General features: G+C 67.0%; 220 protein-coding genes, 3 tRNA genes and 1 pseudogene (2 of these 224 running past the window's edge). 111 read left to right on the top strand and 113 right to left on the bottom strand.

Annotated elements, in window-relative coordinates; translation table 11 throughout:
• On the bottom strand, positions 1-117 hold the start of the coding sequence (locus C5B90_RS11650; RefSeq protein WP_115881623.1) for a hypothetical protein. It extends 204 nt beyond the left edge of the window; only the first 117 of its 321 coding nucleotides appear in the window; its start codon is at positions 115-117; its stop codon lies beyond the left edge, outside the window.
• A 139-nt stretch (positions 118-256) separates the two neighbouring features.
• On the opposite strand from C5B90_RS11650, the gene C5B90_RS11645 reads away from it, so the two are divergent.
• Complete coding sequence (locus tag C5B90_RS11645) at positions 257-1,303, top strand: thiamine pyrophosphate-dependent dehydrogenase E1 component subunit alpha (RefSeq protein WP_115881621.1); 1,047 nt, start codon at positions 257-259, stop codon at positions 1,301-1,303.
• Between the two features lie 12 nt (positions 1,304-1,315).
• Here C5B90_RS11645 and C5B90_RS11640 read toward each other — a convergent pair whose 3' ends face one another.
• The gene (locus tag C5B90_RS11640) at positions 1,316-1,549 is read right to left on the bottom strand and encodes an Lrp/AsnC ligand binding domain-containing protein (RefSeq protein WP_004975609.1); all 234 of its coding nucleotides are present in this window, start codon (positions 1,547-1,549) and stop codon (positions 1,316-1,318) included.
• 108 nt (positions 1,550-1,657) lie between these two features.
• Here C5B90_RS11640 and C5B90_RS11635 point away from each other — a divergent pair, with 108 nt between their 5' ends.
• Positions 1,658-2,341, top strand: a complete 684-nt coding sequence (locus C5B90_RS11635) for a TrkA family potassium uptake protein (protein ID WP_115881619.1) — start codon at positions 1,658-1,660, stop codon at positions 2,339-2,341.
• Between the two features lie 2 nt (positions 2,342-2,343).
• Complete coding sequence (locus C5B90_RS11630) at positions 2,344-2,580, top strand: Lrp/AsnC ligand binding domain-containing protein (RefSeq protein WP_115881617.1); 237 nt, start codon at positions 2,344-2,346, stop codon at positions 2,578-2,580.
• A gap of 92 nt (positions 2,581-2,672) precedes the next feature.
• Here C5B90_RS11630 and C5B90_RS11625 read toward each other — a convergent pair whose 3' ends face one another.
• The 4 genes and pseudogenes from C5B90_RS11625 to C5B90_RS11615 all read right to left on the bottom strand — a co-directional run bounded on the left by C5B90_RS11625 (position 2,673) and on the right by C5B90_RS11615 (position 7,007).
• Positions 2,673-3,170: a DUF5813 family protein gene (locus tag C5B90_RS11625; RefSeq protein WP_115881615.1), complete on the bottom strand. Its 498-nt coding sequence runs from the start codon at positions 3,168-3,170 to the stop codon at positions 2,673-2,675.
• Positions 3,171-3,499: 329 nt separating this feature from the next.
• Positions 3,500-5,873 (bottom strand): annotated as a pseudogene (locus C5B90_RS11620) (methyl-accepting chemotaxis protein).
• A 116-nt stretch (positions 5,874-5,989) separates the two neighbouring features.
• Positions 5,990-6,166 (bottom strand): hypothetical protein, encoded by a 177-nt coding sequence (locus C5B90_RS20830; RefSeq protein ID WP_199517480.1) that lies wholly within the window; start codon positions 6,164-6,166, stop codon positions 5,990-5,992.
• A 61-nt stretch (positions 6,167-6,227) separates the two neighbouring features.
• Positions 6,228-7,007, bottom strand: coding sequence for a tetratricopeptide repeat protein (locus C5B90_RS11615; RefSeq protein WP_115881611.1), 780 nt, complete (start codon positions 7,005-7,007; stop codon positions 6,228-6,230).
• Positions 7,008-7,220: 213 nt separating this feature from the next.
• Here C5B90_RS11615 and C5B90_RS11610 point away from each other — a divergent pair, with 213 nt between their 5' ends.
• Entirely contained in the window at positions 7,221-7,661 is a 441-nt protein-coding gene (locus C5B90_RS11610) for an ester cyclase (RefSeq protein WP_115881609.1), read from the top strand.
• Positions 7,662-7,871: 210 nt separating this feature from the next.
• On the opposite strand, the gene C5B90_RS11605 is transcribed toward C5B90_RS11610, so the two are convergent.
• Positions 7,872-7,956 (bottom strand) — tRNA-Leu (locus C5B90_RS11605).
• A 41-nt stretch (positions 7,957-7,997) separates the two neighbouring features.
• Positions 7,998-8,342, bottom strand: a complete 345-nt coding sequence (locus C5B90_RS11600) for a ferredoxin (protein WP_058566604.1) — start codon at positions 8,340-8,342, stop codon at positions 7,998-8,000.
• A 292-nt stretch (positions 8,343-8,634) separates the two neighbouring features.
• Here C5B90_RS11600 and C5B90_RS11595 point away from each other — a divergent pair, with 292 nt between their 5' ends.
• Complete coding sequence (locus C5B90_RS11595) at positions 8,635-11,172, top strand: extracellular solute-binding protein (protein ID WP_115881607.1); 2,538 nt, start codon at positions 8,635-8,637, stop codon at positions 11,170-11,172.
• A 156-nt stretch (positions 11,173-11,328) separates the two neighbouring features.
• Positions 11,329-12,831 carry a hypothetical protein gene (locus tag C5B90_RS11590; RefSeq protein ID WP_233511970.1) on the top strand — a complete coding sequence of 501 codons (1,503 nt, stop codon included), beginning with the start codon at positions 11,329-11,331 and terminating at the stop codon, positions 12,829-12,831.
• On the opposite strand, the gene C5B90_RS11585 is transcribed toward C5B90_RS11590, so the two are convergent.
• Positions 12,725-13,243 carry a peptidylprolyl isomerase gene (locus C5B90_RS11585; protein ID WP_115881605.1) on the bottom strand — a complete coding sequence of 173 codons (519 nt, stop codon included), beginning with the start codon at positions 13,241-13,243 and terminating at the stop codon, positions 12,725-12,727. The two genes, C5B90_RS11590 and C5B90_RS11585, sit on opposite strands and share 107 nt — an antisense overlap.
• A 207-nt stretch (positions 13,244-13,450) precedes the next feature.
• Between C5B90_RS11585 and C5B90_RS11580 the strand changes: the two genes are divergently transcribed.
• The 4 genes from C5B90_RS11580 (at position 13,451) to C5B90_RS11565 (ending at position 16,254) form a co-directional block, all read left to right on the top strand.
• A complete protein-coding gene (locus C5B90_RS11580) occupies positions 13,451-14,428 on the top strand; it encodes a bile acid:sodium symporter family protein (protein WP_115881603.1) in 978 nt (325 codons plus the stop codon).
• Positions 14,429-14,518: 90 nt separating this feature from the next.
• A complete protein-coding gene (locus tag C5B90_RS11575) occupies positions 14,519-14,758 on the top strand; it encodes a DUF2892 domain-containing protein (RefSeq protein ID WP_115881601.1) in 240 nt (79 codons plus the stop codon).
• A 75-nt stretch (positions 14,759-14,833) separates the two neighbouring features.
• Positions 14,834-15,859 carry a succinylglutamate desuccinylase/aspartoacylase family protein gene (locus C5B90_RS11570; protein ID WP_115881599.1) on the top strand — a complete coding sequence of 342 codons (1,026 nt, stop codon included), beginning with the start codon at positions 14,834-14,836 and terminating at the stop codon, positions 15,857-15,859.
• A gap of 38 nt (positions 15,860-15,897) precedes the next feature.
• Entirely contained in the window at positions 15,898-16,254 is a 357-nt protein-coding gene (locus C5B90_RS11565) for a hypothetical protein (protein ID WP_115881597.1), read from the top strand.
• Positions 16,255-16,276: 22 nt separating this feature from the next.
• Here the strand turns inward: C5B90_RS11565 and C5B90_RS11560 are convergent, their stop codons facing one another.
• Positions 16,277-17,359: an anthranilate phosphoribosyltransferase gene (locus C5B90_RS11560; RefSeq protein ID WP_115881595.1), complete on the bottom strand. Its 1,083-nt coding sequence runs from the start codon at positions 17,357-17,359 to the stop codon at positions 16,277-16,279.
• Positions 17,360-17,467: 108 nt separating this feature from the next.
• Between C5B90_RS11560 and C5B90_RS11555 the strand changes: the two genes are divergently transcribed.
• Positions 17,468-18,511 carry an Lrp/AsnC family transcriptional regulator gene (locus C5B90_RS11555; protein ID WP_115881594.1) on the top strand — a complete coding sequence of 348 codons (1,044 nt, stop codon included), beginning with the start codon at positions 17,468-17,470 and terminating at the stop codon, positions 18,509-18,511.
• Between the two features lie 55 nt (positions 18,512-18,566).
• On the opposite strand, the gene C5B90_RS11550 is transcribed toward C5B90_RS11555, so the two are convergent.
• Entirely contained in the window at positions 18,567-19,436 is an 870-nt protein-coding gene (locus C5B90_RS11550; RefSeq protein ID WP_115881593.1) for a PHP domain-containing protein, read from the bottom strand.
• A gap of 196 nt (positions 19,437-19,632) precedes the next feature.
• On the opposite strand from C5B90_RS11550, the gene C5B90_RS11545 reads away from it, so the two are divergent.
• A complete protein-coding gene (locus C5B90_RS11545; protein ID WP_115881592.1) occupies positions 19,633-21,387 on the top strand; it encodes a Rieske 2Fe-2S domain-containing protein in 1,755 nt (584 codons plus the stop codon).
• Between the two features lie 54 nt (positions 21,388-21,441).
• On the opposite strand, the gene C5B90_RS11540 is transcribed toward C5B90_RS11545, so the two are convergent.
• A complete protein-coding gene (locus C5B90_RS11540) occupies positions 21,442-22,476 on the bottom strand; it encodes an NAD(P)/FAD-dependent oxidoreductase (protein ID WP_058826043.1) in 1,035 nt (344 codons plus the stop codon).
• Positions 22,477-22,631: 155 nt separating this feature from the next.
• On the opposite strand from C5B90_RS11540, the gene C5B90_RS11535 reads away from it, so the two are divergent.
• The 5 genes from C5B90_RS11535 to msrB all read left to right on the top strand — a co-directional run bounded on the left by C5B90_RS11535 (position 22,632) and on the right by msrB (position 25,821).
• The gene (locus C5B90_RS11535) at positions 22,632-23,363 is read left to right on the top strand and encodes an HAD family hydrolase (protein ID WP_115881591.1); all 732 of its coding nucleotides are present in this window, start codon (positions 22,632-22,634) and stop codon (positions 23,361-23,363) included.
• Positions 23,360-24,136: an aldo/keto reductase gene (locus tag C5B90_RS11530; RefSeq protein ID WP_115881590.1), complete on the top strand. Its 777-nt coding sequence runs from the start codon at positions 23,360-23,362 to the stop codon at positions 24,134-24,136. Before C5B90_RS11535 ends, C5B90_RS11530 begins: the two co-directional genes overlap by 4 nt.
• A gap of 86 nt (positions 24,137-24,222) precedes the next feature.
• Positions 24,223-24,927, top strand: a complete 705-nt coding sequence (locus tag C5B90_RS11525; RefSeq protein WP_115881589.1) for an ATPase domain-containing protein — start codon at positions 24,223-24,225, stop codon at positions 24,925-24,927.
• 13 nt (positions 24,928-24,940) lie between these two features.
• Positions 24,941-25,357, top strand: coding sequence for a hypothetical protein (locus C5B90_RS11520; protein WP_004975580.1), 417 nt, complete (start codon positions 24,941-24,943; stop codon positions 25,355-25,357).
• Between the two features lie 62 nt (positions 25,358-25,419).
• Entirely contained in the window at positions 25,420-25,821 is a 402-nt protein-coding gene (msrB, locus tag C5B90_RS11515; protein ID WP_058566620.1) for a peptide-methionine (R)-S-oxide reductase MsrB, read from the top strand.
• Between the two features lie 58 nt (positions 25,822-25,879).
• Here msrB and C5B90_RS11510 read toward each other — a convergent pair whose 3' ends face one another.
• From C5B90_RS11510 to C5B90_RS11500, 3 genes are all read right to left on the bottom strand, one after another.
• The gene (locus C5B90_RS11510; RefSeq protein WP_115881588.1) at positions 25,880-26,308 is read right to left on the bottom strand and encodes a hypothetical protein; all 429 of its coding nucleotides are present in this window, start codon (positions 26,306-26,308) and stop codon (positions 25,880-25,882) included.
• The gene (locus tag C5B90_RS11505) at positions 26,305-26,604 is read right to left on the bottom strand and encodes a winged helix-turn-helix domain-containing protein (protein WP_115882495.1); all 300 of its coding nucleotides are present in this window, start codon (positions 26,602-26,604) and stop codon (positions 26,305-26,307) included. Before C5B90_RS11505 ends, C5B90_RS11510 begins: the two co-directional genes overlap by 4 nt.
• Positions 26,605-26,784: 180 nt before the next feature.
• The gene (locus C5B90_RS11500; protein ID WP_115881587.1) at positions 26,785-27,216 is read right to left on the bottom strand and encodes a hypothetical protein; all 432 of its coding nucleotides are present in this window, start codon (positions 27,214-27,216) and stop codon (positions 26,785-26,787) included.
• Positions 27,217-27,465: 249 nt separating this feature from the next.
• On the opposite strand from C5B90_RS11500, the gene C5B90_RS11495 reads away from it, so the two are divergent.
• Positions 27,466-27,738, top strand: a complete 273-nt coding sequence (locus C5B90_RS11495; protein WP_115881586.1) for a hypothetical protein — start codon at positions 27,466-27,468, stop codon at positions 27,736-27,738.
• Between the two features lie 163 nt (positions 27,739-27,901).
• Here the strand turns inward: C5B90_RS11495 and C5B90_RS11490 are convergent, their stop codons facing one another.
• Both C5B90_RS11490 and C5B90_RS11485 read right to left on the bottom strand, forming a co-directional pair.
• A complete protein-coding gene (locus C5B90_RS11490; protein ID WP_115881585.1) occupies positions 27,902-28,330 on the bottom strand; it encodes a universal stress protein in 429 nt (142 codons plus the stop codon).
• Positions 28,331-28,464: 134 nt separating this feature from the next.
• The gene (locus C5B90_RS11485; protein WP_115881584.1) at positions 28,465-29,289 is read right to left on the bottom strand and encodes a helix-hairpin-helix domain-containing protein; all 825 of its coding nucleotides are present in this window, start codon (positions 29,287-29,289) and stop codon (positions 28,465-28,467) included.
• An 83-nt stretch (positions 29,290-29,372) separates the two neighbouring features.
• Here C5B90_RS11485 and C5B90_RS11480 point away from each other — a divergent pair, with 83 nt between their 5' ends.
• Positions 29,373-30,392 carry an NAD-dependent epimerase/dehydratase family protein gene (locus C5B90_RS11480; protein WP_115881583.1) on the top strand — a complete coding sequence of 340 codons (1,020 nt, stop codon included), beginning with the start codon at positions 29,373-29,375 and terminating at the stop codon, positions 30,390-30,392.
• A gap of 71 nt (positions 30,393-30,463) precedes the next feature.
• On the opposite strand, the gene C5B90_RS11475 is transcribed toward C5B90_RS11480, so the two are convergent.
• Positions 30,464-31,075, bottom strand: a complete 612-nt coding sequence (locus C5B90_RS11475) for a cyclopropane-fatty-acyl-phospholipid synthase family protein (RefSeq protein WP_115881582.1) — start codon at positions 31,073-31,075, stop codon at positions 30,464-30,466.
• Between the two features lie 167 nt (positions 31,076-31,242).
• Between C5B90_RS11475 and C5B90_RS11470 the strand changes: the two genes are divergently transcribed.
• Entirely contained in the window at positions 31,243-31,488 is a 246-nt protein-coding gene (locus C5B90_RS11470) for a hypothetical protein (protein ID WP_115881581.1), read from the top strand.
• Positions 31,489-31,629: 141 nt separating this feature from the next.
• Here the strand turns inward: C5B90_RS11470 and C5B90_RS11465 are convergent, their stop codons facing one another.
• Positions 31,630-32,238 (bottom strand): translation initiation factor IF-2 subunit beta, encoded by a 609-nt coding sequence (locus tag C5B90_RS11465; RefSeq protein ID WP_004062666.1) that lies wholly within the window; start codon positions 32,236-32,238, stop codon positions 31,630-31,632.
• Between the two features lie 139 nt (positions 32,239-32,377).
• Between C5B90_RS11465 and C5B90_RS11460 the strand changes: the two genes are divergently transcribed.
• Positions 32,378-32,596, top strand: a complete 219-nt coding sequence (locus C5B90_RS11460) for a hypothetical protein (RefSeq protein ID WP_058826034.1) — start codon at positions 32,378-32,380, stop codon at positions 32,594-32,596.
• A gap of 25 nt (positions 32,597-32,621) precedes the next feature.
• Here the strand turns inward: C5B90_RS11460 and C5B90_RS11455 are convergent, their stop codons facing one another.
• The 3 genes from C5B90_RS11455 to C5B90_RS11445 form a co-directional block, all read right to left on the bottom strand.
• Positions 32,622-33,341, bottom strand: a complete 720-nt coding sequence (locus tag C5B90_RS11455; RefSeq protein ID WP_115881580.1) for a fumarylacetoacetate hydrolase family protein — start codon at positions 33,339-33,341, stop codon at positions 32,622-32,624.
• Between the two features lie 89 nt (positions 33,342-33,430).
• Positions 33,431-33,655, bottom strand: coding sequence for a hypothetical protein (locus C5B90_RS11450; protein WP_115881579.1), 225 nt, complete (start codon positions 33,653-33,655; stop codon positions 33,431-33,433).
• A gap of 181 nt (positions 33,656-33,836) precedes the next feature.
• Entirely contained in the window at positions 33,837-34,679 is an 843-nt protein-coding gene (locus C5B90_RS11445; RefSeq protein WP_115881577.1) for an ion transporter, read from the bottom strand.
• 320 nt (positions 34,680-34,999) lie between these two features.
• Here C5B90_RS11445 and C5B90_RS11440 point away from each other — a divergent pair, with 320 nt between their 5' ends.
• A complete protein-coding gene (locus tag C5B90_RS11440) occupies positions 35,000-37,327 on the top strand; it encodes a methyl-accepting chemotaxis protein (RefSeq protein ID WP_233511968.1) in 2,328 nt (775 codons plus the stop codon).
• Here the strand turns inward: C5B90_RS11440 and C5B90_RS11435 are convergent.
• The 3 genes from C5B90_RS11435 to hpt all read right to left on the bottom strand — a co-directional run bounded on the left by C5B90_RS11435 (position 37,314) and on the right by hpt (position 40,361).
• Positions 37,314-38,129 carry a hypothetical protein gene (locus tag C5B90_RS11435; protein WP_115881575.1) on the bottom strand — a complete coding sequence of 272 codons (816 nt, stop codon included), beginning with the start codon at positions 38,127-38,129 and terminating at the stop codon, positions 37,314-37,316. The genes C5B90_RS11440 and C5B90_RS11435 overlap by 14 nt on opposite strands.
• 130 nt (positions 38,130-38,259) lie before the next feature.
• On the bottom strand, positions 38,260-39,648 hold the full coding sequence (locus tag C5B90_RS11430) for a uracil-xanthine permease family protein (protein ID WP_115881573.1): 1,389 nt from the start codon (positions 39,646-39,648) through the stop codon (positions 38,260-38,262).
• 167 nt (positions 39,649-39,815) lie between these two features.
• Positions 39,816-40,361, bottom strand: a complete 546-nt coding sequence (gene hpt / locus C5B90_RS11425; RefSeq protein WP_004975562.1) for a hypoxanthine/guanine phosphoribosyltransferase — start codon at positions 40,359-40,361, stop codon at positions 39,816-39,818.
• A 132-nt stretch (positions 40,362-40,493) separates the two neighbouring features.
• Between hpt and C5B90_RS11420 the strand changes: the two genes are divergently transcribed.
• Positions 40,494-41,192, top strand: coding sequence for a glycosyltransferase family 2 protein (locus C5B90_RS11420; protein ID WP_115881571.1), 699 nt, complete (start codon positions 40,494-40,496; stop codon positions 41,190-41,192).
• Between the two features lie 195 nt (positions 41,193-41,387).
• Here C5B90_RS11420 and C5B90_RS11415 read toward each other — a convergent pair whose 3' ends face one another.
• From C5B90_RS11415 to C5B90_RS11365, 11 genes are all read right to left on the bottom strand, one after another.
• The gene (locus C5B90_RS11415) at positions 41,388-42,482 is read right to left on the bottom strand and encodes a hypothetical protein (protein ID WP_115881570.1); all 1,095 of its coding nucleotides are present in this window, start codon (positions 42,480-42,482) and stop codon (positions 41,388-41,390) included.
• A gap of 125 nt (positions 42,483-42,607) precedes the next feature.
• Entirely contained in the window at positions 42,608-43,891 is a 1,284-nt protein-coding gene (locus tag C5B90_RS11410) for a M20 family metallopeptidase (protein ID WP_115881568.1), read from the bottom strand.
• The gene (locus tag C5B90_RS11405) at positions 43,884-45,284 is read right to left on the bottom strand and encodes an APC family permease (protein WP_115881566.1); all 1,401 of its coding nucleotides are present in this window, start codon (positions 45,282-45,284) and stop codon (positions 43,884-43,886) included. Before C5B90_RS11405 ends, C5B90_RS11410 begins: the two co-directional genes overlap by 8 nt.
• A gap of 102 nt (positions 45,285-45,386) precedes the next feature.
• Positions 45,387-46,076, bottom strand: coding sequence for a helix-turn-helix domain-containing protein (locus C5B90_RS11400; protein ID WP_115881564.1), 690 nt, complete (start codon positions 46,074-46,076; stop codon positions 45,387-45,389).
• Between the two features lie 108 nt (positions 46,077-46,184).
• On the bottom strand, positions 46,185-47,264 hold the full coding sequence (locus tag C5B90_RS11395; protein ID WP_115881562.1) for a deoxyhypusine synthase: 1,080 nt from the start codon (positions 47,262-47,264) through the stop codon (positions 46,185-46,187).
• A gap of 81 nt (positions 47,265-47,345) precedes the next feature.
• A complete protein-coding gene (locus tag C5B90_RS11390; protein ID WP_115881560.1) occupies positions 47,346-48,107 on the bottom strand; it encodes a Nif3-like dinuclear metal center hexameric protein in 762 nt (253 codons plus the stop codon).
• Positions 48,108-48,161: 54 nt separating this feature from the next.
• Positions 48,162-48,983 carry an agmatinase gene (gene speB / locus C5B90_RS11385; RefSeq protein WP_115881558.1) on the bottom strand — a complete coding sequence of 274 codons (822 nt, stop codon included), beginning with the start codon at positions 48,981-48,983 and terminating at the stop codon, positions 48,162-48,164.
• 16 nt (positions 48,984-48,999) lie between these two features.
• Entirely contained in the window at positions 49,000-49,374 is a 375-nt protein-coding gene (locus tag C5B90_RS11380; protein WP_004062652.1) for a translation initiation factor IF-5A, read from the bottom strand.
• A gap of 94 nt (positions 49,375-49,468) precedes the next feature.
• A complete protein-coding gene (locus C5B90_RS11375) occupies positions 49,469-49,897 on the bottom strand; it encodes a DUF5518 domain-containing protein (RefSeq protein WP_115881556.1) in 429 nt (142 codons plus the stop codon).
• A 57-nt stretch (positions 49,898-49,954) separates the two neighbouring features.
• Positions 49,955-51,631: an AarF/ABC1/UbiB kinase family protein gene (locus C5B90_RS11370; protein ID WP_115881554.1), complete on the bottom strand. Its 1,677-nt coding sequence runs from the start codon at positions 51,629-51,631 to the stop codon at positions 49,955-49,957.
• An 8-nt stretch (positions 51,632-51,639) separates the two neighbouring features.
• Complete coding sequence (locus C5B90_RS11365) at positions 51,640-52,008, bottom strand: Hsp20/alpha crystallin family protein (protein ID WP_004975518.1); 369 nt, start codon at positions 52,006-52,008, stop codon at positions 51,640-51,642.
• A gap of 144 nt (positions 52,009-52,152) precedes the next feature.
• Between C5B90_RS11365 and glp the strand changes: the two genes are divergently transcribed.
• From glp to C5B90_RS11350, 3 genes are all read left to right on the top strand, one after another.
• Positions 52,153-53,373: a gephyrin-like molybdotransferase Glp gene (gene glp / locus C5B90_RS11360; protein ID WP_115881552.1), complete on the top strand. Its 1,221-nt coding sequence runs from the start codon at positions 52,153-52,155 to the stop codon at positions 53,371-53,373.
• Entirely contained in the window at positions 53,370-55,262 is a 1,893-nt protein-coding gene (locus tag C5B90_RS11355; protein ID WP_115881550.1) for a molybdopterin biosynthesis protein, read from the top strand. The genes glp and C5B90_RS11355 overlap by 4 nt, the downstream gene beginning before the upstream one ends.
• A gap of 111 nt (positions 55,263-55,373) precedes the next feature.
• Complete coding sequence (locus tag C5B90_RS11350; protein WP_115881549.1) at positions 55,374-56,120, top strand: response regulator; 747 nt, start codon at positions 55,374-55,376, stop codon at positions 56,118-56,120.
• An 81-nt stretch (positions 56,121-56,201) separates the two neighbouring features.
• Here the strand turns inward: C5B90_RS11350 and C5B90_RS11345 are convergent, their stop codons facing one another.
• The 8 genes from C5B90_RS11345 to C5B90_RS11310 form a co-directional block, all read right to left on the bottom strand.
• Positions 56,202-56,870 (bottom strand): HAD family hydrolase, encoded by a 669-nt coding sequence (locus C5B90_RS11345; protein ID WP_058825684.1) that lies wholly within the window; start codon positions 56,868-56,870, stop codon positions 56,202-56,204.
• 46 nt (positions 56,871-56,916) lie between these two features.
• Positions 56,917-57,312, bottom strand: coding sequence for an LWR-salt protein (gene lwrS / locus C5B90_RS11340; protein WP_115881548.1), 396 nt, complete (start codon positions 57,310-57,312; stop codon positions 56,917-56,919).
• Positions 57,309-57,584: a 4a-hydroxytetrahydrobiopterin dehydratase gene (locus tag C5B90_RS11335; protein ID WP_115881547.1), complete on the bottom strand. Its 276-nt coding sequence runs from the start codon at positions 57,582-57,584 to the stop codon at positions 57,309-57,311. Before C5B90_RS11335 ends, lwrS begins: the two co-directional genes overlap by 4 nt.
• 45 nt (positions 57,585-57,629) lie before the next feature.
• On the bottom strand, positions 57,630-58,178 hold the full coding sequence (locus C5B90_RS11330) for a hypothetical protein (protein WP_233511966.1): 549 nt from the start codon (positions 58,176-58,178) through the stop codon (positions 57,630-57,632).
• A gap of 61 nt (positions 58,179-58,239) precedes the next feature.
• A complete protein-coding gene (gene hemA / locus C5B90_RS11325; protein WP_115881546.1) occupies positions 58,240-59,634 on the bottom strand; it encodes a glutamyl-tRNA reductase in 1,395 nt (464 codons plus the stop codon).
• Complete coding sequence (locus C5B90_RS11320) at positions 59,631-60,278, bottom strand: bifunctional precorrin-2 dehydrogenase/sirohydrochlorin ferrochelatase (protein WP_115881545.1); 648 nt, start codon at positions 60,276-60,278, stop codon at positions 59,631-59,633. Before C5B90_RS11320 ends, hemA begins: the two co-directional genes overlap by 4 nt.
• A 1-nt stretch (position 60,279) precedes the next feature.
• The gene (locus tag C5B90_RS11315) at positions 60,280-61,341 is read right to left on the bottom strand and encodes an Lrp/AsnC family transcriptional regulator (protein WP_115881544.1); all 1,062 of its coding nucleotides are present in this window, start codon (positions 61,339-61,341) and stop codon (positions 60,280-60,282) included.
• Between the two features lie 165 nt (positions 61,342-61,506).
• Positions 61,507-61,905, bottom strand: a complete 399-nt coding sequence (locus tag C5B90_RS11310; RefSeq protein ID WP_007275675.1) for a DUF5778 family protein — start codon at positions 61,903-61,905, stop codon at positions 61,507-61,509.
• Positions 61,906-62,053: 148 nt separating this feature from the next.
• On the opposite strand from C5B90_RS11310, the gene uppS reads away from it, so the two are divergent.
• Entirely contained in the window at positions 62,054-62,983 is a 930-nt protein-coding gene (gene uppS, locus C5B90_RS11305) for a polyprenyl diphosphate synthase (RefSeq protein WP_115881543.1), read from the top strand.
• A gap of 26 nt (positions 62,984-63,009) precedes the next feature.
• On the opposite strand, the gene C5B90_RS11300 is transcribed toward uppS, so the two are convergent.
• The 3 genes from C5B90_RS11300 to C5B90_RS11290 form a co-directional block, all read right to left on the bottom strand.
• Positions 63,010-64,371: a serpin family protein gene (locus tag C5B90_RS11300; RefSeq protein ID WP_115881542.1), complete on the bottom strand. Its 1,362-nt coding sequence runs from the start codon at positions 64,369-64,371 to the stop codon at positions 63,010-63,012.
• A 76-nt stretch (positions 64,372-64,447) separates the two neighbouring features.
• Complete coding sequence (locus C5B90_RS11295; RefSeq protein WP_115881541.1) at positions 64,448-64,810, bottom strand: Rz1 protein precursor-related protein; 363 nt, start codon at positions 64,808-64,810, stop codon at positions 64,448-64,450.
• A 77-nt stretch (positions 64,811-64,887) separates the two neighbouring features.
• On the bottom strand, positions 64,888-65,496 hold the full coding sequence (locus C5B90_RS11290; protein WP_115881540.1) for an undecaprenyl diphosphate synthase family protein: 609 nt from the start codon (positions 65,494-65,496) through the stop codon (positions 64,888-64,890).
• Between the two features lie 149 nt (positions 65,497-65,645).
• On the opposite strand from C5B90_RS11290, the gene C5B90_RS11285 reads away from it, so the two are divergent.
• Complete coding sequence (locus C5B90_RS11285; protein WP_115881538.1) at positions 65,646-66,959, top strand: DUF92 domain-containing protein; 1,314 nt, start codon at positions 65,646-65,648, stop codon at positions 66,957-66,959.
• Between the two features lie 16 nt (positions 66,960-66,975).
• Positions 66,976-67,392 carry a GNAT family N-acetyltransferase gene (locus C5B90_RS11280; protein ID WP_115881536.1) on the top strand — a complete coding sequence of 139 codons (417 nt, stop codon included), beginning with the start codon at positions 66,976-66,978 and terminating at the stop codon, positions 67,390-67,392.
• Positions 67,393-67,424: 32 nt separating this feature from the next.
• On the opposite strand, the gene dnaG is transcribed toward C5B90_RS11280, so the two are convergent.
• A complete protein-coding gene (gene dnaG / locus C5B90_RS11275) occupies positions 67,425-68,834 on the bottom strand; it encodes a DNA primase DnaG (RefSeq protein WP_115881534.1) in 1,410 nt (469 codons plus the stop codon).
• 213 nt (positions 68,835-69,047) lie between these two features.
• Positions 69,048-69,797 carry a sugar phosphate isomerase/epimerase gene (locus C5B90_RS11270; protein WP_115881532.1) on the bottom strand — a complete coding sequence of 250 codons (750 nt, stop codon included), beginning with the start codon at positions 69,795-69,797 and terminating at the stop codon, positions 69,048-69,050.
• A gap of 212 nt (positions 69,798-70,009) precedes the next feature.
• Between C5B90_RS11270 and C5B90_RS11265 the strand changes: the two genes are divergently transcribed.
• From C5B90_RS11265 to C5B90_RS11230, 8 genes are all read left to right on the top strand, one after another.
• Positions 70,010-70,225 carry a DUF3311 domain-containing protein gene (locus C5B90_RS11265; protein ID WP_004975459.1) on the top strand — a complete coding sequence of 72 codons (216 nt, stop codon included), beginning with the start codon at positions 70,010-70,012 and terminating at the stop codon, positions 70,223-70,225.
• The gene (locus C5B90_RS11260; RefSeq protein ID WP_115881530.1) at positions 70,225-71,724 is read left to right on the top strand and encodes a sodium:solute symporter; all 1,500 of its coding nucleotides are present in this window, start codon (positions 70,225-70,227) and stop codon (positions 71,722-71,724) included. Before C5B90_RS11265 ends, C5B90_RS11260 begins: the two co-directional genes overlap by 1 nt.
• 67 nt (positions 71,725-71,791) lie before the next feature.
• The gene (locus C5B90_RS11255; RefSeq protein ID WP_115881529.1) at positions 71,792-72,076 is read left to right on the top strand and encodes an amphi-Trp domain-containing protein; all 285 of its coding nucleotides are present in this window, start codon (positions 71,792-71,794) and stop codon (positions 72,074-72,076) included.
• A 107-nt stretch (positions 72,077-72,183) separates the two neighbouring features.
• The gene (locus tag C5B90_RS11250) at positions 72,184-72,693 is read left to right on the top strand and encodes a GNAT family N-acetyltransferase (RefSeq protein WP_115881527.1); all 510 of its coding nucleotides are present in this window, start codon (positions 72,184-72,186) and stop codon (positions 72,691-72,693) included.
• Positions 72,694-72,809: 116 nt separating this feature from the next.
• Positions 72,810-73,607 carry a YqcI/YcgG family protein gene (locus C5B90_RS11245; RefSeq protein ID WP_115881526.1) on the top strand — a complete coding sequence of 266 codons (798 nt, stop codon included), beginning with the start codon at positions 72,810-72,812 and terminating at the stop codon, positions 73,605-73,607.
• Positions 73,608-73,635: 28 nt separating this feature from the next.
• Complete coding sequence (locus tag C5B90_RS11240) at positions 73,636-74,202, top strand: cysteine hydrolase family protein (protein ID WP_115881524.1); 567 nt, start codon at positions 73,636-73,638, stop codon at positions 74,200-74,202.
• 74 nt (positions 74,203-74,276) lie between these two features.
• Positions 74,277-74,660, top strand: a complete 384-nt coding sequence (locus C5B90_RS11235) for a hypothetical protein (protein ID WP_115881523.1) — start codon at positions 74,277-74,279, stop codon at positions 74,658-74,660.
• A 116-nt stretch (positions 74,661-74,776) separates the two neighbouring features.
• Positions 74,777-75,898 (top strand): putative sulfate/molybdate transporter, encoded by a 1,122-nt coding sequence (locus C5B90_RS11230; RefSeq protein WP_115881521.1) that lies wholly within the window; start codon positions 74,777-74,779, stop codon positions 75,896-75,898.
• 63 nt (positions 75,899-75,961) lie between these two features.
• Here C5B90_RS11230 and C5B90_RS20305 read toward each other — a convergent pair whose 3' ends face one another.
• Entirely contained in the window at positions 75,962-77,032 is a 1,071-nt protein-coding gene (locus C5B90_RS20305; protein WP_148708210.1) for a hypothetical protein, read from the bottom strand.
• A 133-nt stretch (positions 77,033-77,165) separates the two neighbouring features.
• Between C5B90_RS20305 and C5B90_RS11225 the strand changes: the two genes are divergently transcribed.
• Positions 77,166-78,110, top strand: coding sequence for a DUF6293 family protein (locus C5B90_RS11225; protein ID WP_115881519.1), 945 nt, complete (start codon positions 77,166-77,168; stop codon positions 78,108-78,110).
• A gap of 221 nt (positions 78,111-78,331) precedes the next feature.
• The gene (locus C5B90_RS11220) at positions 78,332-78,580 is read left to right on the top strand and encodes a DUF4242 domain-containing protein (protein ID WP_148708209.1); all 249 of its coding nucleotides are present in this window, start codon (positions 78,332-78,334) and stop codon (positions 78,578-78,580) included.
• 52 nt (positions 78,581-78,632) lie between these two features.
• On the opposite strand, the gene C5B90_RS11215 is transcribed toward C5B90_RS11220, so the two are convergent.
• Together C5B90_RS11215 and C5B90_RS11210 are read right to left on the bottom strand one after the other, a co-directional pair.
• Positions 78,633-79,688, bottom strand: a complete 1,056-nt coding sequence (locus tag C5B90_RS11215) for a hypothetical protein (RefSeq protein ID WP_115881516.1) — start codon at positions 79,686-79,688, stop codon at positions 78,633-78,635.
• Positions 79,689-79,757: 69 nt separating this feature from the next.
• A complete protein-coding gene (locus tag C5B90_RS11210) occupies positions 79,758-80,498 on the bottom strand; it encodes a DUF1405 domain-containing protein (protein WP_115881514.1) in 741 nt (246 codons plus the stop codon).
• A 147-nt stretch (positions 80,499-80,645) separates the two neighbouring features.
• Between C5B90_RS11210 and pdxS the strand changes: the two genes are divergently transcribed.
• Positions 80,646-81,554, top strand: a complete 909-nt coding sequence (gene pdxS, locus C5B90_RS11205; RefSeq protein ID WP_115881513.1) for a pyridoxal 5'-phosphate synthase lyase subunit PdxS — start codon at positions 80,646-80,648, stop codon at positions 81,552-81,554.
• Positions 81,555-81,627: 73 nt separating this feature from the next.
• Here the strand turns inward: pdxS and C5B90_RS11200 are convergent, their stop codons facing one another.
• The 3 genes from C5B90_RS11200 to C5B90_RS11190 form a co-directional block, all read right to left on the bottom strand.
• The gene (locus C5B90_RS11200) at positions 81,628-82,131 is read right to left on the bottom strand and encodes a universal stress protein (RefSeq protein WP_115881511.1); all 504 of its coding nucleotides are present in this window, start codon (positions 82,129-82,131) and stop codon (positions 81,628-81,630) included.
• A gap of 133 nt (positions 82,132-82,264) precedes the next feature.
• Entirely contained in the window at positions 82,265-83,146 is an 882-nt protein-coding gene (locus C5B90_RS11195) for a homoserine kinase (RefSeq protein ID WP_115881509.1), read from the bottom strand.
• Between the two features lie 66 nt (positions 83,147-83,212).
• On the bottom strand, positions 83,213-84,991 hold the full coding sequence (locus tag C5B90_RS11190) for a histidine kinase N-terminal 7TM domain-containing protein (RefSeq protein ID WP_115881508.1): 1,779 nt from the start codon (positions 84,989-84,991) through the stop codon (positions 83,213-83,215).
• Positions 84,992-85,089: 98 nt separating this feature from the next.
• On the opposite strand from C5B90_RS11190, the gene C5B90_RS11185 reads away from it, so the two are divergent.
• From C5B90_RS11185 to C5B90_RS11175, 3 genes are all read left to right on the top strand, one after another.
• Complete coding sequence (locus tag C5B90_RS11185; protein WP_115881507.1) at positions 85,090-86,403, top strand: NAD(P)/FAD-dependent oxidoreductase; 1,314 nt, start codon at positions 85,090-85,092, stop codon at positions 86,401-86,403.
• Positions 86,404-86,563: 160 nt separating this feature from the next.
• Entirely contained in the window at positions 86,564-87,223 is a 660-nt protein-coding gene (locus tag C5B90_RS11180) for a TetR/AcrR family transcriptional regulator (RefSeq protein WP_115881505.1), read from the top strand.
• Positions 87,220-88,704 (top strand): MATE family efflux transporter, encoded by a 1,485-nt coding sequence (locus C5B90_RS11175; RefSeq protein WP_115881504.1) that lies wholly within the window; start codon positions 87,220-87,222, stop codon positions 88,702-88,704. Before C5B90_RS11180 ends, C5B90_RS11175 begins: the two co-directional genes overlap by 4 nt.
• A gap of 27 nt (positions 88,705-88,731) precedes the next feature.
• Here C5B90_RS11175 and C5B90_RS11170 read toward each other — a convergent pair whose 3' ends face one another.
• Positions 88,732-89,373, bottom strand: a complete 642-nt coding sequence (locus C5B90_RS11170) for a DUF6149 family protein (protein WP_199517508.1) — start codon at positions 89,371-89,373, stop codon at positions 88,732-88,734.
• A 110-nt stretch (positions 89,374-89,483) separates the two neighbouring features.
• On the opposite strand from C5B90_RS11170, the gene C5B90_RS11165 reads away from it, so the two are divergent.
• From C5B90_RS11165 to mptA, 6 genes are all read left to right on the top strand, one after another.
• A complete protein-coding gene (locus C5B90_RS11165; RefSeq protein ID WP_115881502.1) occupies positions 89,484-90,392 on the top strand; it encodes a winged helix-turn-helix domain-containing protein in 909 nt (302 codons plus the stop codon).
• Positions 90,393-90,480: 88 nt separating this feature from the next.
• Positions 90,481-90,867, top strand: a complete 387-nt coding sequence (locus C5B90_RS11160; protein WP_115881501.1) for a hypothetical protein — start codon at positions 90,481-90,483, stop codon at positions 90,865-90,867.
• A 107-nt stretch (positions 90,868-90,974) separates the two neighbouring features.
• Complete coding sequence (locus C5B90_RS11155) at positions 90,975-92,216, top strand: NAD(P)/FAD-dependent oxidoreductase (RefSeq protein ID WP_115881499.1); 1,242 nt, start codon at positions 90,975-90,977, stop codon at positions 92,214-92,216.
• A gap of 195 nt (positions 92,217-92,411) precedes the next feature.
• A complete protein-coding gene (locus tag C5B90_RS11150) occupies positions 92,412-92,651 on the top strand; it encodes a hypothetical protein (protein WP_115881498.1) in 240 nt (79 codons plus the stop codon).
• A gap of 153 nt (positions 92,652-92,804) precedes the next feature.
• Positions 92,805-93,200, top strand: coding sequence for a hypothetical protein (locus tag C5B90_RS11145; protein WP_199517507.1), 396 nt, complete (start codon positions 92,805-92,807; stop codon positions 93,198-93,200).
• 81 nt (positions 93,201-93,281) lie between these two features.
• Positions 93,282-94,208 (top strand): GTP cyclohydrolase MptA, encoded by a 927-nt coding sequence (gene mptA, locus C5B90_RS11140; RefSeq protein ID WP_058566770.1) that lies wholly within the window; start codon positions 93,282-93,284, stop codon positions 94,206-94,208.
• Positions 94,209-94,253: 45 nt separating this feature from the next.
• Here the strand turns inward: mptA and C5B90_RS11135 are convergent, their stop codons facing one another.
• The gene (locus C5B90_RS11135; RefSeq protein WP_115881495.1) at positions 94,254-95,057 is read right to left on the bottom strand and encodes a TrmB family transcriptional regulator; all 804 of its coding nucleotides are present in this window, start codon (positions 95,055-95,057) and stop codon (positions 94,254-94,256) included.
• Positions 95,058-95,131: 74 nt separating this feature from the next.
• On the bottom strand, positions 95,132-96,790 hold the full coding sequence (locus C5B90_RS11130) for a DUF255 domain-containing protein (RefSeq protein WP_115881494.1): 1,659 nt from the start codon (positions 96,788-96,790) through the stop codon (positions 95,132-95,134).
• Between the two features lie 171 nt (positions 96,791-96,961).
• Here C5B90_RS11130 and C5B90_RS11125 point away from each other — a divergent pair, with 171 nt between their 5' ends.
• The 5 genes from C5B90_RS11125 (at position 96,962) to C5B90_RS11110 (ending at position 100,509) form a co-directional block, all read left to right on the top strand.
• Entirely contained in the window at positions 96,962-97,561 is a 600-nt protein-coding gene (locus C5B90_RS11125; RefSeq protein WP_199517479.1) for an FxsA family protein, read from the top strand.
• 183 nt (positions 97,562-97,744) lie between these two features.
• A tRNA-Ile gene (locus tag C5B90_RS11120) sits at positions 97,745-97,818 on the top strand.
• 326 nt (positions 97,819-98,144) lie between these two features.
• Positions 98,145-98,333: a hypothetical protein gene (locus C5B90_RS11115; protein ID WP_004975400.1), complete on the top strand. Its 189-nt coding sequence runs from the start codon at positions 98,145-98,147 to the stop codon at positions 98,331-98,333.
• Between the two features lie 182 nt (positions 98,334-98,515).
• Positions 98,516-98,644, top strand: a complete 129-nt coding sequence (locus tag C5B90_RS21215; protein ID WP_004042243.1) for a hypothetical protein — start codon at positions 98,516-98,518, stop codon at positions 98,642-98,644.
• Between the two features lie 182 nt (positions 98,645-98,826).
• Complete coding sequence (locus C5B90_RS11110) at positions 98,827-100,509, top strand: DUF3604 domain-containing protein (RefSeq protein WP_115881490.1); 1,683 nt, start codon at positions 98,827-98,829, stop codon at positions 100,507-100,509.
• A 42-nt stretch (positions 100,510-100,551) separates the two neighbouring features.
• Here C5B90_RS11110 and C5B90_RS11105 read toward each other — a convergent pair whose 3' ends face one another.
• Both C5B90_RS11105 and eis read right to left on the bottom strand, forming a co-directional pair.
• Positions 100,552-101,574: a sodium:calcium antiporter gene (locus C5B90_RS11105; RefSeq protein WP_115881488.1), complete on the bottom strand. Its 1,023-nt coding sequence runs from the start codon at positions 101,572-101,574 to the stop codon at positions 100,552-100,554.
• A gap of 76 nt (positions 101,575-101,650) precedes the next feature.
• Entirely contained in the window at positions 101,651-102,874 is a 1,224-nt protein-coding gene (gene eis / locus C5B90_RS11100; protein ID WP_115881486.1) for an enhanced intracellular survival protein Eis, read from the bottom strand.
• A gap of 138 nt (positions 102,875-103,012) precedes the next feature.
• On the opposite strand from eis, the gene C5B90_RS11095 reads away from it, so the two are divergent.
• The 3 genes from C5B90_RS11095 to C5B90_RS11085 all read left to right on the top strand — a co-directional run bounded on the left by C5B90_RS11095 (position 103,013) and on the right by C5B90_RS11085 (position 104,339).
• Positions 103,013-103,234, top strand: coding sequence for a hypothetical protein (locus C5B90_RS11095; RefSeq protein ID WP_058566783.1), 222 nt, complete (start codon positions 103,013-103,015; stop codon positions 103,232-103,234).
• Between the two features lie 165 nt (positions 103,235-103,399).
• Positions 103,400-103,651: a hypothetical protein gene (locus C5B90_RS11090; RefSeq protein ID WP_008095666.1), complete on the top strand. Its 252-nt coding sequence runs from the start codon at positions 103,400-103,402 to the stop codon at positions 103,649-103,651.
• Positions 103,652-103,808: 157 nt separating this feature from the next.
• A complete protein-coding gene (locus tag C5B90_RS11085) occupies positions 103,809-104,339 on the top strand; it encodes a DUF5815 family protein (RefSeq protein ID WP_004969680.1) in 531 nt (176 codons plus the stop codon).
• A gap of 24 nt (positions 104,340-104,363) precedes the next feature.
• Here the strand turns inward: C5B90_RS11085 and C5B90_RS11080 are convergent, their stop codons facing one another.
• A complete protein-coding gene (locus tag C5B90_RS11080) occupies positions 104,364-105,386 on the bottom strand; it encodes a S66 peptidase family protein (protein WP_115881484.1) in 1,023 nt (340 codons plus the stop codon).
• Positions 105,387-105,530: 144 nt separating this feature from the next.
• Between C5B90_RS11080 and carB the strand changes: the two genes are divergently transcribed.
• Both carB and C5B90_RS11070 read left to right on the top strand, forming a co-directional pair.
• The gene (carB, locus tag C5B90_RS11075) at positions 105,531-108,779 is read left to right on the top strand and encodes a carbamoyl-phosphate synthase large subunit (RefSeq protein WP_115881482.1); all 3,249 of its coding nucleotides are present in this window, start codon (positions 105,531-105,533) and stop codon (positions 108,777-108,779) included.
• Positions 108,780-108,927: 148 nt separating this feature from the next.
• On the top strand, positions 108,928-109,680 hold the full coding sequence (locus tag C5B90_RS11070) for an SDR family oxidoreductase (protein WP_115881480.1): 753 nt from the start codon (positions 108,928-108,930) through the stop codon (positions 109,678-109,680).
• Between the two features lie 18 nt (positions 109,681-109,698).
• Here C5B90_RS11070 and C5B90_RS11065 read toward each other — a convergent pair whose 3' ends face one another.
• Positions 109,699-110,520, bottom strand: a complete 822-nt coding sequence (locus tag C5B90_RS11065; RefSeq protein ID WP_115881478.1) for an NAD(+)/NADH kinase — start codon at positions 110,518-110,520, stop codon at positions 109,699-109,701.
• Positions 110,521-110,694: 174 nt separating this feature from the next.
• Between C5B90_RS11065 and C5B90_RS11060 the strand changes: the two genes are divergently transcribed.
• Positions 110,695-111,813, top strand: a complete 1,119-nt coding sequence (locus tag C5B90_RS11060) for a KaiC domain-containing protein (protein ID WP_115881476.1) — start codon at positions 110,695-110,697, stop codon at positions 111,811-111,813.
• A gap of 93 nt (positions 111,814-111,906) precedes the next feature.
• Here the strand turns inward: C5B90_RS11060 and C5B90_RS11055 are convergent, their stop codons facing one another.
• The 3 genes from C5B90_RS11055 to C5B90_RS11045 form a co-directional block, all read right to left on the bottom strand.
• Positions 111,907-112,578, bottom strand: coding sequence for a nitroreductase family protein (locus C5B90_RS11055; protein WP_115881474.1), 672 nt, complete (start codon positions 112,576-112,578; stop codon positions 111,907-111,909).
• 159 nt (positions 112,579-112,737) lie between these two features.
• Entirely contained in the window at positions 112,738-113,172 is a 435-nt protein-coding gene (locus C5B90_RS11050) for a universal stress protein (RefSeq protein WP_115881472.1), read from the bottom strand.
• A 105-nt stretch (positions 113,173-113,277) separates the two neighbouring features.
• The gene (locus C5B90_RS11045; protein WP_115881470.1) at positions 113,278-115,239 is read right to left on the bottom strand and encodes an ATP-binding protein; all 1,962 of its coding nucleotides are present in this window, start codon (positions 115,237-115,239) and stop codon (positions 113,278-113,280) included.
• A 134-nt stretch (positions 115,240-115,373) separates the two neighbouring features.
• Here C5B90_RS11045 and C5B90_RS11040 point away from each other — a divergent pair, with 134 nt between their 5' ends.
• Complete coding sequence (locus C5B90_RS11040; RefSeq protein WP_008095645.1) at positions 115,374-115,787, top strand: hypothetical protein; 414 nt, start codon at positions 115,374-115,376, stop codon at positions 115,785-115,787.
• Positions 115,788-115,829: 42 nt separating this feature from the next.
• Here C5B90_RS11040 and C5B90_RS11035 read toward each other — a convergent pair whose 3' ends face one another.
• On the bottom strand, positions 115,830-117,104 hold the full coding sequence (locus tag C5B90_RS11035) for a DNA double-strand break repair nuclease NurA (protein WP_115881468.1): 1,275 nt from the start codon (positions 117,102-117,104) through the stop codon (positions 115,830-115,832).
• Positions 117,105-117,254: 150 nt separating this feature from the next.
• Between C5B90_RS11035 and C5B90_RS11030 the strand changes: the two genes are divergently transcribed.
• Positions 117,255-117,914 carry an HAD family hydrolase gene (locus tag C5B90_RS11030; protein WP_115881466.1) on the top strand — a complete coding sequence of 220 codons (660 nt, stop codon included), beginning with the start codon at positions 117,255-117,257 and terminating at the stop codon, positions 117,912-117,914.
• Between the two features lie 20 nt (positions 117,915-117,934).
• On the opposite strand, the gene C5B90_RS11025 is transcribed toward C5B90_RS11030, so the two are convergent.
• The gene (locus tag C5B90_RS11025) at positions 117,935-118,339 is read right to left on the bottom strand and encodes a hypothetical protein (protein ID WP_115881464.1); all 405 of its coding nucleotides are present in this window, start codon (positions 118,337-118,339) and stop codon (positions 117,935-117,937) included.
• 79 nt (positions 118,340-118,418) lie between these two features.
• Entirely contained in the window at positions 118,419-118,865 is a 447-nt protein-coding gene (locus C5B90_RS11020; protein WP_058566799.1) for a DUF2240 family protein, read from the bottom strand.
• Positions 118,866-118,994: 129 nt separating this feature from the next.
• Between C5B90_RS11020 and C5B90_RS11015 the strand changes: the two genes are divergently transcribed.
• On the top strand, positions 118,995-119,372 hold the full coding sequence (locus tag C5B90_RS11015) for a 30S ribosomal protein S8e (protein WP_004969695.1): 378 nt from the start codon (positions 118,995-118,997) through the stop codon (positions 119,370-119,372).
• A gap of 163 nt (positions 119,373-119,535) precedes the next feature.
• Here C5B90_RS11015 and C5B90_RS11010 read toward each other — a convergent pair whose 3' ends face one another.
• Positions 119,536-120,537: a phosphate uptake regulator PhoU gene (locus C5B90_RS11010; protein WP_115881462.1), complete on the bottom strand. Its 1,002-nt coding sequence runs from the start codon at positions 120,535-120,537 to the stop codon at positions 119,536-119,538.
• A 346-nt stretch (positions 120,538-120,883) separates the two neighbouring features.
• Here C5B90_RS11010 and C5B90_RS11005 point away from each other — a divergent pair, with 346 nt between their 5' ends.
• The 5 genes from C5B90_RS11005 to phoU all read left to right on the top strand — a co-directional run bounded on the left by C5B90_RS11005 (position 120,884) and on the right by phoU (position 126,329).
• Positions 120,884-121,921 (top strand): PstS family phosphate ABC transporter substrate-binding protein, encoded by a 1,038-nt coding sequence (locus C5B90_RS11005; RefSeq protein WP_115881460.1) that lies wholly within the window; start codon positions 120,884-120,886, stop codon positions 121,919-121,921.
• A gap of 63 nt (positions 121,922-121,984) precedes the next feature.
• Positions 121,985-122,944: a phosphate ABC transporter permease subunit PstC gene (gene pstC / locus C5B90_RS11000; RefSeq protein WP_115881458.1), complete on the top strand. Its 960-nt coding sequence runs from the start codon at positions 121,985-121,987 to the stop codon at positions 122,942-122,944.
• A gap of 1 nt (position 122,945) precedes the next feature.
• Entirely contained in the window at positions 122,946-124,574 is a 1,629-nt protein-coding gene (gene pstA, locus C5B90_RS10995) for a phosphate ABC transporter permease PstA (RefSeq protein WP_115881456.1), read from the top strand.
• A gap of 51 nt (positions 124,575-124,625) precedes the next feature.
• Positions 124,626-125,474, top strand: coding sequence for a phosphate ABC transporter ATP-binding protein PstB (gene pstB / locus C5B90_RS10990; protein WP_058827680.1), 849 nt, complete (start codon positions 124,626-124,628; stop codon positions 125,472-125,474).
• 174 nt (positions 125,475-125,648) lie between these two features.
• Positions 125,649-126,329: a phosphate signaling complex protein PhoU gene (gene phoU, locus C5B90_RS10985; RefSeq protein WP_115881454.1), complete on the top strand. Its 681-nt coding sequence runs from the start codon at positions 125,649-125,651 to the stop codon at positions 126,327-126,329.
• Positions 126,330-126,402: 73 nt separating this feature from the next.
• Here phoU and C5B90_RS10980 read toward each other — a convergent pair whose 3' ends face one another.
• Positions 126,403-128,634, bottom strand: coding sequence for a CDC48 family AAA ATPase (locus tag C5B90_RS10980; RefSeq protein WP_058566807.1), 2,232 nt, complete (start codon positions 128,632-128,634; stop codon positions 126,403-126,405).
• A 193-nt stretch (positions 128,635-128,827) separates the two neighbouring features.
• Between C5B90_RS10980 and larC the strand changes: the two genes are divergently transcribed.
• Positions 128,828-130,366 (top strand): nickel pincer cofactor biosynthesis protein LarC, encoded by a 1,539-nt coding sequence (larC, locus tag C5B90_RS10975; RefSeq protein ID WP_115881452.1) that lies wholly within the window; start codon positions 128,828-128,830, stop codon positions 130,364-130,366.
• Positions 130,367-130,395: 29 nt separating this feature from the next.
• Here the strand turns inward: larC and C5B90_RS10970 are convergent, their stop codons facing one another.
• From C5B90_RS10970 to C5B90_RS10960, 3 genes are all read right to left on the bottom strand, one after another.
• Entirely contained in the window at positions 130,396-130,797 is a 402-nt protein-coding gene (locus C5B90_RS10970) for a VOC family protein (protein WP_115881450.1), read from the bottom strand.
• 89 nt (positions 130,798-130,886) lie between these two features.
• Positions 130,887-131,426: a hypothetical protein gene (locus tag C5B90_RS10965; protein WP_115881448.1), complete on the bottom strand. Its 540-nt coding sequence runs from the start codon at positions 131,424-131,426 to the stop codon at positions 130,887-130,889.
• Between the two features lie 180 nt (positions 131,427-131,606).
• A complete protein-coding gene (locus tag C5B90_RS10960; RefSeq protein ID WP_115881446.1) occupies positions 131,607-132,353 on the bottom strand; it encodes a hypothetical protein in 747 nt (248 codons plus the stop codon).
• A gap of 139 nt (positions 132,354-132,492) precedes the next feature.
• Here C5B90_RS10960 and radB point away from each other — a divergent pair, with 139 nt between their 5' ends.
• Positions 132,493-133,182 (top strand): DNA repair and recombination protein RadB, encoded by a 690-nt coding sequence (radB, locus tag C5B90_RS10955; RefSeq protein WP_115881444.1) that lies wholly within the window; start codon positions 132,493-132,495, stop codon positions 133,180-133,182.
• A gap of 88 nt (positions 133,183-133,270) precedes the next feature.
• On the opposite strand, the gene C5B90_RS10950 is transcribed toward radB, so the two are convergent.
• Complete coding sequence (locus C5B90_RS10950) at positions 133,271-134,413, bottom strand: CBS domain-containing protein (RefSeq protein ID WP_115881442.1); 1,143 nt, start codon at positions 134,411-134,413, stop codon at positions 133,271-133,273.
• 390 nt (positions 134,414-134,803) lie between these two features.
• Between C5B90_RS10950 and C5B90_RS10945 the strand changes: the two genes are divergently transcribed.
• From C5B90_RS10945 to C5B90_RS10920, 6 genes are all read left to right on the top strand, one after another.
• Positions 134,804-136,954 carry a type II/IV secretion system ATPase subunit gene (locus C5B90_RS10945; RefSeq protein ID WP_115881440.1) on the top strand — a complete coding sequence of 717 codons (2,151 nt, stop codon included), beginning with the start codon at positions 134,804-134,806 and terminating at the stop codon, positions 136,952-136,954.
• Entirely contained in the window at positions 136,944-139,076 is a 2,133-nt protein-coding gene (locus tag C5B90_RS10940; protein WP_115881438.1) for a type II secretion system F family protein, read from the top strand. The genes C5B90_RS10945 and C5B90_RS10940 overlap by 11 nt, the downstream gene beginning before the upstream one ends.
• Positions 139,077-139,080: 4 nt before the next feature.
• Positions 139,081-141,258, top strand: coding sequence for a hypothetical protein (locus C5B90_RS10935; protein ID WP_115881436.1), 2,178 nt, complete (start codon positions 139,081-139,083; stop codon positions 141,256-141,258).
• Positions 141,259-141,261: 3 nt separating this feature from the next.
• Positions 141,262-143,082 (top strand): Ig-like domain-containing protein, encoded by a 1,821-nt coding sequence (locus tag C5B90_RS10930; RefSeq protein WP_115881434.1) that lies wholly within the window; start codon positions 141,262-141,264, stop codon positions 143,080-143,082.
• Positions 143,083-143,206: 124 nt separating this feature from the next.
• Complete coding sequence (locus tag C5B90_RS10925) at positions 143,207-143,911, top strand: haloacid dehalogenase type II (RefSeq protein WP_115881432.1); 705 nt, start codon at positions 143,207-143,209, stop codon at positions 143,909-143,911.
• Positions 143,912-143,992: 81 nt separating this feature from the next.
• Positions 143,993-144,364 carry a hypothetical protein gene (locus C5B90_RS10920; RefSeq protein ID WP_115881430.1) on the top strand — a complete coding sequence of 124 codons (372 nt, stop codon included), beginning with the start codon at positions 143,993-143,995 and terminating at the stop codon, positions 144,362-144,364.
• 90 nt (positions 144,365-144,454) lie between these two features.
• On the opposite strand, the gene C5B90_RS10915 is transcribed toward C5B90_RS10920, so the two are convergent.
• Positions 144,455-145,879, bottom strand: a complete 1,425-nt coding sequence (locus C5B90_RS10915) for a hypothetical protein (protein WP_115881428.1) — start codon at positions 145,877-145,879, stop codon at positions 144,455-144,457.
• A 501-nt stretch (positions 145,880-146,380) separates the two neighbouring features.
• Here C5B90_RS10915 and C5B90_RS20825 point away from each other — a divergent pair.
• Positions 146,381-146,530 (top strand): hypothetical protein, encoded by a 150-nt coding sequence (locus tag C5B90_RS20825; protein WP_199517478.1) that lies wholly within the window; start codon positions 146,381-146,383, stop codon positions 146,528-146,530.
• Positions 146,530-146,718: a hypothetical protein gene (locus C5B90_RS10905; RefSeq protein ID WP_013035537.1), complete on the top strand. Its 189-nt coding sequence runs from the start codon at positions 146,530-146,532 to the stop codon at positions 146,716-146,718. Before C5B90_RS20825 ends, C5B90_RS10905 begins: the two co-directional genes overlap by 1 nt.
• A 233-nt stretch (positions 146,719-146,951) precedes the next feature.
• Here the strand turns inward: C5B90_RS10905 and C5B90_RS10900 are convergent.
• From C5B90_RS10900 to C5B90_RS10885, 4 genes are all read right to left on the bottom strand, one after another.
• Positions 146,952-147,026, bottom strand: a tRNA-Val gene (locus C5B90_RS10900).
• A gap of 72 nt (positions 147,027-147,098) precedes the next feature.
• Entirely contained in the window at positions 147,099-147,350 is a 252-nt protein-coding gene (locus C5B90_RS10895; RefSeq protein WP_115881424.1) for a hypothetical protein, read from the bottom strand.
• A gap of 267 nt (positions 147,351-147,617) precedes the next feature.
• Entirely contained in the window at positions 147,618-148,151 is a 534-nt protein-coding gene (locus C5B90_RS10890) for a cob(I)yrinic acid a,c-diamide adenosyltransferase (protein ID WP_115881422.1), read from the bottom strand.
• A complete protein-coding gene (locus C5B90_RS10885) occupies positions 148,148-148,387 on the bottom strand; it encodes a glutathione S-transferase N-terminal domain-containing protein (RefSeq protein ID WP_115881420.1) in 240 nt (79 codons plus the stop codon). The genes C5B90_RS10890 and C5B90_RS10885 overlap by 4 nt, the downstream gene beginning before the upstream one ends.
• Before the next feature lie 186 nt (positions 148,388-148,573).
• Between C5B90_RS10885 and C5B90_RS10880 the strand changes: the two genes are divergently transcribed.
• From C5B90_RS10880 to C5B90_RS10870, 3 genes are read left to right on the top strand one after another with little or no spacing between them, the layout of a single operon-like run.
• A complete protein-coding gene (locus C5B90_RS10880; RefSeq protein WP_115881418.1) occupies positions 148,574-149,680 on the top strand; it encodes a metal ABC transporter substrate-binding protein in 1,107 nt (368 codons plus the stop codon).
• On the top strand, positions 149,677-150,519 hold the full coding sequence (locus C5B90_RS10875; RefSeq protein WP_115881416.1) for a metal ABC transporter ATP-binding protein: 843 nt from the start codon (positions 149,677-149,679) through the stop codon (positions 150,517-150,519). Before C5B90_RS10880 ends, C5B90_RS10875 begins: the two co-directional genes overlap by 4 nt.
• Positions 150,519-151,514, top strand: coding sequence for a metal ABC transporter permease (locus tag C5B90_RS10870; RefSeq protein ID WP_115881414.1), 996 nt, complete (start codon positions 150,519-150,521; stop codon positions 151,512-151,514). Before C5B90_RS10875 ends, C5B90_RS10870 begins: the two co-directional genes overlap by 1 nt.
• 51 nt (positions 151,515-151,565) lie before the next feature.
• Here the strand turns inward: C5B90_RS10870 and C5B90_RS10865 are convergent, their stop codons facing one another.
• Both C5B90_RS10865 and C5B90_RS10860 read right to left on the bottom strand, forming a co-directional pair.
• Positions 151,566-153,161, bottom strand: coding sequence for a hypothetical protein (locus C5B90_RS10865; RefSeq protein WP_233511964.1), 1,596 nt, complete (start codon positions 153,159-153,161; stop codon positions 151,566-151,568).
• Positions 153,162-153,173: 12 nt separating this feature from the next.
• A complete protein-coding gene (locus C5B90_RS10860; protein ID WP_115881410.1) occupies positions 153,174-153,938 on the bottom strand; it encodes an ABC transporter ATP-binding protein in 765 nt (254 codons plus the stop codon).
• A gap of 206 nt (positions 153,939-154,144) precedes the next feature.
• Between C5B90_RS10860 and C5B90_RS10855 the strand changes: the two genes are divergently transcribed.
• The 3 genes from C5B90_RS10855 to C5B90_RS10845 are packed head-to-tail and all read left to right on the top strand — an operon-like array spanning position 154,145 to position 156,216.
• The gene (locus C5B90_RS10855; protein ID WP_148708208.1) at positions 154,145-154,753 is read left to right on the top strand and encodes a hypothetical protein; all 609 of its coding nucleotides are present in this window, start codon (positions 154,145-154,147) and stop codon (positions 154,751-154,753) included.
• 51 nt (positions 154,754-154,804) lie between these two features.
• Entirely contained in the window at positions 154,805-155,389 is a 585-nt protein-coding gene (locus C5B90_RS10850; RefSeq protein WP_115881406.1) for a hypothetical protein, read from the top strand.
• Between the two features lie 5 nt (positions 155,390-155,394).
• Positions 155,395-156,216 carry a hypothetical protein gene (locus tag C5B90_RS10845; protein ID WP_115881404.1) on the top strand — a complete coding sequence of 274 codons (822 nt, stop codon included), beginning with the start codon at positions 155,395-155,397 and terminating at the stop codon, positions 156,214-156,216.
• Between the two features lie 127 nt (positions 156,217-156,343).
• Here the strand turns inward: C5B90_RS10845 and C5B90_RS10840 are convergent, their stop codons facing one another.
• Positions 156,344-156,685: a hypothetical protein gene (locus tag C5B90_RS10840; RefSeq protein WP_115881402.1), complete on the bottom strand. Its 342-nt coding sequence runs from the start codon at positions 156,683-156,685 to the stop codon at positions 156,344-156,346.
• Positions 156,686-156,907: 222 nt separating this feature from the next.
• Here C5B90_RS10840 and C5B90_RS20820 point away from each other — a divergent pair, with 222 nt between their 5' ends.
• The gene (locus tag C5B90_RS20820; RefSeq protein ID WP_199517477.1) at positions 156,908-157,084 is read left to right on the top strand and encodes a hypothetical protein; all 177 of its coding nucleotides are present in this window, start codon (positions 156,908-156,910) and stop codon (positions 157,082-157,084) included.
• Positions 157,085-157,107: 23 nt separating this feature from the next.
• On the opposite strand, the gene gcvPB is transcribed toward C5B90_RS20820, so the two are convergent.
• The 7 genes from gcvPB to C5B90_RS10805 form a co-directional block, all read right to left on the bottom strand.
• The gene (gcvPB, locus tag C5B90_RS10835; protein ID WP_058827657.1) at positions 157,108-158,529 is read right to left on the bottom strand and encodes an aminomethyl-transferring glycine dehydrogenase subunit GcvPB; all 1,422 of its coding nucleotides are present in this window, start codon (positions 158,527-158,529) and stop codon (positions 157,108-157,110) included.
• Positions 158,529-159,872: an aminomethyl-transferring glycine dehydrogenase subunit GcvPA gene (gene gcvPA / locus C5B90_RS10830; protein ID WP_115881400.1), complete on the bottom strand. Its 1,344-nt coding sequence runs from the start codon at positions 159,870-159,872 to the stop codon at positions 158,529-158,531. Before gcvPA ends, gcvPB begins: the two co-directional genes overlap by 1 nt.
• Position 159,873: 1 nt before the next feature.
• A complete protein-coding gene (gcvH, locus tag C5B90_RS10825; RefSeq protein WP_058827655.1) occupies positions 159,874-160,254 on the bottom strand; it encodes a glycine cleavage system protein GcvH in 381 nt (126 codons plus the stop codon).
• A 2-nt stretch (positions 160,255-160,256) separates the two neighbouring features.
• Positions 160,257-161,348: a glycine cleavage system aminomethyltransferase GcvT gene (gene gcvT / locus C5B90_RS10820; RefSeq protein ID WP_115881398.1), complete on the bottom strand. Its 1,092-nt coding sequence runs from the start codon at positions 161,346-161,348 to the stop codon at positions 160,257-160,259.
• Positions 161,349-161,662: 314 nt separating this feature from the next.
• A complete protein-coding gene (locus C5B90_RS10815) occupies positions 161,663-164,095 on the bottom strand; it encodes a DUF2309 domain-containing protein (RefSeq protein ID WP_115881396.1) in 2,433 nt (810 codons plus the stop codon).
• A complete protein-coding gene (locus C5B90_RS10810) occupies positions 164,085-165,569 on the bottom strand; it encodes a proton-conducting transporter membrane subunit (RefSeq protein ID WP_115881394.1) in 1,485 nt (494 codons plus the stop codon). Before C5B90_RS10810 ends, C5B90_RS10815 begins: the two co-directional genes overlap by 11 nt.
• Positions 165,570-165,948: 379 nt before the next feature.
• The gene (locus C5B90_RS10805) at positions 165,949-166,434 is read right to left on the bottom strand and encodes an Lrp/AsnC family transcriptional regulator (RefSeq protein WP_008095561.1); all 486 of its coding nucleotides are present in this window, start codon (positions 166,432-166,434) and stop codon (positions 165,949-165,951) included.
• Between the two features lie 426 nt (positions 166,435-166,860).
• Between C5B90_RS10805 and tuf the strand changes: the two genes are divergently transcribed.
• Positions 166,861-168,123, top strand: a complete 1,263-nt coding sequence (gene tuf, locus C5B90_RS10800; RefSeq protein ID WP_058827650.1) for a translation elongation factor EF-1 subunit alpha — start codon at positions 166,861-166,863, stop codon at positions 168,121-168,123.
• Between the two features lie 117 nt (positions 168,124-168,240).
• Here the strand turns inward: tuf and C5B90_RS10795 are convergent, their stop codons facing one another.
• The 3 genes from C5B90_RS10795 to C5B90_RS10785 all read right to left on the bottom strand — a co-directional run bounded on the left by C5B90_RS10795 (position 168,241) and on the right by C5B90_RS10785 (position 171,860).
• Positions 168,241-168,492: a hypothetical protein gene (locus C5B90_RS10795; protein WP_115881392.1), complete on the bottom strand. Its 252-nt coding sequence runs from the start codon at positions 168,490-168,492 to the stop codon at positions 168,241-168,243.
• A 338-nt stretch (positions 168,493-168,830) separates the two neighbouring features.
• Positions 168,831-170,126, bottom strand: coding sequence for a RimK family alpha-L-glutamate ligase (locus C5B90_RS10790; RefSeq protein WP_115881390.1), 1,296 nt, complete (start codon positions 170,124-170,126; stop codon positions 168,831-168,833).
• Positions 170,127-170,294: 168 nt separating this feature from the next.
• Positions 170,295-171,860 carry a S8 family serine peptidase gene (locus tag C5B90_RS10785; RefSeq protein WP_115881388.1) on the bottom strand — a complete coding sequence of 522 codons (1,566 nt, stop codon included), beginning with the start codon at positions 171,858-171,860 and terminating at the stop codon, positions 170,295-170,297.
• Positions 171,861-172,055: 195 nt separating this feature from the next.
• Between C5B90_RS10785 and C5B90_RS10780 the strand changes: the two genes are divergently transcribed.
• The 3 genes from C5B90_RS10780 (at position 172,056) to C5B90_RS10770 (ending at position 174,210) form a co-directional block, all read left to right on the top strand.
• On the top strand, positions 172,056-172,532 hold the full coding sequence (locus C5B90_RS10780) for an NYN domain-containing protein (RefSeq protein WP_008095553.1): 477 nt from the start codon (positions 172,056-172,058) through the stop codon (positions 172,530-172,532).
• A gap of 101 nt (positions 172,533-172,633) precedes the next feature.
• Positions 172,634-173,482: a TatD family hydrolase gene (locus tag C5B90_RS10775; protein WP_115881386.1), complete on the top strand. Its 849-nt coding sequence runs from the start codon at positions 172,634-172,636 to the stop codon at positions 173,480-173,482.
• Positions 173,483-173,622: 140 nt separating this feature from the next.
• On the top strand, positions 173,623-174,210 hold the full coding sequence (locus C5B90_RS10770; protein WP_115881384.1) for a DUF2150 family protein: 588 nt from the start codon (positions 173,623-173,625) through the stop codon (positions 174,208-174,210).
• Between the two features lie 102 nt (positions 174,211-174,312).
• On the opposite strand, the gene C5B90_RS10765 is transcribed toward C5B90_RS10770, so the two are convergent.
• On the bottom strand, positions 174,313-175,944 hold the full coding sequence (locus tag C5B90_RS10765) for an Ig-like domain-containing protein (RefSeq protein ID WP_115881382.1): 1,632 nt from the start codon (positions 175,942-175,944) through the stop codon (positions 174,313-174,315).
• Between the two features lie 77 nt (positions 175,945-176,021).
• Between C5B90_RS10765 and C5B90_RS10760 the strand changes: the two genes are divergently transcribed.
• Positions 176,022-177,914 (top strand): type IV pilin, encoded by a 1,893-nt coding sequence (locus tag C5B90_RS10760; protein ID WP_115881380.1) that lies wholly within the window; start codon positions 176,022-176,024, stop codon positions 177,912-177,914.
• 79 nt (positions 177,915-177,993) lie between these two features.
• Positions 177,994-179,331: a hydroxymethylglutaryl-CoA synthase gene (gene hmgB, locus C5B90_RS10755; protein WP_115881378.1), complete on the top strand. Its 1,338-nt coding sequence runs from the start codon at positions 177,994-177,996 to the stop codon at positions 179,329-179,331.
• Positions 179,332-179,385: 54 nt separating this feature from the next.
• On the opposite strand, the gene C5B90_RS10750 is transcribed toward hmgB, so the two are convergent.
• Positions 179,386-179,688 (bottom strand): hypothetical protein, encoded by a 303-nt coding sequence (locus C5B90_RS10750; RefSeq protein ID WP_115881376.1) that lies wholly within the window; start codon positions 179,686-179,688, stop codon positions 179,386-179,388.
• Between the two features lie 132 nt (positions 179,689-179,820).
• The gene (locus C5B90_RS10745) at positions 179,821-180,528 is read right to left on the bottom strand and encodes a helix-turn-helix domain-containing protein (protein ID WP_004975230.1); all 708 of its coding nucleotides are present in this window, start codon (positions 180,526-180,528) and stop codon (positions 179,821-179,823) included.
• A 140-nt stretch (positions 180,529-180,668) separates the two neighbouring features.
• On the opposite strand from C5B90_RS10745, the gene C5B90_RS10740 reads away from it, so the two are divergent.
• Positions 180,669-181,316 (top strand): metal-dependent hydrolase, encoded by a 648-nt coding sequence (locus tag C5B90_RS10740; protein ID WP_115881374.1) that lies wholly within the window; start codon positions 180,669-180,671, stop codon positions 181,314-181,316.
• Positions 181,317-181,394: 78 nt separating this feature from the next.
• Complete coding sequence (locus C5B90_RS10735; RefSeq protein ID WP_115881372.1) at positions 181,395-181,967, top strand: GNAT family N-acetyltransferase; 573 nt, start codon at positions 181,395-181,397, stop codon at positions 181,965-181,967.
• A 68-nt stretch (positions 181,968-182,035) separates the two neighbouring features.
• On the opposite strand, the gene C5B90_RS10730 is transcribed toward C5B90_RS10735, so the two are convergent.
• Entirely contained in the window at positions 182,036-182,617 is a 582-nt protein-coding gene (locus tag C5B90_RS10730; protein WP_115881370.1) for a transporter, read from the bottom strand.
• A gap of 171 nt (positions 182,618-182,788) precedes the next feature.
• On the opposite strand from C5B90_RS10730, the gene C5B90_RS10725 reads away from it, so the two are divergent.
• On the top strand, positions 182,789-183,976 hold the full coding sequence (locus tag C5B90_RS10725; RefSeq protein ID WP_115882490.1) for an amidohydrolase family protein: 1,188 nt from the start codon (positions 182,789-182,791) through the stop codon (positions 183,974-183,976).
• An 8-nt stretch (positions 183,977-183,984) separates the two neighbouring features.
• On the opposite strand, the gene C5B90_RS10720 is transcribed toward C5B90_RS10725, so the two are convergent.
• Both C5B90_RS10720 and C5B90_RS10715 read right to left on the bottom strand, forming a co-directional pair.
• Entirely contained in the window at positions 183,985-184,632 is a 648-nt protein-coding gene (locus C5B90_RS10720; protein WP_115881368.1) for a GNAT family N-acetyltransferase, read from the bottom strand.
• Positions 184,629-185,267 carry a GNAT family N-acetyltransferase gene (locus C5B90_RS10715; protein ID WP_115881366.1) on the bottom strand — a complete coding sequence of 213 codons (639 nt, stop codon included), beginning with the start codon at positions 185,265-185,267 and terminating at the stop codon, positions 184,629-184,631. The genes C5B90_RS10720 and C5B90_RS10715 overlap by 4 nt, the downstream gene beginning before the upstream one ends.
• Positions 185,268-185,472: 205 nt before the next feature.
• On the opposite strand from C5B90_RS10715, the gene C5B90_RS10710 reads away from it, so the two are divergent.
• From C5B90_RS10710 to C5B90_RS10700, 3 genes are all read left to right on the top strand, one after another.
• Positions 185,473-185,865: a hypothetical protein gene (locus C5B90_RS10710; RefSeq protein WP_058566849.1), complete on the top strand. Its 393-nt coding sequence runs from the start codon at positions 185,473-185,475 to the stop codon at positions 185,863-185,865.
• A 113-nt stretch (positions 185,866-185,978) separates the two neighbouring features.
• Positions 185,979-187,448 (top strand): replication factor C large subunit, encoded by a 1,470-nt coding sequence (locus C5B90_RS10705; protein ID WP_115881364.1) that lies wholly within the window; start codon positions 185,979-185,981, stop codon positions 187,446-187,448.
• 100 nt (positions 187,449-187,548) lie between these two features.
• Positions 187,549-188,610 (top strand): zinc-binding dehydrogenase, encoded by a 1,062-nt coding sequence (locus C5B90_RS10700; RefSeq protein ID WP_115881363.1) that lies wholly within the window; start codon positions 187,549-187,551, stop codon positions 188,608-188,610.
• 37 nt (positions 188,611-188,647) lie between these two features.
• On the opposite strand, the gene C5B90_RS10695 is transcribed toward C5B90_RS10700, so the two are convergent.
• The 5 genes from C5B90_RS10695 to C5B90_RS10675 form a co-directional block, all read right to left on the bottom strand.
• On the bottom strand, positions 188,648-188,878 hold the full coding sequence (locus C5B90_RS10695) for a hypothetical protein (RefSeq protein WP_115881361.1): 231 nt from the start codon (positions 188,876-188,878) through the stop codon (positions 188,648-188,650).
• A gap of 70 nt (positions 188,879-188,948) precedes the next feature.
• Positions 188,949-189,677, bottom strand: coding sequence for an amino acid ABC transporter ATP-binding protein (locus C5B90_RS10690; protein WP_115881359.1), 729 nt, complete (start codon positions 189,675-189,677; stop codon positions 188,949-188,951).
• Complete coding sequence (locus tag C5B90_RS10685) at positions 189,674-190,507, bottom strand: amino acid ABC transporter permease (RefSeq protein WP_058566854.1); 834 nt, start codon at positions 190,505-190,507, stop codon at positions 189,674-189,676. The genes C5B90_RS10690 and C5B90_RS10685 overlap by 4 nt, the downstream gene beginning before the upstream one ends.
• A gap of 47 nt (positions 190,508-190,554) precedes the next feature.
• A complete protein-coding gene (locus tag C5B90_RS10680; protein WP_115881357.1) occupies positions 190,555-191,367 on the bottom strand; it encodes a basic amino acid ABC transporter substrate-binding protein in 813 nt (270 codons plus the stop codon).
• Positions 191,368-191,631: 264 nt separating this feature from the next.
• Positions 191,632-192,423 carry a COX15/CtaA family protein gene (locus tag C5B90_RS10675; protein WP_199517505.1) on the bottom strand — a complete coding sequence of 264 codons (792 nt, stop codon included), beginning with the start codon at positions 192,421-192,423 and terminating at the stop codon, positions 191,632-191,634.
• Between the two features lie 222 nt (positions 192,424-192,645).
• Here C5B90_RS10675 and C5B90_RS10670 point away from each other — a divergent pair, with 222 nt between their 5' ends.
• Both C5B90_RS10670 and C5B90_RS10665 read left to right on the top strand, forming a co-directional pair.
• Positions 192,646-193,752: a Xaa-Pro peptidase family protein gene (locus tag C5B90_RS10670; RefSeq protein ID WP_115881353.1), complete on the top strand. Its 1,107-nt coding sequence runs from the start codon at positions 192,646-192,648 to the stop codon at positions 193,750-193,752.
• A gap of 131 nt (positions 193,753-193,883) precedes the next feature.
• Entirely contained in the window at positions 193,884-196,139 is a 2,256-nt protein-coding gene (locus C5B90_RS10665) for an NADP-dependent malic enzyme (protein ID WP_115881351.1), read from the top strand.
• 165 nt (positions 196,140-196,304) lie between these two features.
• Here C5B90_RS10665 and C5B90_RS10660 read toward each other — a convergent pair whose 3' ends face one another.
• Together C5B90_RS10660 and C5B90_RS10655 are read right to left on the bottom strand one after the other, a co-directional pair.
• Positions 196,305-197,030: a hypothetical protein gene (locus C5B90_RS10660; protein WP_115881349.1), complete on the bottom strand. Its 726-nt coding sequence runs from the start codon at positions 197,028-197,030 to the stop codon at positions 196,305-196,307.
• Positions 197,031-197,172: 142 nt separating this feature from the next.
• Positions 197,173-197,811, bottom strand: coding sequence for a hypothetical protein (locus tag C5B90_RS10655; protein ID WP_058566860.1), 639 nt, complete (start codon positions 197,809-197,811; stop codon positions 197,173-197,175).
• Positions 197,812-198,010: 199 nt separating this feature from the next.
• Between C5B90_RS10655 and C5B90_RS10650 the strand changes: the two genes are divergently transcribed.
• From C5B90_RS10650 to C5B90_RS10625, 6 genes are all read left to right on the top strand, one after another.
• Positions 198,011-199,594, top strand: coding sequence for an ABC transporter substrate-binding protein (locus C5B90_RS10650; protein WP_233512024.1), 1,584 nt, complete (start codon positions 198,011-198,013; stop codon positions 199,592-199,594).
• Positions 199,595-199,597: 3 nt separating this feature from the next.
• The gene (locus C5B90_RS10645; protein ID WP_115881345.1) at positions 199,598-200,596 is read left to right on the top strand and encodes an ABC transporter permease; all 999 of its coding nucleotides are present in this window, start codon (positions 199,598-199,600) and stop codon (positions 200,594-200,596) included.
• Positions 200,597-200,602: 6 nt separating this feature from the next.
• Positions 200,603-201,667: an ABC transporter permease gene (locus C5B90_RS10640; RefSeq protein WP_115881343.1), complete on the top strand. Its 1,065-nt coding sequence runs from the start codon at positions 200,603-200,605 to the stop codon at positions 201,665-201,667.
• Between the two features lies 1 nt (position 201,668).
• Entirely contained in the window at positions 201,669-202,862 is a 1,194-nt protein-coding gene (locus tag C5B90_RS10635) for an ABC transporter ATP-binding protein (protein ID WP_042662444.1), read from the top strand.
• Positions 202,855-204,186, top strand: a complete 1,332-nt coding sequence (locus C5B90_RS10630; protein ID WP_115881341.1) for an ABC transporter ATP-binding protein — start codon at positions 202,855-202,857, stop codon at positions 204,184-204,186. The genes C5B90_RS10635 and C5B90_RS10630 overlap by 8 nt, the downstream gene beginning before the upstream one ends.
• A gap of 114 nt (positions 204,187-204,300) precedes the next feature.
• Positions 204,301-205,236, top strand: a complete 936-nt coding sequence (locus C5B90_RS10625; RefSeq protein ID WP_115881339.1) for a DMT family transporter — start codon at positions 204,301-204,303, stop codon at positions 205,234-205,236.
• A gap of 9 nt (positions 205,237-205,245) precedes the next feature.
• Here C5B90_RS10625 and C5B90_RS10620 read toward each other — a convergent pair whose 3' ends face one another.
• Positions 205,246-205,527: a transcriptional regulator gene (locus tag C5B90_RS10620; protein WP_115881337.1), complete on the bottom strand. Its 282-nt coding sequence runs from the start codon at positions 205,525-205,527 to the stop codon at positions 205,246-205,248.
• A 345-nt stretch (positions 205,528-205,872) separates the two neighbouring features.
• On the opposite strand from C5B90_RS10620, the gene C5B90_RS10615 reads away from it, so the two are divergent.
• The 4 genes from C5B90_RS10615 (at position 205,873) to C5B90_RS10600 (ending at position 208,217) form a co-directional block, all read left to right on the top strand.
• A complete protein-coding gene (locus C5B90_RS10615) occupies positions 205,873-206,139 on the top strand; it encodes a hypothetical protein (RefSeq protein ID WP_058566868.1) in 267 nt (88 codons plus the stop codon).
• Between the two features lie 234 nt (positions 206,140-206,373).
• Positions 206,374-207,357, top strand: coding sequence for an aldo/keto reductase (locus C5B90_RS10610; protein WP_115881335.1), 984 nt, complete (start codon positions 206,374-206,376; stop codon positions 207,355-207,357).
• Positions 207,358-207,415: 58 nt separating this feature from the next.
• Complete coding sequence (locus C5B90_RS10605) at positions 207,416-207,976, top strand: DUF1684 domain-containing protein (protein ID WP_115881333.1); 561 nt, start codon at positions 207,416-207,418, stop codon at positions 207,974-207,976.
• A 52-nt stretch (positions 207,977-208,028) separates the two neighbouring features.
• Positions 208,029-208,217, top strand: coding sequence for a hypothetical protein (locus C5B90_RS10600; protein WP_115881331.1), 189 nt, complete (start codon positions 208,029-208,031; stop codon positions 208,215-208,217).
• A 163-nt stretch (positions 208,218-208,380) separates the two neighbouring features.
• On the opposite strand, the gene C5B90_RS10595 is transcribed toward C5B90_RS10600, so the two are convergent.
• Together C5B90_RS10595 and C5B90_RS10590 are read right to left on the bottom strand one after the other, a co-directional pair.
• Entirely contained in the window at positions 208,381-208,854 is a 474-nt protein-coding gene (locus C5B90_RS10595; protein WP_115881329.1) for a type IV pilin, read from the bottom strand.
• Entirely contained in the window at positions 208,855-209,289 is a 435-nt protein-coding gene (locus tag C5B90_RS10590; protein WP_115881327.1) for a type IV pilin, read from the bottom strand. It lies immediately after the preceding gene.
• Between the two features lie 715 nt (positions 209,290-210,004).
• Here C5B90_RS10590 and C5B90_RS10585 point away from each other — a divergent pair.
• A complete protein-coding gene (locus tag C5B90_RS10585) occupies positions 210,005-212,716 on the top strand; it encodes a BGTF surface domain-containing protein (protein ID WP_115881325.1) in 2,712 nt (903 codons plus the stop codon).
• Positions 212,717-213,490: 774 nt separating this feature from the next.
• On the opposite strand, the gene C5B90_RS10580 is transcribed toward C5B90_RS10585, so the two are convergent.
• Positions 213,491-216,592, bottom strand: coding sequence for an adenosylcobalamin-dependent ribonucleoside-diphosphate reductase (locus C5B90_RS10580; protein ID WP_115881323.1), 3,102 nt, complete (start codon positions 216,590-216,592; stop codon positions 213,491-213,493).
• Between the two features lie 536 nt (positions 216,593-217,128).
• Between C5B90_RS10580 and C5B90_RS10575 the strand changes: the two genes are divergently transcribed.
• Entirely contained in the window at positions 217,129-217,341 is a 213-nt protein-coding gene (locus tag C5B90_RS10575; protein ID WP_058827606.1) for a hypothetical protein, read from the top strand.
• A 98-nt stretch (positions 217,342-217,439) separates the two neighbouring features.
• Here C5B90_RS10575 and trpG read toward each other — a convergent pair whose 3' ends face one another.
• The 4 genes in view from trpG to trpD are tightly spaced (at most 1 nt apart) and all read right to left on the bottom strand, a layout consistent with a single transcriptional unit that may run on beyond the window.
• Positions 217,440-218,054: an anthranilate synthase component II gene (gene trpG, locus C5B90_RS10570; protein ID WP_115881321.1), complete on the bottom strand. Its 615-nt coding sequence runs from the start codon at positions 218,052-218,054 to the stop codon at positions 217,440-217,442.
• Positions 218,051-219,625 (bottom strand): anthranilate synthase component I, encoded by a 1,575-nt coding sequence (gene trpE, locus C5B90_RS10565; protein ID WP_115881319.1) that lies wholly within the window; start codon positions 219,623-219,625, stop codon positions 218,051-218,053. Before trpE ends, trpG begins: the two co-directional genes overlap by 4 nt.
• Entirely contained in the window at positions 219,622-220,287 is a 666-nt protein-coding gene (gene trpF / locus C5B90_RS10560) for a phosphoribosylanthranilate isomerase (protein ID WP_115881317.1), read from the bottom strand. Before trpF ends, trpE begins: the two co-directional genes overlap by 4 nt.
• A 1-nt stretch (position 220,288) precedes the next feature.
• Positions 220,289-221,029, bottom strand: partial view of an anthranilate phosphoribosyltransferase gene (trpD, locus tag C5B90_RS10555; RefSeq protein WP_115881315.1) — the 3' portion only. 255 nt of this gene lie beyond the right edge of the window; only the last 741 of its 996 coding nucleotides appear in the window; its start codon lies beyond the right edge, outside the window — the gene reads right to left on this strand; its stop codon occupies positions 220,289-220,291.

The following is a 221,029-nucleotide window of genomic DNA, read 5'->3' as shown; positions in this document are numbered from 1 at the left end:
GATGTAGCCCCACTGCGTCTTCAGTCGAAGGCGGAAAAAGCGGGTCATGACCGCCGCGACGAGCGTGTGGAGGGCGATGACCGCGCCCATGAGCACGAGGTTGACCACCGAGACCATAGCCGACCTATGGAGGCGGTAGTCTTTGGCCTGTCGCTCTCGGCGACCCGCTCGTCCCGCGCCGCCGTCGGTCGAACCGCCCGCCGGAGCGACCCCGCGGACGGGTGACGTTTATCACGAAGGACCGTGACTCACCGCCATGCACCGACTCATCGCAGAGCGCGGGCTGGACGACACGGGTTTCACCGCAGACGACGCCCGCGCCGCCCTCCGCGACATGATTCGAGCGCGACGGTTCGACGAGCGTGCACTCGCCCTCCAGCGACGCGGATGGATGAGCGGCTACCCGCCGTTCCGCGGACAGGAGGCCTCTCAAATCGGGGCCGCCCACGCCATGCGCGACGACGACGTGTTGCTGCCGACCTATCGGTCGAACGCCCTCCAACTCGCCCGCGGGGTGCCGCCGAGCGACATCCTCCTCTTCCGGCGTGGCCACGCCGAGTACGACTCCGACCACGACGTGCCGGTATTCCCGCAGGCGGTCCCCATCGGGAGCCAGATTCCCCACGCCGCCGGCGTCGGCATGGCCGCGAACTACCGCGGCGACGACTACGGGGCGCTGGTCTGCTTCGGCGACGGCGCGACCTCCGAGGGCGACTTCCACGAGGGCCTGAACTTCGCGGGCGTCTTCGACGCGCCGGTCGTCTTCTTCTGCGAGAACAACGGCTGGGCGATTTCGCTCCCCCGCGAGCGCCAGACCGCCAGTGAGTCCATCGCGGCGAAGGCCGACGCCTACGGGATGGACGGCATGCAGGTCGACGGAAACGACCCGCTGGCGGTCAGGGAAGCCGTCGAGCGCGGGTTCGAGAAGGCCCGCGCCGGCGAGCCGGTGCTCATCGAGAGCCTCACCTACCGACAGGGGCCACACACGACCGCCGACGACCCCTCGCGCTACCGCGACGACGACCCGGAACTCCCCGAGTGGCGGACGCGCGACCCCCTCGACCGCTTCGAGTCGTTCTGTCGCGAGCAGGAGGTCGTCGACGACGCGGCGCTCGACGCCATGCGTGACGACGCCGACGAGGAACTGCGCGAGGCCGTCGAGCGCGCCGAGGCGACGCCCGAACCGGGGGCCGACGAGCTGTTCGACAACGTCTACGAGGAGCTGCCGCCGGAGCTCGCCCGCCAGCGCGAGGAACACGTCGCGTTCGTCGAGCGCAACGGGCCGTTCGACATCGAGCGCTGAGCGCGCGGTCCCTCAGTCGTCAAGCGAGATGTACGTCTTCGTGTCGGCGACGCCCTCTAAGCTCTGGACGCGGCTCGACGCCGTCTTCAGCACTTCGTAGACCGCGTCGGTGTCGACCTCGGCGATGATGTCGTACGCGCCCGCGACGATGTGCGCCTCCGTCACCGTCTCGAAGTCGCGGATAGGACCGAGAAGCTGTTCCGACTCGCCGGCTCCGGTCTTCACCATGATGAACGCGTGAACCATGCGTGAGATATTCTACCACAGTCGTCAAAAGCCTTGCTTCGACCGAGCGCGGCCCCTTCGGTCGAATCGGGGGAAGGTTATTTGCCTCCGCCGACATACCGTCTTATCATGCGGTTCGTTATCATTGGTGCTGGACGGGTTGGGCTGCGCACCGCTCGCGTCCTCCGCGAGGAGGGTCACGACATCGTCCTGGTGGAGTTGGACCGCGACCGGGTCAAACGGGCCCGCGAAGCAGACTTCGACGTGGTCGAAGGCGACGGCTCCCGCGAGGAAGTGCTCGTCGACGCCGGTATCGAGGCGGCCGACGCCCTCGGCGCGCTCACCGCCGACCTCAACGTGAACTTCGCGGCGTGCATGATCGGCAAGCACTTCGGCTGTCGGACGGTGCTCCGGGTCGACGAGGACTACCGCGAGGAGGTGTACCAGAAGTACGCGAAGGAAGTGGACGAAATCGTCTACCCCGAGCGTCTCGGCGCTATCGGTGCGAAGAACGCGCTGCTCGGCGGGTCTATCCGCGCCATCGCGGACATCGCCCAACACCTGCAGGTCATCCTCGTGACGGTGACCGAGGAGTCGCCCATGAACGGCTACAGCATCGAGGAGGTGGCGCTCCCGGCGAACGCCCGCGTCCTCGCGTTCGGGAAGAAAGACGGTCCGATGGGCATCCCGCTTGCCGACGACTCGCTTGAGACGGGTGACCGCGTGGCCGTCCTCGCTGACTTCGACGTGCTCAACGACGTGCGACAACTGCTCGTCGGCGACGAGGTCGTCACCGCGCCGGGAGGTGCGTGACGATGGTCTACGCCTACATCATGGTCAAGGCCGCGCCCGTCTCAGACAGTATCGACCAGCTGAAACAGGAGCTACTGGCCGTCTCGGACGGCATCGTCAGCGCCCACATCGTCGCGGGCGACGTGGACTTCATCGTGAAAGTCGAGGTGGACACCCCCGCCGACGTGAAAGACATCGCCGGCGGCATCCAGTCGGTTCCGGGTATCGAGGACACTCAGACGTACATCGCGATGGACTGAGTCGGAAGCGACCGCAGGGTCCCACCCGACCCGCGGTTGAACCGACCGACCCGACCAAACAGAAGTGCTACAGAAGTGCTCGGTTCCCGTGTTTAGAAGCCCGCGCCGGCGGCGTCTCGCGCGTTCTGGATGAGACTCGTCACCGGTTCGCCGTAGTCGTAGCCGGGAATGATTCCCTCGACGAACGTGCCTTCGACGTAGTCGATGACCGCGCCGGCGTCGTCGACGCCGCGGCGCTCGTTGATGTCGGCGAAACTCGCTCGGACGACCGCCTCGTCGCCCGCGCGCGTCACGTCGGGGTCGAGGTCGTGGTCGCCGGCGACGACGCCGTTTACGTCTTCGAGGCGGAGTTCGAACGTCTCGTACCAGCCGTCTTCGACGACGGGTGCCACGTCGTCGGCGACCGCCGAGAGCATCGGGACGCGGACCTCCACGCCGAACTCGACGTGGCCGCTCTCCTGCGCCGCGACGCTGACGGTGCCGTCGAACGGCGTCGTCACGGACTCGAAGGTGCGGTCGTCGACCGGTTCGAACGACCCGTGGTCGCCGAACGCGCGGCGGACCCGACCGGGGATGTCGTCTTCGCTCATGCCCGGACGAAGGTCCCGACGGGAGAAAAGCCCGTTGCGTCGCGAGCGCCCTCTAATCGCCCGCCTGCGGTGGTTTTGGGCGGATGGCGGCACGTTTAAGTATCTCGCCGCACTCCATTCAGGTGACGCTTCGCTTTGGAGGGCCGAAGCGTCAGCGGGGACCAATCTAGGGCGGCATTTGCCGCGCGGGCCGCTCCCGTGCGGCTGCCTATCCCTTTCTCACGAAACTCACATCGAAGAGCCGTCGGCTCGCGTTCGCGCGCGCTCGAATCGAACAACTGACCCGAGCGATATGCAAGTAGCAACACTCCGCCAGCGACGCGGCCGCGTCAGTTCTCGCCCGGACCGTCGCGGATAGATTCGCGTTTTCCCGATTCAGCCGTCCCCGCCCGAGCCGTCGGTCGCGAGGTCGGCCATCGTCGGCGACGAAATCGGTTCGGAACCCGTCTCATCCGCCGCAGTTGCATCGCCCTCGGCTCCGGATTCTCTCGCGTCGGCGACGCCGTCGCGCGCTCCTTCCTCGCGTACTTCGAACCGGTCCGCGAGCGCCCGCAGTTCGTCGGTCGTCGACGATAGCTCCTGCATCTTCCCGGCGACCGTGACCATCGCGTCGTTCTGTTCGTGGGCCGCGCCGGCCACGTCGGCCGCCTCGGTTCGCGTCTCGTCGGCGATTTCGGCCGCCTCGTCCGCGAGGCGCGCGACCGACTGCGCGGCCGACGCCTGCGAAGCGGTCGCCTCGTCGATGGCGGCGACGCCGTGGTCGACTTCCTCCAGTCGGTCGACCGCCTCGTCGATGGCCGTGACGCCGGTTTCGACCGTCTCGGACCCTCGCGAGACGCGCTCTCGGGCGGCCGTGACCGCATCGACCGTCTCGTCGGCCGTCTCCTCGACGGACTCGATGGACGACGCGATTTCGGTCGTCGCGTCGGCGGTCTCGCCGGCGAGCGCCTTCACGCTGTCCGCGACGACGGCGAAGCCGGCACCCGCGTCGCCGGCGCGGGCGGCCTCGATAGACGCGTTGAGCGCGAGCAGGTTCGTCTGGTCGGCGATGTCCTCGATGAGGTCGACAACCTCGCCGATGTCCGCCACCTCGTCGCGGAGCGCTTCGACGCCCTCAGCCGCGGCCGCGACGCGTGCGTCGATGTTCGCCATCTCGTCGTGGACGGCGGCGCTCGCGTCGCGCCCGGCCTCGCCGCGCTCCGCGGCGTCACCCGCGAGGTCAGCGAGTTCGTCGGCGGAGGCGGCGACTTCCTCGACCGTCGCCGAGAGGTCCTGCATCTCCGAGGAGACCTCCGAGAGGAGCGTCGCCTGCTCGGCCGCGCCGTCGGAGATGTCGGCCGTCGCCAGTTCGACCCGCTCGGACGCGGCGCTGACCTCCTCGGTGCCGGCGGTAACGCGCTCGCCCGCCGCGTCGACGGTCGCCGCGAACGACGCGACCTGTCCGATAGTCGCTTCGAGGTCGGCGAGCATCGCGTCGATGCCGTCGCCGACGGCCGCCATGGCCTCGTCGTCCGGTTCGACCGACGTGCGAACCGTCAGGTCGCCCGTCGCCGCGGCATCCATCGTCTCGCGGTAGTCGTCCGCGGCGCTTGCGAGGTCGCGTCGGGCGTCTTCGGCGTCTTCGATGCGCTCGCGTAGCCCATCGCGCATCTCGGCGAACGCGTTCGTCAGCGCCCCGAACTCGTCGACTCTGTGGGTTTCGAGGTCCACGTCGAGGTCACCGCCAGCGAGTGCCGCCGCCTTGGTTCGCAGTCGCCGGAGCGACAGCACCGTGTTGCGGCCGATGACGACCCCGACCAGCGCGAGGCCGGCGAGGCCCACGCCGATGAGGACGGCGACGTCGCGCTCGACGACCTGCGCGACCGCGTAGGCGTTACGCTGCGGCGCTTCCACGAGAACCGCCCAGTTCGTGCCCGAGACGGGCGCGTAGGCGACGACTTCGTCCCCGGCCTCCCCGTCGCCCTCGCGCTCGATGACGCCGGTCTCACCGCCGAGTGCGGCGTCGAGCGCCGGCGTCTCGGACCCTTCGCGGTACGTCGTGAGGACGTTCTTGCCGTACTTGTCGAAGGCGATGACGCCCTTTTCGGTCACGACGCGGGTCTGTGAGCCTTCGACCGGTTCGCTCAGCAGTTCGGCGTGCTTCGTCGCGTCGACGACGACCATCACCGCTCCATCCCGTCCCGCCACGGGACTGAGGAAGGCGAGGCGCTCGCTCCCGGCGTAGCGGTAGACCTCGGAGATGGCGACCGCGTCGGGGTCGTACATCGTCAGCGACCCGGTCGTCCACGACAGGCCGAGGTCGGAGACCGACTTGGCCTCTATCACGCCGTCGGTGCTGCGGACGATGTCGCGGTTCGAGGGCTTCACGTAGTGGATAGCCATCACCTCGTCGGGGAGCGTGTCCTTCTCGCGTTCGAGCGTCTCGTCGATGGTGTCGGGGTCGCCCGTCTGGACGGTCTCGTACTCAGAGAGCATCCGGGTGGTCCGCGCGTAGCCGTCCATCCAACTCGACAGTCCCTCGGCCTCCAACGTGGCGACCATCTCGAGGTCGCTGTGGGCGTCGGCTCTGACCTCGGTTCCGACCGCGTCCGAGACGTACAGGCCGAACCCGCCCATCACCGCGGCCACGAGGAGAATAACGAACAGAAACTTCCGGAGGTAGCTCCGCCTGAGCACCGCCGGAACCAGCGTGGCGAGCTTCATGCCACTTGGTAGCAAGAGAGCGACGTAAAGCGTTGTCCCGCTAGTTATCAAGTGTGATATTATCTGAAGAAATCGGGAGCTTTAGCTCTCACCGAAGTACGAGTTTCGAGAATCGGCTACAGTTCGCTCACGGTGACACCGAGCGCGAGGGCGGCGGCCCCGGTCGCGCCGCCACCCGTGGCCAGTGGCGTGGGGAGGGCAGACACGACGCCGATGACCGCCCCGACGAGGAGGAAGACGGCCATCCCGAGGAGCGTGGCGTCGAATCTCGTGATGAGGAGTCCGGGTGACACGGTCTAATTACATCTCATTAGTCGAACTGTCAAAATGTTTGTGGGTGCGGTCCTACTCGCCTCACTCTCTGACGGCTGGGTCAGTCGCGTCGGTGGGGTCCGATTTCGCGGCGTCGGCTCCGGAGTCGCGGACGCGGTGCGGCGTCGAGTCCACCGACGCTTCGGTTTCGGTCTCGTTTTCGACGGCGTCTTCGAGGAGCGCGAGGGACCGCTCGCGCTCGCCCCGCACCGAGCTATCGCGCAGTCCGAGTGAGATGGCGGTGTCGAAACAGCGGACGGCTTCCTCGTGGAGGCCGCGTTCGGCGAGGAAGAAGCCGCGGTTGTACCACGCTTGCGGGAGTCGCGGGTCGAGTTCGACGGCGCGCTCGGCGCGGTCGAGCGGCCCCGACGAGTCGCCGAGTTCCCACAGCGCGTACGCGAGGTTCGTCTCCGCGGCCGCGGCGTGCTCGCCGTCGTCGTCGATGCGGAGCGCCTCGCGGTACGCGCCGATTGCTTCGTCGTACTCGCCGAGTTGGGCGTGGGCGACGCCCTTGTTTACCCACGCCTCGCACGCCGTCGGCGAGTCCTCGTCGGCGTAGGCGACCGCCCGACTGAAACTGTCGACGGCCTGTTCGTACTCCTCGATGGCGACGTAGGCCAGTCCGACCTCGACGAGCGCCGCCGCGTCGACCGCCTCGGGGTCGAGTTCCGCCTCGTCCACCAGCTCGGCGAGGACGTGGTCGTCCGCGGGGTCGACGAGCCGTCCGTTCACCAGGTACGTCGGGGGTCCGAGGTCGAACCCGTCGTACGGGTCGCCGAACCCCTGTCCATCCGAGTAGCGGTGTCTACGCGTCGAAGCCATTCCTACACGTTGGCGGGGAACCGAGATAACGTGGTCGCCGGTCGCGGCATCCGGCCGGCCTCTGCTGAGCCATCCCTGCCGCTCATCCGCACGACGCCCATCCGCTGATGGATGCTATCTGGTAGCACTACACTATGCTTTCGCGGGTCGTACTCCACGATGGCGTTGGTGCGAGGCCGGACTGGTCGCCGCGGCGACGCCGGATGGGTACGCATGTCGACACGAACGGTCACAGAGGAGAACCGCACCCTGATTCGAACCGAGTTCGACCGGGCGTGGAACCGCGACGAACTCGACGCGCTCGACGAACTGTACGCCGACACCGTCCGCATCGCCACGACGCGAAGCGGGTCCGACGAGGCGCTCGTCACGCGCGAAGACATCAAGGAACTGCACGGCGAGTGGGACGGCGCGTTCCCGGACGCGACGACCGAAATCAACGAGCTAGTCGCCGAGGGCGACGCCGTGATGGTCTGGTGGACCCTCCGCGGCACGCATCTCGGGACGTTCCGCGGCATCGAGCCGACGGGCTCGCAGGTCGAAGTCGACGGGTTCAGCTACCGCCGCATCGACGAAGGAACCATCGTCGAAGTGAAAGACGCCGCGAGCATGGCGACGCTGTTCTCGCAACTCGGCGTCGAACTACCGGCGTAGCCAACGAGGGCATCGCCGCTGGCTCGAGTTTTTATGCACGTCTCCAGAGCCGTTACTCCGCTCACTATCGTTCGCAGAAGCGAGTGCGGGGGACGAGATTGTGAACCGTGCCGAGACGGTCACCCCCGCTGTCGCTCGGGTGCTGCGACTCGTCGTGTTCAAATCTCGTCCCCCGCACTTGACACTCGTCACGTAGTTCCTCGGTACAAGTGCGGGGGACGAGATTTGAACTCGCGAACCCCTACGGGAGCGGATCTTAAGTCCGCCGCTTTTGGCCTAGCTCAGCCACCCCCGCGCACTCTCCCGTTCTCCGAGGGGGTGAAAAGTGCTTTCGCTTTACCAGTCGACCGAGAGCGTCCCGTCGCCGTCGGGGTCGGGCGATAGCTCCTCGTCGGTTCGGCGGTCGATGACGTGGATGACGCCGCGGCCCTTCTTCGCCGGGCAGACCTCCGCAGCCTCGATGTTCTCGTCGAGTTCGTCCTCGCCGACGAAGTAGGACTTCGCGCGGGCGAGGCCGGTTTCGAGGTCCATCTCCCAGTTGTCGGCGACCTCGGCGCACCGGCCGGCCCCGAAGCACTTGTTCGCCTCGAAGATTATCTTGTAGGGCTTTTCGTCGACCGGCGGGGCGTTCTCGTCGGTTCCGAAGTCGCTCGGCTTCGGACGCTCGGACTCCTCGCTCATCGTCGGCCCTTGCCACGCGGTGGTCTTTGCGCTGTCGGTCGCGCGACGACCGTGCGGGCCGAGACTCACGAAACGCCTCGAACTTCTGGTACATCTGTCGAAGCTCACCTGCCGGGCTTCGAATCCGAGATACGGCGAGTGGGCGTACTGTATTATATCCGTGACATCCGGTCACATTGGGCTACTCCCGTTAAATGAGTCACCGACAGACGCAGCACCAGTCACGAATCCGTTCTTCAGATTTGATACTCAGGGGCGTGGTCTTATCACCGACCAGAAATCTTCTGGACCAATGGACGACGACAGCCACCTCCGGAGACGAGTGTCGTCGGTTCGCGCCTCCGTCCGGGCCGCGCTCGGGTCGCGCGCGGACGACGACGCTGAATCGGAAGGCGCAGGCGCGCAGACACACGACGACGCGCGAAGCGACGGCGGGGGAACTCCCTCGGCCGCTATCGAGACGAGGAACGGGGAGTCGACCGCCGCCGTCGATACCGACGCCGCGCTCGACGACCTCGACGACCTCTCCGCGGCTATCGAACGCTGTATCGAGGGCGACCTGACGGTCCGGGTCGAAGTCCCCGACGACCCGGCGCTCGCGCGCCACGCCCGCCTCCTCAACAAACTGTTCGAGGAGCGGCAGACCGCGATGCGGAACGTCGACGCCTTCGCCGACCAGGTCTCGGCATCGACCCGAATCGTGGCTGACGCCGCCGAGGAGAGCCGCGAGGAGAGCCGGTCGGTCGCGGGCTCCGTCGACGACATCGCGGCGGGCGCGCGCCGGCAGAGCGAGAGCGTCGAGGAGGTCGCAGACGAGATGCGGAACCTCTCGGCCACCATCGAGGAGGTCGCGGCCTCCGCCGACGAAATCAGGCACGCGACCGACGAGGCCGTCGACCGCGGCGACCGAGGGAAGCGCGCCGCCGAGACCGCCATCGACGAGTTGGCGGCCATCGGCGAGCGGACCGACGCGACGGTCGAGCGCGTCGCGGAACTCGACGACCGCATCGACGACATCACCGGCATCGCGACCAAAATCTCGGACATCGCGGAGCAGACGAACATCCTCGCGCTCAACGCCTCCATCGAGGCCGCCCGCGCGGGAGAGGCCGGTTCGGGCTTCGCCGTCGTCGCGGACGAGGTGAAGTCGCTCGCCGAGGAGACGCAGGCCGCGACCGCCGACATCGAATCGACAATCGAGACGATTCGCGCCCAGTCGGCCGCGACGGTCGAGGACATCACCGACACGAGCGAGCGCCTCGACGAGGGGAGCGAGACGATTCAGGACGCGCTGTCGGCGCTCGACGGCGTCGTCTCCGACCTCGAGGAGACGAACGGGAGCCTCCACGAGATTTCTGACGCCACGGACTCGCAGGCGGCGACCTCCCAAGAGGTCGTGAGCCAAGCGGACGGCGTCGGCGAGATAAGCGACGAAACCGCGGCGCTCGCGGCCGACGCCGCCGGGTCGGCGCGCCGACAGACCGTATCGCTCTCCGAGGCGGTGACGAAGATAGACGCGCTTTCGGACCAGGCGGCCCAGCTTCAGGACTCCATCGACGGCTACCGCCTCCACGCCGAGGCGACCGAGTCCGGACAGACCGTCGTCCAGTTCTGGCACGGCATGTCCGGCGACAAGGCGGCGGTGTTAGAGTCGCTCGTCGACGAGTTCAACGCCGACCACGACGGCGTCCGCGTCGACACCGCGTCGAAGGGGAGCTACCGCGGCACGTTCGACGCGACCCTCGCCGCGGCCCGGTCTGGAACGCCGCCGACCATCGCGCAACTGTACGAGGTCGGGACCCAGCGTGCCCTCGACAGCGGGGCGTTCGCCCCCGTCGAATCGGTGCTCCCCGACGGGGCGTCCGCGAGCGAACTCGTCCCCGAAATCGCGAACTACTACCGCCACGACGGCGCGCTCTGGTCGATGCCGTTCAACGCCTCGAACCCCGTGTTGTACTACAACGCCGACGCGTTCGAGCGGGCCGGACTCGACCCCGACGACCCGCCGGCGACGTTCGACGAGGTCACCTCGGCCGCGGCGACGCTGAAGACGAGCGGCGCGGTCGACTACGGCGCGACGTGGGCGAACTACAGCTGGTTCGTCGAGCAGTGGTTCGCGGCCGCCGGCGAGTGCCTCTTCGACGCCGACAACGGGCGGAGCGGTACCGCCCGAACCTCGAATCTCGACGGTCCGGTCGGGACGCGGGTGTTCGAGTGGTGGCGCGACCTCGAACAAAACGACCTGCTGTTCGACCCCGGCGTCGAGGCCCGGCGAGACGCGCGCGAGGCGTTCCTCGACGGCCGCGCCGCGATGCTCGTGGATTCCAGTTCGAGCGCCTCGTCGGTCGTTCGAGGGGCCGCCGACCGTGGGTTCGCCGCCGAAGTCGGGCGGTTCCCCGCGCCCGGGTCGTCACGCGAGGGCGTTGTCGTCGGCGGCGCGTCGCTGTGGGTCGCAGACGGCGTCGAATCCCGGGAACAGGCCGCCGCAGGTGAATTCATCGCGTGGCTGACCCGGCCCGAACAACAGCGCCGCTGGCACCGCCGGACGGGCTACTTCCCGGTTCACCGGCGGACGCGGGACCTCCTCCGCGACGACGGCTGGTTCGACGAGCACCCCGGCTTCGCGGTCGCGTTCGACCAACTGGCCGAGACTGACGACACGCCGGCCACCCGCGGCGCTCGCGTCGGCCCCTTCACGACTGTCAGGACCATCGTGTCGGAGGGACTGTCCGAACTGTTCGACGGCCGCGACCTCGACGCCGTGTTGGCGACGATGGACGAGCAGGTGTCGGCCCGGCTGTCGGAGTACGAGAACTCGGCGAACCGCTGACCGGGTGGGAGCGGGTCTGTCCGAGCCGGACCGAGTCGAAACGGACCGGCCGGCTGCGACGAGCCTCAGTAACCGCTCCTCAGCGACCGCCCCTCAGCGACCGCCCCTCAGCGACCGCCCGGTGATGCTTTCGCTATCGAGCCCTAATACCGGACGATGCGGCAGTCTCGTCGCTCGCGCTTCGGCGACTTGGTTCGCGCCGCCGGCCCCAGCGACCGCCGCCGATTCCTCGCCGACCTCTGGACCGCCCGCGGGTGGGAAACGACCGTCGAAGACGGCCTCGTCGTCGCCCGCCGAGGCGACCGAACCGAGCGACTCGCGGTCGGCTCCCGTCCTCGGTTTTCCCTGTCGCCGTCGGTTCCCGACGAGGCGACAGTCGTCGTCGCGCTCGGCGACCCCGCGCGAACTCGGCGCGCGGCCCCCGACGACGCCCGCGTCCTCTCAGTCGACGACCTCTACGAACTCGTCCGATACGGCCTCCCCGACGGCCGCGGCGACGACCTCGTCGCCGACCACTTCGGCGTCCGCCTCGCCGACTTGCCGGCCGACGGCGGAGGCGGTGGTGCAGGAAGTGCGGAGCGCGCAGGCGGCGCGCGGACCGGGCCGCTCGCGTCCGTGCTTCCTCCCGCGCTCTCGTCGCTCCCGGTCGCGCCGCTCCTCTTCGTCGCGCTCCTCCTCGCGGCGGTCGTCGTGACCGCCGGTTCGGGCGGCGTGCCGACGCTCGGTGACGCGCTGGGAGGGCAACAGCCGTCGTCCCCGACGCCGGCCGCGGCGACGACTTCCGACCCGACGCCGACGCCCGAACCGCGGGTGGTCGCTCCCGGCGTGACTACCGCAGGCGTCGAGAACGCGACGCTCCTCGCGGCGGCTCACCGGAGGGCCGCGGCGAACCGGTCGTACCGCTGGACGCTCGGCTACCGCGAGTCCATCGCCGGCGACGAGACGGGCCGCGAGGTCGAGGTCGTTCACGTCGAGGCCCCGCACGTCTACGTCTCCGAGGTGCAGCGCGCCGGGCGACTCAGGGCGTTCCCGCGCCCGACTGCCTCGGAGGACGCGTACGCCGACGGGAGCACGCGATACGCCCGCCGCCCCGCGGAACCGGACGGCGTCGCCGCTCGCGTCCTCGACCCGGACGTGCGCGACGGACCGGGTCGACAGGCCTCGCGCGCCGCCCGCTATCTCGACTGGTACCTCTCGGCGGACGAGACGAGCGTGGCACGCGTGACGACCCCGGCGAACGCGAGCGTCGAAAACGAGGTGGCGCTGTACCGAATCGAGGGCCGCGGCACCGACTTCCCGCGGTCGCGCGACTATCGGGTCGAAGCGGTCGTCGAAGAAGACGGGTTCGTCCGCTCGATGCGCGTCACCTACGAGACCCGCGACGGCCTCGGCGTCGAGGTCTGGTTCGCGTACGACGCGGTCGGCGAGACGACGGTCACGCGACCGGCGTGGCTCGACCGCGCCGACGGTTCGAACGGCGGCCGGACCGTCGTTCCGGCGAATGCGACCGGGCGCGTGCCACCGACCGAGGCCGTCCCGATATTCGCGGCGTTTACTGCTCGACGTCGACCGATTCGAGGACCACGTCGGACACCGGCTTGTCGTCGCGGTCGGTCGGGACAGAGCCGATGTCCTCGACGACGTCCATGCCGTCCGTGACCTTCCCGAAGACGGCGTGCTTGCCGTCGAGATGGGGCTGGGCGTCGAGCGTGATGAAGAACTGCGAGCCGTTCGTGTTGGGGCCGCGGTTCGCCATCGAGAGCACGCCGGGGCCGTCGTGGCTGAGGTCCGAGTGGAACTCGTCGTCGAAGGTGTAGCCGGGGCCGCCGCGGCCGGTCCCTGTCGGGTCGCCGCCCTGAATCATGAAGTCCGAGATGATGCGGTGGAAGAGGATGTCCTCGTAGAGAGGCTCGCCCTCCATCGTCTCGTCCGTCTCGGGGTGGACCCACGTCTTCTCGCCCGTCGCGAGGCCGACGAAGTTCTCGACCGTGTTCGGGACCTTGTCCTCGAAGAGTTCGACCGTGATGTCGCCCTTGTTCGTGTGGAGCGTGGCCGTTGGGTTGTCGCTCATACTCGACCCGTCGGGCGGGCGAGTGAAAACCGTGCCGCCTCCGGTTCGTCGCCGGTGACGCGGCTCTCCGGTTCACGGTCGGTGGCACGACCCCGTTCGGCCCGGGTCTTCCGGTCGGTTCCGCTGACTGTCACACCGACAGACGTTTTTCTCCCCCGCGACCGAGTGGTGTGAGATGACATCACAATTCGACGGAGGGCGGTCGGAATGAACGCCCGCTCGACCCTCGAACGGCTGTCGGAACTCGCCAACACCTACTTCGTCGGCCTCGTGCTCCTCGCGTCGGCCGCCGCGTTGGCGCAACCGGACCTGTTCACGTGGATTGCGCCCTACATCTCGCCGCTCCTCGGGCTCATCATGCTCGGGATGGGGCTGACGCTCCAACCCGTTGACTTCCGCCGACTCGCGGAGCGCCCGCGAGACGTGGCCATCGGCGCGCTCGCCCAGTGGCTCATCATGCCGACCGCCGCCTACGCGCTCACGGTGGTCCTCTCGCTCCCGCCGGAACTCGCCGTCGGCGTCATCCTCGTCGGCGCGGCCCCCGGCGGCACCGCCTCGAACGTCATGGCCTACCTCGGGAAAGGCGACGTGGCGCTCTCGGTCGCCATCACGACCGTCACCACGCTGGCCGCGCCGCTGGTCATGCCCGCGTGGGTCGTCGCGCTCGCCGGCGAACAGCTGCAGGTCGGCTTCATGGACCTGTTCGTCAACATCCTGCAAATCGTCTTCATCCCGGTCGTCCTCGGCTTCGCGCTCCGCCTCGTGCTCGACCGCAACGCGCCCGAGGTCGCCGAAGTCGGCCTCGACGTGTTCCCGCTCGTCTCGGTCCTGAGCATCGTCGCCATCGTCGCGGCCGTCGTCGGCCTCAACGTCGATACCATCCTCGGTGCGGGCGCGGCCGCCATCGGGGCCGTCGTCCTCCACAACGCCATCGGCCTCGGCACCGGCTACGGCACCGGCCGCCTCGCCGGGATGTCCGAGGACCGCGTCCGGACGACGACGTTCGAGGTCGGCCTCCAGAACAGCGGGCTCGCGGCGGCCCTCGCGCTGTCGTTCTTCTCGCCCGCCGCCGCCCTCCCGCCAGCGCTGTTCAGCGTCTGGCACAACATCACCGGCCCGCTCCTCGCCAGCTACTTCTCCCGGTCTGCGAGCGGCTCCGCCGGTGGCGCGCCGGCTGACGACTGAAACGCTCGTAACCGACGCGTCTTTTCCGTTATCCCCGTCCGCTCGGAACCTGCGCTGGATTAATGTATTGTGGAGAACAAGCACTACTGCATGGTACGAAACGTCGGCACGCTCGACCGGACTGTTCGCCTCGCGCTCGGCGCGCTCCTCGTCGTCGGCGGCGTCGGAAGCTACGCGGGGCTGTTCTCGCTCGGGTTCGGCCCGGTGCCCGCGGCGCTCGGAGCCGTGTTCGTCGCGGCCGTCGGCGTCATCCTGCTCGTGACCGGGTTCCGCCGGACGTGTCCGCTGTATCTTCCGTTCGGCATCGACACGTCCGACGACCGGAACTGACGCCCGGTATCGCCCCGACTCGTCCGCCTTTCTCGCTCCCCTAACTACAAGACACCCCACCGCGATGCGTCGGATATGCACACCGCGGAGACCGTGACGCTTACTCGCCTTCCCTCCGGCGTCCCGGTACAGACGACGGTTCACACCTACGAACCAGCCGACGGGACCGACGGCCCGACGCTCTACGTGCAGGCCGCCCAACACGGGCGCGAAATCAACGGCACCGAAGTGCTCCGCCGACTGCACGGCCGCCTCGAACGCGCGGAGCTTTCGGGCCGCGTCGTCGCCGTCCCCGTCGCCGACCCGCTGACGTTCGACCGCGTCTCCTACGTCACGCCCGAGGTGCTCGACTCCGTCAACTCCAACATGAACCGCGTCTGGCCGGGCGACGCCGACGGGTCGCTCCACCAGCGCATGGCCGCGAAGCTCTGGGAGTACATCAGCGACGCCGACGCCATCATCGACCTCCACACCGGGAGCCCGGACATGCTCACCCACACCGTCTACCTCCGGGGCGACGAGGCTTCCCGCGACCTCGCGCGGGCGTTCGGCGTCGATATCCTCCTCGCGGAGGCCGCGGGCGACGAGGCCGACGACGAGTGGACCGAACGGAGCTTCGACGGCAAACTCCGCGTGGCGGCCACGAACGCGGGCATTCCCTCCATCACCCCGGAACTCGCCCACAACAAACAGCTCGTCGAGCCGGCCATCGTCGCCGGCGTCGAGGGCGTGCTCAACGTCTGTCGCGACATGGGTATCCTCTCGGGCGCGGTCGAGTCGTGGGACGGCCGCATCTATCGCAACCACCTCGGCCGCGTGCAGGCCGCCGCCTCGGGCCTGTTCGTCGCCCGCGAGGACGTCGAACTCGGCCGCGAGGTCCGCCCCGGCGACCACCTCGGCTGGGTGTACGACCCGACCACCTACGAGGTACTGCAGGAGGTCGAAGCCGAGCGCGCGGGTCTCGTCTACTCTATCGCCCGCGAGGCGACCGTCACGGGCGGCGAGACGCTCGTCGGCATCGCGCTCCCGCTGGACGACGGCGAGGGCGACACCGAAGGGGACGACCCCTTCGACGAGGCCGACGGCGACCTCGACATATAGGGCAGAAAACAGTTATTCGAGCCGGCGGTCGGGCGTGTATGGACCGCCGCGCCGCGTTCTCGCTTCTCTTGGTTCTCCTCGTCGTCGCGGCGGGCACCGTCTTCGTCCTCGACAGGGAGGCCCAACGGCGGGCGATAGCGGCGGAAGAAACGCGCCTCCAGACCGAACTGGCGGCCAGCGAGTGCGTCACGACGTACGGCACGTCGGCGACCGTCAGCGACGAGTCGGCGTCGGTCGTCGGCCGGAGCCTCGACGGGTGGACGGTCCGCGTCTCGCATCCGTACTGGTACAGCACGAACCGGTCACACGCCGACGCGTCGTCAGAATCGGTCTACGTCGTGGGCGTGGAGTCAGTTCGGTACGTCGGCGGTGAGTCGGTAGGGCCGACGTGTTGAAGCGAGAGCGTTCGAGTCGGTTTTAGAACGCGCGCAGGTCTTCGAGCACGGCTTCCGCGTCGCCGGAGGCGATGGTCTCGCGGGCCATCTCCAGCCCCTCGTCGATGGTTTCCGCGTCCTCGCGGGCGTAGATGCGGAGCGCCGCGTTGAGGGCGACGGCGTCGGCGAAGCGGTCCTCGCGGTCGCCGGCGAGCACGGCTTCGGTGATTTCGGCGGAGTCGCCGGCCACGTCGTCCTCGTCGACGCCGAGGTCGTCGTACTCGAAGTCCATGCCGTACTCGGCGGTCTCGATGTCGAAGTCGTCGAAGGTGGCCTCGCCGTCGTCGCCGGCGGTCCACTCGGCGACCTTCGTGTAGCCGGGGCGGATGTCGTCGTAACCTTCCATGCCCTGGAACATGAGGACGCGGTCGAGGTCGTGGTGCTCGCTCGCCTCGAAGGTGTCGACCATCTTCTTGGCGAACGCGAGGTGGTAGAACGACCCGAGGTGAACCGAGGCGTTCGCGGGGTTGGCGATGGTCTCGATGGTGTTGACGAACGTCCGGACGCCCATGTTGTCGCGGCGCTCCCAGAGGGCGTGGATGGCGGGGTTAAACCGCGGCTGATAGTAGAAGCCGAAGCCGGTGTCGTCGACCATGTCGGCGGATTCCTCGGGGTCGAGTTCCGTGCGGACGCCGAGTTCGTCGAGGACGTGCTTGTAGGCGTCCTGCTTCTGGGTCGGGACGCGGTCGCCGGAGTGGACGACGACGGGTGTGCCGGCCGCGGCGGCGACGACGCCGGCGGCGACGCCGAGGATGGCGGTCTTGCCCTTGCCGTCGTAGTTCGCGCCGCAGTCGACGGGGTCGGCGTCGGGTTCGGCGTACTCGACGCGTTCGGCCATCACGTCGGCGTAGGCGGCGAGTTCCTCCGCGTTGTTGTGCTTCCAGCGGTTGGCGAGCCAGAACGCGCCAAGCGTCGTGTGGTCCGGTTCGCCGGCGAGGATGCGGCGCATCGCCTCGGACGCCTGCTCGCGGCTCATGTCCTCGGCGGACTTCGTCCCTGTGCCGACGACTTCCGTCATCAGACGCTTCAGCGGCCATTCCCCGAACTCGCTGTCGACTACTGCCATGCGCCTGTGTTCGGGCGAGCGGTCAAAAAACGTCCCGTTCGGTCCCGTCGCCCGGGAGCGACGACGCCGTCCGAAAGCGATAGGCTTCCCGACTCCTAACGCCGGGTAATGAGCGCGTTGTCGGACGATTGGCGGGACGGCATCGACGAGGTCGATGCGGCGCTTATCGACGAATACCAAAGCGGCTTCCCGGTCGAACGGCGGCCGTTCCGCGTCGTCGCCGCGGAGTTAGGCATCGACGAGGACGACGCCCTCGACCGCGTCCGTCGGCTCCGCGAAGACGGTATCTTCCGGCGGTTCGGGCCGGTCCTCAACCCGCCGGTCATCGGCAGTTCGACGCTCGCGGCCGTCTCGGCTCCCGAGGAACGCTTCGAGGAGGTCGCCGAACTCATCAACGGCTACCGGCAGGTGAACCACAACTACCGCCGCGCCCACGAGTGGAACATGTGGTTCGTCGTCACCGCCGGCTCCCGCGAGGCGCGCGACCGCATCCTCGCCGAAATCGAGGAGCGAACCGGCTGTGAGGTGCTGAACCTCCCGATGCTCACCGACTACTACATCGACCTCGAGTTCCCCATCGTCAACGACGACCGCTTCGCCCGCGAGAGCCTCGGCGCGACCGACGTGAGCGCCACCCGAATCTCCGAGGACGCGACCGGCGACCTCTCGTCGCTCGAAGCCCGCCTGCTCGTGGAGATTCAGGGCGGCTTCCCGCTGTCGAAGACGCCCTACCGGGACGTGGCCGACGCCCTCGACGCCGAGGTCGACGACGTGCTCGTCGCCGTCGAGCGTCTGCTCGCCGACGGCTGTATCAAGCGCATCGGCTGCGTCGTCAACCACATCGTCACCGGCTTTCGGAACAACTGCATGGTCGTCTGGAACGTCCCCGACGACGAACTCGACGCCCGCGGCGAGGCCGTCGGGAGCCTCCCGTACGTCACGCTCTGTTATCACCGGCCGCGCCGCCCCGAACAGGGCTGGGAGTACAACCTGTTTACCATGATTCACGGCCGGGACGCCGACGCCGTCGACGAGAAGATAGACGAACTCGCCGCCGACCACCTGCCGTTCGACCACGAGCGACTCTACTCGACGGCGAAACTGAAGCAGACCGGCGCGCAGTACGAGGAACTCGTGAGTTCGGACGACTGAGGACAGAACAAAACTCGCTTTTCGACGCTCGCGCCGGCGGCCGCGCTACTGCCCGCTACCGCGAGAGCGGCGACATCCGGTAGAGCATCCGCGCGGCCTGCGCGACGCCGGTCTTCGCCAGCGACCCGCTCTTGAGCGCGCCGAGTTTCGCGTAGTAGCCGGATTTGAACGCGCCCTTCTTGGCGAGGAGCGCGCTCCCGAGCGCCCCGCGCTTGGCGTAGTACGCGGACTTTCGGCCGGCCGCGCCGGCGTAGTGTTTCGTGCTCGTCGGAATCGGCGTCCGCCGGCCCTGCACCTCGGTCGAGCCGTTGCGGATGGCGTCCAAGATGTCGTCACCGCTGAGGGACGCGCGCGACACGTCGGGGATGTCGATTTCCGTGTAGGCGCGGCCGACGTACCCGACTTTGTGGGCGTCGCTGCCGGCGACGCCGGGGTACTGGCGGTTCGCCGCGAACCGGCGGGCGCGGCGGTTCTTGTAACCCGTGAAGAGCCACGAGTTGTACGTCTCGATGGCGTCGAAGGCGTCGCCGCCCGCGGCGTCGTGATACCGGCCGAGCCGACGGCGACCGATGCCGTGTCGGCTCCGCTGGAAGGGGTGCGGGACGATGGCGACGCCGCCGCGCTCGCGCACCCAGCGGGCCGTCTCGTCCAGCGGGCGACGACGCGGCGGAAGCTCCTCCACGCCGAGCGCGAGGAGGTGGCCGTCGGCCGTCGAGACTTCCACGCCGGGGATGCCGACGAGGCCGTACATCGGTGCGAGTTGCGCCGCTCGAAGGGACTCGTCGATGACGTCGTGGTCGGTGACGACGACGGCGTCCAACCCGATTTCGGCGGCCTGCTCCAAGATGAGCTCCACCGGGTCGTGCGCGTCGTACGAGCCTTCCGAGTGCACGTGGGGGTCGATGCGGACGGTCAGCGCGGACACGACTTCTCGTTAGGCTTCGGTAACGAAAAAGACACGCCCGAATCGTGCTAGCTCGCGGCACTGCGGTCCATCGGTCGGTGAACACCGAAACCAGATGTTTGAGGCCTCGAAAACGGTGGTTTCGGGAAAACATCATGTCGCCGACGTAAATTCGCTTCAGCGAATCTTTAGGAATTATCGTGTCGAACGTGTGCACATGGCATCCGAAGACCGCTTTCGCCCCGCCGTCGACCTCGCGGACCTCCGTGAGTCGGGCCGCGAACTGGTCGCGCTAGATGGACGCTCTATCGTCCTTTTCGACCACGAGGGCTCCGTCAGGGCCACAGATAACGCTTGTCCGCACATGGGTTTCCCCCTCGCCCGCGGCACCGTTGACGAGGGCGTGCTGACCTGTCACTGGCACCACGCCCGGTTCGAACTCTCCTGCGGCGACACCTTCGACCCGTGGGCCGACGACGTGCGGACCTACCCAGTGGAGGTGCGCGACGGGACGGTCTACGTCGACCCGAACCCCGACCCGGACGACCCGCCGGCGGTCCGCTGGTCGAACCGGCTGGAAGACGGCCTCGAACAGAACCTCCGGCTGGTCGTCGCGAAGTCCGTCATCGGCCTCCTCGACGCCGGCGTCGAGCCGACGGAGCCGCTTTCGACCGGCGTCCGGTTCGGCTGTCGCTACCGGCGCGACGGCTGGGGGTCGGGGCTCACCATCCTGACCGCGATGGCGAACGTCCTCTCCGACCTCGCCCCCGACGACCGAAAGCGCGCGCTCTATCAGGGGCTCGTCCACGTCGCGGGCGACGTCTCAGACGAACCGCCGCAGTTCGAACAGGACGCCCTCGGCGCGACCGACACCGACTTCGACCGCCTGCGGTCGTGGTTCCGCGAGAACGTCGAGGTCCGCGACCCGGACGGCGCGGAACGCGTCCTCCGGACCGCCATCGCGGCCGGGCACGACGACGCCGAACTCGCCGGCATGGTCGCCGCCGCGGCCACCGACCACCGCTACCTCGACACGGGGCACGTTCTCGACTTCGTGAACAAGGCCTGCGAGGCGCTCGACCACGTCGGCTGGGACCGCGCCGACGAGGTCCTCCCGAGCCTCGTCCGCGGACTCGCCCGCGCCGACCGCGCCGAGGAGTCCGCCGAGTGGCGTCGCCCAATCGACCTCGCGGGCACGCTCGACGACGTGTTCGCCGACCTCGACGACCACGTCGCCGCCGGCGCGGGCGAGACGTGGTCCCGCCCGGACGACCTGCTCGATACCCTCCTCGGCGACGACCCACACGTCATCGTCGACGCGCTGACCGAGGCGATTCGAAGCGGCGCGACGCCCGCCCAACTCGCCGATGTCGTCGCCTTCGCCGCCGGGACCCGCGTCGCGCGGTTCTCGACCACCAACGAGTTCGGCGACTGGAACACGGTCCACCACACGTTCACCTACGCCAACGCGGTCCATCGGCTCGCCGAGCGGACGGGCGCGAAAGAGCTCTACCGCGGCGCGTTCGACGCCGCCATCAACGTCTACCTCGACCGGTTCCTGAACACGCCGCCGGCCCCGCTTCCCGACCCGGCCCCCGACGCCGACCCCGCGGAAGCACTCGAAACGCTGTCCGCGGCGTTCGACGCCGAGGGGCGGGTGAACGACGCCGGCCGGGCGGTCGCGGGGTTCCTCGACGGCGGCGGCGATCCGGCGAGGCTCCGCCGCGAACTCGGTGGCGCGCTGCTCCGCGAGGACGCCGGCTTCCACACCTATCAGGCGCTCGAAGCCGGGTTCAGACAGGCGGCGACGCGGCCGCCCGAGGAGGCTCGGACGCTTCTCGTCGGCGTCGCGCGCTACCTCGCGGCGCACTCGCCGACGCGCCGGGAGCGAGAACAGACGTTCAGCATCGCCGCGCGACTCCAGCGCGGCGAGTCGGTGTACGGTGAGGACGTCGAAGACGCGGCCCGCTGACCCCGCGCCGGGGTCGTCGCGTCGGCTCCCGACGCTGTCGCCGTCGCCTCTTTTCTACTGCTCGGCGATTCGCTCGCCCGCGTCGACGCCGCTCCAGAGCGCGGCGTGGACCCGGCCCTCGCCGACCGTCCAGTCGCCAGCGAAGTAGAGGCCGTGAGACTCCCCGCGGCGGAGTATCTCGCGGTCGGCGACGCCGTCGGGGAGGGCGTACCGCCAGCCTTGGTCGTCTACCCAGTCGGGGTCGCGCAGGCGCTCGTCGTCGAGGAGTTCGGCGACCATCCCGGCGACCTCGTCGGCCGCGTCGTCGAGGGGGTCGTCGTAGTGCGCCTCGGACCACTCGGGGCTCGGTTGGACGACGAGCAGGCTCTCGCCGTCGGGGACGTGGCCCTCCTTGCACTCCTCGCGGGCGACCCAGCCGACCGGGTGGGTCTTGTCGGGGTTGACGAGGGCGTACCACGGCTCCTCGCGCTCGAAGGGGTAGTGGAGGACGACGGTTCGAACCGTCCGGTACTCGACGCTCCCGATGGCCTCGCGGAGCGCGACCATGCACTGGTCGCCCCAGCCCATCTCGGTGAGAATCCCGGCCGTCTGCGGGGCCGGCGGCGTCAGGAGCACCGAGTCGAACGGGCCGTGGCGCGTCCCCGCCTCGTCGACGACGGACCAGTAGCCGCTGTCGGGGTTGTGGTCGATGGCGGCCACGCGCGTCTCTCGCTCGACGGTCGCTTCGGTCTCCGCGAGCAGGCGCTTCGCCAGTTGGGTGATGCCCTCGGTCCACGTCCACTTGTGTTGGTCTCGGTTGTCGCCTTCCGAGATGACGCCGTCGCCGTCGAACGTCCAGACTGGCTCGTCGATGTTGACCAACCCGTCCGCGCCCAGTCCGCGGACGAGCTGCGCCGTTCGCCGGTCGTAGTCTTTCACGTAGTTCGCGCCGTGGTCGTACCGACAGCCGTGTCGGCGGCGCGTCGCGGCGCGCCCGCACACGCCGCGGCTCTTCTCGAGAATCGTGACGTTCGCGTTCGCCTCGCGGAGCGCGTAGGCCGCGCCAGCCCCAGCGGCCCCGGCTCCGACGATGCACACGTCGCGAGTCATCTCGCCACCCCGCGTGTGAGTCCAGCCAGCATTGGTCAAACGTGAGGCTTCGAGGCGCTAAAAGACTCGCAACGCGGCGGGATTGGGGACCGCGCCCACGCCTCCACCCCGGCCGGAGGCGAAAACGATTCACGTCGCGCCGCCGGAGTCCGGGTATGTACGACTCGGTCATCTTCGACCACGACGGCGTGTTGACCACGCTCGTCGAACTCACTCCCCTCCGCGACGCGACGTGGGACGCCTTCGCCGAACTCGGCGTCGCCGACCCCGACCCGGACCACGTCGAGCAGGTGGTCATCCACGTCACGCCCGAGGACGTGCGCGCCGCCGCCGAGCCCTACGACCTCGACCCCGAGACGCTGTTCCGCGTCCGCGACGAACTCCAGTCGGCCGCCCAACAGCGGGCCATCGCCGACGGCCAGAAGGTTCCCTACGACGACTTCGACGCGCTCCGCCGCATCGACGCCCCGATGGGCATCGTCTCCAGCAACCAGCAGGCGACCATCGACTTCGTCGTCGACCACCTCGACGCCGCGGACCTGTTCGGCACCGCCTATGGTCGCGAGCCCTCGATGACGAGTCTCCACCGCAAGAAGCCCGAACCCTACTACCTCGAACGCGCCATGGCCGACCTCGGCGTCGAATCGCCGCTGTTCGTCGGCGACAGCGACAGCGACATCGCCGCCGCCGAGGCCGCGGGCGTCGACTCCGCGTTCATCCGCCGCGGCCACCGCGCCGACCACACGCCGACGCCCGATCCGACCCACGAAATCGCCGGCCTCGACGACCTGCTCGAACTCGACGGCGTGCCGGTCGTCGGCGACGCGTCCACCGCGTCCGGCCCTGCAGCTGACGGCGGCCGCGAGAACGGAGCGCCGTCTCGATGACCCGGTCGCTTCCCCGCATCGGCCTCGGGACGATGGGCCTCGACACGCCCGACGAGGCCGCCGCCGTGACGACGGCGCTGGAGTTGGGTTACCGCCACGTCGATACCGCGCAGATTTACGGGAACGAGGCGGTCGTCGGCGACGCGCTCGCGGCGGCCGGCGTACCCCGCGAGGACGTGACGCTCGCCACCAAGGTCTGGGCGGACAGCCTCGCGCCCGCCGACGTGCGCCGGACGACCCGCGAGAGTCTCGAAAAGCTCGGAACTGACTACATCGACCTCCTGTATGTCCACCGCCCCATCGACACCTACGACCCCGAGGCGACGCTTGCGGCCTTCGACGAACTCGTCGACGACGGCCTCGCCCGCGGCGTCGGCGTGAGCAACTTCACCGTCGCCGAGTTGGACGAGGCGCTCGACCTGCTCGACGCGCCGCTCGTCGCCCACCAGACAGAGTACCACCCGCTGTTCCAGCGCCCCGAACTCCTCGACCACGCCGAGGAACACGGCTACGACGTTGTCGCCTACTCGCCGCTTTCGGGGGGCCGCGTCCGCGACGTGGACGAGGTCGTCGCAGTCGCGGAGAAACACGACGCGACGCCCGAAGCGGTGAGCCTCGCGTGGCTGGCCGCGAAGGGGCTGTGTCCCATCCCGAAGGCGTCGAGCGAGCGCCACCTCCGGGCGAACCTCGACGCCGTCTCGCTGGAACTCGACGCGGGCGACGTGGGGGCCATCGACGGTATCGAATCTGAGGCTGAACTGTTTCCTGAGTGACGAGTCAGTCGCTCGGCACCGTCTCGAAGTCTCAATTTCGATACTAGTCCCGGAACGATTATAATAAGACGGGCGAGTGTCCGACCATGCGGATTCCGAGTGGGGTAAGCGGGTTCGACGAACTCATCCAGGGGGGCTTCCTCCCGCGCCGACTGTACGTGCTGAGCGGACCGCCGGGGAGCGGGAAGACGACGTTCACGTCGCAGTTCATGGCCGAGGGGCTTCGTAACGGCGAGAAGTGCATGTACATCACCATGCACGAGACCGAGGACGAACTCGTCAACGACATGTCGAGTTTCGACTTCGGCTTCGAGACGCTCGCCAGTTCCGAGGGCTTTCGCTTCATCAATCTCGTGAGCCCGAAGGGGAAACACATCCTCAACCAGTTCTCCCAGAGCGGGGGGTCGTCGAGCGTCCAGAGCCTCACCGACAAAATCGTCGCGTTCGTCAACTCCCGGCAGGTCGACCGCCTCGTCATCGACTCGACGATGTTGCTCCGGCTGTTCTTCGCCAACGGCTCCGAGGAGATGACGCGGTTTCTGACGGCGCTCAAGCAGGGTGACGCCACGACGCTTCTCATCTCCGAGATGACCGACCCTTCGTCGTACTCCGACGAGCACTTCCTCGCCCACGGCGTGGTGTTCTTCCACAACTATCTGGAGGCGACGGGCATGACGCGCGGCATCCAGGTCATCAAGATGCGCGGGACGAACATCGACTGCAACATCCGGTCGCTCGAGTTCACCGACAACGGACTGGTCGTCGACCCCCGGTCGAAGGTCGACCTCTGAGGTAACCACAACAATGTACGAACGGGTCTTCGGAACGGACTGGCGGACGATTTCGGACGAGGAGGCCATCCGCCGGATGTACGCCCTCGGCGTCTCCAGCGCGCTCGGTCACCCGAACCGCGGCGAGTTCGAGCGCATCCGCCGGCAGGCCGGGACCGCCTACGGCCGGAGCGTCCTCCAACTCGCCTTCGAGGAGGGGAAACAGCGGGTCGCCCGCAACGAGTCGGAGTACGACTCGAAACAGGACGTCTGGGAGGCGCTCGTCGACGAGGAGACATCGCCATCTACGGCGGGGCGTGCCGACGTGACGATGCAGAAGCCGACGGACAAACAGGGCATTCCCAAAGCCGTCGGCCGAGCGTCCGTCCTCGACGGTGGCGGCGACGACTTCTCTCGGATTCGGCTGCCGGAGTTCCTCCGACGCGGATAGCCGGCCGACCTCCGACGCGAGCAGCCGACGAACCTTTGGGCGTCCGAACCCTCTCTGAACGCATGAGCGACAGCGAATTCAGCCTCTCCGAGTCCGAGTGGCGCGAGCGACTCTCGGAGGACGCCTACCGCGTCCTCCGCGAACAGGGGACCGAGCCGCGGTTCTCCGGCGAGCACGTCGACCGGAGCGACGACGGCGTCTACCGCTGTGCCGGCTGTGGGACCGAGCTGTTCGACTCGGAGACGAAGTACGACTCGAACTGCGGGTGGCCGAGCTTCTACGCCGCCGAGGACTCGAACATCGAGCTTCGGCGCGACCTGAGCCACGGGATGGACCGCACCGAGGTCGTCTGTTCGACCTGCGGCGGCCACCTCGGCCACGTCTTCGACGACGGGCCGGAGCCGACCGGCAAGCGCTTCTGTATCAACTCGGTCGCGCTCGATTTCGAGGCGGACGAAAAATAGGTCGGAAGAGATGACAGCGAACCGGACCGACGAACACCGAACGCGAACCTCGCCTTCCTCACGCCGAACTCTGATACGTGAGGAACGTCACGGCGACGGCCGCGAAGAGGTCGGGCAGGAATGTGAACGGTCCCAGCCCGCTCCCCCTGAACCCGAGGAGGATGGACGCCAGCGGGTTCGACGTGAGGGCGTACAGGAGCAACGCCGCGGTGAAGAGCAGCAGGCTCAGGGTGAACCGGTTCGGAAGCTCCCGGTAGAGCATCGCGTAGGTGGCCGCGAGGAACCCGAGCGCGACGAGGTTGTACGTCGAGACGAACAGTTTTAGCTGCACGAACAGGTCGGGGATGGGCGGGCCACCGGGGGCGCCCGGCTTGTGCGGGACGAACAGGTCGGGGCCGAACCACGTCACGAGCGCGGCGACCGCGAGCGAGACGACCACGACGACCGCGGTCCGTCGGAGCGGGTCGCGGTTGGGCGCGTCGCTCACGCGTCGTCACCTCCGACCGCGACGTCGTCTAAGTTGGCCTTCCGAGCCACCTCGTCGAGCACGTCGAGGTTGGCTTCCATCTGATCGGTCAGAAAGTACGTCTTTCCGTAGTTGTCACCCATAGTCATCAACACGTTGTTCTCGACGAGGAGTTCCAGGTGGTGCTGTGTGGTCTTGTAGTCGAGGTCGAGTTCGTTCGAGAGTTGGTTGGCGTTCATCGGCATGTCGTCGAGCGCGCGGATAATTCGCAGGCGGTTTCGCCCCCCGCGCGACCCGCCGATTAGCCACCACAGCACACGTCGCATCCGGCTAAATCGTCAAATCCGGACGTAATAAAACGGCAGGCCTCGGGTCCGCGCCGTCGGAGGCCCGCGGTGGAGTCGTGCGTGGCAGGGGTGCGTTCAGCGGGGTGCGTTTGGAAGGCGTTCGAAGGGAGTGGATTGCTGGGGGCAGTCGTCAGCGGGGGACCGCGGGCGTCAGTTACCGCGCGGCCCGAAGCCGCCGGGGCCGCCCGCATGGTGTCGCGCGCCGCCGTCGCCACCGCAGGCGAGCGTCGACGTGTCGACGCCGAACTCGGTGAGTTTCTCGTTGACGGCGGTCCGAATCTCGTCGGCCGTCGCGTCGTCGTCGCGGAGGTCGGCGACGAGCGTCTGGATCTCGTCGGTCTGCTCGTCGGTCAGATTGAAGCGGTCCTGCAGGCGGTCGCCCGGCGCGTGCCGGGTCTCGTTCGCGGTCCCGTTGAACGGGCCGTGCCACCCGCCGTCGGCTCGGACCGGGGTCCAGTCGGTCGCTTGGACGGTCTCCGATGCTTGGGTCTGGACACCGAGGCCGCCGGCGGCGGCGACCGTCCCCGCGAAGACGAGCGAGGCGACGACGAGCGCCACCCCGAGCGTTGTGAGTCTGTTCATGATTTCTTCCTCGTCTCTCCCGTCGCTCAGCGGCTAAAAGAGGATTTTCCGAACTCGAACACGACTCCACCGTGAATCCGCCCGGAGTTAGGCCCAAATTACGCCGAAAACCGCCCGACTGGCGGGGGGCGACCGACGGCGCGCGTGTCACGCCGAGAAACCCGGAATCACGGCGGTAGGACGGGTCTAACGCTCGTCTCCTGCGAGTAGTCGACACGTACCAAACTAGGGTGGTGACGTACGTGATGTATGTCTCGCAGCTACCCGGTCCGCCGCCACCCCACTCGGCGGAGCCCTCCGTTCACGCCCTACGCTCTCGTCGTCGCCGGCCTCCTGACGTTCTGTATCGCCGTCCTCGCACCCGTCGCCGACCTCTCGGCGGGCATGTCGGTCATGAACGTCGCCGCCAGCGGGACGACCCCGACGTTCGACGGCGGCACGCTCGTCCTCAGCGGCGGCCTGCTTCTCATCAGCGCCGCCTCGACGTTCTTCGGCGTCCTCCTGTTGCTCCTGCGACTCTGAATCGGCGGCGAGAACGGAACTGCGACGAGAATCGGGGACTGGTCGGACGCGACGAGAACCGGCGGCTGACCGGCCCCGGCGAGAATCGGAAAAATACGCGAGACACGGGACCTCGGACCCCGTTTCGGTGTTGTGACGTGTTCGATCGCCCGACGCGGGCGGGTTATCGTCGCTCGATGGGGGTGGCGAGCACGGGTATCTTCGACTGGACGACGACCGACCGCGAGACGCTTCCGAGGATGTTGTCCTCGAAGCGCGCGTGGGTGCCCATCGAGATGAGCGCCGCGTCTATCTCCTCGGCGAACGCGAGAATCTCCTCGGCCGGGTCGCCGCGGCGGAGTTCCGTGGCGGCGTCGACGCCGTACTCGGCCATCGTCTCGGCGGCGTCGGCGAGCGCGGCTTCGCCCTGCGACCTGAGTTCCTCGTACACCTCGTCGACGCGCTCGTCGGCGAGCGTCAGGAAGGCGCGTTCGTCGACGACGTAGAGCAGGGAGACGGCGGCGTCGCGCTCTGCGGCGAGTTCCGCGGCGTCTTCGACGACCGGCTGCATCGAGTCGCTCCCGTCTATCGGCACGAGGATTGTGTCGTACATCAACTGGGAGTTAGGCGGGGACAGTATCACCCTCTTCGCCAGTTCCCGCGTGATGGGAACTACGCGGGACGAGGGTCGCGGGACGGACCTCGCGCGGGGAGACGCGATTCCAGAAACGGGAGCGGTGCAAGCGGCTACCCGTCACGGGTCGCGTCGTCGGCGTCAGTCTCGTTTTCGGTGTCTACGTCACTCTCCGGTTCGGAATTACCGTCCGCGGCCTGTTGCTCCGCGTACCGCTCGGCCCGCCGTTTCCAGTCGGTGACCCGCCGCGCCGACACGTCCGCGGCGGCGGCGAGTTCCTCGTCCGACGCCTCGCGGAGCGCCGACACGGTGTCGATGCCCGCCGCTCGGAGCCGGGTCGCGTACGCCTCGCCGATACCGCGGATGTTCCGCGGGTCCTCGGGGTCCCGCGCTTCTTCGGCGGCCGCCTCGGCACCGACGCCACCCACCGAGACGCCCGTCGCCAACTGTTCGGTCATCGCGTCGACGCGACCGTCGAGGCCGTCTACTCGGCCTTCAACCTCGTCGATGCGCGCCGCGAGGTCGGCGTGGGTGTGTTCGGCCACCCCGTCGGCGACGCCGGTAACCCCGGGCACTTCCGGGTCGACCCCGGCTTCGACGGTGGTCTGGTCGGGGTCGTCGCTGTCGGGGTCGTCGGTCCCGCTCTCGCCGGTCTCGTGTTCGTCTCCGTCGTCGGCGGCTTCGGCCTCGTCTTCGTCACCTTCGGCCTCGTCTTCGTCATCTTTGGACACGTCGCCCGCGTCGTCTCCGACACCGTCCTCGGCGAGCGAATCGCCCGGTGCCACGTCGTCGGGGAGGACGTAGACCAGCGCGTCCGCCGGCACGTAGCCGACGACGTGTTTGCGCTTCTTGTCGGCGGTGAGGACGACCCCGCCGGAGTCGAGCGCCTTGTAGCCGCCGCACTCGAAGCTGGTTCCGTCTGTGAGATATACTTTCATAATCAATTATTGGCTTTAGGACAGAATGAGTGTTGTCGCTCCGCTGTCGGGGGTTTATCACCGCCCGCAGCGCCTCACGACGCATGGACGTGTTCGTCATCGGCGGCACCGGACTGCTCGGCACGGGAATCGTTCGGCGGCTCGTCGCCGCCGGCCACGACGTGACCAGCCTCCAGCGGGGCGAGACCGACGACGACCTCCCGTCGAGCGTCGAGCGGGTCGTCGGCGACCGAGACGACCCGTCGGTGCTTCGCGGCGCGGTTCGGGACGCGACGCCCGATGTCGTCGTCGATATGGCGTGCTTCGACGCCGAGACCGCCCGCGAGGCGGTCGAAATCTGCCGGCCCGTCGCCGACTGCTACGTCTTCTGCAGCACTATCGACGTCTACCACCGACCACCGCCGAAGAACCCCGTTACCGAATCGAGTCCGCGGAACCCGCCGGTCAGCGACTACGCGGCCGGGAAAATCGCCGCCGAAGACCTGTTCTTCGACGCGCACGACCCCGACGAGTTCGAGGTGGTCGTCCTCCGCCCGTGGAACACCTACGGCGAGGGCGGCACGCTCGTCCACACGCTCGGCATGGACTCGTCGTACATCGACCGAATCCGCGAGGGGAAGCCAATCGTCGTCCACGGCGACGGCACCTCGCTGTGGGGGCCGTGCCACCGCGACGACGTGGCGCGGGCGTTCGTCGGCGCGGTCGAGCGCCCGGGCGTCGGCGGCCGCGCCTACAACGTCACGAGCGAGGAGACGATGACGTGGAACCAGTACCACGAGCGCGTCGCTGCCGCGCTCGACGCGCCCGACCCCGACCTCGTTCACGTCCCCACCGAGGTGCTTCGCGCGGTCGCGCCCGACCGGACGCGGATGCTCCGAGACCACTTCCAGTACAGCACCGTCTTCGACAACAGCCGGGCGAAGGCCGACCTCGGATTCCGCTACACGGTCGAGTTCGAAGAAGGCGTCCGCGGGGTGGTGTCGTGGCTGGACGACCGCGACGCGGTCGATCCGTGGGACGCCGACCCGCTTTCGGACGCCCTCGCGGCCGCGTGGCGGGACGCGACCGACGCGTTCGTCGCGGGGTTCGAGTCGGGCGGGTGAACGCTCTGAGGCGGTGACCGAACCGGCTGAGTCGAAAAAACCGGCTGAGTCGAAACAGTCGGCCTCCGAACTCACTTCGGCTTCTGCAGAATCAACTCCTCACAGGCGTGTCGGTGCGATTCGCCCGCGGAGTCGTCGTCAAAGACATACTCGTCGCTGTGGCGGACTTCCCAACCGTCGTAGTAGCCTGCCAGTTCGCCGGGGTCGTAGAGGTGTTCGTTTTCACCCCAATCGGGTGCCGGCGCGACCTCCGGGTGGTCGACGAAGGCCCACACCGCGTGAACGCCGCCGGGGCGCGTCGCCTCGCGGAACCGTCGGAACTGCGACTCGCGGTTCTCCGGGCGGACGTACTGGAGTGTCCCGATGGAGTAGACCACGTCCCAGCGCGACTCGAACGCGAGGTCGTTCACGTCGGCGCACCGGGTCGTGAGTTCGACGCCCCGCTCTTCGGCGAGTCGTTCGGCCTTGTCGAGACCGTTCGGCGAGATATCGACCGCCGTCACGTCGTGGCCGCGCTCCGCGAACCGGACCGCGTCGCGCCCCTCACCCGCCCCGAGGTCGACGACTTCGGGGTGCGTCTCCGGCGAGACGGCGTCCGCAGTCCGGGTCGCGAGTTCGTTCGGTTCCGTCCCCCAATAGTAGTCCGCGCCGTCGTACAGCCGCTGTAGCTCCTCGAATCGCATGACGTGACCGATTCGAGGCGGCCTGATACGACTTGTGGCTCGGTCGGCCGCGACGGTCGCGGCGACCGTGACGGCCACGACGCCCGCGACGTCCCGCGAACAACGGTCGCTCCCGCGTCGTAGGAACGAGCGTCGCCTTTTCACCGATTCCGCACCGATATTCGGACATGCTCCGAGCCCTGTTGGCGGCGTTCGGTCTGGTGGAACTGCTCGTTCCGGACAAACTGGTCGCGGTGATGACGCGCCTCGCCTACGAGGACGGCGGCGAGATGACGGCGAAACCGTGGGTGGTGACGGCGGCGCGCGTCGAGGGAGCGGTGTTCCTCCTCGTCGCGCTGTTCGGCCTCCGCGGTCGGTGCGGCGGTGACGGTGGTGACGGTGGTGAGAGCGGCGAGGCCGACGAAGACGAATAACTGCGTCTCGCGGGCGTCACCGATGTCGGTGACTCGGCCCGCGAAAGAAGCGACCGCGGTGAGAGAATATGAGACTGTGCGCGGAAATCGGTCGCCGAGCGACTCGTGTTCCGCCGCGTCGGTTCGACGCGTGCGCCCGGCTCAGGCGAGTCGTGCGAACGCGAGCGACCCGCTCGTGTTCTTGATGTAGACGCGGACGGTCTGTCCTTCCTGCGCGCCGGGCACGAAGATGGTGTACTTCCCGCGCTGGGCGACGCCGTCGCCCTTGCGGCCGGTCCCGGTGATTTCGACCTCGTAGGTGCGGCCCTCTTCGACGGCCTCGCGCTGGCGCTTGTTGCTCACGCTGGAGCGCTTCTGGACCGGACGGAAGGCACCACAGGCCTCACAGCGAAGCATGTCGACGCCGTCCTCGGTGACGAGGCGGGTGTCCGGCAGGCCACACTCCGAGCAGATGACGTACTCCTCGACGTAGCCGTCGATGGCCTCCTCGAAGTCGTTGATGGAGAACGACCCGCTGTAGCGGGCGCGGTCGCCTTCCAGCTGACCGCTGGTCCCGAGGGTGCGCTGGATGGCGCTGTGGAGGTGCGCGGGCGTCCGCGAGAGCGCGTCCGCAATCTCGCCGAGGTTGGTGAGGCGGGTGAACGCGCCGTCGGTCTCGCCGGACGGGTCCGGCACCGTGAGGCGTTCCTGTTCGACGTTTCGTTCCGGTAGGACGTTGAGCGCTCGGTCGAGCGCAGTCTGATACTCCATAGGGGTTCGAGTGTCTGGCGACGTATAGCCGTTCCGTGACCGTCCTTGGCGAAGCACCGGTGCGCCGAAGTTCGTTTCACTACTCTCGGCGGCGGAACCGAGCGCCACGCCTTCGGCGCTGGCTCTCGAACGCCTTTCCATGGGCTACACGTGGCAGTACTACGACCTCGTACTCCTCGGCATCCTCGGGAGCCTCGTCGCCGGCGTCGTCGCCGGCCGACTCACCTCGATGGAGCCGCAGACGACGCTCGTCGGCTTCAGCGCCCTCGCGGCCGTCGTGATGGCGCACGGCCTGTTCGTCAACGGTCCCGTGGACGAGCCGGGTGACCTCGCCGACGAGGTTGAGGCGCTGAACTGAGTCGGGCGATTCGACGGCCGTCTCCTTACTCGCCGTCGACGACGCGGTTCGTGAGCGTGCCGACGCCCTCGTACCAGATTTCCACGTCATCGCCGGGTTCGACCAGTCCGGGGTTCGCCGGGCTGCCGAACGAAATCACGTCGCCCGGCTGGAAGGTGTAGCGCTCCGAGAGGAACGAGACGACCTCGGCGGGCGAAAAGAGCATGCGCTCGGTGTTGGCTTCCTGCCGGAGTTCGCCGCCGACGTGGGTCGTCATGTCGATGTTCGACGGCTCTACGTCGGTCTCTATCCACGGGCCGAGTGGCCCGGAGCCGTCGAACGCTTTTCGAGCCGTTCGGCCGGGCTGGTCGAGCGCGTCGAGGTCGTTGAGAATCGTGTAGCCGCGGACCACCTCATCCACGTCTTCCTCGGCCACGTCAGAGCACTCGCGGTCGATGACGGCGGCCAGTTCGCCGGCGTAGGTCAGCTCGTCGGTCCAGTCGGGGTACTCGATGTCCGCGCCGGGGTCGAGCACCGACACCGGCGGCTTGATGAACCAGTCCGGTTGGTCGGGGATATCGTAGTCCATCTGGTCGACCGTCGCCGCGTAGTTCCGGCCCACGCAGTAGAGCGCGGTCGGCTCGCAGGGCGCGAGCAACTCGGCGTCGACGCCGACTTCGTACTCCTCGCCGTCGACCGTCACGACGCCGTCGTCGTACCGGCCCGACACCACTCCGTCGTCGGTTCGAATCCGTGCCAATCGCATCGCTCCCTCCTGCGTCGGCCACTCACTTCAAGCGACGTGTCTCCGCAAGCGAACGCGGGGAGTACGACACGGTGAGCCGCTGTCGCGCCTCAGTCGGACGCGGACTCTCGGTTCATTCGGGGCATCGACTGGTTCTCGCGGTCGACGAGGTTGTGGATGCGCTCGGTGCGCGTCGATTCGAACTGGCGCTGGCACCGGGCGACGCCCGACGCGGGGTCGGTGCGGTCGGCGTTGGGGCGAGTCTCGCCCTCGGCGGTCGGCTCGCGGTCTGTTCGCAGGGTCGGTTCGTAGGTCGGGGTGGCGTTTGTGCTCACGATTTCGTTGGGTTTCGGGTCGGTCGGACGGCTGTGCGGCGACGAGAAGAGTTAGCGATGTACGCGTACGACCGACATTGTTGTACCCGGCAGTACAGACCAATCTATAATAAATATTCATGTTCGAACAGCGGCGGTGGTTCGACCCGCGGTTGTGGCCGCGTTGCGGCCGCGGTCGTTCTCACTCGCGCGAGTCGTACTCCTGATAGATGACGTGGCCGCAGGACTTGCAGTGGGAGGCGTCGGCGTCGTGGTAGGCCAGTCCGCAGTTCTGACAGGTGATGCTGATCTTGTCGCGGTGGCCCCACTCCTTGACGATTTTGCTCGCCTGCCACGGGATGAGGATGACGCCCGCGAGGATGGCGGCGACCGTCACCCACCGCCCCGCCTCGGTCACCGGGACGATGTCGCCGAATCCGACCGTCGAGAGCGCGACGACGATGAAGTAGAACGCGTCGCCGAACGTCCCGATTTCGGGGTTCACACGGTGTTCGAACGAGTAGAACATCCCCGCGGCGACGAAGAAGATGGTGAGCACCGTCAACAGCAGTTTTATCACGCGGAGTGTCCCGACGGAGACGGTGCCGAAGAAGAACTCCTCGTCGCGCGTGAACCGGTAGAACCGGAGGACACGGACCACCCGAATCGCCCGCAGGAAGCCGATGTTGGCGGCGACCGACGAGACGGGAAGCACGAGCACCGTCAGCGTCGGCAAGATAGCCAGCAGGTCGACGAACGAGTAGACGTTGAACAGTTCGGCGGTCCGGTCCCGCGCGCCGTAGAGGCGGAGGAGGTACTCTGCGAGGAACACGATAGAGACGGCGGCCTCGACGGACCAGAGCATCGACTCGACCGATGCCGAGAGCGAGTAGGTTTCGGCGACGAACACCCCGACGAACAGGAGATTGAGTCCGAGGAGCGCGATGTCGATGGCCTTGCCGACCGTGGTCCGGTGGTCGAGGAGGTAGAACCGGACCACGTCCCGGGGCGTCTCGCGGCGCGACCCGCGCGCATGACCGTCCATATCTCGTCTTCGGCGGAGAGATACTTATACCGTCGTGCGACAGAGATTCTGTCCGTTTTCGATTTTGAAACTATATATTCTGAAAGTGAGACTCGTCAAAGACACGCCAGATGTGTCTCGTATCGTCACTCAAACTGGACGAGTCTCCGTCCAAGCGATTACTGGTAAAATCGGATATAGGGGCGATAAGTCTTGTATTTGGCATCTAGAGATACTCCGTTTCCTGCGCCGATTTTGGGTGTGGTTTCCATGAGGATGTTCGTTCAATTAGTACTATATAGTAGTCGAATTTATCACGGATGAAATGAAACTCTCGCCCGATGGGAGAACGTTGGTCACGCCTTCGGGACGCGCTTCCCGACGGTCTGTCGGACAGACTCGGCGACCGATTTCCGCGACCGTCCGTCTCGGCGACGGTCCCGCGGGCGATTCGCCGCACCTACGCTCGGAAGTTCTTCGCGGCGGTCCTCGTCGCCATGGTGGTGATGGCGGGTGCCGGGGCGGTCACCTACACGCAGGTCCACGACACACTCGACGCACAGGTCGAACAACAGCTCACGGCGACCGCGGACCTCCAAGCTGACGGGCTCGAATCGTGGCTCGCCAGCAAGCGTCTCCAGACCCGCACGACGTCCTCGACGTGGCAGTTCCAACTCGGCAACTCGCAGGCGGCCAGTAGCTACCTGTTTCAGCGGAGCGGCGAACTCGGCCAGTCCGACGTGACGGCCATCCACTACGTCGACTACGCGACCGGCGAAATCAAAGAGAGCACCGCCAGTTCGCTAGAGGGCGAGTCGGCCGCCGCGGTCGGCCTCCCGTGGGGCGACCTCGAACGGAACGTCAATCCCGAACCCGAGCGGGTGTACGTCTCCTCGTCGACGTTCCGGTCGCCGGTCGACGACCAGGTGTCGTTCGTCCTTGCGAGCAAACCACCGGAGAACGCCGAGTCGGTCGTCCTCGTCACCGTCAGCCTCCCGGCTCGCCTCGCAGCGACCGAACAGACGATGGCCGGAAGCGAGACCACGCTGTACGCCGCGGACGGGTCAGCTATCGTCTCGACGGCCGAAAACGGGAGTATCGCGCCCCCCGACGACGGCCTACTTGCGAACGGAAGCGCGACCGCCCTCGGTCGGTCCGGCGGGAACGTCGTCGCGTACACCGAACTCGACGGCGTGGACTGGACGCTCTCGACTTCGGTCCCCGCCGCGAGCGCCTACGGCGTCCGCGACCGCGTCGGCGGCGGCCTCCTCGCGACGATACTCGTCGCGCTCGGGTCGTTAGGTGCCGTCGCGGTCGTCGTCGGCCGACGGACCACGCGGACGCTCGGTGAACTGACCGCGCGCGCCGAGGAGATGTCCGACGGCGACCTCGACGTGGACCTCGACACCGACCGTATCGACGAGTTCGGAACGCTGTACGACTCCTTCGACGGGATGCGCGAGTCCCTGCGGACGAGCCTGAACGAGGCAGAGACCCTCAACGACCACCTCGAAACGAAGGCGGAGGAGTACCGCACCGTCATGGAGCGCTGTGCCGACGGCGACGTCGCCTGTCGGATGGACCCCGACTCCGAGAGCGCCGCGATGGGCGACATCGCACGGGCGTACAACCAGACGATGGACGAACTCGGGGCGGTCATCGCCGACGCGCAGACGTTCAGCCGGGCGGTAGCCGAGTCGAGCGCGACGACGAGCGCGGGCGTCGCCGAAGTGAACGACGCCGGCGAGGCGGTCGCCGAGTCGATGACCGACATCCTCGACGACGCGGTCCGACAGGACGAACACCTCGACGACGTGGCCGACCGCGTCAACGACTTTTCGGCGACGATTCAGCAGGTGAGCGCCTCGGCCGCGTCGGTCGCCGACAACGCCGAGGCCGCGGTCTCTCGCGGCGAACGCGGCCGCGACGCGGCCGATGAGGCGATTTCGGAGCTACGGGCCATCGAGACGGCGACCGACCGCACGGTCGAGCAGGTCGAAGAACTGGCGGCCGCCGTCGCCGACATCGAGGACGTGGTCGAGTTCATCGACCAACTGGCCTCGCAGACGCACATCCTCGCGCTCAACGCCTCCATTGAGGCGGCGCACGCGGGCGAGGCGGGCGACGGCTTCGCCGTCGTCGCCGACGAGGTGAAGGGACTCGCCGAGGAGACGCAGGAGGCGACCGGACGAATCGGTGCCTCAATCGACCGCGTTCGCGAGCAGGCCGACGCGACCGCGGCGGACATCAGACAGACCCGGACGCGGGTCGGCGAGGGCTCCGAGACCATCGAGGAAGCCGTCGAGGCTATCGACACCATCGTCGACGACGCGGCCGACACCTCCGAGGGAATTCGGGAGATTCGCCGCGCGACCGACCGACAGGCCGAGGCGACGACCGAAGTCGCCGCCATGGTCGAAGACGTGTCAGCCATCAGCGACCGAACCAGCGCCGGCGCGCGCGAGGCCGCGGCGGCGACCGAAGAACAGACGGCGGCGCTCGCGTCGGTCGCGGAGCGGGTGGACAGACTCGCCGAGCGCGCCGGCGACCTCAGGGTCGCACTCGACCGGTTCGACGTCGCGGACGACGGGGCGACTCCGGCCGCGGAGGCACTCCCGAGCGCGACGGAAGCGCGGGTCGACGGCGGCGACCGTTTCAGAGGACGATAGCGCCTTCGGGCAGTAGCTCACGTTCGGTTCGCCGAGCCTCCTCGCCCTCCTCGACGAGCGTCGGTTCGTCGACCGGCTCCGAAAACCGGTTCGGGTCCGGCTCGACTCGCTTGAGCATCGACGAGAACACCGGTCCCTTCCGGCCGCCGGCGGAGGTGATACCGCCGTACTGTCGCTCCTCGAACGTCGACTCGTCGGGGCCGGGGAACTCCTCGCGGATTATCTCCGCGGTGTCTCTGATGTACTCGGCGGCCTCCTTCTGCGAGTAGAGACTCTCGTTGTAGTAGCGCTCGGCGTACTCGCCGTCGAGTTCCTCGGTGGAGTGTTCCGGCGACTCGTAGAGGACGGACTCCGTGGTCGTGTGGCCGCTGGCGAAGCGGATGTTGACCGTGAAGCAGTCGGGATACCGCAGGATGATGGGGAAAAACAGCATGTCGGTGACGGTGATTCGTTGTTGCATCCGCCAGAGCCCCTCGAAGTAGTAGGCGGTGAGCGCGCCGACGCGGTCGTCGCGCTCGCCGCGGTTGTACGCCATCGCAATCTTCTCGTAATCGTCGCCGGCGATGTGGCGACAGCGCCGCTTGTAGCTCTTCGCAATGCCTTCGAGTTGTGTCTCGTAGGCTTCGAGCAGGGAGATATCGGGGTCGGCGAGCATGTCTGCCTTCCGCTCTTGGGCGTCCGCGATGTTCATCATGTTCTCGTGGAACAGCCGTTCGGCGTCCTCGTCCGGCAGCGGCGTTCTGACCGCCTGCCGGTACAGTACCCGCGTATCCCCGTTGAATGTGACCCGCTGCTCGCTCATCTCGTGAAGATGTAATGCGGCGAGAAGAAATGAATTCGTTGGTAATCCGGACGGTTTCCCGACAGTCGCGAGACACGAAATATAAACCGACTACTGAAACCGAAACCAGTTACCATCAGTTCGATGCGTATCAGTCGTCGGTTGACGCGCCCCCGTCCGCGTCGGACGCAGCGTCCGCGGCGGCCGACGAGTCGACCGCGTCGAAAAGCGGACTCTGGTCACCCGGCGCGAGCGTGTTGAGCACGAGCGCTGTCAGCGCGGTCACGATGACCGGCTGGCCGAAGAACGTCGCGGCGGCCTGCGGGAGCCCCGAAAGCGCGTCGGGGCGCGTGGCGACGCCCAGGCCGAGGCCGAGCGAGGCGGCGACGACGACCATGTTCCGGCGGTCGAGGTTCGTGTGGAGGAAGACGAGGCGGACGCCGCTGGCGGCGACCATGCCGGCCATGAGCAGGACCGCGCCGCCGAAGACGGCGCTCGGAATGGTCGCGACCGCCGCGCCGACCTTCGGGCTGAGGCCGAGGACGGCGAGGACGACGCCCGCGATACCGACGACGTACCGGCTCATCACGCCGGTGAAGTTGACGATGCCCACGTTCTGCGAGAACGAGGTGACCGGGAACGCACCGAACACCGACGCGATGGAACTCATGAAGCCGTCGGTGAACAGGCCGCCGCGGAACTCCTCGTCGGTCGGGTTGCGCCCCTCGGCGGCGGTGATGCCGGACATGTCGCCGACGGTCTCCATCGCCGAGACGAGAAACAGGAACGCGAAGGTGATGATGGGGACCGGTTCGAAGGTGACGCCGAACGCGCCGGGGCGGGGAATCGCGAACCACGCCGCGTCGCCGATGGGCGCGAAGTCCACCACGCCGAGCGGGACGGCGACGGCGTAGCCGACGGCGATGCCGACAAGCGTGCTCAGGAGTCGTGTGATGCCGTCAGTAAAGAGATTGAGCGCGATTGCGACGCCGAGGACGAGAGCTGCGAGACCGACGTTGTGCGCCGCGCCGTAGTCGGCGGCTCCGACCCCGCCGGCGGCGTAGTCCATGCCGACCGGGACGAGGTAGAGCCCGATGATGACGACGACGAGCCCCGTCACCAGCGGCGGGAAGAACGGTTTGATGCGGTCGAACTGCCAGCCGATGACCCCCTCGACGAGGAAGCCGGTGACGAGAATCGCGCCGAACACCGCGCTCAAGCCGTAATCGACGCCGATGGTCGTCGCCGCGCCGACGAAGGTGAAACTCGTCCCCATCACGATGGGGAGCCGCGAGCCGACCGGCCCGACGGCGTACGCCTGTACCACGGTCGCGAGCCCCGAAAACAGGAGCACCATCTGAACCACGTAGGCCGTGTCGGCGACGCCGAGGCCGACCGCGCCCGCGACGATGAACGCCACGGCAGTCGCCGGAACAATCATCACCGAGACGTGCTGTATCCCGAGGAGAATCGACTCCAGCAACGGTGGCCGGTCGTCGATTTCGTATTCGAGGCCGAGTTCACCGCTCTCGTCTGACATCTGTACTCGCCACGAGCGACTCCCGTTCAATAATAGTTTCGCGTTCGAGCGTATTTCACTGCACTTAATGCGCGATGTTGGGCACAGACGTGCATACTTAACGGGCGAGTGGGGGGAACTGACACCGCACCGACCGCACCGACTGCACCGACCGCAACTGGCTCCACTCAGTGAATCTCGACGCCGTGCTCGTCGACGCTGATGTCGATGAGGCTCGTCGCCTCGTAGTCGGTGTCGTCGAGCGCCGTCTCGCCGACCTTCCGGATGGCGACGACGATATCCGAGATGTCCGCGCCGATGTCGTCGAGCGCGCCACAGATGGCCGCGAGCGTCCCGCCGGTCGAAAGCAGGTCGTCCACGACGAGCACGCGGTCGCCGTCTTCGATGTCGTTGATGAACATCTCCGACTCGGAGTAGCCGGTCGTCTGGTGAAGCGCGACCTCGCCGTCGAGGCCGTACTCGCGCTTGCGGATGACGACGAGCGGGATGTCCGTCTGGAGGGAGAGCGCGGTGGCGATGTGGATGCCCATCGCCTCCGGGGCGACGATTTTGTCCACGTCGAGGTCGGCGGCGCGGGTGATGCCGACGACGACCTCGCGCAGGAGTTGCGGGTCGAGCATCGGCACGCCGTTGCTGATGGGATGGACGAGATAGGAGTAGCCGTCCTTGTCGATGATGGGCGCTTCGTGTAGGGATTCCTCGAGTCGCTGCATGGGGTCCGTTTCACGAATCGGCCCAAAAGTGGTTCGCTCTCTGCGAGCGCCGCCCGACCGCCGCCCGGTCGCCACCACCGCGCTCGCGGCGATCCGCAAAATCTTCAATAGATTGTTATTTTTAATGTAGCAATGACAACACTATCAGTTGTCGTCCCCGCGTACGAAGAGCCCGCGAACCTCCAGCGATGTCTCTCGGCGCTCGACCGTCAGCCCGCAGAGGTGGTCGTCGTCGCCGCCGGTTCGGACCACACCGACGAGGTGGCTCGCGACCACCCCGCCTGCGATATCGTCGTCCGAGACGACGGGCGCGGTCCCGGTGCCGCGCGCAACCTCGGCGTCGACGCAGCCTCCGGCGAGATCGTCCTCTTTACCGATGCCGACACGGTCGTTCCCCCCGCGTGGGTCCGCACGCACCGCCGACACTACGACAACCCGGACGTCGTCGGCGTCGGCGGCCCGGCGCGCCCGCTCGAGGACTCCCTCCGGCACCGCGCCCTGTTCAAACTCCTCTCGGACTACTGGTACCGTGTCTCGTGGCCCGTCGGGTTCGTCCAACAGCCGACGTTCAACTGCAGTTACCGCCGCGACGCGTTCGAGGCTCACGGCGGTTTCGACGAGACGCTCCCGTTCATGGAGGACACCGAATTCTCCTTGCGGCTGAAGGACCACGGCGAGGTCGTCTACGACCCGGAGACCGAGGTCGCGACCTCCGCCCGGCGCGAGCGCGACGAGGGATACCTGTCGCTGTTCCTGATGTACGCGCGGGCGTACGTCAGCCACTACGTCCGCGGTCGGCGCGTTCGTGCTCGCTACTTCGACTCACAGTAACTCGGTCAAACCCTCCGGACTCGACGGTCTCCTCCACCGTCTGACCTTCGGAGAAGATGGCCTCGGCACTCATAGGGCTCCGCATCACCGAGTGCCTAGTTCGGTTCGGAACGGTGCCGTCGTCATCGGCCACCTCGTTCTCGCCCCGCGACCGAGTAATCACCATCGGTCTCGTTCGTCCCGCAACCGACTCGCTCAGGTCTTCTCCAACACGGATACGTCGATACGGGGGTACTGCACGCCGCCCGAAATCGACCCTTCGCCGGCGACGACGCCCCAGAGTCGGACGCGCTCGTCGGTGAGCAGTCGAAAGCCGATATCGCCGTCGAAAAAGCGTCCGGTCGGCCATCGTGCGATGACGTCGCCGCTGAGTCGCCCCCGGTCGTCCTCGACGGCGACAAGCGCCAGCCGGGCCTCGCCGCGCTCCATCGTCTCCTCGACGCGACCGGTGTACGTGACGGTCGTCCCAGCGTACGACTCGGGGTTCGTCCGGAGGTCGGCGTAGGGAATCGTCGTCGCGTTCGTCGGCGTCGCGACCGCAGTCGTTTGGTTCGGCAGGGTCGACTCCTCGGAGAGCGGTTGCGGCGTCGGAATCGACCACTCGACGGTCGGGAGTGACACGTCGGTGAGGTGGTCGTCGACCCACGCCGCGCGGCGGGCGACCGCGGCGCGGAGCTTCGGCGAGCGCTGGACGAAATCGGAGACCTGCTCGACGGCGAGGTACGTGACGAGGCCGCCGGCGACGTAGGTCCCGGCCTTTTTGAGCGCCTCGCGACGGGTGATTCGACCGGCGTCATCGCCTTCAGACTCGTCGTGTTCGCCTTCTGTGTCGTCGCCATCGCCGTCGCCGCCTTCGGCCCGGTCGCCCAGCCAGTTCGTCGCCGGTTCCTCTCGGGCAGTGAGGTCGCGGACGAACGATTCGACCCCGGCCTCTCGGATTTCGACGGCGATAGTCGGCGCGTCGAGGACGACGAGGCCGCGGCGGTGGGCGTCCGGGGCGACGCGGCCGTCGCCGACCGCCGCCACGTAGGGTTCGATACCGGCTCGCTCGCACCGCCGGACGAACGCGCTCGTCTTGTCCGCGGTGACGGTTCCGGTGGTCGTAATCCAGATTCGGAGTTCGCGCGTCGCGCCCTCGGGCGTCTCCCCGGTGGCCTCCACGTGCACGTCCGGGCCGCGGAAGCGGACGCGCGTCCGATAGCCCCGCGCCTCCCAGACGCGCTCGAAGACGGAGGCGAGTTCGACGTCGGTGCGGGCCGAAACGACCGACGTGAGCGGGGGCGCTGTCATTGCGTCCGAGGTACCGGCCGGGGCTGTTAGGTGTTTGCGCCCGGTTCTCGGCGCTGAGAACGCGCGGGCCACGACCCGGAGGGCCGAAGTCGGTTCGGGCGGGGTCCCGACCGTCGACCGCCGCCTCAGCCGAGGAACCGGACGGCGGCGTCGGCGACGATGTCGGCCACCTCGACCACGTCGTCGGTGAAGACGAACTCGCCGGCGGCGTGGATGTTCTCGCCGTCGGGGCCGACGATGACCGTCGGGAGGCCGGCGCGGTCGCCGAGGTAGTTGAAGTCGCCGACGCTGGAGAAGTAGCCGTAGGCGGGGTCGGTGCCGGCGACGGCGCGGGTGGAGTCTGTGAGGGCCGAAACGAGCGGGTGGTCCTCGTCGGTCACGTAGGGGCCGTACCGGATGCCTTCGTCGGGCGCTTCGCGGAACCCGACGTCGACCTCGCTCTCCAAGCCGAGTTCCTCGACGGCACGTTCGGCGTCGGCGCGGGCGTCTTCGAGCGTCTCGCCGACGACGACGTGGCGGTCCACCATGAGGCGAGCGCGCTCGGGGACAGAAAGCGTCTGGCTCCCGCCCTCGATTTTCAGCGGGCAGGTCGACCCCGAACCGAGTTTCGGGTGGTCGCCCACGTCGAGGTCGTCGAGTGCGGCCGCGAGCCTCCCGGCCTCGACGACCGCGTTGACGCCAGTGTCCGGTTTCGACCCGTGTGCGGCCTGCCCGCGCACTTCGATATCGTAGAAGTAGCGGCCGCGCGCACCGAGCAGGAGTGCCGGGTTCTCGATGTCCTCCTGTGCGAGAATCGGGCCGGGTTCGGTGACGATAGCGGCGTCGCAGTCGTCGACGACGCCGTCGCGGATGAGCCGGTCGGTGCCGAGTCCGTAGGGTCCCTCCTCGTCTACGACGGCCGTGAGGAGCACGTCGCCGGCGAGGTCGCAGTCGGCGAGGGCGTCGAAGGCGGTCATGACGGCCGCGAGGCCGCCTTTCATGTCGCACGCGCCCTGTCCGTACAGTTTCCCGTCCTCGATGCGACCCGAACACGGGTCTTCGTCCCAGTCTTCGACCAGTTTCACGGTGTCCATGTGGGCGTTCAACAGGAGCGTCGGCGCGTCCGGGTCAGAGCCCGCCAGTCGGGCGACGACGTTGTCGCCCTCGTACTCCGTGATGTCCGGTTCGCTCACGTGGTGGTACTCCGGGTCGTGCCCGCGGGCGTCCAACCAGTCGTAGACGAACTCGCTTATCTCGGCCTCCTCGAAGTAGGGGCTCGGAATCCGCACGAGTTCCTGCAAGAGGTCGATGGTCTCGTCGGGGGCGACGCCGGGGGCGGAATCGAGGTCGTGGCCGGAGTCAGGGTCGGGGTCGCGGTCGCAGTCGGAGTCGCCCGAGCGGTCACCGCGCGTCGTCGCGTCGTCAGTCATCGCTCACCCCGCGGACCGATGGGTTGTACTCGTCGGAGGGCACGCCGGGGAGCGTCCCGAGGATGGCCTCGACGTCGTGGTCCTTCTGTTGGCCGCGGTACCAGTAGACGCCGAAGACGACGAGGCCGACGGCGACCCACGGCACGTAAATCGACAGCGAGCCCTTGTACGCCTCGGTCAGGAGGCCGACCGCGCCGAGCGAGCCGACGAGTCCCGTCACCGTGAGGAGCGACGGGCGCGAAAAGCCCGCCTCCGCGCGGAGGTCGGTGCGGCTGTAGAGCACGTACAGCACCGTTATGGACACCGCGGCGTAGGCGATGAGGTAGCTGAACGTCGCGATGGCGATGGCCTGGCTGAGGCCGGTGCTCCAGAAGGTGAGCCCGGAGGCGACGACGTAGAGCGTCAGCAGCGACCAGTGGGGCGTCCCGAAACGGTCGGAGACCGCCGAGAATTTCTTGGGAAACACCTCGTCCCACGCCCACGAGTAGGGCATCTTGATGCCCGCGGCCATGACCGCGTGGACCGACGACGCGGTGGCGAGGAGACCGCCGATGCCGACGATGGCGGTGCCGATATCGCCGAGGAACACTTCCGCGGCCGTCGAGAGCGGCCGCGCCGAGTTCGCGAGAACCGTGTAGTCGCCGACGACGCCGTAGATGACGCCGGCGGTCAGCACGTACAGGAAGATGAGGATGGCCGTCCCGCCGGCCATCGCCAGGGGGAGGTTCCGCGAGGGGTTCTTCACCTCGGCGCCCATCTGCCCGGCGACGGCGATGCCGATGTAGGCGTAGAACAGCGGGACCGCGGCGGCGACGAAGCCGTCGAAGCCGCCGGTGAAGAACGGCTGGTAGTTCGCGGCGTCGATGTTCAACAACCCGGGACCGACGAGCACGAGTATCGACAGGATGAGGAATCCGAAGATGGCGTTCTGCGAGACGCTGTAACTCTTCGCGCCGACGAGGTTGACCAGAAAGAGGACCGTGAGCAGCCCGAACCCGGCCAGCGTCGGGTCAACCGAGGGATAGAACACCTGTAAGTAGCTCCCGAAGCCGATGGCGAGGACCGCGTCGGCGGCCATGTAGCCGAGCCACTTCGACCACGTCACCACGAACCCGGGGAGGCGGCTGTCGAACGTCCGCGAGACGTAGGCGTACGACCCCGCCGCGCCGGGGAAGATAGTCGCCATCCAGCCGTAGTTGAGCGCGATACTCATCGCGAGCAGCCCCGAGAGGACGACCACGAGGATGACGCTCGGTCCCGTCGTCGAACTCGCCGTGCCGAGGGTGACGAACAGCCCCGCGCCGAGAGTGCCCGCGACCACGGTGCTCACCGCGCCGAACAGTCCGATGTCCCGCGAGAGGCTCCGTCCGTCGTTCACGTCTACCGATGACATGCTATCACATGGGTCAGTTGTCGCGTAAAGTACCCCTCCCTCTCATGAGTGGGGTGGACGGCGAACCCGCCGGATTTCGACCCGAGAACCCGAAGAACGGAGTCAGTAGTCGCCGAGCAGTTTCGATTCGGCTTTCCGGAGGTGTTCGAGGAGCGTCGCCTTCGAGATGTCCAATTCGGCCGCCAGCGACGCGGCGCTCACCTCGCGGGGCCACGTGTAGTAGTCGCGGCGGCGGGCCAGTTCGTACACCTCACGCTGGCGCTCGGAGAGCGCGTCGGTCCGGAACATGCCGCCGCCGTCTTCGGGGGCGGTGATGAGTTCCACGTCGATATCGGCGTTTCGCTCCGTTCGAATCTCTTCTAGCCGCTCGTGGACGGTCTGGCGCGTCTCGTGGACGAGCACGGTCCAGCGCTCGCGGCCGCCCTGCATCCGAACCGGCTCGTCGGGGATGAACCCCCGGGAGACGAGGGCGTCGTTGATGGAGTTCTGGAGTTCGTAGCGGACGACGATGCCGCGGGCCGCGCTCCCCGGGACCCCGACGTCGCCGTCGTGTTCGTCGGTCTCCCATACCGACTCGGTCAGCGGGGACGCGCGGATGGCCGCGAGCAGTTCGTCGACCTCCTCGGTTGTGTCGGCGTAGGCAGTGAAACGCCCGTTTGCGAGGCCGTCTATCTCGTGGACGCCGTGACCGAGCAGGCCACCGCTCGTCTCTTTCGTCACCTGTAGCGTCCAGCAGTCCGGGTGCCAGATGTCGAGGCAGACGCGAACGCCCTGTGCACCCTTTCGTGCCATTCGTTGGCGTGGAAGGGTTCCCACCGGGCAAAAAAGTATCCCACCTGACGCGATGCACGCGCCGGCCGGGAGAGCGGTCCGCCGCGGCCGTCTGCGGGCCCTGCGGCGTTACTCGATTCGCTCGCGCGCCGCGGCGACGAGCAGCGGGAGCATGATAGTCGCGTCGCCGAGGACCGTCGTGTTGCGGGCGTCCTTCTCCAGTTTGCCCCACGAGCGCGCCTCGTCAAGCGTCGCGCCCGAGAGGCCGCCGGTCGCGGACGGGTCCATCGTAATCTGGACGCCGTAGTCGTACGCGCCGGGCGTGACGAGCATCGTCTGGAGCGTGAAGTTCTTCGGGACGCCGCCGCCGACGAGGAGACAGCCGGCCGTGTCCGCGTCGTACGCGAGGTCGGTCAGCGGCGTCATGTCGGCCAGCGCGTCCAGCGAGAACGACGAGGTCTGCGAGTACATCCACGCCTGTAGGCCGAGGACGGAGTCCTGCACTGCGGGGCAGTAGATGGGCACGTCGGCCTCGTAGGCCGCGGCGGCGACGCCGGCGTCTTCGTCGATTCCCTCGCGGTCGTTGACCTCGCTGTTAGCGCGGCCGAGTTCGCGGCAGAGGTCGGCGATGCTGACGGTTCCCTCTTCTTCCAGCGCCGGAAACACCTCACTTCGGAGATGCGACTCGAACAGCGCGAAATGCTCCTGCGGGAGATAGACGTTGTAGATGCGGTCGACCTCCTCGTCGCGGAGCGTCTCGTCGTGCTCGCGTTCGGTCTTCTCGCCGTGGTGCTCAGCACCGTGTTCCCGCGAGCCGTGCGAGGGGGAACTGGACGGGTCCGGATGAGCTCGTCCGTGATGGTGCTTGCCCCCGATGGCCTCGATGGCGTCGTGGGTGAGGTTCGCGCCCGTCGTCACGAGGGCGTCCACGTAGCCGTCGCGGATGAGGTCGGAGACGACCTTGCGCATCCCGGTCGGGACCATCGCGCCGGCCAGCGACATGAACACCGTGCAGTCGTCGTCAGCCAGCATCTCGGCGTAGATGTCGGCGGCCTCGTGCACGTCGGCCGCGCCGATGCCCGCGTGGCCGTACTGCTCGACTAACTCGCCGACGGTCATGCCGCCGCGGACCTCGGCGTGGCCCAGCGGGTCGTGTTGGAACTCCTCTCGGTCCGGCATCTCGTAGCCGTCGTCGTCGTGGTCGCTCATGCGAAGGAGTGCGTCGGCCGAGCGTTTGAACGCCCCGGTCCGACGGGACCGTGCGATGGGGTGTCGGGCGCTCGGTCGCGCCTACAGCCCGGTCGGGTGACTGACGTACTCGGTCTCCAGTCCCCACTCGTCGGCGAGGTTGCGCAGGCTCCGCACTCCGAACGTCTCGGTCGCGTAGTGGCCCGCGAGGAACACCGAAATTCCGGCCTCGCGCGCCTCGTGGTACACCTTCTGTTTGCCCTCGCCAGTGACGAGCGCGTCGACACCGCGGTCGATAGCCTCGTCCAGCCAATCGACGCCGGAGCCGGTGACGACCGCGACCGACGAAAGCTCGTCGGGGCCGAAATCGAGGACGGTCGTGCCCGCGCTCCCGTCCAGTTCGTCGAGCGACGCGCGGACTTGGTCGGCGGTCTTCGGCGACGCGAGTTCCCCGGCTTGCCCGATGTGAATCGGTCCGAGCGACCCGAACGGTTCGGTGTCCGCGAGGCCGAGATGGTCCGCGACGCCGGCGGCGTTGCCGAGTTCCTGATGGCCGTCCAGTGGGAGGTGCGAGACGTAGAGCGCGAGGTCGCCGCGAAGCAGCGGCTCGATGCGGTCGAAGTCGCGGCCGGTCACCCGGTCGAGGCCGCCCCAGACGAGTCCGTGGTGGACGACGAGGAGGTCCGCGTCGGCGTCGAGTGCGGCGTCGATAGTCGCCTCCGCGGCGTCGACCGCGAAGGCGACCTTCTCGACCGACTTCTCCTCGGGGCCGACCTGCAGGCCGTTTGCGCTGGCGTCCACGTCGGCGAAGTCGTCGGTCGCGAGCGTCTCGTCGAGTCGGGCGACGATGTCGGAGAGCTGCATACCGGGGAGTCGTGACTCGGGGACTTGTAAGGAACGGGGTTTGCCGCGGGTCGGTTACTCGTCTGCCCGCCCGGCGGCGTGCGAGAAGACGAACTCCCGGAGGAGCTTCGCCGCCAGCGACGCGGCCTGTCCGTCGTCGCGGTCGTTGACCTCGACCACGTCGAAGCCGTCGGTATGGGGCGCGACCGCTCGGACCACGTCTCGCATCTCCCGGGAGGTGAGCCCGAACGGCTCTTTGGTGCCCGTGCCGGGTGCGAACGCCGGGTCGGCGGCGTCGATGTCGACGCTCAGGTAGACGGACTGGTCGTCGTCGAACTCGGGCTCCCAGTCGGGGACGGCCTCGGGTTCGACCACGGTCACGTCGTCGGCTTCGGCGCGCTCCCACTCGTCGGGTGAGCCGGTTCGCGCACCGAGAATCACGGCCTCGTCGACGCCGAGTTCGTCGAGGACGCGGCGGGTGACGGTAGCGTGGCTCCACTCGTTGCCGTCGTACTCGCGGCGGAGGTCGAGGTGGGCGTCGAGACAGACGAACACGTCGGGTTCGACGCCGGTGACGCCGGCGGCGGTGACGGTGTGCTCGCCGCCGAGGACGATTGGGGCGGCGTCGTCCCAGATGGCGTCGCGGACGCTCCCGGCGAGCCATTCGACGTACTCAGGTGCGTCGTCCCACGCGCGGACGTCGCCCGCGTCGTGGACGCGTAAGTCAGTGAAAAACTGGTCGGTGCGCCGGTCGTAGTCGTCGAACGACTCGGCGAACCGACGGATTCGATTCGGTCCGAAACGGGTTCCGGGTTGGAAGGACGTCGAGATGTCGAGCGGAGCGCCGAGAAGCACGTAGTCGGCGACCTCGCGGTCTGCGATTGCTCCGGGGAACATCTCTGTGACCCCCGGTTTAGACGATCTTTCGCTGGCCTTCGTACTCGAGGTACTCGATCTCGTCTTCGGGGTTGAGGTCTTCTTCCTCGGGGATGCGCATCGTGAACGTCTGGTAGGTCTCGAGGTCCATGATCTGGGCGTCCTCACCGGTGACGGAGACGACCTGACCCTGCTTCCGCTCGATGATGGGCACCCACACCTTCGCGTCGACAGGCTGGGAGAGCGAGCGCTTCTTGCTGTCGAAGACGCCGCGGGCTTCGACGCGCGCCTTCGCGCTGCCGTGCTTGCCCGGCTTGGCAGTACTGTAGGCGTTGATTTTGCACGGCTTTTCTTCCATCATGACGTAGCTTCCTTCTTGGAGCTCGCGCACCTGCTTCTGCTCTTTCGCCATGTCTCTCCGTTATCGGATGGAGGGTATAAACGGTTTGGAACCGTCTTCGCACGCGAATCCTTACCGTGAAAATCGCGGGCGTCGGCCCGCTCGGTCACGCGTCTTCGACCGCGTCGACCTCGGCCATCTCCGGGTCGAACCACGTCCCCGCCGCGTCCCGTCTGGCGAGGCTCCCGAGCGCCCCGGATGCGACGTTCGGGAGCGCGAGCGCCAGCATGATGGCGGTCGTCAGTTCGCCTGCCGTCTCGAACATCGGGATGAGGTACTGGAACGGAAAGAGAATCGGCGTCCGTTCGAGGAAGGTGAGAAGCACCGAGACCGGCATGAGCAGACAGCCCCAGACGACGCCGGCCATGAGGCCGTGCCACCCGCCGTCGGCTGGGTCGGTGCCGACGACGTATCCGGCGAGCGCGCTCCCTGTGACCCCGCCGACGAGGGTGAACTGGCCCGTCATCGCGTAGACGAGCGATTCGGTGCATGCGGCGAGACACACCCCCACGAACACCGGTCGCCACTCCGTCATGAGCGAGAGTGTATCGGCGGGAGCCGATAAAATTACGCGTTCGATTCTCAGCTTTGATTACTCTCTGCGGCGCTCTTTGAGGTTCTGCCGGGTGAACTGCGGCGTCGCCCGGATCCCCTTCCGCGAGCGGAACGACCGCCAGAGGAGCAGGGCGACGACGCCCGTCGGCGCGCCCGCCGCGCCGACCGCGACGAGGTTCTCCGGGTTCAACGCGTAGATGATGACCGTCGAGACGAAGCCGAACGACAGGAAGATGCCGTAGATGAGCCGCTTGGCCAGTTTGTCGAGGATGCCGCGGTTGTCCTCCAGCCGAACGTTGAGCGTCAGGTTGTCGCGGTCCGCCCGGTCGAGGACGCGTTCGAGTTTGGGCGGCACGCGGAACAGCGACTGGGCGGTCTTTTGGCCCTGCTGGCCGACGCCCTCGATGATTTTCTGGACGCTCTCTTCCCGGTAGCCCTCCTCGGTCAGGTAGTCGGTCGCCACCGAGATGAAGTCGAACTCGGGGTCCAGCGTGACGCAGACGCCCTCGACGACGCCGGCGACCCGGAGCACGAGCGCGAGGTTCCGCGGGAGCCGAAGCGGGAACTCGTAGATGGTCGATTCGACCTGTTCGAGGATCTGGTTGACGCGGTACTGCTCGATGTCGTCACCGCGGGCGTCGGCGATGGCCAGTTCCATCACGTCGCCCATCACCTGCCGGTCGACGTTCGGGCTGAGCGTCCCCATCTCGATGAGCGTGTCGAGGATGCCGTCGACGTCTTGGTTGGCGACGGCGATGTAGAACTCCACGATTTTGTCCTGGATGAACGGGTCGACCTCGCCGTGCATCCCGAAGTCGTAGAAGATGATGCGGCCGTCGTCGGTCACGGAGAGGTTCCCCGGGTGAGGGTCGGCGTGGAAGACGCCGTCCTCGACGATCATCTGGAGATAGATTCGCTGGAGGTTCGTCGCCAGTTCGGTCCGGTCGACGCCGAGGTCGTCCAACGCGTCGATGTTGTTTATCTTCGTCCCGGGGAGGTACTCCATCGTGAGCACCCGGTCGTCGGAGCGTTCAGGAATCGGTTCGGGGATGACGAGCGTGTCGTCGTCCGCGAAGTTCTCCTGAATCTCGACGAGCGTCTCGGCCTCCTCGTCGTAGTCCATCTCCTCGCGGATGGTCTTGGCGAACTCGTCGGCGAGGTTCTCCAGCGAGAACGCCCGTCCCTCGCCGATAAACCGCATGAGCAGCGGCATGGACCACCGAATCACCCGGAGGTCGGCCTCGACGAGGTCCTCGATACCGGGCCGGCGGACCTTGACGGCCACTTTCTCGCCTTCGTACTCGGCGACGTACACCTGTCCGAGGCTCGCGCCGCTTATCGGCTCGGTGTCGAACGAGTCGAACGCCTCGCCGACGGGACCGAGTTCCGCTTCGAGGACAGCCTTCGACTCGTCCCACGGCGCGGGCGGCACGTCGTCCTGAAGGCTTCCGAGCACCTCGATGTACTCCGGGGGGAGGATGTCGGGGCGCGTCGACAGCAGTTGTCCGAGCTTGATGAACGTCGGCCCGAGCGTCAGTAGCGACTCCAAGAGGACGTCGGCGCGCTTGACGCGCATCTCGGTCGTGACGCGTCGCCCCCCGCCGAACAGGAGGTATTTCCGCTTGTCACGGGTGTACGCGACGATAAGCGGGAAGAACTGGTACAGGACGACGAGGAACCGCCAATAGGCGCGGAGGTTGACCAGCGTGACCACCCGCCTCGTCAGGCGTCTTCGTCGCCGGTGGTAATGGGGATGGTCCGCTCGGAGGCGGCCTCGCGCTTGGGGAGGCGAATCTCCAGCGTCCCGCGTTCCATCGACGCCTCGGCCTCGTCGGCCACGGCGTCAGGCGGAAGGGGAACCTCGGCATCGAGGAACAGGGGGCGCTCCTCGCGGACGTAGTCGAACTCGGCGGGAAGCCGTTTGTCGCGTCGCGCTTCGACGACCAATCTGCCCTTCTCGACACGGAGCTCCGCCGTCTCGGCGGTCACGCCCGGGAGGTCGAGGACCAAGAGGTAGGACGTCTCGGACTCCAACAGGTCGGCGAACACCGCGTCCGGGAGGTCGGACAGCGCGTCGCGCAGTGCTGACATGAACGCTCATAGGGAGTCGGGGTCGAAAAACCCGGCGGTCTCGCGCGAGCGCGCGAGCGCGAAGACGCAAACAATGCGGCACGGGAATCGCCCGCCGACGCGTCCGAGGCCGACGCTTTTTGCCCCCCGAACCGAAGGGTCGGTATGAACCACGACGACCGACGCACGGCCGGGTTCAAGCAACGAACACGGCTGTCGGACGCCCGGGAGGCGCTCCTCGCGGCGGCGACGCCACACGACCGAACCGTGCGCCGACCGCTCGCCGATGCCGACGGCCGGGCGCTCGCGGAAGACGCGGTCGCCCCCGCCGACGTGCCCGGATACGACCGCGCAGCCATGGACGGCTACGCCGTCCGCGCGTCGGACACCTTCGGCGCGAGCGGCCGCTCACCGAACGTCCTCCGAATCGTCGACGGCCCGGTCGAGCCGGGGACGGCCGCCCGCGTCCACACCGGCAGCGACGTGCCCGACGGGGCCGACGCTGTCGTGATGGTCGAACACACCGAACGACTCGGCGACGAACTCGAAGTGTTCGACGCCCTCGCGGAGGGCGAGAACGTCGGCGAGCGCGGCGAGGACGTGCGCGAGGGAACGCCGCTGTTTGAAGCCGGCCACGAGCTTCGTCCGTCGGACATCGGCCTGCTTCGCTCCGTCGGCGTCGAGGAGGTGACGGTGTTCGAACGCCCCCGCGTCTCGGTCATCCCGACCGGCGAGGAACTCGTCGAATCCGACCCCGGCCCCGGCGAGGTCATCGAGACCAACGGCTTGACCGTCTCCCGACTGGTCGAGCGCTGGGGCGGCGAGGCGAGCTACCGCGACATCGTCGTCGACGACGCCGACCTGCTCCGCGAAGCCGTCGAATCTGACCTCGACCACGACGTGGTCGTCACCACCGGCGGGTCGTCGGTCGGCGAGCGCGACCTCATCCCCGAGGTCATCGACGACATCGGCGAGGTACTGGTCCACGGCGTCGCGCTCAAACCCGGCCACCCCGTCGCGGTCGGCGTGGTCGAAGACACGCCGGTCGTGATGCTCCCCGGCTACCCGGTCGCCTGCGTCGTCAACGCCTTCCAGTTCCTCCGCCCGGTGTTGAAGCACGTCGGCTCGCTCCCCGAGCGTCCCCTGCCGACGCAGGAAGCGACGCTCACCAGGAAAATCCCGAGTTCGCCGGGTACGCGGACGTTCGCCCGCGTCAAACTCGACACATCGGGCGACGAGGCGACCGCCGAGCCGACCCGGACGAGCGGGTCGGGTATCCTCTCCAGCGTCGCGCTCGCAGACGGCTGGGTCGTCGTCCCCGAGGAGATAGAGGGCTACGACGAGGGCGACACGGTCGCCGTCGAGGGCTGGGAGTGGTCCGCATGAGAAAGCAGTTCCGCGACCTCGCCTCGCCGGCGGACGCCCGCGAGGCCATCGCGTCGCTCGACCTGACGCCCGACGCCGAGACGGTGGCGCTCGAAGACGCCCGCGGCCGCGTCCTCGCCGAGCGAATCGACGCCCAACTCGACGTGCCCGGCTTCGACCGCGCGAGTATGGACGGCTACGCCGTCCACGCCCGCGACACCTTCGGCGCGGACGAGGCCGAGCCGGCCGAACTCGACCTCATCGGAGAGGTCCACGCCGGCAACGAACCGGACGTGACGGTCGACCCCGGGACCGCCGTCGAAATCTCCACCGGCGCGGTGATGCCGCCGGGCGCGGACGCCGTCGTCATCGTGGAGCGAACCGAGGAGCGAGAGGGCTCGCTCGTCGTCTACTCGTCGGTCGCCCCCGGCGACAGCGTGATGCCCGCCGGAACCGACATCGCCGCCGGCGCTCGCGCACTCGGCCCCGGAACGCGCCTGACGCCCCGCGAAATCGGCCTGCTGTCGGCGCTCGGCCTCGACGAGGTGCCGGTCCGCGGGAAGCCGACCGTGGGCATCGTCTCGACCGGCGACGAGCTCGTCCGGCCGGGCGACGAACTGCGCCCCGAGGCGGGCGAAATCTACGACGTGAACTCCTACACCATCGCCGCGGGGGTCGAAGAGGCCGGCGGCGTCCCGAAGCTCTACCCCCACGCGGGCGACGACTACGAGGAGATGGAGCGCCTGCTCCGCCGGGCGGCCGACGAGTGCGACCTCGTGCTCTCGTCGGGCTCCACGTCCGCGAGCGCGGTCGACGTCATCTACCGCGTGGTCGAAGAGCGCGGCGAGCTCCTGCTGCACGGCGTCTCCGTCAAGCCCGGGAAACCCATGCTCGTCGGCACGCTCGGCGAGGGGAGCGCCTACGTCGGCCTGCCCGGCTACCCGGTCTCCGCGCTCACCATCTTCCGGACGTTCGTCGCGCCGGCAATCCGCGACGCCGCCGGCCTCTCAGAGCCTCGAACCGCGACGGTCGAGGGAACGATGGCCGCCCGTGAGCGATACGCCGAGGGACGAACGCGGCTCATGCCGGTCGGACTGGTCGCCGACGGCGACGGGAAGACGCTCGTCTACCCCGTGGATAAGGGGTCCGGCGCGACGACGAGTCTCGTCGAGGCCGACGGCGTCGTCGAGGTCCCGGCCGACGTCGAGTACCTCGCCGAGGGTGAGTCGGTGACGGTCAAACTGTTCTCGCCCGACGTTCGCGCGCCGGAACTGCTCGGCGTCGGCGAGGACGACCCCGCGCTCTCTCGCCTGCTCGACCGCGTGTCGTCGCCGCGGTACCTGCCATTCGGCTCCCGGGAGGGCCTGCGACGGCTCCGAGACGGCATCTCGGACGTGGCCGTCGTCGCGGGCGACCGGGGCGACGCCACCGAGGGCATCGACGCGGTCGAACTCGGCTCGTGGACCCGTGAGTGGGGGCTCGTCGTCCCCGACGGCAACCCCGACGGGGTGTCCGGGCTCGCGGACCTCGTAGACGACGACCTCAGCTTCATCAACCGCGACTCCAACTCCGGGTTGCGGACCGACCTCGGCAACGCCGTCGCCGCCCTCGCCGACGAGCGCGGGACGACCCGACACGAACTCGTCGAGGCAATCGAGGGGTTCGACCGCGGGACGAAGGCGTTCGAGAGCCCCGCGAGGGCGGTCGCCGCCGGCCGCGCCGATGCCGGTCTCGGCCTCCGCGCGACCGCCGACTCGCTCGGGCTTGGTTTCGTCTCGCTCGGAAAACAGCGGGTCGCCGTCCTCGCGAATCCCGCCCGGACGGAGAAAGCCGGCGTCGCCTCGCTTCGCGACGCGCTCGCGACGAGCGACGACGCGATTGACGGCCTCGTAGGGTTCGAGAGGGACTGAAAGACGACGTAACCCTTTAGAAACCGGCCGTGATCCGTTTAGATATTCATCTCCCGCTGAAGTATAAAATAAGTAGAACGTTTTTATCGGCGTAGCGTGTACAACTGGTATATGAACCGCCCTCTGAAGGTCCTACACGTCGACGACGACCCCGAGATGCTCGCCCTCTCGGAAGCCGCGTTCCGCCAACTCGACGCCGTCTCTCTTCTGACTGCCGAGTCGGCGACCGAGGCGCTCGGCGTTATCTCGGTTGAGTCGGTCGACTGCGTCGTGAGCGACTCGCTCGTGCTCCCCAACGGGGTGCCGCTCGTCAAAGCCGTTCGGCAAGAACACGCCGAGATCCCAATCCTCCTGTTCACGGCGAAATCGTGGCCCGAGGTCGCCGACGTCGCCTCGACCGCCGGCGTCACCGAGTACGTCCAGAAAGCGGGCCCCGGCGACCTCGCGACGGTCCTCCAGCGGGTCCGGAGCCTCGTCGACGACGACAGCGTCGACTCCGCGCTCGCGGTCGGCGCCTCCGCGGTCACGCAGGCGCTCGAAGAACACGCCGACGCGGCCGCCGAAGCCACGTTCAGCCTCGACGACAACTGGGAGCTCGTCGGGCAGTGGCTCGGCGACGAGGAACTCGGTATCGTCGTGGTCGAGGCCGTCGAGTCCTACGGCGGGCTCTCGGCCATCGAAACCCCACTGTACGAGTACATCGACACCGACGCGCTCGAAGAACTGCTTCGACCCGTCGTCGAGGCCGAAGAGCGTCCCGGCATCGAAGTCCGGTTCCCCTACGAGGACATTCAGGTCGCCGTCACGAGCACCGGCGATATCTTCGCCCGCCCGACGCCCGAACACACGCTATCCTGAGCGCCCTCTCCCGAGCGTCGATTTCTTTGTCTGTGGACTGCCGCTCCCGTCGCAGCACCGCTTCGAGCGGAATCGCCCCGTTCAGCGGGACCGAACGAGGTCGTCGAAGCTCTCGACGCGGTACTCGCCGAGCACGCAGCGCCCGCGGTGTTCGGGTCCGTGGCGCTCGACGTGGATACCGTCCAAGCCGGCGTTCCACGCGGCCCCGATGTCACTTTCGCCGTCGCCGGCGAGGACGCCCGCGGTGCCGCCGTCGGTCAGGACTCGGTCGTCGAGTCCCAGTTCGCCGATAGCGCGTCGCACCGGCGCGGCGTCGGGTTTCCACCCAGTTTCCTCGGTACAGCAGACGACGGCGTCGAACCAGTCGCGCACGTCGAGGTGGTCCAACACGGGGTCGGTCAGGAACTGTTGGCAGTGCGTGACGATGCCGACCGGTCGGCCGGCGGCGTGAATCTCTTCGATGAGGCGCTCGGCGTCGTCGTGGAGGTACGTCACTTCTGCTCGCTTTGCGGGGTCTTCCTCGCGGTGGAACGCGGGCCAGAACTCGGCGGGGTCGATGCCCCACTCGCGGAGCATCGGGTCGCGCGCGCCGCCGAGACCGTGCCAGATGGTCTCGGCTTCGCGGTCCGTGAACTGGCGGCCCAGTCGGTCACCGACGCGGTCGAACACGTCGCGCGTGTACGACCACTCGGCATCGACGAGGGTCCCATCGAGGTCGAACAGCCAGAAATCGTAGTCATCGGCGACCATTCGGACAATACAGTACGTCAGGCGTGGATAAATGTCTTCCCCCGCGTCAGGAATCAGTCGATTCGACGCGAATCGCGCTCCCGAAGTACTTGTGGAGCACCTCGCGGACCGAGTCGGCGTTGAACGCGTCGAGGTCCGCGGCGACGGCCTCGCGGAACGCGTCCAGCGACGCCTCGTCGCCCCGGAGTTCGGAGAACGAACACGAGACGACGGGCACATCGAGCCACGACGCCGCAAGGTCGCGAGCGTGGCGCTCGTCGTTCACCTCGCCCCGCCAGAGCGCGTCGCGGAACAGTAGCCAGCCCTCCTCGCCGGGCGGCGGCGGCGTGACGTGGACCGTCGTCTCGAACTCCTGCGGGTCGGTTTCGACGCCCGAAGCCGAATCGAGGCGGAAGCGGACCCTGAAGACGTAGGTGAGCGTCGCGGTCCCCTCGTCGCTCACAGTTCGTCGTCGAACAGGTCGGCGAGTCGGAGGTCCTTCTCGGTGATTCCGCCCTCCTCGTGGCTCGTGAGGCGGACCTCGACCTTCTGGTACCGAATCGTTATTTCGGGGTGGTGGAACTCCTCTTCGGCGACCTCGCCCACGCTGGCGGCGAACGCCACGCCGTTGAGGTAGTCGTCGAACTCGTAGACGCGGACGATTTCGTCGCCGTCGCGTTCCCAATCCGACCCGAGTTGTGCGTCGATTTCATCGTCCGAGAGCAGGTCTGCCATGCCGAACCCGTCGGGTGGCACCCCGATAAGGATTCTGCCGGATTGTCACGTCCCAACCGCGCGGACGACGAACCGCGGCCCCGTCAGGAGCCGCCGCCCGCCACGGCCGCGAGCGACTCGCCCCGTGACCGATATCTCGTCGCCGCGGGCGACGACGCCGGTCTCTCCGTCGTTTCCGTCGTTTCCGTCGTCTCCGTCGCCGACGAACACCACGCTTCCGGCCGGCGGGACGCGGACCCGGACCTCGCCGGTGGCGTCTCGGAGAACGAACGGGCGGGTCGCGCGGCCGACGACTGTGCGCTCGCCTCGCCAGTTGCTGCCCGCGTTCTCGTCGTCGACCCAGCGTTCCACGGCCGGCCCGTCGCCCGCGACGGTGGCGACGGTTCCGACGACGGTCGCCCGGGCGACGTCGTCGAGGTCGCACACTCGACGTCTCGGGGTCGCCTCGACGAGACGGCGGCGGGCTCGCGCTCGGAGGCGGTTCACGAGGCGTCGGCCGACGGTCGGACACGCGCGGACGACGGCTCGTCGGCGGTCGGCGTCGGGACGGACGCGGCGAACGGGAGTCGTCGCTGACGGTCTGGGCGGTGACATCGTCGCGGAGTGGCTCCGCGTTCGGATAAGAAGGTTCGCCGGTCGGCCGCTTCGCCCGCCGTCAGTCGTCCGAGAGCTGTTCGAGGACGCGCCGGGGCACCTCGCCTTCGAGCGCCTCGCGGTCGAGGTCCTCCGGCGGCTCGCCCGAGAACTCGATAGACGGCCCGGACGGCTCGGACGGGTCGGCCGACTCCGACGCGCCGAGGTCGTCGAAGCCGGGGTCGAACAGCCGCATGGCGGTCTGGATGGTCGTCCAGTCGTCGTCGCCGGCGGCGTCGCGGAGGCTCTTGGTCGGCGCGGCGAGGATTTGACCGATGAGCGCGTCCGCGAGCGACTCGACCGTCTCGCGCTGCTCGTCGGTGAGGTCGCCTTGGGCTTCGAGCTTCGACAGCGCCGTCGACACCTCGCGGCGCTTGACGTGCTCTGCGGCCTCGTACATCGAACTGATGGCCTCGTCGGCGCGCTTGCGCTTGTAGGCGGCGAGCAGGCGGTCGAACTCGTCGTCGATCATCGCCTCGACCTCGCGGGCGGCGCGTTCGCGGCGCTCCGCGGTCCGGTCTGTCACCGTTTCCAAATCGTCGATGTCGCGGACGCGAACGCCGTCGAGGTCGTCGGCGGCGGGGTCGACGTCCCGCGGCTGGGCGATGTCGATGAGCATCGTCTCGCCGGCGTCGTCCAACTGGTCCGGCGTGACGACGTACTCGGGACTGCTCGTTGCCGTGATGACGAGTTCGGCGTCGCGGAGGCGACCACGGAGGTCCCCCAGTCCGGTTGCGGTCGAGACGCCCGGAACCTCGTGGGCGAGGTGGCGGGCGTTGGCGACCGTCCGGTTCGCGACGACGAGGTCACCCACGTCGACCGACGCGAGTGCCTTCGTCGCGAGCGTGCCCATCTCGCCGGCCCCGACGACGAGGGCTTCGACCTCGCCGATGGGGGCGTCGAGTTCAGCCCGGGCGAGCCTGACGGCGGCGCTCCCGAGCGAGACGGCACCCTCGTTGATGGCCGTCTCCTCGCGGGCGCGTTCGCCGACGTGGACGGCCTTCATGAGCGCGTCTTCGAGCATCGGGCCGATGGCGTTCTGCTCGCGGGCGGCCTCGATGCCGGCTTTGACCTGTCCGAGAATCTGGTCCTCGCCGAGGACGAGCGATTCGAGCCCCGACGCCACGCGCATGAGGTGGCGGAGTGTCTCTTCGTGGTCCATGTGGCGGACGCTCCCGTCTCGGACGTCGGGAGCGAAGTCGTCGAGCGCGCGGCGGCCGTCGGTCGCGTCGTCGGTGACGACGTACGCCTCGGCGCGGTTACACGTCTGGAGCGAGAACGCCTCGGAGACGCCGTCGCGGGTGAGAAGTCGCTCGACGACGGTCTGAACGTCGTCGCTCGAAGCGGCTTCTATCTCGCGAACGCTGGCCCGGTCGTGGGCGACGCTCACACCGGAGATGACGCCCGAATCTCTCATAAATCACCTCGCTGTGTGTCTCGTATCACGCGCGCTGCCTCTTGGCGGGGGTTTGCATCGCCGGTACGTAAAGCCTTCCAAACTGACGGGTTTCGCACAACCGCTCGAATCGCATCACGGCGCTCAGTTGGCGACCGGTCGGACGCCTTGAGCTCCGCGCGAAGCTCCGCGGTCAACGCGGCCATCTCGCCTGCCCCCTCCAACTCGGCTTCGATGCGCTCTCGGAGGTGCTTCGAGAGGGCGGGGCTCGCGCCGCCGGTCGTGATGGCGACCGACACGTCGCCGTCCTCGACGGTGGCCGGGACGACCACGCTCCCCGCGTCGCGCTCGCCGCTCCGGTCGGCCCGGTTGACCAGCGCGCCGGCGTCTCGGGCGGCCGCGACGACCGCGTCGTTCACTGCGTCGTCGTCCGTCGCCGCGACGACGAGCGCCGGGGCGAACCGCTCGACCCAGTCGGGAACCTCGTCGGGCGCGGGAGCCGCTCGAACGAGTTCCGCGTCGCCGAAGTCGCGGTCGGCGAACTCGGGGCTGACGACGACGGTCCGCGCCTCGCGGGCGAACCGACGGGCCTTCCGCGCGCCGACGGGCCCCCCGCCGAAGACGACGACCGTTTCGTCGGAGAGGTCGTGGACCAGCGGAATCATCTCACTCCGTGTTCGCCTCGGCTCGTTCGTCCAGTCTGATTCCCGTCTTCTTCAGGATGCGCGTCGAGAACAGGGTGTCCCAGTCGTCGTCGCCCACGTCCCAGTAGTCGCTCATGACCTCGCGCACCTGTTCGATGCGGGCCTCGCTCTCTTCTTCGGAGCGGCCGTGGGTCATCGCGAAGAAGTTGTACGGCCAGACGCCCTCGTGTCGCGGCCGGCGGTAACAGTGAGTGACGAAGTCCAGCGAGGCGATTTTGGGGCCGACCTCCGCCACGAGGTCGTCGGGGACGTTCCAGACCGTCATCCCGTTTTCCGAGTAGCCGAGCGCGTAGTGGTTCGGGATGACGCCGACGCGGCGGACTTTCCCCTCAAGATTGAACCGCTTGATAGTCTCGACGACCCACGCCGGCTCCTGTCCGATGGCCTCGGCCACGTCGGCGTAGGGCGTCTCCGTAATCGGCAGGCCGCCCTGAATCTCCATGACGAGGTCGCGCTCGTCGGGCGTCAGGGTGCGCGCGTCTGTCGGCTCCACGTCGGGGCCGAGGTGCGAGAGGTCGAGGTCGCCGTCCGAGATGGGTCCGTCGAGGAGGAACTTCGCGCCGACGTGGAACTCGCGGCGCTTGGGCATGTTGTACGTCGCTTGGCCCGTTTCGTCCTCGATGTCGCCGAGCACCTCCTCGACCCGCGACGCCTCGGCGACCGAGACGACGAACCACATGTTCAGGTGGGGATGCTCGCGCTCGTAGTTGTGCGCGACCTCGCGGTGGGCGTTCACCTGCTCGGCCACCTCGTCGAATCGCTCCGGCGGCGCGTGCATGGCGACGAGCGTCGCCGTGCCACCGATTTCCTCGGCGTTGACGAGCGCGCCGAACCGGGAGAGAACGCCCTCCTCGTCGAGCGTCCGAACCCGCTCGCAGAGGTCGGTCGCCGTCACGTCCACCCCGCGCTCGCGCAGCGCGGCCGCCGCAGGCTCGAAGGGACGTTCGACGACGGGGAAGCCGCCCTGGAAGGCGTTGACGATGGCGCGGTCGAGACGAGAGAGGTCCGCGTCCGCCTGTATCATGCGCATCACTCGGGATGCGAGGCGGATAAACGCCTCGCTTGTTCTCACCGCAGCGAACAGAATCGAACGCCCGGCGAACCGTCCGTGAACGGCCGACGCGGACAGAGCGAGTGCCCCCGCTCGCGAACTAAAAAGGAGGATTCGAACGCCGAGGAGTCGCCGCGGTCAGGGGACCGGCGTGACGCGGTCGACGTCGTCGAGCGCTTCGAGTCCCTCGACGATGGCGTCCTGGTCGGCGATGGCCTCGTAGTAGAACACGAGGTCGAACGTGCCGTCGCGGACGAGCTGTTGGCACTCCCAGACGAACTCGTCGTCCTCGACGGAGAGGCCCTGGAACTGGTTCGACGAGAAGTCGGTGTCGTCGTTGCCGGCGTAAATCCACGCGTCGCCCTTCCCGGCGTGCTCGGCGATGACTTCGTTGATTTCGACGGTCAGTTCCTGCATCTCCAGGTCCTCACGGCTGGTGAGGTCGGTGTGGACGATGGCGCCGACGAGTTCGATATCGCCGGGCTCGAGCAGCGCGAGGGTCCGCTGGTAGAGGTCCTCGTCGATGGTCTCGCTCATACCCGAGTCTTCTCGGGGAGGTACAAACGGATGGCGATTCGTCGCCCGCCGTGATGGCCCGTCATTTTGGGGCGACCACCCAGCTGCGGTACACCGTGTGACGGTGTAACCCACAAGACACATAGCCCCGGAATGCAACCGACGGTACATGTTCGGGTGGGTCCAACGCGGCTTTCGGCGCGCCTACGAGCGGGTGCTCGACCGGGAGATAGACGACGGACCGACCCACGTCGCCATCATCCAGGATGGCAACCGCCGGTACGCCCGGAAGAACGGGGACGACGCCCCCGACGGCCACAAGGCGGGCGCGCAGACGACCGAGGACGTGCTGACGTGGTGCGAGGAACTCGGCATCGAGGAACTGACGCTGTACACCTTCTCGACCGAGAACTTCGACCGGCCGGAACACGAGCGCCAGCCCCTCTTCGACCTCATCGAGGACAAACTCTACGAGTTCGCCGACGCCGACCGCGTCCACGAGCGCGAGGTCGCCGTCCGCGCCATCGGCGAGGTCGAGATGCTCCCCGACCGGGTCCGCGACGCCGTCGAGTACGCGGAGACTCGGACCGCCGACTACGACAGCTTCACGCTCAACATCGCCCTCGCGTACGGCGGCCGGGCGGAACTCCTCGGGGCCGCACGCGACGTCTGTCGAGCGGTCGACCGCGGCGACCTCTCGTCCGACGAGGTGGACGTGTCGGCGGTGGACCGCCGCCTGTCCAGAAAGCCCGTCCGCGACGTGGACCTCATCATCCGCCCCGGCGGCGACGAGCGCACCTCGAACTTCCTGCCGTGGCACGCCAACGGCAACGAGGCCGCGGTCTACTTCTGTGCACCCTACTGGCCGGAGTTCTCGAAGGTCGACTTCCTGCGCGGCATCCGCACCTACGAGTCCAGAGAGCAGTCGTGGCAGCGCACCCGGACCGAGCGCGCCGTCACGCTCGTCCGGGCCGTCGCCGAAGTCGAGTTAGAGGACGCCCGCACCGTCGCCGGTCGCCTCCGCGAGCAACTCCCCTCGTCGGGTGCCGACGAGGTGTCCGCCGAGTTGGCGAAGCGGACCGACGAGACGGCCGACTGAGTCGGCCGTCCGAACTGTTTTCGCGGCTATTCGTCGCCCTGCGCAGCCCCGGCGTCGACGACGCGACCGTAGAACAGAATCGCGTCCGTCGGCCTGTCGCGGATGCAGAACAGGAACGGCCGGTCGAACCGGAGTTCGCCCCAACTCGGCGGCAGCGAGGTCGCGACGACGACGCCCGTGGCCGCCGCGGCCTCGGTCCCCTCCTCGTCCACGGAGACGAACGACTTGTGGAACACCTCGTCGATGGCGAGGCCCGACCCGTCGCCCTCGGCCATTCCACCGAAGTCGGCATCTGAGCCGAACGCGGCGGGCATCCCAAGGTTCGACAGCGCCTCCGAGAGTTGGACTTCGGTCTCGAACTCGAACCGCGGGAGCACGACGTCCCCGATTCTCTCTTGCATTTCCTCGAAGACGCCGAACAGTCGGCTCGCGGTCAGACTCCGCTCGAACGACTCGAACTCACCTTCGTCCGGGAGCAAAAGCACCATCGACACGTCCCGGCCGACGTACGGGAGTTCGACGGCCTGCGCGTTCGGGAGGTCGGCGTAGTTCGCCTTGAGTTCCTGCCGCATGAGCGGCACCGTCGACTCGGCGCCGTCCAGCGCGGTGAACGTCCCGTCCTCAGTGTCCTCGGGGTCGAACGTGTGCGCCCACTGCGCCATGAAGTAGATGGCGTTGGTGAGCACGAGCGCCGTGTCGGGCGTGACGGAGCCAGCCGGAAGTAGGTCCTCGATTCGGCCCTCTGTCTGGTCGGCGACCCACTCGTTGATTCGTTCCCGCTCGCCGTCCGGGTCGCCGGCGAAGTCGGCCCGTCGGAGTCCGGCCCCGTAGTTCGATTCGAGGCTGTCGAGGAACGCCTCCGAGAACGCGAACCCCTCGCGGCCCCACAGCGCGTTCGCCACGGCCAATCGGAAGGCGTCGGCTTCGCCGCCATCGACTGGGTCCCGAGCCGTCTCCCGTGCTTCGAGCGCCGCCTGAAGGTCTGCGAACGCGGGGTGAACGTCCTCCCCGAGCGTGTAGTGGAGCGTCGCTTCCATCTGTTCGCGGGTCGTTCCGCGAGCGCCCGCGTAGGTCATCGCCAGCGCGACGGAGATGCTGTACGGCGAGAGGAACTGGTTGCCGCCCTGTTCGGACGCGACCTGTCGGTGCAGGTCGAGGGCGAACTCGGCGTTGCCGGCCGCGAGCGCGGCCAGTTGCTCGTTGTCCACGCTCGGTTCGCCGGTCGGCGGTTCGTCGTTCGGGGTCTCTGTCGGCGCGTCCGTGGTCGCCGTCGCGGTGGTCGTCGCCTCGGTCTCGGTCTCGGCGGCCGACTGCCCGTCGCCCGTACAGCCGGCTATCGTCGCGGCGGCGAGCGCCCCCGACAGTGCCAACATCTCGCGGCGGTTCATGTCGGACAGTTCAGCGGTCTAACAATATGTCTTCTGTACGCACAAACAGCCGTTTGAGAGACGGCGGTGGGTCACCCTACCGGCGAACCCGCCGCTGGAACGCCCGCCAGCAGAACCAACCCAGCAACGCGACGCTCTGGCCGAGCACGATGGCGACGAACTCGGCTTCGTACCGCGGCCCCAACAGTAGCACCGCCCCGCCGTAGGCGACGGTCGGAACCCACGAGCGCCAGCCCTCGTAACGCGATTCGAGGAACAGCCACGGCGGGACGACAGCGACGCCGACGAGCGCCCACGGCCAGTCTGGCTGGACGGGCTGGTTGAGCCAGAGGATGAGTAACAGCGAGAGCGCAAGGAGGACGTGTCCGTCTTTGAGCCACTCGGTGGGCGGAGATGGCGGCGGGGGCAGGTCTGTTCTATTGGGTGAGGTGGAGGGCATTGGGACCGTGTTGCTACTCAATCAACATATCTGTGCGGTCGAGGAGGGGTGTCGGCAACGTCGCCACGGGATTTGGCCTACCGGCCAAATCTCCGCTGGCGGTCCTGATAGTCCCGCAACGCCCGCAGGTAGTCCCGCTTCCTGAAGTCCCGCCAGTTCACGTCGGTGAAGTAGAGTTCCGCGTACACGGACTGCCAAATCATGAAGTCCGACAGGCGCTCCGCGCCCGTCTTGACCACGAAGTCGGGTTCGTCGGGGAACACGAGCCGCTGTTCGATGTCCGCGGCATCGATGTCGTCGGGGTCGAGCGCGCCCTCCTCGACTTCCGTGGCCAGCGACTGCACCACCGAGGCGAACTCGCGTTTCCCGCCGAGACCGATGCTGACCTGCACCGGGGCGTCGGCGCGCTCGGTGTCGCCGGGCTCGCGGACCTCTACTCGCTGGGGAACGTCGAGGTCGCGGAGTTCGCGAGCGAGCGTCGGGACGACCGCCTCGTCGAGGACGCTCACGGAGATGGTGACGCGGTCGCTACCGAACTCGAACGCCCAGCCGACGAACGCTTCGAGCGTCTCGTACGCGCCCTGTTCCAGCAGGTCGCGCTCGGTGATGACGAGCGCCACGTGCTCGGGAGCGTCGGCGTCGTCGAGGCGGAATCGGAGGGCGAGGTAGGAGTCGTACAGTCCCACGGGAGTCGTTCTCGCGGCGATTCTCCTAACGCTTCGGGTTCGGATCGCAACCGGGACTCGCCGGGGGAGCCGCCGACCCGCGGACCCGCAGTGGTGCGGTCGTCGGTGATGTCGGGAGGGTTAAGTGCGCGTCGGGGATACCGGATGGTGTGACTTCCACGGTACGGCGAGCGGGCGGATTCGCGGTCGTCGGGACGTTGGCCCTCGCGGCCCCCAGTCTCGGCGCGGCCGCGTTCGCGCCCTTCGCCGCAGTCGCGCTCCTGGCGGCCTTCGTCGTCGACGATGGCCCCCTCTTCGAGCTGTTCGCGCGGCCCGGTGACCGGCAGGACGGCCGGCTCAACGGGCTCGCCGGGTTCGCACTGGCCGCGACGGGCCTCGCCCTCTTGGCGACGGTCCCGCGCGTCACGATGCCGCTGTCGGTGTTCGCCGCCGCGGTGTTGACACTCGCATACGGCAACCTCGGTGCGCGACTGGTGGATTCGAGAACGTCCGACGAGTCGCTTCGTGCGGCGGGCTTCGTCGCGGCCGCGGTCCTCGCCGGCACCGCGGGACAGGCGGCAATCGCGTCGCTGACGGGTGACGCGGTGCTTCTCGCCCGGTTCACCCTCCTCGCGGCCGTCGGTGGCCTCGTCGGCGCGGTGCTCCGGACGGTCCTCTACGAGCGCGACGACCCGCTCGTCATGCTCTCTATCGGGCTCGTCCTCTGGGGCGTCGAGGTGCTCGCGGGACCGGTGTCGCCGACGCAGACCGGCGTGGCGCTCGCCCTCACGGTCGCGCTCGGCTACGCGGCCTACGCCCTCGGCACGGCCTCCGTCGCCGGCATGATTACCGGCGTGCTCCTGCTTCTCTTCGCGGTCGTCTTCGGCGGCTTCGGCTGGGCGCTCGTGCTCGTCTCCTTCTTCGGCGTCGGCGCGCTCGCCACCAAGTTCCGCTACGACAGCAAGGCCGAACGCGGCGTCGCCGAGGACAACGACGGCGCTCGCGGGACCGGCAACGTCCTCGGCAACTCGGGCGTCTCGCTCGTCTCCGTCGTCGGCTACGCCGTGGCGCAGACGCTCGGCTACCCGTTCGTCAGCGACCTGCTCGTGCTCGCGTTCGCCGGGTCGGCCGCCGCCGCGATGAGCGACACGCTCTCCAGCGAAATCGGCGGACTGTTCGACCAGCCACGCCTCATCACCTCACTCAAACCGGTTCCCGCCGGGACCGACGGCGCGGTCACGTGGCAAGGCGAAGTCGCCGGCGCGCTGGGCGCGGCCTTCGTGGCCGGCGTGAGCGTGCTGGTGCTTCCCCTGCCGGCGCAGACGGCCGCCCTCGCGATTCTCGCCGGCGGACTCGTCGGAATGACGGTCGACAGTCTGCTCGGCGCGACGGTCGAGGGAGCCGGTCTCGGCAATCAGGCGGTCAATTTCCTCGCCACGTTCGCCGGCGCGCTGGGCGCGGTCCTCGTCTGGATTCCGCTGTGACGGGGGTGACTCGGCCGTGACGGGCGTCCGCCCCGCCCACGACACCGACGTGCCGGCCGTCGAATCGCTCCAGCGGCTCGTCTCGCATCCCTCCCCCGACCTCTTGGACGCGTGGCCCGCCGTCGGAACCTTGCTCGTCGCCGTCGACGCCGACGACCGGCCGGTCGGCTACCTGCTCGCCGTCGGCGCGCATCTGACCGAACTCGCGGTTTCCCCCGACCACCGGCGCGAGGGGCGCGCCACCGCGCTCGTCGAAGCGTACCAAGACTCCCGGCCAGCGTCAGACGCGCCGCTCACGTTGCTGGTCCATCCGGAGAACGACGGCGCGCGTGCCTGTTACGAGGCGCTCGGATTCCGCCGGGACGCCCGCATTCCGGACGCGTTCGACGGCGACGACGGACTACGGTTCGTCCTCGAATCGAGCGAGGGCTGACCGTCTCGGCCGGCGTCGGGCCGCGTTCCGTCTCAGTCGAGGAACTGGTCCGCGGTTCTGACGCGGACGCTGACGGGCTTTTTGACGTACTCGCCGGCCGAGCGCGCCACGACGTGTTCGACGCCGCACTGGGCCGCGATATCGAGGAGTTTCTGGCTCGCCTCGCCGTCGACGACGACGATTGCCGGGGCGGGGTCGGCGTACTCGACGGCGTCGTAGACCTTCTCGACCGCGACCTCGTCGTCGATGCCGAGGTCGTCGTCAAGGAGCCGGGCCATGCCGCTCTCGTCGGCGATGACCTCGCGCACGTGGTCGGCGAGCGAGGGTCGCTGGTCGGCCGGCTCGACCGACTCGGCGACGGCTTCGACCTCGGACTCGGTGAGCACCCCGCCGTTCGCGTCAACGTCGGCGTCGGCGTCCGCGCTCGCGGTTTCGGTGGGCTTTCCGACCGTGACGGTACCGCCGGTTCCGCCCTCGGTGGGCGCTTCGCTGACCGCGTCGGCGGGCCCGTTCACGGGGCCGTCTGCGGGTGGAGTCGACGACGCGTCAGTCGTCGGCGACTCCGTGCGAGGGTCCGTCGGAACGTCTCCCGTCCCGTTGGCGGCGGCGACGGCGGCCCGGAAGTCACCGTCACCGTCGTCCGGGAGCGACGAGAGCGGGACCTTGTTCCTGAGGGCGCGGACGACCGACGCGCGGTCGAGGTCCTCGACCGACCGGCCGTCGGGCGCAAAGGCGACGTAGTCCACGTCGCCGACCTGCGAGAGTTCGCGCAGGATGAGCTCGCCGCCGCGGTCGCCGTCGAGGAACGCCGTGACGGTCCGGTCTTGGGTGAGCCCCGCGACCGCGTCGGGGACGTTCGTCCCCTCGACGGCGACGGCGTTTTTGATGCCGTAACGGAGGAGCGTGAGGACGTCGGCGCGCCCCTCGACGACGATGATGGCGTCCGAGTCGGCGACGCGGGGGCCGGCCGGGAGGCCCTTGTACTCGGTGATGTCCTCGACGCGGACGCTCTCTTTGACCGCTTCGAGGATTTCGGTCGAGCTCATCACGGTGTCGTCGAACGACTCCGAGAGGAGTTCCTTGGCGCGCTCGACGACCATCCGTCGCTTGGCCTCGCGCACGTCCTCGATGTTCGTGACCTCGATGACGGCCTGACAGGGTCCGACGCGGGTCAGCGTCTCCAGCGAGGCCGCGAGGATGGCCGTCTCGACCTTGTCGAGGCTGCTGGCGATGGTCATCTGGCCGAACGAGTGGCCGTTTTCCGAGTCTATCTGTACGTCTATCCGACCGACCTTGGAGGACTGTTGGAGGTCGCGGAGGTCGAGTTCGTCGCCGAGGAGGCCCTCGGTCTGGCCGAAGACGGCCCCGACGACGTCGCTCCGTTCGACGACCCCGTCGGCGGAGATGGAAGCGTGAATGAGATATTTTGCAGTGTCGTCCATTGGTGAAGTCACCCCGTTGGGGGTGGTGATGTGATGATTGTGATGATGTCATGGGCCGGACCCACGAACGTCATTATATAAGTTGCGCCCGAGGGAAATATCTATCGTGGCCGACGATTCGAACGGTCGCGGAGTGTTCGACTCCGACTCCGTGTCCCGCGAAACGCCGGCGAATCGTCGCTCTCCCGCCGTTTTGACCGACCGCGTAATTTGTCACGCCTCCTCGTCAGTTCGGTGCGCGCCGACGAACTCGCCGGCGTCTCGGCAGAACGCCGCCGGGTCTTCGGGGAAGTCGTGTTCGGCGACGGCCCACTCGACGAATCCTTCGCGGGCGGCCGCGAGACAGCGGTCGATGTCGAGTTCGCCCTCGCCGAGCGACACGGGTCGGCCGCCGCGCTCCGCGTCGGCGTCGAGAACGACGTCCTTCAGGTGGACGACCGGGGTCCGGTCGGCGTAGCGGTCGAGGTACGTGACGGGGTCGTAGCCGGCGGCGAGCACCCACGCGAGGTCGAGTTCGAAACCGACGCCGGACTCCTCGGCTAACCGGTCGAGCGCGGGTTCGCCCTCGACCGTGGCGAGTTCGTGGTCGTGGTTGTGGTAGAGCAGTCTGACGCCCCGGTCGTCGCACTTCGCGGTCAGGTCGTCCAGTCGGTGTGCGGTCTCGTCTACTGCGTCGGCGTCGGCGAACGCCTCGGGCGGCAGATACGGAACCACGAGCGTCTCGACGCCGAGTGCGCCGTATCGCTCGCAGACCGCGTCGAGGTCGGCTTCGAGGTCCTCGATGGGAACGTGGGCCGCGGAAGCGGCGACACCCGTATCGTCGAGGGCCGCGCGGACCGCCGCCGCGTCGTCGACGCCTGCGAACTCCACGCCGTCGAACCCGGCGTCCGCGGCGCGGCGGACGAGCGCCGACGTCGGTTCGTCGAGGTCGCGAAGCGAGTAGAGCTGAATGCCGAAGTCCATGTCTCCACGGTCGCACGCGCCGCTGGAAACTGTTCCGGCGGCCGATTCGCCCGCGAACGACCCCGCCTTCCGCGTCGGCGCTGCCGTGTGCGCGTCCGTGGGTGGTTCCCGTCGTTCGACCGCACCTGTTGAAGAAAATAGTTCTTCAATGAGGGGCAACGTAGGTCGATAGAGTAAGATTTACGCCTCATTGTCGATTATCGTTCCTACGAATGACGCGAGTGCGCATCGACTATCGCTGGGTTGCCGTCTTCGCAATCCTCGTGACGTTCGCCGTTCCGTGGTTCCTCTGGGGCGACAGCAGGGTCTTCGCCGGCCTGCCGCTGTGGCTCTGGTGGCACATCGGCTGGATGGGGCTGACCGCAGTCGTCTTCCACCTGTTCGCCCGGACGGCGTGGGACCGCGGCATCGTCGGGGAGGGTCGCTGATGGTCTCGGCGCTCGGTATCCAACTCGGCGTCGTCGGCGCGTACCTCGTGGTCGCGCTCGCGGTCGGCTTACTCGCCTACCGCCTGACCAGCCGCGACGCGGAGGACTACTACCTCGCCGGTCGCTCCATCGGCACCGTCGTCCTCCTGTTTACCACCTTCGCGACGCTCCTGTCGGCGTTTACGTTCTTCGGCGGCCCCGACCTCGCCTACCGCGCCGGCCCCGAGTGGATTCTCGTGATGGGCGTCATGGACGGCGTGCTGTTCGCCATCCTCTGGTACGTCGTCGGCTACAAACAGTGGCTCGTCGGCCGCGCCCACGGCTACGTCACCCTCGGCGAGATGCTCGGCGACCGCTTCGGCTCGACCCGCCTGCGCGCCGTCGTCGCCGGTATCAGCCTGTTTTGGCTGTTCCCGTACGTGATGCTCCAGCAGATGGGCGCGGGCGAGGCCATCGTCGGCCTGACGAACGGAATCGTCCCGTACTGGGCCGGCGCGGCTGGCATCACGGTGTTCATGATTGCCTACGTCGTCATCGCGGGACTCCGGGGCGTCGCGTGGACCGACACCCTCCAAGGGCTGTTCATGCTCGGCGTCGTCTGGCTCGCGGTCGGCTGGGTCGCCACCGCGGCCGGCGGCCCCACGGCGCTGTCGAACGCCCTCGCGACCAACAAACCCGAGTTCCTCGCCCTCGGCGGTGGCCTCTACTCGCCGCAGTTCATCATCTCGTCGGCCGTCACCATCGCCTTCGGCGTGGCGATGTTCCCACAGATAAACCAGCGCTTCTTCGTCGCCAAGTCGGGCGCCGTGCTCAAGCGCTCGTTCGCCCTGTGGCCCGTCCTCGTCGTCCTGCTGTTCGTGCCCGCGTTCATCCTCGGCACGTGGGCTGCCGGCCTCGGTATCACCGTGCCCGAGGGCGCGAACGTCCTGCCCGTCCTCCTCAACGAGTACACGCCGGTGTGGTTCGCCGCGCTCGTCATCGCCGGCGCGATGGCTGCGATGATGTCGTCGTCGGACTCGATGCTCCTCTCGGGGTCGTCGTACTTCACCCGCGACCTCTACCGACCGTTCGTCAACCCCGACGCGAGCGAGGCCCGTGAGGCGTGGCTGGCCCGCATCGGCGTCGCCCTGTTCGCCACGCTCACGTTCGTCGCCAGCCTGTTCCGCCCCGGCACGCTCGTCTCGGTCGGTGACACCGCCTTCGGCGGGTTCGCCCAGATGGCGCTGCCGGTCATCGTCGCGCTCTACTGGGCGAAGACGACCCGAACGGGCATGTTCGCCGGCATCCTCGGCTCGCAGGCGTTCTACCTCGCGCACGTGTTCGTTCCCGCAATCGAAGTCGGGTCGATGACGCTGTTCGGCGCGACCTATCTCACGTGGGACTACGCCCTCTGGGGCATGGCGCTGTCCGCGGTCCTGACCGTCGGCGTCTCCGCGATGACCGCCGCCGCGCCCGAGGAGAACCAGTCCCGGTTCACCGACGGCCTCCGAGCCGACTGACCCCGCCGCGACGGTCCGTTCTTCTCCGCAACGAACCTTATCTGCCTGCGCGAGTAACACTCCCCCTATGCCAGAGGAAGTGCTGTTCAAGTCCGAGAACCGACAGACTCGTGCCGAAGTCGCGTCGTACCTCCGCACCGTCGCAGACAAACTCGACGCGGGCGAGCCGATTACGCTGAAGTCCGGCGACCAGACTGTCACGATGGAGCCGCCAGCGTCGCCGACGTTCGAGGTGAAAGCCGAGCGCGAGGGCCCCGCTGGCGGCCCCTACGAACTGAGCATCGAGTTCGAACTGGAGTGGGACGAGGGCGCGGACGACGGAGCCGACGCCGGCGGCCTCGAAATCGAGTGAAGCGGACGGGGCGGTCGTCCCCGGCCCGAGTGGGGTCGGCACGACGAACCGCACCGACCGCTCAATACAGTTACTCTTTTGACACCGCCGCGAGTCGTCGGTGACTCATGCAGATTCGACCGCTTCGGGCCGACGAGGTGGACGCACTGGTTGACGACCTGTGGCTCCCGTTCGCCGAGGAGATGGGCGACATCGACGACTACGACGCGCTGGCCGAGGACGCGGACGTGCGAGCCGAGGCGCTCGACTACCGGACCGAGCAGGTGGAAGACGAGGACACCCGGACGTTCGTCGCCGTCGCGGCCGCGGAGGGGTCGGTCTCGGGGCCGGACCTCGACGAGGGCTCGCTCTCCGGCTACGTCACGGTCGCCGATTCCGAGTCGCCGCCGGTGTTCGCCCGAGGGTCGGTCGCCAAGGTGAAAGACCTCTACGTCGCGCCCGCGGCGCGGGGCGAGGGCGTCGGCACGGCTCTCCTCGAACGGGCCCACGAGTGGGGCCGCGACCGCGGGTGCGAACGGGTCGCGCTGAGCGTCCACGCCGACAACGACGCCGCCCGGGCGTGCTACGAGTCGATGGGCTACGAGACGCGATATCTGAAACTCGACCGCCCGCTCTGACGGCGGGGCCGAAGGCGACTTCGACTGCTGGGCTGCGGGTCGTCACCCGCCGTTTCGAGGGTCGAGTTCGGCCCCCGAACCCGAACTCTCAAAGCCGCTGACTCCAATTGACGCGCATGAACGAGTCGGGTCACCAAGTGCTCATGGAGCAGGACGTGCTCCGCCGCCGCCTCGACGACGGCGACCTCCCCGACTGGGCGAGAAAGCACTACGAGACGTTCCGCGAGACGATGCTCGACGACCGCGACGGCGCGCCGTTCCCGTGTTACTTCGGCATCGAGTCGGAGCGAAACGGCGACGCCCTCTACACCTTCGTGGATTCGATGACCGACAAGGACGCGCTGTTGGCGCTCCGCGACACGCTCCTCGAATACCTCGACGTGTACCCGGACTACTCCGAGGCGTGCTCGCTCGTCGCGTTCTTCAAGCCGCCGGCGGAGGACCTCACCGAGGCCGACTACCACGAACACCTCTGGCACGTCCTCCAGTTCCTCCACGTCAACGACCCCGAACCGTGGCCGGCGGACATCCCGACCGGCCCCGACGACCCGAAGTGGGAGTTCTCCTTCGGCGGCGAACCCATGTTCCCGACGACCCGCGCGCCGTTCTACGACGAGCGCATCAGTCGCTACTGCCCGTGGGGCCTCGAAATCACCTTCCAGCCGCGGGCGCTGTTCGACGGCATCACCGCCGACACCGAGGCCGGCCAGAAGGCCCGCGAGGTCATCCAGAACCGCATCGAGGAGTACGACGGCGTCTGCCCGCACGCCGACCTCGGCGACTGGGGCGTCGAAGGCGACCGCGAGTGGCCGCAGTACATGTTCTCGTCCGACGAGTCGCAAGCGCCCGACGAGTGCCCGATTCGCATCACTCGCGAGCACCCGAAAGTGCCGATGGCTCCGGCGGACGACTGATGTCGGCCACCGATTCGAGGGCCGACCGATGACCGCCGCCGACCTCCCGGATGACGCCGTCCTCGTCTGTATCGACATGCAGGTCGGCTTCGACAACCCCGCGTGGGGCGACCGCAACAACCCCGAGATGGAGGCGCGCGTCGCCGACCTGCTCGCGGCGTGGCGGGCGGCCGACCGCCCGGTGGTCCACGTCCGCCACGACTCCACCGAACCCGATTCGCCGCTCCGGAGCGACGGCGAGGGCTTCGCGTGGAAACCCGAGGCCGAACCCGCCGACAGCGAACCGGTGTTCACGAAGCGCGTCAACAGCGGCTTCATCGGCACCGACCTCGAAGCGTGGCTCCGCGAGCGCGACCACTCGACGCTCGTCGTCTGCGGCCTCACGACCGACCACTGCGTCTCGACGACCACCCGGATGGCCGAGAATCTCGGCTTCGAGGTGTACCTCCCCGCGGACGCGACCGCGACGTTCGACCGCGAGAGCTACGATGGCGAGCGCTTTTCGGCCGACGAGATGCACCGAACCGCGCTGGCGCACCTGAACCGGGAGTTCGCCACCGTCGTCGAGTCGGGCGACTTGTCGACGACGCGGTGAGCGGTCGGACCACCCGCCACAGCCCATCCACAAACTGTGGGTGGTTTTACATTTAACTGGTGAGAGTGGTGCATATGGACCGTCGATTCCTCGCCGTCGTCGGGGTGTTCGACCTACTCATCGCGGTCGCCCTCGCGCTTCTCGGCGCGCTCTCTCACCCGGGTTCGGTCGTCCAGTTCGCGCTGTTCGCTGCCGCCGGTGTGCTGTTGGTCGTCGCCGGCGTCCGCGAGTCGGTCGCCCTCGGAGCGACGACGCTCCGGTGGCACGTCGTCGCGGGCGCGGGCTACGTCTGCTTCGGGATGGCCATACTCGTGGACGGCCTCTCGTCCGTCTTCGACCCCCGTGGCGACCCGTACTTCGGCGGACTGTTCGCGCTCCTGCTCGCCCCCGTGATGCTGTTCATGGGCGTCGATTACCTCCGCGGCGGCGTCCACTTCGACCTCTCGACGTTCGAGTGAGCGTCGGTTCCGCCGGTCGAGCGGGGCGTAACTACTACCAGTTTCACCACCCCACCATCGTTCCGTCTCCTGATTACGCAAATACATTTCCCTGTCGGCGCGGAATCACCATCCAAATGGGCGTCTCCTTCCCGTACGGCGACGAACTCGTGGTGGACTTCGAGTGGCACGAGTTCACCGGCGCGGTAGGTGATTCGGTTACGGTCCTCCCCATCGTCGTCGCCGTCGCCCGCCTGACCGACCTCTCGCTGGCGGTCGTGCTCGTCTGGTTCGGCGTGTTTCAGGTCGTCTGGGGGCTGTACTACGCGGCCCCGCTTTCGGTCGAACCGATGAAGGCGCTGGCCGCGCTCGTCCTCGCCGAGACGGTCACGACCGGCGAGGCGCTCCTCGCCGGGTTCGGCCTCGGCGTCGTCCTCCTCGCCATCGGTCGCACCCGCTCGCTCGGCCGCGTGAGTCGCTACATCGGCGCGCCGGTCGTCCGCGGCGTCCAGTTCGGCGTCGCGCTCGTCCTCTTATCGACCGGGCTCGAACTCGGCGCGGGCGACCTCCCGCTCGCCGGCCTCGCGGTCGCCGTCGCCGCCGTCGCCCTCCTCACCAGACGCTCGAACGTGAGCGCCCTCGCGGTCCTCGCGGTCGGTGGTGCGGTCGCCTTCGCCGACGTGGGACACCTGTCCCTCACCGTCCCCTCGGTCGGCGACGCCCGACTGCTCTCGCTCGATACCCTCTCGTTTTCGGCCGCCGAGGCCGCAATCGCCCAGTTGGCGATGACCGTCGGCAACGCCGCGCTCGCCACCTCGGTCCTACTCGCGGACTACTTCGACCGCGACGTCTCCGCAGACGAACTCGCCACCAGCATGGGCGCGATGAACCTCCTCGCGGTCCCCTTCGGCGGGTTTCCCATGTGCCACGGCAGCGGCGGCGTCGCCGGCAAGTACGCCTTCGGCGCGCGGACCGCCGGCGCGAACGTGATTCTCGGCGTCGGCTACGTCCTCGTCGCCCTGTTCGCCGTGGACGTGGTCGCCGCCTACCCGGTCGCCATGCTCGGCGTCATCTTGGCGATTATCGGCCTGCAACTGGCGCGGACGAGTCTGACCAGTCTGTCCCGCGCGGACGGCTACCCGCTCGTGGTCGCCATCGGCGTCGTCGGCGTCGCGGTGAATCTGGGCGTCGCGTTCGTCGGCGGGGTGGTGGCGTGGCTGGCGTGGGAGCGGTTGAAAGACTATGAAGGGCTACCTTGAGAAAACGCGACTCTCGGGATTAGTTGGGTATTTGATAGCCATTTCGGGTGTGACTGTATGAACTCATTCAGAACTTTTCCAAGGATAAAACTCAGGATATTTTTTCCCGCGGTCTTTAAGCAACTTCTCCGCCCACTGAACCCCTTCTTTAGTTTTGCCAAGGGGTGACCCTGAAAACTCAAATGTTTTTATATAATTTAGATCAACAAGCTCATCATCACCAATCATCCACGTTGACCCCCGATCTTCTGGACGAAGAAACACTAGTGGTTTGCGTTCTGATTTCACTATTTCATACTCTTTGATGTGGCCTGATGCGTCTCTGTCAACCATAATACAGAATCGGGACGCAGTAGTCCACAATTTCACCTTTTCTTCTAATGACATTTCATCTGGTGCAGGAAGATCCTTTATTAAGAAGGCATCGTAGCCCAGCCGAATTAGATAATCTCGAATCTGCCGGAGTTCATCTTCAAATGGATCATCATAATTGCCCAGAATAATCACAGTATCATCGACACATGATAAAATTCCTTTCTCGGCCATTGATTCTGATCGATATTCTACCGTAGGTAACTCCTCATGAGGAAGTATAGCTCTCATCACTTGCTCGGCACACTCACTCCAAAACTTGTCAAAGTTTGCGACGTGTTGGGAGGGCACAAAGAGAGCAAAGGGAACATAACGTACCGCTTCTATCTGGTCTTCTGGTTCGTATTGTACTACGACATTGTGAAAAAGGAATGATAGGTGGTTATGACTATGATGGGTGTTGGTAAAACATTGTTCGGATGAGCTAATTGATAGCGTGAGATTTGAAACAGATGAGAGTGCAGGTTCATCGTTATCATCTCTCGTCAAATCAAACATGACACTCTCACAACCAGATTCGCGCTGAGGGAATACAAATTCTACATCTGATTTCACTTCTCGATACTCAATGATCTGATCATGGTCTTCTGGTGTACGTTCGTAGAAAATTATTGTACTATTATTCAACTCTGCCAGTCGAATATTGGCCGCGCGAGACCACCTGGGAAACTCGGATAAATCAAAATCAGAGTCGTTGATGACTTTTCGAATTGCGATAAGTAGTAACTGCGCAAAATCTTCTGCCTGTCTCTTGTAGCTCATCGTTCGTCATTTATGTTTCTCCCATATCATTTTGTTTCATCCTTTCTTTGATTATGTATGGTGCATATATGTCTAATTAGTCGTTCATTTCCAGTCTTGGAGTTTTTATAACTGCCACACCACCGTACCACGTATGCAGACGCACATCGTTCCCGTCGGGTTCGACTACGACCGACTCATCGCGCCGCTCATCCGCGATCAGTTGGACGTGGACCGCGTCATCCTCCTCGAGGGGGCCGTCGGGAGCGAGGCGAACGTCGAGTACTCGCGGAACCTCTCGGGCAAGCTCGGTAAGGACTTCGAGAACCTCCTCGGCGCGGAGACCGAGCGCGTCATCGTCGACGACGTGTACGACTACGACGCGGCGTTCGAACAGGCGTACGACCTCATCAACGCCGAACTCGACGCCGACGACGAACTCCGCGGCGACGACGACGAACCCGGCGAGGTGTGGGTCAACGTGAGCGCGATGCCCCGGCCGGTCTCCTTCGCGTTCGCCACCGCCGCCCACTCCATCATGGTCGAGCGACAGGCCGACCGCGAGCGCATCCACACCTACTACACGGCCCCCGAGAAGTACCTCGAAACGGAACTCGCCGAGGAACTGCGAACCGAGCGCGCGCTCCTGCAGGACCTCCTCGAATCCGGCGAAATCGATGCCGACCGCATCCGCGAGCGCCTCGACGCCACCTCCGACCTGCTGTCGGAGTTCGACGAGCGCGGCACGACCATCGGCGCGAAGCAGATTGACGGCCGCCACATCGTCGAACTCCCGGTGGCCTCCTTCTCCAACGTCAAACCGTTCGAGGAGGTCATCCTGTTCAAACTCGGCGAACACGGCGAGTTCGGGTCGGTCTCCGAACTCGCGGAGGCGCTCGCCCGCGAGATGAACGAGGAGTACACCGACTCCTTCCGGTCGAAGGTCATCTACAACGTCGACCGCCTCGGCCCCGGCGGCAAGGGCTACATCGAACAGGAAGAACGCGGGAAATCCTACCGGACGCGCCTCTCCCGCATCGGCGAGTTGTGGGTCCGCGCCCACGCCGACAGCGACGAGTTCCGGACGAGCGACGAGTAAACAGTCGAGAAAGAGGGCGACCGCGGACGACCCGTTTTAGACCGGGGCGACCGGATGCCACGGTCGGCGCGGCGGTACTTTCCTAAATATAGATTGACACTATCTCTTGAGGGCTCATCCAGAGGTAATTCGATTGAGCGAATCTCTGACAATTATATCAGAATATTCTGATGAATACTCAAGAACGATTATCCGCTCTGGAATGCTATCCTCTAGCACCCATGCCGCTATACATGGACGTACACCGGAACGTAAAGGGGAGTGCGAAAGACGTCGCTGAAGCCCACCGCGCCGACCTCGAGACGCAGGGCAAGTACGGGGTGAACTACAAACACTACTGGGTCGACGAGACGGACGGCGCGGTCTTCTGCCTCTTCGAGGCACCGAACAAGGAGGCCGGAGCGAAAGTCCACGAAGAGGCCCACGGCCTCGTCGCCGACGAGATATTCGAAGTGCAGCAAGGCGAGTAAGCGCGGCGCGCGCACCCCTCAGCGCGTCTCCTTGGAGTGTGGTTTTCGGTTCTCAGAAGTCCAGTCCAGACGGCTCAGCCGACGGGACGAGCGGACTCGTCGGCAGGCCAGCCGGCGGCTCGGGAAGGTTGTACTCGCCGGGAGCCACGTCGTTCGGGCCGTCGGGGTAGAACACGGACGCGAGCAGTTGGATGTAGTCGCGGCCCACGTCGAGTTCGAACTGGCCGCCGCCGTACAGCGACATCTTGCGTTCGTCGGCGTACTCGATGGTGTCGAACAGCGACTCGACCGTGCCGAACCGCGAGGGTTTGACGTTCAGCCACGACGGTTCGAACGGGAGGGCTTCGACGGATTCGACGCCGGTAATCGGCGCGTCCCACGAGACGCGGCCCTCGTGCCCGTCGAACAGCGGGCGCGTCTCGTCGGTGAACGCCGGGTCCTCGACGACCGCGTCGGGGAAGCCCGACAGGACGCGCTCGTAGAGTTCCGGGTCGGGTTCCTGGTCCACCTCGGTTCCCTCGTACTGGCCCTTGAGGTCGAGAATGCGGACGCGGTCGTGCGCGGCGAGCGACGCCACAAGCTCGTCGTACCAATCCGTTGTCGGGTCGAGTTTGAACTCGCAGTCGGGGTCGCGGTCGAGGAGCATCTCGACGCGGTCGACCGACGGCGGGTCACCGAGGCGGGTGCTCACGACGAACCGAAGCGGGTCGCGCTCGCGGTCGACGGCGGACTCGAGGTCGGTGCCGGCCTGTCGGAGCGCGAGGTCGAGGCCGGCGGATTCGAGCGCCCAGCGCCGGTAGTGTTCGGCCGTTTCGCGCTCGGGGTCTTTCGTCGGAAACAGGTCGACCCTGTCGAGCGCCGCGGAGAACTCGGCGAAGGAATCGTAGCTTCCGGCGAGGTCGAAGGCGTCCTCGGGGGCGTCCGCGAGGGCGTCGTGGTCCTCGGCGTCGTACGTCACGTCCTCACCGCGCCCGACCGCGCCGTCGCCGGCGAGCGAGAACACCGTGGTCTTGCGGAGAAAGCCGCTCGACGTGTCGCTCTCGAAGCGGTTGCGGGAGACGGACTCCACGGTCAGCGGCAGGTCGGCCACGCGGTCGAAGAGGCGCATGGCTCGTTGGTTGGGCGGGCCGAGGCAAAAGGCTACGTCCGAGTCGGCCGACGGGTCGTCGGTTCTCGGTCAGTCGATGCCGCCACGTTCGAGCTTCGCGACCCGCGTCGTGAGCGCGAGGTACGTCGCCGCGACCGTCAGGAGGACCGCGCCCGCCGCGGCGTACTCGTGGGCGGGCGAGACGTGCTGGACGACCCCGTCGACGATTGGCTCGGCCGGGATGAGGGTGTGGTGCGGCGTGCCCACGATGGGAACGAAGTAGTCCACGAGGTCGTTGAGGGCGTACCAGCCGACCGCGACGAGGACGGCGAGAGACGGGAACTCGGCGTACCGCTGGATGAGAAACGCCTCGACGACCATGGCGAGGTGGCTCCAGAAGAGGAAGTTGTACATCGCCCAGTGGAGGTACGAGAAGTCGCTTTTGAACACGAGGAGGACGTACGGCGTCCACAGCCCGAGTTTGAGACAGCCGAAGAACGCGAGGGCGTTGACGTACTCGTTGGACCGCCCGAGTTTCCAGAGCGCGAGCGACAGCGCGATGAACAGCGTGGCGACGGGGCTGTCGGGGACGAACGGCCACATCACGGTCGGCTCGATGCTGAACTGGTAGCCGTAGTACCAGAAGCCGAAGGCGGTCCCGACGAGGTTGATGACGACCACGAGCCACGCGATGTTGAGGCCGAAGTTCTCCAGCCACTCCGGCAGGGGTGCGAGCCACCGCGGGAGGTCGGTTCCCGCCGGGAGGTCGTCGTCGGCGAAGAGTCGGCGGGGGTCGTCGAGCAGTCGGCGCAGTCGGGTCGCCGTGTCCATGTTCACGCCGAAGCGGGGGGATGCAAAAGTGATGCCGGTCTCGGTGACTGCGGCCGGGGTCGCCCACCGAAACACGTCCTGTGTGGAATGCGAACTGTTGACGGATGGAAGCGACCGCTTAAGTAAACCCAGTCGCAAGCGACGGATATGCCAGAGGAGACCGACCTGGAGGAGCTTCGGCGCGGGACCGAACTCGTCAAGCGCGGGTTCGCCCAGATGCAGAAGGGTGGCGTCATCATGGACGTCGTCGACGCAGAGCAAGCGAAAATCGCGGAGGAAGCCGGCGCGGTCGCCGTCATGGCGCTCGAAGCCGTCCCGGCCGACATCCGCAAGCGCGGCGGGGTCTCCCGGATGGCCGACCCCGAGACGGTCAAGGAGATTATCGACGCCGTCTCCATCCCGGTGATGGGGAAGGCCCGTATCGGCCACTACACCGAGGCGCAGATTCTCGAATCCATCGGCGTCGACATGATCGACGAGAGCGAGGTGCTCACCCCGGCGGACAACGACTACCACATCGACAAGCGCGAGTTCACCTCGCCGTTCGTCTGCGGCGCGCGCAACCTCCCCGAGGCGCTCCGCCGCATCAACGAGGGCGCGGCGATGATTCGCACCAAGGGCGAGGCCGGCACCGGCGACGTGAACCAGGCGGTCACGCACCAGCGCACCATCAAACACCAGATTCGCAGCCTGACGGGACTCAACTTCGACGAGCGCGAGAAGTGGGCCCGCGAGCACGAAGCGCCCGCCGAACTCGTCCACGAGACGGCCGAGATGGGCCGCCTGCCCGTCGTCAACTTCGCGGCCGGCGGCATCGCCACGCCCGCGGACGCCGCGCTCATGATGTACCACGAGTGCGACGGTATCTTCGTGGGATCCGGCATCTTCGGCGCGGAGGACCCAGAACAGATGGGCGAGGCCATCGTCGAGGCCGTCAACAACTGGGACGACCCCGACACGCTCGCCGACATCGCCTCCGGCATCGGCAAGGGCATGAAAGGCGAGGCGAACGTCGGCATGGCCGACGAGGACAAGCTGCAGGGCCGCGGCGTCTAACCGGCGAAATCCACAGAGGACCGGCCGTTTCGATTTTCGATTCGATTTTTTCCGACTCGGCGCGCCGCCCGCTTCAGGCGAGGAGTCCCGACTTCCCCTTCTCGTTCTCCTTCGCGTCCTCGGACGATTCCTCGCCGAGGAGGACGGTAACCGGACCGTCGAAGTTGAGCATGACCGACTGCGTCAGGTCGCGGGAGATGAGCTTGCCGGCGGGCGAGCGGCGGCGACCGGAGATGAAGAGATGGTCGCAGCCCTCCCAGCGGGCCGTTTCGAGGATGGTGTCGGCCTCGGGGCCGATGTCGGCGACGATGCGGTAGTCGAGGTCCAGTCCCTCGAACGCCTCGCGGGCGACGCCCTTGGCGCGACGGGTGGCCGACTCGATGGCCTGGTCGATGCCGTAGACGACGTCAGAGGAGCCGACGCTGGCGAGCGCCGAGCGGGTCCGTTCGAACTCCTCGTCCGGGAGGACGGTGAGGACGATGAGTTCCGCGCCGCTGCCGGCGGCCAGTTCGCCGGCCTCGCGGAGGATTCGCTGCGACCGTTCTTCGGGGGAGACGACGACGAGTGCTCGTTCCATGGTTCGAATATATCGTGATAGTGAGAAAAGTCTTCTCGGAATCGTGTTACCACCGACCGCGTCAACGCGTTACAGTAGCTCAGAAGTCAGAAAAGACGAGAATAGAGTGTGTGAGTGGTTCTCTCTGTACCACTCAGAGTTCGAATACTTCCGCCCCACGACCGACCCGCGTCTTGTAGGCTCGGGCGGCCACGTCCGCCTCGTCGAACGCCTCGAGCATCGCGGCGGCGACGCGGGTACGGTCGGCCGCTTGGCAGACGCCGAGGACCGAGGGACCGGCACCCGAGACGGTGACCCCGGACGCGCCCGCGTCGAGGGCGGCCTCGCGGACCGCGTGGTAGCCGTTGATGAGTTCTGCCCGCGCGGGCGTGACGACGCGGTCGTCCATCCCCGCGCCGACGAGGTCGGCGTCGCGGCGGCACATCCCGACCGCGAGGGTCGCCGCCCGGCCGACCGTGTGGACCATGTCCTCGATGCTGGCGTCGCTCGGGACGACCCGCCGGGCGTCGCGGGTCGAGACCGCGATTTCGGGGAGGCAGGCGACGAGCGGGATGTCGGCGTCGACGGTCGTGACGCCCTCGTCGGTCGCGACGGTGAAGCCGCCGAGGAGCGCGGGCGCGACGTTGTCGGCGTGGGCCTCGCCGGAGACGACCGCCTCGCCCTCGGCGGCGACGGGGACGAGTTCCTCGCGGGAGAGGCCGCGGTCGTACAGCTCGTTCAGCGCGACGGCGGCGGCGGCCGAGCTCGCCGCCGACGAGCCGAGTCCGGACGACGGGCGGACGCCCTTGTCGATGCGGATGTGCGCGGGGGCGTCGAGCGCCTCCGCGACCGCGCCGACGACGTTCCGGTCGGGGTCGGTCGGGATGTACTGGCTGCCGACGCCGGTCACTTCGATTGTCGTCCGGTCCGCCCGTTCGACGTGAACGATGTCGGCGGGGCGGTCGAGAGCCACGCCGAAAACATCGAACCCACTTCCGAGGTTGGCGCTCGTGGCGGGTGCGCGGACCGTAACCATGCCCCGCTGTTGCCTTATCGCAGATAAAAATGTGGCGAACGTCGCAACCGACCCCTCGCCGCGCGCTCAGTCGCTCGTCGACTGTTCCGCGTTCGCGGGGTCGGGGTCGCTCTCGACGCCGGTGAACTCGAACCGCGCCCCGCCGGCGTCCGACTCGCCGAGGCTGACCGACCAACCGTGGGCGTCCGCAATCGTCTTGACGATGGGCAGGCCGAAGCCGGTCCCGTTCTCGTGGGTCGTGTAGCCCCGCTCGAACACGTCCGCTCGCTCGGACTCCGGAATGCCCGACCCGTCGTCTTCGACGTAGAAGCCGTCGTCGAGCGCGCCGATGGTGACGGTGAGCGCGTCGTCGTCTTCGCCGCCGTGCTCGACGGCGTCACCAGACGCAGTCTGATTGCCTGTAGAACCGTGTTCTACAGAGTTCCGAAACAGGTTCTCGAACAGTTGCCGGAGTCGACCTCGGTCGGCGGCGATGGTCCGGTCGACCCGAACGTCGAGCGTCGTGTCGCCGACGATAGTGCTGTCCCACGCCTCCTGTGCGACCGTCCGCAGGGCGACCGGCGTCACGTCGGTGAGCGTCTCGCCCTCGCGGGCCAGCGTGAGCAGGTCCTCGATGATGTCCTCCATCCGGTCGTGGGCGTCCTCGATTCGCTCGAAGTACTCGTCGTCGCTGGTCTCGGCCGCGAGTTCGAGGTAGCCGCGGGCGACGGTGAGCGGGTTCCGCAGGTCGTGGGAGACCACCGACGCGAACTCGTCGAGCCGCTCGTTCTGGCGTTCGAGCCGCCGCTCGCGTTCGACCTGTTCCGTCACGTCGCGGACGAGGACGAGCGTCCCCGTCATGTTCGCTTTGTCGCCCAGCGGCGTTGTCTCCACGAGGAGGGCGCGCTCGCCGTCGTCCGTCGGGACCGTCGTCTCCACCTCCGCATCGGACTCCGGAACGCCGTCGAGCGCGTCGACGAGTTCCGCGGGGAGAACGCGCACGACGGACTGTCCGTAGGCGTCCGAGAGGGGAAGCGAGAGGAACTGCTCGCCCGCGGGGTTGACGTCGATGACGCGCCCGTCGTCGTCGAGGACGAGCGCGGCGTCGTGCATCGACTCGACGGCCGACTCCCACGCGACGGGGACGAGCGTGAACAGGCGGTGTCGGAAGACGCTCCAGGCGACCGCCCCCGAGGCGACCGAAAAGGCCAGCACAGGGATGTTGAGTCCCGGGGTCGGACTCAACCCGGTGACGTACACCAGACCTCCGACCGCGGGGATCAGGCCGCCGCCGAGGAGGCCGAGCGTCTGTTTCCGGTACACGCCGTCGGACCGAAAGGACGTCTGGACGAGCGCACCACAGCCGAGCAGGATGAGCACGTAGGCGTAGACGATGAAGCCGGCGAACGCGACCCCGTGTTCGTTCACGAGGACGACGAACCCGTGGTCGGCGTTGAGCCAGAGGTCGGTCCAGATGAGGCCGTGCCACGGGTTCGTCAGCACGAGCGCGACGACGGCGACCGGCACGGACCCGAGCGCCGCCCACGCGACTCGGGACTCCAGTTTCACGCCCGCGTGGCGCACCACGTAGGCGAACCACAGGAGCGGGAGCGGCGCGATGCCGAAGTAGCCGAGTTGGTTCAACAGCACTTTCGCCGAGAAGTCCGTGACGGACAGTTCGAGCGCGTACGTTCCCATCCAGAATCCAGACGCGAACAACAGAACCGCGCCGAGGGTCGCACCGGGGACGAGTCGGCGCGCCGTCCGGCGGCGAAAGAGGTAGGCGGCGAGAACGACGAAGATGACCGCACCGACCCCGATGGGGATCGTGTATGGTGTCGCCTGCCAGTACGGAGCGCCGTGCATGCCCGGTGTTCAGTCGAGCGGGGTTAAAAAACACCACCCGTCATTTCCGGAGCCGGTTAATCAGAAAGGACTTTCAGCCGGACCTCGAACGTCCGGATATGATAGGCATCGTCGGCGGCGGCATCGCGGGCCTCGCCGCGGCGTACCGACTCCAGAACGGGGGTCACGACGTTCGAGTCTTCGAGGCGGCCGACTCTCTCGGCGGCCTCGCCGCAACCTACGACACGAAGGGCGACGACATCGAGAAGTTCTACCACCACCTCTCGAAGTCCGAAGAGACTATCGTCGAACTCGCCGCGGAACTCGGCCTCGAAGACGACTTGGAGTGGCGCATCGGCAAGAACGCCTACTACGTCGACGGCATCGTCCACCCCCTCGACACCGCGTGGCAAATCGCCGCCTACCCCCACATGAGCCTCTACGACAAGTTCCGCCTCGGCATGCTCACCCTCGGCGTCGACGTGCGCGGGGGAATCCCCGACTTCGACGCGTACGAGGAACTCGCGGAGTACGAACACACCCCCATCGAGGAGTTCGTCGTCGAGCACACCACCCGCGGCGTCTACGACAACTTCGTCGACCCGTTGCTCGACGGCAAGTTCGGCGAGCGCAAACACGACGTGTCGGCGTCGTGGTTCCTCGGCCGCGTGCGCTTCCGCGGCGAACGCGACCTGCTGCGCGGCGAGAAACTCGGCTACTTCGACGGCGGCTTCGCGCCCTTCATCGACGCGTTGGTCGAGGCAGTCGGCCGCGAGTACATCGAGACCGGCGCGCGCGTGACCGAACTCGACACCGACGGCGAGGCGGTCTCGACGCTGACCGTCGACACCGACGACGGGACCGAAACCCACGAGGTCGAGTCGGTCGTCGTGGCGACGATGCCGAACGTGCTCGAAGACCTCACGGGCTTCCCCTGCGACATCGACTTCCAAGGCGCGGTCTGCGGACTGGCGACCATGTCGGAGTCGCTGATGGACACCTACTGGCTCAACATCGCCCACGACGCGCCGTTCGGGTCTCTCATCGAGCACACGAACTTCGTCCCGAAAGAGCGCTACGGCGGCGACCACCTGCTGTACGTCGCGAGCTACGTCCAGGGGCCGCACGAAGAGCTCTGGCAGATGAGCGACGAGGAGGTCGAAGACGCGTGGTTCGACGAGATAGCGGACATGTTCCCCGAGTTCGACCGCTCGGCAATCGAGGAGTTCGAAATCGCACGTAACCCGCGGGCGGGGCCGGTGTACGAACGAGGCTACCTCGACCTCGTGGTGCCGTACGATCTCGGCGACGACGTGGCCGAGGGAGTCTACTACGCGGGGATGGCGTCGGAAGCGCAGTATCCCGAACGGTCGCTCAACGGCGGCATCGTCGCCGGCTACGAGGTCGCTGACCGCATCGACCGCAGCCTGTAGCGCGACCGTACCGCCGACTCTCTCGGGCTTTTTTCTGACTTCTCGCGGTGGGTCGTCTTCCCGCGTGCTGTCGCGTCTCGTGCCGCGCAGTCGCACACTTACCGGCAACTTGTTTCTCGTTCGCAACTTCTTTTTAAGTAGCTGACTGACTAGTCAGTTAGTGAGTGCAGACGAAACGCCGGACCAGTCGGTCCCCGCCGAGGTCCACGAAGAACTGATGGCCGCGACCTACCGGGCGCTGTGCGCCCACGGCTACGCGGACCTGACGATGCAACGAATCGCCGACGAGGCCGGAAAGAGCAAGTCCCTCCTCCACTACCACTACGGGACGAAACAGGAACTGCTCGTCGCGTTCCTCGGCTACCTGTTCGACCGCTTCGAGGAGCGGGTCGCCGCGACCGAGGGCGACGCCCCCGAGACCCGCCTCCGGATCCTCCTCGATAAGATGGTCCCCGACGGCGACGACGACGGCGACTACGACCGCTTCGGACTCGCCCTCAACGAACTGCGGACGCAGGCCCCGTACGTCGAGGCCTACCGCGAGCAGATCGCCCGCAACGAGGCGGTCATCCGCCGCCGCTTCGCCGACATCATCCGCGAGGGCATCGAGCAAGGCCACTTCCGCGAGGTCGACGCCGACCGAACCGCGTCGCTCCTCTTCGCCGCGCTCGACGGCGCGCGCCTCCAGCGCGTCGCCGTGACCGACCCCTCGGGAACCGAGACGGCGAGCCAGTCCGCCTCCGACGCGCCCACCGAAGTCCGCGCCGCGCTCGACGAGTTCGTCGTCGAGAACCTCGTGCGCGAGGAGGGTGACGAATGAGCGCGAAGGCCAAGGACGTCAACCTCGTCGACGGCGACCTCGTCAAGCCGATGTTGGTGCTGTCGCTCCCGCTCGTCCTCTCGCAGATTATGCAGGTGGCGTACAACCTCGCCGACACCTTCTGGGTCGGCCGCGTCGGCTCCGAGGCCGTCTCGGCGCTGTCGTTTTCGTGGCCGCTCGTCTTCCTCATGATTTCGTTCGGCGGCGGCTTCACCGTCGCCGGGACGGTCCTCGTCGCCCAGAACAAGGGCGCGGGCAACCACGGCGCGGTCGACCGCGCCGCCGGCCAGACCCTCGGATTCGTCATCCTGCTTTCGGCCGGGTTCGCGCTCATCGGCTATCTGCTGACGCCGATACTGCTCCCGCTCATCGGGACGACGCCCGGCACTGAAGTCCACCAGTTGGCGGTCGACTACACGCGCACCATCTTCCTCGGCGTCGCGTTCATGTTCGGCTTCTTCATCTTCCAGGCGCTACTCCGCGGGTGGGGCGACACCAAGACGCCGATGTACCTGATGGCGCTCGGCGTCGTCATCAACGTCTTTCTCGACCCGTTCCTTATCCTCGGATTCAACGGGAACCCGCTGTTCGGCTACCTCGGTCTCGAAGGCCTCGGACAGTCGCTGTTCGCCGCGACCGGCTTCACCGGTTTCGGCGTGCAGGGCGCGGCCATCGCCACGGTGTTCTCCCGCGGCGTCGGCGCGCTCGTCGGCTTCTGGCTCCTGCTCTCTGGGCGGGTCGGCATCAGCCTCTCGCCGCGCGACCTGATTCCGGAGCGCGAGATGGTCGAGCGCATCGTCCGCATCGGCGCGCCGTCGAGCATCGAGCAGTCCACCCGCGCGCTCGGCGTGACCGCCCTCACGGCGCTCGTCGCCTACGCCGCCGTCAACGCCGGCGGGGCCAGCACCGAGACTGCGGTCGCCGCGTTCGGTATCGGTAACCGCCTCAACTCGCTGGTCTTCCTGCCGGCCATCGGCCTCGCGCAGGGGACCTCGACCGTCGTCGGCCAGAACCTCGGCGCTGACCAGGCCGAGCGCGCCGAACGCGCGGTGTTCTGGGGAATCGGCATCATCGTCACCGCGCTGGTGTTCGTCTCCGCCGCCGCCTACCTGTTCGCCGAACCCATCGTCGCGGTGTTCATCCCCGGCGAGGAGGCGGTCATCGCCATCGGCGTGGACTATCTGCGCATCATCGGCCCGACGTTCCTGTTCCTCGGGGCGTTCAACGTCGTCAATGGGGGCTTCCGCGGGAGCGGGTCCACCCGGACCGCGATGGTGTTCTCGCTCATCTCGCTGTGGGTGCTGCGCATCCCGGCGTCGTTCGTGCTCGTGGAGTTCTTCTCCATGGGCCCGACCGGCATCTGGTACGGCATCGCCTTCTCGAACGTCGGGGTGGCGCTGCTCGCGTTCGCGTGGTTCACCCGCGGGACGTGGAAAAACAGCGTCGTCGACGTCGGCCCCCGCGTGCCGTCCGACGACTGAGCGGGACTCGGCCCCGCGCGGACTCTTCTACGCGGTCTTCTCGTCGGTGCTGTCGACGTCCTGCATCCCCGGCGCGGCCGACACGTCCACGTCTTCGGGCTCGTCGGCCCCGCCGACGCCGACCTCGCCCGAGTCGTCCTCGACGTACACGTCGTCGGCGAAGCCGCCCTCCGCGTGGGGGTGGTCGGGGTCGTCGAGTTTGTCGAGCGTCGCGGGCGCGTCCGGGATGTCGATGGTGCGGAACTCGCCGAGCGGCTCGGCGATGTCGATGCCGTGGCGCTCGAAGAACTCCTCGTAGCGCTCGTAGTGGGCCTCGATTTCGTCGACCGGAATCTCCATCATCTCGGTCCAGCCGTGGTTGTAGAAGTCGAAGTTGGCCTGCACGTGGGTTATCTCGCGGGCCTCGGCCTCGGGGTAGCCGGCGTCGAGCGCCGCGAGGTAGGTGTCGAAGGTGCACTCGAAGAACGCCGCCATGTGGGCTTCGCGCTCCTCTCTGCGGTCGGGGTCCGCGCGCTCGCCGAAGATGCGAACGTGGAGGTCCACCATCTTCTCGGTGGCGATGTCGCCGATGACCGGCATGGTGAGGGCCTTCTTCGTCGCGAAGTGGCGGATGTTCTGGCGAATCTTCATTTCGTCGTTCGCTTCGGGTCGGATACACCTAAAGACCACGTCTCCGGGGACGGCGGCGCGCGGTCCGGACGCGCCCACGACGCGCGTCTCGGGTTCCTGAACGAAATTTCACGACGTGATTTAATGCGACTCGCCCGCATGTGAGGGGTATGAGCGACTCCGCATCCGTCCGCGAGGACTCGGTCCTCGAATGCGACGACTGCATCTCCCCGGCCGAGGCGTTCGGTATCGTCGCCGACGAGACCCGACTCACCATCCTCGAAGCGCTCTGGGAGTCACCCGACCGACCCGTCCCCTTCTCCGAACTCCGCCGACGGGTCGGCGTCGACGACAGCGCGCGGTTCAACTACCACCTCGGAAAGCTCCGCGGTCAGTTCGTCCGCAAGACCGACGACGGCTACGACTTCCGCCACGCCGGCGAGAAGGTCGTCCGCGCCGTGCTCGCGGGGACGTTCAACGAAGACCCCGTCCTCCCGGCGTTCTCGGCACCCGGTTCCTGTGTCGCCTGCGGCGGGTCGCTCGAAGCCGACTACGGCGACGAGAAACTCACCATCTCCTGTGCGGACTGCGCGCGGACCCACGCCCACGAGGAGTTCCCGCCCGGAGGCCTCGAAGGCCGCACCACCGAGGCGCTTCTGTCCGCGTTCGACCAGCGCGTGCGACACCTCCACTGCCTCGCTGCCGACGGCGTCTGCCCCGAGTGCGGCGGGACGACGAGCACCTCGCTGTCCCGCGACGCAGACCCGTTCGACCTCGACGTGGTCGTGACCCACCGCTGTGCCCAGTGCGCTTACGAGGCCGTCTCGCCCGTGGGACTGGTCCTGCTCGACGAGTCGACGGTCCTCGGCTTCCTCTCCTCGCGGGGCGAAGACGTGTGCGGGACGCCGTTTTGGCGGTTCCCCTGGGTCGTCGGCGACGACGCGCTCACGGTCGTCTCCGAGGAGCCGTGGCGCGTCCGCGTCCGCATCGAACACGGGGACGAGGCCCTCGTCGTCGACCTCGACGACGAACTCTCGGTCGTCGACTCCGCGGTCGAAGCTGTCGAGAAGATTGCATAAGCGCGCTACGGTAAGCCCGCTTACAGAAATGTAATTCAGATTACTCTTTTGGTGTCGGCGGTCTTCTCTCCAAACGAGGAGAACGACCATGTTCAACGATACTCATCCCGGCCGCGGCGACGTTCGAGAGACGCTTCCGCGGCGATTCAGGACGCTTTCAGAGACCGCTCTCGTCGCGGTCGCGGCGGTTCTCGGCGTCTTCACGGCCACCGCTGTCGCGGCGCTCGTCGCCCCGCTCGCACCCGGTCTCGGTCTCGTGGCGCTGTTCTTGGGCTGGCCGCTCGGCTTCGCCGCCGGCGTCGTCGGGGTTCGCGGGGCTGTCGGTACCGTCGCCGCCAGCGGTGTTCCCGGTCACGTCCGCGGCCTCGCCCGCGGCGCACTCGCTCGCGGCGGCGACGACGCGGCGTCGGCACCGTCGGAGTGCCCCGCCGCCGCTGACGGCGGCCTCACCGAGCGGCTTAGTGAGACGCAGTAACACCCGCGATTCGGCTCCCGTCTCCCCATCTCGCCCCGATTTCCGCCTGCGAAACAATCATGAGGGAGATAGCAATCCACATTAACCCCGAATACAAACGTCGGGTCATGAGCCAATCGTACGTGATCGTCGGCGACGGTATCGCCGGGGCCTCAGCGGCTGAGACACTCCGCGAAGAGGAACCCGACGCCGACATCACTATCATCACGGACGAGGGCGAACCGCTGTACAACCGCATTCTCATCAAGGAATTCGCCAAGGGCAAACTGCCCGAGGCCCCCATCTCCATCCACGACGAGTCGTGGTACGACGACCGCGACGTTGACCTCGAACTCAACACGCTCGTCACGGATATCGACCCCGAGGCCCACACCGTCACCGCCCACGACGGCACCGAGTACGACTACGACAAACTCCTTCTCGCCATCGGCGGCACGCCGACCCAACTCCCCGTCGAGAACTCCGACGCGGAAGGCATCCACCACTTCTGGACGTTCCAGGACGCCCGCGACATCAAAGAGCACATCGAGGGCGCGGACAACTCCGTCGTCATCGGCGCGGGCCTGCTCGGCATCGACCTCGCGGCCATCACGGCCGCACAGGAGGTCGAGGGCAAGTACCTCATGCGCGGCAAGGCGTGGTGGCGCTACGCGCTCTCCGAGGAAGGCGCGGAAATCATCCACGAGGCGCTCCGCGAGCGCAACGTCGAACCCGTCTTCGACTCCGGCGTCGACCACTTCGAGGTCGACGAGAACGACCGCGTCACGACCGCCGTCGACCCCAACGGCGACCGCTACGACGCCGACTTCGTCGGCATCGCCATCGGCCTGAACTTCAACACGGAGATTCTCGGTGGCACCGACATCGAGTACGACAACGGCATCTACACGGACGAGTTCATGCGGACGAACCACGATGACATCTTCGCGGCCGGTGACATCACCGAGTTCCACGACCTCATCCTCGGCGACCGCGCCCAGAACGGCGCGTGGGGCTCCGCCAAAGAGCAAGGCACCATCGCGGCCAAGAACATGGTCGACTACGGCTCCGAGGAGTTCCGCTGGGTCTCGTCGTACTCCATCACCCACTTCGACTTCCCGTTCCTCTCGTTCGGCCACCCGACGCTCGGCGACGACCACGTCGAGGCCAAGTACTCCGACACCGAGTGGCGGCGCCTCGCCATCAAGGACGGCAAAATCGTCGGCGGCGTCCTCATCGGCGACCTCTCGCCGCAGACGAAGTACAAGAAGCTCATGCGCGAACAGGTCGACGTCAGCGGGCAGAAGGAGATCCTCGTGAAGCAGGACTTCCAGCTCGACGACCTCGAAGGCGCGGCGGCAGAACAGTAACTCGGGACCCGCTCCCGCTGTTTTCACCCGGCCAGCCGCGTCTGCGCGCGGCCGCCCGGCGTCGGCTCGCCGAGCGCTCGCCCGCGTTCGCGGTTCGCCTCTCGTTCTTGGCTCTCTTTTGCCCCTCGTTACGCGCTCCCAGACAGTCGTTCCGCCGGCCAAACATTTATCTCCATTCATGATGTGTGTTACCATATGTCATCAAAAGACGGACAGTCGCCGTCTTCCCCAGCAGTCGCCGCGCCGCCGACCGTCGCACCCGTTACCGACGTGCCGCCGGGCGCTCGGGTCCACCACTTCGACGAGTTGAGCGAGCGAACCCAGCACGCACTCGCGACCGCTAGCCCCGCTGGCACGCTCGACATCGACCCGACCACCTCGCGGCTCTCGCGGGGCGACATCGTGGTGTTCACCGACTACGTCCGCGTCCAGTAATCTCGCTGCGTCCGTCCCGTCGCTCGCGTTCTCCGCCCGACCCGGTCGCTCCCGAGCCGACGGTCTCTCGCTCGCGGACGGCCGGGACCGAAGTCGTTTTCCACGCGTCGCCGCCTATCGCCGGGTATGGCAACAGGTGGCGGCCAAGGAACGATGACGCTCGCGTTCGAACTCTCCGCGCTCAAGCAGCTCGGCGACCCGAACGCGGCGTTTTCGGACGCCCGAACGTGGACGAAGTACATCGGCGTGGTGAGCGAGAAGCCGACCTACGTCGTGACGAACTTCACCCGGAAAGAGCGCATCCGGCAGGACTTCTTCTCCGGACCGCGCGGCGTCAAAGAGAGCCTCGAAAACGTGATGCGCCAGTTCGACACCGACCGGCACGTCTTCGTCGGCACGTCCGACGAGGACCGCGTGGTGGCCGAGGAAACCGGCTGGGAGTACCTCCCCGTCGAGGACGCCGCCGAGGCCGCCGAGTGGGTGCTCGCCGGCGACGACGACGCCCCCGCCGACCCCTTCGAAGACGAGGGTCGCGACGACTGGCCGTAGTCGGAACACAGCGGCGCGTTCGCCCGCGATTCGGTTCCCCTATCGAAAGCACTAATCAGCAACGGCACTTTTTATTCTTCGATGAGTCACCAGTTGCCTGACGTACAGGCCTCCCAGCCGGACGTGACCGTCGGGCTGAGCCAGGTCGGCGTCACAGGCGTCGAGAAGCTCGTCAAGATCGCCCGCGACGGGAAGCGACCCCTCGTCTTGATGGCTGAGTTCGAGGTCTTCGTCGACCTCCCCGGCGGCCGCAAGGGCATCGACATGAGCCGAAATATGCAGGTCATCGACGAGGTCCTCGAAGCCGCCGTCTCCGAGCCGGCCTACCGCGTAGAGGACATGTGTGGCGACGCCGCCGAGCGCCTCCTCGCGAAACACGAGTACACGACGACCGCCGAGGTCAGCATGACCGCCGAACTCGTCGTCCGCGAGGACACCCCCGCAAGCGGACTCTCCACCCAGAGCACCGCACAGATTATCGCCAGCGCCACCGCGACCGACGAGGGCACCCGCGAGGAAATCGGTGCGGAAGTGGTCGGCATGACCGTCTGCCCCTGTTCGCAGGGCATGTCCGCCTCCCGCGCCCGCGACGTGTTGCAGGACCTCTCCGTGGACGACGACACCATCGAGGAGTTCCTCGACAAGGTCCCCCAGCCGGGCCACTCCCAGCGCGGCCACGCCACGCTCACCGTCGAGACGGAGGGCTCGCCCGAGGTCGACCTCATGGACCTCATCGACATCGCCCGCGACTCGATGTCGGCGCGCATCTACAACCTCGCGAAGCGCCCCGACGAGGACCACATGACCTACCACGCCCACGCGAACGCGAAGTTCGTCGAGGACTGCGTCCGCTCGATGGCCGAGATGTCCATCGAGGCGCTCGACCACCTCGGCGACGACGCGGTGGTCCACATGAAACAGTCGAACGACGAGTCGATTCACCAGCACAACGCGCACGCCGAGCGCGAGGTGACGCTGGGACAGCTCCGCGACGAACTCGACGCCTAAACGGGCTCCGAATCCGGAGCCGACCGTTTTCTCTTTCCGATTCGCCTACAGCGGGAGCGGTGCCGCTTCCTCCCAGCGCGGGTCGAACGTCTCTCGAAGGTTCGCCGCGAACTCGGGGTCTTTCAGGTCTATCATGGCGAACGCCTGTCCGGGGTTGAGGGGGTTCGGCACCTCGATACAGACCTCCACGTCGTCGATGAGGTTGAACACGCCCGTGACGTTCTCGGCAGTTCGCACGTGGAAGTTCTCCGCGCTCGACAGCCGGTTCATGTAGCTCTGGCCGACGCTCTCGGGCAGGTTGTCGACGAGGCCCGGCGACATGAGCATCGAAACCTCGACCCCGCGGTCGAGCGCGGCCTCCAGTTCGTCGACGACGAGGTCGCCGACGGCGTCGAGGTCGAACTGCGGCGAGGGCGTCCCGGCGACCATCACGAGCGAGTCGTCGGCCGCCGCGAGTCGCTCGACGAGCAGGTCGATGGTCTCGTCCGCGCCGACCGCGGCCGTCCAGAACTGGTCGTGGACCGGCTCCGCGGCGTCGAGTTCGTCGGTCAACTCGGCGACGACGTTCTCGTACTGCTCGGCCTTCTCGGCCAGCTCTTGGCGCTTCGATTCGAGCAGGCGGTCGAGCGCCGTGTCGGGCTCGACGGCGACGTACTTCTTCGGCCGGCTAGCCGCCTGACTCCGGATGAGGTGGTACTGTTCGAGGCTGTTCAGCACGTCGTAGACGCGGCCCATAGGCACGTCGCTGGCGCGCGATAACTCCTTGGCCGTCGTCGCGCCCGTCCGCAGGAGCGCGCGGTAGGCACGGGCCTCGTATTCGGATAACCCGAGGTCTCGCAGACTGGTCATGCACCGTCCGTCACGTTTCTCCTTGATAAACAAACCGGATGTTTACACCCGCTTTCGGTTGCCGCCGGTCGCGGTCAGGCGTCGGGCGTGACTGAGGAGACCGCCTGCATCAACTCCTCGGGAGTGGTTGCGTCCACCGTCGTCTCGCCGGCGCTGACGCGCGCGGTCCCGTCGGCGAGGTCGTCGGCGTCGGCGTCGGGAACCACGAGCGCCTCGTGGTCCGCGACGCGAAGCGCCGCCCGGTGGAGGTCGGAGCCGACGCCGTCGTTGAGTTCGACGAGAAGCGGGTCGCGGAGCAGACGCGCCGCCGCGGTCCCGTAGGCGGCAATCTGTACGCCGATTCGGTCCCACGCGCCAGCGAACGCCGCGATAGTCTCCTGTGCCACCTCGCGGTAGCGCTCGTCGCCCGTGAGCGCTGCGAGGTCGAGCAGCGCGTTCGCCATCTCCACGTTCCCGTCGAGCGGTCGGAGCGGCGACGACAGGAGCGCCTCGCCGCTCGCGGGGCCGTCGAGGAACGAGCCCTCGTCGAACAGTTCGCCGATGGCGGCGTCGGCGGCATCGGCGGCGAAATCGAGAAGCGGGTCGCCCGCCACCGACTCGTCGCCGAGCACCTGCCGGGCGCGGCAGGCGGCGGCGACCACGCGCGCTTGGTCTTCGAGCAGAAGCGTCTCGCCCACGTCGCCGCCGGACCGGAAGTGGGTCACGACGCCGTCGTCAACGAGGTCCTCGGCGACGCGAGCGAGCGCGCGGGAGCCGAACTCGCGGGCCCGCTCGTCGTCGGTGAGCCCCGCGAGAACCAACAGCGCGTCCGCGGCGAGGGCGTTGCCGCCGGCGTAGACGGTGAGGTCGGTCCGCGGGCCGGGCGCGTTGTCGCGGCCCTCCTTCCCGAGGAGGTAGTAGTCCGTCCCCGCGGCGGGACCCATGCTCCCCGCGAAGCCGGTTCCCGTCCACAGCGAGTCGACGAGGAACTCGGCGGTTCCCGCGGCCGGGTCGAGGTAGGCGTCCTCGCCGGTGTAGCGGTAGCCGTTGGCGAACGCCCGCAGGAGCGCGGCGTTCGATTTGAGCGTCTTCTCGCGGTTCGGCTTCGACCACGCGGCGTCGTCGGCGTAGCGGAAGAAGCCGCCCTCGACGGGGTCGTACAGGCCGTCGCGAATCGCGTCGAGCGACCGGAGCGCTCGGCTTCGGTCGCGCTTCAGCGCGAACTCGACGGTCCGCGGGAGCGGGAACTTCGCGGCGTCGCCCCAGCCGCCGTGGGCCTCGTCGAAGGCGACTTCCAACTGGCCGGCGAGGTGCGACTCGATTCGGGGGGAAACCTCGCCCGCGGGCGGGAGGTCGCCTCTGAGCGCTCGCGGGAGACGGCCGGCGTCAGCGCCCTTCTTCTCCCACACCTCACGCACGCGGTCGATGACCTGCCGCATGCCGTCGGGGCCGATGAACGTCGCGCCCGTGATGGGGTGGCCGTCGGGCGCGAGGAAGACGGTCGAGGGGAAGCCGCCCATGTTGTACCGCTCGCGGATGCGCGGTTGGCGGTCCACGTTCACCCGAATCGGAACGAAGCCGTCGTTGAGATTCGCCGCGATTCGCGGCTCCGCGTACGTCTCGGCGTCCATCTCGTGACAGTCCTCGCACCACGTCGCCGACAGCGACAGCAGGATTGGCTTGTCCGCCGCTCGCGCCTCGGCGAACGCGTCGGGGCCCCACTCTCGCCATTCGACGCGCGTCTCGTCGGTCATGTCCACCCATCCGCGGTGGACGCGGGTAAGCGCTTCGAGCCCTCGTGGCACGACCGGTCGCCGTCGGCTGGTCGCGCGAGTTCCTCGACGGCCATCGCGGACGGATTCGGGAGGCCGGCGCGCCGCGGGCGGGACAAAAGGGCTATGGGTCGCGACCCGGTAGTGTCGCCCATGCGAACGCGCACGCTGATGGCGCTCTTGCTCCTCATCCCCCTCTCCGACGCGTTGCTACTCGTGGTCGTCGCGCAGTACATCAACCTCGTGCCGACGGTCGCGCTCGTCGTCCTGACCGGGCTCGTCGGGATGCTCATCGTCCGCGCCGAGGGGCGACACACCCTCAGAAGCCTCCAGTCGAAGTTCGCCGGGGGCGACCTCCCGACGAACGAGGTCATGGACGGCGGCCTGCTCATCGCCGCGGGCGCGTTCCTCCTCACGCCGGGGCTCGTCACCGACACCATCGGCTTCCTGCTCGCCATCCCGGTGACTCGGTACCCCATCCGCGAGGTGCTCAAGCGCTTCGTCGTCAAGCCGTACCTCGACAAGCGCGCCGACGGCTTCGTCACCGGCAACGTCTGGACGACCGGCTTCCCGCAGGGCGACTTCGGTCCCGGCGGTCCCGGTGGCCCCGGTGGTTCGCCCGGCCCGAGCGGTGGAAACGGTTCGGGCGGAAGCAGTGGGACCGGCAGTAGCGGGAGTAGCGGCGGCGACGGCGTCTACGACGCCGACCCCGACTCCTACCGGTTCGACGGCGACGGCAACGACTCCAAGTAGCGCGTCGGTTCTCTTCTCGTATCGGTTCTCGTCGGCGGGTTGTACGCACGTAGCCGCGCGATTTGCTCGCAATTCCGGTCCCGCAATCGACCGACGACGCCGACATTCACTAACACGCACCAACGCGCCTCCGAAAAGAAAGTCTTAAAATCAACAGCGCACAACGAGTGAATGCGCTTACCTGGGCCAATAGCTCAGTCAGGTTGAGCGCTCGGCTGATAACCGGGAGGCCCGCGGTTCAAATCCGCGTTGGCCCACTCCCGTTGGCAACGATTCGTTGCCGATGCGAGTTAGGGGCTCAAACTCCCCGGCCACCCAACTTCTGCGGATACTACTGACCGAGAGAGTGTTCGGTCCATCGTTCGTGTCCTCGGGACGAATCAGCGGTGAACACTCGACAGCCTCGACCGAGCACAACTGCCTCGGCACAGAAGATAGCTAATGTTTAACTCAAATACTCGATTACCTCGAACAAACAAACATCTATTTGCACATATTCGTCCAAACTTATCAGTACCTGGCTGGTCGGGCGGACGAATACGGAGAAATCTATATCACGCAATAGATTGTGGTACCGAATAACATGGAATACGAACTCACCTGTCTGTACGGGTGCGGCCACACCTCCACGGCCGACTCCCGCGAGGGCGTCGGCGTTCTCGTGATGGAACACATGGACGACGAACACGACACGCCCGTCGACCCGCTCGAAGCGGGAGAACTCGCGTTGAAGCGCTTCGACGGTGCGTCGCTCCGGCAGGCGCGGCAGTAGCCGACTACTCGAACTTCCGTCAGGTCTTCGAATCCGAGTTTCTCTCGACTATCACCGTCTCGTTCGTTCGAGGGGCCGCGCTGTCTATCGATTCAGCGGTTCGGCGAGCGACCTATCCGAACAAATTTACTCAGTTCTGTATCCCAGTAGTATTAAACCCGTACACGCCATACGTGTTGGTGATGCCAACCATCGACGTCTCCGAACACCTGTACCGCCAGATTGAGTCCGCCGCCGACGGTGAGGACCTCGACGCGGCGATGTGGAAGATGGTCGGCCGGTACCAGCGTGGTAACACGCCCGGCGACTGACAGGATTCGGACCCCCTCGACCCCTGACCGCGCGTGCGGTCATCATCAACCCCGCTCGCCGCAACTTGCCCTGTTTGCGGCGAGTCCGTTTTCCGTTTTCTGAGCGACTGTACCCGTGAGTGGGTTCGCCGTCGTGCTCGTCGGCCTCGTCCTTCTTTAGCGACGCGTCCGTAGCCTCTCGCGTGTTCGACGCCGAGCCCACCGGAACCCTCGGGAAGTTCGCGGAGACGATGCGCGTCTTCGCCGAGCGGCGGCCGTCCGTCCGCGACCTGTTGCGCAGTCGAACCGGGTCGCTCGACCGCATCCACGCGGTCCTGCCGTCGACCGTCGCGGTCGGCGAGTCGCTCGACCTCACAGTACAGGTGTGGGACGAGTACGAACGACTCCACGGCGCGTACGACGGCGACCTACGGGTGTCTGCGACGGACGATACTGCGACGTATCCAGACCGCGTCTCCCTCGCCGGCGACGACGAGGGCTACGTCAGACTCGCCGACGCCGTCTCCTTCGAGACGCCCGGCGTCCACTACCTGACCTTTTCGCGGCCCGGGTTCGACGAACGGTACGTCTCGAACCCCGTGTCCGTCTCCGCCGACTCCCCCGACGAGCGCGTCTACTGGGGTGATATCCACCTGCACTCGCGGCTCTCGGACGGCACGGGGAACTTGAAGAAGGGGTATCGGTTCGGCCGCGACGCGATGGACCTCGACGTCGTCGCCTACACCGACCACGACACGATGGGGTTTTTCATCCCGCCGTCGCTCCAGCGCGCCCTCATGCACGGGTGGTACTTCGACCGGTCGCGCCGCGTCGCCGACCGGTTTAACGACCCAGACGAGTTCGTGACGCTCGTCGGCTACGAGTGGACGAAACAGCCCAACTGCGGCGGCCACGTCAACGTCTACTTCGAGGACGCCGACGACGCCGTCCTTCTGGACTCCCGCGGCGGGACGACGGACACCTACGAGAAGCTCTGGAGTCGCCTCCGCGAGTTCGAGTCGACCCGCGACTCGCGGGTCGTGACGATTCCGCATCACCCGACCGAACGCATGTACCCCTTCGACTTCTCGGCCGTCGAGTACGACGACGAACTCGCGCCGCTCGTCGAGGTGTACTCGCAGTGGGGGTCGGGCGAACTCCCGGGCGACGAGGGGAACCCGTTTCCGCTGGCGATGGGTCGCGGCGAGACCGGCGAGTCGGGCCACTTCGTCCGCGACGCGCTCTCGATGGGCCACCGGGTCGGCCTCGTCGCGGGCGCGGACTACCACGGCCCGCACCCCGGGCACTCGCTCATCCACGCCGACCCGCACCTCCCCTCCGTTCGCGAGTGGGTCGAAGACGGCGTCGGCTGGTCGAGCATCTGGCGTGTCTGGAACGAGCGGAGCTACCCGGGCGGTCTCTCGGCGTTCCGCGCGCCCGAACTCACCCGCGAGGCGGTGTTCGAGAGCCTCCGGAGCCGCCGCGTCTACGGGACGACCCAGCCGCACCGCATCCTCGCGTCTCTCTCCGTCGGGGGCGTCGAACCCGGGCAGAACGACAGTTCGCTCCGCCTCGCCGCCCGAGACGAACTCCGCGAGGTCGACATCGAGGTCGCGGGGACCGCCCCGCTCGAACGCGTCGAGGTCGTGAAAAACGGCGAGACGTGGCGGTCGCAGGCGATTACCTCGGACCCCGACGCGCCGCTTTCGGCGTACACGACGTCCGTCTCGTGGACCGACGACGACCCGGTCGAGGGGACGGTCTGGGACGACGACCGGCGCTCGGCCGCCGACGCGTACTACCTCCGGATTACCCAGGTCCCGCGGGACTGCGAGTTCCCCGGGACCGCGTGGGTGGGCCCGGTCTGGGTCGAACCGCCGGACTGAGGGCGGCGCTCGCGGCGGCCGCGCTCGCGACCGGTCGGCCGCTCAGGCGAGGAACCTCGTCACGCCGAGGCTTTCTGCGACCAGCCACGCGACGAACAGCGCGTAGGTTCCGAGGAGGACGTACGACTCGCCGCGCGTCAGCGCCATCTCGGTCCGGAGGACGGCGAAGAAGACGACCGACGCGCCCGTGAGGAAGCTCATCATCGGGACGACCTCCTCGAAGGCGATGACCGCGCCCCCGGCGACGAGGATGCCGACCGGGAGGGCGACGAGGAGCGCGAACACGTTGCTCCCGAAGACGTTGGCGAGGCTCATCGGCGCGTTTCCCTGCCGGGCGGCCGCGACGCTGACGAACGTGTCGGGGAGGCTCGTGCCGGCGGCGACGACCGTCAGCCCCCAGAGGAACGGTGACGTGCCGAAGGCGTCGCCGAGGCCGACCGCCGCGCGGACGAGCAGTTCGGCCCCGACGAGGATAACCGCGAGCGACGCCACGAGAGCGGCCCATTCGCGTCTCGGGTCCACGTCGTTGACGGCGGCGGTGAGTTCGGCGCGGTGCTCCAGCGTGTCATGGTACTGCATGAACAGGTACAGGCCGTACAGCGCCAGCGGGATGAGCGCGAGCGCGGGACTCACGAACCCGTCGAGGCTCGCGGTGTCCGCCGCGGGCCGGTAGATGACCGCGAGCGAGAAGGTGAGCACGAGGACGGCGATAGAAAGCAGGTAGAACTGCGCCTCCTTGTAGACGAGGTCGCGGTTCGAGGCGAGCCGTCCGCCCTCGCCGACCATCGCCGACACGGACGGGATGATGAGGATGTTGTAGACGGCCGACCCGACGACCGCGCCGACGCCGATGTCGAACGACTGGTACCGGACCGTGGCGATGACGATGCTCGATAGCTCGGGGAAACTCGACCCCACGGCGGCGATGATGGCTCCCTGCACGATGGCGGGGAGTCCGTAGTACGCGCCCAAACGGTCCGAGGCCTGCACGAGCATGTCGCCGCCCTTCCACGCGAGAATCGCGCCGGCGGCTGTGAACGCGACGAGAACCGGAACTGATGCCACGCCCGCACTTCGGCGGCCGGTGGGAAAAAACCGACCCGACTGGCTACGTCGGCTGATTTCGGTTCGACTCGTCCACTCAGAACCCCTCGCGCAGGTAGCGGTCCCGCTCCGTGAACACCGAGGCGAGGGCGTCGGCCGCCTCCTCTCCGGTGACCGAGAGGCGGTCGGTGCGCGCGAGCGCCTCGACGGTCCGCGCGCCGACGAGGAGTTGCGAGAGCGCCCCGATTTCGACGGTCGCGTCCGGATTGGTGTCGTCACCAACTGATTCGACGCTCGCCGCGCCATCGTCGACGGCGACCCGGAACGACCCGTCGTTCCAGTCGCAGCGGTCGTCGGCGACCGCGAGAACGAGGTCGCAGGCGGCGTCGCCGGGGAACGACACCGCTTCGAGGGCGGCCGGCACGTCCACGATACGGACCATCGGCCCAGGCTTGATTTCGACCGTCGCCGCCCGCGGGTCGGTCAGGCCGTCGATGAGCCGGGTCGATTCGTGTTCCGACGAGAGGACGACCTCGTCGACCTGCGAGTCGTGGTCCCGCAGGAACCGAAACAGCTGTGCGCGGGCCTCGGCGTCGACCGCGACGAGCTCGCCCACGGACAGCGTCCGCGACTCCCAGTCGCCGCTCACGTCGTAGACGACGTAGCCGCGGAGGTCGCCGTCTCGCTCCCAGCCGTAGACGAACGGGTCGCCGTCCCAGCCGCGGAACAGTCGGTGGCGAATCCAGCCCTCGCTTCGGTCCACCGCGAGGTCTTCTGTCGCCGCGGCGGTGTGCACGTCCTTGACCCGGGCCCAGTCGTCGGCGTCGAGGCGGACGAACTCCCCGTCTGGGTCGGCGGCGACCGCCCCGAGTTCGTCGGGCGGAACCGTCGTCTTCGCGTAGTTGTTCGCCGTTGCCCAGCCGAATCGGCGGTAGAAGGCGTACTCGAACGGCCAGAGCGCCGAGAGATACCGGCCGGTGTCGCGGAACTCCGCGAGGAGGTCGTCGAGCATCGCGGCGACGTGGCCCTGTCGGCGCGCCTCTGGAGGTGACGCGACCGCCGAGATACCGGGGAGCGGGTGCCACTCGCCGCGGACCCGGGCCGTGAAGTCGTAGAAGGCACACACCGTCCGCAGGTCGGCCGCGCCGAGGTCCCCGACGGGCGCGTCGGGCGGGGCGTCGTAGAACCCTCGCGGGTGGTAGCCCTCGGGGTCAGGGACTCGCTCGTCCGACCAGTCGGGGCCGTTCTCGGGGCGGAAGGCGTAGTTGAGGAACTCGCGGTACGTCTCGCGGTGCTCCTCGGGGAGGGGACGGAGGTGCATACCCGCGGTGCGTCGGGGGACGATATAGGTTTTCGGTGCCGCGGGCGCGCAGTCGAGCGATTCGGCGCGTCGAGACGGGGGTCGAAGGCCGCTTCCCGAACCGTGCGATTCACGTCGCCTCGGTCCCGAGCCCTGCACATGAGCGAGACGAAGCAGTCGTTTCTGTCGCGGGGGAACCTCCTCCTCGCGGCGGTCGTGACGCTCGGCATCGTCCTCCCGGGCGTGGCGCGCCGCCTCCTCGGTGAGGCCGGCTACAACGACCTCGGGATGGTCGTGTTCGTCGTCGGCTACGCGGGCATGGTGCTCGTCGTCTGGTACGGGTGGATTCGCCCGCTCGACATCACCGGCCCGGCCGAGTAGCGCGCCCCCGTCCGTCGGGCGTCACCCGCGCCGACAGCGGTGTTCACCGACTCCGAAGACCGCGCCGACCGCCCGGTTGCCCCAATATCGGGGGGTTCGACCGCCGGTTTCCAACGAGAATAACGGAACTTTGATAGTCGATTCGAACCGACCGAGAAAACAAGAATGCTTCCCCTTCAGCTCGTAGACACCTTCCTGCTCGACTACAACATCGGGCAGGCGCTGTTGCTCGTGTTCATCCTGTCGACGGTTGGAACGCTGCCGCTGAAGTCCCGGCAGATCCTCGGTATCAACACCACGGTGTTCGGGCTCATCTTCCTTCTGACCCCGGTGTCGCTGGGCAAGGCTCACTACCTGTTCCTCGGGATTGCGCTCCTCATCGTCGGCCCCATCGTCTACGTCTCGGGCCGTCGCTGAGGGGACGCCGACGGGCGGCTTCGCCCGACTCACCGCCGTTTTTCGCCGACAGTACGACGGACCGACCGACCGCAACGGACGGTCCGCGACTCGTTTTTCGCTCGCGACGATTCCGAAGAACGCGACGTTTAAACGGAGAGAACCGCAACCCACGGGTATGTCTGAACCGAGCGTTCCCGGCGGCCGCGGGGCCGTCTTGGACCTCCCCTGCGGCGAGACGAAGCGCGTCCGGGAACTCGACTTGGGCAAACGGGAGTTCGACTGTCCGTGCGGCGACAGCCACGCCGTCGTCATGGACGTTCACCCGCCCGACCGTTTCCTCCCGGAGTTCCTCGTCGAAATCCTTCAGGAGACCATCGAGACCACGAGCGACGACATGCCCGAGTTCGGGACGGCCCACCTCATGGGCATCGTCCTCGAGGAGTTCCCCGAGGCCGTCGTCTCCGAAGACGTGTCCGAGGACGGCGAACTCGGCGCGGGTATCGTCTGGGTGACCGATTTCGATTCTCGAAGGCTCCACGAGATAATCGTCGAACTCGTCGTGGAACTGATGGAACACGCCGTCAGCCACGCCGACGACGACGACGTCGTCTCGGAGTTCGAGTCGAAGATGCTGCAGTTCGACGTGAGCGAGTTCGTCGACCAGTACCGCGCCCAGCGCGACCTCGACCCCGAACCCTACATGTAGCGCGCGGGCCGAGCGCCCTGCTTTTCAGTCGATTCGAAGCCGCTCTACCGTCGGGTCCAGGGTCGCCTTCGCGCCGAGCGGAAGCGGGACCGTCGGGTCGGCGTGGCCGAACTCCACGTCGAACACCGCGGTCGCGTCGGGGTTGTACGCGTCGAGGACCGACAGGACCTCCGCGCGGAGCTGCGCGCCGTAGTCGGCCGGCGGTTCCCACTCCAGTCCGGGCGAGTACGTTCGCGGGCGACCGACCACGACGCCGTCGAACCGTTCTAACAGCCCGCGTTCGCCCATCGCCCGCAGCGTGTACCGGACTTCTCGGGGCAGCGGCACGTCCTCCGAGGTTTCGAGCGCGAGCACCGCGCCGTCCAGTTCCTCGGGGTCGGGGAGGTAGCGACCGGTCTGGAGATGCCACTTCAGGATGCTGAAGTTGGCGCCCCAGAGCCGACCCGTCACGCGGTCGTCGCCCCGCCACGTCCGCCCCGGATTGTCGTGCCACTCTCTCGGTTCTTCGGTGTCGAAGTCGAACCAGTCGTCGGTCCACTCCGGGGCGGGTTCGACGACGCCGATGGAGCGCTCGAAGAACGCCCGCCGGAGGTATCGCTCGACGTACGGGTGGATTTCGGGGTCCACGGTGAGCGTCGGGTGGAGCGTCGCGCCGTAGCTCACGATGCCGTGGTTCCAGAGGAACAGCCGGAGGTTGTCGTTGTCGCTGAAGCCGAAGAAACGCGTCGGCGACGCGGTCAGCCGCGCCGGGTCGAGATGCGGAAGGATTCGAAGCTGGTCGTCGCCGCCGGTGACGGCGATAACGCCGCGTATCGACGGGTCCTCGAAGGCCTCCATCACGTCCTCCGCGCGCGCCGCCGGGTTGTTCCGGAGCCACTCCCAATCGCGGCGGGCGGACTCGAAGACGACCGGGTCAAGCGAGAACACGTCGCGGAGTCGCGCGCACGCGCGGTCCAAGTGTGACTCGTCGATGGGACGCGACGGCGCGACGACCGCGACCCGGCTCCCGGCGTCGAGCGGCGGCGGCGTCGTGAATACCGCGGGCATGCGTAGCCGATACTCGGATCCCCGTCAAAAGCCTTCCCCGGCCGCGACAGCGCCGTTCGGTGACCTTTTCGAAATTCGCAATCGAGTTTCGGACCTCGTAATTTTTCGCCGGACTTATTACGATGTGCGGATTGGATTCCGACGATGACTGACGAGGACACCTCGACCGGACCTCAGCAAGGCACAGAGGACCGGACGATTTTGCTCATCGGAAGCGGCCCAATCCAGATTGGACAGGCGGCGGAATTCGACTACTCCGGCGCGCAGGCCTGCCGCGCGCTCCGAGAGGAAGGCGCGCGAGTTGTCCTCGTCAACTCGAACCCCGCGACCATCATGACCGACCCCGAGATGGCCGACAAGGTCTACATCGAGCCCATCACGACCGAGGCCATCTCCGAGATTATCGAACGCGAGCGCCCCGACGGCGTCATCGCCGGACTGGGCGGTCAGACCGGACTCAACGTCACGGCCGAACTCGCAGAGGAAGGCGTCCTCGAGGAGTTCGACGTGGATATCATGGGCACGCCGCTCGACACCATCTACGCGACGGAGGACCGCGACCTCTTCCGCCAGCGCATGGAGAAAATCGGCCAGCCCGTCCCGAAGTCGACGACCATCTCGCTGGAGGAAGGCGAGGCGGTCGAGAACATCACCGAGGAGGCCCTCGTAGAGCGCGTCGAAGACTCCGTCGACGCCGTCGGCGGCCTGCCGGTCATCTCGCGGACGACCTATACGCTCGGCGGTTCCGGCTCCGGCGTCGTCCACGAGATGGACGAACTCGTCTCCCGCGTCCGCAAGGGACTTCGCCTCTCGCGCAACAGCGAGGTGCTCATCACGGAGTCCATCTCCGGGTGGGTCGAACTCGAATACGAGGTGATGCGCGACGCCGACGACTCGTGTATCATCATCTGCAACATGGAGAACATCGACCCGATGGGGATTCACACCGGCGAGTCCACCGTCGTCACGCCCTCGCAGGTCATCCCCGACGAGGGCCACCAGGAGATGCGCGACGCCGCGCTCCAGGTCATCCGCGAACTCGGCATTCAGGGCGGCTGTAACATCCAGTTCGCGTGGCACGACGACGGCACGCCCGGCGGCGAGTACCGCGTCGTCGAGGTGAACCCGCGCGTCTCGCGGTCCTCCGCGCTCGCATCCAAGGCGACCGGTTACCCCATCGCCCGCGTCACGGCGAAGGTCGCACTCGGCAAGCGCCTCCACGAGATTACCAACGAAATCACCGGCGAGACCACCGCCGCCTTCGAACCCGCAATCGACTACGTGGTCACGAAGGTCCCGCGGTGGCCCAAGGACAAGTTCACCGACGTGGACTTCGAGCTCTCGACGGCCATGAAGTCCACCGGCGAGGCGATGTCTATCGGGCGCACTTTCGAGGAGTCGCTTCTGAAGGCGCTCCGCTCGTCCGAGTACGACCCCGCCGCCGACTGGGACGAAGTGTCCGACGAGGAGCTCGAAGCTGAGTACCTCGAAAAACCGACTCCCGACCGTCCGTACGCCATCTTCGAGGCGTTCGAGCGCGGCTACACCACGGAGGACGTGGTCGAACTGACCGACATCCACGAGTGGTACGTCGAGCGCTTCGGCCGCGTCGTCGAAGCGGTCGAGGCCGCCTCCGATGGCGGCTTCGCCGCCGCCGCCTCCGCCGGCCACACCAACGCCAGCATCGCCGCGGCGACCGGCACGAGCGTCGGCGAGGTCGAACAGAACGTCCCCGGCCGCACCTACAAGCAGGTCGACACCTGCGCCGGCGAGTTCGCCGCGCAGACGCCGTACTACTACTCCGCACGCAAGCCCGAGTTCTTCCGCGGGCCCTTCGAGGGCGACTCGGCGGGTAACGAACTCCGCGTCGACCGCGATATGGAGAGCGTCGTCGTCGTCGGCGGCGGTCCCATCCGCATCGGACAGGGCGTCGAGTTCGACTACTGTTCGGTCCACGCGGTGCAGGCGCTCCGCGACATGGGCATCGACGCGCACGTCGTCAACAACAACCCCGAGACGGTGTCGACGGACTACGACACCTCCGACGGCCTGTTCTTCGAGCCCATTACGGCAGAAGAGGTCGCCGACGTCATCGAGGCCATCGACGCCGACGGCGTCATGCTCCAGTTCGGCGGCCAGACCTCGGTCAACATCGGTCACCCGCTCGAATCGGAACTCAAGCGCCGCGGCGTCGACTGCGAGATTCTCGGCACGACCATCGACGCGATGGACCTCGCCGAGGACCGCGACCGCTTCAACCGCCTGATGGACGACCTCGGCATCCTCCAGCCCGAAGGCGGCTCCGCGACCAGCGAGGAAGAGGCGCTCGACCTCGCAAACGACCTCGGCTACCCCGTGCTCGTTCGCCCGTCGTACGTCCTCGGCGGCCGCGCGATGGAAATCGTCCACTCCGACGAGGACCTCAAGGAGTACATCGAGGAGGCCGTTCGCGTCTCCCCCGACAAGCCCATCCTTATCGACGAGTTCCTCGCCGACGGCGTCGAACTCGACGTTGACGCCGTCTCCGACGGCGAGAACGTCCTCATCGGCGGCGTGATGGAACACGTCGAGGCCGCCGGCGTCCACTCCGGCGACTCCGCGTGTATGATTCCGCCGCGCTCGCTCGACGACGAGACGATGGCCCGCGTCCGCGAGGTCACGGAGGACATCGCCAGCGCCCTCGACACGGTCGGCCTGATGAACGTCCAACTCGCGGTCAAGCAGAACGAGGAGGGCTCGAACGACGTGTACGTCCTCGAAGCCAACCCGCGTTCCTCGCGCACCGTCCCGTTCGTCTCGAAGGCGACGGGCGTCCCAATCGCAAAGCTCGCGGCGAAAGTCATGGCCGGCAACTCGCTTGCCGACCTCGACGTGAGCGAGCAGATTCCCGAGCAGGTGTCGGTCAAGGAGGTCGTCCTCCCGTTCGACCGCCTGCCGGGTTCGGACCCACGTCTCGGCCCGGAGATGAAGTCCACGGGCGAGGTCATGGGCACCGCGACCTCGTTCGGCAAGGCCTACGAGAAGGCTCAGTCGGCGGCTAACGACCCGATTCCGGCCGACGGCACCATCTACGTCGACCTCGCGGACCCCGAGTTCCCCGACGCCGACAGCGAGGCCGGACAGGAACTGCTCGACGCCTTCGGCGAGTACTACGAGGTGCTCACGCCCGGGGACGTCGACGACTTCCTCACGATGCTCCGCGAGGATAACTTCGACTTCGTCGTCTCCCGCGACCGCGAGACGCTCATCGACTGCGTCGAAGAGGAGGTCAGCTACTTCTCGACGTACGCCTCCGCGAAGGCGGCCCTCGAAGCGCGCGGCGCGGCCGACGAGGACATCGACGTGCTCCCGGTCGGCGAGCGCCCGCGCGTCGTCGCCAACTGGGGCCAGTAAGGAACCAGTACGGCGCGCGACCCACTCGACTCGATTCTTCGACTCGCCGCCGACCCGATTCTTCTTTCCTCGGCCGGCGACCGCCGCCGCCGACCCGGACTTTTGACGCGTTCCCGAAGGTTATTGAGCCCCGCCCCCATGCGCGGGTATGGCACGCAATCGCGGTCGCGTCCTCCTCGCCGGTGCGACGGGTCGGACCGGCCGACACGTCCTCGATGCGCTGGCCGAGACGCCCCTCGTCGTCAGGGCGCTGACCCGCGACACCGACGCCGAATCCGACCTCCGAGCGCGCGGTGCAGACGAGGTCGTCGTCGGCGACCTCCTCGACCCCGACGACGCCCGGCGGGCGGTTCTCGACGCCGACGCCGTCGTCTCCGCGGTCGGCGTCTCGGCGGGACTCGAAACCATCCGCGGCGACCTCGTCGACGGCGCGGGCGTCGTCAACCTCGTGGACGCCGCGACCGCCTCCGGCGCGCAGCGGTTCGTTCTTATGTCCTCCATCGGCGTCGGCGACTCGAAGGGCGGACTCCCGCTGTCGCTCCGCGCGCTTCTCACCGCGTCGGGCGTCCTCTCGGCGAAGGAACGAAGCGAGACGCGGCTTCGAGACGCGCCGCTCGACCACACGATTATCAGGCCCGGCGCGCTCACCGACGCCCCCGCGACCGCCGACGTGGTCGTCGGCGAGGGCGGCGACTCGGTCTGCGGAAGCGTCCCCCGCGCGGACGTGGCGAACGTCCTCGCGCACTCGCTTTTCACCCGCGAGACCGAAAACCGGACGTTCGAGGTCGTCTCTCGGCCAGGACTCCGCGGGCGGGCGGACAACGTGGTCGACATCGACTGGACGCCGCTCCCCCGCGCCGAGGCGTCGGGGGACGAGGGCGAACGAGAACTTGCGGAGTAGCCGACCGCGGCAGCGCGCTCAGTCGAGTTTTCCGAGCGCTTCGAAGAAGTCAGAGGTCGGACCGGCGAGTCGGACCGGCGAGTCGGACCGCTCGATGTGAATCTCCGTCGGCGGCGACACCGTCCGTCGGGTCCGGCCGTCGCCGACGACGACCGACGACGGCGCGCCGGTGACGCTGACGGTCACCGCAGCATCCAATGGGACGACGAGCGGCGGCATCCCCGCGTCGGCCGCCATCTCGGTGACGACGAGTCCCTCGACGCCGGGGTGGACGAGCGGCCCGCCCTCGCTGAGGTTGTAGGCGGAACTGCCCGCGGGCGTCGTGACGAGCACGCCGTCGGCGTGGCCGCCGGAGTACACGGAGCCGTTCACGCGGACTTCCAAGTCCGCGCCGCCGCCGTGACCCCGGCGCGGGCCGTGGACGACGACCTCGTTCATCGATGGGTCCATCTCCCAGCCGTCGCCGCTGGCGACGATTCTGGGGACCTCCCGAATCGACTGGCTCCCCTCCCGAAACGCGGCGACTTCGGCCAGCACCTCGTCGATGGCGTCGTCGGGCGAGACCGCGTTGAGGAAGCCGACCTCGCCGAGGTTGACACCGAGGATGGGGACGCCGTCGGCACCGCGGGCGGCGTAGAGAAACGTTCCGTCGCCGCCGATGCTCACTACGAGGTCGCAGTCGTCCAGCGACTCGACGGGGACGCCCTCGACGCCCAACTTCTCGGCGGTCGCCGCGTCGACGACCGCCTCGGCGTCGACTTCGGCGAGCGCCTCGCTCGCGTCCGCGGCGAGATACGCGGCCCGGCTGTTGCCTTTCTGTGCGACGATGCCGACCTTCATGCACCGCGGTTTGGCGTCCCCGGGCAAAAGCCCACCGTCACGTCGCCCGGCCCCGTCTCCGCTCGACGCCGCGCGGTAGCTCCGAACACGGGAAACGTTCATCACGACGCCTGCCCACCATGAGGTGATGGCAGGCACGGACGCCGGCCGCGCTGTCGTTCGGTGGTGGCTCCCGTGAGTGACGACGACTGGTTCGAGCGAGCACTCCGCGAGCGCGACGACGGCGAGACCGACGCAGACGACGCGGACCCGGACGAAAGCGAGCAGCGCGACGACGGTGAGACCGACGGGTCCCCCGAGAGCGATGCGGTCGCGGACCCCGCGGACGAACCGTCGGAAGATGACACCGAGACCGGGAACAGCGGCGGAGAGTCTCTGTCGTTCGATGACCGCGCCCCCTTCGGCGGTGACGACGACCGCTTCGACGGCGATGACGACCCGTTTTCGACCGACTTCGCCACGGCGTTCGAGAACGCGCCGATGCCCGACGCGGGCGGCGGCCTCGGCGGCGAGCAGTCCGGCGACGAGTTCGGATTCGGCCCGGGGCCGGGGGAGTCGGAACCGCCGTCGTTCGACGACGAGGAGTTCGATTCCGACATCGACCGCATCGACATCGGTATCGAAGGTCTCGACGACATGATTCTCGGCGGCGTCCCCGAGCGGTCGCTCATGGTCACTATCGGGAGCGCCGGGACCGGCAAGACGACGTTCGGCCTGCAGTTCCTCCGGAAGGCGCTCGAAGACGGCGACAGCGGCGTCTACATCACGCTCGAAGAGAGCCGCGAGCGCATCCTCGACACCGCCGACGAGAAGGGCTGGGACTTTTCGAAACACGAGGCCGAGGGTCGACTGGCCGTCGTCGACCTCGACCCCGTGGAGATGGCGAACAGCCTGTCGAGCATCCGAAACGACCTCCCGCGGCTGGTCGAGGAGTTCGGTGCCGACCGGCTCGTCCTCGACTCCGTCTCGCTTTTGGAGATGATGTACGACCACCCCTCGAAGCGCCGCAGCGAGGTGTTCAACTTCACGCGGTCGCTGAAGGACGCGGGGGTGACGACGATGCTCACCTCCGAGGCGGACCAGTCCAACCCCTACGTCTCCAGACACGGTATCGTCGAGTACCTCTCCGACGCCGTGTTCGTTCTCCAGTACGTCCGAAACGACGACTTCCGCGAGACGCGGCTCGCAATCGAGATTCAGAAGATACGCGACGCCAACCACTCCCGCGAGACCAAGCCCTACGAACTCACGAACGAGGGCATCAGCGTCTACCAGCAGGCGAATATTTTCTGAGCCCGCGTTTCGCCGCGCGGCTCACGGAGGGTCTGTGTCCGACTGTATCGTTCCCGTAAGAGGGCTAAACGCGATTCGTCAGTTACGGCTGTCTCAGTCGTCGGCGGGCGCCGGTTCGGCCGACTGTTCGGACTCGAAGCCCTCGAAGTGGACGACCTCGTCGACGGGGCGGCGGTACTTGCGCTCCGCCTGCAACTCGTCGGCGTCGTCGGCGGGGATGCCCATCGTCAGGAGCATCACGGGTTCGTACTGCTCGCCGTCGATGTCGAACGCGTCGAGGACGGCGTCGGCGTCGAAGCCGCCGATGGGACAGGTGGCCACGCCTTCGTCCCACGCGGCGTACATGAGCGACATCACGACCAGCGACGTCGAGCGAACGGTCCAGACGCGGCGCTCCTGTTCGGGGAGGTCGGCCATGCCGGCGATGTTGTCGAGGATGCCGTCGCGGACCTCCTCGTTCGGCAGGTAGCCCTTCTCCAGCATGTCGTCGGTGACGGTCTCGGCGTGGGCCTCGGGGTCCTTGTTGCCGAGCACGATGACCGACGCGGCGGCACCGGTGACGTGTTCTTGGTCGTAGGCCGCCTCGCGGAGCGCCTGCTGTGTCTCGTCTTCGCGCAGCACGACGAACTCCCACGGCTGGAGGTTGTAGCTCGACGGGGCCTGCACGGCGTTTTCGAATATCGTCTGGAGGGTCTCGTCGTCGAGCGACTCGTCGGCGTAGTCGTGGACCGAGCGACGGGTCGTCGCGACCGCTGCGAATTCCATCGGTTCCCGCGAGGAACGGCACACAAATAGGGCGTTGCAATCCGGGCGAATCCGCCGATTCCGGTGTGCTCGCAGTTCTCGTGTCGTCGCGCGACCGGGTGACGCCGGTGTTACTGCATTGCGGGAGATACGGCTTCGGTGGCGTCCGTCCGCCGTGGCTCACCTGACGATGGTCACGGGCACGGGCGACCGGCGGAGGACCTCTTCGGCGACGCTCCCGAGCAGGATGCGCGAGACGCCGGTGCGGCCGTGGCTCCCCATCACGACGTGGTCGTAGTCGGCGTCGTCGCCGTCCAGCACCTCGACGATGAGCTTCTGAGGACTGCCGACCTCGATGCGGTCGGTGATCGTCCTGTCGGTGTCGACGAGTCCCACCTCTGCTTTCACCTCGGCGAACGTCTCTCTCGCCTTCCGTTTCTCCGCTTGAAACCACTCTTCGGAGCCGCTGAGCGCCCGTTCTCGATAGTCGGCGTCGGCGGGATTGATGACGTTCAAAAGCGTGAGTTCCGCGTCCGGCCACTCCGTGGCGGCGAAGCGGACCGCGGCGACTGACTGCGGCGACCCGTCGGTCGGAACGAGCACGTGTTCGGCCATACCGCGGCCTACTCGGCCGCGGGCTAAAAATCCGCCCGGCGGGCGCGGGCCGGGACAACCGCGACCCGGTCGCCTGCGACGGACGGTGCGGGGCGTTCCGGGTACTCAGTCGCCGTGTCGCGTCACGCAGGTCGAAAGCCCCGTCAGTTCGACGGGTTCGGAGTTGTCGGGCGAGTAGACGACCATCTGGCCCTTCTCCATGTACGGCACCTTGTCTTCGAGATTCGGCGGGATGTTGACGCTCTTGATGGCGTCCTCGTCGCCGAGGTTGAGCACGACCTTCGTGTTCACCTGCTTGAACACCGGGTCGGCGATGTCCTGTGGGTCCTGCGTGATGAGGAACAGACCGAGGCGCTCTTTTCGGCCCTGTTTCGCCGCCTCGGTGAACTTCTGGATGACCTTCCGCGCCTGTACGGTGTCGGCGTCTGTGAGGAAGTTGTGCGCCTCGTCCATCCCGAGGACGACCGGCGTCTCCTTGATGCGGTCGCTCGACGGGTCGTTCGAGAGTTTGTCATCGATGAGCAGCGCCGACACCGCGAGGACGAACAGCTCCTTCGCCCGACTCGACGAGAGATGGTAGGTCGGCACGACCGTCAGCCCGCCGGGCCGGACGAGTTCGTGGTCGAGTTCGGTTATCGGCCGGGCGTCCTGGTCAAACACGCCGCTCGGCACGCCGCGAACTCGGCGCTTCACCGCGTCGAAGGTGGCCTCGTGGACTCGCCCCGACTCGTGGAGTTCCTCTTTCAGCGCCGGGTCGTCGAGGAACTGGAGGAACTGCTTGTACGTCCCCGAATCGCCGTAGTTCCGGAAGAATCGGTTCAGGAGTTCGGTGAGCGCCGGGTACTGGTTGTCGTTGAGGCTGCTGCCGGCGACGAGCCACGGGAGGTCCCGCGCCATCGAGAAGGGGATGGTGAACTCCAACTGCTCGGCGCGGTGGTTCGCGCCGGGGTACGACGACCCGGCCATCTTCGGGACGAGCGCGACGGTGTCGTCGTGGCCGCCGTGGGCGACGCCCTCGCGCTCGTATTGTCGGGCCGTCTCGGCGTCCATGTCCGGGTTGTCGTCGTGCATCTGGGCGTACTCGTCCTGCGGGTCGAACTGGACGACCGCGGTCTGGACCTCGCGGCCGTCGTCCATCTCGTAGCTCCGCTCCTGCGAGAGGTACTGCCGCAGGATGTTCTTCGAGGCGTGGGTCTTGCCCGACCCGGTGCCGCCGGCGACGAGCGTGTGGCGGAACACGAGCGGGTCGCCGTCGGTGTAGTCGTCGTTCAGTCGGTAGTCGATAGTCGGCGGCCGGGCCGCGGTTCGGACCTTCTCGCCGCCGACGGAGAGATGGCCGAGAAAGACGCCCTCTTCGGGAATCTTCAGCCCGGTCTTAATCTGCGTCGCGTCGGTAGCCTCGCCGACCGTCGCCTGCGGTTTCGGCACGCGGTCGACCATCCGGCGCTTGAGTTCGCCGCGGTCGGAAAACAGGACGGCGATGGGTTCGAGTTCGGCCATGAACTTGAAATCGCGCTCCTCGAACTCGTCGGCCGGTCGGCGCATCGCCCGGCGGGCGTGAATCTCGGTCGCGTCGTCGGCCTGAAACTCCTGGGCGTACTCCAGCCCGACGATGCGGCAGAACAGCAGTTCGTCGTCCGGGTAGGGGACGATGAGGTACTTGCCGAGGCGGACGCGCTCGCGGTTGCCCGCCGTCACGAACGCCCGGAGCGCCGTCCGCTCCGGGTCCTCCGACACGCGGAGGCCCTGCGAGACCGCAATCGCGCCGACGCCCCGCTCGTCGCCGACGGGGTCGGCGTCGTACTCGTCGAACTGCAGGTCGTCCGCGTCGTCGGTCGCGGTGGTCACGTCGGTCGAATCGCCGCCGTCGCGGTCGTCGCGGTCGGCATCGACGCCGTCACCGTCGGCCGAACTCGCGGCGGTCGCGCTCTCGGTTTCCGAGGCGGATGCGGAACGCGCGGAGCGCCCGTTTCCGGTGGCGTCAGCGGTCGGCTCGTCTCGGTCCGCGTCGGACGAGTCGTCGGGGTCGTCGCCGGCGAAGTCGCTGAAATCCCCCAAATCGGTCATGTTCCAACGCTTGCGGGCGGCGAGTAAAAAGCCACGCGTCGGCGACGGCTCTCGGTCCCGTGTCGGTCGGTCCCGTATCCCGCGGTTTCGGGCCGTCGCGTACGACTTTTCCGTGTCGCGCCCCTAGCCCGGCTATGTTATTGGTCCGCGGTCACGGCGGCGGCACGGCACTCACCGGTACGATATTCGAACGGGGGGAGCAAGCGCCGACCTACCGCGGCGCGCCGGACGAGGACGCGCCCTACGTCTGGGTCTGCGACGAGTTCTACGAGGTCGAAAGCGGCGGCTCGGAGACCGAAATCGACGGCCGGACGATTCGGGTCGCCTTCGACACGCCGCTTCCCCGCGGCTTCGACACCCGCGAGCAGGCGCTGTCGGCCGCGAAAGAACACGTCAAGACGCAGTTCGCGCGGGTCGGCGTCTCCGCCGACGACGTACGAGTCGAGGTCGTCAGGCCCGAAGAGGAAGGGACGCCGGAGGACGAACAGCCGGACGCGGCGGACCGCTCCGCCGACGAAGGCTCTCCCGAGGGCGACGCGTCGCTCTGAGGGCGGTCGACCGCCGAGGCGCGCTCCTCGGTCGCGCTACTCTTACTCGTCGGCGTCGACCCAGCGGATATTGTCGTAGCTCTTCATCTGGTCAGAGTCGAGTTTCTCCGAGAGCTTTCGTCTGAGCGCGGCCTTCTCGCCGATGCTCACCCGCGCGAGTTCGTCGGCCTTCTCGACCGCCAGCGGCGGCCCGCGCGTGGCGGCCACGTCGCGGACGACGTGGTGCATCAGGTCGGCGCGTCGGTCGGGGTCCTTCGTGAACGCGTAGGGCGCTTCGACCCGGTAGCACACGTCGGTTCGGGGGTCGTACAGCACGAAGAACGTCACCGTGTACGCCTCGGGGTCGAGGGCGCGCTCGATGCCGAACGCCTCGCCCTCGGCGCTCAGTTGGCGGTCCGACCCGCCGCGCGAGGCGAACCAGCTCGTGAACGTGAGTTCCTCGGTGCGGCGCTCGTCGCCGTCGGGACCCTCCCGGCGTTCGAGCAGGTTGACGAAGAAGGCGGCGTCGTCGACCCACGGCCGCCTGCCGGCGTCGCTCCCGTCGAGCTGTTTCCTGACCGTGCGGACGACGTGTTTCGCGCCGGGGTTCTTCACGAAGCCGGCGAGCGGCACGTCGCGCTCGACGAAGCGCTCGACGAGGCGGATGTAGTTCTCCACGACGGCCTTCGGCTTCGCGTCGCGCGCGAGGTCTTTCAGCTCGGCGTCGCGGTCGCGCCAGTTCAGGAGCTCTTTCGGGTACACCGGCCCGTCGAGGATGAGCAGGTCGGAGACGGCGTCGGCGTGTTCGAGCGCGTGGGCGCTCTCGGCGAGGTAGAGCGCGAGCGCGTGGACGACGCCCTCGGCGTAGCGGTTGACTCGCGGGACGCTCAGCACGCGCCGGCGGCCGTAACCCTCGTCGGACTGGAGCCACTCGTCGGTGTCGAAAAACTGGACCGGGTCGTGGGTGTGGGCCGCCATGACGATAGAGCGGTGGCGGTGGAGGTCGAGGTCGGACGGCTCGGACGCCATCGCGGCGTGAGCCACGTCGAGGACGAGCCCGTTTTTGAACGTCGTCGGGTTGATGGTCCCCGAGTCGAGGCCGTGGACGGTCGGAAACGGCGACTCCGTGAGCGCGACGTCGTCGATATCGGCGGCGTGGAGGCGCTGTTCGCCGAGCGGTTCGACGATTGGGAGTCCTCCGTCGGGCGATTCGAGGGGGTCGAGCCACGATTCCCAGACCGTCCGCGCGAGGTCGTCGTAGTCGGCGTCGTCGACCGAGTCAGCGATGGAACTCGCCATGGACGCGATGTCGTCCACGTGGACGGGGTCGAGGGTCATATCTCGGCGTCGTCGCCGACGGGTATAGTGGTTGTCGTCGTCGGTGGGCGGTCGTTTGGACTGGCCCGCAGCGAGCCGGCACGGCACGGGTCGCCCCCTCGACAGGTCCCGGCACGCTCATACCGCTCCGTTGCCAACGCTTCACCGACGATGTCTGTCAGCGCGGTCGGGTTCGACCTCGACTACACACTCGCGGTCCCGACGCGGGACCGCGAGACGATTCTCTCGGAGGCGGCGGCGGCGGCGGGCGCGCCCCCGTTGACCCGAGAGGCGTATCTCCGGGCACACCAAGAGAACCTCACGCGCGAGACCCGCGCGCCCATCTTCGAGACGCTCCTCGACGAGCACGGCTCTCCCGTCGACCCGGAGCACGTCGCGACGGCGTACAGAGAACGAATCACCGACGCGGTCGTCCCCGTCGAGGGCGTCGAGGCGATGCTCGCCGGCCTGCGGACGACCTACCGCGTCGGCCTCCTCACCAACGGGCCGGTCGTGGCCCAGGAGGCAAAAATCGACAAACTCGGGTGGCGCGACCACTTCGACACGGCGCTCGTGACCGGGGCGCTCCCCGCCGGAAAGCCGGACAAGCGGGCGTTCGAAGCCCTGCTCGACGAGCTCGGAACCGAACCCGAGGAGACCGTCTACGTCGGCGACAGTGTCCACCACGACATCGCCGGCGCGCACGACGCCGGGATGCTCCCAGTGCAGGTACTCGGCGAGGGTTGTGACGACCCCGACCCGCGGGCGGTCGCCCACATTCACCACGACGACCTGCCGACGGCGCTTCCTGAACTCGTCGCGGACCTCTGAACCGGTCGCGCGACGAGCGTCTATTCTTCGTCTTCGTCTCGGTCTCCGGCTTCGAGCGCCGCGACCAGCGCGCGGAACGCCGGGAGCGTCCACTTCACCTGCGCGCCGTCCTCGACGAACACGAGCGTCCGCGGCGGGCGGACCGCCTTCGGGCGCACGCGAAGGCCCTCCTCGGACGCGGCCTCGGCGGTCACGTCGGGGTGGGCGATGAACTCGATGCGGGCGCGGTCCGGTTGGACGTACACCTCGGCGATGCGTTCGCCGTCGGCGGCGACCGCGTAGGCGAGCGCGCCGTCGTCGGTCGGTTCCACGTCGGGGTCGGAATCGACGACGGAGAGAACAGAAAAGGCGTCCTCGTGGCCCGTGACCTCCGAGGCGAGCAGTTGAGCGATGCGTGTCCCGTCGGAGAGCGAATCGACGACCATGCCGGGCGTTCGCGCCCGGACGGTTTCGGGGTGTCGCTTCGCGGCGGGGAGACGACGGGCGCAGAAAAACGGGACGGCGCTACTCGGCCAGCGACCGCTTTGCTTTCTCGGCCGCGTCGTCCACGTTCACGTCGTTCGCGCGCGCGAAGAGGACCGCGGCGGCCTCGGCGGTGACGCCGAGGCGGGACTGTCGCTCGTTGATGCCGGCGACGGCGGCCTGTTTTTCGATGCCGGCGGCGACGCAGGCGTCGAGAATCTGCTCGAACGCCGACTGCTCGCGGAGGACGGAGGCGTCGGGTTCGAACTCCTCGGGAATCTGTACGCCGGCGGGGTCGAACGTCGCGACGACCTCGCCGTCGTCGCGCTCGACGAGGCCGCGACCCGCGGCGAGGTCGATGAGGCGCTTCGCCTGGTCCGGGGAGAACCAGTCGCGGTCGAGCGACAGGGCGACGACGAACTCGCCCTCGCCGAGGCGGGTCGAGCCGTGTTGCCGGAAGGGGACGGCGACGGTGACGTCGAGACTCATCGGTTCGACGGCGGGCGCGGGCGAACTAAACGGTTTGCGTTGCCTTCGGCCCCGAGAGACGTGGTGGCACCCGTCTTCGGCGAGCGTCGATTCGAGCGATTCAAGTAGTCACCGAGGTTTTTACCCCGTATGAAGGACCAAGGACGCTCCAAGCGGAAGCGGACCGGCGGTCGGCGCAAGCCGTCCCGAAACAAGAAGCGATACCAGCTGGGCCGCGAACCCGCCGCCACGACGGTCGGCGAGCCCCGGTTCCAGATCATCGACTCCCGCGGTAACAACGAGAAGCTCCGCGCGCTCTCGACGAACGTCGCGCAGGTCGCCGACGGTGCCGACGTGACGCAGGCCGACATCGAAGGCGTCGTCGACAACCCGTCGAACGTCAACTACGCCCGCCGGAACATCATCACGAAGGGCTCCATCATCGACACGAGCGCCGGCCGCGCCCGCGTCACCTCCCGCCCCGGCCAGGACGGACAGGTCAACGCCGTCGTCGTCGACGAAGAGTAAGTTTCTCTCCCCGCGTCGTCGTTTCGACGCGGTTCGACTGTTTTACCCCCGTGAGCCCCGCGGCCGTCGCTCGCGGGCGTGGTTCGGTCGAAGTCGAAAACGAGACCGGACGATACTGAATCGAACCGTGCGACGAGCCGCTGTCAGCGAGTCGGTCGGCCGGTCAGGGCGTCGGCGCGGCCTTCTGAAGCGCCGTCTCGGCGATGTTGCCGCCGTAGTCGGCGCTCCGGGAGACGGAGTCGACGATGAGGCCGAGCAGTTGCGCGCGGGCCGGGTCGAGACCACGGAGGAGTTCGTCGATGCCGCGGGCGCTCGCGTCGATGGCCTGGACGGCCTCGCGGGACTCGTTGGCGAGGCGGCTCGCTTCGTCGCTCTCCTCGGCGAACAGCGCGTCCATGCCGCCGTTGACGACGCTTTCGGTCTCCTCGAACAGCTCTTGAATCGCCTCGACGATTTCGCCGTCGACGGGCTCTTCGAAGTTCAACGAGAGGTGGGCGATTTTGGTCGCGTGGTCGCCGATGCGCTCCAGTTGCCGGGCGGCGGACTGGTAGTCGAAGCAGATTTCGCGGGGGAGGCCGAGTTCCTCGGCGGCCTTCGGGGTCCGGAGCGTCGCGCGGAAGATGCGGGAGACGACCATCCAGAGGCGGTCGACGTCGTCGTCGCGCTGGATGACGTCGCGGGCCATGTCGTCGTCCTGCTCGGCGATGGCCGCGATGGCGTCTTCGAGCATCGAAAGCGAGATGAGTCGCATCCGGGTGACCGCGTTGTGGATGGAGAGTTCGGAGGAGTCGAGTAGGTCGCGGATGACGACCCGGTCGCGCGTCTCTTCGAGCACTTCGAGGCCGACGAGGCTCTGGGTCGCCTCGCGGATGGTCCGCCGCTGGTCGGTCGTGATGCGCGAACTCTCCAGCGCGATGATGTCGAACCCGCTCACGTACATCGTCATGACGGCGCGCGTGAGCTCGTCGCCTTCGAGGGTCGCGATGTCGAGGGTTCCCTCAGTGCGTTCTTCTTCCGAACGGGGCGTCAAGAACAGCGAGTCGCCCTCCGGATAGAACTCGACTTCGCTCCCCGCCGAGACGCCGTTGTCCGTCGCCCAATCTTTGGGAATCGAGACGGTGTAGGTGGAACCGCCCGTCACCTGCACCTTTCGGGTTTCGACCATGTCCGTGGGTGGTTCTCAATACACAATAAAACTGTCTATCTCTATATATTGAAGACGTATTTTATGTGATGGGCGAAACCGAACGTGACTCGTGCCGATTCGGGCTCGAAACACTGCCCACTCAGTAGTTGTTTTGCGTCGTCCCAGTCGGCCCGTGCGTCCTGCGTTTCCTGACACGTCGGGGAAAGTCCACGCACGAGACGGCCGCGAATGGAACAATCGGCTGCTTTCGTCGATTTCGTCCCGTTCTTGTCACACGTTATCAATCGTTGTGGACATACCGGAACGTACCACTATATAGTCGTCATAGCAGGGTATTTACGACAAAATCGGCTCGTCAAAATCGATGACGCGTAACTCGGACAGCGGTCTTTCGCGGCGTAAGTTCCTGATTGCCTCGGGCGCGGCCGGTCTCGCTGGACTCGCCGGGTGTACGGAGAACAACACCGACAACGGTGGCTCCGGCGGCGACTCCGAGGGAGAGGACTCGTCGGGTGACGGGAGCAACGAGCTCTCGGGAACCATCGACATCGCCGGCTCCTCGACGGTGTTCCCGCTCGCAACCGCGATGGGCGAGCGCTTCCAGACCGAGCACTCCGAGGTCAACATCAACCTCCAGTCCACCGGCTCCGGTGGCGGCTTCGCGAACTACTTCTGTACGGGTCAGACCGACTTCAACAACGCCTCCCGCCCCATCAAGGGCGAAGAAGAGACGCAGTGTGAGAACAACGACGTGACCCCCGTCGAACTCAAGGTCGCCACCGACGCGCTGACGGTCATCGTCAACAACGACAACGACTTCCTCGGCGAGGGCCTCACCGTCGAGCAACTCCAGACCATCTTCTCGGCCGAGTCGACGCCGACGACGTGGTCGGACGTCAACTCCGAGTGGCCCGATGAGGAAATCGAGATTTACGGTCCCACCGACGCCTCCGGTACCTACGACTACTTCATCGAGGCCATCCTCGGCGAGGAGGGTCCGGGCCACCGTCAGGACTACTCCGCGACCGAGCAGGACCGCACCATCATCCAAGGCGTCCAGGGCTCCGAGTACGCCATCGGCTACATGGGATTCGCGTACTACAGCGAGAGCACCGACGCCGTCCAGGCCGTCCCCATCGAGAACGACGCCGGCGAATTCGTCGAACCGTCGCTCGACACCGCGCTGTCCGGCGAGTACAACCCGCTTTCCCGCCCGCTGTTTACCTACCCCGCCCGCGAGTCGCTCGCGGAGGAACACGTCGCGGAGTTCGCCCGCTACTGGATGGAGAACTCCACCAGTCGCGAAATCGTCGCCGACGAGGTCGGCTACGTCCCGCTCGGCGAAGACGAGCAACAGGAGATGCTCGACACCCTCAACGCCGCCATCGAGGAAGCTAACTAACCACTTCCTCGACAGAATAGGCTAACGAAGCGCTTTTTCATACACCACGATTCAATCCAACCAATGAGCACAGATGACCTCGAAACCGACCTCACGCGGAACACGGAGAACGCGCCGCGTGAGCTACTGACGCGGTCGTTCTTCTTCCTGTGCGCGGCGTTGTCCGTCGTGACGACCCTCAGTATCGTCGGCCTTCTCATCACGGAGGCGTCCAAGTTCTTCACGCTGACAGCCCCGCTGATGGGAGTCGCGGGGGAGACGGCGTCCATCGTCGACTTCCTCACCGGAACCACGTGGCAGATACACAGCCAAGAGTTCGGCGTGCTGGCGCTCGTGTCGGCGACGCTGATGGTCACCATCGGGTCGGCCGTCATCGCGCTCCCGCTCGGCGTCGCCACCGCCATCTATCTCAGCGAGTACGCGAGCGCACAGGCGCGCTCGATTCTCAAACCCGCGCTGGAAATCCTCGCCGGCGTCCCGACCGTCGTCTACGGCTTCTTCGCGCTCATCTACATCACGCCGGCGCTGGAAGTCGTCTTCCCCAGCATCGGGACGTTCAACATGCTCTCTGCGAGCATCGTCGTCGGCATCATGATCATCCCGATGGTCGCCTCCATCAGCGAGGACGCGATGTCCGCCGTCCCCGACGAACTCCGACAGGCGGGCTACGGCATGGGCGCGACGAAGTTCGACGTGTCGACCGGCATCGTCGTCCCCGCCGCGCTCTCCGGTATCTTCTCCTCTTTCATCCTCGCGCTCTCGCGCGCCATCGGCGAGACGATGGCCGTCACCGTCGCCGCGGGCGCGCAGGCGAAGTTCCTCAATCCGCTGAACCCCGCGTCGTATCTCGAAGGCGCGCTGCCCATGACCGCCGCGATGGTCCAGCTTCTCACCGGTGACATCACCGGCGGCGGGCTGGCCTATCGCAGCCTGTTCGCCATCGGCCTCGTGCTCTTCGTCATCACACTCATCATGAACGTCATCAGCGACTACGTCTCGCGACGCTACCGGGAGGCGTACTGAGATGTCGACCGACACCGACTCCAGCTACATCGACGGCTTCGGACAGGTCAGTCGAACGACCGGGACCGTCTTCCGGTACCTGCTGTTGGCCGCGACGATGTTCGGCATCGTCACGCTCGCCGTCCTCCTCGTCTACGTCGCCAACGACGCGATTCGCCCGCTCACCGCGGACCTCGGTTGGCACCTCACCTTCTTCCTGACGCTCGTCGCCCCCACGACCGTCGTCGGTGGGTATCTCGCCCGCCGGAACGTCCCGGCGCTCAAGCTCGGCGGGATGGTCGTCGGGATGCTCGCGGTGTTCCTGCTGTTCAGCGGGGGCGTCGCCATCGTCTTCGTCGATATCATTCCGCCGCTGACCGGTCTGTCGTACGTCGTCGGCCTCCTCGTTCCGGCGGCGCTCGTCGTCGTCCTGACGAAGTACGAACAGCAGATTCCGTTCACCCTTCGCGTCGCCGCGACCGGTGCCGCGTTCATCCTGTCGCTCGTCGGCGTTCCGGGGTACTTCCACAGCATCCCCGAAATCGTTCGCCAACTCCCCGTGGTCCCGGCCGACTGGATGATTCTGACGCTCGTCCTCGGCGGCGTGGCCGCGGTCGTCGTCGGTCAGTACGTCGCCCGCATCCGCGAAGACACCACCGCGGGACTCGCAGCGGGCGCGTCGGCGCTCGTCTTGACCGGTCTCGCGGCCGTCGTCGGCCCGATGCTCGGCGTCGACGCCAACGCCGCCGCCGTCGTCACGTCGGTCGCGTTCGTCCCGACGCTGGCCTACGCCGGCGGCGCGGCGGTCACCCGTGAACAGGAGCGAATCGGCCTCCTGCTCGCGGGCGTCGTCGTCGGCGGGTCGCTCGTCGGCGCGTTCGCGGTCGACGCGCTCGGCTTCGCCGGCCCGCAGTCGTGGGTCGACTGGCAGTTCCTCACGAGCGCCCACAGCGGGACCGCGGAGAACGCCGGCCTCTACCCGGCTATCGGCGGCTCCATCCTGCTGATGGCAACGGTCGCCGCCCTCTCGTTCCCGCTCGGCGTCGGCGCGGCGGTGTACCTCGAAGAGTACGCCCCCGACAACGCCTTCACCCGATTCATCGACGTGAACATCTCGAACCTCGCCGGCGTCCCCTCGGTCGTCTACGGGCTGCTCGGACTCGGCGTGTTCGTCACCTATCTCGGCCAGCCGACGGGGACGGTCCTCATCGGCGGCGCGACGCTCGCGCTCCTCATCCTGCCCATCGTCATCATCTCCTCACGCGAGGCGATTCGGGCCGTGCCCGGCGACATGCGGCAGGCGTCATACGGGATGGGCGCGACGCGCTGGCAGACCGTGAAGAACGTCGTCCTCCCGGAGGCGTTCCCCGGCATCCTGACCGGGACCATCCTGGCGCTCGGCCGGGCCATCGGCGAGACCGCGCCGCTCATCATGATCGGCGCGCCGAACGTGCTTTTCAACCTGCCGACGGAGCTCTCCTCGAAAGTGAGCGCGATGCCCCTGCAGGTGTACGCGTGGTCCAGCCTGTTCGCCAGCGAGGACTTCTACACGAAGGCCGTCCCGGCGGGCGTCGTCGTCCTCCTGGCGGTCCTCCTCGCCATGAACTCCATCGCCATCGTCCTGCGCAACAAGTTCGAAAGTGAAAACTGAACACCACCAATGAGCCAAAGAGACAAAGCACCCGAGGGAGAACAGCAAGCCATGAACGGAACAGAGGACCCGACGAACGACGAGATGCTCGTCGAAACCGACGTGAGCGACGGGCTCTCTGCGTCGGAGAGTTCGGTGGGGCGGGACGCCGAGACCGTCATCAGCTCGGATAACATCAACGTCTGGTACGGTGACGACCACGCGCTCACCGACATCTCGATGGACATCCCCGAGAACAGCGTGACCGCCATGATCGGTCCCTCTGGCTGCGGGAAGTCCACGTTCCTCCGCTGTATCAACCGCATGAACGACCTCATCGACGTCGCCCGCGTCGAAGGGGGACTCACGCTCCGCGGCAAGAACGTCTACGACGACGACGTCGACCCCGTCGCGCTCCGCCGCCGCGTCGGCATGGTGTTCCAGAAGCCGAACCCGTTCCCGAAGAGCATCTACGAGAACGTCGTCTACGGGCTGAAGATTCAGGGTATCGACGCCGACTACGACGAGGTCGTCGAGGAGTCGCTCAAGCGCGCCGCCCTCTGGGACGAGGTGAAAGACCGCCTCCACGAGTCCGGTCTCGACCTCTCCGGCGGCCAACAACAGCGTCTCTGTATCGCCCGCGCCATCGCCACCGACCCCGAGGTACTCCTCATGGACGAGCCCGCATCGGCGCTCGACCCCGTGGCGACCTCGCAGATCGAAGACCTCGTCGAGGAACTCGCCGAGGACTACACCGTCGTCATCGTCACCCACAACATGCAACAGGCGGCGCGTATCTCCGACAAGACCGCCGTCTTCCTCACCGGCGGCGAACTCGTCGAGTTCGACGACACCCAGAAAATCTTCGAGAACCCCGAGAGCCAGCGCGTCGAAGACTACATCACCGGTAAGTTCGGATAACTCGTTCTCGCTCGCGAGGCTCGCGGCTCGTTTTGTGCTACGCTCGGTTCGCACCGCCGACTCGACGCCCACGTTCCGGCGTCGCGTATCGGACACGGTCGTTCAGGACGTATCGGCGAGTCGACCACCGAAACCATCACAAGGAATTTCACTTCGCCTGCCGGAACGTCACGTATGGCCAGAAACACGTACCAATCTCGCCTCAATCAGCTCGAAGAGGACGTGTTGTATCTCAGCGAACTCGTCTCGGAGCGAGTTCGGCACGCCCTCGACGCGCTCGAAGACAAAGACGAGCGGAAGGCACAGGAAGTCATCGAGGGCGACCACGAAATCAACCGCATCTACCTCGACTTAGAGCAGGACTGCATCGACCTGCTCGCGCTCCAACAGCCGGTCGCGGGCGACCTGCGGTTCATCGCGGCGTCGTTCAAGATAATCACCGACCTCGAACGCATCGGCGACCTCGCGACCAACCTCGCGCAGTACGCCATCGACGCCGAAAACGACGTCTACACCGAAGTCGACATCCGCCGCATCGGCGACGCCGCACTCGACATGGTCGACCAGGCGATGGACGCCTACGAGACCGAAGACACCGACCTCTGTCAGTCCGTGGCGGAGCGCGACGACAGCCTCGACACGATGTGTGACAACGCGTCGCAGAGCATCGTCCGCGACCTCATGAACGGCGACGACTTCGAGGGCGACGGCGACCTCGAACCCGAGACCGCCCTCGTCGACGTGCGCCGACTCCTGCTGACGGTGCGCGACCTCGAACGCATCGGCGACCACGCCGTCAACGTCGCGGCGCGGACGCTCTACATGATAGACAACGACGACTCGCTGCTGTTCTGAGCGCGCGTCTCGACCCGACGCGTCGCTTCTTTTTTGCGAACTAAAAAACCAGAGCCACCGACCGCCCCCCGGCTTACTGGAAGCCGATGCGGCCGCCGTCGCGGGTGTCGGGCGACAGGCCCTCGCGGGAACCGCCCTTGAACTGGTCTTGGATGTCCTCGTAGTAGCGCATCAGTTCCTCGGTGATGGTCGGCCGGACCGACTCCATCGCCTTGCGGAAGTGGCGCATCTCGATTTCCTCGGCGTCGGAGTCCTCGCGGAGCGCCTCGATGGCCGCCTCGCGGCAGATGGATTCGAGGTCGGAGCCGACGTAGCCGTCGGTGATCTCCGCGATTTCGCGGAGGCTCACGTCGGGTGCGAGCGGGCTCTGCTGCGTGTGGATGTCGAGAATCTGCTCGCGGCCCTCCTCTGCGGGCTGGCCGATGAGGACGAGGCGGTCGAACCGGCCCGAGCGGATGAGCGCGGGGTCGATCATGTCCGGGCGGTTGGTCGCCGCGATGACCATGACGTTACCGGCGTCTTCGAGGCCGTCTAACTCCGTCAGGAGCTGGTTGACGACGCGCTCGGAGACGTTGTTGCCCATGTCGTTGCCGCGGGCGGGGGCGAGCGCGTCGAGCTCGTCGAAGAAGATGATGGTCGGCGAGACCTGCCGCGCCTTGCGGAACGTCTGCCGAATCGCCTTCTCCGACTCACCGACCCACTTCGACAGCAGCTGCGGGCCGCGCACCGAGATGAAGTTCGCGTTCGTCTCGTTGGCGACGGCCTTCGCTATCAGGGTCTTACCGGTGCCGGGCGGCCCGTAGAGGAGCACGCCCTTCGGGGCCTCGATGCCCATCCGTTGGAACTTCTCGGGGGTCGTCAGTGGCCACTCGACGCTCTCTTGGACCTTCTGTTTGGGCCCTTCGAGACCGCCCACGTCGTTCCACGTGACCTTCGGAATCTCGACGAGCACCTCGCGCATCGCCGAGGGTTCGACCTCGCCGAGCGCGCCGCCGAAGTCGTCGTTCTTGACGACCATCCGGTCGATGAGGCTCGGCGGGATGTCCTCCCTGTCGAGGTCGATTTCGGGGAGGTAGCGCCGCAGCGCCTTCATCGCGGCCTCCTTCGTCAGCGCCTCGATGTCCGCACCGACGAAGCCGTGGGTGTCGTCGGCGAGGTCGTCGAGGTCCACGTCGTCCGAAAGCGGCATGCCGCGGGTGTGGATCTGGAGGATTTCCTTGCGGCCTTCCTCGTCCGGCACGCCGATTTCGATTTCGCGGTCGAACCGACCGGGACGGCGGAGCGCGGGGTCCACCGAATCGACGCGGTTCGTCGCCGCGATGACGATGACCTGTCCGCGGGCTTCCAGCCCGTCCATCATCGTCAGCAGTTGGGCGACGACCCGGCGTTCGACCTCGCCGGTCACGTCCTCGCGCTTGGGCGCGATGGAGTCGAGCTCGTCGATGAAGATGATGCTCGGCGACTCCTCTTTGGCGTCTTCGAATATCTCGCGGAGCTGTTGTTCGGACTCGCCGTAGTACTTCGAGATAATTTCCGGCCCTGCGATAGAGAAGAAACTCGCCGAGGTCTCGTTGGCGACCGCGCGAGCGAGAAGCGTCTTCCCGGTGCCCGGCGGCCCGTGGAGCAACACCCCCTGCGGGGGCTCGATGCCCAGTTTCTTGAATATCTGGGGGTGTTTCATCGGCAGTTCGACCATCTCGCGGACGCGCTGAATCTCGTTGGTCAGACCACCGATGTCCTCGTACGTGATGCCGCCGCCGGCCTTCTCGAAGCCGGAGATGGGCTCCTCGCGGAGTTCGACGTCGGTGTCCTCGGTGACGAGGACGACGCCCTCCGGCTTCGTCTCGACGGCGATGAGCGGAATCGCCTGTCCGGGCGACCGCATGAACGGGTGGTTCGTACTCGACATCACCGGGACGATGTCGCGTTCGACCACGGGTCGCTTGAGAATCTGCCGTTTGACCATGCCGGCCGCGTCGGACCCGAACTGCACGCTCGCCTCTTCCGGCGGCGCAAGCACGAGTTTGTCGGCCTTCGTGGCCTCTGCCTTGCGGATAGTGACCCGTTCTCCGATGCCCACGTCGGCGTTCTGCCGCGTGAACCCGTCGATACGGACCGTATCCGTGTTCCAGTCCTGCCGGTCTGCCCGCCACACCTTCGCGGCGGTCGTTTTTCCTCCCTCGATCTCGATGATGTCTCCCGGCGAGAGCTTGAGATGGAGCAAGGTGTCCGGATCAAGACGGGCGATACCGCGCCCCGAGTCGTTCGGGTACGCTTTCGCCACTTCGAGTTGGACTTCGTTCATGATTACCTCGCGGGGATGCTGATACCTGTGAGAGGCCATCGGATAAGTCCTTCCCCGGTCGGCCCGAGGCACCGTCCTCCCGTGGTTACAGCCTAGCACACCGTAGGGCGGGCGGCTACTAATCCCTACCGACTGGACAGGCGTCGGCGCCTCGATGGCTGGCGTTTTTACCCTCGAACACGACGGTTCACGCATGCGACTCCTCGCGTTCGACGGCCGGATGGGTGCCAGCGGCGACATGCTCCTCGGCGCGCTCGTCGCCGCCGGTGCCGACCCGTCCGTCCTCTCGCCCGTCGAAGACGCCCTCGACGTGACCTACCGCGTCCACGAGGTCGACAAAAACGGCATCCTCGCGACCAAGGTCGACGTGCTCCTTCCGGAGACCGACGGCGGCGACCCCCGCGGCGAGGGTCACGACGACGACCACCGACGCCTGCGCGCCGACGGCGACGACGGGGGAGATTCCGACAACGGCGCTGACGGCGACGACGAAGACGAGCACAGCCACCAGCACCAGTACCGCCACCACGACTACGCTCACGACGAGGAGCATCCTCACCACGACGACCACGAGCATTCGCACGACCACGGTCACTCGCACTCTCACGACGACCACGAACACGGTCACTCGCACTCCCACGATGACCACGAACACAGTCACTCGCACTCCCACGACGACCACGACCACGACCACCACCACTCTCACGGAGACCACACCCACGCCGAAGGTCACGGCCCGCACCGGACCTTCCCCGAGGTCGTCGAACTCGTCGAGTCGATGGGCCTGTCCGCGGGCGTCGTCGAGGACGCGACGGCCATCTTCCGCGTGCTCGGCGAGGCCGAGGCCGAGGTCCACGGCACCGACCTCGACGAGACGCACTTCCACGAGGTCGGCGCGGACGACGCCATCGCCGACGTGGTCGGGGTCTGTCTCCTCCTCGACGACCTCGACGTGGACCGCGTCGTCACCGGCCCGGTCGCCGTCGGCGGCGGCGAGGCCGAGATGAGCCACGGAACCTACCCGGTGCCCGCGCCCGCCGTCCTCAACATCACCGCGGCGGCCGACTGGTCGGTCCGCGGCGGCCCCGTCGAGGCCGAACTGCTCACCCCCACGGGCGCGGCCATCCTCGCGCACCTCGCCGAGGGCGTCGAGACGCTCCCGACGATGTCGGTCGAGTCGTCCGGCTACGGAGCCGGCGGCTGGGACTTCCCGGACCGGCCGAACGTCCTCCGCGCGGTCGTCGGCGACGGCGGTTCGCGGCTCGTCCGCGACGAGATTTCCGTCCTCGAGACGAACCTCGACGACGCGACGCCCGAAGTCCTCGGCGGGCTACAGGAGACTCTGAAAGACGCCGGCGCGCGCGACGTGACCATCGTCCCGACGACGATGAAGAAGTCCCGCCCCGGCCACCTCGTCAAGGTCGTCGTCAAGCCGGAAGACGCCGAGCGCGTCGCCTACCGCCTCGCGGTCGAGACCGGCACGCTCGGAATCCGCGAACACGGCGCGGGCCACCGCTGGACCGCCCGTCGCGAGTTCGAAACGGCGACGCTCGCTATCGACGGCGACGACTACGAGGTGAGCGTCAAGGTCGGAAGCGACGCCGACGGCGTCGTCTACGACCGAAGCGCAGAGTACGACGACGCGCTCGCCGTGGCGAACGAGACGGGGCTTCCGGTCCGTGAGGTCATGCGCCGCGCCGTCGACGCGGTGTCGGACGACGACGACGAGTGAGGCCCGCCGTCTCCGCCGACAAGACTCGATTATTCCTCGGTCAACGGCGGGTACGCGACCTCCCAGAGATGCCCGTCCGGGTCCGAAAAGTAACCCGAATAGCCGCCCCAGAACGCATCCTGTGCGGGTTTGACTATCTCGCCGCCCGCCGCGTGCGCCGCGTCGAGAACCGCGTCCACGTCTGACTGTTCGGCGACGTTGTGCGCAATCGTGACGCCCGCGAAACCACTTCCGTCCGCGGGGACGGTCGCGTCCTCGGCGAGCGACTCGCGGGGGTAGAGCGCGAGCCACGTCCCTTCGAGGGTGAAAAACGCGATGTCGCTGTCCGGGTCGCGGTCGCGGAGCGGTAAGCCGAGGCCGTCGCGGTAGAACCGAATCGATTCGTCGAGGTCCGAAACGCCGAGCGTCACGACCGTGATTCGCGGGTCCATCCGAGAGACGCGTCGCCGGAGGGCATAAATCGAGACGGCCGACTGCTCGACCGGGCGATTGCGAAAAATCCGAATCGGCTACTCGGCGGTCACCTCTCGTTGAACTGCGGCCGGGAGTTGAACGGCGCGAACGTCCCCGCGGGATTGTTCACGTGAACCCACGCGTGAAGGCCCCAGTGGCCGCCGGCGAAGCCCCACATGCCGTCGTCGCCGTCGCCGTGGAACAGGTCCGGGAACGGGCCAGTGTACTCCGGTGGCTCGTCGAACAGATACTCGGCCGCGCCGAGGATGAGTTCCTCCTTGCCGTTGCCCTCGTTTTTCCCGTAGACGAGCGCGGCGGGCTTCGTAAGGTCGACCTCGTCGTCGTAGTTCTCGATGATGTAGTGGTGGTTCACGTAGTGGTAGCCCATGCCCGGCACGAACGGACTGCCGAGGACGTAGCCGTCTGCGATGGCCTTCCGAACGTCGGCGTACTTCGAGGTGGCCGCCCGGACCGACGCGAGTTCGCGCTGGAGCGCCCCGCGGTGCGCCGCCGCGGGCGAGGCGAACGCGCCGACCGAGAGCGCGCCGACACCGAGTACCTTCAGATACGTCCGTCGCCCGACCTCAGGGGTGCGTGATGTGCTCATGCGACACGCGATACGCGTCGGTGGAACGTAGGTATGATTCGGGCACGGCGCGTCTCATAAACCGAGAGTCGCGTTAATAGCGTTCTTTCCCCGTCGACCGCTCGAAACGGCCTCCTCGGCCGGTCGCGTGGTAACCCGTTAGGAGGCCGTTAACGGCGTCACAACAGCCGATGTGGGAACTCACTCCTCGCGCGAGCGGTGTTCGTCCAGCGCCTCGTCGATGCTCAGTTCCCCGCCGGCGACGCGGCGCGCGAGCCCGTCGTCGATGGTGCGGTTGTCCTCGGACGCCTCGCGCGAGCGTGCTTTGATACGCGTGAGTTCGCCCTCGGTCGGCTCTATCTCGCGGGATTCGATGCGCTCGCCGTCCCGGCGGGCGATGTTCACCGCGGCGAGCACGTCGCCCATGCCGCGCGCGCCGCTTCCGAGGTACGGCGTCGTCCCGGTCTCGTCGACGAGTTCGACCACGATGTCGTCGAGGTCGTTGATGAGTTTCGCGCCCTGCAGGCGCGCGCCGTCGCCGATGCGGACCACGGGGTCGACCGCGTCTTCCGTCTCGCGTCGGATGACTTCGACGGCGTCCGCAAGCGGGACGTGGAACGCGGCGACGACCGTCTCGCCCGAGAGGACGGCGACGCCGGGTCTGGTCCCGGGGTCGACGCCGACGACGGTCCGTCCGCTACCACCGCGGAGGCTCGCGAGCGCCTCGTCGACGGCGCGGCGCACGTCGTCGCCTGTTGCGGTCACGCGGGTCACGGTTCCGTCGGAACCCGTACCGTCGAGGTCGTCGTCGGGACCGGTGAGGAGGACCCGCGCCCGCTCGGGAAGCGGGTCGCCCGGCTCGACGGTGGTAAAGGCGACTCCTCGGCTCCGGAGTTCGGACACGGCCTCGTGGTAGAGGTCGAAGTCCGCGGTGGCGACGACTATCACGTCCCTCCCTTGGCGACGGCGACGAATAAACCGTCGTGCGCGGGTCGCCCTCGACGGTCGCGGACTGGCACCGAAGCGGCGGCCCGAACCGCCGCGGACGACCGGGGTCTTTTTCGGCCGGTGGCACCCACCACCTGACGTGACAGAGTCAGTCTCCACCGGGTGCACGGCGCTCGACGACCTCCTCGACGGCGGGTTCGAACGCGGCACCGTCACGCAGGTGTACGGCCCCTCCGCGGCCGGCAAGACGAACGTCGCGCTCTCGGCGGCGGTCCGGGTCGCCGCCGCGGGCGGCACCGTCGTCTACATCGACACCGAGGGCCTGTCGGTCGACCGCTTCCAACAACTCGCGGAGGCGGTCGCCCCCGAGGACGTGGAGTCTGTGACCTCGCGGCTGATGATAAGCGAGGCGTACGACTTCGAGGATCAAGAACAGGCGGTCCGCGACGCCGAGGAGTTCGCCGCCAGCGCCGACCTCATCGTCCTCGACTCCGCGACCGGTTTCTACCGGCTGGAACGGACCGCCGAGGGCGACGGCGGCGAGGCGCTGCGCCGAGTCGCTCGGCAGGTCACGCACCTGCTGTCGCTCGCGCGCAAACACGACCTCGCGGTCGTCCTGACGAATCAGGTGTACTCCGACCCCGACACCGACCGGACGCGGGCGCTCGGCGGCCACACCCTCGAACACTGGACCGGCACCGTCGTCCGCCTCGACCGCTTCCGCGGCGGCAACCGCCGGGCGACGCTCGAAAAGCACCGCGCGAAACCCGCCGGGGAGACGGCGACGTTCAAGATAACGGACCGCGGGCTCTCCACGACTGACGTATAGAAAAAGGTCGACGCGGCCGGGCGGACGTCCCGGCCGAATCCCGCTCCTGTGTTCTGTTCGCGTTTCCTCTCGGGCGCAGTCGGCGACGTTACAGCTCGTTCAGCTTGCGGAGGAGCTGGCCGCGGTAGCGCTCGTCGGCCTCGAAGCCCTTGACTTCGAGCACGTTGCGTTCGAGCTTGTCGAGCGCGACGTGGAACGCGTGTTCCGCGCCGTAGCCCTCGCCACTCCCGGCCAGTTGGCCGTGGCTCGTGCGGAGCCGAATCTGGCACTGGATGAGCGGCGTCCCGCGGAGTTTCTCCTTGTGCTCGTGGAAGCGGACGTGGGCGTGGAGCACGCTCATCCGCTGGTACTTGTCCGCGACCTCGGTGATAGCCGAGTTGATGTCGGCGCGGCTCAGCGTCTCGAGGAGGCCGATGTTCGTGACCTGCACGTCCATCTGCTCTTCTTCGGTGTAGGTGAGCGCGCGGAGCACGTCGGTCTTGGTCACCACGCCGAGGACCTCGCCGTCGTCGTCGGCGGGCGTGACGACGAGCCCGGCGATGTCGTGTTCCAGCATGCGCGCGACCGCGTCGCGGACGCTCTCTTCGGGCGTCGCCGTGCGCGCGGGGCTGGTCATGAGGTCGTAGACCGGGAGGTCGAGCATCCGGTCGGTGTCGCCGCGGCGGTCCTGCTTGCCCTGTCGGCCCTCGTCGCGCACCATGAACTCGACGAGGTCGTAGGTGGTCAGGATGCCCGTGAGGCGGCCGTCCGGGTCGAGGACCGGCAGCCGCGAGACGCCGTGTTCGCGGAGACGGTTGATGGCCTGCCCGAGGTGGTCGCGCTCGCCGATGGTGACCACGTCGTCGGTGTAGATCTGCTCGACGGTCAGCGCGTCGAGGTGGTCGAGGACGGCCTCGAGGATGGCGTCCTGCGTGATGATGCCGTACTGTTTTTCGCCCTCGTAGACCGGCGCGACCTTCGTGTCGCCCTCGACGAGCATGCGCGCGACCTCCCGCACGTTCTCGTGACGGTCTATCTTGGGGACGGCCTTCGTCAGCGCGGCCGCTTTGGTGTTGTCTTCGACGTGCGAGTTGATGAGCTGCTTCTCACCGATGACGCCCGCGTACTCGCCGTCGTCCTGGACGATGATGCCCTTAGGGTTTTCCCGCTCGAAGATTGAGCGGACCTTGCCTAATCGCTCGTCAACGTCGACCTCGATGAAATCAGGAGTGGCGATATCAGCAATATCCATAATACATCCTTACATACAACGCCGCTTCTCTTGAAGGTTCGTCCCGTTTTCACCCGCTAGGAAGGACCGAAATCGCAAGGCCACGCCGGGGCTGAAGGGGCGAATTCCGCCGACAGACGGTCTGTGACTATTGTTAACACTCTTCTCGCGGAGAATGTCACTGTTTTTCGCCGACACGTCGGCCGTGACGGTGGCGCGCGGGACGCCGTACTATCATTCGGTTGTCAGCCCTGGCCGGGGGAATCCGGGGCGTGACTCGGTCCGCACCCCAATCGGGAGCAGACCAGATGAGTTCCTGAATTCGGCGGTAGTTCGGGCCTAACCGGCCGAATTCGTACATCTAGTCGCTCCATACTTACAGCCGTTCCTACCGTTCAGTATTTCCAGAGAATGGCGTCTCCTGACAAGAACTCCCAGACTGACCGCCGCGATGGCGAAGAATCGTTCCGAGCAGACGGTGCCGGCACCGCCGAACTGGTCCCCACGACCGGTCCGGAGGCGATGGCCGCCCGCGCGAGTGAACTACCGGTCCCCGCGTCGGACCGCATCGAATACGGCCCCGTCGAAGACCCGCTCACCGACGAAGCGGTGGATGAAGACCGCCCGGAAACGCTCCGGGAGGCCGTCCTCCGCGAGGTGAAGGCGTTCTTCGCCGAAATCGACGACGAGACGGCGTTCGCGCCGACGCCCTCGGAGGCGTTCATCGAAGACAACTTCTTCGACTTCTCGTTCCTCGAGGGCGTCGAGGCCGTCGAACACTACTGGGTGAACAAGCCCTTCGCGTTCGTCTCCATCCTGTACGACCACGAGAAGCGCGAACACCAGTACCACGTGAGCGAGCCACGCCTCGACGCCTTCGAGGACTTCGTGCGCGACGACCTGACGAAGATTCTGCGCAACAGCCTCCTGTACCGCGACCTCGACGCCGACGGCGACCGCGAGGACGTGTTCGACGACGAGGCCCGCGAGATAATCACCGAACACGCGGCGACGGTCGAAGACGGGTCGCTCTGGAAGCTGTTTTACTTCCTGCTCCGCGACTTCATTCACTTCGGCCGCATCGACCCCGTGATGCGAGACCCCGGCATCGAAGACATCTCCTGTGACGGCGACGACGTGCCGGTCTACGTTTTCCACAGCGTCTACCGGGACGTGCCGACGAACGTGGTCTTCGACGACGGCGACCTCTCGTCGTTCACCATCCGCCTCGCGCAACGCGCGGGCAAGCAGGTAACCGTCTCCGACCCACTCGTGGACGCGAGCCTCCCGGACGGCTCCCGCGTCCAGTTGACTCTCGGCTCCGACGTCGCCACCCGCGGGTCGAACTTCACCATCCGGAAGTTCTCGGACGTGCCGCTGTCGCCGGTCGACCTCGTGCGCTGGAACACCTTCAGCGTCGAGCAGATGGCGTACTTCTGGCTCGCCATCGAGAACAACCGGTCGCTCATCTTCGCGGGCGGCACGGGCTCCGGGAAGACCACCTCGATGAACGCGGTGTCCTTCTTCGTTCCCGGCCACGCGAAGGTCGTCTCCATCGAGGACACGCGCGAAATCACGCTCCCGCACGACAACTGGATTCAGTCCGTCACCCGCGACACGTTCACGGCCGACGGCCGCGGCGAGGTGTCGATGTACGCGCTCCTGCAGGCCGCGCTCCGACAGCGCCCCGAGTACCTGCTGGTCGGTGAGATTCGCACGGAAGAACGCGTCGCCCTGACCTTCTTCCACTCCATCGCCACGGGCCACACCGCGTACACGACGTTCCACGCCGACTCCTCGGAGGGTGTGGTCCACCGCATGCGCAACGAGCCCCTCGGCGTGCCCGCTCAGATGCTCTCGGACCTCGATATCATCTCGGTCCAAAAGCAGATTCACCTCGACGGCGACCGGACCCGCCGGAACATCGCCGTCACCGAAATCGCCGGCGTCGACGACGACGGCGAGGTCGAACTCCGCGACGTGTTCAAGCGCAACCCCGAGAACGACGCCCACGAGCGCGTCGGCGACTCGGTCGTCCTCGACGAAATCGCCGCCGAGCGCGGCTGGACGAAGGCCGACCTGCAGTACGAACTCGACGTTCGCGCCGACGTGCTCCGGTACATCGCCGCCTCGGGCGTCGACGACTACCTGACCGTGTCGGCGATGATTCGCCGCTTCGAGCGCGACCGCGAAGGCCTCCTCGCGCACGTCTACGCCGAGACCTCGCTGGTCTCCGTCGACGACGAGGCCGACGAGGACGACGCCGCGGCCGACGACTTCGACGACGAAGAAATCGAGGTCTCGCCCGAGACCGAGCAACTCCTCGCCGACCTGTTCGACATCGAGTTGGACGACGACGCGGACGCCGACGCGGCAGACGACGCGGATGCCGACGCGGCAGACGACGCTGACGCCGCCGACGGTTCGGAAGTCGGCGACAGCGACGACGCCACCGAGTTCGACGATATCGCGGAGGCCGGCCCTGCGCCGGCCGATGACGCCTCGGACGCGGACGAAGCCGTGAGCGACGACGACGACCGGGAGGCCGACGATGCCCGCTGACTCGTCGACCTCGGTCCCCCTGCCCGACTACGAGGTCGAGCAGTACTTCCCACGCGAACACTTCGACGAGTCGCCCGAGGAGGTCAAGCGGCTCCGCCAGCGCTACGGGTACGTCCGCACGTACTTCAAGCGCAACCCGGCGGGCCACCGCGACCTCCAGCGCTGGCTGAACCAGACCCGCGTGGGCATGACCTACGACCTGTACCTCACGCAGTCGCTTAAGCTGGCGTTCGTCACCGCGACCTTCGGCTCGCTCGTCGGGCTCGCGCTCACGTTCGTCCTCGCCCGTGCGGGCGTGTTGGCGAACGCGTCAAGCCCTGTGAGCTTCGGCATCGCGGCGCAGTACGTCGCCCCGCTGCTCCCCTACAAGGTCCCCATCCTCGGCGCGGCCCTCGTCGCCCTCGTCGGCGGATTGGCGGCCGCCGGGACCTACTACGCCCGGTACTACCTCCCCAAGAGCCGCGCCGAGATGCGCGGCCGGAGCATCGACATCCTGCTCCCGCACGCCATCGTCTACATGTACGCGCTCAGCCACGGCGGGATGAGCTTCCTCGAAGTCATCCGCTCCGTCGCGGACGCGCCCGACTACGGCGAGGTGTCCCGCGAGTTCGAGATGATCGCCCGCGACATGGACCTGTTCGGCAACGACCTGTTCACGGCGCTCCGCAACTCCCGGAACCTGACGCCCTCGATAAACTTCGAGCAGTTCCTCGACGACTTGCTGTCGGTCCTCGACTCCGGCGGCGACGTGACCGCCTTCCTCGACCGCGAGTCCGCGACGTACCTCGAAGAGGCCCGCGACGAGCAGGAGGACTTCATCGAGACGCTGTCGATGCTCTCTGAGGTGTTCGTCGCCGCGTTCGTCGCCGCGCCGCTCTTGCTCATCGTCACCCTGATGGTCATCAGCTTCCTCGGCGGCGACACGCTCGTCCAGCTGTACGCCCTGAACTACCTCATCTTCCCGTTGGGGATGGCGTTGTTCCTGCTCCTCGTGGACGTGCTCTCCTCGCCGTACACGCAGGACACGGTGCGGACGAAACACGACGTGACCGTCCTCGAAGAGATTCGGACGGTCGTGGCCAACTTCCTCGGCGCGATGCGCCGCGAGGTCCAGCGCGCCCGCGAGGCCCGCTGGGGCGGCGACCGCGTCGCCTCCGACGGCGGCTTCGTCGACGAACGACTCGACGACTACCGCCGCGAAAACGCGGTGTACGAGCTTCGGACGCTCATCGGCGACCCGCTCGACATCATGCGCCGCCAGCCGTACCTCTCGGCCGTCGTCACGGTGCCTCTCGCGCTCCTATCGGTCGTCGGTGTCCTCGTGCTCGGCCTCGCGACGCCGACGCTCGACGCCATGCTCGCGAACCCGTACAACACGACGGTCTGGTTCGTCGTCCTCCCGTTCGCCATCGTCGCGGTCCCCCTGACGGTCTTCCACGAGCTTCGGACCCGCCGCGAGCGCACGCTCGAACGGCGGTTCCCCGACACGCTGAACCTGCTGTCGAGCGCCAACCAGATGGGTATCTCCCTGGTCGAGGCGCTCGCGCTCGTCTCCCGGTGGTCGAACGGCGCGCTCGCGGACGAACTCCGCGCGCTCCGCAACGACATCCGCTGGAACCACGACGCCCACTCGGCGCTCATGGCGTTCGCCAGCCGGCTCAACGTCCCGCAACTCTCGCGGGTCATCCGGCTCATCGCCAGCGGTGGCCGCACCAGCGGCGACCTCTCGCGCGTCCTCAGCGTCGCCGCAGAGGACACCCGAAACCGGTACAAACTCGAAAAGTCGCGCCGTCGTGCGATGGGTTCGTACATCGCCATCGTCGTCATCGGGTACTTCGTCTACCTGTTCGTCATCCTGATGCTCGGCGCGAGCTACCTCGGCCCTCTCGCCGAGATGTCCGCGCCGTCGACGTCCGCGTCGATGGACGGACAGTCGCTCCCCATGGGCATCTCGTCGGTGCCGCTGGCGAACTTCCACGTGGTGTTCTTCCACTCCGCGTTGATTCAGGCGGTCGGAAGCGGACTCCTCGCCGGAAAACTGGCCGACAACAGCGCCCTCAGCGGGCTGAAGTACGCTCTCGGACTGTCCGCGCTGGCGCTCGTCGCCTTCGCACTGGTGTAAGGCCATGACTCACAACACTCCCAACAACACCCAACACACGCAATCGCCTCTCAGGCACGTACTGCGCGGGTTCGTCGCGGGCGAGGCCCGCCGCGGCTCGCATCTCCGCGGTGACCGCCGCGGAGCCTCGGCCATCCTCGGCACGATGCTCGCGTTCGCGCTCGTCGTCTCGCTCGTCGCGATGGTACAGGTTTCGGCGGTCCCCGCGTGGAACCAACAGACCGAATTCGAACACCTCACCGCGGCCGAGACCGACTTCGCCGCGTTCGACGAGAGTGTCGCGAAGGCCGTCGACGGCCGGCAGACCCGCGCGACCCTCGACGCCGGCGTCGACTACCCGACCCGCGCGCTGTTCGTCTCGCCCGCCGCCGGCTCCGGCAGCCTCCGGACGACCGACCCCGCGACGGCCCGCATCTCCGGTGCGGTCGCGACCGGCGAGACCGGCACCTACTGGGACGGCTCCGAACACGCGTTCGACACCCAGCAGTTCGTCTACCGCCCCGACTACCGGTACCTCCAGAGCGAGCCCTCGCTCGTCCACGAGGGAACCGCGCAGTACACCGCCTACGGCGGCGGCGAGGTCGGCGCGACCCAGTCGCTCGTCGACGGGACCAAAGTGTCTCTCGTCTTCCTCGAAGGCGACATCGACACCGCGACGGGCGAGGCGGCCACCTTCAGCGTCGTCCCCCTGAGCGCCGGCACCGACTACATCACCGTCACCGACGCGGGCACGCCAATCACCATCTCGGTCCCCACTCGGCTCTCCGAAGACACGTGGCGCGACCTGCTGGCCGACGAACCCAACGTCCGCTCTATCGCCTACACGACCGGAGCCGACTACAACACGCTGACGGTCGAACTCGCGCCCGGCAAGACGTACGACCTGCGGCTCTCGCGGGTCGGCATCGACACCCCCGGCGCGCTCCAAGAACCCGCCTACATCATCGACGTGGAGGGCGACAACGCCGTCGTCCCGCCCGGTGCGACCCACCGGGCCGTCGTCGAGGTCCGCGACGCACAGAACAACCCCGTCCCCAACGTGGTCGTCAAGGCCAGCCCCGGCCTGACCGCCGAGAGCGGGCGCATCGTCGCGCGCGACACCGGCACCATCTCGACTGTCACCGATGCCGACGGCCGCGCGACGTTCATCTACACCGCGACGAGCAGCGTCGACGGCGTCGTCTCCGACGAGTTCGACGTGGTCGTCGAGGACTCCGCGGGCGCGAACGTCGACCGCGTGACCTTCGACGTGCAGCTCCGTGAGGGTGGCATCACCGACCCGCTCCGCGGGCTCGTGGCCGCCATCGGTGACCCCGGATTCGTCTACGCCGACGTGGATGGGAACGGCGAGTTCGACGGCGCGGACTACCGCGTCAACAACACCGGAACGGGCGGCGACATCGTCTACGACGCCGGCTCCGACCGGCTCGTCGTCCCGCCGAGTGTCCGTACCATCGTCTCCGACGACGACATCACCCTCGCGGGCGAGGGCGTCTCGCTCCACGTGGACATCGTCGCGACCGGCGCGAACAGCCGAATCGACATCGACGCCGGAAGCGGTTCGCTGGCCGCGGTCGGCGTGAGCGTCACCTCGGTCTCGGGGAAGGATATCGACGTGACCGCGGGCGACGAAATCGACCTCTCCGGCGCGTCGGTCACGCAGGGAAGCAACGCCGACCTTGCAATCACCGCCGGCGGCGACATCGACCTCGACAACAGCGGGCTGACGGTCACGCAGGACCGCAACCTCCTCTCCGTCACCTCGACGAACGGCTTCGTCAGCGCCCGAAGCTCCGACATCAGCGGCAAAGGGGCCGTCCGCATCGACGGCGCGGACGGCGTCGACCTCGCCGGGGCCGGTCTCTCGGGCGTCAAGGACAACGCCGACCTCGAAGTCGTCTCCGCGCGCGGCGGGGCCAACCTCAACGGCGTGGTCATGCTCGGCGACGGCGACATCATCGTCGACGCCGAGGGCAACATCTTCGTCGTCGGCGCGAACATCGCCTCGGCGAAGACGGACGTGACGATAACCTCCGACAGCGGCATGGTCAGCGGCCGCGAGGCCGCCATCTCCGCGGAGGACGACGTGGTCATCACCGCGGCGACCCGAATCTACCTCCCGAACTCTGCCATCGAGGACAAGGACTCGCCCGAACTGAACGCGCCCGACGTGGAGGTCTGAGCCGTGTCTCGCCTCTCTCTGGACTCTCGCGGCGTGTCCGAAATCCTCGGGCTCGTCTTCGCGTTCGGTCTCGTCGTGTCGGTCATCGCCATGGTCCAACTCGCGGGCACGCCCGTCTGGACCGCCGGCGACGAGGCCGACCACAGCGCCAGCGTCTCGACCGACCTCGCGTCGCTCGACTCGCAGGTGTTCCGCGCCTCCGGCGTCGACGCCGGCAGTCGCGTCGCGGTCGACTCGGATGTGTCGTATCCCGAGCGGTATCTCGTGGTCTCGCCGCCCGACAGCATCGGGACGTTCCGGGTCGACGGCGCGGACGCCGTGACCGTCACGGGCGTCTCCGCGGTCGGCCCCGAGCGGGTCTTCTGGAACGGCTCGGCGCACACCTACGCGACCGGAGCCATCGTCTACGAACCCGACTACGCCGAGCGCGACGAGGCCCGGATGGTGCTCGAAAGCGGCGTCTCGTACCTCGACACCGACGGCACCCCAGTCGTCCACCGCCAGTCGCTCGTCCGCGGCACGACCGTCACGCTCGTCTTCTTCGAAGGCGACCTCGACGGCCACACGACCGCCGGCGACACCGTGGCGCTCGCGCCCGTCTCCGTCCGCACCGAGTCGCTGCCCGTCTACAACGCCACCGACCCGGTTCGCATCTCGGTGCCGACCTACCTCTCCGAGGACGCGTGGGTCGACCTCATGGCCGAGGAACCCCACGCACGGGTCGTCTCCTACGCCTCCAGCGGCGACCACGCGGTCGTCACTATCGAACTCGACGCGGGCGTCCGCTACGACTTCCGCGTCGCTCGCCTCGGCGTCGGCGAGGCTGTCGAACCCGACCCCGCCGCCTACGCCATCGCGGTCGAAGGCGAGGACGCCGCGGTCCCCTCCGGCGGCCGCGAGACGCTCGTCGTCCGCGCGTTCGACCGGTACGGCGCGCCCGCGGCGGGCGCGACACTGACCGTCGCCTCGCCGACCTCGCTCGGCGGTACCGTCGCCCCCACCGACGGGGCGACCGCCGTCACCGACGAGTCGGGCCGCGCGAGCTTCACGTACACCGCGCCCGACGGCGTGACCGAAATCGAACACGACACGGTCACCGTCACCCTCGACGGGGCGTCCGGCCCCGGCGCGACCGTCACCTTCCCGCTGGAAGTCCGCGGGATGGGCGAGACCTACGAGGTCAGAAACGCTGTTACCGCGACGCCGACTCCGACTCCGACTCCGACTCCGACCCCGACCCCGACAGCCACTCCGACTCCGACCCCGACCCCGACAGCCACTCCGACCCCAACGCCCACGCCGACACCGGTGCCCGAAGATGACTTCACCATCGACGACGGCGAGGTCGTCCCCTCCGACGACTTCACGGGCGAGTTCGAACTGCTCGGCAGCGCCATCAAGAACGGGCGGTACGACGTGCCCGTCTCCGTGACGTTCGTCGTCGACGGCGTGCCGCACAGCCCGTTCGACTGGGACAACGTGAACGACGGCGCGTCGCACTCGTTCAACGTGGCAGGCGATGCCGGTGACGCGCTCTCCATCATCGCCGCGGCCGACGGCTACGTCACGGCCGACTCGTCGGTCGACCACCGGCAGGTCGCGGTCCTCCGCGACGGCGACCCGGTGCCGGAGATAAAAGGCTACAACGGACAGGACGACGCCGCCGAGTTCGTCGCCCCCTACATCAGCGACGACGGGCAGACGATGGCACTCGACAGCAACCAAGCCATCTTCCTGTTCGAACTCGGGACGACGAACACGAACAGCGGCGCGTTCGACATGCAGGACGTGGTCATCCTCGTGACCCTCTGGGAGGACGACTGAGGAGGCCGCTTTTCTCCCGCCGCGCTCGTCAGGAGCGCCGACCCATTCCACGCTTCGGTCTTTTTTCCCGCCGGGTTCGCACGACCGGCGTATCGTTAACACCCGCGTCCCCGTAGGGTCGCGCATGTCGTTCGACCCGGACCACGTCTCGACGGTCACGTTCGACTCGTACAGCACCCTCGTGGACGTCGAGGCCGCCGAAACGGCGCTGGCCGAGCGCGTCGACGACCCCGAACCCGTCTCGAAGCTCTGGCGGTCGCGGTCGCTCGAATACACGTTCGTCGGCAACCATATCGACGAGTACGAGCCCTTCTACGAGGTCAACCGCGCGGCGCTCCAGTACGCGCTGGAGGCCTACGGCGCGTCGGTCTCGGCGACCGAGCGCGACGAGATTCTCTCGGTCTATCACGAACTCGACGTGTTCGACGACGTGCGCGACGCGGTCGGCCGCCTTCGCGACGCCGGCTACGACTGCTACGTCGTCTCCAACGGGAACCCGGAGATGCTCGACTCGATGGTCGACCACGCGGACATCCGCGACCTCCTCGACGGCGTCGTCAGCGCCGACGAGGTCGGGGTGTTCAAACCCGACGTGGAGATTTACCGCCACGCGGCCGGCCGCACCGGGACGCCCATCGACGAAATCGCCCACGCGACCGCCGGCTGGTTCGACGTGATGGGGGCGCAACACGCCGGGATGCAGGGCGTCTGGGTCGACCGGAAGGACTCGCCGTGGGAACCGTTCGGGCCGGAACCCGACCTCTCTGTCCCGGACCTCACGACGCTCGTGGACAGGCTCGTCGGCGACGGCCCACGCGCGGCGGACTGACCCTCGCGGCTTCGGTCTGTTCGCAGACGCTGCGTGCCATATACTCACAATACTATTATCGCTGGCCGTTCATCTAGCTGGATGGAACGGCGGCGCGTGAAAGGCGGGATTCTGGCCGTTATCGGGTTCGTTCTGTCTCCGCTTTCGTGGTGGAACGACCTCGTGGTCAACCTCCCGCTCGCCTACGCGTTCGGCGTCGCGGTGAGTCTCGTCTCCAGAAGCTGGTTCCTCCCGGGCGTCATCACGGGCTACTGGCTGACGAACGTGGTCGGATTCGTCCTGCTGCACAAGGGAAGTGTCGACGCGATAGCGGCCGAGGCGCATCCGTACACAGCCCGGCGGTTCGCCAAGGACTTCGCCATCTCTATCGGTTACACGGCGCTCGTGGTCCTGTTGGTCTGGTTCGGTATCCTCACCGTTCCCGACGGCCTGCTCGCGGCGCTCGGTCGCTGACCGCGGCCGGGTCGGTCGGACCGGCGCGTCCCGTCAAAAATAGTTCGAGCCGGCTCGGCGGTGGGACCGGGCCGGTCGGCGGTCGTCGTCTCAGTTCTCCGTTCCGTTGTCGATGGGCGTCTCGGTCGGCGGCGGAGTCTCCGTCTCGTTCGTCGGTTCTTCAGTTGTTGGTTCTTCAGTTGTTGGTTCTTCGGTCGTTGGTTCTTCGGTCGTCGGCTCCTCCGTGGTCGGTTCCTCGCTAATCGTCACCTCAGCGTCGTCGGTGACTGGCGACCCGTCCATGGTGTACGGGCCGTCCTCTGCACCGTCGGACGAGAGGAAATCGAGCTGTTGGTTGTTGTTCGTATCGAGATGCGCCATCGCGGTTAGGGTAGCGCTCTCGCTTAGTGACTCAGTGAGGAAGATTCGGATGTTACTGTCGCTCTCTTCGATGTAGTTTGATATCCCGACGACGTCGCCGCTCTCGTTGTGAATCACGACGAAACCGCCCTCAGAGAGGGTCGCGCTCGCGACGGTAACGGAGACCCCGTTGGAGTTCTGGTCTTCGAACTCGACGGTCGCTGTCGGTTCGTCAGTCGGTTCTTCGGTCGTCGGTTCTTCAGTCGTCGGTTCCTCGGTCGTTGGTTCCTCGGTCGTCGGTTCTTCAGTCGTCGGCTCCTCACCGACGGTCACTTCAGCGTCGTCGGTGACGGGCGTGCCGTTGACCGTGTAGGGGCCGTCCTCGGTCCCATTGGACGTGAGGAAGTCGAGTGTCTGGTTGTCGTTGGTGTCGAGGTGCGCCTGCGCGGTCAGGGTGGCGCTCTCGTTTAGCGATTCGAGGAGCGGGACGGTGACGTTCTCCTGCTCACCGGGTTCGAGGTAGTCGGTCGCACCGACGACCGACCCGTTCTCGTCGAGGATAGCGATGTAGCCACCCTCAGAGAGGTTCGCGCTCGCGACGGTCACGTTGCTGCCGTCGGACTCCTGGTCGTCGAACTGGAGCGTCGCGGTCGGCTCCTCGGGTTCGGGCTCGGGCTGTTCGCCCACAGTGAGCGTCGTCAGCTCGCCGAAGTCGCGCGTCTCGACGCCGTGGATGTACGTCCCGTCTTCGAGGCCCGTCGTGTTGACCTCGAACGCGATGGTCTCGGTCTCGTTCGGGTTCAGCGCCCATCCGGTGCGGACGACGACGTCACCCTCCAGACGGAACTCGACGCACTGAATCATCGGCACGTCGTTCGGGTTCGTGATGTCCGCCGACACCGTCACCGTCTCACCGGCTTCGACGCCGGCCGGCGCGGAGAGGTTGCTCACCCCGAACGACTCGTAGCTCGCGTTGTTCGGATACGTGCAGTACTCCGCCTGCATCTGCGTCTGTGTCTGTTGCTGTACCTGTGCCTGCCGTGTATCGATCGCCGGCGCGTTCGGCTGGGCGACCGACTGCACGCCGTCGGACGCCGCCAGTCCAGTTCCCGTCGCCGCCGCCGCGACGAGGGCGACGACGACGAGAACGCCGGCGATACGTATTCGTGTACTCATGTGTCTGCGATGACAGTCTACCAATGCCGTGGGCAAAAGCTGACGAGATAGTTTCAATAGTTTCGCGTAGAGGCTGTCAACTTACCTGATGGTATAGACGGTTAGTCTGTCTCTGATTTCGATACTGGGGGCTTGTTGACCAGTTTTTCCGCAACAGTTCACGAAACACGATGTTTCACGGGAGACGCTACGCTTTAACTGTCAGAAAATCGAGTTCGTCGCCGAAGCTAACGGGGTAGTTTCTCGTTTATTCGAAGTTCTTGACAGTTTGAGTGACGCGGTCGGCTGAGCGTTTCGAAAGCGGGACGGTGTCGAATCGCTGGCTGTCTCGCAGGGTACTGAGCGTCGCCGTAGTTGACTTCCCACCCCGGTACCGATTGCCCCTATGACGTTGAGGAGTGTGAACTACTTCTCCGATTGTCGTTACATTCGAGTTCAAATCTGAGATATCACACCCACAATATCCAAAACTTCTTGTACTCGTGTCTTATTTGGTCGTGTATGAGCGAATCCAACGAGAATTCGCGGATTGCACCGTACACGGAGTACTCGCGCACCCGTTCTCGGTGCCCTCGATGCGGGACCTCCGTCCCGAAGGAGGCGGTCGCCGGCGCGCTGTGTGCGAGTTGCAAGACGGACGTATCCATCTGATGAGCACGGCCGCACCCCACAGTTCCGACGAGTTGGCCGACGCGCCGGTGTTCGACCTCGAATGCATCTATGACGACCCGGAGAACCCAACCGAACTGACGGTCTTCTCTCCGAAGTCAGAAGAGTTGACGACGTCGTGGATTACGGTTGACCGCGGGAGCGCCGTCTCGCTCGACGACATCGCGTAGGCGCTCGGCGGGCGGGTTCTGTTTTGATGTTTGACTGCTAGTGGCCGGTTTAGTGCCGTGGATGCCTCGCTGTCGCTCGTTGTTGTGTGGTCTGGGTTGGAGCGGATTCGAACTAATCGAGAGACGGTCGCTCCCTTCGGTCGCGCTGCGTCTCTCTGAGTTCGAATCCGCCGTGACAATTTTCGATTCCACGGACTCCTCGCTGTCGCTCGTCGTTGCGAGGAATCAGAAAATGGGTTGGGGCGGATTCGAACCGCCGGCCTGCTCCGTGTGAAGGAGCCGTCATAACCTGGCTAGACCACCAACCCGGCTACGATTTCGATTTCCCGCGCCGCCAATTAAGACTTACGTTGTGCCCCGATTCGGGGGCACAAACGAGCCTACTCGGGTCGCCGCACGCGACTGCGAACCCGCCCGGCGGCCCGGCGACTCCGCGTCGCCGCCCGGCGCGCGCCGTACTCGACGCGCTCCCGTGGCGTCTGCGGCTCGGACTCCGCTTCGTCTTCTATTTCCCGCCCGAGCGCCGCCATGAGGCGGCGACGGAGGGGTGCCGTCTCCTCGTCGAGTCCAGCGTACAGGTGCTCGAATCCCCGTCGGAAGTAGTACCGCGCGTCGGTGAAGTGTCGGTTCATACCTCCGGATAGTCCCGGCGACGAGAAAACGGTTATGTCACGTGTTACCGAGAGTTATCTCTCTGGGAAAGAGCGATACACTTTAGTGATTCTTAGGCATACCTAAAACTGGGAACGCAGGCCACACTTCGTGGTCGGTCCCAGTTAGCGTCTGGCCCTTCCGGGACGGCGATACCGTGGGCACGATTCGTCCGTCCTGGTCCCATTATCCTCGTGAGCGGCTGCGCCGCCCGCGCCGACGCCGGCGGGTGACGCGGGCGCTCGGACTCAGTACGTCGGCGACTCCTCGGGCACGCCGTCGCGCTTGTTGACCAGTCGCGCGAAGACGAACAGCGCGTCGGAGAGTCGGTTGAGGTACGCGACGACTTCCTCGTTGACGGGTTCTTCGGCCGCGAGCGAGACGACGCGGCGCTCGGCCCGCCGCGACACCGCGCGGGCGTGGTGGAGCTTCGCCCCCGTCTCGCTCCCGCCGGGGAGGATAAACGACGTGAGCGGGTCGAGTTCCTCGTCGGCCTCGTCAATCCACGCTTCGAGTTCGTCCACGTGGTCGGCAGTTATCTGCGGGTCTCCATCGTCGGGGTCGGGGTTCGCGAGGTCAGCCTGCACGATGTGGAGGTGGTTCTGGACGGCTTCCAGCACGTCGTCCACGTCGTCGTGGCCGGTCGGGCGGACCGTTCCGACGAGGGCGTTCACCTCGTCGACTGTCCCGTAGGCCTCGATGCGGTGGCTCGTCTTCGACACGCGGGTCATGTCCCGCAGGTCGGTCATCCCCTCGTCGCCGCGGCCGGTGTATATCTTCATGCCAGCGTCTGGTCGACGTACTGGAGGATTTTCTCGCTCTCGGCCATCGTCACGCCGCGGTCGTCGTCCACGAGGACCGGGACGCCGCGCTGGCCGCTCACGCGCTTGACCTCGTTTCGGTCCGAGTGCAGCGCGTCGACCCACTGCGTCTCGTAGTCGACGTCCGCCTCGGACAGCGCGTCGTGGACCTTCTCGCAGTACGGACAGCCATCGAGCGCGTAGAGTTCGATTCCCATGTCCCGCCGTTGGACGCGCCGACTCAAAGAGATTTGCACGCCGATGGGCCCGACTGCCGCGTCTCGACTGTCGCGTCGTCGGTGTCTTGCGAGTTATTGCGGTTCGCCACCGGTGAATTAGACGCGTCAAAATTCAACCTTAGAGCAACAAATCTATATGGGTGCTTGCATCTATTTCACATAGTGATGAACACTAACGCAGATTCGTCCGACCCCAAACTCTCTCGGCGGTCGGTCGTCGCGGCCGGTTCCGGTCTGTTGACGGCCGGCCTCGCCGGCTGTCTCGGCGGTGGCGGCGGAGCGGGAGGCGGAAGCGACGGCTCGAACACCGGCTCGAACGACGCCTCCGGCGGGTCGGAGTCGGAAGACGAGTACGTCGTGGTCGCCTCGTTCTTCAGTTTCTACGACTTCGCGCGCAAGGTCGCGGCCGACACGCCAGTCACGCTCAAAAACCTCATTCCGACCGGCCTCCACGGTCACGGGTGGGAACCCGACGCGAGCGTCACGCGCGACATCATCGAGGCCGACGCGTTCGTCCACGTCGGTGAGGACTTCCAGCCGTGGGCCGACCGCGCCATCCAGACGCTGAAAGACGACGACGTTGACACCCAACTCATCAACGTCCGCGAGGGCGTCGAACTCGTGGAACTCGCCGCGAGCCTCGACCGCGACGAGGAGGGCGTCGGCGAAGGTCGCGGGAAGGACCCCCACTTCTGGCTCGACCCCCAACGCGCCAAGACCGCCGTCGACAACATCACCGACGGGTTAGTCGAACTCGCCCCCGAGTACGAAGAGACGTTCCGCGACAACGCCGACGCGTACAAAGCCGACGTTCTCGACCGCATCGACCGCGACTACCAGGACATCTTCGATCGGGCGTCGCGCAAGGTCGTCCAGTTGGCGGCCCACAACGCCTTCCAGTACATCGGCGTCCGCTACGGCGTCGAGATGCGCCCGCTCGTCGTCAATCTCGCCGCCAGCGGTGACGTGAAGCCCTCGGACATCACCGAGGCGAAGCGGGTCATCGAGGACAACGACATCAAGTACATCGGCGCGGGCGTCTTCGAGACGCGCCGCCCGGCGAAACAGCTCATCGCCGAGACGTCCGTCGAGGCGTACTTCCCCGTCACCCCCTACGCGGGCGTCCGCGAGGACTGGGTCGAAAACGACTGGGGCTACGAGGAAATCGCCTACAACATCAACATGCCCACGTTCGAGGTCGTCCTCGGCAACAAGTCGCCTGAGGAGGTCGGCTACGACGGCTGGGCGGACGAGTGGAGGAACTTCGAATGAGCGCCCTCAGTAACGGCGAGTCCGCTGAGTCCACTGAATCCCCCGAGAGCGACGTCGCCGACGCCGCCGCCGACGACGGCCGCGACTCGTCCGGCCCGCTCGTCGAACTCGCAGACGTCGAGTTCGGCTACACCGCGACGCCCGTCGTAGAAGACATCTCGCTCCGTATCGACCCCGGCGAGTACGTCGCCATCGTCGGGCCGAACGGGTCGGGGAAGTCGACGCTGATGAAGCTCATCCTCGGCCTGCTCCGACCTGACGAGGGGACCTCGCGGCTGTTCGGCGAACCCTCCCACGCTTTCGACGACGGCGCGCGCATCGGCTACGTCGCCCAGCACGCGAGCGCCTCCAAGGAGATGCCCATCACGGTCCGCGAGGTCGTGAAGATGGGTCGGTTCCCCCACGTCGGCTTCGGCCGACTCTCCGCGGAGGACCACCGCATCGTCGACGAGGCGCTCGCCACGGTCGGCATGACCGACTTCGCGAACCGCCGGGTGACGAAGCTCTCGGGCGGCCAGCGCCAGCGCGCCTTCATCGCCCGCGCGCTCGCCGGCGAGGCCGACCTGCTCGTCTTGGACGAGCCGACCGTCGGCGTCGACGCCGAGTCGGTCGACGCCTTCTACGACCTGCTCGAAGCGCTCAACGAGGAGGGCATCACGATTCTCCTCATCGAACACGACCTCGGCGCGGTCACCGACCACGCCCGGCGCGTCGTCTGTCTCAACCGCGAGGTCTACTTCGACGGCCCGACCGACGAGTTCGTCGAGAGCGACGCGCTCGCGCGGGCCTTCGGCACAGCGGCCTCCTTCGCGGGGGGTTCGGGTGGTGGCCGCACGTGATGGCCGTCGAACTGTTCGCCGTGTTGCAGGCGGGCCCGTTAGACGCCGTCCTCGCGCCGTTCTACTGGTTCCTCGCGCTGTGGTCCGACCTGCTTTTCGTCGTCGGCGACGCGACTGGCCTCAGCTTCCTCGACTACCAGTTCATGCACCGCGCCATCCTCGTCGGCCTCTGTATCGGCGTGATGGCCCCACTCATCGGGACGTTTCTCGTCCACCGTCAACTCGCGCTCATCGGCGACGCGCTCGCCCACACCGCCTTCGCCGGGGTCGCCGTCGGCCTCTTTCTCAACGGCGTGTTCAGCCTCGGCGTCTCGCCGTACCTGACCGCCGTCGTCGTCGCCGTCATCGCGGCGCTCCTCATCGAACTCATCTCCGAGGCGACCGACGCCTACAACGACGTGTCGATGGCAATCGTGCTCTCGACCGGGTTCGCGCTGGGGACCGTCCTCATCAGCCTCAACGCGGGCGGCCTCGCCGTCGGCATCAACCAGTACCTCTTCGGCAACCTCTCGACCGTCTCGGCGGAGAACGCGGCCATCCTGCTCGTGCTGTTCGCCGTCATCGTCGGCACCGTCGCGCTCACGCGCAACCAACTGCTCTACGTGACGTTCGACGAGACGGCCGCCGCCGTCTCGGGCATCTCGGTCACGTGGTACAACCGCGTGATGGTCATGCTGACCGCGCTCGTCGTCGTCGGCGCGATGCAGATTATGGGCGTCATCCTCGTCGCCGCCATGCTCGTCGTCCCCGTCGCCGGCGCGGCGCAGGTCTCCCGAAGCTTCTCGGAGTCGCTTCTGGTCTCCGTCGTCCTCGCGGAACTCGCCGTGCTCCTCGGCATCGGCGCGTCCTACTACGGCGAGGCGACCGCGGGCGGCGTCATCGTGCTTGTCGCGGTCGGCATCTACGTCGTCGCCGTCGCCATCGGCAAGGTGCAGGCGCGCGCCGGCGACGATGCGACGCCCGAACTGGGGAGTATCGAGTCTTCCGACCTGTAACGTCGCTCGCGTTTTTCGCCTTGTCCGTCGGCTCGGCGGTTTCGAGGCGGCTCATGGTTCGTACCGGTCGAGTCGCCCGACCGCGTCCCGGAACGCGTACCAGCCCACGCCGAGTCCGAGGAGTGCGGTCGCGGCGACGGCGACCGTCATGGCCGTCGAGAGAGACATCGAACCGGTCTCGATGGCGGCGGTCGCGCCGATAGCCGGCATCCCGACGAGCGCGACGACCACGGAGAACGCCGAAAGCGCGCCGAGCGGGGGGAGCCCGACGCCTCGCGAGCCGGTCGCCGCGTCCGTCGGCGAAAGCCGAAGCCCGGCCGCGAGCGACACGACGGGCGCTGTCGCACCCAGTATCGAACCGACGAGCGCCGCGCCGACACAGGCCGCCGGGGCAGCGCCAATCGAGAGCGCGATTCCGAGCGCGGCCACCGCGGACAGCGCGGTCCCCGGAATGGCCGCCGAGAGCGCGTATCCCATCACGACTCGTTCGCGCCCGTGGGGTGCCGTAAGGGTGAGCGGGAGCGCAGCGCCTTCGGTGCCGAGCGGGTCGAGCGTCACTCCCGCGCCCGTCGCGACCGCGACGTACGTCGCGACGACCGCCGGAAGTGCGGTCGGGAGCGTCTCGACGACCACGAGTCCCACCCCCGCCGTGGCTCCGACGACGATTCCGCTGAACAGTAGTGCGCGCGGTTCGCGCCACAGGCGGAGCCACACGACCCGGGCGACGGCGGCCGTCGGCCGCGAGGCGACGCGGGCGACGAGGCGGCCGCCGGCGACCCGCAACCGGGTGACGATTTCCGGGTCTCCCCGCGTTCCTCCTTCCGTTCCAGCGTCTGCCCGTTGGTAGTCAGTTATCCGGCGGGCCGTCGCGATTCCGAGCCACCACGCGACCGGCGTCCCGAGAAGGGCGGCGACGGCGCGGCCGACCGAGGCACCGACGCCCGCGCCGACAAGCGCGAGGTCGGCGTACCAACCGACCGGGAGCCCGCTCAGGAGCGCGAAGGACGACCGGGTTCGAACGAACGCGAAGCCCATGACCGAGACCAAGACCGCGCCGAAGAGGAGCCGGTGCCGTCGCACTCGCGGATAGTGACGGAACACCGCTCGGACTCCCAGCGCGACCGGGAACGTCACTGCGACGGCCGTCGCGACCAGCGCCGCGACGGCGACGAGCGTAGTCACGGCCGTCGTCGGTGACGCCGCCCCGGCGGCGAACGCGACGCCACCGGCGACGCCCACAACGCCGACGAGCCGGCCGGCGAACGCGAGCTGGTCGAGGAGCTCCGCGGTGAAAAACGCCGTCGGGGAGAGCGCGAGGCGCCGGTGGTCCGTCCGTTCGTCGTCCTCTCGTTGGGCCGTTCTCACGAGCACACCGTAACAGGTCGCGACTGCCAACAGCCCCGACAGCCCGCGCGCGGTGTCGAGCGCGTCAGCCCCTCTCCCATTCCCAACGGCGACGCCGGCCGCGTACGCGCCGGGGTCGCTCCAGACCGCCTCGTAGCCGGAGACCGGGAGTCGACCGACGACCGCGAGGAGTGCGAACGAGACGGCGGCGAGATAGAGCACAGACACCATCGGGCGGTCGCGCGCTCGTCTGACCCCGCGGAGGGTGCGGACACGAACGACGTGTCCGACCTGTCGAACCATCGTCTCCATCGGTCACTCGCTCCGGCCCTCGGTCATCTCTAGGAAGGCGGCTTCGAGCCCTTCCGACTCCCCGTCGCGCTGCGCTTTGCGTTTCACCGCGTCCAGTGGCCCCTCGGTGACGAGCCGTCCGTCCTGAATGACGCCGACGCGGTCCGCGAGCGCCTCGACGACGGTGAGCAGGTGCGATGAGAGGAACACGGTGGTCTCATCGTCGGCCAGGTCTTCGATGACGCGGCGCATCGTCCGCGCCGACCGCGGGTCCAGTCCGGACGTCGGCTCGTCGAGAAACACAACCTCGGGGTCGTGCAAGAGTATCTGAATGAGCCCGACGCGCTTTCGCATCCCGCGGGAGTACTCTCCGAGGCGGCGGTCGGCGTCGTCGGACAGGTCGAACCGGTCGAGAAGCGCCGAAACCCGTTCGCGAATCGTCTCGGCGGGCAGGTCACGGATGCCGCCCGCGTACCGCAACTGTTCGCGCGCGGTGAGTTCGTCGTACAGCGGCGGAACGTCCGGCAGAAACCCGATTCGACTCGTCACCGACGCCCTGTCTTCGATGGACGCCCCGGCGACGCGCGCGCTGCCGCTCGTCGGCGCCGTCAGCGTCGTGAGCATGCGCATCGTCGTCGTCTTCCCCGCACCGTTCGGACCGAGGAATCCGTAGACGCTCCCCGACTCCACTCGGAGCGAGAGCCCTGTGACTGCGACGGTGTCGCCGTACTCCTTCCGGAGCGACTCGGTCTCGATTGCTAGCGGCACGTTTCGTTCGTCGTGTATCACGATAATTAAACTGCCTCCTCAAACGGGGCTGCACTCCAGTCGCTCGGATTTACCCCGGGAGTATCTTTATTGTCATCTAACATTATTGTCCTGATGACATGTCCGGCAATGTCATAAATCAACGTGAAAGCGTTGAGAATAGTAGTAGCAGCATCGAGAGCAATTCCCTCGAAGTTACCGTTCTCTCGCGGTCAGAACTCGACGTGGTGCCGCCGCAACTAAGCGGGAGCATCACGCTGATCTGTTCCCGAGAGGCTGACGGTCCGCTCGCCGGCCTCGACGACGCAGACGAGGCGTTCGACGCGAGCGAGCGCGACCACATCGCCGAGCAGATCGCCGACGAGTCGGTCGCTCCCCGCCCGGCTTCGGAAGTGAGCGGTGACGTTTCGAGCTTCGACCTCGGCTACGGAGACCGGGAAATCGTCGCCGACCGGGCGATTCCATCCGAAGCATCGATTGCCGTCACCTCCGTCCCGTTCAATGGAGGTCGCATCGACTCGTCGTCGTTCTGGGTCCGCGAGGCTGCAGGTGCCGACGAACTGACGTTCCACATCATCGTCGCGCCGCCGGGCCTCAACTCGGCGGAACGGGATGCGCTCGACCGGCTTCCGGCGGGCGAAGATGTCCCCAACTTCGACCCGGAATCCGACCTGTCCACCGCCGCGGCGGCCGTCGTCGCCGTCACCATCGCAGCGGTTGCCGTCTCGAGCAGCGGACGAGCTAACCATGCGTTCGAGGCTCCCTCGGGTGCCAGTTCCGACGCCGACTCGGGCCAGTCGGTGAGTGAGCTGATCGAGGCGCGGGTTGGCGCCTAAACGACGCCATCTGGCTCCAATCATGCAGCAAACCTCCCGAATTGGTCCGCGATGACGCCGCTTCAGTCGGTCGTTCTCGCGTTTCTGGGTGCGTGGGTCGGAGCCACGGTAGGAAACGCAACCCGGATTGGCGCAAGCGCGCTCTCCCAACGGCTCGGTCCGTTGTACGCGATAGTTCCGAAGTGGAACTTCTTTTCGCCACATCCGGGGCAACACGACTACGTCTTATTATACCGCGACCGTCGAACCGACGGGTCGCTGAGCGCTTGGCGAAGCGTCGACAAACTCAGTCAGTCGGCCCCTCCGGCTATCGTCCGGTGGGTCTGGAACCCATCGATGTACCGGAGCAAGGCACTTTTTGACCTCACACAGGGTCTCACGTCAGCCTTTGATAACGACGAACAGCGCGCAGATTCCGAAACGGAGGCGACAGCGGCAACTCCCCCGGAACCGAGACGAGTCGATCTCGGTCAGGTGAAGTTCTCGACGATGTACCTCACGCTCTTGCAGCTCGTGACGGCACAGGAACACTCACCGCTCGGGGAGTCCACACAGTTCGCCGTTATGCAGTACTCGCGCGCGACCGACGGGCACGAACTGGTATTCGCCTCGGAATTTCACTCACTCGATGACTGATTAACATGATTCCAACGCTCACACTCATCGGAGCCACGCGCGTGATGGCGCTCCTTATCGGCGTTCACACGGTTCTAAAATCGGCAGAGCAGTTAGCCACCCGCGGCAGATTCGAGCCCGACGGGGTACTGAATTGGGACGTCTCCCGCTTGTTCGCGGAGTCCGGGCCGGCCTCGAAGCTGGTCGTTCCGCTGATAACGTATCCCCGGTTCCGGTGGGTACTCGGCTGCCGGCTCTTAGCTGGCGCTGCGGTCGGCGCGACGGCGGCGTTCGGGATGCCGTCCCCGCTCGGACTTCTCGTCGTTCTTTTCACCGACGTCTGCATCGTCTTCCGGTGTCAGGGTGGCCTGAGCGGTGATTTCCAGATGGCGACGATCGTTACCTTCGGGGTGTTGCTCGTCACGCTCGCCCCCCAAGGGAGCGTTCTTGCCCGTGCCGCCATGGCGTTCGTCGCCGCCCAGGCGGTCCTCTCATACGCGATTGCGGGGCTCAGTAAGGCGATGTCGGACGAGTGGCGGGACGGGACAGCGGTGCTCGGTGTCTTCGCGACGAACAACTGGGGGAACGGCCGCGTGTTTCGGTTTCTCGACCGCTATCCTCGGCTCACCCAGGCCGGCTCGTGGGGCGTCATCGCCTTCGAGTGTGCTTTCCCGCTCGTACTCCTTCGGCCGATTGAACTGTCGGTCGGACTGCTCTCACTCGGCGTCCTGTTCCACGTTTTCAACGCTGCGTTCATGGGCTTGAACGGGTTCCTACTCGCGTTTCCCGCGACGTACCCGGCTGTTCTCTACGTGCACCAGTGGTTCGGCGGATTGGTTCCCTGGTGACGACGGCCCCGTCGGCCGCCGGTCGGCCCCGCCGTTCAGGGGACTCGGGCACCCGAAGCCTCGTCTCTCGGCGACCACGCAACGACGCTTCAACGCCCACCCGAGCCGTTTGCTGGCTTGTCCGCGCTCAGTCTGACTGGCTCTCCCGGACGTTCCCGGTCGGGTCCCACAAGAGGTCGACCGCTCCCCCAACGCCGAGAAGAACCAACAGTACCGGGAGGTCCGTCGGCGCGCCGACCGCGTAGGCGGCGACGCCCACGACGCCGAGCGGGACCGCGGCGAGGCGCTCGACGTTCGGAACTCGTTGGAACAACAGCCCCGTCACCGCGTACCCCGTCACCGAGGCGAGGAGCAACACCTGCACAGCGGCGTGGCCGCGAGCGGCGGCCCGGACGGTCAGACCGCCCAGCACGATAGTGAGGACGAGAAACAACAGTACGCGGGGGCGCTTCGTAATTTGGAGGGACACGGTCGACGACTGTGTCCGAGCGGTGATAATACTTTGACAGACGCGGAGGGCCCCGTCGATTGCGGCCTCGGAGTTCGGCGGGCGGGACGCGGCCCGCTTGAACGGACAGACGCGGAAGTTGACGCCGAAACCTCGATTTTATATCGTCATAATTGGTTTATCACAGCTCGCTCCCGCCCGCGAACCAATATCTTCAACAACGACTACCACGGATTCGACCCCATGAGCGACCTCGAAATCCAGCGCGAATGCCCGGCCTGCGGCAACGACACGTTCTACCTCGCCGCCAGCATGGAGATCCACCTCGGAAAGAAGACGAAGTGGCACTGCACGGAGTGCGACTACGGCTACATCCACATCACGGACGATATCGAGACGTACGCGAAGGCCGAAGCGTAACCGCGAAAAAGGGAGTTTTCTCGTTATTCGTCGTCGCCGAGCGCCTGCCACGAGAGCCGCGGGTTCCGCGCGGCGGACACCTGGTCGATGCGGCGGGCGCTGGTCTTCGTGGGCGCGGTTTCGAGCGCCTCGTCGGAGTCGGCGTACGCCGCGTTGAAGGCGTGTGCGAGGTCGTCGAGCGACGCCTTGTCTTCGACTTCCGTCGGTTCCGTGAGCATCGCCTGCGAGACGAGTTCGGGCCACTTCGTCGTCGGCGGGTGGACGCCGTAGTCGAGCATGCGCTTCGCCACGTCGGCGGCGTCGCGGTCGCCCGAGGTCGCCGCGAACTCGTGGTGGAACGGCCCGTACGGGACTTCGAGGTCTATCTGCGAGGCGAGGTAGTTGGCGTTGAGGACGGCCTTGGCGCTGGCGTCCGCGAGGCCCGCGTCGCCGAGGCGGGCGATGTAGGCGTACGCCTTCACGAGGACGAGCCAGTTGCCGGCGAAGCCGTGGACCTTGCCGATGGACGACTCGGGTTCGTACTGCTCGTAGCCCGCGGCCGTCTCGCGGACCATCGGACTCGGAAGGAACTCAGCGAGTTCCTCGACCACGCCGACCGGACCGGCACCGGGGCCGCCGCCGCCGTGGGGCGTGGCGAACGTCTTGTGGACGTTGTAGTGCATGATGTCGAAGCCCATGTCGCCGGGGCGAGCGCGGCCGAGCAGCGCGTTGAGGTTCGCGCCGTCGTAGTACAGCAGGCCGCCCGCGTCGTGGACCATCTCGGCGATATCGACGATGTCGCGCTCGAACAGCCCCAGCGTGTTGGGGTTCGTGAGCATGAGCGCGGCCGTCTCCTCGGAGATGGCGGCGTCGAGCGCCTCCATGTCCACGCGGCCGTCGTCGTCGGACGGGAGTTCGACCACGTCGTAGCCGGCCATCGCGGCCGACGCGAAGTTCGTCCCGTGGGCCGACGAGGGGATGATAATCTCCGAGCGGTCGTCGCCGCGCGACTCGTGGTACGCCTTGGCGACGAGGATGCCCGTGAACTCGCCCGCGGCACCCGCCGGGGGTTGGAGCGTCACGGCGTCCATCCCGCCGATGTCGGCGAGGTACTCCTGCAGGCCGTGCAGGAGGCCGAGCGTCCCCTGAATCGTCCGGTCGGAGCGGTCGGGGTGAACCCCGGCATTGGGGTCCGCCGCCACGTCCTCCGTGAACGAGGGGTTGTACTTCATCGTACACGACCCCAGCGGGTACGGCCCGAGTTCGACGCTGTAGTTCATCTGCGACAGGCGCGTGTAGTGGCGCGCCAGTTGGGGCTCCGACAGCGCCGGCAGCGTCAGTTCGTCGCGGGTCAGGTCGTCGGGGAGGACACCCTCGGAATCGACCTCGACGGTGGTGCTGTCCTTCTCGGACAGGAGCGGTTCGTACTCGTCGTCGCGGCTGAATCGGGCTTGGTCGAAGTTCATCAGATGACCTCCTCGAAGGCCGCGACCAGTCCGTCCGCGGCGTCGGCGTTCGCGTCGGTGATACAGACCTGCAGGTGGTGGTCGTCGAGGGCGTGGACCGCGAAGCCGCGGCCCGCGAGGTCGTTCGTGATGGCGGGCGCGGGCTGGTCCGTCCGGACGACGAACTCCCGGAAGTGGTGGCGGTCGTAGAGCGGCGCTTTGACGCCCGAAAGCTCGTCCAGTCGGGCGGCGAGGTCGCGCGCGTCGGTGACGGCCTGCGTCGCGAGGTCGACGAGGCGGTCGGGGCCGAGCCACGCCATGTGCATGGCGGTGCGGAGCGCGACCCACGCCTGATTCGTACAGATGTTCGAGGTCGCGCGCTCCTTGCGGATGTGCTGTTCGCGGGTCTGGAGCGTCAGCGTGAACGCCCGCATGTCCGCGCTGTCCTCGGAGACGCCGACGAGGCGGCCGGGGACCTGCCGGAGGTACTCCTCGCGGGTGGCGAAGATGCCGAGACCCATGCCGTAGGCCGTCCCGAGGCCGAGCGCGCCGGCCTCGCCGACGACCACGTCGGCACCGACGCTCGCGGGCTCTTCGAGGAGCGCGAGCGCCACGAGGTCGCTTCCGAGACAGAACAGCGCGTCGTTGTCGTGTGCGAGGTCGCCGATGTCGGCGAGTCGCTCCTCGATGACGCCGCGGACCGTCGGGGTCTCAGCGTAGACCATCACGGTCTCGTCGTCGACGAGGTCCGCGAGGGCTTCCACGTCGACCGCGCCGTCGTCCATCGGGTACTCGCCGATTTCCATCTCCGCGCCGTCGAGGTAGTTCTCGAGGACGCCGAGGCGGCCCTCGTGGAGGTGCTCGGGGACGAGCACGCGGTGGCCGCTCGCGCCGCGGCGGAGGCGGTTCGCGAGGAGCGCGGCCTCGGCGAGCGCCGTCGCGGCGTCGTACATCGAACAGTTGGCGACCGGAAGCCCGGTCAGTTCGACCAGCATCGACTGGTACTCGAACAGCACCTGCAGGAAGCCCTGCGCGATTTCGGGCTGGTACTGCGTGTACGAGGTGAGGAACTCCGAGCGCCGCGAGAGGTCGTCGACCAGCGCCGGAACGTAGTGGGCGTGGTGGCCGCGGCCGAGGAACTCCGTCAGCTCCTCGTTGCGCGAAAACAGGTCGGCCATGACGTTCCTGAGCTCCTGTTCGTCGGTACCGGCGACGCCGAACTCGCCGTCGAAGCGGACCTCCTCGGGGATGTCGAAGAGGTCCTCGGCGCTGTCGACGCCGACGGCGTCCAGCATCGCTTGCTCGTCGGCGTCGGTGTGTGGGGCGTACGGGCTTCCGACCCGCCGTCCGTTTCCAGCCGTCATCTCACTCCGTCTGCTCGCGGTACTCCTCGGGGGAGAGGAGGTCGTCGAACTCGCTTTCGTCGGCCGGTTCGAGTTCGAGCATCCAGCCGTCGCCGTAGGGGTCGTCGTTGAGGAGTTCCGGGGCGTCGAACAGCTCCTCGTTGACGGCCGTGACGGTGCCCGAGATGGGGGCGTAGAGGTCCGAGACGGCCTTGATGCTCTCGACCACGCCGAACTCCTCGCCGGCGGCGAGTTCGTCGCCCTCGGCGGGGAGTTCGACGAAGACGACGTCGCCCAGTTCGTCCTGTGCGAAGTCGGAGATGCCGATACGGACGGCGTCGCCCTCGGTGGTGGTCCATTCGTGCGATTCCAGGTACTTCCGGTCGTCAGGGATTTCGAACATTGTCAGTTGATGAAGGGAGGTGTCACGATTACTGCGCGCTTCTCGCGGCCGCGGACGAGCACCGAAATCTCGGTCTCGTCGTCGGCGTACTCGACGGGGACGTAGCCGAGACCGATGGGCTCCGACAGCGTCGGGCTCATCGTTCCGCTCGTCACGACGCCGATGACCTCGCCGTCCGCGTCGGCGATGTCGTAGCCGTGGCGGGGAACGCCGCGGTCGAGGAGGGCGAAGCCGACGAAGGTCTCGTCGACGCCGGCTTCGTGCTGTCGTTCGAGGGCGTCGCGGCCCACGAACTCGGTGTCGAGTTTGACGACGAAGCCGATGCCGGCCTCGTAGGGGGTCCGGGGCTCCGTCTCGGGGTCGAAGTCCTGTCCCGAGAGCAGGTAGCCCATCTCCAGTCGGAGCGTGTCGCGGGAGCCGAGCCCGCAGGGAGTCGCGTCGAGCGCCGACCAGACGGTCTCGGCGTCGTCCCACGGACAGAGGACCTCGAAGCCGTCTTCGCCGGTGTAGCCCGTCCGGGCCACCCAGCACTCGACGCCCGCCACGTCGGCGAACGTCGCTTGGAACTTCGAGAGGTCGCCGAGGGCCGCGTCGGGCGCGGCGTCGGTGACCGAATCGAGGGCGTCGGGGCCCTGTACCGCGAACATCGCCCACTCCTCGGTCACGTCCTCGACGGTGGCGTCGAGGTCCCAGTCGTCGCGGAACGAGGTCCAGCGGTCGTACATCTCCTCGTCGTGGCCGGCGTTCGGGATGAAAAGGTAGACCCGCTCGTCGCGGTCGGGGAGTCGGTAGACGACGGTGTCGTCGATGATGACGCCCTCGTCGTTCACGATGGCCGAGTACTGCGAGTCACCCGGTTCGAGGGCCGTCACGTCGTTCGTCGTCAGGCGTTGCATCAGTGCGGTCGCGTCCGGGCCGGACACCTCCAGTTCGCTCATGTGCGAAACGTCGAAGATGCCGACCGACTCGCGGACGGCCGCGTGTTCGGCCTTGATGGAGTCGTACTCCACAGGCATGTCCCATCCGCCGAACTCGGTGAACGTCGCCCCGGCGTCCGCGTGGACGCCGTACAACGGCGGCTTACGAAGGCCCATACAGGCCCCTGCGAACTGCGATAAGTAATGCTTTGGTATCTGTTCGCTCGGTATGTTCACCACCTTGCATGAATCGTCCCTCTGTTGTGGAAGAAAACACCACGAATCCGCAACCAGATGGCGAAATCTGCCGTCCGGGCGCGGTCGCGGTCGCGACGACGATCGTAGTGATAAACCGGCTACTGCGATACAGAAACCCAAACCGGAGTTGCGACACGCCGCGAGGTCGCTCTCCGTGTCGTACTGGGCGGTGATAGAGAGTCAGAAAAGCGCAGACCGTCGGGGTCGCCGACGTCTGTCCGGGGCGAGGCCGGTCAGTCGTCCGCGACGGCGGGCGCGTTCGGCGCCTCTGGACGCGCTTCGACCTCGGCCGCTATCTGTTCGGACGCCGGCGTCCACGTCAGTTCCTCCTCGTAGTGGAACGCGCGGTGGTCCTGCGTCGGGTCGACGACCGTCAGCGAGAGCCAGTCGTTGTCGAGCAGTTCGGTCAGTTCTGCGTGGTCGGCCAGCACGTCGGTGACGCGGTCGACCGGCGCGTGGATAATCGTCGAGAGGCGAAGCGGCTGGTGGTACGGCCTGTCGTCGGCGGCCATCAGCGACTGGAGCGGGAGCCCGGTCATCAGGTCGCCGCCGTTGCCCTGATAGACGCCGACGTTGCCGACGGGGTTCTGGGTCACCTTCGACCCGCTCCCGTAGACGGCGTTGTCGACCGTCGAGAAGTAGTACTGGGCGTTGATCCACTGGGTGACGACCATCGGCCCTGTGAGAATCGCTTCGAGCGCGTCGCCGTCGGGGTCCGTCGCGTGGTTATAGGAGTGGAGGAACGCCCGGCCATCGAGGTCGAGGTCGCTCGTCAGTTCGCGGGGGCCGATGACGAAGCCGGCGTTGCCGGCCAGTCCCCACTCGGGACGCGTCTCGGCCCAGTCGGCGGCGCGGCGCTCGGTCTCCCTGACGCCCGCGGAGCCGTCGGCTCCCATCGATTCGGCGCGCTCGGCGGTCGCGTGCTCGCGGGCGACCGCGAGGTCCGCGCGCAACTGGTCGAGGTCGTCCGCGTGGCTCTCGGGCACGTCGCCGTCGAACAGTTCGATTTCGTCGGTCGTCGTGTTGTGCTCGCCGGCGACGAACACCGTGTCCTCGGGGATGTCGAACCCGCGGTCGCGGAGTTCGGCCTTGACGGTCTCGTCGTTGCAGATTGCCGCGAGGACGCGGGCGTTCGGGCCGCCGGGGTGGCCGGCGCAGGCCCCGCAGTCCAGACTCGAATCGAACGGGTTGTTGGCCGTCTCGCTGGCGTGACCGGTGAACACGACGAGGCGACCGAACTCCTCCCAGCCCATCAGTCCGAAGGCGGTCGCGGCGTACTCGACTTTCTCCTCGTCGGTCAGCCCCACCGGGAGGTCGCCGACGTAGGAGTGTTGGTGGTGGACGGTTGGGTCGCAGAACTCGTGGTTGTCGGGGACCGCGTCGTCGGCGGTTCCGAGCAGGTCGGAGACGCGCCCGGGGACGAGCGTACGGGCCGCGAGAGCGACCCCGTATCCGCTCCCCGAGCTCTCGACGAAGCCGAAGGCGGTGGCGGGGTTGGTCTTTAGCGCCTCGATAGCCTCGCCCGCGGCCTCGCGGAAGCGCGACCAGCGGTCGTGGTTCGCCTTCGTCTCCCTGTCGGTCGGGACCTCGGTGACGCGGTGTGCCGGGTCGACAATCGGGGGACAGGCGTCGACCGACACCTCGTCGTCGTAGCCCTGATACTCCATCGGGATGCCGAAGAATCCGGCGTAGCCGTGGGTCTCGTAGTCGCCCGTGTCCTCGATGTGCCGGCGGATGACCTCGGAGCGCGTGTCGATACAGAAGACCAACTGCGCGTCCGGGCGGCCGGCGGAGGCGCTGTCGTCGAGGGCCTCGCTCTCGGCGGCGACGCGGTCGACGACCTCGCCGCGGTAACTCGCCTCCCACGCGCTCAGGAACGCGTCGGCGAGTTCGTCGGCCGTGTCGGTCTCGGGGGTCTCGGGACCGGTCGATGGGTCGACATCGACGCCGAACGCGTCGAGGAGCGCGAGACGTGCCGCGAGATAGCCGTCGAGCGTAATCGGGTACTCGGACTGCCACTCGCCGCCGTCGGCGGCGCGCTGCTTGATGAAGCCGGTCCACCCGGGGAGCGCGGCGAGTTGCTCCTCGAATATCGGCACCCACTGGCTTTCGGGGTACGACGCGACCACGGACTCGATGGTCTCGGTCGGCGATTCGGGCAGGTCGGCGACGATGCCGTCGTCGGGAATCTGGCCGTCGTACGCGGCCATCGACCGGAAGGCGCTGTAGAAGCCGTCCTCGCGGTCCGGCATCGGCCAGTGCGCTTGGCCCTCGTCGAGGAACGCCGACAGCCACTTCGTCAGCACGCGGTCGACCCGCGCGGTGTCGGCATCGGCGTCAGTCTCGGCGTCCGAGGGCTCCGCCTCGGCGGCGTTCATGCGCTTCAGCAGCGTTTCGGGGTCGTCGTCGTAGCCGCGCTCGGCCAGTTCCGAGGCGAGCACGTCGGGGTCGATTTGCCCGTCGTCGAGGGCGGCTTCGAACGTCTCGGGAGTCGGGTAGCCGCGGCCGCCGACGAGGTCCGCGGCCTGTGTGACCGCCTCGCCGAACGGCATGTCTTCGAACCCCGAAAGCGGGTTGGCCGTCACGAACGAGTGAATCGGCCAGACCGACCCGACCGTCGTCGCCGCTTTGTCGATACTCTCTTCGATGGCGTGTTCAGTACTCATTGTATTCCTCCGTAGCGGTCAGCACGGTGCTGGAGGCGGGTTGGCTCGCGTTCAACAGCGCGACGTAGAGACGCCGGCTCCGTTCGTGGACCCCGAGTTCTATCGCGACGTAGACCACGAGGAAGACGCCGGCGACGAGCGCGTGGAGCGCGCTCAGTTCGGCCGGAGCCTCGACGACCGGCAGTCCCGACAGGACGCTCGAAATCGCCTCGTAGGCGAGCGCGTAGACGGTGATGGCCGGCAGGAACACCAGCGGGACCGCGCCGTAGCGGGCCGTCGCCGGAAGCGCGGCATGTGCGACGACGTTGCGGGCCGCGTGCAGCGTGGTGAGCACGACGAACGCCACGAGCAGGAGCCCGCTGTCGAGGTGCGTTCCCTTCCCGGTGAGCGCCGCGAACAGCGCGCCGCCGGCCAGCCCGGTCGCCAGGACGACAATCGCGCCCGCGACGCCGGTCTCGTGGGCGTCGTGGTTCGTCGGGGCGGTGTGTTCGACCGCCGCGCCTGCGCTGAGGAAGTGGTGCGCCTTGTAGAACCCGTGCAGGATGAGGTGGGTGATAGCGGCTCCGAAGAAGCCGAGACCAGCTTGCATAATCATGAAGCCCATCTGGCCGATGGTCGAACAGCCGAGTTCGCTCTTGACGTCCGTCTGGACGTTCTTGAGCAGTTTTCCGAGGAGGGCGCTCGTCGCGCCGACGGCCACGATACCGAGCATGAGCGTGGCGTCGAGGGTCACGACCGGAGCGAACCGGAGCAGGAGGATGCCGCCAGCGTTGACGAAGCCGGCGTGCATCAGCGCCGAGGCGGGCGTCGGCGCGGTCATCGACGAGAGGAGCCAGCCGTGGAACGGGACGAGCGCGGACTGAATCATCGCCGCGAGAACGAGCGCGACACAGGCGAGAAGCCACACCGGCCCGCCGAGTCCGTCGGCGGCCGCGGCGATACCGGAGACCGTCGTCGCGCCGGTTGCCCACCACAGCGCCGCGAGCGCGACGCCGAGGAACGCGCTACTGGCGAGGAAGTACCTGCGGGCGACGCTCGCGGCGGCCCGCGCCTGATTCCAGCCGTCGATGATGCCGATGAGTTTCGCCATCGCGAGCCCCATTGCCAGCCAGAACAGCCAGAACAGCGCGACGTGGTCGGCCGCGACGAGGGCCATCACGGCGACCGTGAAGCCGAACACGGTGGCGAAGAAACTCGACTCGTGGCGGCTCCCGGCCATGTAGCGGCGCGAGTAGCTGTGGACGATACCGCTGAAGAACGTCACGACCACCCACAGCAGCACGGTCAGGCCGTCGACGGCGACGACGCCGGGAACCTCCCACGCGCCGCCGAGTCGGACTCGGGCGAAGAGCACGGCGATGCTCGCGGCGAACAGCGCCCACACGAGCTTCGTTAGTGCGACGGGCGCGAGCGGCGAGTCCGCCGTCGCGTCCGGGAGTGCTCCGACCGTCGGTTTCGAGCTGTGTCCTGACATCGTTCGATTCGTCGTTGACCAGAACGGTCACCGAAACGCGTTCAGTGTCCGATACTGGTCGTCCTTACACCCATCCGAGAACAGATTGACTATTAAATCTACCTACATTCACAAATCGTTCGCAAATTAGCCATTAAAGAACATTATGGTTTTGGGGGTGCGGTCCAGCTTGAACCGCCGGTTCTGGAAGGAAAAATCGGCTTAGAACGCTCGTTCCGAGCCTCGTGCCGTATTATCTGCCCGTTCGACGACCGAGTGCCGGCGACGGTTCACACGGGAGCGACGTTCCGCGACGACCTGCGACCGCGGTCGCTCGTCGGACTCGGTGACCGATTCGTGAACACTCCGTTCGTCGCGAGGATATCGTGCGCGCGCCCGCTCAGGAATCGTTTTCGGCGTGTCTCTCGGCGTCGAACTTCCCGAACGGCGTCGTCTCGTGCGTGCGGACGAGCACTTCGTCGGCGACGGTGAGGCCCATATCGAGGAGTTCCTGCGCGATGGACGTGATGTCGCTGTCCGTCTCGCCGACGGCGGTGACGAGGAGGTTCTGTTCGCCGGTGACCAGTTCTTGGACGGCGACGACGCCGTCCATCTCCAGAATCTCGGGGACGAGTTCGCCCCGTTTGGGAATCGAGGCCGTACAGTAGAGCAACATTCGGAGCGGATAGCCCGACTTCCCATAGTCGACGCTCGCGCTGTAGCCCTTGACCACGCCGTCGGATTCGAGTCGCTGGATGCGCTTGCGGACGGTGCTGTCCGAGGTCCCAGTTCGCTTCGCGATGTCGCCGGACGACATGTTTCGGGCGTCCTCTTGGAGCGCGTACAGAATCGCCTTGTCCACGTCGTCGATATCCTCGCCAGCCATACCACTACGTCGGGGGCAAGAGCACTTTATCCTTTGATATTGTTCGGACGGCGGTCCGCGCGGTACCCGACATCCGTCGTCTCCGGAGGTAGATTTATTACCCATCCGATACAATTAGTTACTATGATTGTTGTAAAAGATAACGCCGACGCGTCCAAAGCTCACGAGCAGTCCGTTCGCCGCACGGCCACCTTCGCCGACATGGCCGCCGCGATGCGTGGGTTCTGAACGGTTCGCCGGGTCTGTCTCTCCGCTCGGTTCGCCCGACTGCGCCGCGACATGACTGATTTCCTGAGTTTTCGCATCACCTGATAACCCGTTTCCTCGACTCGTCCGAACCGGTGCGAGACGCGCTTCGAGCCGGGAAAACGGATTTACCTTTGGGTGTCATATTCTACCAAACTGGGCGACACCGCCCTGATACCCATGGCAGACAAACCACACCAGAACCTAGCCATCATCGGACACGTCGACCACGGGAAATCCACGCTCGTCGGCCGACTCCTGTTCGAGACAGGTAGCGTCCCGGAACACATCATCGAACAGCACCGCGAGGAGGCGGCGTCCAAGGGGAAGTCGGGCTTCGAGTTCGCCTACGTCATGGACAACCTCGCCGAGGAGCGCGAGCGCGGCGTCACCATCGACATCGCCCACCAGCGCTTCGACACGGACAAGTACTACTTCACCATCGTGGACACGCCCGGCCACCGCGACTTCGTCAAGAACATGATTACGGGCGCGTCGCAGGCAGACCACGCGATTCTCGTCGTCGCCGCCGACGACGGGGTCGCGCCGCAGACCCGCGAGCACGTCTTCCTCGCCCGCACCCTCGGCATCGAGGAACTCATCATCGCGGTCAACAAGATGGACGTCGTCGACTACAGCGAGGACTCCTACAAGCAGGTCAAAGAGGAGGTCCAACAGCTCCTGAACCAGGTACGGTTCAACTCCGACGACGCCGGCTTCATCCCCATCTCGGCGTTCGAGGGCGACAACATCGCCGAGCCCTCGGAGAACATGCCGTGGTTCGACGGGCCGACTGTCCTAGAGTCGTTGAACAACCTCCCGGAGCCGTCGCCGCCGACCGACGCCCCGCTTCGCGTCCCGATTCAGGACGTGTACACTATCTCCGGCATCGGGACGGTCCCGGTCGGCCGCGTCGAGACGGGGGTTCTCAAGACCGGCGATAACGTCCGGTTCATGCCCTCTGACGCGGGTGGCGAGGTGAAGACCATCGAGATGCACCACGAGGAGGTCCCGGAGGCGGGCCCCGGCGACAACGTCGGCTTCAACGTCCGCGGCGTCGGCAAGGACGACATCCGCCGCGGCGACGTCTGTGGCCCCGCCGACGACCCGCCGTCGGTCGCCAAGACGTTCAAGGCGCAAATCGTCGTGATGCAGCACCCCTCGGTCATCACCGCCGGCTACACGCCGGTCATCCACGCGCACACCGCGCAGGTCGCCTGCACGTTCGAGTCGCTCGACCAGAAACTCGACCCCGCGTCGGGTGAGGTCGCAGAGGAGGAACCGGACTTCATCAAGGCCGGCGACGCCGCTGTCGTCACGCTCCGGCCGCAGAAGCCGCTCAGCATCGAACCGTCGTCAGAAATCGCCGAACTCGGGAGCTTCGCCATCCGCGACATGGGACAGACCATCGCGGCCGGCAAAGTCCTCGAAGTCTACGAGTAGCGCCCGGTTTCGACCACAGTTTTTCGCGCCACCGCCGTGACAGCGACCGTCCAGCTTACACGGACGGACGCGACCGATTGGTCACAAACGGCGCGCGAGCGTTCGCCGCGTCTGAACTCACTCGTTAGCGCCGGGGTAGAGCGCCGACACCTGCCAGACGTTCGCGCGAACGCCGGCCCGCTCGATGTCCATCCGCACGCGGTCGCCGGCGTGGTGGTTCGCGAGGTAGTCGCGGAAACTGCTGTTCTCGTAGGAGGTGACGTGGAACGTCGAGCCGTTGTCGCTGCGGAGCGTCGCCGCACCGTGGTCGTTTACCTCGTTTACGATTGTAAACGTATCTGGGCTATTTCTGGACGCTGTCTGGGACATACTCGATTATATGTTAATGAGGCACATAAAACCCAGCATTGCGTTTAGTAAATCATTATAAACTATATCGTGATTGTTACCCACGGGAAACTGTCGGCTCGTTGTCGGTCGGTTTTTCGGAGAATGGCCCGCGTCCGGTGGTCGATTCAGCGGCCGTGCGCCGGCGCTTGGGTTGTGTCCGGCGTGGGACGTGACGCGACACGGCCACGCTATCGAGCGCAGGTGGGTCGTCGAAACGAATCGTGTCGCGTAAGTACGGCTTCTCGAATCGGGGACGGGGCGCAGTCGTTCTAGGCGGTGGAGCCAATTAACCGAATAGCTTGATATATCCGGCTTGATTAGTGGCCCGCGTCGCCGTGGACCCCTCGGCGCACGTCGACGTAGTAGTCGCGGAGCAGGTCTCGACCGATTCGGAGCGGCGTCTCCGAACCCACGTCCTCGTCGAGCACCGCGGTCACGGTCCGGCGTTCCCCCGCGAGTTCGACCACGATGTCCACCCGCGGGGGCGCGTCGTCGTCGACCACCGACGCCGGCGGCTCGGTACCGAGGTCGGCCGCCAACCGGGGGGCGATTCGCGTCGTCGACGCGGCGGTGTCGATGCGCGCGAGCACTTCCTTCGACCCGCTGACGCCGGTGACGGTCACGCGCTCCGCGTGGCCGACGACGGGGACCCGCTCGTCGCGGACGTGCGACGGAGCGTCCGCCGGGGGCGTCCCGTCGAGCGCGCGCCCGAGCCGTTCGACGAGTGCTGGGTCGACGCGCCCGCCGCCGCGCTCGATTGCGAGGCGGGCGATGGCCGCCGCGGGCGACCGTCCGGTGGCGCGGAAGAGCCCACGGAACCCCGCCGTCGGATTGACTTCGAGGACGACCCAGCCGTCGTCGCTCTCGATGAGGTCGACGCCGGCGTAGTCGAGGCCGAGCGTCTGCGTCGCCCGGAGCGCCGTTCTCGTAGCCTCCGACGGGAGGTCCTCCGTGGCGTCCTCCACGTCGCCGCCGAGGGCGACGTTCGTGCGCCAGTCGCCCGCCGGGGCGTAGCGGTACATCGCGCCGACGACCTCGTCGTCGACGACGTACACTCTGAGGTCGCGGCGGTGGTCGCCCGCGTCGACGTACTCCTGAATGAACGCCCGCCGGCCGTCGACGGTCGCTGAGACGGCCCGGTCGTGGTCGACCAGCCACGTTCCCCCGCCGTTGGTCCCGACGGCCGTCTTGTAGACGACCGGCGTCCCGAACCCGTCTCGCGCGGCGTTCAGTTTGGCGTCCGCGGTGGCCATGTACGTGTGCGGGACCGGGACGCCCGCGGCGGCCAGCCTGCTCGCCGTCGCGTGCTTGTGGACGGCGAAGAGGACGTTCCGCGGGTCGTTGAGCACGGGGCGAACCGCGGCGTAGCAACTGGCGATAGAGAGGTCTTCGAGCGGCGTCGTCGATTTCGACAGCAGGAGCCGGTTGACCACCACGTCGACCTCGGGGTCGAGCGTGACGCCCGACGGCGACACCTCGATGCCGACGGCTTCCTCGTGGAGCCAGACGGCCTCGTGGCCGAGCGCCGTGACCGCGTTGCTGATGGCTTTCGTCTCCCTGCTGTCGTGGAATCCCAGAATCCCCACCGTGACCGTCGGTTCGTCCCCACCCATAGTGGGAGTACGCGCCCCGGTCGCATCAGCGCATCGCGAGGTCCCGCAGAATTGGAATGTGACGCCGCGCGACGCGTTGTGGGTGCGCGCGGGCGCGGCGGTCACCTGCTCATGAAGTCGGCTATCGGTTCGCTCGCGAGGCGGCCTCGCGGGCGGTCGAGGTTCCCGTTACTCCGTTTCGGTGACGGTCACGGTGTAACTCCCGCTCCCGGAGTAGCTGTCGACCAGCACCGAGAGGTCGGCCGACGTGTCGGGGTTGTCGACGACTATCTGCTCTTCGCTGTCCGTGGTCCACGACCGGTAGTCGTACGACCCGGTCGTGGGACACGTCCCCGAGCCCTCGTTGACGTAGAGGTCGAAGTCGGCGCTCGCCGGGCCGCTGAGGTCGACGACGACCTGCGACGGCGAGTCGTACTCCCACGCGTAGCTCCAGCAGTCGGAGTCGGCCGACGACGACAGCGAGTCGTCGATGGTCGAGGTGGTCGAGTCGCCGCCACCACCGCCACCGCCGCCGCCGCTTCCCGGCTCGGTCGTGACGGCGTTCGCGGCGTCGACGCGACCTGCGCCCTGTTCGTTCTCCGAGAGGCCGATGTCAACCGCGGTGTTCTTGAGTTGGTTTCGCAGGTCGGCCGGCGAGAGGTCGTAGACGGCGAGTGTGAGCCCGGCGACCCCCGAGACGACCGGCGTCGCCATCGACGTGCCGGATATCTCCTTGTACTCGGTGTCTGTCGTCCAGCACGACAGCACGTTTGTCCCTGGTGCGGCGAGGTCGATGTCGGTGCCGTAGTTGGAGTACGACGCCAGCGTCTCGTCGGGGTCGAGCGCGGAGACCGCGACGCACTCGCTGTAGGCGGCGGGGTACGAGACGCTCCCACTCCCGTCGTTGCCGGCGGCGGCGACGACGAGGCTCCCCTGCTGGGTCGCGTACGACACGGCGTTTTTCATCGTGGACGTGTAGCCGCCCCCGCCGAGCGAGAGGTTGATGACGTCCGCACCTTGGTCTGCGGCCCACTCGATGGCGTCGGCGATGTCGCTCGTCGAACCGCTCCCGGACTCGGAGAGCGCGCGCCCCGAGAGGAGCGACGAGTCGCTGATGCCGCCGATGCCCTCGTTGTTGTCGGTGGAGCCGGCGGCGATGCCGGCGACGTGGGTTCCGTGATATTCGTCGGCGAGCACGTCCGGGTACGGGTCACCGTCCGCGTCGACGAAGTCCTGGCCCTTGTCGGAGCCGAACTGCGCCGAGAGGTCGGGGTGGTCGTACTTGACCCCCTGGTCGACCACGGCGACGGTCACGTCGGAACTGCCGAGCGTGGTGTCCCACGCGGTGTCGGCGTTCACCTGCTGTGGCGCGTACTGACTGCCGTACTGCGGGTCGTTCGTCGTATAGAGCGCCTGATGGGTGACGTTCTTCTCCGCGTACTTCACCTCGTCGCGCTTCGTGACGGCCGAGATGAAGTTCTCGCGGGCGCGGTCGGCGGCGACCGACGGGAACTTGACGGCCACGTAACTGAGGGTCTTGTTCTCGTGGACGACCGTCGCGTTTCCGGGGACGTGCTTCTCGACGGCCTTTCGCGGGCTGTCAGCCGTCTTCGAGACGCCGACGAGAATCTCTTCTTTCTTCGGGCCGGGGGACCGACCGGGCGTCGCGGTGGTCACGCCTGCCGCGCCGGTCAACCCGGCGGCCGCGGCGAGCTTCAGGAAGGTTCGTCTGTCGAAGTTCGGTGTGCCTGCCATGGGCACACATGTCTCGGGAGACCGTGGCAATATTTGTTAGCTTGACTGAAATTTCAATTTCAGCCTGTTCTTCAAAGGGGATTCGGAACAAACTCGTAAACCAAAATAAATCCTCGATAGATTCCCGAATCGTCGTTCCTGCTTCGGTCGCTCCTCCCTCGAAATTTATAAACCCGAAACCGGGTGAGGTGGTGTATGGACCTCCTGCGGCGGTTGGTCGGTCCCGACGGGCTCCCGTCGGGCCGAGTGGCGCTCTTCGTGGACGGGCCGAACGTCCTCCGCGACGAGTTCGACGTGGACTTAGACGACATCCGGGCGGCGGCTCGCTCCCTCGGCGGACAGTTGAGCGCGGCGCGACTCTACCTCGACGAGCACGCCACGCCGGGACTGATTCAGGCGGCCGAGGCGCGCGGCTTCGAGGTCATCGTCACGAGCGGCGACGTCGACGTGAAACTCGCGGTCGACCTCACGCGCTACGCCGTCGAGGACCGCGCCGACGTCATCGCGGTCGCCTCGCGGGACACCGATTTCAAGCCCGCCTTGGAGACGGCCAACGCCTACGGCCTGCGGACGGTCGCCATCGCGCCGGGGAGCTACGGCCGCTCGGACGCGCTCCAGAACGCGGCGACCCACGCGATGACGCTCGACGAACTCGCCGACGGCGGCGACTGAGTCGGGAGACGGCCCGTTCGACTCCGATACGACCCGACTGCCCCTGACCCAACTCGACCGCGAACGGTTCGCTTTTTCCTCCCCCGACCGACCACTCGCCCATGCAGGAGTTCGACACGCCGGTCGTGGACAACCACCTCCACCTCGACCCGGACCACGGGCGCGGTCTGGAGGCGGTGAAAGATTTCGCCCGGAGCGGCGGCACGCACCTCCTCGTCGTCAACAAGCCCTCGTGGCTCCTCGGCCACGAGGTCGAGACGGGCGAGGACTTCCGCCCGGTGTTCGAGACGACGGTCGAGGTTGTCCGCGAGGCCTCAGAGCTACTCCCCGGGCGCGCGTGGCCGGTCCTCGGCGTCCACCCCGGTCTCGTCTCGAAACTCGTCGACGACCGCGGCTACGACCCCGAGGCCGCCCGCGACCTGATGTGCGCTGGCCTCGAGACCGCCGCCGAGTTCGTCCGCGAGGGCGACGCGCTCGCGCTCAAGTCCGGCCGCCCGCACTACGAGGTCACGGACGCCGTCTGGGAGGCCTCGAACGCCGTCCTCAGACACGGCCTCGACCTCGCGGCGGACTGCGACTGCGCGCTCCAACTCCACACGGAGTCGACGACCGACCTCTCGGACGTGGCCGAGTGGGCCGACGAGCGCGGCGTGCCCGGCGAGCGCGTGGTCAAACACTACGCGCAGGGCCACCTGACCGGCGGCACGCCGAGCGTCATGAGCGACAAGGACCGCCTCGAAGACGCCGCCGAGCGGGGCGACCCGTTCCTCATGGAGACCGACTTCATCGACGACCCCGACCGCCCCGGCGCGGTGATGGGGCCGAAGACCGTCCCCCGGCGCGTCGATTGGCTCCTCGACGAGGGGCGCGAGGACGCCGTCAGGAACGCCCACGTCGAGACGCCCGCGCTGGTCTACGGCGTCGACACCGAGGCGACGCTCGACCGATAGGGACCGACAGGCAGGGAGACGAGCTAACCGCCGAGACCGACGCACGAGTCGAATCGCGCCGTCTTCTCCCACGTCGTCGTCTCACACGGTCACAAGCAGGATAAGAAAGGCATTTGAGTCCGGCACGGGAGGTTGTAGGTATGACCGAGGCCGAGGAACGATACTACTCGCCGGAACGCTGGCAGAACTGGTTGACGCGCGTCGAAGAAGAGGACCTGGACCTCGAAAGCGAGGAGACCGGCCGTCTCCTGATGAACATCCAGAACGACGCGGCCATCGCCATCGCCAAGATTCTGACCGCCTACGACGACGACACGCTGGGCGAAGAGGAAGCACTTGACGAGCTTTCGACCGTCCACGACATCGTCATGGCCGAACCCGAGTTCGAGTCGGAGAACGAGGAGGCCGAAATCCTCATCGGAAGCGTCCAGACGAGCCTCTCGTGCGCCTTCTTCGCCGCCGAGGAGTTCATCGTCGCCGGCCCCGCCGAACTCGAAGACGACATGGACGCCTACATCCGCGCCGCCGCGGACGCCGAGGCCGCCGACGACCTCGACAGCGCGCTCGGCTACATCGTCCAGGTCGGCTCCCGCGTCATCGACGGCGAGGAACTCGACATCGAGGTTCTCGACGAACTCGAATTCGGGCTCGTCACCGAGTGGGTCAACGGTCTCGACAGCCTCCAGAGCGGCCTTTCGGAGCCCGAAGTCGTCGAAGAAGAAGACTGAACCCGGCCTCTCTCACGCTGTTTTTGTCTCGCTTTTCGACCGCCGAGAGCGCCGGAGTCGCCCCGGCACCGAACCACCCGTCGTTCCGACCGCGAGCCCCGGCTACGGGACCGCGACGAAGTACGTCGCGAACTCGCCGTCATCGAACTGGACGGTGAGGATGAAGAAGTCGCCACGTGTGTCGAGGTTCTTGTTCGCCGCGAAGTCGATGGTGATGTCCGTCGTCGCGTCCGACGGGAGCGTGACTCGGTCCGGGCCAAGCGTGTACTGATCAGCCCCCACGTTCTGAGCTGGCGAACCGTTGAACGACGCGGTCTCGGCGCCGTTACCGCCCTGGTCGGGGTAGTAAAACGAGACGCGGAAACTCGTCACGACGCGCTCCGTTCCGGTGTTGTTGAGGGAGATGCGAGCGGCGTCGTTTCCGTTCGTGGCGGTCGCCCCCGTTAGGATGACGTCTTGGTCCTCCTGCGGCGGGTTGATTTCTCCCGTCGACCCGTCGTCTCCCGCGCCCGTTCCGCCGCCACTGCCGCTCCCGTTGACCAGCGGAACGGTGTAGGTCGTCTGCTCGATTGCCTCGACCGTCCCGTCGCCGTCGAGGTCGCCCGACGCGCGGACGGTTATCGGCCCGTCCGCGTCGGCGGCGGGCGTGAACGCGAACCCGGCGCGGCCATCGTCGGTCGTCGTGACGGTCCTGCTGGTCGGTGACGCGTCGCCTTCGGTAACGGTGAAGTTGATGAGTTCGCCTTCGACGGGGTTGTTGTAGCGGTCGCGCGCTTCGACGACGACTTCGGTCGACTTGTCAGGCGCGGCGGCCGCTCCCGTCGTGACCGGGACGAGATACTGCCCGTCGGGGCTGGCGACCGTCGAGGCGGCCGACGAGGACGACAGTTCGACCTTGGCGAGCCGGAGTTCGTAGGTGTACGAGCCGTTCAGGGTGACGCGGACGAGGCTGTTGGTCGGGTCCGCACCGTCGCCGAGGTCGGAGACGGCTTTCACACGGGCGTTCTCCAGCATCCGGTCGGCGGTCGGCGACCGACTCCACGCCGTCGCGTTCGACCCGACTGGGAGGGTCAAGGTGATATCTTCGTCGGACTCGTTCGTCACGGTCACCGTCCGCGTGGCCGACGAGATGGGCGCGACGGTCAGCGGGGTTCGGGCCGCCGTCTGGCCGATTCGTCCGTCGATGGAGACGGCGGTGATTCGGTTCCCCGAGACGAGTGTCTGGCCGCCGAGCGGGACCACGTTCGCGCCGGCCTCGCGCTGGACCGCCGCGCCGGAGACTGTGATCGGCGTGCCGTCGAACTCGTTGTAGTCCGGCGAGTAGCGCAGGACCTTGCTCTCGTAGGTCCGGGTTCCGCCGTCCCAGAGCGTCCGGACTGCCTCGGGTTCGCCGTCGACGGCGTCGGCACCGGCGATAGTGATGTCCCGCGAGTCCGTGAGCGTGAGACTCCCCGTCGGCGGGCCGGGGTTGATGAAGACGACGCGCGGGCGGTACTGGACGCCGGTCTGGACCGTGACCCCAGACTGAACTCCCCTCGTCGCGGTCGCGAGCACGTCGTTGTGGAGCGACACGAGGTCGTCCGAGGCGTCCAGATAGGCCCCGAACTCCGTCGCCTTCGTCTGCTGGGGAACGACCGTCGCCTGGTAGAGCGACAGGCCGATGACGAGGAAGCCGAACAGGAGGATCGCGCCGACCTGAACCGCCTGCCCCCGTTCGCTGTCGAGGAGTTCCATTGGGGTGGTCAACTGGTCGGACTGATAAAGGTCTGTTGCCGCGTACGTTTTTATATCGTACCCGCCTGCGTTCAGTCGTGCAGGTCGCTTCGCGCGCGCAGAGCGAGACGGTCGGGATGATTCTCCTGTTAGGCCTCGTCGTCGTGGTCGTCACGGTCGGCGGCGTCGCCGCGCTCGCCGCTGTCGACGACTACCGAGACGACGCTCCGCTAGTGGAACTCGACGTGACCGTCGACGGGTCGAACCTGACGCTCGCGCACCGCGCCGGCGACACCCTCCGCGCCGGCGACGTGGCCGTCGTCACGCGAAGCGAGGACACGACGACCCGGTACTCGCTCGGGACCGACGGCGACATCAACCGCCGAGCGACGACAAGCGAGTCGCAGTTCGGTCCGGGCGATAGCTGGCGACCGACCGCCCCCGTCGGATTCGACGGGAGCGATCCGTATCTCGTGTTGGTCATCCACGAACCGAGTAACACCGTCATCCACCGCGCGGAGCGGACGCTCGGCGCGGTCACGGAGACGCCGGGCCCCGCGCCGACGCCGCGACCGACGACGACGAGTCCGCCAGCGACCACCACGTCCACGGCGACGGCAACTCCGACGACCGCAACGACGACCACGGCCACGACCACTTCGACGCCCCCGGAATCGACCGCCATCAACGGGGTGCACGTGGAAGACCGGACGACCAACTCCGGCGGTGCCGGCTACCGCGTGGACTACGACGTGACCGCGGGTCCGGACTTCGACCGCGTCCGCGTGACCTTCGAGAACCTCGATTCGTCGTGGGCGACCCAGACGGTCACCGAGACGAACGCCCGCAGCTTCGCGACCTACGACATCGGCGCTGGCGTCGGCGACCGCTACCGAATCACGGTGGCGGCGCTGGACGCGGGGGGCAACGTCCTCGACTCGCGGACCATCTCCGACGTTGCCGACGGCGACAACCCCGACGCGAACACGGGACTCCCCGAGTCGAACGACCCGAAGATTCGCGGTGCCGCACTCATCGACCTGACGCAGGAGGGCGCGACGTACGAACTGAACTACAACGTCACGAACACGTCGAACCTCTCGGAGATTCGCGTCGAGTTCGACAACCTCGACGCGCCCTCGGCCACCGCAGAACTCAGCGGAACCGCACCCCGCGGGACCATCGCGGGCTACTCGGCGTACGACGGGACCGAAGGCGACGACTACGAGGCGGTCATCCGCGTCTTCGACGAGGACGGCGTGCTCGTCGACCGCCGCGTCATCTCGGACGTTGCCGACGGCGTCGACCCCGCCGGAAACGACGACCTGACGCGGGCGTCTAGCCCGTCGTTCAAGGGGACACTCATCGACGACCTGAGCATGACGCAGGCCGACTACGAGGCCTCGTACAACGTCACCGACCGGGCGGAGTTCGACCGCGTCAGGCTGTGGGTCTCGAACGTGGACGACTCGTACGCCGAGGGAATCTACGAGAGCACGGACCCGCGGAACACCATCGACGACTTCGCCGCCGAGGACAACGGCGGGACGCTCGGGATGTCCTACCACATCCGGCTTCAGTTGCTTGACGCCGACGGCGTCGTCGTCGACGAACGCATCGTGACCGACGACGCGGACTGGACCGACCCGTCCGGAAACGACGGCCTCTCCCGCGCGGGAAGCCCCGCGCTCGACTCGGTGTCGGTGTCAGATAGATCGAATACGAATCAGAATCAGGTTCGCTACAGAATTGACTACGAAGTGGTCGAGACGAACGAGTTCGCCGAAGTTGAGGTGTACTTCCGCAACCGCCAGCAACCGCAGGCCAGCGGCGTCGTCCGAAGTACCGCGACGAGCGAGAACAACCTCGAATACACCGAAACCTACGGGACCGGGAACACCTACGACATCGAGGTCCGCGTCGTGGACGACGATGGTATCGTGGTCGACCGATACGTCATCTCGGATATCGCGGGCGACAAGAACGCCTGACCGCTCTCATCCGATTCTTCGACAACCGACGTAACTCACCATCGACAAAACCTTATCCCTCGGTTCTGTAGCATCGACCATGACTTCCGTCGGCATCGACGCCATGGAGATTTGGACGGGCAAACTCGTGTTAGACCTCCCCAACACCTTCGCGCCGGTGAAGGGCGAAGACCCGGAGAAGTACACGAAGGGTCTCGGTCTCCACACGTCGTCGTTCCCGGACGTGTACGAGGACATCGTCACGATGGGTGCGAACGCCGCCAAGCAACTGATGGACCGAAAGGGCCTCACGCCCGCGGACATCGGCCGCATCGACGTGGCGACCGAGTCCGCGTTCGACAACTCCAAGCCGGTGTCGACGTACATCGCGGGCTGTCTCGAACAGGTGTACGACGGCGACTTCCGCCACGCCAACAAAGGCGAGCGCAAGTTCGCCTGTATCGCGGGCACTCAGAGCCTCGACGACGCCTACAACTGGATTAAGGCGGGACGCAACCGCGGCCGCGCGGCGCTCGTCATCGCCACCGACACCGCCCTCTACGAGCGCGGCGACCCCGGCGAGGCGACACAGGGCGCGGGCGCGGTCGCGATGCTCATCGACGAGGACCCGGACCTCGTCGAACTCTCGACCGAGCAGGGGTACGGCAGCATGGACGAGACGGACTTCCTCAAGCCGAACCAGCAGTTCCCCTCCGTGGACGGCAAGCGCTCCATGCAGGTGTACCTCGCCCGCATGCGCGAGGCGCTCGAAGACTACGAGAGCGTCGCGGGCCGCACCCACCCCGACCTCTTCGAGTACATCCCGTTCCACACGCCGTTCCCCGGCATGGTTCGGAAGGCGGCACTCCTCGGCTTCCGTCACATGACCCGCGACACCGACATCGAAGACGACCTCGAAGCCGAAATCGGTCGGCAGCCCCGCGAGAAGGACTTCGAGACGTGGGACGACTACGAGGAGGCCATCCGCGGCTACATGGACGAACTGAAGACGACCGAACAGTACCGCGACTGGTACGGCCGCGTCATCGAGCCGACGCTCGACATCTCCAGCCGCGTCGGCAACTGGTACACCGGCTCGGTCCACATCGCCCGGCTATCGGCGCTCATCGCCGCCGCCGACGAGGGGAAGGACATGACCGGCAAGCAGCTCCTCGTCGGGTCGTACGGCTCCGGCGCGCAGGCCGAGATTCACGCCGAGACGGTCCAAGAGACGTGGCTCGACGAAATCGAGGCCGTGGACGTGGACGACCAGCTCGCGGCCCGCACCGAGATCTCCTTCGACGACTACGAGCTCATCCACGACGTGCACAACCACGAAAAGGAAATCGAGGTCGAGGAGTTCACCCAACCCGAAGCCGAGTTCGTCTTCACGGGCTGGGGTCGGATGAACGAGCGCCGCTACGAATACGTCGAATAACAGACCGACCGCACGGCCGAGCGACGGGCGAGCGCCTGCGTTCGCGCTGGGTCGTCAGAACGAACGGGCCTGTTCGGGGAGTATCGACCACGAGTCCGCCGGGTCCGCGCCCCGATCGTCGTAGAATTTTCTGCCGATGTAGTCGTCGCTCACGCTTCCGAGTATCGTGTTGTACAGGTCGGCGGCCGACTCGTAGGTCTCGGTGCCGAGCGGGTCGAGGATGGTTTCGACGGTCTCCGCGTCGTCGACGTTCGGCGCGGCCACCTCGATGTCGCCGGCGCGTTCGAGCACGCGCTCGGTCGTGACCGGGTACTCGAACGCCGTTTCCAGATGCGATTGGAGGTCGCGAATGTCCATAGGCGGACATCGTCGCGGTCGCCCTTCGGCTTTTTTCGCCCTCAGGCGGACACTCTGTAAATTCGAATCGAACGGGACCGAACGGAACGAAACCGAATCGGAGGGGCCGAAAAACGGATGACTGCGGCGAGTTCAGGGGAGTTTCCGCAGGTCTTCGAGCATCTCGTCTAAGTCGCGGTCGGTCACGGCGAGGGCGAAGCCATCGATGGTTGCGAGCGCGGGCGCGTGCTCCCAGAGTTCGTCCTCCGAGAGGCCGTGGAGGACGACCGCGTTCGGCGTCGGCGTGACGACGCGCATGGCGACCAGCGGCGACTCGCCGCGGGTGACGCCAGTGAAGACGAGCGCCCGACTCGTGGACTGGCCGTAGAGCCGGTAGAACTCCTCCGAGGAGAGCCGCGTGATGGCCTGAATGCTGTTGATGACGGTGTGGCCGCTGATGCGGTCTTGGTCGCCGTCGACGATGGGCGTCGCGCCGATGGCGTCGTAGAAGCTGTCCAGCGGAATCGACGTGGGATACTCTCGGAGGTCCTGGACGATGTCGCTCTCGAAGCCGGCCGAGAGAACGCGGGCGTACTGCCGGATGCGACTGCCGCCGCGGGCTTCGTCGATATCGAGAAGCGCCTCGACCATCCGGCGGATGACGCCGATGCCGGGGCTCTCGCGGCGACCGCTCTCGTAGTCGGAGACGACTGACGACGACACGTCCAACTGCTCGGCGAGCGCCGTCTGGGAGATGTCGAAGTCGGTCCGCCACTTCCGGAGCGTCGCGCCGGGGTCGTCCGAGAGGGTAATCTCGCCCGCGATGCGGCGGGCGAGGTCGTCGCGCGGTGCCGCGGTCATCGCGAACACCTCGGTCCAACCGAGGAGTGAGTCATGCGACAACGTGCGTGAGTGTGCCGCAAAAGGATGTCGAAAGTGGTAGTCGTCGCCTGACGAACCCCGTGGGAACCCTGAAGGTCGTCGCCCGACCACTACGCGGTATGCCATCGACCCTCGTCCACGTCGCGGTCGGCGGACTCGTCGGTGCCGCCCTCCTCGGTCGCTGGTTCGACGCCCGCTCGGTCGGCGTCGCGCTCGTCGCCGCCGCGGTCCCCGACCTCGACTCGTTCACCAGCACGCTCCTGCCCGGGAGCCATCGCGCGCTCCTGCACACGCTGTTGCTCCCGCTCGCTCTCGTCGCGGTCATTGCCTACGACACCCAAGTACGGGACCCCGAACGCTCCGTGATTCGTGGTCGGTGGGGAACCCGCGGCGTCGTCGTCGCGTGGGTCGGCGTCGCCGCGCTCCTCTGTGGCGGCATCTTCCCCGACCTGTTCACCAACGGCGTCAACGCCTTCTATCCGCTTCACGACGCGTTCTACTCGATTAACGGGCACGCCGAGTGGTCGAGCACGCGCGGGTTCGTCCAGACGTTCGTCGAGCTACAGCCGGCGTCGTCGCCACCGCCGACGACGGAGACGCTCCACTACAGCACCGTCGTCGACCCCTCGCCGGGCGCGGAACCCGAGAACGTCGAGCGGGTCGCCCCACTAGCCTCGTCGGGGACGGAACTGATGCTCATCGTGCTCGGCGCGGGCGTGGTCGGCGGCCGACTCTTCTCGGAGCGCCTGCGCGGGCGGGCGGAGTGAGTCGTCGGAACGAGACGGGGGAGCGGCCGCGGCTCGCGACTCCGAGCGTTCATAACCGATGGCGACGCATCCGCGTCCATGAGCGAGACACCCGACGGCGTCGAGGTGCGACCCTACGAACCGGGCGATGCGGCCGCGTTCTGGGAGCTGAAACGCGGGTTCGAACTCGGTATCGGCGAGGGGACCGGCGGCGACGACAAACTGTCCAAGTACGAGGCGAAGCTCACCGACGACTATCGCGAGCGCTACCTCTCGTGGGTCGAGCGCTGCGCGACCGACGACACCGGGTGCGTCGTCGTCGCCGAGGCGGTGTCGGGCGACGGGGACAGTGATGGCGGCATCGATAGCGACGACGATGACGGTGACGACGGCGGCAACGCTCGTCTCGTCGGCTACGCCTTCGCGCTCCCCGAGGGGATGACGTTCATCTGGGACGCCGCCGTTCTCAACGAGTTATTCCTCGACGCCGACTACCGCGGGACGGGCGTCGCCGACGAACTCATGGAGGCCGTGTTGGACCACGCGCGCTCGCAGGACCTCCCCCTCGACCGAATCGTCCTCGACGTGGACGAAGCGAACGACCGGGCGCGGGCGTTCTACGACCGCTACGGCTTCGACCACTGGGGGGAACTCGTCTCTCGCGACCTCTGAGGTCGGGAAACGCGAGGAACCGGAAAACGAGACCGAGACCCGAAAACCGAGCGGGCGGACGCCGACGACTACCGGAGTGCTGCGGCCGCGAGGCCGCCGACGGTTCCGAGAACGGCGGGGTACGCGACGCCTGCGAGGAGCGCGGACGTGACCGGGTCGGGGCTGATAGCTGACTCGCCGAGGGAGACGGAGAACAGCGCGATACCCGCGAGCGCGAAGACGAGGTAGCCGACGGTGGTTCCCGCGCCGGCCAGCGCGCCCGCCCGCGACGAGGACGCGCCGCTGACGACTGTCGCGAGCGCGCCCGCTGCGAGGAGCGCGACCACGGGCACGACGTAGAGCACCGGTGAGAACGCCTCGATTCCCTCGATGAGATTCGTGGACGAGGTCGTCCCGAACAGGCCGGGGAACGTCGTCGTCACGCCGTGGGCGCTCATGAACACCCAGCCGACGACCTTCCACGTCGAGATGTCGGAGCCGAGGGCTTCGAGCACTTGGCTGGCCGTCGAGTTCTCGATGGTCGAGGAGGTGAGGAGGTAGGTCACGAGGTAGCCGAAGAGAGCCGCCCCGAGACCGGCGACGCCGCCGCTGCCGAGCGACCGAAGCGTCGATGGTGTGGAATCGCGGGTCGATTCAGGTGTCGTTGACATCGTGTCGGAAGCGATTGTTGTTCTCACGTAAATGTCTCGTGGCCGCCGTGAGAGGGCGTCTCGCGGTACGTGCTGTCGATACGTGCTGATGGCGACGCGTCCAGCGACCGCCCGACGGTCGCCGAATGCCGGAGGGTCACGTTCAAGTCTCGTCGTGCGATAGCGATGGGCATGTTACTACGGGGCGCGCGGGTGATTCGTGGCGACCGCGTCGTCGAGGAGACGGACGTTCGAACCGACGCCGAGACGGGGCGAATCGAGGCCGTCGGCGACCTCGACCCCCGCGGGGACGAGCGGGTCGCCGACCTCGCCGGCAAGACGGTCACGCCCGGACTGGTGGACGCGCACATCCATTTCTCCTTGTCGGGCGAGCGAAGCGTCGAGGACGTGGTCGGCATGTCGGACGCCGAACTCACGCTGGTCGAGGCGCGAAACGCTCGGAAGACGCTCGAAGCGGGCGTCACGGGCGCTCGCGTGATGGGCGCGCGCGACATCGACGTGGCGCTGAAGCGCGCCATCGACGCCGGGGACGTGCCCGGTCCGCGGACGGTCGCCAACTGCCGGTCGATAACCATCACCGGCGGCCACGGCCACCACATGGGTCGCGAGATAGACGGGCCGACCGAGGCGCGAAAGGCGGTCAGAGAGCAGGTGAAACTGGGTGCCGACTTCATCAAGTTCATGACGACCGGTGGGGTGACGACGCCCGGCAGCGACCCCAGCGCGGTGGCGTTCACCGAAGAGGAACTCCACGCGCTCGTCGACGAGGCGCACCGCCGGGGCGTCCACACCGCGACCCACGCCCACGGCGGCGAGGGCGTGAAAGCCGCCATCCGGGCCGGCGTCGACACGGTCGAACACGGGACGTTTCTCGACGACGAGGCAATCGACCTGTTTTTGGAGCGCGACGCGACGCTCGTGCCGACGCTCTCCGCGCCGTACCACATCGTCCGCAACACCGAGGCCGCGACGAAAGAGGACGTGACGAAGACCGAGTTCGTCTACGACCGCCACATCGAGTCGTTCAAACTGGCCGCCGAGGCCGGCGTCCGAATCGCCGGCGGCACCGACGCCGGCACGCCGTTCAACGTCCACGGCGGCAACGCCTCCGAGGTGCAGTTCATGGCGCAACACGCCATGGAGCCGCTGGACGCCATCCGGGCGATGACCGAGACGGCCGCCGACGCGGTGGGGCTGGACGACTGCGGCGTCGTCGAACCCGGCGCGTACGCCGACCTGCTCGTCTTCGACGACGACCCGCTTTCGGACCTGACGGTGCTGAACGACCCGACGGCGGTCCTGAAAGGCGGCCGCGTCGTCGCCGGCGCGGTCCCCGGTGCGGTTTCCGGCGGAGAATAAGTGACTGCTCAGCGAACGTCGGCGGGGTCGAGGTCCCAGCGGAACTCGGCGTCGTAGTCGCCACCGGTCGTCGCCAGCCAGTTCTCGCGGGAGACGCTGTAGCGGAGTTCGTCCGCCGGCTCGTCGTCGATGACGATGCTGTTTGGCTCGCGGCCGTCGAGGCCGCCGCCGAGCGCCGCCATGTACTTCTCGATAGCGCGCTGGGACTTCTCGTTCGCTGCGACGTGCGACACCGCGACGACTTCGAGATCGAACGCGTCGAATGCGAGCGCCGCGAGCGCCGAAGCACGCTCGCCCGAGTAGCCGCGACCCCAGTAGCGCGGGCGGAGCCACAGGCCGAGTTCTCCGACGCGGCGGTCCCACTCCGTGTGGAGGCCGCCGAACCCGGCAATCTCGCCCGCGCCGTCCTCTCCCTCGCGCGGGATAATCGCGTAGTCGGCGCTCTCCGCGTCGGTCCAACTCGACTCCCCGCGGTCGAGAAAGTCCTTCGTCACCTTCGGCGTCTCGTGGCGCGACCACGGCATGTACCGGGTCACGTCGTCCATCTCGGGGGCCGAACAGAGGTCGTAGGCCTCGTGGACGCCGACGTGCTTCGGGCGGCGGGAAACCAGTCGGAGCCGCGGCGTCTCGACGACCGCCGGGAAGAGGTTGCTCACTTGCGGCCCTCCCAGCGGAACTCGGCGTCGTAGTCGCCACCGGTCGCGGCTTCCCACTGTTCGCGGGTCACGGACCAACCGCGAACGTCGCGCGGCGTCCCGTCGGCGTCGACAGTCTCGTTGGGAAACAGGCCGTCTTCCTGCCCGCCGAATCGGTCGGTGTACTTCTCGATTGCTCGACACGACGCCTCGTTTTCGGGCATGGCGTACGCGAGCGCAACGTCGAGGTCGAACACGTCGAAGACCGCGGCGAAGAACGCGGCCGCGCGCTCGCCCGAGTAGCCGCGGCCCCAGAACTCCTTGCGGAGCCACATGCCGAAGACCGCCCGGCGCTTGTCCCACTCGGGGTTGAAGCCGGCGGTGCCGGCGAACTCGCCCGCCCCGGCCTCACCGTCCCGGGGGAAGACAGCGTAGATGGCGTTTTCCGCGGACTCGTAGCCTTCTTCGGCCTGTTCGAGGAAGTCCAGCGTCTCCTTGGGCGTCTCGTGGGGGCCCCACGTGACGAACTCGGTCTCTTCCTCGATGGTGTCCGACCGCGAGGCGGCGAAGTGTTCGTATGCGTCCAACGGGTCGACGACCTCCCGCGACAAGGCACGGAGCCTGAGTCGCGGGGTCACGATTTCATCGGGGAACATGGAACGGAATCCACTCGGAGAGCGCTAATAAGTTTTCTGAATATTGACATTAGACAACACGGAACATCCCCGTTCCCTCGCGGTTCGCAGACCGGTCGGACTCAGACACGTTCCGGCCGTACGCACCTTCTCCCTCGCGTGAACGTGGAGATGCGTATTTGTCGCCGGGGTGCGTCTAGCGAGGACGGGAACGAGGTGAGACGAGATGGACTGGGAGCGAACAGTAGGCGGCTATGCGCTCGTCATGGGAGCCGTGACGCTCGTCATCTGGGTGTTGACCGTCGAGCGCGGGCCGGTCATGGAACCGCGGACCGACCCGTTCGCGCTGTTCGCGTCGCTCGTGTTGGGCGGACTGACCGGCGTGTCGCTTCTGGCGACGGGCGTGGGACTCGTCCGGAGCCAACTGTGGGCGCGGCCGCTCAGTCTCGTCGCCTTCGGCCTGCTTTTCGCCGGCGTCATCGACAGCGCCGGTTACTACGCGGGTGTCGGGCGAGTCGGCGTCGTCGTGGGGCTGTTCGTCGTCTGCCTCGTCACGCTCGCGGCGCTCGGCTGGTCGCTCGTCGACGCCCGGAACCGGGCGCGGCGGGCGGCGTGGTGAGTCGGTGTCTCCGTCGGTGAGTCGCCCCGAGACTCCGTGCGCTTCCGGTGGCGCGCCCGGCCGGCGCGCGGCGCTCCGCAACCACTAAACGCGCCTCGGTCCTCCATCCGGTAATGGTAGACTGGACGGAGAAGTACCGCCCATCGACGCTCTCCGAGGTCCGCGGCAACAACAAGGCCCGCGACGCCCTCGCGGAGTGGGCCAAGACGTGGGACGACCACCGGGAGGCGGTCGTCGTCCACGGGAGCCCGGGCATCGGAAAGACCTCCGCGGCCCACGCGCTCGCCGCCGACATGGGCTGGGAGACGGTCGAGTTGAACGCGTCGGACCAGCGGACCGGCGACGTCATCGAACGCTTCGCCGGCCGCGCCGCGAAGAACGCGACGCTCGCCGGTTCCTCCGCGGGCACGTCCACCCGGCAGTTAGTCATCCTCGACGAGGCCGACAACATCCACGGCAACTACGACCGCGGCGGGGCCAGCGCGGTCACCCGCCTCGTCAAGTCGTCGAGCCAGCCCATCGTCCTCATCGCCAACGAGTTCTACGACATGAGCCGCGGGCTTCGGAACGCCTGTCAGGAAATCGAGTTCCGAGACGTGTCCGCCCGTTCTATCGTTCCCGTCCTCCGCGACATCTGCCGCAAGGAGGGTCTGGAGTTCGAGTCCGACGCGCTCGACCGCATCGCCGAGATGAACAGCGGCGACCTGCGCTCGGCCGTCAACGACCTGCAGGCCATCGCCGAGGGGCGCGAGAAAATCACCGAAGAAGACGTGGTCATGGGCGACCGCGACCGCTCGGTCGGCCTGTTCGAGTTCCTCGACGCCGTCCTCAAAGAGGAGTCCGCACAGGACGCGCTGTACACCGCTTACGACGTGGACGAGACGCCCGACGACCTCACGAAGTGGGTCGAAGACAAGGTCTCGCTGGTCTACGAACCCGACGAACTCGCCCGCGCCTACGACTTCCTCGCCAACGCCGACCGCTGGCTCGGCCGCGTGCGCGCCACGCAGAACTACTCCTACTGGCGCTACGCGACCGACAACCTCGCCGCCGGCGTCGCGGCCTCCCGCGACCGGACCCGCGGCGGGTGGACCCGCTACGGCGGCGCGCCCTACCGCTCGACCCGCGACAAGACCCGCGACACCGTCGTCCAGAAAATCGCGGAACAGGGCGGCTTCAGCATGGCGACCGCCCGCCGCGAGGTCCTGCCGTACCTCTCGGCTATCACCCACCACTGCAAGCCCCGCGAACTGACTGTCGCCATGGCTGCCTACTACGAGTTCGACGAGTCGCACGTCTCCTTTGTCACCGGGAGCGGCGAGACGACGAACAAGGTCCAGTCCATCGTCGAGGACGCCGGCGAACTCCGCGAGGAACTGGTCGAAGAACACGCTGGCGGCGCGTTCGCCGGCATGGAAGGCGTGTCCGTCGAGGGCGACGCCGCGGCCGACGGCGACGATGGTAACGGAGCAGACGACGGCTCGGGCGACGTGCTCGACCGCGACGCCGACGAGTCGGCCGAGAGCGACGACGCCGACACCTCGACCGACGACGGGCAGTCCGGCCTCGACGACTTCTTCTGAACGGGACCCTCCGCCACGTTTCCGCGGTTCCCACCGGTTTCCCGCCGCCCGGGATTGACGCCACGCGGAGCTTTTTGGGGCCGCCCGACGAACCGCGCGTATGAGAGCCGCAGTCCTCCGCGAACACGGTGAACCGCTCGACGTGACCGAAGTCCCCGACCCGACGTGTGACCCCGACGGCGTCGTCGTCGAAGTCGAGGCCTGCGGCATCTGCCGGAGCGACTGGCACTCGTGGATGGGCCACGGCGAGTGGGCCGACGACGCGGTTCCGTCCGGACAGATTCTCGGCCACGAGCCCGCCGGTCGCGTCGTCGAGGTGGGCGACCGCGTCCGGACGATTCGCGAGGGCGACCGCGTCGCCTTGCCGTTCAACCTCGCCTGCGGTTCGTGCGGCTACTGCCAGACCGGCCACGGCAACGTCTGCACGGGCGACCACCCGCACGCGCTCGGCTTCGAACTGTCCGCGCAGGGCGCGTTCGCTGACTTGGTGCATCTCCCTTCTGCCGATTACAACGCGATTCGACTCCCCGAAGGCGTCTCGCCGAACGACGTGGCGGCGCTCGGCTGTCGGTTCATGACGGCGTACAACGCTCTCGACGCCCGCGCCGGGCTCCGCGCCGGCCAGTGGGTCGCCGTCCACGGCTGCGGCGGCGTCGGCCTGTCGGCGATTCAGGTGGCGAACGTCCTCGGTGCGCGCGTCGTCGCCGTCGACGTGCGCGAGTCCGCGCTGGACGCGGCCGCCGACCTCGGTGCTGACGCCGTCGTCGACGGCTCCGCGGAGGACCCGGTCGAAGCCATCCGGGGGCTGACCGACGGCGGGGCGCACGTCTCGCTCGACGCGCTCGGCGTCGCGGAGACCTGCCGGAACTCGGTCCGTTCGGTCCGGCCGCGGGGCTCGCACGTGCAGGTCGGCCTGACGACCGAGGCCGAAAAGGGGAACGTCTCGCTGCCGACCGACTGGATGACGAGACACGAGGTGTCGTTCCTCGGGGCGCGCGGGATGCCCCCAACGAGCGCGGACGACCTGCTCTCGCTGCTCGCGTCGGACGCGGTCGACCCCGGGTCGCTCGTGACGAAGACCGTCTCGCTCGACGAGGTTCCCGAGCGGCTGGCCGCGATGACCGACTACGACACCGTCGGCGTCGAAGTGATGGTTCCGTAAAACAGGGCTGTCGTCGGTCCGGACGCTCGGTGCCGGCTCAGGGCGTCGGCGTCGGCGCTCGACGTTCTTCGGTCGCCTCGTCGTCAAGCCCGCGCCAGACGACCTCGCCGCAGTCCGGGCAGTCGAGTCGGACCGCGCGGCCGTCGCGCGTCCGTTCGGGCCACTCGTCGATACCGGCGGCGCGGCCGCAGGTCTGACAGAAGAGGACGGCCTTGGTGCGTTCGCTATCGGGCGGCTCGTGACTGAATTCGCGGGGAGCGTAGTTCATGCCGCAGCAAGCGGCGTTTCGGGGGATAAGCTTGTTGGAAAATCTCGGGTGTGTGCCCGGCTACCCCGGCTCAGAGCAGCTTCGAGAGGAACTGCTTGCCGCGGTCGGTCTTCGGGTTCTCGAAGAACACCTCGGGCGGCGAGTCCTCGACGACTTTGCCGTCGGCCATGAGGACGATGCGGTCGCCGACCTCGCGGGCGAAGCCCATCTCGTGGGTGACGACGAGCATCGTCATCCCCTCCTCGGCGAGGTCGTGCATCACGTCGAGCACTTCCCCGACGAGCTCGGGGTCGAGCGCGCTCGTAACCTCGTCGAACAGCATCACGTGGGGGTCCATGGCGAGCGCGCGAGCGATGGCGACGCGCTGTTGCTGACCGCCGGACAGTTGGTTCGGATAGGAGTTCGACTGCGCGCCGAGGCCGACGCGGTCGAGCAGTTCGTCGGCGCGGCGCTCGGCGTCTCCTTTCTTGAGCCCCTTCACCTTCGTGGGAGCGAGCGTCACGTTCTCCCGCGCCGTCTTGTGCGGAAAGAGGTTGAAGCTCTGGAACACCATGCCGATGCGCTGGCGCAGGCGGTTGATGTCCGCGTCGGCCGCGGAGATGGACTGGCCTTCGAGTCGAATCTCGCCGCCCTGAATCTCTTCGAGGCGATTCGCACAGCGAAGCAGCGTCGATTTCCCGGAGCCGGACGGTCCGATGATGACGCAGACTTCGCCCTCTTCGACGTTCAGGTCGACGTCTTTCAGGACGTGCGTCTCGCCGAAGTACTTGTCAACCTCGTCGAACTCGAGGAGACTCATCGGCGGTCACCTCCCCAGTCGGCGCGGGCTTCGAGGTGGTTGACGATTTTACCGAGCGGAATCGTAATCATGAGATAGGCGATGGCGACGAGGATAATCGGCGTCCACGGGTCGAACGTGGTCGAGTTGACGTTGCGGAACGCGCTGATGAGTTCCGGGATGGCGATGACTGTCAGGAGCGACGTGTCCTTCACGAGGATGACCTGGTCGTTCCCGATGGCGGCGAGCGCGTTGCGCCACGCCTGCGGGAGGACGACCTCGCGCATGCCCTGCACGTAGGACATCCCGAGCGAACGGGCGGCCTCCATCTGGCCCTCCGGGACGGCGTCGATGCCGCCGCGGACGGCCTCGCCGACGTAGGCGGCGTGGTTGAGCGTCAACCCGATAATGGCCGTGGGGTACTGCCAGTTGGAGATGGGGAACTGCCCCGGCGGCCAGAACGCCGGAATCCCGACGAAGATGACGAGCAACTGGAACAGAAGCGGCGTGCCGCGGAAGAACTCGACGTAGGCGGTCGCGACGGTGTTCGTGAATCTCGTGTTCGACACCCGACCGAGGCCGACGAAGATGCCCGCGGTGACGGACAACAGACTTCCGAGAAGAACGATACCGAGTACCCGCAGGAACGCGTTGACGAACTGCGGATGGATGATTTCGACGAAGAGTTCGAAATCGACCTGCGTGAAGATAATCGCCGCGATGAAGCCGCCGACCGCGAGCGTGAACAGTCCCGCGACAGCCGCTCCCAGTCGTCTGAGCGTTTTGTCGTTCAAAAACTGCTCTTGGTACTCACCGTCTCCGGTGCGTCCCTCGGAGTAGGAATCAGCCATTGGTAGTGTTTCTCACAGTAGTGGGATAAAAACGCGTCCTGGTCGAGTTATCCGGAGAAGTACTCCGAGTAAATCTCGTCGTACGTGCCGTTGTCGCGGATGGTCTGCAGCGCGCCGTTGACCTCCTCGCGCAGGTCGTCGTCGTCCTTCCGGAAGCCGATACCGTACTCCTCGACGGTGAGGGTGAGGTACGGCGGGGCGTTCTCGCTGCCCTGCTCTTCGGCGGCACCAGCGCCTTCGAGGAACCGAACGTTGTCGCTCTGCTCGACGAACTCCGCGTTGACGGTGTTGTCGTTGACGACGGCGCTGACCTGGTTGTTCCGGAGCGCGTCGAACGCGCCGGTCACTTGGTCGTAGCTCTGAATCGTCAGGTCGCCGCCGAACTCCTCTTTGAGGCTGGCCGCGGCGCTCTCGCCGGTCGTCCCCTTCTGGACGCCCACGGTGACGCCCTGGAGGTCCTCCTTCGAGGAGATGTCGCTTTCGTTGAGCACGATGACCGTCTGGTACGCCGTGAAGTACGGGTCCGAGAAGTCAATCTGCTCCGCGCGGTCCTCGGTGATGGTCATCGCGGACATGATGACGCGGAAGTTCCCGTTGTTGAGCGAGGGGATGATGCTGTCGAAGCTCGTCTTCTGGAACTCGTGTTCGTAGCCGAGTTCGTCGGTGAAGACGGCCTGCGCGATGTCGACGTCGAAGCCGACGAGTTCGCCCTCGGTCGTCTCGTACTCGAACGGCCGGTACGGGATGTCCGAACCGATGGTAATCGTCTCGCTACCACTACCGCCGCCGCCGAGACAGCCGGCCAGCGTGAACGCGGCCGCGGCCCCGGCGGAGCCCTTCAGAAAGGTGCGACGTTCCATAACAGCCCTCAGGTAGCACAGCACCGTATAACACTTCTTCGGTCCGTTCGTCAATTCGTTCCGAGATTGACGAAAAATATCCGGGAATTGTGTAGATGGGTGCGATATATCTCCAACCGCGAAACGGAGTCGGACCTGTCGTGGGTCTCGGATTGTCGTACAACTTCTGGCAATACTGTTGTAAATATTGCCGTGATTAGTACGAGTATTGAAGGCTCCTCCGACACGCGGGCGAGCTCCGACGAATCAGGAGCGGCCCGCTCGTCAGTCGGCGTCGTTCGTCGCGCTCGCCTGCGGTACCGGAAGCCCGCCGCGGACGAGGAGCGCCGCGCCGACAACGAGGACGAGCGCGAGGACCGTCCCGCCGAGGTGGGCGAGTTCGAGCGCCGGACCGTACACCTGCCGGCCGGCGATGAGGAGCGCGACGACCACGACGCTCGCGGGCGCGGTGACGAATCTGAGCCGACCGTAGGCGTCCGCTCGCGGGCCGTGGGCGGTGTTCGCCCAGAGGGTGACCGCGAGGAGCGCGGCGTAGGTAGCGAGGCCGACGACGTAGTAGACCGCTTGCGTCGTCGGGCCGAAGGAGACGAACGCGTGGGGCGCGAAGACGAGCATGACGGGCGCGCCGACGAGCGCCAGTCTGACCGCGTCGGCGATGCGGGGGATGCCGCGGTCGACGAGTCCCCACGCGGCGGCGGCGACGACGGCGGTGAAGATGGAGGTCGCGACCACGTAGTGGGCGGTGAGGATGACCCACTCGTACTCGGTGACGGTGAGCGCCCCGAGGACGATTTGGAACGGGAGGATGACCGTGGCGACGACGAGCGCGTAGCGGACGCCTTTCGCGACGCCCTCGCGCCACGCCTGCACGGTCGTCCCGAGGATGAGGAAGCCGGTGAGCATGGCGACGAGGCGGTGGAACCACTCGATGAAGCTGCCCCAGTTGGCCGGGAACAGGCCGAGGAAGCCGTCGCAGAACGGCCAGCGCCCGGCGCAGGTGAGGCCGGCCCCCGAGGCGGCGGTGTACACGCCGAGGACCATCAGGACGCCGGTCATCGCGGCGGCCCCCGCGAGGAGGCGGCGAAGCCGAGGTGTCATACGCGAGGGTCAGGACCGAGCGAACTTATATTTCGTCGGTATGGTCCTCGAAGGCGTCAGCCCGGAACGCAGTCCCACGGCTGGCACCAGTCGGAACCGGCCGGCCCCGGACGACCCGACGGGCTTCGTCCCACTTGTCCGAGCCGTCCCATTCAAGTCCGTTCGGTTGGACGCGCGAACATGGACGAGCGACTCGAATCCCGAGCGGACCGACTCGATGGCTACCTCGACGACAACGGCCTCGAAGCAGTCTGGTTCGCCCGACCGAACTCCTTCGCGTGGCTCCTCGGCGGCGACAACGTCGTCGACCGCGACTCGCCGTTGGGCGTCGCTGCCGCCGGCTACGACGGCGACGAGTTCCACGTCGTGACGGACAACATCGAAGCGACCCGCCTGCTCCACGAGGAAGTGCCCCACGAGGACGTTCGCGTCCACCGCTTCCAGTGGTACGAGGGCTCGCTGGCGTCCGGCGTCGAAGCGGTCTCGCCGACCCCCGCCGCCGCCGACTTCGACGTGCCCGGCTTCGAGGACGTTGACGTCGCGGCCGTCCGCCAGCCGCTTTCCGACGCCGACATCGAAGCCTACCGCGAACTCGGCCGCGACGCGGCGAGCGCCGTCGAGCGGGTCTGCCGCGAACTCGAACCGGGCGATACGGAACACGAGGTCGCCTCCGGCCTGAAAGTCACGCTCAGCGCGATGGGCATCGAAGCGCCGGTTGTCCTCGTCGGCAGCGGGCGGCGAGCCCAGAAGTACCGTCATTACACGCCCAAACAGGAGGAACTCGGCGACTACGCGCTCGTCTCCGTGACGGCCCAGCGTGGCGGCCTCTACGCGAGTTGCACGCGAACCGTCGCGTTCGACGCGCCCGAGTGGCTCGAAACCCGCCACGAGGGGGCGATGCAGGTCGAGACGGAGGCGCTGGCGGCGACCCGAACGGCCGCCGTGGAGGGCGGTACTGCGGGCGACGTGTTCGACGCCATTCGCGACGCCTACGACTCGGTCGGCGAGTCCGAGGAGTGGCTGAACCACCACCAGGGCGGCGCGGCCGGGTTCGCCGGCCGCGAGTGGTTCGCCACGCCCGACGCCGACGACGAGGTCCACGCACCGATGGGCTACGCCTACAACCCGACCATTCAGGGCGCAAAGAGCGAGGGAACCGCGCTCGTCACTGACGAGGGCGTCGAGCCGCTGACCATGACCGGCCGCTGGCCCACCCGGACCGTGACCGACGCCGACGAGACGGTCGAACTCGAACGCCCGGAAATTCTTCACATCGAAACGGAGTAATTTTTCGAGCGCGACGGCGTCGATTCACCGTCCCGACCTCGCCGCCGTCCGGTGAGTGTTCGACTATTGTCGAAGTCAAAATTCGACGTTGTTGAATAGCTTTTTGCCCCCTGCGTGAGGACGTGTGGGTCATGGGACTGGACGACGACTCACGGGAATATCACAGACAAGACCCACCCGGAAAAATCGAGATTGCGACGACGAAGCCGACGAACACCCAACGCGACCTGAGCCTGGCGTACTCGCCGGGCGTGGCCGCGCCGTGTCTCGACATCGCGGAGGACGAAGACGCCGCCTACGAGTACACGGCGAAGGGCAACCTCGTCGGCGTCGTCTCGAACGGCTCCGCCGTCCTCGGGCTGGGGGACATTGGAGCACAGGCGTCGAAGCCGGTGATGGAAGGCAAGGGCGTGCTGTTCAAGCGCTTCGCCGACATCGACGTGTTCGACGTCGAACTCGACATCGCCGACGTGGATGACTTCGTGGCGGCGACGAAGGCGATGGAGCCGACGTTCGGCGGCATCAACTTGGAGGACATCAAGGCCCCGGAGTGTTTCGAAATCGAACGACAGCTCCGGGAACAGATGGATATCCCCGTGTTCCACGACGACCAGCACGGCACGGCCATCATCTCCGGTGCGGCCCTGCTGAACGCCGCCGACATCGTGGACAAAGACCTCGACGACCTCGACATCGTCTTCTCCGGTGCGGGCGCGTCCGCGCTCGCGACGGCGCGGTTCTACGTCTCTCTCGGCGCGAAAAAGGAGAACATCACGATGTGCGACTCCTCGGGCATCATCACCGAGTCGCGCGTCGAGGAAGGCGACGTCAACAAGTACAAAGCCGAGTTCGCCAGGCCGGTCGACGAGGGCTCGCTCTCTGACGCCATGGAGGGTGCGGACGTTCTCGCGGGGCTCTCGGTCGGCGGCATCGTCAGCCAGGAGATGGTGCGGTCGATGGCCGACAATCCGGTTATCTTCGCCATGGCGAACCCGGACCCCGAAATCACCTACGAGGACGCGAAAGAGGCCCGCGAGGACACCGTCATCATGGCGACCGGGCGCTCCGACTACCCGAATCAGGTGAACAACGTCCTCGGGTTCCCCTTCATCTTCCGCGGCGCGCTTGACGTGCGCGCGACCGAAATTAACGAGGCGATGAAGCGCGCGGCCGCCGAGGCGCTCGCCGAACTCGCCCGGCAGGACGTGCCCGACGCGGTCGTCAAGGCCTACGGCGACCATCCGCTGCAGTTCGGTGCCGACTACGTCATTCCCAAGCCGCTGGACCCCCGCGTGCTGTTCGAAGTCGCCCCCGCGGTCGCGCAGGCGGCGATGACCTCCGGCGCGGCTCGCGAGCGCCTCGACATGAACGCGTACCGCGAGCGCCTCGAAGCGCGCCTCGGGAAGTCCCGCGAGATGATGCGCGTCGTCCTCAACAAGGCGAAGTCGAACCCCAAGCGGGTCGCCCTCGCCGAGGGCTCCAACGAGAAGATGATTCGCGCCGCCTACCAGATGCAGGAGGAGGGCATCGCCGAACCCATCCTCGTCGGGAAGACGACGACGATTCTGCGCAAGGCGGAGGAGCTGGGTCTCGACTTCGACCCGACCATCGCCAACCCCCGCGACGGCGAGTGGGACCACTACGTCGAGCGCCTCTACGAGCTTCGACAGCGCAAGGGAATCACGAAGTCCGAGGCGGAAGAACTCGTCCGCCGCGACTCGAACTACTTCGCCAGCGTGATGGTCGAAGTCGGTGACGCGGACGCGATGCTGACGGGGCTGACCCACCACTACCCCTCGGCGCTCCGCCCGCCGCTGCAGATTATCGGCACCGCCGAGGACGCAAACTACGCGGCCGGCGTCTACATGATGACGTTCAAGAACCGCGTGGTCTTCTGCGCCGACACGACGGTCAACCTCGACCCCGACGAGGAGATTCTCGCGGAGATTACGAAGCACACCGCCGAACTCGCCCGCCAGTTCAACATCGAGCCCCGCGCGGCGCTGCTTTCGTACTCCAACTTCGGGAGCGTCACGAACGAGGGGACGCGCAAGCCCCGCGACGCCGCGGCACTCCTGCAGGACGACCCCGACGTGGACTTCCCGGTCGACGGCGAGATGCAGGCCGACACCGCCCTCGTCGAGGACATCCTCGAAGGCACCTACGACTTCGCGGAACTCGACGACCCCGCGAACCTGCTCGTGTTCCCGAACCTCGAAGCCGGGAACATCGGTTACAAACTCCTCCAGCGCCTCGGCGGCGCTGAGGCCATCGGCCCGATGCTCGTCGGCATGGACAAGCCGGTCCACGTCCTCCAGCGCGGCGACGAGGTCAAAGACATCGTCAATCTGGCGGCGACGGCGGTCGTAGACGCGCAGGAAGAGTAACGCACCCGAGCGAAGCGAGGGATTTTTTGGTCCAGCTTTTTTCGGAGAGGTGAGCGGAGCGAACTCGAACCGAAAAAAAGGTGGTCGTTCGACCTGGCGGCGACAGCGGTCGTAGACGCGCAAGAAGAGTAACGCGCAGTCTGTCTTCTGTTTTTCTTCGAATCCCTACTCGAACTCGACCCACGCGACGGCGACGCCAAGCCCGACCGCCGGCGGGGCCGCGTAGAGCGCGAACGTCGTCGAGTCCGGCGGCGAGAAGCACGCGGCGAAGGCGACGAGACAGAGGAGCGACAGCCCTCTCGTCCGACCGGCGAGTCGACGAGAGAGCGCGCCGGCGCGGCGTAACCCGAGCAGAAGCGGGGCGACGGCCGCGCCGCCGCCGACCGCGACCGGGAAGAACAGTTCGAGTTCGAGCGCCGACTGGCGGGAACCGGCCGCGACGCGGCCCCATTCGACCAGCAGGTCAGCGAGCGGCGGCGCGAACTGCCGCGCGGCGACCGTTCCGACGAGGAACCCCGCGGCGGCGAGCGCGAACCACCCCGAGGCGGCGCGGAGGTCGACCGTCGGGTCGCGGTCGGCGAGAAACACGAGCGAGGCGCCGGCGGCGAGAGCGCCGGCGAGCACGCCCAGTTCGAGACGGACGAGGACGGTCGGATCGCCGACACCGACGACAGCTGTCGAAACACCGGGAGTCGGAGAGGCCCCGGCAGTCGGTGAGACACCGGCGGTCGGCGAGAGGAGTCCGGGGTCACGGACGATGGCAAAGACGAACCCGGCCGTCGAGAGGCCGATAGCGACGAGCCGGCGTGCGTGGCGTCTCGCGGTCGCACCGAGTGGCGAGAGCCCGTGTCGCCGGGGGTCGAGCGCATCGACGGTCTCCGTGGAGTCCATACGTCCGGCGTCGTCACTCCGCGTTGTCAACTTTTTGACGGTGAAGTGACCGGCCGCCGGCGGGGCGACGGCGAGTGGGACCGCTCACGCTCGGCGGCCCCGGACGGGCGGGGCGAACGGGTCGTCGGCGACGCCGACGCGGTCAGTCGCTCGCCCGACCCTCGAACCGCGAAGGCGGGAGATAGCTCACGTCCGTGCCGGAGTCCGTCTCGAACTCCGGCGGGTCGGGGAGCACACAGCGGTCGGCGCGCCGGTTGACGTGTTCGTACTCGCCCGGCGCGTTCGCCAGCGGGTGCGCGGGGTTCTCGCGGCTGTCGATTCGCGCGGCGCGAAGCTCACCGAACCCGGCGATGCGGGCTTGAATCCCTCGCCAGTGGTGTTCGCTCCCCGCGGGGACGACGATTCGCTTCGGCGACTTCCAGTCGGGGTGGTCGCCGGCGAGGACCGCGTTGTTGACGTTCGCGGCGAGGTCGTCGTGGTCGACGAGGACGCCGACGCGAGCGCCCGGCGGCGCGCGATTGGCGAGCACGTCCAGTCCGAGGTGAAGTGCGCGATACTCCGAGACGTTGTTGTCCGGCGGCACGTCTGGGAGCGCGATACGGGCGACTCGCTCGCCGTCGCGGGTCTCTATCACCGCACCGAGTCCGCCGCCGTTCGGGCGGTACGACCCGTCCGTCGCGACGTAGAAGTGCCGTTGGTGCGTGCGCGGCGGGTGTGCGATGTGGGGCGTCGGCGACTCGTCGAACAAGTCCCGAAGTGTGGGACGGCCGGTCACGGCCATACAAATCGTTCGGCGATAGTCCCTAATAAACGTACCCCGCGTTCGGGGGATGATGACTCGGGAGCATAACTGTGCACAATATATAGGCAGAACGCTATGCAGGGGCCGAATCACAGGCAATGGATATAAGAACGACCGACGCAATCTACCTTCGATGGCTGATAACAATTCACACATTAGTCGACGGTCGTACATGAAGTTGGCAGGCGGCGCGGCGGCGTCGGCGGCGCTCGCGGGTTGTTCCGGTGGCGGCGGTGAGGAGACTGAGACCACCGAAACGACGACGACCGGCGGCGAGGAGACTGAGACCACCGAAACGACGACGGAGGACAGCGGTTCGTTCGACGTGACCATCACGCAGGGCCAGATGCCCTCCGGTCTCGACCCCCACGACCACCGCGAGACGACGACCGACATCGTCGTCCTCCACGCGTACGAGGGCGTTCTGACCCGCGACGCGGCGGGGTCGGTTCAGACCGCGCTCGCGACGAACTACGAGCGTATCGACGGAGAGAACGCGGTGCGTTTCGAACTCCGAGAGGGCGTCACGTTCCACAACGGCGACGAACTCACCCCCGAAGACGTCGCGTACAGCATCAACCGCGTCGTCGACGAGGAAGTCGGCTTCGCCAGCCCGCAGAGCGACCAACTCGCCGGCGTCGCCGGCGCGGAGGTCATCGAAGGCGAGAACGCCGTCAAGGTCAACAACTCCTCGCTCAACCCCATCGTGTTCTCCGAGTTCGCGACCTACCTCGACGTGATGCAGCAGTCGTGGGTCGAGGACAACGACAAGGCGTACATCGGACAGAACATGAACGGCACCGGGCCGTTCCAGCTCGACTCGTACACCGAAGACGAGGAGGTCGTCCTCACGGCGTACGAGGACTACTGGCAGGACACCGCGGCGGTCGGCACCCTCACCTTCCGCGCGGCGTCCGAGGCCAGCACGCGCGTCAACCAACTCCTGCAGGGCGAGACCGACCTCATCGTCAACGTCCCGCCGCAGGAAGTCCAGCGCGTCACCAACTCCGACAACGCTCGCGTCGCTGCGGCCCCGTCGACCCGCATCATCTACAACGCGATGCGCTACGACGTCGAGCCGTTCGACTCGATGGAGTTCCGGCAGGCGATGAACTACGCCATCGACCTCGAAAGCATCGTCCAGAACGTCCTCGGCGGCTTCGGCGCGCAGACGAGCCAGCCGACGCTCCCCGAGTTCGTCGGCCACAACGCCGACCTCGACCCGTACCCGCACGACCCCGACCAAGCGGAACAACTGGTCGAAGACTCCGGCTACGCCGGCGCGGAAATCGAGCTTCACACGCCGGTCGGGCGCTACCTGAAGGACCTCGAAATCGCGCAGGCGGTCGCGGGCTACATCGACGAGCTACCGAACGTCACGGCGACGGTCCGCCAGCGCGACTTCGGGTCGCTCGTCGACGAACTGCTCGCGGGCAGCATCGAGGCCCGCCCGCCGTGGTTCCTCATCGGCTGGGGCGAGGCGACGTTCGACGGCGGCCTCGTCATGGAGGCGCTTCTCGCCTCCGAGGGGACGCTCACGACGTGGCAAAACGAGGAGTTCGACGCGCTGCTCGAACAGGCCGGCAACCAGTCCGGCGAGGAGCGCGAAGCGACGCTCCAGGAGGCGAACGCGATGGCCCACGAGCAGTGCCCGTGGATCTTCCTGAACCAGCAGTACAGCGTCTACGGCGTCAATGACGCCATCGCCTGGGAGGCCCGCTCCGACGAGCGCATCGACGCGTACGCGATGAGCCAGAAGTAGTCGATGTCGCTGTCGAGGTTCCTCATCAAGCGCTCGCTCCAGGGGCTGCTCGTCATCTGGGGGGTCATCACGGTCGTCTTCGGCCTCCGGTTCATCTCACCGGGGGACCCGGCGAACGTGCTGTTACCGCCCGACGTCGACCCCGAGGTCAGAGCGCAGGTCATCGCCGAACTCGGGCTGAACGAGCCCCTGTACGTGCAGTACTGGCAGTTCATCTCGGGCATCCCGGTCGGCGACCTCGGCCTGTCGCTCGTGACCCGGACGCCGGTCGCGGCGCGCGTCGTCGCGAAACTCCCGGCGACGCTGGAACTCGCCATCGCGGCGACCATCGTCGCCGTCGTCATCGCGATTCCGCTCGGCGTCCTGTCGGCCACGCGACGTCACCAGCCCGCGGATTACGGTGCGACCGTGTTCTCGCTGGTCGGCATCAGCACGCCGAACTTCTGGCTGGGCGTGATGCTCATCCTCGTGCTCGCGGTCCAGTTGAACCTGTTCCCCACGAGCCAGCGTCCCATCGGCCTCGACGGCATTGCGATGCTTCTCGCCGGCGGCGACGTGGGCGCGGCAGTAGACGGCTTCGTGACGTGGCTGTGGCACATCACGCTCCCAGCAATCACGCTCGGGACGTACTTCACCGCGCTCATCACGCGGCTCACCCGCAGCGGGATGCTCGACCAACTCGGACGGACCTACGTCCGCGCGTCGCGGGCGAAGGGACTCCCGGAGACGCTGGTCCGTTACAAGCACGCGCTTCGGAACACGCTCATCCCGGTCATCACCGTTATCGGCCTCCAGCTCGGCACCCTCATCGGCGGGGCCGTCATCACGGAGGCCGTCTTCGCGTGGCCCGGGCTCGGGACGCTCATCATCAACAGCATCAACGCCCGCGACTGGCCGGTCTTACAGGGCTCGCTCATCATCGTCGCGGTCGGGTTCGTCCTCGTGAACATCCTCGTTGACGCCCTGTACGCCTACGTCAACCCGCAGGTGGCCTACGATTAACGCTCTATGATATCGGAACGCACACGCAGAAACCTTCGTCGGGAACTCAGACGGAGTCTCCTCGCGAGGCTCGGCATCGTCGTCGTCGTCCTCATGGTGTCGATGGCCGTCTTCGCCCCGTTTATCTCCCCGTATAGCCCGTCTCAACAGAATCTCGACAACTCCCGACAACCGCCGCTCGGCTTCAGCACCAAAGAGACGAAAGAAGTGACGAAGATGGAAGACGGGAGCGTCGTCATCGAGGACGGTCAGGTCGTCACCGAGACGCAGACCGTCTACACGAACGCGACGGCAGCCCACCCGCTCGGCACCGACGGTAACGGTCGGGACATCCTCTCGCGAATTATCTACGGCGCGAGGACGTCTATCCTGGTCGGGCTGTTCGGCACGTCGCTCGCGGCGCTCATCGGCGTCCTCGTCGGGCTATCAGCGGGGTTCTACCGCGGGCGCGTGGACGACCTGCTGATGCGGAGCGCGGACATCATGCTCGCGTTCCCCTCGCTCGTCCTCGCAATCGCCCTCGTCGGCGTCTGGGGACAGGCACAAGCGCCAATCCCCGACCCGTTCGTCACAACCGGAATCGCCCCGGCGTTCCGCTCGGCGGTCGGGTTACCGACGGGCATGCCCGAGACGGTCGTCCTCCCGGGGACGGTCATCGTCGTCGTCGCGCTCGTCAACTGGGTGTGGTTCGCCCGCGTCGCCCGCGGCGAGGCGCTCTCCATCCGCGAAGAGGAGTACGTGAAGGCCGCGAAGGCCCTCGGCGCGAGCGACGGGCGGACGATGCTCAGACACGTCCTCCCCAACGCCATCACGCCCATCCTCGTGCTGGCGACGATTCAGGTGGCCGCCATCATCCTGCTCGAATCGGCGCTGTCGTTCCTCGGCTTCTCCGGGGCCGACGTGTCGTGGGGCTTCGACATCGCCCTCGGTCGGCAGTACCAGTCCACCGCGTGGTGGATTTCGACGATGCCCGGCCTCGCTATCGTCGTGACGGTCATCGGGCTGAACCTCGTCGGCGACTGGCTCAGAGACGCGCTCGACCCCGGCATCGAAGGGGAGGGGGGCGTCTGAGATGGCCGACACGATTCTCAGCGTCCGCGACCTCTCCACCCGGTTTTTCACCGAGGAGGGGCAGGTCAACGCGGTCGAAAGCGTCTCGTTCGACGTCGAAGACGGCGAGATATTCGGCATCGTCGGCGAGTCCGGTTCCGGAAAGTCCGTGACCGCGCTGTCGGTCATCGACCTCATCGAGTCGCCCGGCCGCGTGACGCAAGGCGAGATATGGTACCGCAACGCCGACCTCGCCGAGGAGTTCCGCGGGTCGAAGCCCGAGGCCGTCGACGGTGACCTCGTGGACATCCGACGGCTCCCGAAGGGCGTCCGCAGGTCGCTTCGCGGCCCGTCGTTCAGCATGGTGTTTCAGGACCCGATGAGCAGTTTTAACCCCTCGATAACCGTCGGCGAGCAGATAGCCGAGGCGGTCGAGGTCCAACGGCGCGCCCGTTCGAACCCGCGAAGCACGCGCTCGCGCACCCAGGGATACGGTCTCGGCTCGCTCCTCGTGGACTCGCTTCTCCCCTCGAAGAGCTACGTCGACGACGAGAGCATGGACCGCGCGGTCGAACTGCTCGACCAGGTCGGCATCCCCGACCCCGAAGACCGCGCCGACGAGTACCCCCACCAGTTCTCGGGTGGGATGCTCCAGCGGGCGATGATCGCCCAGGCGCTCGCCGGCGAACCGGACATCCTCATCGCCGACGAACCGACGACGGCACTAGACGTGACCATCCAGGCACAGATTCTCAACCTGCTGCGCGACCTGCAGGAACAGGAGGGGATGAGCATCCTGATGATCACCCACGACTTGGGCGTCATCGCCCGGATGTGCGACCGCGTCGGCGTCATGTACGCCGGCGAAGTCGTCGAGCGCGGCCCGCTCGCCGACATCTTCGAGAACCCCGTCCACCCGTACACGCAGGGGCTGTTGGGGTCGATTCCGGACGTGGACGACCCTTCGGGCCGCCTCGAACCTATCTCGGGCAACGTGCCGAGCCTGCTCGACTCGGAGATGCCCGACGCGTGTTACTTCGCCGACCGGTGTCCCAAAGCCATGACCGACTGTCTGACCCGCATCCCCGAGTACGAACTGGACGGCCGACACAGCGTCCGGTGCGTTCTCGCCGAACAGGAGTACGACCCCGCCGACGCCGTCGAATCGGCCGAGGCGGCCGAGGCGGCCGACCAGGAGGTTAGCGCCGATGACTGAGCCCCTCCTCGCGGTTCGGGACCTCCAGAAGTACTACTTCGAGCAGGACTCGTTCGTCGACAGCCTCCTCGGGCGCGACCCGACGAGCGTCAAGGCCGTCGACGGCATCTCCTTCGCGGTCGAACGCGGCGAGACGCTCGGACTCGTCGGCGAGTCCGGCTGTGGGAAGTCCACGACCGGAGAAACCTTGCTCCGACTGCGCGAGGCGACCGGCGGCGCGGTCACCTTCGACGGGACGAACGTCTTCGAGATGGACGACGACGAACTCAAGGCGTTCCGCAGAGACGCCCAAATCGTCTTCCAAGACCCGTTTTCGAGCCTCGACCCGCGGATGACCGTCGGCGAAATCGTCGCCGAACCGCTGAATATTCACGGGATTCCGGAGACCACCGAGACCGAGTCGAAACGCGAGTGGCGGCGCGACAAGGTCGCCGACCTGTTAGAGCGGGTCGGCCTCTCTGCGAATCACCTCGACCGCTATCCGCACGAGTTCTCCGGCGGCCAGCGCCAGCGCGTCGGCATCGCTCGCGCGCTCGCGCTCGAACCGGACTTCATCGTCCTCGACGAGCCGGTGTCGGCGCTCGACGTGTCCGTGCAGGCGCAGGTGTTGAACCTGCTCGACGACCTCCAAGAGGAGTTCGGGCTGACGTACCTGTTTATCGCCCACGACCTCTCGGTCGTCCGCCACATCTGCGACCGCGTCGCCGTGATGTACCTCGGGAACGTGGTCGAACTCGGCCCGACCGACGAGCTGTTCGAGTCGCCGAAACACCCCTACACGAAGGCGCTGTTGGAGAGCGTTCCCCGACCGTCCACGGCCGAACACGGCCGCCGAGTCGAGGCGCTCTCGGGTGACGTGCCGTCGCCGCGAAACCCGCCGTCGGGCTGTCGCTTCCGGACGCGGTGTCCGCAGGTCATCCCTCCGGACGACCTCGACATCGAACAGGAGACCTACCGCGCCGTGATGGACCTCCGGGACGCGCTGGCGGTCGGCGACGTGAACCCCGACCACATCTGGGACGCCGCCGACCCCGACCGGGCGGACACCGAGGCGTTCATCGAGGAGGCGCGCGCGAGACACATCGACGCCGAACTCCGCGGCGAGGTCGCAGGCGTCGTCGATACGGCGCTCGGCCATCTCGCCGAAGGCGAGACCGACCGCGCCAGCGAGACGCTTCGCGAGCGCTTCGAGAGCCCCTGCGAGACGCGGCGGCCCGCCGTCGGCGACGCGTCGCACCCCGCGGCGTGTCACCTCTACGAGGGCTCCAACGAGGTGACGGTCATCGGAACGACCGCCGGCGCGGCCGCCGAGGCCGACGACTGACTCGGGTTCAGCGAGCGGGCGGCGGGTACTGACATCGGCCGACGCCGCCTTCGCGGCACCGGCGAAACCACCCCGTAACGAAACGTTCAGGCTCCCACCGGGCGCACCATCGCTGTGACACGGTACCGAAACCTCGGCCTGTTCGTCGTCCTCGCCGCCGTCTGGGGGTCCGCGTTCATGGCCATCAAAGCCGGACTCGAGTTCTTTCCACCGGTGCTTTTCGCTGCCCTCCGGTACGACGTGGCCGGCGTCGTGATGCTCGCCTACGCGCTGTACGCCACCGACTCGCCGGTCCCGCGTGGCAAGGCCGAGTGGACGGAAATCGCCATCGGCGCGGTGTTCCTCATCGCCGCCTACCACGCGCTCCTGTTTATCGGTGAGACTGACCCGAACGTGACGAGCGCCGCCGCCGCCGTCATCGTCAGCCTCAGCCCGGTTCTCACCACTGGATTCGCGCGGCTCTTGCTCCCGAGCGAGCGACTCACCGCGCTCGGTGTGGTCGGCCTCCTCCTCGGCCTCGTCGGCGTCGCGGTGCTCTCGGAACTCGACCCGAGCAACCTCCTCGCCGGCGGCACGGTCGCGAAGCTTCTCATCTTCGGCGCGGCCGCCGCCTTCGCCCTCGGGTCGGTGCTGACCCGCCGAGTCGACTCGGAGATGCCCATCGAGACGATGGAAGCGTGGTCGATGCTCCTCGGGGCGGCCCTGATGCACGTCGTCTCCGTCGGCCTCGGCGAGCGCCTCGGCTCGGTCGTCCTCAACGTCCAGTCGGTCGCCGCGCTCGCGTACCTCTCGCTCGCGGCGAGCGCGCTCGGCTTCCTCATCTACTTCGACCTGCTCGACCGCCTCGGCCCCATCGAAATCAACCTCGTCTCGTACGTCGCGCCCGTCTTCGCGGCGCTTTCCGGGTGGGCGCTCCTGAGCGAAGTTCCGACGCCGTCCACGGTCGGCGGGTTCGCGCTCATCTTCCTCGGGTTCGTCCTCCTGAAGCGCGGGGCGATTCGGCGCGAACTCCGATACCGGTTCGGCGACGGCGTCCGCTCGACCGACTGAAAAGGGCGGCTACGCGTCCGTCCGCTCGACCGAGTCCACTTCTCCGACCATCGTCCACCCCTCCTCGCCGGGTCGCTGTCGGCCGACGACGACAGCGTCGTTGTCCTCAGTCGTCGCAAACCGGTAGACTGCCTCGTCGCCGTCGCGCCGGCCCTCGGCCTGAAAGTCCGTCTGGAAGAACTCCGCACTCTCCAGCGTGAACGTGCCGGCTATCTCCTCGCCGACGGAGAGATGCATGGCGTTCGGGTGGATGTTGTACATGCGCTTTGCGACGCGATTGAGCTCTGGCATCGCATCGACAGTCGCGCTCGCGAGCTAAATCCCTACGGACCGACGACGGTCGAATCCGCGCCCCGCCCGGCGAACTGCGTGTCGAGTCACCGAATGAATCGGGGCCGTGTTCGTTCGGGCGAATTCCGTGGAGATTCAGGGTTCTGTGACTATTCAAGAACGCCTGACTGTTGTACGAATAAAAGAGTTAGAGGCGGTTATGAAGTGTTAGGGGGCCGCTCGTCGGCCTATGAAGTTTCACGTTTATCGAATAGTCACCAGTAAACGAGTATGAAACGAATGGAATTCTCGCACGTAATTATGACCCCTCCACTCCATGATGTAGTCGTAGGTGCCCCCCAACCAATGTCGAACTCCCCATCCACGGTCCCTCGCGAACGCCTCTCCCAACTCCGCGACGTCGTAACGGAAGAACAACCACTCCGCCTCGGCTTCGAACTCGTCGCCGCACCGCTCCGGTTCGTCGGCTTCTGGGCCGCGGTCGCCCTCCCGTTCCTGTATCTGCCCCTGCTCTTCGGCGGCCTCGAAGCGAGCGAATTCACCGTCTTCGGAGCGCTCCTCGCGCTCAACGCGCTCGCGCTCGTGCTCGGGCACAACTACGCCCGGTCGTAGACACCCCGTCGCACCGACACGCCAGTTCTAGTCGGGCGTCGAACCAAACCGGCGTTATCCCTCCACTTTCACGCCCTCCGTTTCTCGACTCCGCGAGCGCCCGCCGCGCGTCCCATCGCGATTCTCACTCGCTCCTCAGACGCTTTCTGCTCCGACCTGTCACGGTCTCACGTTCCTCATCTTCGACCATCGGGAATCGAGTGGCTTTACCGCGCCCCGGTCTTCGGATTCGGTATGTCGCTCGCGATGGTTCCACTAGGACGGACCGGAACGACGGTTTCCGAACTCGCGTTCGGGACGTGGCGGTTCGGTCGGCAGAACGACGACGGCGAGGTCGAGGTCGGCCGCGACCGCGCCCACGAGTTGCTCGACGCCTACGCCGCCGCCGGCGGGAACTTCATCGACACCGCCGACATGTACGGCGACGGCGCGAGCGAGACGTACATCGGCGAGTGGCTCGAAACGCGCGACCGCGAGGACTTCGTCGTCGCGTCCAAGGTTTTCTGGCCTACGCGCGAAGACGCCAACGGCCGCGGGCTCAATCGGAAGCATCTCCGCCGTCAGATGGACCGCATCCTCGACCGACTCGACACCGACTACGTCGACCTGTTGTACATCCACCGGTGGGACGACGAGACGCCGGTCGAGGAGTTCATGCGGACGCTCGACGGGTTCGTCCGCGACGGGAAGGTGAACTACCTCGGCACCTCGACGCTCGAACCCAACGCCTGGAAGGTCGTCAAGGCGAACGAACTCGCCGACAAGCGCGGCTACGAACCGTTCACGATCGCCCAGCCGCGGTACAACGCCGTCAACCGCGAGATAGAGGGGAACTACCTCGACATGTGCGCCGACTACGACATCGGCGTCGTGCCGTGGTCGCCGCTGGCCGGCGGCTTTCTCACGGGCAAGTACGCCCGCGACGAGCGCCCGCCCGCGGACTCCCGCGCGGCGAACGACCAGCGGTTCGCCGACTCGTATCTCACGTCGTCGAACTTCGACGCGCTCGACGTAGTCGAGGAGGTCGCCGAGGCGGTCGGCGCGTCGCCCGCACAGGTCAGTCTCGCGTGGCTCATGCACCACCCGCAGGTCACCGCGCCGATTATCGGGGCGCGGACGGTCGACCAGCTCGGCGAGAACGTCGTGGCCGCGGACATCGACCTCACGAGCGAGCAGTTCAAGCGCATCTCGACTGCCAAGCGCCATCTGACCCCGTAGCATGTGAGAGCGCCGCCGAACCGTCAGGTGTAGGTGTCGCCGGCGGGTATCGTCGCGTATGACTGCCGACGCGTTCGACGCCGACGCCTACGTCTCCGAACTCCGGGCGAAGCGCGAGGAGAAAGACGACTTCTTCGGGTCGCATCCCCAGTCGCCGATTCCACCGGAACAACGGGATGACTTCGACGGCCTCGACTACTTCGACCCCGACCCCGACTACCGGGTGGCCGCGTCGGTCGAGACGCACGACGACCCCGAGCCGGTGACGATGGACACCTCGACCGACGGCGAGGTCCGGTATCTCCGTGTCGCCACGTTCCACTTCGAACTCCGTGACGCCGAACTCACCCTCGGCGCGTATCAGCAGGAACACGACGACTCGCCGACGCTGTTCGTCCCCTTCCGCGACAAGACGACGGGACAGCAGACCTACAACGGCGGTCGGTACATGGAACTCACGCCCGACGCGCCCCTCGACGAGTTGGACGAGGTCGTCGTGGACTTCAACCTCGCGTACAACCCGTTTTGCGCGTTCACCGACACGTTCGAGTGTCCGCTTCCCCCCGAGGAGAACTGGCTGGACGTAGTCGTCCCCGCCGGGGAGCGAGACTACGAGTAATCGGCGAAGCAAAAGCGCAAGTTCCATATCGGACGCTTCCGGAGAGACCGACATGGGACTGCTCAGTTCGAAGAAAGCCGTCATCGGGATGGCGCTGATGATCGTCGGGACGCTCGCGATGCTGCCGGGAATGCTGCCGAACACCGCACAGGTCATGTCCTACGCGCTCGCGCTCGGTGCCGGCGCGCTCACGCTCGGGACGTGGCTGGTCGGCACGTCCGAGGGCGGCCGCCCGGTCTAAATCCGGCGCTCGCCGTCGTACCGACTAAAACCGTCTTTTCTCGCCGGAGTTCGTTGCGTTTGTCCCGATAGCGACGGCGACGGGTCCCATAGCACTCTCGCGAGTCGGCACTCTGCGTGGTCAGCGGTCCGAAGAAAACGATGCCGCGAAGGTTGTGTCGCGTTTAGGCGTCGGGGCCGGACCACTTCTGGAGTGTGGCGGAGTTACTGCCACTCTCGGAGGTCCAGACGATACGGAACGTTGCGCTGTTGAAATCGTTGTTGCCGACTTGGACGGACGTTCCTGCTGTCACGTCGTCAGAGACACCCATGTCTGCGAAGGACTTGCTAGTGTTGGCCGTGCTGAGGCTGTCGTCTGATGCAACCGTTTGGAACGGTGTATCGGCGGTCAGATTGACGTTTTCAGCGTCGATTGACGTCCCGCTGTCGTGGGTGACGGTGAGGTTATCTAGTGATGATTCGTCCTGATAGTCGAAGCTGAAACTCGCCTGCGGTGCGGTGTCGCCGACCTGGTCGCCGAGGCCGAGGACGAACGTCCCGATGACAGCCGCGAGGATGACTGTAATCGCGACCATGAGGATGACACCAATAACCGGTGACACCGCATCGTCCTCAGCGAGGAGTTGCTTGAAATTCATCTATCCGTTGTAAGTCCACTTCTGAAGGGTAGACGACGTACTCCCACTCTCGGAAGTCCAGACGACACGGACGGTCTCGCCTTGAGTGAATGCGTCGTTGCCAGAACTCTGGATGACGACCGACTCACCGGCGGAGATTGTCCCTGAACCGAGGTCAGACCACTTGTTGTTTGGCGACGAAACGTTCACGTCGCCTGTGATGGAGACGAGGTCTCCGTTAATCTGCTCACCGCTCTCGTGCGTGATCGTCAGTTCGGTGCCGTCGTAATCAAATGCGAAACTCGCCTGCGGGGACGTCTCGCTCACTTGGTCGCCGAGACCGAGGACGAAGGTACCGATAACGGCCGCGAGGATAACTGTAATCGCCACCATCAGAATAACCCCGATGACGGGACTGACTGCACGGTCTTCCGTGAATAGATGTTTGAGTTGCATGCGTTGTGTCCGACACCCGGGACGGTATCGCTCGCCGAAGACGCCGGTGCGCACGCGTTCGCCGCTGTGCGACCAGCATCCCTGCCCGGCACCCGTCGCGGTGTGTCCAATCGACTCGTATCCCCGGGGTAACTTAAATCTACGTGCCAGATTAATGGATGGTTTCGCGGCTCGATTCGGACATTAATATAGTGTTTATATGGTGTTTAAGTTCCTAATGTCACCGCTTCCGGACGGGGTTGTAAAGAACGATTGACACGTTCCAGAGTGTTCATTCGTATCGCCACTCGGTGTGTCATGTCTGGGACGGACTTACTTCATCTAGTGTACGTGCGCGAGGCGAGCGGACACGTGATGTTGATATTACGGACAGCCGCCGCTCAGCAATTAGTTACCGAGAACGAGTACGCCCCCGGCGAACCGGGGACGCCGTTCCTACCCAAGGTGGCGTGCGCACGCGCTAGATATATTTTCAACAGACGTACATATGCTTTGTGGGGTAGAATCGGGTTTCGAGGCCTGTGTGACACGATTGGTAACGTTTCAGAGACCATTCAATCACACAAAGTATTTACCGCGAACGGTCAACAGAGCAAACTGTACCCCTGCCCACGGAGGCATCTGTGAGTACCTCGCCTCGGCCCGGGTTCTGCCCGGCTTGGTTCCGTCCGAGGGCCGACGAAAACGATGTCCCCGACTGCAACATCCATCAACAATGACACGCAATAAGCAAATCCGCGCGGTACTCCTCGCTGCGCTGATGGTCTTCTCGGTTTTCGCCGGGTCCATCGCGTTTACGGGTAGTGCTGCTGCTGATGCGTCCAACGTTTCCGGTACTGTGTCCGACGACACAGTGTACGTGAACGCGACGCTCAGTGGATTCGAAGACAACGCAACGGCCTATCTCGACACGAACGATAACGGCCAGTTCGACTCCGGTGAACTGTCCACGTCCAACACCTCGCTCGGTGGCGACACTGAGCTCAACGAGACGCTCGACGCCAGCAGTGTGACTGCTGGTACGTACACCGTCGGTGTCGTGACCAACGAGTCCGACCCGTCGGCTGCTGACGTTCAGGGTAACTCCGTTACCCTCAGCAACAACGACGAGCCTGAGCTCATCTCCGCCGTCCACTACAACGACGGCAGCAACGACCTCCTCGAACTCTCGTTCAACGAGGAAGTTGACAACTTCGCTGGCAACATCGAAGTGTACCAGGACGGCGAAGAGGTCACCAACCAGGTTGTTTCCTCCGGTCCGACTCAGAACAACCCCGGTCAGCTCGTCATCCAGACGAACGACCTCTACACCGGTGACATCGTCGTGAACCTCGAAGGTGTCGAAGACACCGAGGGCAACGAGCTCGAAGAGGGTCTCGACGACGACTACAACTCGACGGTCACCGTCGCGACGGTCACGGTCACGGACGACAACTCTGTCTCCGTCACCGACGCCTACAAGGGCGAGACCGTTGCAGCAACGGGCGGTAGCATCGGTACGGCTGTCGAAGTCGAATCTGACGACAGTCAGGACGACGTCGAGAGCTTCTTCCGCTCCGGTTCGACCGGCTCGACCTCCGCGGTCTACACGTTCGACACGTCCGACCGTGAGCTCCAGCGCTACAACATCACCATCGGTAACACCCTCGACGAGAAGATTCAGGTCCGTGACCTCGGTCTCGAGGTCTCCATCGACGACCTGAACGTCACCGACGAGGACCTCATCGAAGGTACGGTCAACGCGAACTCCGACCGCGAGAACGTCAAGATCGCTCTCCTCGACGACGACGGCGACGAAGTCGACGACGGGAGCATGACTGTCGACCTCAACGGTCAGGGTGAATACGACTTCGAGTTCAACGCGAGCGACCTCGACCTCGACACTGGCGACTACACGGTCGAAGTGACCGACACGGCCTCCGGTGTCTCCGTCGAATCCGACACCATCACCGTGGAAGACGCCGGTGAGGGCTCCGCCGACTTCGGCGAAGCCGTCATCACCGAGCAGCGCGGCGACGTCGTCTCCATCCCGGTGACCGTCGAGAACACTGACACCGCAACGGTCTCCATCGGTAGCTTCGAGCAGGGCTACGCCGCTAACGTCACCGTCGAAGACGGTAACGACGACGGCGAAGTCATCCTCCTCTGGGACTCCTCGAAGTCCACCGCCTCCGGTAACAACAACCCGAGCAGCGTCTTCGACGTCGAAGACAGCGACGATGACATCCTGTCTGGTAACGACGGCGTGGCCGAAGTCGGCCTCGCGACCAGCAACCTCATCGACGCTGGCGATTACGACCTCGAAGTCCGCACGGGCAGCGCAGTCTCTGACAGCGAGAACGTCGCAACCCTCGTCATGGAGGAAGGCGGCGTCTCCGCGGTCCGCACGTGGACCGCCCCGGCCGGCGAGTCGCTGACGGACCTCGACGAGGTCACCGAGGCGCTCGAGAACGGTAACATCACTGAAGACAGCCAGATCGCGTTCGAAGACCAGGTTGTCGTCCAGATCGAGGCCTCCGGTCTCGAGGGCACGACGGGTGCCCAGGACGACGAGACGCCGAACTTCTTCGCGACCGGCAACGGTTACGACGACTCCTACCGTCTGACGATCAACCAGACGAACCCCGACCCGAACCGCGACCCGAAGATCCTCGATGTCGCTAACGCCTCTGTTGTTGCAGACGGCGACAACGACACGTACTTCGTCGTGTTCGACTCGGACGAGATCGACGCCTACCGCGACGAGAACGACGACGGTGTTCTCCAGACCTCTGAGAAGAACGCCGGTACTGTCAACGTTGACGACGACGACTCGTTCAACGTCCAGTTCAAGATGATCGAGGAAGACGAGGTCTCTTCCTCCAACCTTGCGCTCGTTGACGACAACTCGTCGGCAACCGACTCCTACGAGCACGTCGAACCCGAACACACGTTCGACGCCGACCCGGTTAACGTGACGAACGCTGCGGACCAGATGATCTCTGGCTCCTCGAACGTCGCGCCCGGTACGGAACTCACGCTCCGCGTGGAGTCCGACGGTGACACGCAGCCGCGCTTCCTGAAGACCGCGACGGTCTACGTCCAGGCAGACGGCGCGTTCTCCGGTAGCTTCGACTTCTCCGAGCAGAGCGTCGGCGACACGTTCACCGTCACGGCTGACGGTGGCGTCGCGTCCGACGAGGAAGTCGACGGCAACGTCGTCGAGTCCGTGGAAACCTCCACCACGACGGCTGTGGACACCACGACGACGGCTGACACCACGACGACCGCAGACACGACGACCACGACTGAGGCTACGACGACCACCGCCGCCACCACGACGGCTGAGACGACCACCACGTCGTCCCAGACGCCCGGCTTCGGTGTCGTTGTCGCCCTCGTCGCGCTCGTCGCCGCTGCGCTCCTCGCGGTCCGCCGCGACAACTAACGACAGCTAACCACCGGGACTCTTCCCGGCGTTTTTCCTTTCTTTCGACGCTGACCCGATAGCCGCAGCACTCGCGTCGACAGTCGTCACGCAGTCAAACAGCGAGTCGCGTCGCGACATGTAGACCTCGAAGTCAACACCAGCTAGTGGCGACGACTCCGCTTGACGACCAGACGGCGATACGGAACCGAGACGCGCGGTCGTACCGAGGTGGTCTTTGTCCTTCCCAGTCGCTGTGCGTGGTTTGGTTTCATCGAAGGCCAGCCTTCGCGTTCCGTCGGCGACCTGTGGAGAACGAATTGCACCGGGCGACGGCTGGTCGACCGCCGTGAGTGAGCCGAGACCGATGGCAGTCGTGACCGACGACGTGGGCCGACGCGCTCGCAGTTCACGACGTACGACGCAGACGACAACGGCCGACGAATGCGTCTCTCGTCTCGTCGGTCGATACACGTCGTCTCGAACAGCGTGGAGTCACAGGAGCGATACGGGCGCGGTCTCCACAGTCGCACTCCAGTTCGCTGCAGTTCTCCTGTCGTCGACGGGCAGTCCATCACGAGAGAGCGATGGCTGTCCCCGAGCAGAGGAGGTCACTGGGCGAGCAATGGTCCGCTATTGGCGTGTCTCTCCCGCCGGCCTCAACGAGACCTTCGTGTCGGACACGCCAGCGAGACTAGAGAGAACTGGCTCGTGGGGAATGGAGAGCGCAAAACGAAAAGAGCGGAAATCGAGTGACGGACGAGACAGCGACGGTGGCGAATTACCGTCTCGCGTTCAGCACTCGGACCAGCCGCAGTTCTGGCAGGTCTTACAGCCTTCGGAGTAGTAGAGGTCCATCTCGCCGCACTCGGGACACTCGGGGCTCTCGCCCGCCGCGAGCAGGTCCGCGACGGCGTCAGAGTTACCGTCGGACCCGTCGTCGACGGCGACGCCGCCGTCGGTGTTCGTGTCCTCGGCCGCGGCGGCCTCGGCTTCGACCTCGGTCAGGTTCTGCTGTTGCGGGTAGCCCTTGTCGATGTCGCCGTCGAGGTACCGGCGCATCGCGGTGCCGATGGCGTCCGGGATGGAGTTAATCTGCTCGCCTTTGTCCCAGGCGACCTTCGGGCTCCGGATTCCCTTCAGTTCGTTCGCAATCTCCTCGGGGTCGACGCCCGAGCGGAGCGACGTGGAGACGGTCTTGGCGAGCGCCTCGGTGAAGGAGGCGGTGAAGCCGCCGGAGTTACCGATGTTGGCGAACAGCTCGAACGGCTCGCCGTGTTCGTCCTCGTTGATGTTGACGTAGAGCTTCCCGTAGCCGGTATCGATGCGCTGGGTGACGCCGTACAGCACGTCTGGGCGGGGGCGCTTCTTGCCGACGTCGCTCGGGGAGTCGGCGAACGCGAGTTCGAGTTCGCTGCCGATGAGGTCCGAAACCTCCTCGGATTCGAGGAACGCCTCCACGTCGCCGAACACGTCGCGAATCTGCGAGACGATGGCCTCGGCGGCCTCCTCGTCGTCGGAGAATTCGGTGTTCTTCGCGCGCGTGGTGAGCACCTGCTTCGAGCGGGTGCCGTCGCGGTAGACGGTGACGCCCTTGCCGCCGTGGTCGTAGATGTAGCGGTAGACCTCGTCCATGTCCTCTTTCGAGGCGCTGTTCGGGAAGTTACAGGTCTTCGAGATGGCGGAGTCGACGCCGCTCTGGAGGGCGCACTGGACGCCCGCGTGCTCGATACCTGCGAGGTCGGAGGTCACGACGAACAGTTCGGAGATGGCGTCCGGAACCGTCGACAGCGAGGAGAGGCCGTCGAACTCGTTGTTGGCCATCTGGTCTTGAGCCTCGCGCTTGACGGCCTCGACGTCGATGTCGTTGGCCTCCAGCACGCGGAGGAAGTAGTCGTCGAACTCGACGAGCATCTCGTCGCCCTGCACGTCGTCGGAGACGTTCTTGTAGTAGGCGACGTTGTAGATGGGTTCACAACCGCCGGTGGTGTTCGACACCATCGACGTGGTGCCCGTCGGGGCGATGGTCGTCGTGTTGTGGTTGCGGATGGGGTAGCCGTCTTCCCAGTCGTCGGCGGATTCGCCGGTGTGGTGTTCGAACCACTCGCGGTACTCGGTCGGGTTCGCGTACTTCGAGTCCTCCCATGCCTCGAACGGGCCGCGTTCTTCGGCGAGTTCGTGGGACGCCCGCTTGGACCCGTGGTTGATGTGGGTCATGAGCTGCTGGGCGATTTCGTTGCCCTCGTCGGAGCCGTAGCGGACGCCGAGCTGGATGTACATCTGGGCGAGCCCCATGATGCCAAGTCCGATTTTACGGAGTTCGCGGACCTTCTCTTCGATCTTCTCGACCGGGAAGTCCGACATCGTGACGACGTTTTCGAGGAAGCGCGTGCCGTTTTCGATGCGGTGGTTGAACTCCTCCCAGTCGACGGCGTCTTCGAGGAAGGCGTCCGTCGCGGCTTCAAGCGAGTCGTACTCGTCGCCGTGGGCGTCGTACCAGACGCGCCAGTCGGGCGAGTCCTCCGCAACGAGCGTCGAGAGGTTGATGTGGCCGAGGTTACACGCCTCGTACTCCTCGAGCGGCTGTTCGCCGCAGGGGTTGGTCGCGAGGATGCGGTGGTCGGGGTGCTTTTCGACGTCGAAGGAGTGCTGCTTGTTCGCGCGTTCGAGGTAGACGACGCCGGGTTCGCCGTTCTCCCACGCGCCCTCGATAATCTGGTCCCAGAGTTCCTTCGCGGGGACCGAGAGAACCTCGCCGACCTCGACGTACTCGCCGAGACCGAACATGTCGTAGATTTCCTTCGTCTGCGGCGTGGCGACGTGCGGCTCTTCGGTGCGGGGGTTCGTGAAGACGAACTCCTCGTCGTTGTACAGCGCCTCCATGAAGCCGTCGGTGATGCCGACGGAGATGTTGAAGTTCGAGAGGTGGCCCTCGACTGCGTTGCGGAGGTGCTTGGGGACGCGGCCGTCCTCGTCGATGAGTTCGCGCGCCTCGTCGAGCGCGTCGACGAACTTGGTGTGGGTGAAGTCGTCGGGGTCGTTCAGGCGGAGCGTGTGCGCGAGCGAGACGTCCTTGTTCTTCGCGTGGAGGAACTGGATGACGTCGGGGTGGCTAACGCGCATGACGCCCATCTGCGCGCCGCGGCGCGCACCGCCCTGCGCGATGGTCTCGCACATCTGGTCGAACGTCCGCATGAACGTGATGGGGCCGGAGGCGATGCCGCCGGTCGAACCGACCGCGTCGCCGTAGGGGCGGAGCTTCCAGAAGGCGTAGCCCATGCCGCCGCCGGACTGGAACACCTCGGCGGCCTCCTTGGCCGTCTGGTGGATGTCGGTGATGTCGTCGCCGGGGGAGTCGACGAAACAGGCCGAAAGCTGCTGGAGTTCGTCGCCGGCGTTCATCAGCGTCGGCGAGTTCGGCATAAAGGAGAGCTGTCCCATCATCTCTTCGAACGTCTCGCGCTTCTCGACGACGACCTCGCGTACCTCCTCGGGGAGTTCGGGAACGAGGGTGTCGTAGGCGAACTTGTTGACGTTATACACCGAGAGGGTCGCCTCGGCGTCGTCGTCATCGGCCGTGACGCCCTTGCCGAAGACCTCCGCGGCGAGTTCGTCGCGGCGCGGGTGGTCCGGCTTGATGAGGTCGGGTGTGACCGTAATTTCGGTGTCGCGCTGTTCGGCCTCGAAGACGGCCTCGGCGAGCGCGATGTTCTTCGCGACGCGGGGGAACAGGTCCTCCTGCGTCTCGACGAGGTCGCCGTCGGCGTCCTTGCGGAGGTAGCGGGCGGGGAGAATGTTACTGTAGGCGTTTCCCGTCATCCGCGCTTCGAGGGTCTCGCCTTCGGTCCGCTTGACCGGAAGCACGAGTTCGTCCGTCGAGAGGTTCGCGTCGCTCATCTTACTGTCCCTCCCGCCCGAGCCGGGTTCGGGCGAGGTCGCATCGATAGTGTCCGGAAATTCCGCTCATTGGTGACGATAGTGGTGTCGGTGATGTGGTCGGTTAAGGCTTCGGACTCGGGCGCCTCTCAGCCCCGAACGTATCAAAATTCACTCAAATACGTTCGCGGCCGACGACCGGGTCCGAAGTGCACGGATTCATAGAACGGACGGAAGCCACATAACCGTAGTTAGAGCGGAGCGGAAGTGAAATCTCACCGCAAGAAATCGCAAGACGTAGCGTCGATATCCAGTAGAACGTGAGGGGGGAGACGACGGCTCTGAAACCGTCACATGGTGAACGGTGCCGCATCACCGAAGAGGATATAAAGGGAGACCGGACAGTCGACATCCACACAACTATCAGAATTCATATGTTCAAATCTTCCGGTAGCTCAGGGGTGCCGAAATCGGTCGTTTCGGCGGAGAAATCACACCGGAACCACGAGACGAGACCGCCCACAAGCTTATCCGCTCTACGGGTGTCATATCGGGGTATGGTACTGACACCCCTCGCGCTCACCCCGTTACAGCTCGGCGGCCTGCTCGCCGGGCCGCTCGGTCAGATGCTCGTGGTGCTCGTGGCCGTCGCCGTCGTCATCCTCGTCGGCCGACTGTTCCTCAAAGTCGCGTGGCGACTGGTCACCATCGCCGCCATCATCGTCGGAGCGCTGCTGCTGCTTTCGTTCTTCGGCATCAACGTCCTCTGAGGCGGCAGCAGAGCCGTCTGTCCGCGGCTGAAAAGAGAAGGTAGCTCGGCAGAGTCGGATTCAGCAGTCGTCCCTCGACGCGTCTGAACCCGACCCTCTCAGGCCACGTCGAAGCCGGCGACAGACGTGAGGAAGTTTCTGACGACGCCGTGTCCCGACCCCGTGAGCACGCTCTCCGGGTGGAACTGGACGCATTCGATAGGGTGCTCGCGGTGGCGGACGCCCATCACGAGCGCCTCGCCGTCGTGGTCGGTCGTCGCCGAGACGTCGAAGCAGTCGGGTACTTCGGTGGCGACGAGCGAGTGGTAGCGCCCGGCCGGGAAACCGTCTTCGAGGCCGGCGAAGACGCCCTCGCCGTCGTGGTCGACCGGGAACGCCTTGCCGTGAATCGGCTCCGGCGCGTGGCCGATAGTACCGCCGTAGGCGTATACTGCGGCTTCGAGGCCGAGGCAGACGCCGAGGGTCGGAATCTCGGTCGAAAGCTCCGTGAGCACGTCGTTCGTCACGCCCACGTCGCGGTCGTTCTTCGGATGGCCCGGCCCCGGCGAGATGACGATGGCGTCGGGGTTCAGGTCGCGTATCTCGTCGAGCGACGCGGTGTTCTTTCGCACCTCGATGTCGAGCGGTTCGCCCTCGACGGTCTGCTCGGAGAAGTACTCAACGAGGTTGTACGTGAACGAATCGAAGTTGTCGACGACGACGAGCCGAATCATTGCGACACCTCCTCGGTCCCGTACTCGATGCGGCGGACGGCGTCGAGCACCCCGCCCATCTTCTGTTCCGTCTCCTCGTACTCCGCGGTCGGGTCGGAGTCGGCGACGATGCCGGCTCCCGCACGGACGGTGATGGTGTCTTCCGAGCCGTCGGACTCGACCGTCGCGGTCCGGATGACGATAGCCATGTCGGCGTCGCCGGTCCACGAGTAGTAGCCGACACCGCCGCCGTAGACGCCGCGAGGCTCGTCTTCGAGGTCGTCGATAATCTCCATCGCGCGGACCTTCGGCGCGCCGGTGAGCGTCCCCGCGGGGAACGTCGCGCGCGTGGCGTCGAAGGCGTCCGAGTCGGGGTCGAGCGTCCCCGAGACGGTCGATTCGATGTGCTGGACGTGGCTGTACTTGATGATGCTCATGAAGTCCTCGACGCGGACGCTGCCGGGCGTCGAGACCCGGCGCACGTCGTTGCGGCCGAGGTCGACGAGCATCGTGTGCTCTGCGCGCTCCTTTCCGTCCGCGAGGAGTTCGCCGGCGAGACGGCGGTCCTCGACCGGCCCGGAGCCGCGCTGGCACGTGCCCGCGATGGGGTTGACGACGACGCGGTCGCCCCTGACTGAGACGAGCGTCTCGGGACTCGCGCCGACGACGCGCCGGTCGCCGTGCCGGAGCAGGTACATGTACGGCGAGGGGTTCACCTCGCGCAGCGAGGCGTACAGACCGACCGGGTCGACCTGTCCGTGGAGCTTCCGGGTGCGCGAGATGACGCCCTGATAGATGTCGCCGTCGCGGACGTGTTCTTTCGTCTTCCTGACCGCGGCCTCGTACTCCTCGCGGGAGCCGGCTTCCTCGCCGGTTCGCTCGAAGCCGCCGGGCGAGGGGTCGTCCGCCGCCCGGAGCTTTTCGGCGACGCGTTCGGCCTCAGCGACGACGTCGTCGTACACCTCGCCGGGGTCGTCGTCGGGCGAGACGACGGGGGTACAGACGAGGCGGACGGCGTCCTCGCGGTGGTCGAACGAGAGAGTCCGGGTCGTGAGGACGAACTCGGCGTCCGGGTCGTCGGTGTCGGGGCGCTCGCGGCCGACCTCGTCGAGCCAGAGGTCGTAGACGGCCTCGTAGGCGAGGAAGCCGACCAAGCCGCCGGTGAGCGTCTGGCGGTCCGTCTCGGGGAAGTTGACGCGCGGGAGGTCGGGGAGCGCGCCGCGCAGGGAGTCGAGTACGTCGCCGTCGCCCGCGCCGACGAACTCCGCGGCGGGTCCGCCGAGGTCGGTCACGTCGACGCCGTCGGGGCCGACCGTCACGACCGCTTCGGGGTCGTAGCCGACGAAGGAGAAGCGGGCGTGCGAGTCGGCGACCGTCGCGGGCGCGGAGAACGCGCCTTGCGGGTTGCTGGAGGAGACCTTCTCGGCGCTCTCCAAGAGGAAGCCGTAGTCGCTGCGGTCGGCGAGCGTCGTGTACGCGGCCAGCGGGTCCACGGACACGTCGAGGTCGGCCACGAGGTGCGTCACGACCGGTTCGTCCGCGTCGCCGACGAGAGAGACGAACTCCTCGCGGTCGGTGTCGGGAGCCGTCACGCGACGACCTCCTCGTGGTCGTCGGACGCCCCGAGCGCCGTCTTCGCCGCGGCGACGAAGGCGTTGACCGCGTCGTGGTCTTTGACGCCGCCGGAGGCCTCGACGCCGCTGGCGACATCGACGCCGTAGGGTTCGACCGTCCGAACCGCCTCGGCGACGTTGTCGGGCGTCAGGCCGCCCGCGAGTATCACAGGGGCATCGACCGCCGCGACGAGTTCGCGCGAGGCGTCCCAGTCGTGGGTCTCGCCGGTGCCGCCCGCGCCGGACGCGGAGGGGGTGTCGACGAGGATAGCGTCGACGACGGGCGCGAGGCCGCGTGCGCGGTCGAGGTCTGTCGCGTCGACGACGGGGACGACGCCGACGCCCGTCGAGCGGAGCGAGTCGAGGTCGTCGGCCGCGAAGTCGCCGTGGAGTTGGAGTACATCGGGTTGGACCTCGCGGGCGAGGTCGCGGGCGTGGTCGATGGAGTCGGGCATCGTCACGAGGACGGTCGTGAGGAACGGTGGCGCGGCGGCGAACAGCTCTCGGGCGCGCTCGCGAGGAATCTCGCGGGGCGTGTCCACGGGCACGTCGCAGATGGCACCGACCGCGTCGGCACCGGCCGCGTCGACGGCGGCGAGGTCGGCTTCGTCGGTGACGCCGCACACTTTGACGCGGGTCATCTCACGCCTCCCGGAGCGCGTCGAGTTTGGCTTTCGCAGCGCCGGACTCGATGGCATCGCGGGCGACTTCGACGCCTTCCTCCAGCGAGTCCGCGAGGTCGGCGACGTAGACCGCCGCGCCGGCGTTGGCGAGGATGAGGTCGCGCTTCGGCCCGGTCACGTCGCCGGTGAGGATGCCTTCGAGGTCGTCGGCGTTCTCCTGCGGGGTTCCGCCGGCGACGTCCTCGATGGGGGCCTGTTCGAGGCCGAGGTCAGCGGGCGTGAGGGTGTACTCCGTAATCTCGTCGCCGTCGATTTCGGCGACCGTGGTCGCATCGTGGAGCGCGATCTCGTCCATGCCGGAGCCGTGGACGACGAGGGCGCGCTCGACGGGCATGTGCGACAGCGACTCGGCGATGACGGGGACGAGGTCCGGGTCGTAGACGCCGAGGACCTGCGCGTCGGCCCCGGCGGGGTTCGTCAGCGGGCCGAGGACGTTGAAGATGGTCCGCATGCCGAGTTCCTTCCGCGGGCCGATGACGGCCTTCATCGCGGGGTGGAACACGGGCGCGAGCATGAAGCCGACGCCGTTGTCCTCGATGCACGCCTCGACGGACTCGGGTTCGGCCTCGACGTTCACGCCGGCGACCTCCAGCACGTCGGCGCTCCCAGAAGACGAAGAGACGGAGTAGTTGCCGTGCTTGGCCACCGCCGCGCCCGCGCCGGCCGCGACGAGCGCGCTCGTGGTCGAGACGTTGATGGT

The organism is Haloferax sp. Atlit-12N, from assembly GCF_003383095.1.
Lineage (GTDB): Archaea > Halobacteriota > Halobacteria > Halobacteriales > Haloferacaceae > Haloferax.
Note: the sequence above shows the minus strand (reverse complement) of the source record. Positions and strands in the feature narration are given on the sequence as shown.

What these genes read in the sequence shown, in the direction of transcription:
- hemA (WP_115881546.1), bottom strand. Translation starts at nt 59,634, where the DNA reads ATGAGAGATTCGGGCGTCATCTCCGGTGTGAGCGTCGCCCACGACCGG.
- C5B90_RS10795 (WP_115881392.1), bottom strand. Translation starts at nt 168,492, where the DNA reads ATGTCCCAGACAGCGTCCAGAAATAGCCCAGATACGTTTACAATCGTA.
- C5B90_RS11255 (WP_115881529.1), top strand. Translation starts at nt 71,792, where the DNA reads ATGCCAGAGGAAGTGCTGTTCAAGTCCGAGAACCGACAGACTCGTGCC.
- C5B90_RS10915 (WP_115881428.1), bottom strand. Translation starts at nt 145,879, where the DNA reads ATGAGTACACGAATACGTATCGCCGGCGTTCTCGTCGTCGTCGCCCTC.
- C5B90_RS11045 (WP_115881470.1), bottom strand. Translation starts at nt 115,239, where the DNA reads ATGACCGATTTGGGGGATTTCAGCGACTTCGCCGGCGACGACCCCGAC.
- C5B90_RS11030 (WP_115881466.1), top strand. Translation starts at nt 117,255, where the DNA reads ATGTCTGTCAGCGCGGTCGGGTTCGACCTCGACTACACACTCGCGGTC.
- C5B90_RS10585 (WP_115881325.1), top strand. Translation starts at nt 210,005, where the DNA reads ATGACACGCAATAAGCAAATCCGCGCGGTACTCCTCGCTGCGCTGATG.
- C5B90_RS11070 (WP_115881480.1), top strand. Translation starts at nt 108,928, where the DNA reads ATGGCACGCAATCGCGGTCGCGTCCTCCTCGCCGGTGCGACGGGTCGG.
- C5B90_RS11125 (WP_199517479.1), top strand. Translation starts at nt 96,962, where the DNA reads ATGCGAACGCGCACGCTGATGGCGCTCTTGCTCCTCATCCCCCTCTCC.
- C5B90_RS11155 (WP_115881499.1), top strand. Translation starts at nt 90,975, where the DNA reads ATGAGCCAATCGTACGTGATCGTCGGCGACGGTATCGCCGGGGCCTCA.
- C5B90_RS10865 (WP_233511964.1), bottom strand. Translation starts at nt 153,161, where the DNA reads ATGGTTCGACAGGTCGGACACGTCGTTCGTGTCCGCACCCTCCGCGGG.
- C5B90_RS11195 (WP_115881509.1), bottom strand. Translation starts at nt 83,146, where the DNA reads ATGGTTACGGTCCGCGCACCCGCCACGAGCGCCAACCTCGGAAGTGGG.
- C5B90_RS10770 (WP_115881384.1), top strand. Translation starts at nt 173,623, where the DNA reads ATGACCGAGGCCGAGGAACGATACTACTCGCCGGAACGCTGGCAGAAC.
- C5B90_RS11490 (WP_115881585.1), bottom strand. Translation starts at nt 28,330, where the DNA reads ATGTACGACACAATCCTCGTGCCGATAGACGGGAGCGACTCGATGCAG.
- C5B90_RS10670 (WP_115881353.1), top strand. Translation starts at nt 192,646, where the DNA reads ATGGACGAGCGACTCGAATCCCGAGCGGACCGACTCGATGGCTACCTC.
- C5B90_RS10730 (WP_115881370.1), bottom strand. Translation starts at nt 182,617, where the DNA reads ATGTCAACGACACCTGAATCGACCCGCGATTCCACACCATCGACGCTT.
- msrB (WP_058566620.1), top strand. Translation starts at nt 25,420, where the DNA reads ATGAGCGACAGCGAATTCAGCCTCTCCGAGTCCGAGTGGCGCGAGCGA.
- C5B90_RS10895 (WP_115881424.1), bottom strand. Translation starts at nt 147,350, where the DNA reads ATGAACCGACACTTCACCGACGCGCGGTACTACTTCCGACGGGGATTC.
- C5B90_RS10810 (WP_115881394.1), bottom strand. Translation starts at nt 165,569, where the DNA reads ATGTCAGGACACAGCTCGAAACCGACGGTCGGAGCACTCCCGGACGCG.
- gcvPA (WP_115881400.1), bottom strand. Translation starts at nt 159,872, where the DNA reads ATGACGGCTGGAAACGGACGGCGGGTCGGAAGCCCGTACGCCCCACAC.
- C5B90_RS11500 (WP_115881587.1), bottom strand. Translation starts at nt 27,216, where the DNA reads ATGAACAGACTCACAACGCTCGGGGTGGCGCTCGTCGTCGCCTCGCTC.
- C5B90_RS11435 (WP_115881575.1), bottom strand. Translation starts at nt 38,129, where the DNA reads ATGAGCGAGCAGCGGGTCACATTCAACGGGGATACGCGGGTACTGTAC.
- C5B90_RS11565 (WP_115881597.1), top strand. Translation starts at nt 15,898, where the DNA reads ATGGACCGCCGCGCCGCGTTCTCGCTTCTCTTGGTTCTCCTCGTCGTC.
- C5B90_RS10775 (WP_115881386.1), top strand. Translation starts at nt 172,634, where the DNA reads ATGCAGGAGTTCGACACGCCGGTCGTGGACAACCACCTCCACCTCGAC.
- C5B90_RS11640 (WP_004975609.1), bottom strand. Translation starts at nt 1,549, where the DNA reads ATGGTTCACGCGTTCATCATGGTGAAGACCGGAGCCGGCGAGTCGGAA.
- C5B90_RS11150 (WP_115881498.1), top strand. Translation starts at nt 92,412, where the DNA reads ATGTCATCAAAAGACGGACAGTCGCCGTCTTCCCCAGCAGTCGCCGCG.
- C5B90_RS10940 (WP_115881438.1), top strand. Translation starts at nt 136,944, where the DNA reads ATGCCCGCTGACTCGTCGACCTCGGTCCCCCTGCCCGACTACGAGGTC.
- C5B90_RS11520 (WP_004975580.1), top strand. Translation starts at nt 24,941, where the DNA reads ATGTACGAACGGGTCTTCGGAACGGACTGGCGGACGATTTCGGACGAG.
- speB (WP_115881558.1), bottom strand. Translation starts at nt 48,983, where the DNA reads ATGTTCCCCGGAGCAATCGCAGACCGCGAGGTCGCCGACTACGTGCTT.
- C5B90_RS11390 (WP_115881560.1), bottom strand. Translation starts at nt 48,107, where the DNA reads ATGCAGCTCTCCGACATCGTCGCCCGACTCGACGAGACGCTCGCGACC.
- C5B90_RS11645 (WP_115881621.1), top strand. Translation starts at nt 257, where the DNA reads ATGCACCGACTCATCGCAGAGCGCGGGCTGGACGACACGGGTTTCACC.
- C5B90_RS11005 (WP_115881460.1), top strand. Translation starts at nt 120,884, where the DNA reads ATGACGCGTAACTCGGACAGCGGTCTTTCGCGGCGTAAGTTCCTGATT.
- C5B90_RS10710 (WP_058566849.1), top strand. Translation starts at nt 185,473, where the DNA reads ATGGACTGGGAGCGAACAGTAGGCGGCTATGCGCTCGTCATGGGAGCC.
- C5B90_RS11145 (WP_199517507.1), top strand. Translation starts at nt 92,805, where the DNA reads ATGACGCTCGCGTTCGAACTCTCCGCGCTCAAGCAGCTCGGCGACCCG.
- C5B90_RS11410 (WP_115881568.1), bottom strand. Translation starts at nt 43,891, where the DNA reads ATGACTGACGACGCGACGACGCGCGGTGACCGCTCGGGCGACTCCGAC.
- phoU (WP_115881454.1), top strand. Translation starts at nt 125,649, where the DNA reads ATGGCCAGAAACACGTACCAATCTCGCCTCAATCAGCTCGAAGAGGAC.
- C5B90_RS11540 (WP_058826043.1), bottom strand. Translation starts at nt 22,476, where the DNA reads ATGACTCGCGACGTGTGCATCGTCGGAGCCGGGGCCGCTGGGGCTGGC.
- C5B90_RS11250 (WP_115881527.1), top strand. Translation starts at nt 72,184, where the DNA reads ATGCAGATTCGACCGCTTCGGGCCGACGAGGTGGACGCACTGGTTGAC.
- dnaG (WP_115881534.1), bottom strand. Translation starts at nt 68,834, where the DNA reads ATGGACGACACTGCAAAATATCTCATTCACGCTTCCATCTCCGCCGAC.
- C5B90_RS10715 (WP_115881366.1), bottom strand. Translation starts at nt 185,267, where the DNA reads ATGTTCCCCGATGAAATCGTGACCCCGCGACTCAGGCTCCGTGCCTTG.
- C5B90_RS10575 (WP_058827606.1), top strand. Translation starts at nt 217,129, where the DNA reads ATGGTACTGACACCCCTCGCGCTCACCCCGTTACAGCTCGGCGGCCTG.
- C5B90_RS11480 (WP_115881583.1), top strand. Translation starts at nt 29,373, where the DNA reads ATGGACGTGTTCGTCATCGGCGGCACCGGACTGCTCGGCACGGGAATC.
- C5B90_RS10845 (WP_115881404.1), top strand. Translation starts at nt 155,395, where the DNA reads ATGATTCCAACGCTCACACTCATCGGAGCCACGCGCGTGATGGCGCTC.
- C5B90_RS11560 (WP_115881595.1), bottom strand. Translation starts at nt 17,359, where the DNA reads ATGGCAGTAGTCGACAGCGAGTTCGGGGAATGGCCGCTGAAGCGTCTG.
- C5B90_RS11085 (WP_004969680.1), top strand. Translation starts at nt 103,809, where the DNA reads ATGTCTGAACCGAGCGTTCCCGGCGGCCGCGGGGCCGTCTTGGACCTC.
- C5B90_RS10615 (WP_058566868.1), top strand. Translation starts at nt 205,873, where the DNA reads ATGTCGAACTCCCCATCCACGGTCCCTCGCGAACGCCTCTCCCAACTC.
- C5B90_RS11185 (WP_115881507.1), top strand. Translation starts at nt 85,090, where the DNA reads ATGATAGGCATCGTCGGCGGCGGCATCGCGGGCCTCGCCGCGGCGTAC.
- C5B90_RS10745 (WP_004975230.1), bottom strand. Translation starts at nt 180,528, where the DNA reads ATGACCGCGGCACCGCGCGACGACCTCGCCCGCCGCATCGCGGGCGAG.
- C5B90_RS10925 (WP_115881432.1), top strand. Translation starts at nt 143,207, where the DNA reads ATGTCGTTCGACCCGGACCACGTCTCGACGGTCACGTTCGACTCGTAC.
- C5B90_RS21215 (WP_004042243.1), top strand. Translation starts at nt 98,516, where the DNA reads ATGCCAACCATCGACGTCTCCGAACACCTGTACCGCCAGATTGAGTCC.
- C5B90_RS10620 (WP_115881337.1), bottom strand. Translation starts at nt 205,527, where the DNA reads ATGCCAGAGCTCAATCGCGTCGCAAAGCGCATGTACAACATCCACCCG.
- pdxS (WP_115881513.1), top strand. Translation starts at nt 80,646, where the DNA reads ATGCCAGAGGAGACCGACCTGGAGGAGCTTCGGCGCGGGACCGAACTC.
- C5B90_RS11095 (WP_058566783.1), top strand. Translation starts at nt 103,013, where the DNA reads ATGAGCGAGACGAAGCAGTCGTTTCTGTCGCGGGGGAACCTCCTCCTC.
- C5B90_RS10640 (WP_115881343.1), top strand. Translation starts at nt 200,603, where the DNA reads ATGATATCGGAACGCACACGCAGAAACCTTCGTCGGGAACTCAGACGG.
- C5B90_RS11365 (WP_004975518.1), bottom strand. Translation starts at nt 52,008, where the DNA reads ATGTCAGCACTGCGCGACGCGCTGTCCGACCTCCCGGACGCGGTGTTC.
- C5B90_RS10885 (WP_115881420.1), bottom strand. Translation starts at nt 148,387, where the DNA reads ATGGGAATCGAACTCTACGCGCTCGATGGCTGTCCGTACTGCGAGAAG.
- C5B90_RS10815 (WP_115881396.1), bottom strand. Translation starts at nt 164,095, where the DNA reads ATGAGTACTGAACACGCCATCGAAGAGAGTATCGACAAAGCGGCGACG.
- C5B90_RS10870 (WP_115881414.1), top strand. Translation starts at nt 150,519, where the DNA reads ATGGCCGTCGAACTGTTCGCCGTGTTGCAGGCGGGCCCGTTAGACGCC.
- C5B90_RS11065 (WP_115881478.1), bottom strand. Translation starts at nt 110,520, where the DNA reads ATGAAGGTCGGCATCGTCGCACAGAAAGGCAACAGCCGGGCCGCGTAT.
- C5B90_RS11010 (WP_115881462.1), bottom strand. Translation starts at nt 120,537, where the DNA reads ATGGTCGAAACCCGAAAGGTGCAGGTGACGGGCGGTTCCACCTACACC.
- C5B90_RS11590 (WP_233511970.1), top strand. Translation starts at nt 11,329, where the DNA reads ATGCGGCAGTCTCGTCGCTCGCGCTTCGGCGACTTGGTTCGCGCCGCC.
- C5B90_RS11345 (WP_058825684.1), bottom strand. Translation starts at nt 56,870, where the DNA reads ATGGTCGCCGATGACTACGATTTCTGGCTGTTCGACCTCGATGGGACC.
- C5B90_RS11055 (WP_115881474.1), bottom strand. Translation starts at nt 112,578, where the DNA reads ATGGAATTCGCAGCGGTCGCGACGACCCGTCGCTCGGTCCACGACTAC.
- C5B90_RS11405 (WP_115881566.1), bottom strand. Translation starts at nt 45,284, where the DNA reads ATGTCATCGGTAGACGTGAACGACGGACGGAGCCTCTCGCGGGACATC.
- C5B90_RS11215 (WP_115881516.1), bottom strand. Translation starts at nt 79,688, where the DNA reads ATGCGCCTCTTCGACCGCGTGGCCGACCTGCCGCTGACCGTGGAGTCC.
- C5B90_RS10580 (WP_115881323.1), bottom strand. Translation starts at nt 216,592, where the DNA reads ATGAGCGACGCGAACCTCTCGACGGACGAACTCGTGCTTCCGGTCAAG.
- C5B90_RS11610 (WP_115881609.1), top strand. Translation starts at nt 7,221, where the DNA reads ATGTCGACACGAACGGTCACAGAGGAGAACCGCACCCTGATTCGAACC.
- C5B90_RS11200 (WP_115881511.1), bottom strand. Translation starts at nt 82,131, where the DNA reads ATGGAACGAGCACTCGTCGTCGTCTCCCCCGAAGAACGGTCGCAGCGA.
- C5B90_RS11260 (WP_115881530.1), top strand. Translation starts at nt 70,225, where the DNA reads ATGGTCTCGGCGCTCGGTATCCAACTCGGCGTCGTCGGCGCGTACCTC.
- C5B90_RS10980 (WP_058566807.1), bottom strand. Translation starts at nt 128,634, where the DNA reads ATGAACGAAGTCCAACTCGAAGTGGCGAAAGCGTACCCGAACGACTCG.
- C5B90_RS11035 (WP_115881468.1), bottom strand. Translation starts at nt 117,104, where the DNA reads ATGACCCTCGACCCCGTCCACGTGGACGACATCGCGTCCATGGCGAGT.
- C5B90_RS10635 (WP_042662444.1), top strand. Translation starts at nt 201,669, where the DNA reads ATGGCCGACACGATTCTCAGCGTCCGCGACCTCTCCACCCGGTTTTTC.
- C5B90_RS11295 (WP_115881541.1), bottom strand. Translation starts at nt 64,810, where the DNA reads ATGCCCTCCACCTCACCCAATAGAACAGACCTGCCCCCGCCGCCATCT.
- C5B90_RS11430 (WP_115881573.1), bottom strand. Translation starts at nt 39,648, where the DNA reads ATGTCAGACGAGAGCGGTGAACTCGGCCTCGAATACGAAATCGACGAC.
- C5B90_RS10780 (WP_008095553.1), top strand. Translation starts at nt 172,056, where the DNA reads ATGGACCTCCTGCGGCGGTTGGTCGGTCCCGACGGGCTCCCGTCGGGC.
- C5B90_RS10805 (WP_008095561.1), bottom strand. Translation starts at nt 166,434, where the DNA reads ATGGCTGGCGAGGATATCGACGACGTGGACAAGGCGATTCTGTACGCG.
- C5B90_RS11210 (WP_115881514.1), bottom strand. Translation starts at nt 80,498, where the DNA reads ATGGACACGGCGACCCGACTGCGCCGACTGCTCGACGACCCCCGCCGA.
- C5B90_RS11635 (WP_115881619.1), top strand. Translation starts at nt 1,658, where the DNA reads ATGCGGTTCGTTATCATTGGTGCTGGACGGGTTGGGCTGCGCACCGCT.
- C5B90_RS10665 (WP_115881351.1), top strand. Translation starts at nt 193,884, where the DNA reads ATGGGACTGGACGACGACTCACGGGAATATCACAGACAAGACCCACCC.
- C5B90_RS10740 (WP_115881374.1), top strand. Translation starts at nt 180,669, where the DNA reads ATGCCATCGACCCTCGTCCACGTCGCGGTCGGCGGACTCGTCGGTGCC.
- larC (WP_115881452.1), top strand. Translation starts at nt 128,828, where the DNA reads ATGCGACTCCTCGCGTTCGACGGCCGGATGGGTGCCAGCGGCGACATG.
- uppS (WP_115881543.1), top strand. Translation starts at nt 62,054, where the DNA reads ATGTTCGGGTGGGTCCAACGCGGCTTTCGGCGCGCCTACGAGCGGGTG.
- C5B90_RS11315 (WP_115881544.1), bottom strand. Translation starts at nt 61,341, where the DNA reads ATGATACAGGCGGACGCGGACCTCTCTCGTCTCGACCGCGCCATCGTC.
- pstB (WP_058827680.1), top strand. Translation starts at nt 124,626, where the DNA reads ATGAACGGAACAGAGGACCCGACGAACGACGAGATGCTCGTCGAAACC.
- trpG (WP_115881321.1), bottom strand. Translation starts at nt 218,054, where the DNA reads ATGATTCGGCTCGTCGTCGTCGACAACTTCGATTCGTTCACGTACAAC.
- C5B90_RS11615 (WP_115881611.1), bottom strand. Translation starts at nt 7,007, where the DNA reads ATGGCTTCGACGCGTAGACACCGCTACTCGGATGGACAGGGGTTCGGC.
- C5B90_RS10685 (WP_058566854.1), bottom strand. Translation starts at nt 190,507, where the DNA reads ATGGCTGATTCCTACTCCGAGGGACGCACCGGAGACGGTGAGTACCAA.
- C5B90_RS11440 (WP_233511968.1), top strand. Translation starts at nt 35,000, where the DNA reads ATGGGAGAACGTTGGTCACGCCTTCGGGACGCGCTTCCCGACGGTCTG.
- C5B90_RS10610 (WP_115881335.1), top strand. Translation starts at nt 206,374, where the DNA reads ATGTCGCTCGCGATGGTTCCACTAGGACGGACCGGAACGACGGTTTCC.
- C5B90_RS11415 (WP_115881570.1), bottom strand. Translation starts at nt 42,482, where the DNA reads ATGACAGCGCCCCCGCTCACGTCGGTCGTTTCGGCCCGCACCGACGTC.
- C5B90_RS11090 (WP_008095666.1), top strand. Translation starts at nt 103,400, where the DNA reads ATGCTTCCCCTTCAGCTCGTAGACACCTTCCTGCTCGACTACAACATC.
- C5B90_RS10725 (WP_115882490.1), top strand. Translation starts at nt 182,789, where the DNA reads ATGTTACTACGGGGCGCGCGGGTGATTCGTGGCGACCGCGTCGTCGAG.
- C5B90_RS11445 (WP_115881577.1), bottom strand. Translation starts at nt 34,679, where the DNA reads ATGGACGGTCATGCGCGCGGGTCGCGCCGCGAGACGCCCCGGGACGTG.
- C5B90_RS10790 (WP_115881390.1), bottom strand. Translation starts at nt 170,126, where the DNA reads ATGGGTGGGGACGAACCGACGGTCACGGTGGGGATTCTGGGATTCCAC.
- C5B90_RS11220 (WP_148708209.1), top strand. Translation starts at nt 78,332, where the DNA reads ATGCCGCTATACATGGACGTACACCGGAACGTAAAGGGGAGTGCGAAA.
- C5B90_RS11160 (WP_115881501.1), top strand. Translation starts at nt 90,481, where the DNA reads ATGTTCAACGATACTCATCCCGGCCGCGGCGACGTTCGAGAGACGCTT.
- C5B90_RS11380 (WP_004062652.1), bottom strand. Translation starts at nt 49,374, where the DNA reads ATGGCGAAAGAGCAGAAGCAGGTGCGCGAGCTCCAAGAAGGAAGCTAC.
- C5B90_RS11355 (WP_115881550.1), top strand. Translation starts at nt 53,370, where the DNA reads ATGAGAAAGCAGTTCCGCGACCTCGCCTCGCCGGCGGACGCCCGCGAG.
- C5B90_RS11240 (WP_115881524.1), top strand. Translation starts at nt 73,636, where the DNA reads ATGACCGCCGCCGACCTCCCGGATGACGCCGTCCTCGTCTGTATCGAC.
- C5B90_RS11535 (WP_115881591.1), top strand. Translation starts at nt 22,632, where the DNA reads ATGTACGACTCGGTCATCTTCGACCACGACGGCGTGTTGACCACGCTC.
- C5B90_RS10950 (WP_115881442.1), bottom strand. Translation starts at nt 134,413, where the DNA reads ATGGATATTGCTGATATCGCCACTCCTGATTTCATCGAGGTCGACGTT.
- C5B90_RS11115 (WP_004975400.1), top strand. Translation starts at nt 98,145, where the DNA reads ATGGAATACGAACTCACCTGTCTGTACGGGTGCGGCCACACCTCCACG.
- C5B90_RS10965 (WP_115881448.1), bottom strand. Translation starts at nt 131,426, where the DNA reads ATGAGCACATCACGCACCCCTGAGGTCGGGCGACGGACGTATCTGAAG.
- C5B90_RS11335 (WP_115881547.1), bottom strand. Translation starts at nt 57,584, where the DNA reads ATGGCAGACCTGCTCTCGGACGATGAAATCGACGCACAACTCGGGTCG.
- C5B90_RS11265 (WP_004975459.1), top strand. Translation starts at nt 70,010, where the DNA reads ATGACGCGAGTGCGCATCGACTATCGCTGGGTTGCCGTCTTCGCAATC.
- C5B90_RS11585 (WP_115881605.1), bottom strand. Translation starts at nt 13,243, where the DNA reads ATGAGCGACAACCCAACGGCCACGCTCCACACGAACAAGGGCGACATC.
- C5B90_RS10695 (WP_115881361.1), bottom strand. Translation starts at nt 188,878, where the DNA reads ATGAACTACGCTCCCCGCGAATTCAGTCACGAGCCGCCCGATAGCGAA.
- gcvH (WP_058827655.1), bottom strand. Translation starts at nt 160,254, where the DNA reads ATGTTCGAAATCCCTGACGACCGGAAGTACCTGGAATCGCACGAATGG.
- C5B90_RS11225 (WP_115881519.1), top strand. Translation starts at nt 77,166, where the DNA reads ATGCAGACGCACATCGTTCCCGTCGGGTTCGACTACGACCGACTCATC.
- C5B90_RS11595 (WP_115881607.1), top strand. Translation starts at nt 8,635, where the DNA reads ATGGACGACGACAGCCACCTCCGGAGACGAGTGTCGTCGGTTCGCGCC.
- C5B90_RS20820 (WP_199517477.1), top strand. Translation starts at nt 156,908, where the DNA reads ATGAGCGACCTCGAAATCCAGCGCGAATGCCCGGCCTGCGGCAACGAC.
- C5B90_RS11330 (WP_233511966.1), bottom strand. Translation starts at nt 58,178, where the DNA reads ATGTCACCGCCCAGACCGTCAGCGACGACTCCCGTTCGCCGCGTCCGT.
- C5B90_RS11630 (WP_115881617.1), top strand. Translation starts at nt 2,344, where the DNA reads ATGGTCTACGCCTACATCATGGTCAAGGCCGCGCCCGTCTCAGACAGT.
- C5B90_RS10645 (WP_115881345.1), top strand. Translation starts at nt 199,598, where the DNA reads ATGTCGCTGTCGAGGTTCCTCATCAAGCGCTCGCTCCAGGGGCTGCTC.
- C5B90_RS10600 (WP_115881331.1), top strand. Translation starts at nt 208,029, where the DNA reads ATGGGACTGCTCAGTTCGAAGAAAGCCGTCATCGGGATGGCGCTGATG.
- C5B90_RS11175 (WP_115881504.1), top strand. Translation starts at nt 87,220, where the DNA reads ATGAGCGCGAAGGCCAAGGACGTCAACCTCGTCGACGGCGACCTCGTC.
- C5B90_RS11270 (WP_115881532.1), bottom strand. Translation starts at nt 69,797, where the DNA reads ATGGACTTCGGCATTCAGCTCTACTCGCTTCGCGACCTCGACGAACCG.
- C5B90_RS10890 (WP_115881422.1), bottom strand. Translation starts at nt 148,151, where the DNA reads ATGAAGATATACACCGGCCGCGGCGACGAGGGGATGACCGACCTGCGG.
- C5B90_RS11320 (WP_115881545.1), bottom strand. Translation starts at nt 60,278, where the DNA reads ATGATTCCGCTGGTCCACGACCTCTCCGACGAAACGGTCGTCGTCTTC.
- C5B90_RS11470 (WP_115881581.1), top strand. Translation starts at nt 31,243, where the DNA reads ATGCTCCGAGCCCTGTTGGCGGCGTTCGGTCTGGTGGAACTGCTCGTT.
- C5B90_RS10765 (WP_115881382.1), bottom strand. Translation starts at nt 175,944, where the DNA reads ATGGAACTCCTCGACAGCGAACGGGGGCAGGCGGTTCAGGTCGGCGCG.
- C5B90_RS11025 (WP_115881464.1), bottom strand. Translation starts at nt 118,339, where the DNA reads ATGGTCGTCGATTCGCTCTCCGACGGGACACGCATCGCTCAACTGCTC.
- C5B90_RS11555 (WP_115881594.1), top strand. Translation starts at nt 17,468, where the DNA reads ATGAGCGCGTTGTCGGACGATTGGCGGGACGGCATCGACGAGGTCGAT.
- C5B90_RS20305 (WP_148708210.1), bottom strand. Translation starts at nt 77,032, where the DNA reads ATGAGCTACAAGAGACAGGCAGAAGATTTTGCGCAGTTACTACTTATC.
- C5B90_RS10905 (WP_013035537.1), top strand. Translation starts at nt 146,530, where the DNA reads ATGAGCACGGCCGCACCCCACAGTTCCGACGAGTTGGCCGACGCGCCG.
- gcvPB (WP_058827657.1), bottom strand. Translation starts at nt 158,529, where the DNA reads ATGAACTTCGACCAAGCCCGATTCAGCCGCGACGACGAGTACGAACCG.
- tuf (WP_058827650.1), top strand. Translation starts at nt 166,861, where the DNA reads ATGGCAGACAAACCACACCAGAACCTAGCCATCATCGGACACGTCGAC.
- eis (WP_115881486.1), bottom strand. Translation starts at nt 102,874, where the DNA reads ATGCACCTCCGTCCCCTCCCCGAGGAGCACCGCGAGACGTACCGCGAG.
- C5B90_RS11135 (WP_115881495.1), bottom strand. Translation starts at nt 95,057, where the DNA reads ATGACCAGTCTGCGAGACCTCGGGTTATCCGAATACGAGGCCCGTGCC.
- C5B90_RS11625 (WP_115881615.1), bottom strand. Translation starts at nt 3,170, where the DNA reads ATGAGCGAAGACGACATCCCCGGTCGGGTCCGCCGCGCGTTCGGCGAC.
- C5B90_RS11015 (WP_004969695.1), top strand. Translation starts at nt 118,995, where the DNA reads ATGAAGGACCAAGGACGCTCCAAGCGGAAGCGGACCGGCGGTCGGCGC.
- C5B90_RS11230 (WP_115881521.1), top strand. Translation starts at nt 74,777, where the DNA reads ATGGGCGTCTCCTTCCCGTACGGCGACGAACTCGTGGTGGACTTCGAG.
- C5B90_RS11530 (WP_115881590.1), top strand. Translation starts at nt 23,360, where the DNA reads ATGACCCGGTCGCTTCCCCGCATCGGCCTCGGGACGATGGGCCTCGAC.
- C5B90_RS11235 (WP_115881523.1), top strand. Translation starts at nt 74,277, where the DNA reads ATGGACCGTCGATTCCTCGCCGTCGTCGGGGTGTTCGACCTACTCATC.
- trpF (WP_115881317.1), bottom strand. Translation starts at nt 220,287, where the DNA reads ATGACCCGCGTCAAAGTGTGCGGCGTCACCGACGAAGCCGACCTCGCC.
- C5B90_RS10590 (WP_115881327.1), bottom strand. Translation starts at nt 209,289, where the DNA reads ATGCAACTCAAACATCTATTCACGGAAGACCGTGCAGTCAGTCCCGTC.
- C5B90_RS20825 (WP_199517478.1), top strand. Translation starts at nt 146,381, where the DNA reads ATGAGCGAATCCAACGAGAATTCGCGGATTGCACCGTACACGGAGTAC.
- C5B90_RS11165 (WP_115881502.1), top strand. Translation starts at nt 89,484, where the DNA reads ATGAGCGACTCCGCATCCGTCCGCGAGGACTCGGTCCTCGAATGCGAC.
- C5B90_RS11570 (WP_115881599.1), top strand. Translation starts at nt 14,834, where the DNA reads ATGCACACCGCGGAGACCGTGACGCTTACTCGCCTTCCCTCCGGCGTC.
- C5B90_RS11300 (WP_115881542.1), bottom strand. Translation starts at nt 64,371, where the DNA reads ATGAACCGCCGCGAGATGTTGGCACTGTCGGGGGCGCTCGCCGCCGCG.
- gcvT (WP_115881398.1), bottom strand. Translation starts at nt 161,348, where the DNA reads ATGGGCCTTCGTAAGCCGCCGTTGTACGGCGTCCACGCGGACGCCGGG.
- C5B90_RS11375 (WP_115881556.1), bottom strand. Translation starts at nt 49,897, where the DNA reads ATGACGGAGTGGCGACCGGTGTTCGTGGGGGTGTGTCTCGCCGCATGC.
- C5B90_RS10655 (WP_058566860.1), bottom strand. Translation starts at nt 197,811, where the DNA reads ATGGCCGTGACCGGCCGTCCCACACTTCGGGACTTGTTCGACGAGTCG.
- C5B90_RS11245 (WP_115881526.1), top strand. Translation starts at nt 72,810, where the DNA reads ATGAACGAGTCGGGTCACCAAGTGCTCATGGAGCAGGACGTGCTCCGC.
- C5B90_RS11420 (WP_115881571.1), top strand. Translation starts at nt 40,494, where the DNA reads ATGACAACACTATCAGTTGTCGTCCCCGCGTACGAAGAGCCCGCGAAC.
- C5B90_RS10750 (WP_115881376.1), bottom strand. Translation starts at nt 179,688, where the DNA reads ATGGACATTCGCGACCTCCAATCGCATCTGGAAACGGCGTTCGAGTAC.
- C5B90_RS10660 (WP_115881349.1), bottom strand. Translation starts at nt 197,030, where the DNA reads ATGGACTCCACGGAGACCGTCGATGCGCTCGACCCCCGGCGACACGGG.
- C5B90_RS11600 (WP_058566604.1), bottom strand. Translation starts at nt 8,342, where the DNA reads ATGAGCGAGGAGTCCGAGCGTCCGAAGCCGAGCGACTTCGGAACCGAC.
- C5B90_RS11545 (WP_115881592.1), top strand. Translation starts at nt 19,633, where the DNA reads ATGGCATCCGAAGACCGCTTTCGCCCCGCCGTCGACCTCGCGGACCTC.
- C5B90_RS10605 (WP_115881333.1), top strand. Translation starts at nt 207,416, where the DNA reads ATGACTGCCGACGCGTTCGACGCCGACGCCTACGTCTCCGAACTCCGG.
- C5B90_RS10700 (WP_115881363.1), top strand. Translation starts at nt 187,549, where the DNA reads ATGAGAGCCGCAGTCCTCCGCGAACACGGTGAACCGCTCGACGTGACC.
- C5B90_RS11080 (WP_115881484.1), bottom strand. Translation starts at nt 105,386, where the DNA reads ATGCCCGCGGTATTCACGACGCCGCCGCCGCTCGACGCCGGGAGCCGG.
- C5B90_RS10680 (WP_115881357.1), bottom strand. Translation starts at nt 191,367, where the DNA reads ATGGAACGTCGCACCTTTCTGAAGGGCTCCGCCGGGGCCGCGGCCGCG.
- carB (WP_115881482.1), top strand. Translation starts at nt 105,531, where the DNA reads ATGACTGACGAGGACACCTCGACCGGACCTCAGCAAGGCACAGAGGAC.
- pstA (WP_115881456.1), top strand. Translation starts at nt 122,946, where the DNA reads ATGTCGACCGACACCGACTCCAGCTACATCGACGGCTTCGGACAGGTC.
- C5B90_RS10880 (WP_115881418.1), top strand. Translation starts at nt 148,574, where the DNA reads ATGAACACTAACGCAGATTCGTCCGACCCCAAACTCTCTCGGCGGTCG.
- C5B90_RS11400 (WP_115881564.1), bottom strand. Translation starts at nt 46,076, where the DNA reads ATGGCACGAAAGGGTGCACAGGGCGTTCGCGTCTGCCTCGACATCTGG.
- C5B90_RS11465 (WP_004062666.1), bottom strand. Translation starts at nt 32,238, where the DNA reads ATGGAGTATCAGACTGCGCTCGACCGAGCGCTCAACGTCCTACCGGAA.
- C5B90_RS11310 (WP_007275675.1), bottom strand. Translation starts at nt 61,905, where the DNA reads ATGAGCGAGACCATCGACGAGGACCTCTACCAGCGGACCCTCGCGCTG.
- C5B90_RS11575 (WP_115881601.1), top strand. Translation starts at nt 14,519, where the DNA reads ATGGTACGAAACGTCGGCACGCTCGACCGGACTGTTCGCCTCGCGCTC.
- C5B90_RS10970 (WP_115881450.1), bottom strand. Translation starts at nt 130,797, where the DNA reads ATGGACCCGCGAATCACGGTCGTGACGCTCGGCGTTTCGGACCTCGAC.
- C5B90_RS10705 (WP_115881364.1), top strand. Translation starts at nt 185,979, where the DNA reads ATGGTAGACTGGACGGAGAAGTACCGCCCATCGACGCTCTCCGAGGTC.
- C5B90_RS10920 (WP_115881430.1), top strand. Translation starts at nt 143,993, where the DNA reads ATGGAACGGCGGCGCGTGAAAGGCGGGATTCTGGCCGTTATCGGGTTC.
- C5B90_RS10675 (WP_199517505.1), bottom strand. Translation starts at nt 192,423, where the DNA reads ATGACCGGCGTCCTGATGGTCCTCGGCGTGTACACCGCCGCCTCGGGG.
- C5B90_RS10595 (WP_115881329.1), bottom strand. Translation starts at nt 208,854, where the DNA reads ATGAATTTCAAGCAACTCCTCGCTGAGGACGATGCGGTGTCACCGGTT.
- C5B90_RS11395 (WP_115881562.1), bottom strand. Translation starts at nt 47,264, where the DNA reads ATGAGCGACCACGACGACGACGGCTACGAGATGCCGGACCGAGAGGAG.
- C5B90_RS11190 (WP_115881508.1), bottom strand. Translation starts at nt 84,991, where the DNA reads ATGCACGGCGCTCCGTACTGGCAGGCGACACCATACACGATCCCCATC.
- C5B90_RS11130 (WP_115881494.1), bottom strand. Translation starts at nt 96,790, where the DNA reads ATGACCGACGAGACGCGCGTCGAATGGCGAGAGTGGGGCCCCGACGCG.
- C5B90_RS11475 (WP_115881582.1), bottom strand. Translation starts at nt 31,075, where the DNA reads ATGCGATTCGAGGAGCTACAGCGGCTGTACGACGGCGCGGACTACTAT.
- hpt (WP_004975562.1), bottom strand. Translation starts at nt 40,361, where the DNA reads ATGCAGCGACTCGAGGAATCCCTACACGAAGCGCCCATCATCGACAAG.
- C5B90_RS10690 (WP_115881359.1), bottom strand. Translation starts at nt 189,677, where the DNA reads ATGAGTCTCCTCGAGTTCGACGAGGTTGACAAGTACTTCGGCGAGACG.
- mptA (WP_058566770.1), top strand. Translation starts at nt 93,282, where the DNA reads ATGAGTCACCAGTTGCCTGACGTACAGGCCTCCCAGCCGGACGTGACC.
- C5B90_RS11460 (WP_058826034.1), top strand. Translation starts at nt 32,378, where the DNA reads ATGGGCTACACGTGGCAGTACTACGACCTCGTACTCCTCGGCATCCTC.
- C5B90_RS11050 (WP_115881472.1), bottom strand. Translation starts at nt 113,172, where the DNA reads ATGGCCGAACACGTGCTCGTTCCGACCGACGGGTCGCCGCAGTCAGTC.
- C5B90_RS11495 (WP_115881586.1), top strand. Translation starts at nt 27,466, where the DNA reads ATGTCTCGCAGCTACCCGGTCCGCCGCCACCCCACTCGGCGGAGCCCT.
- C5B90_RS11525 (WP_115881589.1), top strand. Translation starts at nt 24,223, where the DNA reads ATGCGGATTCCGAGTGGGGTAAGCGGGTTCGACGAACTCATCCAGGGG.
- C5B90_RS10735 (WP_115881372.1), top strand. Translation starts at nt 181,395, where the DNA reads ATGAGCGAGACACCCGACGGCGTCGAGGTGCGACCCTACGAACCGGGC.
- hmgB (WP_115881378.1), top strand. Translation starts at nt 177,994, where the DNA reads ATGACTTCCGTCGGCATCGACGCCATGGAGATTTGGACGGGCAAACTC.
- glp (WP_115881552.1), top strand. Translation starts at nt 52,153, where the DNA reads ATGAACCACGACGACCGACGCACGGCCGGGTTCAAGCAACGAACACGG.
- C5B90_RS11020 (WP_058566799.1), bottom strand. Translation starts at nt 118,865, where the DNA reads ATGAGTCTCGACGTCACCGTCGCCGTCCCCTTCCGGCAACACGGCTCG.
- C5B90_RS10785 (WP_115881388.1), bottom strand. Translation starts at nt 171,860, where the DNA reads ATGGCAGGCACACCGAACTTCGACAGACGAACCTTCCTGAAGCTCGCC.
- C5B90_RS11485 (WP_115881584.1), bottom strand. Translation starts at nt 29,289, where the DNA reads ATGAAAGTATATCTCACAGACGGAACCAGCTTCGAGTGCGGCGGCTAC.
- C5B90_RS10850 (WP_115881406.1), top strand. Translation starts at nt 154,805, where the DNA reads ATGACGCCGCTTCAGTCGGTCGTTCTCGCGTTTCTGGGTGCGTGGGTC.
- C5B90_RS11350 (WP_115881549.1), top strand. Translation starts at nt 55,374, where the DNA reads ATGAACCGCCCTCTGAAGGTCCTACACGTCGACGACGACCCCGAGATG.
- C5B90_RS10935 (WP_115881436.1), top strand. Translation starts at nt 139,081, where the DNA reads ATGACTCACAACACTCCCAACAACACCCAACACACGCAATCGCCTCTC.
- C5B90_RS11040 (WP_008095645.1), top strand. Translation starts at nt 115,374, where the DNA reads ATGTTATTGGTCCGCGGTCACGGCGGCGGCACGGCACTCACCGGTACG.
- C5B90_RS10875 (WP_115881416.1), top strand. Translation starts at nt 149,677, where the DNA reads ATGAGCGCCCTCAGTAACGGCGAGTCCGCTGAGTCCACTGAATCCCCC.
- C5B90_RS10945 (WP_115881440.1), top strand. Translation starts at nt 134,804, where the DNA reads ATGGCGTCTCCTGACAAGAACTCCCAGACTGACCGCCGCGATGGCGAA.
- C5B90_RS11455 (WP_115881580.1), bottom strand. Translation starts at nt 33,341, where the DNA reads ATGCGATTGGCACGGATTCGAACCGACGACGGAGTGGTGTCGGGCCGG.
- C5B90_RS10630 (WP_115881341.1), top strand. Translation starts at nt 202,855, where the DNA reads ATGACTGAGCCCCTCCTCGCGGTTCGGGACCTCCAGAAGTACTACTTC.
- pstC (WP_115881458.1), top strand. Translation starts at nt 121,985, where the DNA reads ATGAGCACAGATGACCTCGAAACCGACCTCACGCGGAACACGGAGAAC.
- C5B90_RS11580 (WP_115881603.1), top strand. Translation starts at nt 13,451, where the DNA reads ATGAACGCCCGCTCGACCCTCGAACGGCTGTCGGAACTCGCCAACACC.